This is a genomic window from Rhodospirillaceae bacterium, assembly GCA_018662005.1.
Classification (GTDB): domain Bacteria; phylum Pseudomonadota; class Alphaproteobacteria; order Rhodospirillales; family JABHCV01; genus JACNJU01.
In genome coordinates this window covers 1-170,496 of the sequence record JABJHA010000015.1, presented here as the reverse complement: position 1 = coordinate 170,496, position 170,496 = coordinate 1, and the positions used below count along the sequence as shown (strand labels likewise).

The window sequence follows — 170,496 nt, the reverse complement described above, 5'->3', positions numbered from 1 at the left end:
TTGAACCGGCCTCAGCCTGCTTCAAAATAGCGATGATCTGGCTGTCAGAATAACGTGATTGTTTCATGTTGAATCTCCTCAAAAAACATTACGAGAAAATTCTACTCATTTGTACCGCTAAAAATTGGGAGCATTACCCTAGCAAGTACAATCAGACGCGTTGGTATATGTATCATATTCTCATGATCATATACTAGTTAGTGTAGAATTCAATGTACGATAGATATATTAAAGAGAGTAATTTCTGGATTTTAGCATTGTAAATTGATGATCATTTTATGAGTTCAAGTGACAACAGGGTCACTTCCTTGGTTCCGCCTTCGGTTTGCTGGGTGCCGACGGGGGTAAAGCCAAAGCGCTGGTGGAAAGTCATCGATTGCGGGTTCGCAGGCCGGGTATTGACTTCACAGGTCAGGCGCGGCGTGTGGCTGCGGGCACTTTCGATAATGTCCTTGTAAAGAAGGCTGCCCAGCCCCTGACCACGGGCACTTTCGGAAATAATGATGCGGTCTATATAATAAAAATCGTCAAAAGCGTCAGAGAACCAGCGATAATTGTCGCTGCCATAATCAAGTCCTGGCTTAAGTCCGATCAGGAAACCGTCAAGATCGCCAATGACCTTGAAATAGGCGGCCTGCTCAAGAAAGCGCTCCATATCACCAATGTCCAGGGCGTTGACGTGGGGCAGGGCCGTCTGATTGAGGGCAAGAATGCTGGCAAGATCATCGGGGAGGGCGTTTCTTATTGTCATGATCATTAAGGCCGATGGATAAAGGGACGTCGATATCGTCCTGATTATACCTAAATAGCCGCTTTTTTCCCTCGCATTTTTAATCTTTTCCGCACTGTGAATAACATCACAGAATTTGTGGTTGCGTCGATGGTGTTAAAGAGTGCTAAATGTTGGCTATAATGCCCGAAAGTAACGGGCACGTTCTAATACCCGACTGGGAGAGTTTCGTATGGTTAAGGTCCTCCACATTGATGCTGGTGAATGTACCAGTTGTCATCAGTGCGAGATGGCATGTAGTTACCATCATGAGGGGGTTTTCAATCCATCCAAATCCCGCATCAAAATTTTCAATTTCAAGGAAACAGGCCGCAATGTGCCCTATGTCTGCACCCAATGTGCTGACGCCTGGTGCTTACAGGCCTGTCCTGTTGATGCGATTTCGGTTAACGGCGGAACCGGTGCCAAAGAAGTATCGGCAACGCTGTGCGTTGGCTGCAAGGTTTGCACCATCGCTTGCCCGTTCGGCACCATCAACTACAATTCTGAATCCACGAAAGTCGACAAGTGCGATTTGTGCGGGGGTGATCCTGACTGCGTCAAGGTCTGCCCAACCCCGGCCCTGACGTTTATCGAGGCGGATCAGGCAGGCATGGACAAGATGCGCCACTGGGCTGAAAAAACCGACGCCGGAAATCAGGCGACGAGTTAAAACAAAGAAATAATACTGGCTACAATCAAGGGAGGTTTTAGAAATGGCTTGGACAAATAATGTATTGAGAGTGAACCTGACGGACGGGACGTGCGCAAGCGAACCGTTGAATACGGAGTGGGCAAAAAAATATCTTGGTTCACGCGGCCTTGCGACAAAATATTATGTCGAAGAATGCGATCCCAAAGTTGATCCTCTGTCGGCTGACAATAAGCTGATCTTTGCTACCGGCCCGCTGACCGGCACCGCTGCGCCAACGTCTGGCCGCTGGACCGTCATCACCAAGGGACCGTTGACAGGTGCTATCGCGTGTTCCAATTCCGGCGGCTTTTTTGGCGCTGAATTGAAGAACGCCGGCTGGGATATGGTCATCTTTGAAGGCAAATCGGCTGGTCCGGTCTATCTGGATATCAACAACGACAAAGCTGAACTTAAAGACGCTTCGTCGATGTGGGGTAAGTCAGTATGGGACACCGAAGACATGCTCCGTGAAGCCTGCGGCGATAACGACATCCGCTGCGCCTCCATCGGTCAGGCCGGTGAATCTCAGGTTTTGTTTGCAGGTGTTGTTAACGACAAGGATCGTGCCGCTGGCCGTTCCGGCGTTGGCGCGGTAATGGGATCGAAGAACCTTAAAGCGGTTTCCTGTCGTGGTACGACGGGCACCCAGGTTGGTGATCCGATGGCCTTTATGCAGGCTACTGGTGCCTGTAACCAGATTCTGGCTGACAACCCTGTCACCGGTGAAGGTCTTCCGACCTACGGTACCCAGGTTCTGATGAACGTCATTAACGAAACCGGAGCGCTTCCGACCCATAACGCCAGCGATGTGCAATTCGATGGTGCATCAAAGATCGGTGGCGAAGCGATGACCGAACCGCGCGAAAGCGATGGCAAGGCAAACCTGGTTTCCAACGCGGCTTGTTTTGGCTGCCCGATCTCGTGCCAGCGTCGTTCGCAGATGGACCCGAACCATTTCTCGGTCGCGGGCCAACCGAAATACCATGGCAACGAGGGTGGTCTGGAATATGAAGCCGCCTGGGCATTGGGCGCGGCGACAGGCGTTCAGGATCTTGAAGCCCTAACCTATTGCAACTACATCTGCAACGAGTACGGCATGGACCCGATTTCTCTGGGTTCGACCGTCGCCGCGGCGATGGAACTGTATAAGCTCGGCGCGATTACAGATGCCGATACTGGCGGTTTGGCGCTTGAATTCGGTTCTGCCGAAGCGTTGTGCAAGATCTGCGATCAAACCGGCTTGGGTGAAGCCTTTGGCAAGGAAATCGGCCAGGGTTCACGCCGTATGTGCGAAAAATACGGCCATCCTGAACTTTCAATGACGGTCAAAAGCCAGGAGTTCCCGGCCTACGATCCGCGCGGTATTCAGGGTATGGGCCTGACCTACGCCACATCCAACCGTGGTGCCTGCCATCTTCGCAGCTACACGGTGGCATCTGAAGTTCTGGGTATCCCCGAAAAGACCGATCCGCTGACCTCTGACGGCAAGGCTGGTCTGGTGATGGCGTTCCAGGATGCGACGGCTGCCTTTGATGCTGCCGGCATCTGCATCTTTACGTCATTTGCTTTGACCCTGGATGACGTAGCACCGATGGTTAATGCCGATCTGGATGGCGAATGGTCTTCAGAAACGTTGGTCGAAGTTGGCGAACGGATCTGGAATCTGGAGCGCAAGTTCAACATGGACGCGGGCTTCACCGCAGCCGACGACACCTTACCCGCACGCTTGCTTAAAGACGCGGCCAAGACTGGCCCGGCGAAAGGCAAGGTCAACGAGTTGGGCAAGATGTTGCCTGAATACTACGAGCTTCGTGGGTGGACGCCTGAAGGCGTTCCGTCCAACGAGACTCTCAGCCGCCTCGACCTTTAGAGGTTGCTCACAGAACGCCCCCACACCCTTGGATAAGGGGTGTGGGGGATTCTTTTTTGAGGTAGGTACAAATGCAATACGTGATTGTTGGCGCTGGACCTTCCGGTGTCACCGCAGCCGAAACCTTGCGCAGCGCCGACCCTGACGCCACGGTGGTGCTGGTTGACGGGGAAAAAGACCCGCCGTATGGCCGCATGGCGATCCCTTACTTCCTGACTGGCAAGGTGTCCGAAGAAGGGGTTTACCTGCGCAAAGCCGAAAATCATTTTGAAAACCTTGGCATCAAATACATTCAGGCCCGGGCGAAGAGCGTCAGCCATGACGACAACACCCTGACCCTTGATTCCGGCGAAACTGTCGCCTTCGATAAAATGCTGGTGGCCACTGGATCACACCCGATCAAGCCGCCGATCAAGGGACTGGACCGTCCAAATATTCATCATTGCTGGACCCTGGAAGATGCCCGCAATATTGTGGGCATTGCCGGGCAAGGCGTGGATGTGGTGTTGATGGGGGCTGGTTTCATCGGCTGTATCATCATGGAAGCGCTGGCCCTGTCCGGGGCCAACCTGACGGTGGTCGAGGCTGAAGACCGCATGGTTCCCCGGATGATGGACCAGAACGCCGGTAACATGATAAAGGACTGGTGCATTGAGAAAGGGGTCAATGTGCTGACCTCGGCCAGGGTCGATTCTGTTGGCGAAGCGGCTGGCAAACTTGCTGTCCATGTGAACAATGGCGACGTCATTAATGCTGATCTGGTGGTGGTTGCCACCGGTGTTCGTCCCAATGCGGATTTTCTTGATGGCAGCGGTGTCGAGATCGATGCCGGTATCAAGGTCGATAACCATCTGAAATCCAGCGTCGATAATATCTATGCCGCAGGCGACGTCGCCCAGGGGCCGGATTTTTCGACAGGCGACTGGTCGGTGCACGCCGTGCAGCCCACAGGCGTCGAGCATGGACGCATCGCCGCCATGAACATGGCCGGGAAGCAAATTGACTATCGGGGCAGCCTGAATATGAATGTGCTCGACACACTTGGGTTAATTTCGTGCTCCTTCGGCCTTTGGCAAGGGGCTGAAGGCGGCGACAGCGCGACCATGCTGGACCAGGAAAATTACCGCTACACGCTGCTCAATTTTGATGGCGATCTGCTGGTAGGGGCCTTGATGATCGGCCGTACCGACGGTATCGGGGTGATCCGCGGGCTGATTCAGACGCGGGTCAATCTGGCCTCGTGGAAAGAACGCCTGATGACCGATCCCAATCGCTTTATTGAGGCCTATATTGACTGTACGCGGGGCGAAGGCTCGTGAAGATTTCTCTCAAGCTCTATGCAGCACTTGGTAAGCATCTTCCCGATCACGCGGTGCGCAACGAGGCAGAGGTGGAAGTCAATTCAGGGATCACCCTTGAAGGTATTCTGAAAGATCATGACGTACCGTTGGAACACTGCCACCTTGTCCTCGTCAACGGGCACTATATCGCCCCCAGCGAACGCGGTGAAAAAGTTCTTGAAGATGGTGACGCCCTTGCGGTGTGGCCACCAGTGGCGGGGGGGGGGTAAGAGATGAGTAGCGATGTCGTCATTGAAAAGGAAATGGGGATCTCCCACGCCGAATTTTTTCGCAACATCCCGCGTGTCATGGGGGACGAATTTGACCTGCTAGCCGACCGGGTGATCTTGGAAGGCGATGGTAAAAGTCTGGAAATTTCCATTTCAGAACAAAGCGAGCGCCGCATCGCCCTGTTCGTCCTGCCGGTTACCCACGTCACCCTGACGTTCAAGGGCTATAGCGAGACCGACGTAACAAAAACAATAGCAGCCTTCGACCGAGCCTTTCAGCGCGGCGGGGGCTAGGTCTCGACAAAATAAAGCCGCCACCTTCGGTTTCGCGTCATCTGAACCCGTGGTCCAATAAACCCGAAAAAATCGGCATTCCTGAAGACAATGCCTGCTTTGGAGCCTGAGACAGACGTAATTCTGTGTACTTGGGAACGCTTGTTTTTAGCCAAAATGTAGACATTCGTATATGTTGTGGATCATATTTGAAGTAAGTTGTTTTGGTACATTTCCCTCATATGCTTTTAAGGTGATGACACATATCTTCTAGTAAAGTGCATTCCACACCACTCCAGTTTCCCGACTTGCCGACTGAAATGAGGCAGGTTCATGAAGCATGGGTTAAGGCCAAAGGGAGGAATATAGGGCCATCCCGAAGAGATTTTGATCTTCTTTTTATCCCTTTGAGATCGATCCCCTATTCTTCAGTCACTGACTATTCCACTGACAAGGATGAGTTCATTATCCGGTTTTTTGGGACCGGGCTGGTTGGCTTGGACGGTGATGAAATGACAGGGAAAAATTTATTAGATACTCCCCATGCCGGTTTGCGGAATATTCTGAATAATCTTTTTCGCAAAGTCGTGACTGAAAAACGAGAAAATTTTTCTGAGGTTCAGTTCATTTCTTTGTCAGGAGTTCAACGTATGTCGATAACGGCCCGTTGGCCGTTATCTGAGAATGGCAATGATGTTACGGGTGTCTTGTCAGTTGTTCACCCCATGGAGAACATTAGGAAACTCAGTGAAATACTTGCTGGGAAAGCCACCGAGTGAACCAGACGTTCAAGGGATACAGCGAGGCCGACGTAACAAAAACAATAGCAGCCTTCGACCGCGCCTTTCAGCGCGGCGGCGGCTAGGTCTCGACAAAATACAACCGCCACCTTCGGTTTCGCGTCATCTGAATCTGGGGGCCAAGATACCCGAAAAGATCTGCATTCCTGAAGATACTGTCTGCTTTAGAGCCTGAAACAGACGTAATTCTGTGTGCTTGGGAACGCCATCAGTACTGGGCGTAGACTTCCGTCGAGCCGTCTGACTGGAACAGCATCACATTGTAGGTATCTGTGTAGCGGCCCTCCATACCCGGCGAACCTGCGGGCATTCCCGGGACCGCAAGACCCATGGCCTTGGGGCGCTCAGTTAGCAATCGATTGATCTCGCGCAACGGTACATGACCTTCGATGACATAACCGTCAATCAGGGCCGTGTGGCAGGATTCCATTTTCCACGGGGTGCCGTATTTCTCTTTTATGTCACCCATATTGTTGACGGCATATACCTCAACTGAAAAACCGGCGGCACGCATATAATCGGCCCATTTAGAGCAACATCCGCAGGACGGGTTCTTGTAGACGACGACTTCCTTGGCCATTGCCGGTGAGGAATTGATTAACAGGAAGCCACCGGCTATTGCAGCACCTCCAAGAGCGAGCATTACGCCTCTGCGAGAAAGCGTAGCCCTTTTTTCGGATGCTCCTTCTGAGTGGATTGCCGGATGGGCTGCTTTCCCATTCGTTTCTTTACGCTTTCTTGTCATGACACCTATACCTGCCTGAAAGATGAAGGGGATTCAGCCACTCTAGTGCGATCATTAGGAACATTTGTCCGCGTCTTCCGCATTGACTTAGGTCACAAGGGCACATTTGGATACAAAATCAATAAAGGTCTGCTCATGGTCCTTTCCGGACTAAATCGCCAGCCATAAATGACTTCCGTTAACCGTAGAAAAAGTGAACATTATCAAATAGTTGCTAGAACTTCAGCTATTTGCCAAAAGCGGAAGTTTAATATTCAGACCGGCGTATGGAGCCATCTGCACAATTTTTTTATTAACCTAAAATGACACAGGTCAATGCAACTAATCCGAAACGCGGGGAGCTTAAATCTACGCTCCACCACCATCCTTAAAAAACGCAGAGGGGTGTTTGGTTTGCCTATCGCCCGGAAAAAGCTGTGGCTGCTTATTGTTGCCGTTTTGGTTCTGCTGGTCTCACCAACCAATGCGGCGGACAAGGTAACTTTGCAGCTGCGATGGGACCACCAGTACCAGTTTGCCGGTTATTATGCGGCCAAGTGGCAGGGTTATTATGCCGACGTTGGCCTGGACGTGGAAATTAGGCCTTCATTCACCAAGGATTGGAAATATCTTAAAGCCAGCGAGGAAGTTGCAACCGGTCGGGTCGAATTCGGCGTTACTGCAAGCGATCTTCTTTCTTCCAGTAAGACGGATGCTTCCTTTGTAGTGCTGGCATCCATATTTCAGGAAAGTCCTCTCATCGTTTATGGACTGGTGAATACCAAGCTGGATTCACCTTCTGATCTAAAGGGGCTGAATTTAGGAATGTTCTCGCGGGGAAATATTGGGGAAACCGAGATCAGAGTAATGATGGCGAAGGTCGGCCTGGACCCGGAACGCGATTTTCCAAACATCACAATTATTAAAAATGGATTTAAGGATATTACCGACGGTCAAGTGGACGTGGCCGTAGGTTATACCCTGGACACTCATTGGTTTGAAAACTCGGCAAGTCAAATTATCAACACCCTCAAACCTTCAACTTACGGGATTGAATTCTATGGTGACACCCTTTTCACCCGCCGCTCTCTCATCGAACAGAAGCCGGAATTGGTCAAGGCGTTTGTCGAGGCCAGCATCAAGGGTTGGCGCTACGCCCTTACTCATGGCATTGAGATTGCCGACCGCATCTCAAGTGATCTGCCTCGAAAAGTTCCGGTATCAGACCTCAAAGCCTTCAATCGTTTCCAGATCGATCCCGTAAAACAACTTACGCATTTCCCCGTAATTCCTCTTGGTCAGAACGATCCCCAGCGATGGCGCAATATTCACGCCTCTATGAAAACTGCCGGCGTGGTCTTTGGAACTCCGCCTGGAGACGACTTCATTTTTGATCCGCAACGGGAAGCGGATAAACGTCTACAGATCTGGACCGTTGGACTATTGATTTTTGTAATCTTCGTCGCGGGTGCGGCGGTTATCGCCTGGATCATCACCTTGCGCCGGGCCGTTGCCAATCGCACCGCTGAAATCAAAGCTAATGAAGAAACGTTATTTTTCATTTCTCAACGCGGATGGGAAAAGTCTGGAGGAAATTTTTTTGACAGCCTAGTTACTTATCTTGGCAAAACCCTGGACGTTGATTTTGTCTTCGTTGATGTCCTGAGCGCTAACGAGAAGGTGGCTCGAACGGTTTCGCTCTATGCGCTCGGGAAGTTTCCCGGCAATATTGAGTATGACCTTGAGTGGACGCCTTGCGAAAATGTCATCGGAAAAAATCTCTGTTGTTACCCAGAACGGATCAAGGAGTTGTTTCCGAAAGACAAATTGCTGGTAGACATGGGCGCCGAAAGCTATGTCGGCATTCCACTTTGGGATTCCAAAAGAAAACCAATTGGTCTGATCGCTGTTATGGACCGTAAGCCTCTGCCTAACCCGCAGCGCATTAAGTCTATTTTGCAACTTGTTGCGGCACGTACGGCCCAGGAACTTGAGCGCGCGCAAATTGAAGAAAACCTGACGTCCGCCAAGGCTGAGGCCGAGCAAGCCAATCAGGCCAAGTCCGAGTTCCTGGCATCTATGAGCCATGACCTTCGTACCCCTCTAAACGCGATTTTGGGTTTTAGCGATATGATGAGGGAGAAAACCTTCGGGTCTCTAGGCGACCCACATTACGAGAGTTATGCCAACGACATCTATGACAGCGGGACACTTCTTGTCAGTCTTATCAACGATATCCTCGACCTGTCAAAAATTGAAGCGGGTAAATATGAGTTGGTAGAAAAGCCTTTGGATATCCTCAAGTTGATCCAAACCAGTTTTCGGCAGTTGAAAAAAATTGCAGAAACATCCAATCAAACTTTATCTACCTGCGTGCCTCCTGAATTTCCGGCTATTCGTGGTGATGAAAGGGCGTTAATCCAGATTTTTAACAACCTTCTGTCCAATGCCATCAAATTCACTCCTAATAGCGGGAAGATAGATGTCGAAGCCTCGTTGGATAAAGACAACAGTATTGTAATCAGCGTTTCGGACACGGGCATCGGCATGTCGGAATCCGGTAAAATCAAAGCATTGCAGCCTTTTGAGCAAGCGGATGGCTTGCATTCCAGGAGGCATGAAGGCACCGGCTTGGGCCTTCATCTTTGCGTCAATTTGATGAAACTGTTTGGCGGCACTCTTAATATTGAAAGCGAGGTTGATAAAGGCACGACAGTTATTCTTCGTTTTCCGCCTGAGAGAACGGTGGTGTCTTGAAAGGGGGATTGTGAAATGTCGAAAATCCGTTTTTCCTCAGCTTCAATCCGCGTACGGGTTCTTGCCCTTTTTTGTGTGCAGGCGGATGGGAATGCCGGGCAGGTCGAAGTCTTCGCGCAGGGCGTTAACCAAATAACGATTGTATGATTCCGGAAGCCCTGTAGGCCTACTGGCGAAAACAACGAAGGTGGGGGGGCGGGTTTTGGCCTGGGTCATGTAGCGAAGACGAATGCGCTTGCCGCTGGAAAGCGGCGGCGGGTGGTGGTCGAGAATACCATCGAGCCAACGGTTTAACGCCCCGGTCGAGATTCGCTTATTCCAAAGTTCGTAAATATTCAGGACGGCGGGCAGCAGGCGGTCAATGCCGCGCCCGGTTTTCGCCGACATGGTAATAATCGGAATGCCGCGGGCCTGTGGCAGCGATGTCTGCAAGCGGTCAGTTAATTTGGCCAGGGTCTTTTTACTGTCTTTCACCAAATCCCACTTATTGACGGCGATGACCAGGACCCGGCCTTCCTCGACAACCCGCCGGGCAATGGTCAGATCTTGTTTTTCCATCATATCGGCGCTATCGAGCACCAGCACCACGACCTGAGCGAATTTAATGCTGCGAATGGAATCACCTGTCGACAGGCTTTCAACCTTTTCGGTAACCCGCGCTTTTTTACGCAAGCCCGCGGTATCGACCAGTCTTATTTCGCGTCCCTGAAAATCCCATTTGGTGGTAATGGAATCTCGGGTGATGCCAGCCTCGGGTCCGGTCAACATCCGTTCCTCGCCGAGCAGTTTGTTGACCAGGGTCGATTTGCCGACGTTGGGACGGCCGACGATGGCAAGGCTGATAGGGCGGGTGCTATCATCACCATCATCATCGGCGTAATCATCGGATTCTTCAAAACCACTGTTATCGCGTTCGCCGGCGTAGGGCAGCAAGGCATCGTAAAGCTCGCTTAAGCCTTCACCGTGCTCGGCAGAAAACGCCAGTGGTTCGCCAAGGCCCAATCCGTAAGATTCTGCCAGTCCCGGCATTCCGGCTTTTCCTTCGCACTTGTTGGCGACCAGAATAAGCGGCACACCTTGCTGGCGTATCCATTTGCCAAAATGACTGTCAAGCGGTGTCACCCCGGCGCGGGCGTCGATCAGCATCAGGGCGACGTCGGCTTCCTCGAGGGCCAGGGTTGTCTGGTTGCGCATACGAGCCTCAAGGGAATCATCCATGGCGTCTTCGAGACCTGCCGTATCGATTACGGAGAATTTCAGGCCTGAAATCCCACCTTCTCCCTGCCGACGATCACGCGTGACACCCGGCGTGTCATCAACAATAGCCAACCGCTTTCCAACCAGACGGTTAAAAAGGGTCGATTTGCCGACATTGGGTCGGCCGACGATGGCAACGGTGAAACTCATGGTTCGTTCAGGTTATTGATAAGCAACCAGGTCGGCGTTATCAGCAAGAAAGAAGACGCGGCCCCCGGCAATGATCGGCGGTACGGATATTCCCGATGGCATGTCAATCTTGCCCATGATGCGCCCGTCATATGGTGATACAGCATAAACTTCGCCAATGGAGCTTGAGATGATCAGCCTGTCGCTGGCAAGCAGCGGACCGTTCCAGACAATCGGGAAATCCCGGGTTTCGGGATCTTCGTATTGAGGTAACGTCCGGACCCAGTGTACGGAGCCGGTTTCACGGGAAATGGCTGCTATTTCAGCATCATTGGTTAATAAGAAGATATAGTCCCCGGCGACCCAGGGGCTGGACAAGCCACCGATTTCCTTGTCCCAAATGCGTCTGCCACTGCGCAGATCGATGGAAACCATCAAGCCGCCATGGGAAATGGCGAAAACCCGGCCACGGTCGATGATGGGGCGGCCCCGAATATGGGAAAGAGCCGAAACAACATCCGTACGGCGGGTCGTGGTCAAAGACTGGCTCCACAACACGCGACCATTTTCCACCTTCAGGGCGACCAGTTCGCCCGAAGCAAACGGGGCAACGACGACACCACTATCGACGGCCGGGCTTGCTCCGCCCAGCAAACTGGCGATTTTCGATATACCGGCGAAGGTCCATAATTCTTCGCCTGTGGCGCCGTTCAGGGCGTACATGCGGCTATCGACCGTAATGGCGAAAACCCGTCCACCCCGCGCCGTAGGCGCCGTGCGCATGGGGCCAGCCAGGGATTTACGCCATAATATTTTGCCGCTACCCGCGTCCAGTGAAATGACCTGCGCAAAACCGGTGGTGACGTAAATTTTGCCATCCTCGTAGGCCAGTCCACCACTGATATGGTCGTCATCTTCTTCATCCGGGGTCAGGGACGTTCGCCACAACTGCTTTCCTGACTTGGCGTCAAAGGCACTGACGTTTGAACCCGTGTCCATAGCATAGGCACGACCACCTGCGACGATCGGGGATCCGATCAACCTGATGGCTTCGTCTGCGCCATCACCAACATCGGCGGACCAGGCAAAACCCAGATTATCGCTGATCGCAATATGGTGCATGGCGTGGTTGGCATAACCGCCAGCCTGGGGCCAATCCGTATTGGGCGAGGGGGCTGGAAGAAGAATTTCTTTTTCGGCAAATTCAGGGTCTGGATTTAGGGAGCGCCGGTGTTTCAAAACAGAAATGCGTTCACCAGGAAGTGGTATTTTTACTTCATCACCAAAAATTCCACCTGGTCCGGTCAGGGATTCACAGCCACCAAGCAGCAGCAGACCTGCGACAATCGCTGTGCTGCCTATGGTTCTGATGCTCATTATGTTGGTTTTCTTAACAGCCATGTCTCAGTTCCCTTTATTCGGCTAAAGCTGCCAGCATTTCTCCGGCTCGCTGACGGATGCCCTGGGGCGCCGTGGCGTCTTCCGATAACGCCTTAAACAGTTCACGCGCCTTGGCTTTGTCGCCAGCTTGCTGGGCGACAACCGCCATCAATTCCCGGGCACTGTGCTGCCAGGGGTTTTCACTCGCCGATAATGGCGTCAGACGGTCTGTCAACGCGGCGCTGTCTTCGCCATTGTTGAGGCGCGAAATGGCGCCAAGAAGTACGGCCAAATCACGATAGACTGATTGAAGGGAGCTGTCGCCCGCCAGTTTGTCGTAAGCGGCAATGGCGCCGCCATCATCTCCCTGATCGGCCATCAGGGCGGCGGCGTTAAATCCGGAAAGCATCTGATAGCCGGCACCGGCTTCACTGTTGAAGATATTCAAGGCATCAAGGGCTGCTTCTCCATTGCCATCCTGGGCCAGGCGAAGGGATGCTGCAAAGCGCTCACCCTGCTGGCCCCGATTGGAAATATCGTAACTTTCCCAGGCTTTGTAGCCGGCGACGGTGGTGACAACGAGAACTGCCCCTACAACAAAAATCCTGCCGTAACGTTTCCACAGCTTGGCGAACTGCTCCTGACGCAGTTCATCGTCTATTTCGCGGAATATGCCTTCTTCAATTGGCTCGGCCACGTCTTCTCTCCAAAATTCAGATTGTCAGCTTGAACTGACCAAAATATCCCCCTGCCACAAGGAAGGCAAATACGCTTATTCGTTTTCGTTAATCCATTTTATCGAGCAACCCATGGAAGGGATTTGCTCTGCCGGTCCTTGACCGGTTTCAATAACCTGTTTCATCGCTTCAAGCAGATCGCGACGGGCGTCCACTGGTCCCGGGTCTTTCTTTGATGAATCGAGGCGTCCCCGATATTGCAGGCCCATATCCTTATCAAAACCAAAGAAATCGGGTGTGCAAACAGCGTCGTAGGCGCGGGCGGTTTGCTGACTTGGATCAATGACGTAAGGGAAAGTGAAGCCATTTTCCCGGGCGACGGTTTTCATGTTTTCAAATGAATCTTCCGGATAGTCAGTCGGATCGTTGGACATGATGGCAATCACGCCAATTCCGCAGGTCTGCAATTCCTTTGCATCACGGACAAGACGATCCAGGATCGCCTTCACATAGGGGCAATGGTTGCAGATGAAAATGACCAGGACACCGTTTGGTCCCGAGACATCCTTAAGGCTATAAGTTTTACCGTCCACCCCCTCAAGGGTGAAGTCCGGGGCTTTCCAGCCAAAATCGCAAATCGGGGTCTCAAGGGACACCATGACGTATTATTACCTGACAAATTTATCCAATTGGAGCCCTTGATTAGACAATATTGTGCGATCAATCAAGGAAAGCCCGTCCGTTCATTTGTTCTGTCTGACACGCAACGGGCAATAAATTGATAACCAGTTGTTTTAAAAGAAAAAAATCAGCTGCCTCTGTTAACCCGGTTTTAACCGAAAAGGCGCACTATCTGTTAGCACATTGGTATCAGGAGTTATTCGGACGATGCGCGCACTTTTTGCCGCTTTCATTTTATTCTCGCTTGGGGCCTGCACCTCATTGTTCTCACCGATCAGTGCTGTTGAAGGTGTAAGCGCCGTTAGTACGGGCAAGACATTCAGCGACCATATCGTTTCCTATGCCAGCGGTAAGGATTGCTCGACTGTGCGGACAAACAATGGCCGTACCTACTGTCAGGAAAATGAACCCAATCCGAAGCCCAAGGTCTGGTGTTACCGGACAATCGGCAAGCCTGTCTGTTACGACAGGCCTGATCCCTATCAGGGGAATCAGCGCAAGATGGGAGATAACGACCATAATCTGGACACCGCCCCATAAGGTTGATTCCCATCGCCCCTGTCATGCTTTAAGCTACTCTTCCAATGGTTCGATTTATCTTTCTTTTTATCTTGTTGATCGCCGCAGGTGGCGCCGGCTCCTGGTTTATTAGCGGTCAGGTCAATAAGTATACCGGTGCTCAGATGCCGGTTGAAATCCGTACCTTGCTGTCCCGTGCAGGGGCCGGTGACGTTAATGCTGAATATAAACTTGGTGAAGCCTATCGATTGGGTGCGGGGTTGGAGAAAGATATTCCCCAGGCATTCAAATGGTACGGCAGGGCCGCTGAGCAGGGACATAGCGGGGCCCAGTATAAACTGGGACTGATTTATCAGACCGGTGAAGGCATCAAGCAAAATATGGGGCGTGCAGCCGAATGGTACAGGTTGGCGGCAAATCTTGGCCGGTTGCCGGAAGCACAGTTTGCCATGGGGCAGTTGTCTTTTCTGGGCCAGGGCGTCTCCCAGGACTATGTCGAAGCTTTCAGTTGGTACGAAAAAGCCGCTCGTCAGGGCCACCATGTCGCCCAACATGTGCTTGGCGCAATGTATGAGGAAGGATGGGCCGTCGAGCGGGATTATATCGAAGCCTACAAATGGTACACCCTGGCGATACCCGGTCGTGAACAGGCCATGGCCGTCAATCGTATTTATGATCCTGTGCGGGCACGCAAGTATCTGATTGAAAAAATGAACAAGTTTCAGATCGGCAGGGGCAAGCAGTATGCAAAGGAATGGCGTAAAAAACCCTAATAGTTCTCATTTACATTGAAAAAGTTATAAACTCTCCCCACAATGAATATTATAAACTCTCCCCACAATGAATAAATGCATGGAAGAGCAATAAAGATTGCTCGCCATGGCCTATAAAAATCAATGAAACCCCGAGGGAAGTTCTATGAAAAAACCAATTCAATTATTGACAGCTTTATTCGTCGCCGCTCTTGTTTCGGCCTGTGCGGCATTTGATTATGACTTGGCTATGGTAGAGAGTCAGGCAACGTCAGGGGATAATTTCAAAGACGCCTTGCACAAGGAATACCTGATGCTCGCCCGTGAAGAAGACAAAGAAGATGACTGGGAAGACGCAGCCTTCTTTGCCGACCGGGCCAGCCAAGCAGCTGGCGGGGCCGATTTTCCACCACAGATGATTTCTGACCGGCAAATCCCTGCCGCCAACGTCAAGGAAATGAGTTTTGCTCGTTCCAGCGTTATCAATGCCCTGGCGACAGAAAAGAATGGCTTCTTTGCCGCTCATGTCGCACGCGCCCAGGCCAAATTTGATTGCTGGTTGCAGGAGCAGGAAGAAAACACCCAGCCTGAAGATATTGCCAAATGCCGTTCGGATTTTGAAGAAGCGATGGGCTTAATTATGGTCAAGGCCATACCAGCCCCGACGCCTGAACCGGCCCCGGCCCCGGCCCCGAAACCCATGAAGCCGGAAACCAGAACCTATACAATCTACTTCGACCATGACAGTTCCGCCCTGGGTCATATGGCCAATATTGCAATCGCCAATGCCATTAAAGAGGCCAAGAGCACCAATCCGAAACTTGTTCAGGTTGGAGGTCATGCCGATACCACCGGTGATCAGGTTTATAACAACGCGCTTTCTGACCGTCGTGCCAAGGCCGTTGCGAAGAAACTCGTTGAAGGTGGTTTGACGAAGAAGAAACTGGTCAAAACATCGATGTTTGGTGAAGATTTCACCGCTGTTAATACCGGCAACAACGTTAACAACCGCGGCAATCGCCGGGTTGAGATCAAGTTGAAATACTAATCGTTTCGACAATTGCTTAAAAGACGGCGGTTCCTAAATCGGGGCCGTCGTTTTTTATTGCGGCAGGCGCATCTTGACGATGCCCTTGAAATCTTTGGGGTCGACCGCTTCCCCCTTGCGGGTGATTTCGATGCGTCCGTTTTTGGCCAGATGAACGGCTTGTTGCTTAACAGCGTTCAAATAGCGCCGCCACAGGTTGGGGCCGTCTTTTGGCTTCGCCCGTTCTTTGGCGATGCTGCGGGCGACATCCTGGAATGTCGGATTAGCACCACCGGCAACAGCATCAAGAATGGCGACGACGACAGGATCGTCAACCTTGACCTCTGGGGCCTCTTCATTTTCTTCGGGTGTGTCAGTCATGGGGCGGATGTTTAGCCCAACAGGCCGCTCGAAGCAATGCCGTCGAAGATAAATTGTACCGCCAGCGCCGCCAACAGCACCCCGACGACGCGGGTGATGACGTTAAGGCCGGTGACGCCGAGGATTTTCTGGATGCGTCCGGCCATTAGCAACATAATAAGGGTGACAACAAGAACGGCGATGATCGCCCCGACGACGGCGATTTCCCGGTGCCAGTCACCATGGACCTGGGCCATCAACAGAATAACCGCCCCCATGGTTCCCGGCCCGGCAATCAGCGGCGTTGCCAGGGGGAAAACGGAAATGTCGTTCTTGTGTCCGGCTTCTTCGGTTTCGTCATCGGTGGTTGAGGTGCCGCCCGATGTTCTTGCGAACACCATGTCGATGGAAATGAGCAACAGAAGGATACCGCCAGCGGTTCGCAAGGCAGGCAATCCGATGCCAAGGCTGGTCAGGACCGCATTGCCGAAAATGGCGAAGACAAGAAGAATCGTGGCGGCGATCAGGGTCCCCTTAAGCGCCATAACCCGGCGCTGTTTGGGTGATGTTCCCGGCGTTAAGGCCGCAAACAGGGCGGCTACGTCAACCGGGCTGATGGTTGCAAATAAAGTGGTAAAAGCAAGCAGCGCTGTTTCCAGGTTCAACCAATGCGTCCTTCCATTGCCGCCTCGTACATCTTCTTCATATCCGCAGGGCCGACTTTGATCGGGTTGCCACCGGCTGTTGGATCGTTGGCCGCCATTTCCGCCAATTCATCAAGGCGGTTTTCCTCAACACCAATCTCACGGGCCGTGTGGGGAATATCAAGTGACTTTCTGAATTCCAGTGTCCACTCCATAATGCCGTCGAAGGAGGAATTTTTGAGGCCCAGATATCGGGCCAGACGATTCATGCGCTTGGATATGGCGTCGCGGTTGAAATCCATGACATAGGGCATGAAGACAGCGTTGGCCAATCCATGGTGGGTGTCGTACACAGCGCCGACAGGGTGGGCCAGGGAATGGATAGCGCCCAGACCCTTCTGGAAGGCTGTTGCGCCCATGGACGCCGCGCATAACATGTTGGCCCGGGCGGTCAGGTTTGATCCGTCCTCGACCGCTACGGGCAGCCAATCCTTGACCAGTCGCATCCCTTCGACAGCAACGCCTTCGGCCATGGGGTGATAGCCGGGCGCGCACAGGGCCTCAAAGCAATGGATAAAGGCGTCCATGCCGGTTGCTGCGGTAATGTGGGGCGGTAGACCAGCCGTCAGTGCCGGGTCGGAAATAACAATGCCCGGCATCATCATGGGGTGGAAGATAACCTTCTTTGTATGGGTTTCTTCATTGGTGATAACACCAGCACGTCCAACTTCCGAACCGGTGCCCGACGTGGTTGGCACGGCAACAATGGGGGCGATGCCGGCTTCGGTGGCGCGGGTCCAGTTGTCGCCTATATCTTCAAAATCCCACATGGGGCGGCTTTGGCCAGCCATGAAGGCGACAACCTTTGCGGCGTCCAAAGCACTGCCACCACCAAAAGCGATAACGCCATCATGATCACCGTCGCGGAAAACCTTGATGCCGTCTTCAACGTTCTTGCTGACCGGGTTAGGTTGAACATTGCTGAACAGGCCTGTCGGCATTCCGGCAGCCTCGTTAGCCTTGATTGCGTCTGCGACCATGGGCAGGGCGGCCAGGCCGGGGTCGGTGACCAGCAAGGGCCGTTTCATGCCGAGCGCCTTACAGGCATCGGCCAGTTCGGCAATACGACCAACGCCGAAACGAACGGCGGTGGGAAAGTTCCAGTTGCCAGTCAAGGCAGAGGCATCATTTGTCATCGCAGGTTTCCTTAAAGAGCAGTTTTCAAATGGAAAGATTTGGGGCGGGTCAGATGGTCATATCCAAGGGCTGAAAGAGTACAGCCGCGACCGGAATTCTTGACCCCGGTCCAGGCCAGGGCCGGGTCCAGATAGTCACAGCGGTTCATAAACCAGGTGCCGGTGTTGACCTGATCGCCAATCGCCGCTGCCGCATCGACATCACTGGTGAAGACACAAGCGGTTAAACCATAAGGACTGTCGTTCATCAGGGCGATGGCTTGCTCGTCGGAAGACACCTTCATAATACCAACCACGGGGCCGAAACTTTCTTCCATCATCACTTCCATGGAATGATCGACATCGACCAGCACCTGTGGGGCAAGGTAGGGGCTTTCCTCGGCGTGGGCCGGAAACAAAGCCGGATCAATCAGGGCCTTGGCCCCGGCGGCGATGGCGTCTTTTATCTGGCCGCGTACATATTCGGCGGCGCCGGTCCGGACCATGGGGCCGATGGTGGTTTCGGGATCAAGCGGGCTCCCCAATTTGTATGTTCTGACCAAGGCGGCGGCGCCCTCGACGAAGGCGTCATAAACATCTTCGTGGACATAGATGCGTTCAATGCCACAGCACGATTGGCCGGAATTAAAGAAAGCGCCGTCAACAAGGGTTTCGATGGCGTGGTTCAGGTCGGCGTCGGGGCGAACGTAGCCCGGGTCTTTGCCGCCCAGTTCCAGGCCAACACCGATAAAGCGGCCGGCGGCGGCTTCCTCGACCATCTGGCCACCGGGAACAGAGCCTGTAAAGGCGACGAAATCAATTTCATCGGCCTTGATGACGACTTCGGTGTCGGCATGGTTCAGGTGCAGGTATTGGAATATCCCTTGCGGCAGACCGGCACTTTCAAAAGCGGCTGCGATGCGTTCTGCGCACAGCGGCGTTTGCGCCGAATGCTTCATGATCACGGCGTTGCCAGCCATGATCGCGGGCATGAAGGCGTTAACCGCTGTCAGGTAAGGAAAGTTCCACGGTGCGATGACGAAGACGACGCCCAAGGGTTGGCGGCGGATGTAACGGGTAAAGCCCGGCTTTTCCTCAATGGCGATATCGGAAAGAGCCTCAGCTGCGATGGCAATCATATGGCGGGCCCGTTCTTCAAAGCCACCGACCTCGCCTGCGGCAAAGGCAATGGGACGGCCCATCTGCCAGCAAAGTTCTTCGGCGATGCCTTCTTTTTCGGCGACGAAGGCATCGACGGCTTTCTCGCATATTTTTGCGCGCTCACTGACGGGCATTCTGGCCCACTCAATCTGGGCGGTTTTGGCAGCGCTTAAGGCTCCTGCGATCATTTTGTCGTCGGCGTAGTCGCGCTCCACATAAAGCGAGCCGTCTACGGGGGTGATGGTGCGTAATGTTGATGCCATTGTCCTGGGTTCCACTTAAACGTTAGATAATTTCAAAATAACGATCCATTTCCCAATCGGTGATGTGCTTGCGAAATTCCCGTTCTTCCCATTCACGAGTTGCGGCGAAGTGATCGACAAAGGCATCCCCGAACAACGCGCGGGCCGGTTTGGATGCCTTCAGGCGTGCTGCCGCTTCATAAAGGGTCGCCGGAAGCCGTAATTTTTGCGGGAAGGATTGTTCGTAAGCATTGCCATCGACCGGTTTGGATGGTTCGACTTTATTCTCTATCCCCCATAAGCCCGCACCAATTGACGCCGCCAGGGCCAGGTAAGGATTGGTATCGGCTGCGGCGAGGCGGTATTCGACCCGTTGCGATTTTGCGCTGCCGGGAATGACGCGCAGGGCGCAGGTGCGGTTATCGATGCCCCAGCTGGCTTCCGTCGGGGCCCAGAATCCGGGGATCAAACGTGTATAGGAATTAACGGTAGGGGCAATCATTGCCAAAAGCTCAGGCGTCAGTTGTTGCTGGCCGCCCACAAAGTGGCGCATTTTGTCGCTCATGTTGTCAGGCTTTTTGGCGTCATAAAAAACGGATTTACCCTTTTTATCCTGTAGGGACATATGGATATGGCCGCTCTGGCCGGGCCAGTCAGGTGACCACTTGGCCATGAAGGTCGCCATCAGATCGACCTTCTGACACAAAATCTTGGTCATTGTTTTAAACAGGGCGGCCTTATCGGCAGAGGCGATGCCTTCGGACACACCAATGGCGGCCTCCATACAACCGGCTCCGGTTTCTTCGTGCAGGCCTTCGATTTCAAAATCCATAATTTTGGCGGTCTCGAGAATGTCAGTGTAAAGGTCCGACTGAACGGAATTGCGGATCATCGAGTAACCGAAGAAGCCTTCAGTTAAGGGTTTCATATCGCGATAATTCTTTTCGCGCACAGAATGGGGCGTTTCTTCAAAAACAAAAAACTCGAACTCCATTCCGGAAAATATTTTAAAGCCCATCTTGTCGGCTTTTTTCAGAACCTTGCGCAAGACGCCGCGTGGGCAGATTTCTTCGGCTTTATCCGAGAACTCACCAATGAACAGCAACATGCCGTCTTCCCAAGGTATTTCGCGGCAGCTTTCGGGTACAATGCGGGCCGGGGAGTCAGGGTAACCCGTATGCCAGCCCGTATAGGTGACGTTGTCGTATAGTTGGTCTTTTGAATCCCAGCCCAGAACCACGTCGCAAAATCCGAAACCACCATCAAGGGCGGAAAAGAATTTGGCTTTCGACATGTACTTGCCGCGCATGATGCCATCGACATCAAAGACACCAACTTTAACGTAATCAAGCTTCCGCTTATTGACGATTTTACGGGCGTCGGCGGCTGTTTTGACTTTCCTCGGGTCCATGACGGAATTCCTTATAATGTACTCTAGAAGGTATTTCCCCGGAGGATATTTAACCCCCGGGGAAAGTCTATAGCCAAGTTTCTTCTTTTTAAATCATCAGTAACGATACGGACGACCGGCTGCGGCCATCGTAGCGTTGTATTCCTTGAAGATGTTGACCACCTTTTCGGCAACCGGGCCAGAGGCGGCGACCTCATCCCAGAATTTCAGCGCTTCGGCTTCTACCGTTGCCCATTCTTCATCGGGGATAGAGGTCAACTTCAATTTGGTGCCTTTGGTGCGCAGATGCGCTTCGCCGCCCCAATACCAGTGCTGGCGATAGTAATGCGAGCTATCAAAGGCCAGCTGGACCATGGTCTTCAAGTGGTCAGGCAGATCATTCCAACGGCCCTGATTGGCGAAGAACGAACCGCACCATGCCCCTGAAATGTTGTTGGTCAGGAAGTAGTCGGTAACATCAGCCCAACCGACGGTGTAATCCTCGGTGATGCCTGACCAGGCGATGCCATCAAGCTCGCCGGTTTGCACGGCGACTTCAATGTCTTCCCAGGGAAGGGTTACAGGAACCACACCAAAGCGCGACAGGAACTTGCCGGCTGTCGGGAAAGTGAACACCCGTTTGCCTTTAAGATCATCGAGACTGCGGATAGGGGTCTTGGTGTTGAAGTGGCAAGGATCCCACGAGCCGGCGCTAATATGCTTAACGCCAACCTTGCTGTATTCCTCATCCCAGATTTTTCCCAGTCCGTACTGGTGGAAAAGCACCGGAACGTCGAGCGAATAGCGGGTCGCAAACGGGAAATAGCCACCGAACTGGGTTACAGCAGTAGGGGAAGCCATGGAATCATCATCGCTTTGCACTGCGTCAATGGTACCGTTTTGCATGGCCCGGAACAGTTCGCCGGTGGGAACCAGCTGATCACCATGATAAAGCTCAATGACCATCTCGCCATTGGCGGCCTTGTTGAAGTCATCAATGGCGGGTTTGATCACATGTTCAGCAAGTGCAGGCCCGGCATAGGTCTGCAAGCGCCATTTAATTGTTGAGGCAGCGTGAACATTGGGTGCGCTGAGTGTTGTCGCAGCAACTGCGCCGACCGACGCTGCCCCCGCCTTTTTTAGAAACTCTCTTCTTTTAGTCATTTTTTTGTCTCCCTTGGTTTGTACTGTTGACGGTGATTCACATTTATTTGATGTCGATTCCGGTGTAACGCAACATTCTGGAACAAACAGCGGCGGCCCTCCTGTGAATCCTTATCTTATCTGCCACCTTCCTCACGTTCTTTGATTTGCCTGCATTCATACATTATTTCCCGTAAAACTGATTTGGCAGCCACATGGCGATTTCAGGGAAGGCCATGACGAGCACAAGTCCAAAAATCATGATGCCCACAAAAGGGATGATGGACCTGTATATATCATTGAGCGTCACCTCTGGCGGCGCCATCGCCCGCATCAGGAACAGGTTGTAGCCAAATGGCGGCGTCATATAGGCGATTTGACAGGTGATGGTGTAAAGGACCCCGTACCAGATCAGGTCAAAACCCAGGGAACCAACCAGCGGAACGTATAAAGGCGCAACGATGACAAGCATCGCTGTGTCATCAAGAAACATGCCCATGAGCAGGTAGGAAAGCTGCATCATGATCAGGATTTCCCATGGCCCCAGCCCCATTTGGCCAATAAAGAAACCCTCGATAGCCTTGACCGCGCCCAAACCGTCGAATACGGCGCCAAATGCCATTGCCGCGACGATGATCCACATGAACATGCAACTAACGCCCAGGGATTTGCGGATGGTGTTTTCCATGACCTGGCGATTGAGCCGCCCCTTGACCAAAGCCGCAAGAGTGGCGGCCGTCGCGCCGACGGCAGAACTCTCAACCAGGCTGGTGACGCCCATCAGGAAAAGGCCCGTCATTGAAAAGAAAATCGCCAGTGGAACAATACCCGCCTTAAGCAGACGAAATTTTTCAGCCCAGCTGACCTGGCGTTCTTCTATCGGCAGGGCCGGGCCAAGCTCTGGCTGGATTTTACAGCGTATGACGATATAAATGATAAACAGACTGGCCATCATCAGGCCGGGGAACACACCGGCCATCCAAAGTTGACTGATCGGTTGGCGGGCGATCATGCCGTAAAGCACCAGGACGACGCTGGGCGGCACCAGAATGCCCAGCGAACTGCCAGCCTGGATAACGCCGGTCACCATAATCTTGTCGTAACCACGCTTCAGCAATTCAGGAAGGGCGATTGTCGCACCGATAGCCATGCCGGCGACACTCAGGCCGTTCATCGCTGAAATAACCACCATCAGGATGATGGTGCCGATTGCGAGTCCCCCATTCAAGGGGCCCATCCAGACATGGAACATTTTATACAGGTCGTCGGCGATCTTCGATTCAGACAGCATGTATCCCATGTAGATAAACATCGGCAGGGTTAGCAGCGGATACCATTTCATTAACTTCATGGCGGCGCTGAAACCCAACTGCGAGCCGCCAGTACCCCACAAGGCCATAGCCGCAATGACGGCAACGAAACCGATTGCCCCGAAAACACGCTGACCGGTCAGCAGCATCAGCATCATCAGCGAAAACATCAGAATGGCGATCATTTCGTAACTCATGATGCCGGACCTTCCGCCGGGCTTGGGCCGAAAATATCCAGCCCTTTGACTTGGGCCAGGTCCCTGAAGAAGGTGGCGATGGTTTGTAGCAACATCAGGGTGATGCCGAAGCTCATGATGATCTTGATCGGGGCCATGTACGGGGCCCAGGATGAATAGCTTTTTTCGCCGTAGAGCAGCGCGTACTGGGTGCTCGACAGTCCGCCGTAGAGCAACAAACCAAGATAGAAAATCAGGCAGATCGAAGTCAGGGTGTCAGTAAAGGCTTTTTTCTTGGGCGTTCCCATGCCGTAGAGGAGGTCCATCCGAACATGGTCTCCCAACTGCATGGAGTAGCCGCCACCCAGCATGTAATAAGCAACCATCAGGAATTGGGCTGTTTCCAGGGTCCACAGGACGGGAAGAAAGAAGGTCTTCATAATTGACGAATACAACAGCACGCCCAGCATGACGAAGATCAGATACATGGCAAACCGTCCGACCCGGTAGGTCACGGCTTCCACATATCGAACATATAAAACGACGGCGTTTGGCATTTCTTACCTGTTGTTATTCCTGAATATTTCTAATGCCTTGTCGAGGGCTTCACCTAGTCGCACGGCCCATTTTGTTTGTTGTTCCGGCGTTTCGATCAGATCCTGCCTTATTTCAAATTGCGTATGCGGCAGATGCCGCCGCTCGCCATGTACGGGCAGGGTGTAATCGGTCTCGTCGCTTAAAAAATATGGCTCGTTGTCGCCAAGATGTAAATCACCGTCTGCAGCCAACAGATCAAGAATAATATGAGAAAGGCGCGGGTCGCGGTTGTAGACGACGGCAAAATCCCATGGCCTCTGGAACCCTTTGAAGACGGGCGTAAAGCTGTGAACTGAAACCAGAAAGGTCTCACGGTCTTGTCCGGTCCTGTCGTCCAGAATTTTGCTTATGGCATCGTGATAGGGGGTGAATACTTCATCAACCCTTAACTGCCGCTCTGCCTCGCCTAAATCAGTATTGCCGGGGACCGGGGTGTCCTCGCTGACAGGGGAAATGGAATTGAAAACATCCAGGCACCGGTTGCAGTCAACAACCAGACGGGAATAGTTCTGAAAGGCGGCAGTCGCATTAAATCTTTCCGAAAACTGTTCGGTAACCGCAGCCGCGCCAATATCCCAGGCGATATGACGGGTCAGCTCCATTTCTGATAGGCCAAGAGTGCCAAGTGATTGGGGAATGCGTCTGCTTGCGTGATCGCAGATAAAAACAAATGGGGATGATCCATCGGGGCGCTCAATTCTTACCGGTGCGGGTTCAGATGCCGCAAGCAACGCTCCCCCGGACTGGGAAGCCCTTTCTGCCATATTTTCCGCATTTACCGGAACCACTATCGAGTCCCTTTCTATCCCCGTTTATTCGTTAGCAGATATTGTAATTACAGTTACAAAATTTGCAAATGAATTAGTTTTGGAATATTTATTACTAATGCCGCAAGCCATCACACACGGACCCAGGCTATCGATTGCCGAGGATATCAACCGCCACATCGATCACCTGACCAGAACAGAACGCCAGTGCGCGCGGGTACTGCTTTCCAATTACCCCTTTATCGGACTGGAGAAAGTCGCCTCGTTCGCCAAGCGAGCCGAGGTCAGCGCGCCGACCATCCTCAGGCTTGTCGGAAAGTTGGGTTTTTCGGGTTATCCGGAATTTCAGCAACGCTTAAGAGAAGAACTTGAAGAGCGCCTGCAAACCCCACTGACCAAACACGAAGAGCCACAAACTGCCCTGGAAGATGATGATTTTCTCGCAGAATATTCTCATTCCGTTGAGCGCAATCTGTCACGAACCCTGAAGGCGCTGCCCCGGGCCGAGTTTGAAGCGGTTCTCAAATTGCTTTCTGATATCAAGCGCCCGGTACATCTTGCCGGCGGTAAACTAACCAGCACCATTGCCGATTATTTTTACCGCCACCTGATCATGGTCAGGCCAAATGTCAGGCGGATTGAAAACGATGCTTATGCCTGGTCTGAACATCTGGTCGATATGGATCGTCGCGATGTTGTCATTATTTTTGATGTTCGTCGTTACCAGCCCGAATTACTCGAATTGGCGCGTTTGGCGTCACAATGCGGGACCAGGGTTATTTTGTTCACCGATCAATGGCTGTCCCCGGTGTCCAGTGTCGCCAATCACGTGATCCCGGTTCGCATTGACGTTCCCTCAAGTTGGGATTCTGCTGTTGCGACCCTGATGGTTGTTGAGGCTATGATCGCCGCCTTGTCAAACCGGGACTGGTCCCGTGTTGAGGCTCGGGTCAAGGCGCGCGAAACCTTGGCCGATAAATCACGTTCCGATAATTAATCAACTGTATCGGGTTGGCGTGGTGGCTCGATTTGTACGATTTCGCCGTTCAGATCACACCTTGTCTCGGCCAGCTTGATGAAGGTTTCTGTTACGTCTTCTGGCGGTTTGACCGTTTCGGGGTCTTCACCGGGATAGGCGACGGGCCGCATGGTGGTGCGGGTCGGCCCCGGGTTGATAATGTTGGCCTTGACGTTTGTTTTCTCGTTTTCCGAGGCGTAGGTCTTGACCATGGTTTCAAGTCCTGCCTTGGATACGCTGTAAGCTCCCCAATAGGGCCAGACACCTTGCGTTACGGTCGAGGAAACAAAGATCGCCCGCCCGGCGTCAGACATCCTCAGTAACGGATCGAAACTTCTGAGCAGCCTGAAGTTTGCGGTCAGGTTGAGCGTCAAGACCTGGTCCCAATCCTTGGGCTTGACTTGCGCCATGGGGGAAAGTGGGGTCAGAAGGGCAGCATTGCCGACCAGAACGTCGAGGCGCTTGAAGCGGTCGAACACGGCGGCACCCATGTGGTCGATAGCGTCGAAATCGCCCAGGTCCATGGGCACCAGGGTGGCATTCTGGCCACTGATGTCGAGGATTTCATCATCCAGTTCTTCAAGTGCGCCCTGCGTGCGGGCGGTCAGAATCAAGTGCGCGCCTTCTTCAGCGAATGCCTTGGCGACGGCCCGTCCAATGCCGCGCGAAGCGCCGGTAACCAAGGCGATACGCCCTTGTAAACGTCCTTCATTCATCTATTTTTATTCCTGTGTGGTCAGCAGGGAAAGCTGCTTGGGTGCGTCGCCTGAGTCCTGATCGAGGAGACGGATTGGATAATCGCCGCTGAAACAGGCATCGCAAAATTGCGGGGTTTCCGTGTTGCGATTCTCGTCGCCGACGGCCCGGTACAGTCCATCGAAGGAAATAAAAGTCAGGCTATCAACGCCGATGATCTTGCGCATGGCTTCAAGTTCGTGTTGAGACGCCATCAGTTCTTCCCGGTCCGGTGTATCAATGCCATAGAAGCATGAATGGGTGATCGGCGGGCTTGAAACACACATGTGGACTTCACTGGCGCCGGCTTGGCGGACCATATCGACGATCTTCACAGATGTGGTGCCACGGACGATGGAATCATCAATCAGGATCACCCGCTTGTCCTTCAGGTACTGACCGTTGGCATTATGCTTAAGCTTGACGCCCAGGTTACGGATTTGCTGTGTCGGCTCAATAAAGGTCCGCCCGACATAATGATTACGAATTATTCCCAGCTCAAAGGGAATGCCCGATTGTTCGGCATATCCAATGGCTGCCGGGACGCCTGAATCCGGCACCGGCACCACCACATCGGCTTCGATGCCGCATTCACGGGACAACTCGGCGCCAATGTTCTTGCGAATTTGGTAAACGTTGCGACCCTCGACGTTGCTGTCAGGCCGGGCGAAGTAAATGTATTCAAAGATGCAGAATTTACTTTCAATCGGGATGAAGGGTTTGAAGCTGTGCAGGCCGGTTTTATCGATGACAATTAACTCACCGGGTTCCACATCGCGGACAAACTCGGCACCGATGATGTCCAGTGCACATGTCTCCGATGATAAAATCCACGAATCACCAATCTTGCCGATGACCAGTGGTCTGACGCCCCTGGGATCGCGAACGCCGATCAGTTTCTCGCGGGTCATGGCGACCAGTGAATAGGCCCCTTCGACTTGCCTGAGCGCATCGGTCACCCGCTCGACAACATTGGTGCCCCGGGAGACGGCGATCAGGTGAATAAAGGTTTCGGTGTCGCTGGTTGACTGAAAGATGCAGCCGCGCTCAACCAGTGCGGTTCGCAGTCCGTAGGCATTGGTCAGGTTGCCGTTGTGCGCAATTGCCAGGCCGCCGAACTTGAAATCAGCAAACAGTGGCTGAACGTTCCGAAGCACCGTGCCGCCGGTTGTCGCGTAACGGACATGGCCAATAGCCATTTCACCGGGCAGGGTGCGAATAATTTGTTCCGAATTGAAGTTATCGCCGACATGACCAAGCGCCCGGTGGGAATGAAACTGCTCGCCGTCAAAGGAAACAACCCCGGCGGCTTCCTGGCCACGGTGTTGCAGGGCGTGCAGGCCAAGGGCCGTATGGGCGGCGGCGTCGGGGTGGCGATAAATGCCAAAGACTCCGCATTCGTCGTGAAAATGGTCGTCACCGTCAAAGGCTGTTGGTGGATGGTGGCTGGCGGGGTTCGACATAGGTATCAGGTGCCTAGTTTAAGGTTCAGAACGACTGTCGATCAGGCGTTCCATTTCGCTACGGATTTTTTCACCGTAGCCTTCAAGGGTTTCAATATTTCCGCCTTTTGGTTCGGGGGCGATCAGGCCTTCGATCACTTTCTGGCTTTCCAGTAACTGGTTGGCTTGTTCGGCAATGCCGTCCGAAGATCCGGCTTCTGCCGGTATCAGCATACGAAGCCAGTCGGCGCCAAGCTCGATGATCGGTATGGTGCGGGCGTCTCTCAGCCAGGCCGGTTGATCAGCCACGGGCATCATCCATTCGATGGCGATGTAAACAAGGCAGACCAGCACGGCGCCGCGGGCCATGCCAAACAGGAAGCCGAGCGAACGATCAAGGGCGTTTAGGGTGCTGTCCTGGACGCGTTTGGAAATTGCCCGGGTCAGGATTGATAAAACCGTCAGTGAAACGATAAAGACAACCACCCCGGCGGCCAGATCGGCAGCCAGTTCGATGGGGATCAGATCGCGGGCGTAGGGCTGCACAAAAGGGAAGGCGTAAATGGTGATAAAACCGGCGCCAATCCATCCGGCAACTGACAAAACCTCATGGACGAAGCCGCGCGCATAAGCCAGGAAGGCCGATATCAGGATGACAACGATAACCGCGATATCGGTGATGTTGACGGGCAGATTATCCATTCGCCTGCTCTTTCAGAACCGTGCCTTTTGCGGGGGCATGGAACAACGCCAGCAGATCGGCCAGATGTTCAATTTCGCGGATTTTCATCCCGCTCGGTCCTTTTACGCCTTTGCCCTTGCCACGGCCCTTGGGGACGATGGCGCGGGTGAAACCCAGTTTATCGGCTTCCTTCAGTCGTGCGTCCGTATGAGACACGGCACGAACCTCGCCGGACAGGCCGATTTCGCCGAAAACAACTGTCTGGGATGGCACCGGGATGCCGCTTAAAGAAGACGCCAAAGCCGCCGCAACCGCCAGATCAGCAGCGGGTTCAGATACCCTGAGCCCGCCTGCGACGTTTAGGTATACGTCGTTGGCCCCGATGGCAAGTCCGCATCGTGATTCAAGGACTGCCAGGACCATGGCCAAGCGGCCGGAATCCCAGCCAACGACGGCCCGTCTGGGGGTGCCAAGGGGGCTTGGCGCAATCAGGCTCTGCAATTCGACCAACATCGGGCGTGTGCCTTCCATGGCGGCCAGTACCGAAGCGCCGTTAATCTCAGCATCATGATCGGACAGGAACAGGGCTGACGGATTACTGACTTCCTGCAAGCCGGTGCCGGTCATCTCGAAGACGCCGATTTCATCTGTCGGCCCGAAGCGGTTTTTGACGGCCCTTAAAATTCGGAACTGGTGGCTGCGCTCGCCTTCGAAATAGAGCACTGTATCGACCATGTGTTCCATCACCCGGGGGCCTGCGATCTGGCCGTCCTTGGTGACATGACCGACCAAAATGACGCAAAAGCCACGACGCTTGGCAAGCCGGATCAATTCCTGGGCCGAAGCCCGTACCTGACTGACCGTGCCCGGGGCTGAATCCAGGCTGTCGACGAACATGGTCTGGATGGAATCAATAATCACCACTTTCGGTAGGTCGCCACTATTTAAGGTGGTGACGATGTCGCGCACGGACGTCGCTGCGGCTAACTGAACGGTGGCTTTGCGAAAGCCCAGCCGGTCGGCCCGCATCCGCAATTGTTCAATGGATTCCTCGCCGCTGATATAGGCAATAGAGGCATCTTTGGCCAGCGAAGCCGCGGCTTGCAGAAGCACCGTCGATTTGCCGATGCCGGGGTCTCCACCGACCAACAGGGCGGAACCCGGAACCAGTCCGTCGCCGCAAACCCGGTCAAACTCGGCAATACCGGTGACCATACGAACAGGAGGCGGGCTATCGCCTTCAAGGCCGACAAATTCAACGTGACGTCCACGTTTTGAGCCCAGCCCCTTGGGCGCTTGCTCTGACCCGGCCTCCTCGACCAGTGTATTCCAGGCACCGCAATTATCGCAGCGTCCGCTCCATTTCAAGCTGACGCCACCGCAATCCTGGCAAACATACTGGGTCGAATTTTTAGCCAACAGAAGTCCTTACGGGACAGAACGGACAGGACCCCCACGAGCCCGTCTATAAGACCTATCTGATGTACGGGATTCGGCGCCTTATGACAAGGCGGGCGTGGAATTCAGGCGTCTTCCGCGCCGTTCGCGTGCGATTCCTGTGATTTGGTAAATGTTGAGGGCGACAAAAAACAGATTCCAACAGACCACTGTCATCATTGGTTCGGGGCGAAAGTAGAAATAAGCGACCAGAACGCAGGCAGCAATGGTCGTCAACAGACGAAGACGCAATATGTCTTTCATCATATATGATGCAAGATACAGCCCGTTTGCTATGTAAATCAAAATTTCCATCTTCATCCACTGTCCCGACTACAAATCCGGTTATCTCCAGAAATCGAGTGCATCCTGATCGAAGCGCAGGCGGCAAACTAGTGGGCTTGTGGTAAGGTTTGGCAAAATTCATAAAAGCCATACATTACAGTATGTTATGTATGAGTTATGGGTGTGGAAATGGTTTCGATGATAGCCGGAAACGGGTTTACTGTACCCAGGGTGCAGTAAATTCAGGTCGGCAACGTGCAAAGCTACCCCTTGCACGCATAAGGCCAGATCAGCTTTGTTTTCGCCGGAATGAACGTGCCCTTTTCGGTCATCACCGGGATCGGAATTTTCTTCTGGTTTTTGGGCAGGTCGCGCAAGCCATAGGAGTCAAACGGCGGTTTTGCCCGGTACAGGGCATTGGGGTCCATCCACAGGCCTTTGACGGGGACCAGTTTGCCGTGGGTCAGGGCGTAATCGGGGCTCTTGGTGAACCAGACGGCGAAGTGAATGGCCGGGCGGCGCTTGCCACTTTGCTTGCCGTTACGGCCGATGCCCGAATTTCCCGTCGGGCCCAGGTTCTCGCCCATTTTCACTTTATCGCCGACCTTGTATTCTGGCATGACGTTGAAATGGGCGTACTGGGTATAAATCCAGTAGCCGGGAATGCCGGTCTGTTTGGAACTGTGGCGCAGGATGATCTCCTTGCCGCGGAAACTTTTCTCGCCACGCTCGATACTGACCACCGTGCCGTCCGCCGCCGCGATCATCGGCGTGCCGTAAGGGGCGGGCATGTCGATGCCGCCGTGGTAGTTCTCGCGGTTGCGCTTTTTGGTGTAGGAAATCGCCCACTGTTCATCGATATTCCGGCAATCCAGGCCTTTCGGGAATTTTGGCCGTAAGCCGGTTTCAAACATGCCCAGCTTGACGGCGACCTTGATCGAGCAATTCTTGGGGCGAGCGATACCACAGAGGGTTTCATTATCAATGGTGTTGATATCAACCAGCCCGTCCATCTTAACGCTCGTAACGACCTTAACGTTTGAGGTCGTGGCTTCACTGGCGGTCTCGCCAAAGCGGTCGCGCAGTTCTTGCAAGGAAAGAAAACCGTCTTCGTTGGCATCAATGCCTTTGAAGATTTTTTCCTTCTTTTTCCATTCCTTGGCGCTGATCCGCCCGTCACCGTTCTTGTCATTATTATCAAGAGATATTTCGGCCCTGCCTGCGTCCGTGACCGCAGGCAGGCCCAGTGATAGGAACAGGGTGAAAGCAGTTAAAAGGTAGATGTGGGTGCTTTTCATAATCTAAAAGAAAAGCATATCCGGAACAGGTGAGTCCAGAACGGGTGCCCTGACTTTACTCCTGCCTTTCCGGTGGTCGTGGAATGATGTTACGATTTGCCCGAATCAGATTGCTCACAGAGGAAACTTCATGACATCTCGTACCGCCCAGACCTATGACAATTTGGTGCTCCACAAACCCAAGTTAGTTCTGGCAGTACTGCTCTCAATTCTGGTTTTCTTCGGCTACCACACCAAAGACTTCAAGCTGGACGCATCGGCCGATACCTTGTTGCTGGAAGACGATGCGGACCTCAAAGTGTTCCAGAAAATCAATGAGCGATACCCGGGTGAAGAGTTACTCATTGTCACCTACACGCCCGATAAGGAGCTCTTCTCGGACCAGGCATTGGAGCCTTTGAAAGAACTCCGTGAAGAACTCAAGAAAGTCACCGGTGTGAGCACGGTGCTCACGATTCTCGATGCCCCCCTGTTCAATAGCTCGGATCAGGATATTCAGGAAATGATCAGCGATATGCCGAGCCTGGAGAAACCTGGTATCGACCGGGCCAAGGCCATGGACGAACTGGTCAATAGCCCCATTTACCGCGATCTTATCCTCAGCGCAAATGGCCAAACCACGGCCCTGGTGTTGGGAATGGCCCCTAATGACGAATACAGCCGCCTCCTAAAGTCCCGAAACGAGTTACGGACGAAAAAACGGCAGAGCGGTCTTTCGGACGAGGAGGCGCAAACCCTGAAACGCGTCACCGCCGAATACGGCCAGGTTAGTGAAGCGTTAAACGAGCAACGCCACCTCGACATTATCCAAATCAGGGACATCATCAAGCCTTACCGCCAGTACGGTGTTCTCTACCTTGGCGGGTTACCGATGATTACCGACGATATGGTGACATTCGTGCGCAAGGACCTGACCGTCTTCGGGGGCGGTGTCCTGGCTTTCCTGATCATCATTCTGACCGTTATTTTCCGGAAAATGCGCTGGATCGTGCTCCCCTTGTTCAGCTGCTTTTACGCCGGTTTGATCATGATCGGCGTGCTTGGATTGTTTGGTTGGATGGTCACCGTCATCTCGTCCAATTTCCTCGCCCTGATGCTGATCATCACCATTTCCATGAACATTCATTTGATCGTGCGTTACCTGCAACTGCAAAAAGATCATCCTGAAGACGATCAGTTGACCCTGGTCAGGACCACCATTCACAAGATGGTGAAACCCTGCCTGTACACCGCGCTGACGACGATCATGGGTTTTGGCTCCCTGGTCGTCAGCGATATCAAGCCGGTTATCGACTTTGGGTTGATGATGAGCGCCGGTTTGGCGGTGACGTTTGCGACCTCCTTTTTGTTGTTCCCCTCACTGTTGTTGGTGCTGGGAAAAACAGAATCCGCTCCGCCCGTTGAAAGCATCCGGTTTCTGTTGCCTGAATATCTGGCCCGCCTGACCGAGTTCCAGGGCAACAAGATCCTGGTGTTGGCGGTCTTGTTAAGCATCATCAGCGCCGCGGGAATTTCCATGCTGCGTGTCGAGAACAGCTTCATCAACTATTTCAGTGAAGACACCGAAATCTATCAGGGCCTGAAGCTTATCGATGAGGAGCTCGGGGGCACGACGCCTGTGGAAATAGTGATAAAGCTGGAAGATGACGGGATCGAAGAATTAACGCCCGAGGACCTTGCAGAGATGACCCCCGAAGAGATACGCGACGAACTTGCGTACATGGAAGCGGTGAGAACCCAACCGGAGTTATGGTTTACACCGACCAAAATCCGGCTCATCAAAAAAGCCCACGACTACCTAGACGGATTGCCCGAAATCGGCAAGGTGCTGTCACTGGCATCGTCGGTCCGGGTTGTCGAAGAGATTGCCGAAAAGGAACTGGAGGGGATGGATTTGGCGATCCTCTATAACAAGGTTCCCCCCATGGTCAAAAACAGCCTCATCAAACCTTATGTCTCAATCGAGAACAACGAGGTGCGACTGGTGGCGCGTGTGTTGGATTCGATACCCGATCTGCGCCGCAAGGAGTTGCTGGAGAAAGTGCGCAGTGATTTAGGCAAGGAGAACGGACTGAAAGAACTCACCGACTACAAGTTTTTGATTAACGACGTGACGGTGAGCGGGTTGCTGGTGCTTTACAACAACATGCTGCAGAGCCTGTTTGCGTCGCAGATCAAGTCCATCGGCGTCGTGATGCTGGGTATTGCGGTCATGTTCATGGTGTTGTTCCGGTCGGTCACCTTGTCGATTATCGGCATTTTGCCAAACCTGTTGGGCGCCTTGGTGGTTTTGGGCGTTATGGGATGGTCGAAAATCCCCATGGACATGATGACCATAACCATCGCCGCCATTACCATCGGTATCGCCGTCGACAACGGAATTCACTACATTTATCGCTTCAGGGAAGAGTACGCCCTGACCAACAGTTATGTGGAGACTTTGCACATTTGTCATTCCAACATCGGCAAAGCGGTGTTCTACACGACCATGAGCATCATCTTCGGCTTCTCCATCCTGATGATGTCCAACTTCATCCCCACAATCTATTTTGGCGTCCTGACCGGGGCGGCAATGTTCATCGCTCTTCTGGCGGCTCTCACGGTGCTGCCAAAGCTGATATTACTTTGGAAACCATTCGGCTGATCTTTAATTATCGGCGTTCTCATAGACCCGGTGCAGGCGGTTGCCTAGCGCGGTCAGGATTTCGTAACCGATGGTCCCGGCGGCGGCGGCGATATCGTCAATCGTGTTATGGGGTCCGATCAGGTCGATCATGGCGCCGGGATGGGCCTCGCTTTGGGGCACGTCGCTGACATCAAATGTTATCAAATCCATGGATACCCGCCCTACCAGTGGCACCCGGTGTTGCCCCAAATAGCCATAACCGCAGTTGCTCAGTGATCTGAGATAGCCATCGGCGTAACCGACGCCGACGGTCGCGACCCGACCTTTGCGTTCTACCCGGTGCGTGGCCCCGTAACCAACACTCTGGGGGCTGTCAACGTCACGAACCTGAAGGATTTTTCCTTTTAATCTAATGACTGGCGCCATCGGATTGGGCTTCCCGGGCGTTGGATTAACGCCGTACAGGGAGACTCCCGGGCGGGCCAGATCAAAATGATAGCCAGGGCCTAAATAGATGCCTGAAGAATTGGCGAGGGACGCCTTGCAGCCGGGAAAAAGTTTCAGCGCCTGTTTAAAACGTTGCAGTTGTTCGTCGTTCATGGTGGTTTCGCGGTCTTCGGCGCAAGCCAGATGGCTCATAACGTAAGAAATATTCAGGCCCTTGATGGCTGCCTGATCGTTGGCCAGGACTTGCAGTTCCTCTGGCGGCAGGCCCAGGCGTGACATGCCGGTATCGATGTGGATGTCGGCGGCAAATTCGGGGGTTGCGTTTTTCCAGGTCTCGATATCGCTCAAGGAATTAAGCACCGGGGTCAGGCGGTGCCGGGTCATCGCCTGTGGAGCCATGGGGCCGCCAAGAATATGGATGTGGCCATCCAGCCCGGCCTCTGCCAGTACCTTGCGCAGTGAAATGCCTTCATCGATGAGGGCGACGAAGAATTCCCGGCAGCCGGCCCGGGACAGCTCAACAACGGCGCGCGCCGCGCCGATTCCATAAGCATCGGCCTTCAGCGCGGCCCCGCAATCGGCGCTTTCAAGCTGGCTTTTGAGCGTCCGCCAGTTGCTGACGAGGGCCGTAAGGTCGATGCTCAGGATGCCGCCACTTGTGTCCAGGCTGCTCATGAGTTTTTAATAATCGGGCTGGTGGATGGTTTCAAGGTCACTGAAACGGGTGAACTCGCCGGTGAACTGCAGGTTGACGGTGCCGACCGGACCATGACGTTGCTTGGCGACGATCAATTCGGCGATGTTGCGCACTTTCTCGAGCCGCTCTTCGTTGCGCTGCTGACGCAGGAAGAATTTATCGTCGCTTTCATTCTCGTGCTGGGATGCGCCCTTGCGCTCAAGGTAATATTCCTCCCGGAAGATGAACATGACCACGTCGGCGTCTTGCTCAATGGAGCCCGATTCACGCAAATCCGACAACATGGGCCGTTTGTCTTCGCGTTGCTCGACGGCCCGTGACAATTGCGACAAGGCGATCACCGGCACCTCAAGTTCCTTGGCCAGGGTTTTCAGACCACGGGTGATTTCCGAGACTTCCTGAACCCGGCCATCGTTTCGCGAAGTGGAACTTCCCGATATCAGTTGCAAATAATCAACCACGATCAGGCCAAGATTATGTTGCCGTTTAAGGCGGCGGGCGCGGGTTCTAAGGGCGCTAACAGTCAAGGCCGGGGTATCGTCGATGAAGATGGGCATGTTGTGCAGGGCTTGGCTTCCTGCGACAAGCCGGTCGAACTCCGGGGTCGTGATCTTGCCTTTGCGGATACTGTCCGACGATATTTGCGTCTGTTCGGAAATAATCCTTGTGGCCAGCTGTTCGGCTGACATTTCCAGCGAGAAAAAGCCAACCACTGCACCCTGCTCACCACTGGTTTGTTGATGGGTATAGGCGGCGTTAAAGGCGATGTTGGTGGCAAGCGCGGTTTTACCCATGGACGGGCGACCGGCCAGAATGAGTAAATCCGAAGGATGCAAACCACCCAGCATGGTATCGATATCGACCAGCCCAGAGGTCACCCCGGCCAGTGCGCCATCGCGTTTGTGGGCGCCTTCGGCCATGGTCAGGGCAGCGACAACGGATTCCTTGAAGGGTTGAAAACCGCCTTCGTAATTGCCGGTGGTTGCCAGATCGTAAAGGGTTTGCTCGGCCGATTCGATTTGCCGTGTCGCCTCGTCTTCGACATCGCCACCGTAAGCCCGGTTGACGACGTCCTCGCCAAGGCCGATCAATTCACGCTTCAGGTGAAGATCATAGATAATGCGACCGTATTCACCGGCATTGATGATCGAGACAACACTTTCAGCCAGTTCAACCAGATAGGCAGGACCGCCAATTTCGGCAAGGCTTTCATCCTGTTCAAAGTAACGCTTTAAGGTCACCGGATCGGCGATTTGTCCCTTTTCGATCAGTTTCGAGCAGGCATCGTAAATGACCCCATGCTGGGCAATGACGAAATGTTCCGGAAAAAGGAATTCCGAGACCTTCTCATAGGCTCTGTTATTGGAAAAAATGGCACCAATCAGGGATTTTTCCGCCTCGATGTTGTGCGGAAGCGTGCGAAAGGCTGAACTGAATTGTTCACCATTTTCGTTTACGGGGTCGGTCAGCGGTGGGGGCATTGTTGAGGTAGACATGATTTTATATAATTACAATGTAGGCTCTCCTGCGTCGCTTGTTAATCATGTGGATAGCGGGGACTGATTCGCATTATATCAAAAAAAACGGCGCCCCGGAATTTCCGGAGCGCCGTTTATCATTTTCTGGAAGGTGAAGAGCGGACTATTCGTCGGCCTTTTCTTCTTCCTCGGCTTCAGCTTCAGGCTCTTCAGCTTCAGGCTCTTCAGCTTCAGGCTCTTCAGCTTCAGGTTCTTCGGCTGCGGCTTTTTGGCTAGCGGCTTCGGCTGCTTCAGCGGCGGCTTCCTCTTCGGCAGCTTCCTCGACGGCAGCGGCTTCGATGGCCTCGGCTTCTGCAGCGTCTTCAGCTTTTTCGAATACTTCCTCGGCGTCAATCTTGGCCTGGGCGGCTTCTTCCTGGTCAATGCTGAGGACAGCCTGGCCCGTCTTCGCCTGGATTTTGGCTTCTTCTTCCGAACGGGCGATGTTGGCGACGACGCTCACCGACAATTCCGGATGCAAGCGAACCTGAACATCGTAAAGGCCAAGCGCCTTGATCGGATGAGCCAGTTCGACTTGCTGACGGGTGATGGTGAAGCCACCGTCAATCACTTCCTCGGCAATGTCACGGGCGTTGACCGAACCATAAAGCTGTCCAGATTCACCGGCCTGACGAACCAGAGTGACATTAAAGCCATCAAGTTTCTCGCCAACCTTTTCAGCTTCACCACGAAGCGTCAGGTTCTCGGCTTCAAGTTGGGCGCGCTGGGTTTCAAAATGTTTACGATTGTCTTCGGTGGCGCGCAGGGCTTTGCTTTTTGGCAGCAAAAAGTTGCGGGCATAACCAGATTTAACCGAGACCACATCGCCCATCTGGCCGAGTCTCTCGATACGTTCCAAAAGAATGACTTCCATCTTGCACTCCTAGCCCGAAAATCGGGCGCTTAAAAAAATATCAGTTGTCGTCTTCGTCGTTCCGGTCGGGACCGGGGTTCATAAAACGCCGGCGTAAACCGACCCACTGTTCCAGTAGTCCGGCAAGGATGACCGCCATGGCGATCCAGCCCGAAAGGAACATAACAAAATAAAACGCCGCCAGTAACGTTCCCGGAAACTGCACATGGCGGGCCAATTCGTGGACCACACCAAGGCCGAGAAAGAAAAACGGCACAGCCAGAATCAAAGCAAGATTCCGACCAAAAAACTCTAACTCCCCCTGGCCCAACAGCGCCATCACGGCTGCTGCAATCAAAAACCAGGACATCCAGTCCGGCAAGCTCAGATCGGCCAATTTTGACTTTGGCCGCTTAAAACGCTTGGCGCGGGTCAGTATCGCCGCTGCGATGGAAGCGTTTACCACCGCCATCACCACCCAGGATGTTCCCATATATCCCGGGAACAAGGGTGATATCGTCTGGACAAGATCACCCCGTACAACCTCGTCCATGGTCGGCATCATATAGGCGAAGACCAGACCCAAATAAGATTGCACGATATCGTGTAATCCACCGTCTTCACCCAGTGACCAAAACATCGCCACCGTTAACAAGCCGGTGCAAAACACCGACAGGATGCAAAGAATGGATCCAACCGGGTACCATTCTTCGGTTTTTCCATCCGCCGCGGGCAACTTTAACAAACCCTGGCGAACGATAATCCACGCTGGCAGTGCATGGATCACTGAAAATAACACTCCCGACATCGCGCCACCGATAAGCCCGGTGACAATAATGCCGCTAAGTCCCGCCGCTGTCGCCGCCTTGATGCCGTGGTCGAGGCCGACCAGTAACAGTGGCAACGGCGCCAAATAAACCGCCAGCAAAGCGCCGGGCATTCCCGACATAAAGGCCAGCGAAGCAAAGGCGCTTAACGTTCCGCCGCCTATAGCTATCAGCATGTCCTTGGACATCCGACCCTCCCATGGCGCAAGCTGGTGAGCGCGCCTTTAAGCCGTTTTATTTAACGACGTAGGGGATCAAAGCGAGGAAGCGCGCACGCTTGATCGCCTTGGCCATTTCACGCTGTTTCTTGGCTGAAACGGCGGAAATCCGGCTCGGTATAATTTTGCCACGCTCGGACGTGTATCGCTGCAGCAGACGGATATCCTTGTAATCAATCTTCTGCGACTTGGCGTTTGAGAACGGGCAACTTTTACGGCGTTTGAAAAACGGGCGACGCTCGCCGCCACCGCTATTGCCTTGATCTGAAGGGGTCATGCTCATGCCTCTGCTCCATCACTTGCGGGTTCTGCGGTTTCCACGGCTGCTGCTTCAGCTACGGCTGCTTCGGGGGCTGCTGCTTCAGTTACGGTTGCTTCGGGGGCTGCTGCGGGCTTGTTGTTGCTATCATTGTCATAGCGGCGCGGACGGTCATCACGCTGACGCGACTGCATCATCACCGACGGGCCTTCTTCAAAGGCGTCAAGCTTGATGGTCAAATAACGAAGGATGTCTTCGTTGATCCGCATCTGGCGTTCCATTTCGTGGATGGCTGGTGCTGGAGCATCTATGTTGAACATAACATAGTGGGCCTTGCGGTTCTTGTTGATCCGGTAGGAAAGGGTGCGCAGACCCCAATTTTCGGTATTGACGACTGAGCCGTCATTGTCGCTGATGACCTTTGAAAAGGTCTCACACAGGCCTTCGACCTGGGTCGCGGAAATATCCTGACGTGCAATAAACACGCATTCGTAATAAGCCAATTTATATCTCCCTCTGGCTTTTCTCATTCCCGGTCGGCGTCATGCCGGACAAGGACATAGCCAAGTCGTGTGACCCGGCAAGGAGTTGAAGGCGCGCAATATACACGAAAAGCTTTGGCGCGCAAGGGATATAAGGGGCCATGTCAGGCATTTATTTTGAGCAGGAAACGAAGCCTGCAAGTGGCTTTGTGGATTGCTGCTTCAAGCTTGTGCACGAAACCTCATGACAATTGCCAAGTGTGACACTATACAGGGGCCGTTGTTTTTGGTTGTTCAATAACTTTTGACAGGTTAGCCCCAGCACCATGCCCAAGAATTTCGCCTCAACTGTTATCAAACTTGCCATCGGTTCCCTCTTGGTGGGCCTGTTGTTGCGGTTCTTTGCGGTAAACCCGCGAAATCTTCTTGAAGGGTTGGGCGACACGGCGCTAGCAATTTTCGATGCCCTTGCCGGTATATTGGCCTGGGCCGTCGAGTACATCCTGATCGGGGCCATCGTTATCGTGCCGATCTGGCTTGTTCTTTATGCCTGGGGAAAATTTCGGGGCAAGTGAGCGTCCCTTAAGGCATTCCATTATTATTAATAGACACTGACGGGATTTATTTATGACGCTTGCTTTCATTTTTCCAGGTCAGGGCTCCCAGTGCGTTGGTATGGGCCAGGAGCTGGCCGCATCCTTTCCTGCCGCCGCCCAAGTATTTGAGGAAGTCGACGAGGCGCTTGGAGAAAATCTCTCCAAATTGATGTTTGAAGGTCCCGAAGACACCCTGACCCTGACCGAAAACGCACAACCTGCGTTGATGGCGGTTTCGTTGGCCGTGATGCGTGTACTTGAGAGCGAAGGAGGCATTGATCTGGCGTCGCCGAAGTCCAGGATCAAATTCGTGGCCGGTCATTCCCTTGGTGAATATTCGGCGCTTGCCGCCGCCGGGACGTTTTCGATCAGCGACGCGGCAAAACTGTTAAAGACCCGTGGCCGGGCCATGCAGGAAGCCGTCCCTGTCGGTGAAGGTGCAATGGCTGCGCTTCTAGGCCTTGAACTGGACGCTGCTTCCAAGGTTGCCGATCAGGCCAGTGAAGGTGACATCTGCACCGCCGCCAATGACAACGCCAGCGGCCAGGTGGTCATCAGCGGCGCACGCGCCGCGGTCGAGCGGGCCATGGAGATTGCCAAGGAAGAAGGCGCCAAACGTTGTGTCCTGTTGCCGGTCAGCGCCCCTTTTCATTGCGCGTTGATGGCCCCGGCGGCAGAAATCATGGCAGAGGCCCTTGCCGGTGTCCGTATGAAACAGCCGGCTGTTCCCCTGATTGCCAATGTCACAGCAAGCGATGTTAATGACGCCGCTGAAATCCGTCGCCTGCTTGTCGAACAGGTGACCGGTATGGTGCGCTGGCGCGAAAGTGTCCTGTTCATGAAGGATAAAGGCGTTGAAAGTTTGGTCGAAATTGGTGTTGGTAAAGTCTTGAGCGGCCTTGCCCGGCGTATTGATCGCGACCTGAGCGCCACGAATGTCGGAACGCCCGAAGATGTTGCGGCTTTTTTGCAAAACATTTGACCAAGATCACGAGGGAGATACCGCATGTTTGATCTAACCGGGAAGCGCGCACTGGTCACCGGCGCATCGGGCGGCATTGGCGGGGCGATTGCCAAAGCGCTACACGCGCAAGGCGCGGAAGTCGCCTTGTCGGGAACCCGAACCGAAGCCCTGGAAGCGCTGAAGGCGGAACTGGGATCAAAAGCCCACGCAACACCTGCTGATCTTGGCTCACCTGAAAGTGCTGCGACGTTGTTTGCTGACGCTGCGGAAGCCATGGGCGGTGTAGATATTCTTGTCAACAATGCCGGTTTGACGCGCGATAATCTGTCCATGCGAATGCAGGACGAAGAATTCCAGCAGGTTCTAGATGTTAATTTGAATGCGGCCTTCAGGCTATCCAAGGCGTGTCTTCGCGGGATGATGAAAAACCGCTGGGGACGAATCGTCTCGATAACATCCATTGTCGGCGTCACCGGAAACCCGGGACAAGCCAATTACGCGGCCTCGAAAGCCGGATTGATTGGGATGTCGAAATCCATGGCCCAGGAAGTCGCCAGTCGTTCCATTACCATCAATTGCCTTGCCCCAGGTTTTATTGAAACACCCATGACGGACGCGCTTGGTGATGAACAAAAGGAAAAACTTATGGCAGGCATTCCCTGTGGTCGTTTGGGCAATGTTGATGACATCGCCGCCGGTGTTGTTTACCTGAGCAGTAACGAAGCCGCTTACGTAACCGGACAGACCCTGCATATCAATGGCGGTATGGCCATGATATGATCATGGATGGCAATGATCTTGGCCTCTGGTATCGTTAAATAAAGTATGTTAGGTAACGGAAGCTTTTGCGGTTTTGCCATGTGTTTCGGCCCTTGCTGGCCTTGCTTTGAAACTGACGAATCGCAACAACGGAATTAAATTAAACCAGTATTCTCAACAGATAGTTTTCAAGGAATAAGTTGATATGAGTGATGTCGCAGATCGCGTAAAGAAGATCGTTCTCGAACACTTGGGTGTTGACGAGGCGAAAGTCGCCGAAAACGCCAGTTTCATTGACGATCTGGGCGCTGACAGCCTGGACACGGTTGAACTGGTGATGGCTTTTGAAGAAGAGTTTGGTTGTGAAATTCCCGACGATGCCGCCGAGAAAATTCTGACGATCAAAGATGCCATTACCTTCATTGAAGCGAACACCTGAGCGTTAAAGACTACCTTTAGCGATCAAATGAGGACTCGTTCATCATGAGACGTGTAGTCGTTACCGGTATGGGTATGATCTCACCGCTTGCAAACGGTGTTGAGCATTCGTGGAATCGCCTGATCAATGCCCAGTCCGGCATTGCCACTATTACCTCGTTTGATGTTTCCGACCTGCCGGCCAAGATCGCCGGACAGATCGAAGAAGGCGAGGGCGAAGGCCAGTTCAACGTTGATGATTATTTCACCCCCAAAGAACGCCGCCGGGTCGATGACTTTATTGTCTATGGCATGGCGGCGGCGATTGAAGCGGTTGAAGATTCCGGTTGGGCCCCTGAAGGGGAAGAAGACCAGTTTCGTACAGGTGTTCTGATTGGCTCCGGCATCGGTGGTCTTCCTGAAATATCAAGAGGCTCGTTGACCGTTGATTGTGAATCCGGCGGCGGTGTCCGTCGTTTAAGCCCGTTCTTTATTCCGGCCAGTCTGATCAACCTGATTTCCGGCCATGTTTCCATCAAGTACGGTTTCAAAGGCCCCAACCACGCCGTCGTGACGGCCTGTTCGACCGGTGCTCATGCGATCGGTGATGCGGCTCGATTGATCATGTGGGAAGACGCCGACGTGATGATCGCCGGTGGCGCTGAAGCCGCCTGTTGCCGTGTCGGCATGGCCGGGTTTTCGCAATCCAAGGCGCTTTCGACCTTGTTTAATGAAACCCCTGAGCAAGCCTCGCGGCCCTGGGACAAGGACCGGGATGGTTTCGTCATGGGCGAAGGTGCCGGTGTTGTCGTGCTTGAAGAACTGGAACACGCCAAAGCGCGCGGTGCAAAGATTTACGCCGAAGTCGTGGGCTACGGATTAACCGGCGATGCCCATCACATTACCGCGCCGACCCCTGACGGCAACGGCGCGTTCCGCTGCATGACCGCAGCGATGAAGCGTTCAGGGCTTAACCCGGAAGATATCGATTACGTCAATGCCCATGGCACATCGACCATGGCCGATGTTATTGAACTGGCTGCGGTCAAGCGGGCCTTCGGCAATGCGGTGAATGATATTTCCCTGTCCTCGACAAAATCAGCGATTGGTCATCTGCTTGGTGCTGCGGGGGCGGTTGAATCCATATTCTCCATATTGGCGATCAAGAACGGCGTTGTTCCACCGACCCTTAATCTGGATAACCCTGACGAGGGTTGCGATATTGATCTGGTTCCTCATCAGGCCAAGGAACGCACCGTCAGGGCGGCGTTGACAAATTCATTCGGCTTTGGCGGCACCAACGCATCGCTGGTGTTCAAGAGTCTCGATTAGGTTAAGCTGGGCGGCATGAGTCGCTTTATTTTACCCACCATCACTTTTTTTGTTCTTCTGGCCCTGGTTGCTGGCGGTTTTTTTGCGTGGGGATACCTGCAATACACCAAGCCCGGGCCGACAATTGCCGAGACGACGGTTTATATCCCGCCAGGTTCCAGCGTTGAAGCCATTGCCAACACGCTGACCCAGGCAGGGGTTATCGAAGACCCGTTGATCTTTCGTCTGGGGGTTCGCCTGACCCGCGTCGACAAGGCGCTGAAGGCCGGGGAATTTGCTTTCCCTTACGGGGCCAGCGCCAAGGTTGCAGCGGAAGTTCTGATCAGTGGCAAGACCGTGGTTCACCGCCTGACCATTGCCGAAGGATTGACCTCCATTGAGGTGTTCGAGCTACTGGTCGCTGCTGGTGGTTTGGAGAAGACATTTGATGTGCCGCTGGAAGGATCGATTTTGCCAGAAACCTATTATTATTCATACGGGGATAATCGGGCCGATCTGGTTGAACGTATGGTCAAGGCGATGGATAAAAGTCTGAATGAGTTATGGGACGAGCGGGCCGACGCATTGCCACTGAGGAGTCCGGCCGAGGCCCTGGTTCTGGCTTCCATTGTCGAGAAGGAAACCGGCGTCAAAGACGAACGCGGACGGGTTGCCGGTGTTTTCATCAATCGACTTCGCATGGGAATGCGCCTGCAATCGGACCCGACAGTTGCTTACGGCCTAAGCGAAGGCGACGGGCCGCTTGGCCGTTCCCTGACCCGCGCTGATCTTAAGGTTAATAATCCCTACAATACTTATCTGATCAAAGGATTGCCGCCGGGGCCCATTTGCAACCCGGGGCTGGCCGCCATCAAAGCGGTACTAAACCCGACAGCAACGGATGATCTTTACTTTGTCGCCGATGGCAACGGCGGTCACGTCTTCGCCAAAACCCTGAAAGAGCACAATCGCAACGCCGCCAAGTGGCGCAAGATAAGAGACGGCGGTTAGGGTTCAAGCCCCTCAGGCGCCGGGCGGGGTCTCCGCCCCCTTGGCTCGCCGCATAAGCGGCGGCCCGCAGTCGCGGGCTTGGGGAACCAAGTTTGGCGACGCCAGTAATGGCACCTGTTGCCATTTGAAACTTGACTTCCAGAGGTCCAGCCAAGCGAACGGAGTGAGCGCCCGGCGACTGAGGGGCTTGATCCTTAATGCGTTTGATCCCTTCCCACCACAATGCCACCCCGATCACCAATCGTGGTGCTGCCAAAGCGTTCGGCGAAGCAGTCGGGCAGGGGACGGTCGTCCGGTATACTCAGCCATAGCCGCAACAGATGACGGCTGCGTTCAGGCTCTGGCCAATCCTCAAACCCCATGCGGTCATGCAACATGGAATGATTGTGGACAAACTGCATGTCGCCGGGTTCAAGTTTCATGGACAGGGCCAGTTCGGAATCATTGGCAAGCTCGTCGAACAAGTCCAGGGCCTCTATATGATCCGGACTTAACGGCATGGCATCTGAAAAACGTTGGGCCGACTGAATATACTGGCGCTGATACATGACGTTCAGGTGTTGCTGGTGCCAGGTGAAAACCGGAATTTCAAAATACGGCTTCATCCCTTCTGGCACTTCACCGCGCCGGTCCGTGGCGATGGGATCGAACAGCAGGGGCAGTAAATCAGGCCGTCTTTTCAGGAATTCATTGTAAATACTCTCGCCACTGACGAGCATCGATGACCCACCTGATTTTGCCTGTGCCAGGCAGATAAGCCCGACAACGTCGCTACTGTCGGTGTGAAAAGTTTGCCGCTCGCTGGTCTGGTAGATACGCACATTGGTGTCCGCTCCTTGCATACCGACATCCCGTACATGCCCCAGAACATCACCGACCGCGTTTTGTGAACGGGCGTGACCAATATGGCTGCCAAGGCCATAAAACATGGCGGCGATCTGATCTTCGGCGTAGCGCCCGATATCAAGTCCGCGGACCAGGGCGAAACCACGACCCCGGACCAGTTCTTGACGCAATGCCATTAGCACAGGCCTCAAGGTTGGAAGTGGAAAGGTCTCAGCTGATATGGCGTCAATGTTGGTTTCCTCAGCACTGGCGCTTTCAAGTTCGGCGATGTGATCTTTTGACAGGACAATGGTCCAGGATTCTGGATCAGCGGCCAGTTCTCGGCCCGACCACGAAGCGGCCGTATCCTGTTGTGGCGGCAAGGGTGATGCAGTCACTTAATATCCCCCGGTAAAATATTGCTGATGTTATGAGCAGATATTAAACAAGGTTTCCGGGTGGCTGACAATATGGTCAGCCCTTCTTAGGCAAGCGGCTGAGCAGTTTGTTTGCCCAGCAGGGGGGCAGCAGGTTGAGGCTCCACATGAAGGCGACAAAAGGCCACGGGAAGGCAATCAGCAGGCGGTTTTTAGCCAGGCCTCCCGCAATAATGCGGGCCGCTTTAGGGGCTTTCATCAGCAGCGGCATGGGAAATTTATTCTTCGCCGTGATCCGGCTTTCCACAAAGCCCGGACAGATGACACTGACCCCGATGCCCTCTTTTGCGAGTACGCCGTGCAGGGCCTCCCCGTAAGCTTTGACCATGACTTTTGAGGTCGAGTAAGCGGGGGCGCTGGGCAAACCCCGAAACCCGGCCATGGAACTGACCAGCGCCAGCTGTCCGCGCTGTCGTTTTCGCATCGGTGTCAGGGCCGGGAAGATGGTGTTCAAAACGCCGGCAAAGTTGACAGCGAAGATGTCGCGGGTGAGGTTTTCATTCAAGTCAATGCTGTTGCTGCCGCTGTCGCCCGAGATACCGGCGTTGGCGATAACCAGATCAAGGGGCTGCACTTGATCGGTGCGCTTTATCCAGTCCGCCATGGCGTCCCGGTCACAAACATCGACAAGCTCGGCGCTGACCTCGGCCCCTTTATCCCGACAAACCTGCGCGACCTTATCAAGGCGGGCCTGATCACGCCCACTTAAGGCCAAAAAGACGCCAGGCATGGCAAAATAATGGGCCAATGCCTCGCCAATACCGCTCGAAGCGCCGGTAATCAAAATGCAGCGGGGGTTTTTCATGGCTCTGTTATAGTCAACCTTGATATAAGTTGCACCTGCGATAACCCAAACGGAGAACCCGCTTGCCTATACATTCCATGACCGGCTACGCCCGTACCGAAGGCTCTGACGATCAGTGCTCCTGGGTCTGGGAGGCGCGGGGCGTCAATGGCAAGGGGCTGGATGTGCGCTGCCGCCTGCCCGGTGGCTTTGATTTCATGGAGTCCGAGGTTCGTGAGCGGGTCAAAAAACGCCTTGGCCGTGGCAATATCTCGTTGTCCCTGAGCATCGACTGGCAGGGCCAGGGCAGTCCTTACACCATCAACAAGGACATCCTTGACGGGTATCTTGCATTGTTACCTGAACTGGCGGGGCGCGTGCCCGATACCAGGCCGGCCAGTCTCAATGGATTGCTCGCCTTAAAAGGTGTCATCGAAACGCGCGACGAGGGCGTATCCGAAGACGCCTGCGAGGACTTGCAGGCGGTGTTGCTTGTCAGCCTTGATCAAACGCTGGATGCCCTGCTTGTCATGCGCGCCGATGAAGGGGCGCGACTGGCTGGTGTTCTTGGTCAACAGATCGCCACAATCGAAGAATTTTGCGCCGCCGCCTCAAAAACCGCTGCGACCCGCCCCGAAACCATCCGCCAGCGCTTGAAACAACAGGTCGAGGCATTGTTGGAAGACGTTCCCACCTTGTCGGCGGAACGCCTTGAGCAGGAAGCGGCGCTATTGATGACGAAAGCCGATATCAACGAGGAACTGGATCGCTTAAGCGCCCACGTCGGGGCCGCACGGGATCTTTTGAATGAAAATGGTGCGATCGGCCGCAAGCTGGATTTCCTGTGTCAGGAATTCAACCGGGAAGCAAATACCCTGTGCTCAAAATCCGGTGATGTGGAACTGACCCGTATTGGCCTGGATATGAAGGCGATGATTGAACAGTTCCGCGAGCAAGTGCAGAATATCGAGTAGAAAAATGAACACTGATCCCACCCTTAACCGTCGCGGCCTGATGATCGTTTTGTCATCACCATCCGGTGCCGGTAAATCGACGATTTCCCGCGCATTGATGGAACGCGACGACAACCTGACCATGTCCGTGTCGGCGACGACTCGCGCCCCCCGACCTGGTGAAGTCGATGGTAAGGATTATTACTTTGTCGATAAAGCGACCTTCGACGCCATGGTCGGTGAGGGCAATATGCTCGAACACGCCCAGGTCTTTGATAATTTTTACGGTACTCCAAAAGATCCGGTCGAAGCGGCCCTGAAGGAAGGCCGTGACGTGATGTTTGATGTGGACTGGCAGGGAACCCAGCAGTTGGCGGAAAATGCGTCGAAGGATCTGGTTCGCGTGTTCATCCTGCCCCCGAGCATGGAAGAACTTGAACGGCGTCTCTATACCCGTGCCCAGGATTCTGAGGAGGTGGTCAAAAAACGCATGGCCGAAGCGGCCGCGGAAATGAGCCATTATCCAGAATATGATTACATCGTCGTCAATACGGATATTGACGACAGTGTCAGCAGGGTCGTGTCGATTCTTAACGCCGAACGCCAAAGAACGGCGCGGCTGATCGGCCTGCATGATTTTGTAAGCGATATTAGCGGTGAGTGAGGCAGCGAACATTCTTGGCCGGGCCCGTCTTGGCAATACCGGCGTTTCGTTGGCAGCAAATCTTGTTCCGGTAAATGAAGATGATGCCTACAGGGTACAGGCGGCCCTGCATGAATGGCAAAACGCACAAGGACAAGGGCCGGTCCGCGGCTACAAAATCGGCTGCACGACGGCGGTCATGCAGGAAATCGTCGGTGTCCCAAATCCGTGTTTTGGCGGCGTTGTGGAATCCACGGTGCATCAGGGAAGCGGCAACTTTAACGCAAAGGATTTCCAGCGTGTTGGTATTGAGTGCGAAGTCGCCGTCAGGCTTTCGTCGGACTTGCCAGCCAGTGAAACCCTATACGACATGTCACAGATTGAGGCGGCCATCGGCGCCTGCATGGCGGCTATTGAGGTCGTTGACAACCGCTACGGGGATTTTTTATCCCTGCCGGCGACAGTCCTGATTGCCGATGATTTTTTCCAATCCGCCTGTGTGCTGGGGGCAGAGGTCACGGACTGGCGTGGGCTCGATTTGGCCGCAGTGGAAGGGCGTGTCTACATTGATGGCAGCCAGCAAGGCAGCGGTCTTGGCGCCGAAGTTCTTGGTCATCCGCTGCAGGCAGTCCTGTGGCTGGCTAATCGCATGTCGGCGCTGGGCCGGGGTTTGAAGGCCGGTGAGTTTATCCTGACCGGCTCACTGACCCCTGTGCAATGGCTGGATACGGCACCTGCCAGGGCGGTTATTTCTATCGACGGGCTGGGCGACGTGCAGGCTTTATTCGATTAAACGGGCAATCGCGCAAAACTGTTCAGGGCTTAGGGTTTCGGCCCTGGCAGTCGGGTCGATGCCTATTTTTCCCAGATCAGCATTCAAGGATTTCAGGCTGGCGCGCAGCATCTTTCGGCGCTGACCGAAGGCGGCTGCGGTGACTTGTTCCAATGCCTGCCAATTGCATTCGGCCAGGGGGGCCGGACGGGGTGTCAAGGTGACCACGGTGCTTTCAACTTTGGGCGGCGGGGTAAAAGCCGTTCGGGCGATATTAAAATCGTGGGTGGTGTGGCACAGCCATTGTGTCAGCACTGACAGGCGACCATAAGTTTTGTTGCCGGGATTGGCGGTCAGTCTGTCGGCGACTTCCTTCTGAAACATCAAGGTCAGGCTTTCATAGCACGCGATCTGGTGCAGCCAGCCAATCAAAAGCGGTGTTGCCACATTATACGGCAGATTGGCGACGATCTTTTTAGGTCCCTTGGCTAGGCTGCTGATATCAAGTTCCATCGCATCGGCGTCGATAACCATAAGCCTGCCTTCAAAATACTGGCTCAGGTCTTCCATTGCTTCTACGCAACGTGGATCACGTTCGATGGCGATGACCTGCCTTGCTCCGGCTTCCAGAAGCGCCCGGGTCAGTCCGCCAGGCCCGGGGCCAACTTCTATCACTGTGCAGTTTGACAAATCACCGGCACTGCGGGCAATGCGGGCGGTCAGGTTCAGGTCGAGGAGGAAGTGCTGGCCGAATCTCTTGCGGGCATCCAGGCCAAAACGACTGATGATGTCCCGCAGCGGCGGAAGTTCGGCTGTCATTGGGTTCGCCGGGCAGCTATATCGGAAGCCATCTGCAAAGCTGCAAGCAGGCTTGTCTCACTGGCCTTGCCGGTTCCGGCGATGTCGAAGGCAGTACCGTGATCGGGTGAGGTGCGGACAAAGGGCAAACCCAGTGTGACGTTGACGGCGCCATCGAAATCGATGGTCTTGATGGGGATCAGGGCTTGATCGTGATACATGCAAATGGCGGCGTCGTAGGTTTTGCGGGCTGCCGCATGGAACAGGGTATCAGGTGGCCAGGGGCCACTGGCATCAATCCCCAGTTCCTGTAATTTTGCAATGGCCGGGGCGATTATTTGGCTTTCTTCCAGTCCCATTTCGCCACCTTCCCCGGCGTGAGGGTTAAGCCCGGCGATGGCCAATCTGGGCGCAGAAATGGCGAAATCCTTTTCCAGTGCCCTGGCGGTGATTGTGCTCAAGGTGATGATATCTTCAGCATTCAGGCTGGCAATGGCCTGAGCCATGCTGACGTGAACGCTGACCGGCACGACTCTTATTTCGGGCGAGGCCAACATCATCACTGGTGGCGTGTCGATAGCGGCCAACCCAGCCAGAAATTCTGTATGTCCGGGATATTTGAATCCAGCGTCATAAAGCGATTTCTTGTGAATGGGATTGGTAACGACGCCCGATCCCTGACCGGCATTTACTATTTCGACGGCCAATTTGATTGACTCAATGACAGCTCCGGTATTTTCAGGATCAGGATGTCCCGGAACGGGATCGGCTTTCAAAGGGCGGTGCAGGATCGGCAGGGCTTTGGAAAAGATATCAGACGTTTCGGCCGGATCACGGATTTCGACCAGGGGAACATCAAGTTCAAGTTTATCTGCCAGTCGCTTAAGACGTTCCAGATCATCAATGACGAAAAATGGAATGCTTTGATTTGCCAACCAAACCTTAAGGGTAATATCACCGCCAATGCCGGCAGGTTCTCCCATGGTCAAGGCCAGGGGGCGGGGTAGGCCGCTGCCGCTAACCGGCGACGCGGCGTTGCTCATATCCTGATATCCAGAAAAGCAGCCTGGCGCAAATCACGCAGATGTCCCCTGGCCGCATTGTCGAGGCGTTCCGTCATCAGGCGCTGCCTGATTTGTGGCCGCAGAATATCCAGCGCCGATGTGCCAGTGCGCTTACAAATCATCAGGAATATAATTCCCCCGTCTGCTGGGATCGGATCACTCGCGACGCCAACCGGCAGGCCCTTTACGACCTTTTGGATTGTGCCTGGCAATGATGATGTTTCGACAACGCCCAGACTGCCCGATAAGGGTGAGGCGCTTTCTTCTTCCAGTTTTTCCATAACGGTACAACCAGAAGCACCTGCGGCCATTGTTTTGGCTTTTCCCATCAAGTTTGTTTTATCACTTTCATTGCTTGTCGCAGCAAGCGGTAAAAACACTTGTCTAAGATCAATTTTCTCTTGTGATAAGGGTATGCCCTGCCCGATGCGATCATCTCTTTTGAAAATGATATGATATCCGGACACACTGCGCAGGGGGTCTGATATCTCGCCCTTTCTCAAGGGGATCAGGTTCTTGTCAATTTCCTGTGGCAATTGCCCCTGACGAACCCATCCCAGGTCACCGCCGACGGCGGCAGAGGCGCTTTGTGAATAATTCCTGGCCAGAACACTAAAGCTGGCACCGCTCTTAAGTTGCTCGATAAGACGCAGCGTGTTGTTAAGAACTTCATTGGCCTTAGCGGGATTGTTGACGGGAAGAAAAATTTCCGCAGTCAGATATTCCGGCTTTCCCTTGCCTTCTTTTATTTCGTTTACAACCTCATCAATTTCTTCCTCACTGATGGTGGTTTGACCGCGAAACAACATGTTAATGCTATCGGCCCAGGCAATAGTGGCTTCAATCTGGTCGATTAACACCAGTCGGTCGACACCGTTTTTGGACAGGTATTGCGTCAATCCGCCTTTGGGCAAATTGTTGCCGGCTTCCATGTCTGCGTAGGTGCGTTCCAGCGCCTCGGTTGGAACCCTGATATCCAGGCGCTTGGCTTCTTGCATTTTCAGTTTTTCATCGATCAGATTATTAAGAACTTGCCGGGTAAGTCGGCGGCGCAATTCAGGGGTGTCTTTCTGATTGGATGTGACGATAAGCATCAACATTCTGGCTTGCAGATCGTAGATCGAGATGACGTCGTCATTGACAACAGCGGCAATGCCAAGGGTCTGGGTTGCTGCGGGTAAAGGGATAAGAGTTATGGTCAATGCCATCAACGTTGACAAAACGATATGTCGCCAGATTTTCTTCGTGGCGGAATTGCCCATTTGGGCACGTTTGATGGAAATTGGAAATTTAAACACCTGGGGAAACCTCGCCCAGAGTTTTGAAAAGAATACGGAAAATTATAGAATTATCAGGCTGTAATTCACTGTTTTGGTATAATTCACGATTGAAGTTTGTGGAAAAAAGAAAACACTCGTCTTCATAGGTCAGATTTACACTCATCCTGCGTAAATCACCTTCAACCAAATCCTGTGTTGCACTGATGCTGCTACGCCATGTTTTGTTTATTTGAGATGAGAGAGAACCTTTGATTTCCTCACGGCCGGCAAACTCACTGCCTTGCTGCCGGTCGAAATAGACATAACGGGTATTCAAACGCAGTGCGGGGACGCCAGCACTGACATCAATTTCGTTTCGCCGGGATTCAAGATTGGATTGATCAAGCCGGGTCCGGTAATAGATATCCAGCATTGAATTCGGCGATACGTGAACGCGGCCGACAATATCGGACACATTATCTTCAAGGCCTGAACCATCAGCGAAACTGTCATCGGTTTTGTAACGGTAACTTTGGCCAAGAAGCAAACTTGTCGAGCCGCCATTTTTGCCGAACACGCCCCATTTGAAACCATAGTTAAGTCTGGGCCCCCCCTCGACACGATCCAGGCCCGTAAAGCGGTTGTCGCTAAACAAATTGGTGTCGTCAAATTCAAGGTTTTGAGAGTCCTCATTGGGAATATCAGGAGAGTTTCCACCGTAAGGACTAACAACGACAGAGGCTATGGGCTCAAACATTTGATAGACGTCGCCACGACCGCTGACGAAAGGATAACGCCAATCAAGGGCGACCTGCGGAAGAAGGCGGTGGGCAAAATTAGATGTATTGTTCTGACCGACGACTGTAAGACTGCTGGTATTGTAGAAATCGCCGATCAGTTTTGTCGATAAGGTATAAACATCCCCCGCCGGCGCTATGTAGGGAAGGTTCCATCCACCGCGAATGGACAGCCGGCGGGTATCGGAACCTTCTGCCCTGCTTAAAGCCAATGCATTGACGTCAAGTGTTGAATAACCACCGTAGCGATCAGGCTCGCTGACATGGTTGAAATCAATGAGCGGGAGTATCAGGGGGGTCGAGTTATCGTCCTGATTTGTCAGGGTGTTTTGAAAATGAAGACCACGGGCCTGTATGAAATTGCGGCCGCGGAAACCTTCTACAAAGCCCTGGGACGGCAAGGCATTAGTGATTTCAGGAAGTGTGTTGTCACTGGCATAACCAAACCTCGACATATAGGCTTGATCAGATTGTCTATTTATATCGAAACCCCAACGCCAGGTCTGATCATAATCGAAACGTCCTTTGGCGGCGATATGTCCCCGAATTCCGGAAATTCCGCTTTCGGTGGAGTAGGTCAGCTTTGATGACGACGTGTTATCCTTGAGGCTGCCGCGAACCTTGAAATCACCTTCGGTGAATTTGTGACGGTATTCGCCAGCCATAATAATGCCTTCATCATCAGTAAATGACGGGCTTAGTGTAGCGTCTGCATTGGTAGCAATATTGAAGAAATACGGTGTCGTAACAAACGATCCCACTGCATTAGAAGTCCCAAAGGATGGCGTCAGAAAACCACTCTTTCTTTTTACCGTTGGATCAGGGTGTGAAAGATAAGGGGTGTAAAGAACCGGGACACCAGCAAATTCAAGCCAGGCATCGCGATATTCAATTGTTTGGCGTTTTTTATCATGAATGACCTTGACGGCCTTTACCTGCCACAATGGTGCAGCTGAAGGATCTTCTTCACACAGGCGGCAGGGTGAATAGACAGCGTTGCGCATATCAAGAATATTGGCGTCAGTCCGCCTGCCGCCATTGGCGGCGAGCAGTGAACCATCTTTTAATATGGCTCGCAAATCGGCGACGACGCCATCTCTCAAATCGCCGGACAGTTCCATAAATTCGGCGAAAAGAACGTCACCCGACGGTTCCAGCAAAGTGACGTTTCCCGAAGCGGTGACAAATTCCTGCTTGCGGTTGTAAACGATAACATCGGCAGTAAGGATGCGGTCCTGATGCTGAACCTGAACATTTCCACGGGCAGTGACAATGTCGAGTCCTTGATCATGCTGCATTTCATCGGCGCTGAAGCGAACTTCGCCGCTTTGGTCCTCTTCAGTGGATGCTGGGCTGTTTTGCGAAACCTGGGTGAAGCCGTCAGGTAAGGCGGCTTGGACCCGACCGGGCGCAAGGGCCAGAATGACAAGCAGCAATAAGAATGGTCCGGTAATTTTATGCATAAAGCCCAGCGTATTCATTTCGACCCTAACCATCCTCAAGATGGAGCAACATCGCAAGTCCCAGCAATAAAGTCACACCTGATGGGGTCCAGGCGGCAAGTGTTACAGGGATCGAGTCCGAAAGGCCAAGGGCAAAAACGACATCCGAGAAAAAATAAAGTACAAAGCCGGTTAAAACGCCACCTGAAATAACAAAAACTGTCCCTCCTCGTCGTGCATGGCGCAGTGTAAAAGTAGCCGCGATGAGCACCATGGCGCACATTAGCAAGGGTGCCGCCAGCAGGGAATGCCAATGTAAACGATGACGGACCGCAGAAAATCCTGATCCTTCAAGGGTTTCAATAAAGGCGGGCAAATCCCAGAACGACATTGTTTCAGGAGGCGCGAAATTATCCTGAATGGAGCCCAGTGTCAGGTCCGTTTCCAGCCAGAATTCCTCTTCGTGTTGAGAGGGGACATCGGGTTGATGAATCCAGACATCATTCATATGCCAGAAGCCATCTTCCAAAATAGCTCCACTGGCATCAATGCGTTTTATGAATTCACCCACCCCCTTGTAAATGAACACATTGACGGCTCCTAATTCGACCTCTTTGCCTTGTTGTAAAAAACTCTTGGCATGGATAACCGATTGATCCGTGCCATCGGACTGGCGCAGCCATAACCCGGAACTTGAAAGGGCGAGGAAACTTTCCTGCCCTTTAAAGGCTGCCGCTTCAACCCGTTCAAAACGGGTCAGCATGGTCGAAGCCAGTGGATTAAAAATGGAAATTTTTACAATGCCCAAGATAAAAGCCAAAACCAGTACCGGCAGAAGAAATTGCCAAGCCGATACGCCCGCTGCGCGTGATACAACAAGTTCGTGATTGCGGGTCAGACGCCAAAATGCGGACATCCCGCCGAATAGGATGGCAAAGGGGAAAAGCTGTTGGCCCATATGGGGAAGTTTCAGAACGGCCATTTCCATGACCATGGCGAAATTTACCTGCGGTTTTGACGCGGCGCGTCTTAATAGTTCGATCACATCGACTAATAAAATCAGGGTCAGAAGGATCGTGAAGATGGCCAAAAAGCTGACAATGAATTGTCTGCCAATATACAGGGACATGGTTGTAGAAAGGCGCATGACTAACCCGCCGCCCCAAACCGCCTGGTGGCTCTCGTTTTCGGTGATTTCAACATTAGCAGATAACCTGCGAACACCGGCAACAAGCCCAGGACGTACAGGGCCGGTACCAATGAGAGATTTTTTGCCGTGGCATTTTCCAGGGCCAGCATTGCCGCTTGCAAGGTGACAACAATAACGGCCGCCAGAACGATCCTTCTTGATTGTGTGCGCCTGCTGAAACTGCTGGAAATAAGAATTGCCAGCCCGACAAGCGCATAACCCAAGGCTGAAATTGGGGAAATCAGCCTTTTGTGTCCCTCGACTGTAAATTTGCCTACGTTTCGGGGCAACATATCGGGGTCTTTATCAAGGTTGAACAGTTCATAAACCGTTCTTTCCCGCGCTTCGCGGAACCGCCCGGCGTTGCTATTGGACGTGGCGGCCATTTCAAAGATATAGCGATCAAAATACAGGATCGAAAATTGATGAGTGTCCGGATCAACTTCCTGACGGTTACCGTTGTACATGACGACCCGGGATCCTTCCTCGCCTTGCAACATGGCACCACGTTCGGCAAGCAGGGTGTAGGGTTTGTTTTTATCGCGCCCGTCATGGACCAGAATGCCGTGCAGTTGGCCATCGGTGGATCGTTTGCGAATGTAGACAATGATGTCTTCGGATGCCTCGTTAAAAGCGCCTTCCTGCAACAGAATGTGGGTGTAACTGTTGCGGATTTCCCACTGTAATTCCCTGAACATTCTGTAGGAGTGGGGCAGCAGGTAGATATTGATCAGGTAACCCAGAATGACAACGATAAAAGTCAAAATCAAACCCGGCTTTGCCAACGCATGTTGGCTCAGACCCGCGGCCCGCATGACAACCATTTCCCGATCTGTGATCAGTTTTGAATAGGTGAAGACGATGACCGTAAACAGGGCGATTGGCAGGACGATGGAGAGAAAATTCGGCAGCAGCAACATCGTAAAATACATGAAGACGCCTGTCGTCAGGCCACGATTGACGATCATTTCGACGAACTTCAGCGACTGGGTCAGCCATATGACACAGGTTAACCCCGCTGTGACGAGGATCATTCCCACAAGCAATTGCTTGAGGACGTATTTATTCAGGCCACTCATTGATGAAATATCACCCTAACTTCCAGCGTAAAATGTCTGAAAAACACAAAAAAATCAAGGTTTAACGAATTTTAAGCTGATGGGGTCACTAACTGGAAAAATCGCTTTGAGTGATCGAAACCGATCCTGAAACGATTTTTTCACAGTGACTCGCGGCCTCGACGAGAACCTGATCGGCAAAAAAGCGGGCCGAGTTGATTTTTGCCTTGTAAAAGGCCGGGTCGCCTTGCCCCATTTCGAGTTTTTTAAGCGAGATTTCGGCAGCTCTGCCCATCATCCAGCCGCCCAGCGTGAGCCCGAGCAAGGATAGATAAGAATTGGCGCCGGCAAGGACAGCATTGGGGTCTGTGGGAAATGTTTCAACCACCCACGCTGTCGCCTTTTCCAGGGCATTTGTCGCCGTTTCAAGTCGTTCGGCGATGGCGGTCAGGTCATCGTTGGCGGCTTTCGGTGCAAAACGGCGAATGTCTGCGATCAGGGTGCCGATGGTTTCACCGTTTTCGCGCACCACCTTGCGACCGACCAGATCAATGGCCTGAATGCCGTTGGTGCCTTCGTAAATAGAGGCGATGCGGGCATCCCGTAAATGCTGGGCGGCACCGGTTTCCTCGATATATCCCATGCCACCATGGACCTGGACACCGATGTTGGCGACGTCAATACCGATATCCGTGCTCCAGGCTTTGACCACGGGTATCAAAAGGTCGAGCATCGCTTGCGCGCTTGCCCTCTTTTCACTGTCGGGGTGACGATTGGCGGTGTCCAGGGTTGCCGCAGTGCTGTAAGCCAGGGCGCGGGTTGCCTCGGTTCGGGATTTCATGGACAGCAACATGCGTTTGACATCCGGATGGTGAATGATGGTCACCGCGTCATGACTCTTGCTTGATGCGTCACGACTCTGAACCCGTTCCAACGCATAATCACGGGCTTGCTGATAGGCCCGTTCGGCGATAGCGACGCCTTCCAGGCCGACCGCCAGGCGGGCGTTGTTCATCATCGTGAACATGCATTTGATGCCTTCATTTTCAGCCCCGACCAGATAACCAATGGCACCATCGTTATCGCCGTAAGACATAACGGCGGTGGGGCTGGCATTGATGCCAAGCTTATGTTCAATGGACACGCACTTCAGATCATTGCGTTCGCCAAGACTGCCATCCGGGTTGACCAGGAATTTAGGCACCAGGAACAATGAAATGCCTTTTACCCCTTCGGGTGCGTCCGGCAGGCGCGCCAATACCATATGAATGATGTTATCGGTCAGGTCATGTTCACCGAAGGTGATGAAAATTTTCTGACCACTGATGCGGTAATGCTGACCATCCCGCGCGGCCTTGGATTTGATCCGTGCAAGGTCTGTTCCGGCCTGTGACTCGGTCAGGTTCATGGTGCCGTTCCACTCGCCCGAAATCAGTTTTTCCAGAAATGTCGCCTGTAGTTCATCAGAACCATGGGTGGTCAATAACTCGATCGTGCCCTGGGTTAGCAGTGGGCACAGGCTAAAGGCCATGTTGGCGGAATTCCAGATTTCAGAAACGGCGGTCGAAACCAACCAGGGCAGACCCTGGCCGCCGAAGTCCGGGTCAAAGGGGACGCCGTTCCAGCCACCTTCGATAAATTGCCTGTAAGCGTCTTTGGAACCCTTCGGGGTGCGCACGACACCATTTTCAAAGTGACAGTTTTCGATATCACCACTGCGATTTAAGGGGGCCAGAACATCTGATGCCAGTTTGCCTGCTTCCTCAATGACGGCTTCAACCAGATCGGGCGTCGCGTCTTCAAACCCAGGCAGGGTAGCGACATCACCAAGACCGGCAATCTCGTTGAGAACGAAGTGAATATCCTGGGTCGGGGCTGTGTATGTGCTCATCAGATGATCTTTCCGGGGTTCATAATATTGGACGGGTCGAGTGCTTTCTTCATGGCCCGCATCAGATCCAGTTCGACATCTGATTTATAAAGGGCAAGATCGTCGCGTTTCAACTGTCCAATACCGTGTTCGGCGCTAAAGCTGCCATCCATGCCGACGGCCAAATCATAGATCAGCCGGTTAAGATGCTTTTTGTGATCCAGATAGTCCTGTTTGTCCATGCCTACGGGCTGGCTCAAATTGAAATGGATGTTGCCGTCGCCCGCGTGGCCGAAGACGCAGATACGAATACCCTCCATTTCCGCCTCGAACATGGTTGTCGCCCGCCCCAGGAATTCTTCAACCCGGGCAACGGGAACCGAAACATCGTGGGAAATGGAACCGCCCTCAAAATGCTGGGATTCAGGGATGGTTTCACGAATGCGCCAGAGTTCTTTGGTTTGGGAACTGTTTGCGGCGACGACCGCGTCTTCAATGACGCCATCCCTGAAGCCATCCTCCAGCAGATCGTGCAGGGCTTCGTTAATATGGGAGCCCGTGCCGGTTGCCTCCAGCAGGGCGTACTGGCCGTGCGGAGCCTCGAAAGGGTCCTTGTTGCCGGGAATATGGCGTGTCGCAATGTCGAAGGCGAAGCGGTTCATGATTTCAAAGGTGTTCAGACCATCGCCGAGACGATCCCTGGCGCGGCTGAACAGTCCCATGATCGACGCCGTATCCTTAGCCGCGCAGATGGCCGTTGCTTTGGCTTTTGGGCGAGGAAAGGTTTTCAGGACGGCGGCGGTAATAATGCCCAGCGTCCCTTCGGCGCCCATAAACAGGTGTTTAAGATCATAGCCGGTATTGTCTTTGCGCAACGAACGAAGGCCATCCCAGATGCGCCCGTCGGCCAGCACCACTTCAAGCCCAAGCACCAGATCGCGGGCATTGCCGTAGCGTAAAACCTGCACGCCGCCGGCGTTGGTCGAAAGATTGCCGCCAATCCGACATGATCCTTCAGCCCCCAGACTTAACGGAAAAAACGCCTCAACGTCATCGGCGGCTTGCTGGATATCGGCAAGAATAACCCCGGCCTCGACGGTCATGGTCTGGTTTAAGGGGTCAATGTTGCGAATGCTGTTCAGCCTTTCGGTACTCAGGACAATACCGTCGCCGTCCGGAAAATCAGGAACACCGCCACCGACCAGTCCGGTGTTGCCGCCCTGGGGAACGACGGCCAACCCGGCCTGTGAACAAATCTTCAGAACCCCGGCGACGTCTTCGGTCGAGGCCGGTTTGACAATCGCCGGCGCGACACCCTCATAGACACCGCGTTGTTCACTTAAATAAGGCTGCATGTCAGCTTGCGAATCAATCCAGCCCTTCGGCCCGACAATGTCGCGGATGCTTTCCAGCGCGGGGGAATGCTTGGTCATGACGAACTCACCGCCCGCTTCAGCCGGTCGTTGATGGCGACGCCCAGTCCGGTGTTGGGGATTGTCATGACGGCGATGCCTTTTAAGCCCGGTTGATCGAGCATGTGTAGCATGGCGAACAGGTTGGCCGCTGCTTCTTTTAAGTCGCCGCTGCGGCTTAAGTTGGCATGGCGGGCGCTGACCTTGGGCCCGAAGGCGAGCAATGCCTCGCCGGGCTCGGGTTTTTCAGCGTTCAGACGCAGCGGGATCATAGGCGCGTAATGACGCTTTAACATACCCGGAGAACGCGGCATTTCTTCGCCGCCGTCCGAAATTTCAAGGGTTCCAATGACAGCTTCGATGTCCTCGCGGGCGGTGCCACCGTGTCGCAACAGGGTCGGGGTATCGGTGCTTAAATCGATAACCGTCGATTCCAGACCAATAACACAGGGGCCACCATCGATTATGGCGTCAATGTCATCACCGAGGCTTTCCTCGACGTGGGCGGCTGTCGTTGGGCTGATGTGTCCCGAGCGGTTGGCGCTGGGTGCCGCGATGGGTGTCTTTGCCGCTTTTAGCAGGGCGTGGGCGAGGGGATGGTTGGGAACCCGCACCGCCAGGGTGTCGAGCCCGGCGCTGGCGAGCAGGGAAACCGGGCAATCGGGTTGGCGCTTCAAAACCAGGGTCAAGGCGCCGGGCCAGAAAGCACCGGCCAGTGCTTCTGCCGTTTCGTTGAATTCAACGGTGGCGGCGGCGCTTTCATGATCAGCAAAGTGGATAATCAGCGGATTAAAGCGGGGCCGCTCCTTGGCCTCGAATATACCGGCGATGGCGTCATCGTTGGTGGCGTCGCCGCCCAGGCCGTATACGGTTTCAGTAGGAAAGGCGACCAGTCCGCCGTTAGTAATGATGGTGGCGGCTTTGGCGATATTTTCGGAATTTTCCTGAAGCAAGGGTTTGCCTTTACTGATCACCAAAGAAAGAGCCGCCGGACCAGCCAACGGCTCTTTACTCTCTGTTCTGCTAATGACTGGACCATCCGCGGTAATGACCCGGTCAGCAGTCACCGTAAGGGTTACGGCGGCTTTTTCAGGGGCCGGTTTCCCGGCTACCTGTGGACTATATTGCGCCTATAGAAAATCACCGTCAAGACTTGAAAGTCGTTATTTTCTGCCTACTCGTCGAGCCCACGAACGACGAAATGCGGGTTCTCGAACCCGGCCTTGGCGTAAGTCAGTGGGCTGTCGTCGAGTTTGCGCACACTACCCCCTGCGGCCATGACGACGGCGTGTCCAGCAGCGGTGTCCCATTCCATGGTCCGGCCCAGCCGCGGATAGATATCGGCAAGGCCTGCGGCGACCAGACAAAATTTAAGAGAACTGCCGGCGCTGGTTGAATTTTTGACCTCCAGTTCGGCAATATAGTCTTCCAGTTCAGGTGAGCGATGATTGCGGCTGGCAACGACGACCAGGCCATCACCGCCGGGGGCCCGGCACGAGATGGTTTTCGGTGTTTCGTCCGCCGATTCCCAAAACGCACCGCTGCGACTACCCCAGTAGGTATCGCCTAAGGCAGGGGCGTGAACGACGCCAAGGGTCGGAAGGCCGCCATCAATCAGGGCAATGTTGACGGTGAACTCGGCGCTTTTGGAAATAAAGCTCTTGGTGCCGTCAAGGGCGTCAACCAGCCAGAACGGGCCGGAGCCAATTTCGGGCGCGGTCCCGGCGGCGAAGGCTTCCTCGCCGATAATCGGAAACTGGGCTGTGACGCCTTCACGCAGGCCACGGATGATCAGTTCTTCGGCGATGCGGTCTGCCTCGGTTACGGGGGAGTTATCAGCCTTGGTGTCGACGGTGAAGTCGCTGTTGTAGATTTTCATGATTTCCTTGCCGGCACTTTTGGCAAGGTCACCAATCTGTTCCATCAGGTCGATTGTGATGTTTAGTGTCACGCGGCTATTCCCCCAACTCTGCGGCAGATTTTACGATAATGGCGAAACGATCGGCAAGGGCCGCCAGTTCCACCCGTTTCAGGTCTTCGGCCCCGACCACCCCGTCACCGCCGGGTCCCGGCAAATCACGGGTCGCGGTGGCGTCTGCGACAATACTGACCCGGTAGCCCAGGTCCGTCGCCACCCGGGCCGTGGCGCTGATGCACATGTGGGTCATGAAACCGACAAGGATCAGTTCCTTCTTGCCGGTTGCTTTAAGAATGTCATCCAGATTGGTTCCGGCGAAAGCATTGGGCAGCGCCTTGGTAACCTGCGCTTCGCCTTCGACAGCCGCCACTTGCGGTGCAATTTCCGAGGATGGTCCATCCGGGTCGAAGACACCGCCGCCCGGGCGACCGTGGTGGACCACATGGACAACAGGTGTACCCGCGTCGCGGGCCCGGGCCAACACTTTTGCCGCTTCGGCCAAAGCCGGGGCGACGGCGGGCAGGGCGAGTACACCCGAGACATATTCATTCTGACAGTCAATCAGTACCAGCGCGGAATCGGAGAGTTTCGACGGGTCCATCGGCGCACCGGCCATTGACAACAGGGTTTTGGGTTCAGACACTTTCTATTATTCCTTTTTGCTTAAGCGGATATTTCGGCGGCGATAAAACGCCATGCTTTAAATGTTGGTGACCAGTGGCCCCTGGCCATTCCGGCCTTGGCCTTCAAATGACCGAGAAACTGTTCAGGCTGGGGCAGCTGTCGCCAAACCGAAGGCAGGAACAGGGCGCGCATCCCTTTATCTTCAATGATCAGCCCGTCAATTTGTGGCCTCAGTTGTTTTAGCAAATCCTTCTCGCTTGTAATGCTCATTGGTGAAGACGGGCTTAACACGGATATGGAAAGCTCCAGCCCGACCAATTCATCTACCATCAACGGCGAGAAACGATGATCGCGGAAGGCCGAGGCAAATGCGTTGTCGGTAACGTCAGTCACCAGCGGCCTATGGGCCTGTGCCGATCCAATGCATCCGCGCAACTGGCCGTTCTTTTTCAGGGTCACAAAAGAGGCGCCGGGGGCGGTGATGGCGGCTGGAAAATCGACCAGATTGATCGGGGCAGGCGTTCCATCGGCAAGGCCGTGGTTGATGCTGTCACTAGCCAGGGCAAGCAGGGTCACGCCGTGTTCATCGAGAAGGGTGCGAGTCCTGGCTTCAAAATCTTCACTTTTGTCGCCCTCATAAAACGCCCAGGCGCCATAGCCAACGACACGGTCTTTGGTTCCTGCGGTGTCGCCTGAATTACACAGGCCCAGCGTTTCGACTTTCAGGCCGCGTCGTTTGGCCAGCGCCAGCAAACCTTTAACGGGGTTGCGCCCGCAAGCCTGATCATCGCCGATGGCGGCGGGGTCCAGGTTTTCAATGGCCCGGCTGGTGCTGGCGTCGAGACTTCGGGCCCGCTCATAATCAAGGAAGTGGCTCAGGTCCGAGGAAATCACGATCAGCGTTTCGGGACCTCCCCACAGGGCATCGAGAATTTCGGCGACCATGTCTGGATTTGCGTCGCCAACCACCAGCGGCAGCACTTTAAAATCCTCAAGCACCGCTTGCAGGAACGGCAATTGCACTTCCAGTGAATGTTCCTGGGCGTGGGTCTCGTCAAACACCTGAACCTGGGGCAGGTTGGCAATGGCGCGGGCCGCCTCGCTATCGATGGCGACGTTGCCAAGCGGTGTCGAAAAGGCCTCGGCACTGCTCAAGGCCAGTCCGCTCAAAGGCACCCGGTGACACGGTCCCAGCAAAACCACCCGCCTGATCGTCGCGGCGGCGGCTTTCAGCAGCACAAAAGCGCTGGCCGCGGTGGAACCGGAATATATAAAGCCCGCATGGGGAACGATGATCGCCTTGGGGACGGCTGTCCCGGTTTCGGCAGCGGCCAGAAAACCGGCAACGTCGGCGCCAAGCTGTTCTGAACTGCCCGAATAGAAGGTTCCGGCAACGGCAGGTGGTCTGATTGAGCCCATTCCAAAAAAGTAGTCCCGCCGGGACGTGAAGTAAAGGGGCTGCGGCGGCTTGAATTTCAAAGCGTGGCCTTCGAAAAATCTTCCTGCATTGGAGCAAGTTGGCTAGCATTATCCTGGATTTGGAATTTATGTGGGAAATGCCTAGTGAAACTGTCGGATCAACAGATTAAACAACTAAATCATCAGGGATATTTGGTCCTCCCTGAACGGTTTTCAGTTGATGAGGTCGAGGTGATCAAGTCACGGTTGCCGTCTCTTTTCACCGAAGAGCACCCAGCCAATATTGTTGAGCAATCATCGAAGGTGGTCAGAACATCCATGGGTTTGCATCTTCGTGATGAGGTGTTTTCCAAGCTGGTGCGACATCCGCGATTGATCGACATGGCGCAGCAGATATACGCAGAACCACTTTATGTTCAGCAGGTGAAGGTCAATGTTAAAGCTGCCTTTTCAGGAGAAATCTGGCAATGGCATTATGATTTCGCCACCCATCGCGGAGAAGATGGTGTTGAAAAACCGCTGGCCTTGAACCTGCATATTTTTCTCGATGATGTATCTGAATTCAACGGGCCTCTGTTTTTCATCCCCCAATCACACAAATACGGCGAACATGAAACGGCGCTGGATATTCAAACCACCAGTTATCCGCTTTGGACGGTCGGTGAAGATGTGGTCAGCGAACTGACTAAGCAGCATGGAATGGTTTCGGCTACGGGGAAAAAGGGAACCGCGCTGATCTTCTTCGATAATCTGGTTCATGGTTCCCCAAATAATATGTCACCGTGGGACCGGTCGATTTTTTCACTGATTGTCAATCCGGTCTCAAACGCCCTGCGTCGCCCGACACGTCCTGATTTCAAACATCACCAGGATTTAACACCCATTGAAACTTTGGCGGACAATTGTCTGCTGCAGGTTGAATGATGAATAACAGTGCGCCAGCCGAGAATTTCCCCGACGCCTTTCCCGGTCGTTACTGGCACGGCCTTGATGACGGGCGGGTACAGTGCGATTTGTGCCCGCGTTTCTGCAAGCTGCATGACGGTCAGCGTGGCCTGTGTTTCGTTCGCGCCTGCTCAGGCGGCGAAATCGTCCTGACCACTTACGGGCGCTCATCCGGCTTCTGTATCGATCCAATTGAGAAGAAACCGCTCGGCCACTTCCTGCCCGGCACCCCGGTTCTGTCCTTTGGCACGGCGGGATGCAATCTGACCTGTAAGTTTTGCCAGAACTGGGACATCAGCAAGTCGCGGGAATTTGACAAGCTGCAGGATCTGGCCTCGCCTGAGATGATTGCCGAGGCGGCGCTGAAATCCGGATGCAAGTCGGTCGCCTATACCTACAATGATCCGACCATTTTTCATGAATACGCCGTTGATGTGGCCAAAGCCTGCCGTGAGCGCGGCGTCAGCAATGTGGCGGTGACGGCGGGTTATGTCTGCCCGGAACCGCGGGTTGAATTCTATCAGCACATGGACGCCGCCAATATTGACCTTAAGGCTTTTACCGAGGATTTCTATAAACGCCTGTGCTCAACCGAACTGGCGCCGGTGCTCGAAACCCTGAGCTATCTGAAACATGAAACCGATGTGTGGTTTGAAATCACCACCTTGCTGATCCCCGGCGAGAATGATTCCGAGGGTGAAATCGAGGAGATGACTCAGTGGGTGGTTGAAAACCTGGGGCCGAACGTGCCCATGCATTTTTCGGCCTTTCATCCGGACTGGAAGATGATGGATATTCCGGCGACGCCATTTGAAACCTTGAAGATGGCTCGCCGAATCGCCCTTAAAAATGGCGTCCGCTACGCCTATACGGGCAATGTCCACGACTTCGAGGGCGAGAGCACCTATTGCCACAACTGCGGCGAAATGCTGATCGGCCGTGACTGGTATCAACTTTCTACCTGGGCCTTAAGCGCCGATGGGCATTGCCAAAACTGCGGCACGGCGTGCGCCGGTGTCTTCGATGGTCCGCCGGGCACCTGGGGGCCAAAACGTCAGCGGGTCGTTCTCCGGTAATGACAGCGGCAGTCGATGCTGTTAAACCATGGCCTGCTTCGGATTCCTGACGAATAAGTAAATATCCAATGAGTAAAAAACATATTGCCCTGGCGCTGAAATTCCTGGTGTCCGGTGGCCTGATCTGGATGTTGGTTGACGGCATCAATCTGGGGGCCGCACGGGACAGAATTCTTGCTGCTGACATGAAAATGCTGGGTTTGGCTTGTCTCGTTTCGATAGTCCAGGTCGGCATCTGCGTGATCCGTTGGCGGGTAGTTCTGAGCGCTATCAAAGCGGTTCTTTCATTTGCTGACGGTCTGCGCATCTACATGATGGGTTTCTTCTTCAATCAGGCGTTGCCTTCTTCGGTCGGTGGTGATGCGGTTCGCGTCTACAAAGCCTACAAGGGGGGCTTAAGTCTGCATTGCGCCATCAACGGCGTGATGCTGGAGAGGGTGGCGACCGTTCTGGGCCTGGTTTTACTGGTTGTCATTGCGACGCCATTTTTTATTGACCGGGTCGGCCCTGATGAGGCGACCTGGATTGTGCCTTTCGCCAGCCTGTTAGGGTTTGGCGGGGTCGCCGGGTTGCTGCTGCTGATGTTTCTTGACCGGTTGCCTTCAAAAATTTCCCATTGGCGCTTTGTTCACGGGTTGGCGATGTTGGCCACTGATACCCGCAGGGTCTTTCTGTCACCGGCACACGCTACCCGGGCGCTCGGTTGGTCACTTGCCGGTCATGTCAACGTCACCTTGATGGTTTACTTATTGGCCCTGTCGCTGGACCTTCAAATCACCTGGCTTGATTGCATGGTTCTGATCCCTCCGGTGCTGCTGGTGATGACCTTGCCCATTTCCATTGCCGGTTGGGGGGTTCGCGAACAAGCCATGGTCACCGCCTTCGCCCTGATCGGGGTTCCCGGTGAAGGAGCCTTGGCGCTGTCGATCCTGTTCGGATTGATTGCTTTGCTGTTCGGGCTTCCCGGTGGTGTCGTCTGGCTGATGAGCGCCGACAGAAAGATCGAAGCGATTGACGATATTGGGGCCAAATGACAACTAATTATTTTATAATGCCGCCAGCATCGTTACATTTATCTGGCCGGTACAATAAAGGGGAAGACAAGTGAGTAATTTGCAGCTGACGGTTCACGAGTTCCTGGCCATTATGGGAACCCTTGATGAGCATATGGAAAAGACAGGATTTAAGGGCGAGTCCGCCATCTATGACGCCTGGTATCAACAATGGCGCGAAGTTGAAGCCAAGGTTGAAAAACTGTCGATGATGGATCGGGCCGACATGCTGTTCGATGGCAAGGTGACGATCAATGATATCCCTGCCGAACATCTGGCCGAGGTCACGGTCTGCATTAAAGAGCAGGTCGCCATACATACGAAAATGATCGAAGAAAACGACATCGACGCCGACCCTGATGACCTGGAAATCTGGCAGAACCGTCTTGCTGCCGTCAAAGAATTAAAAAAGGACTCCTGATCCATGAAAATTACCTTTACCAATCCCGGATTGCCAAAAACCGGCGTCGTCGTTGTCGGTGTTCTGGACGGACGCAAGCTCACCGATAGCGCCAAGGCGCTGGATAAAATGATGTCCGGCGGTCTGGTTCGGGCTATCAAGGCGAGCCGCTTTAAGGGTGGCAGAACCAGTAGCTTGCCGCTTTTGGCGCCGGGCGGAACCGGCTTTACGCGTATTTTGCTTGTCGGTATGGGTAAGGCCAAGGCCATTGATGCCAAGGCCATGCAAGGTCTTGGCGGCGAAATATACGCAGCCCTTTCGACCAAGGGTCACGCCACCGTACAGGTAATGGTCGACGCCATTGAAAAGTGCGCCATGAAACCTGATCAGATGGCTGCCGAAATGGCCCTGGGGGCGCGCTTGCGCTCGTACCGGTTTGATAAGTACCGGACCAAGGAAAAACCTGAAAGCAAGCCCAGCCTCAAGGCATTGAAAATTGCCTGCGCGGGCGCAACCCGGGCGCGCAAGGCGTTTGCACCTATGGACAAGGTTGCAAGTGGTGTCTTTATGACACGCGATCTGGTTTCCGAACCTGCCAATGTTCTGTACCCCGAAACACTGGCCAAACAGGCTCAGTCTTTAAGCAAACTTGGCGTCAAGGTCGAAGTCTTGGGCGAGGTACAGATGCGCAAGCTTGGCATGGGCGCTTTGCTGGGCGTCGGTCAGGGCAGCATCAGGGAATCCAAGATGGTGGTCATGCGCTGGAACGGCAAAAAGGGCAAAGCCAAGTCCGATGCTCCCGTCGCCTTCGTGGGCAAGGGTGTGACCTTTGATACCGGCGGCATCTCGATCAAGCCATCGGGTGGTATGGAAGACATGAAATGGGATATGGGCGGCTCAGGCGTCGTCATCGGCCTGATGAAAGCGCTGGCCGGACGCAAGGCCAACGCCAATGTGGTTGGTGTCGTCGGGCTGGTTGAAAACATGCCGTCTGGAGCGGCCCAACGACCCGGCGATATTGTCACCTCCATGTCAGGGCAAACCATCGAAGTGCTCAATACGGATGCCGAAGGGCGTCTCGTGCTGGCTGACGCACTGTGGTATACGAAGGAACGCTTCAAACCAAAATTCATGGTCGATCTGGCAACATTGACCGGCGCCATTATTATCTGTCTGGGCAACGAAAAAGCCGGCATGTTCTCAAACGATGACAAATTATCTGGTCAGTTGAGCGACGCTGGCGAGGCCGTCGGCGAAAGTGTCTGGCGGCTGCCCATGGGCGACAACTATGACAAGATGCTCAATTGCGACGCCGCCGACATGAAAAATATATCCGGCGGACGCGGCGCCGGTTCGATTACTGCGGCGCAATTCCTGAAACGCTTCGTCGACAAGACGCCGTGGGCGCATCTGGATATCGCCGGGGTAACCTGGTCCTCCAAGGCATCTTCGACAACGCCCAAGGGTGGCACGGCGTTTGGCGTTCGCCTGCTAGATCGTCTGGTTGCCGATCATTACGAAAAATAAGGTTTTCTACAGATATGACCGAGGTGTCTTTCTACCACTTGCAGAAATCCCGTCTTGAGGATGTTTTGCCCATGTTGTTGGAAAAGACACTTGGCGCGGGCAAGCGCGCCCTTGTCATGACCGCTTCGGGCGCCCGTGCCGAACACCTTGGTCAAACCCTGTGGAGTTATAAAAAAGACTCGTGGCTACCCCATGGCGGTAAAAAGGATGGACGCAGTGAGGACCAGCCGATTTGGTTAACTGAGCTTGAAGAAAATCCAAATGACGCCACCTTTGTTTTTTTGACCGACGGGGCGGAGCGTGCTGACCTGGACGGTTTTGAGCGCTGTTTTGAACTTTTCGACGGCAATGACGGAGCCCAGGTGGCGGCTGCACGCGAACGCTGGAAGTCCTACAAGAGCGCGGGCTATCAGTTGAAGTATTTACAACAATCAGAACACGGCGGCTGGCAGGAAAAAGCCAGTGGTTAGGGGTCGCTTTGAGTGATCGTGATCGATTCAGTCATCAGTTGTTCGAGGCCTTGCCCATAGGCCTGGCGATCTGCCACATGGACGGACGCCTGTCCTATGTCAACGAGGCCTTTGCCTTGATGATCGGATATAGCGTCGAAGAGGCGTTGAAGCTGACCTACTGGCAGGTGACGCCAATTGATTACGAAAAACAGGAACAGGCGCAACTGGCGTCATTGAGTGAGAGCGGTCACTACGGACCCTACGAGAAGGAGTATATCCACAAGGACGGCCACCGGATTCCTGTTCGCCTGTCGGGTGTGCTGATCCGTGAAAACGATGAAGATTTGATCTGGTCAAGTGTCGAAGACATCGCCATCAGCAAGACAGCCCAGGAACTAAAAGCAAAAACCGAATTTCTTGAAACGACTTTTGAAAATATGGCCGATGGCATCAGTATGGTTGATGCGGATTTTAATATTGTCGCTTTCAACAGCCGGTTTCTTGAATTGTTGAATTTACCTAAAGATCGGTTTCATCCCGGTGATCCTTTTGAATCTTTCATCAGATTTCTGGTCGAACGGGGAGAATATGGTTCAGGTGATGTTGATGAAAAGGTGCTTGAACGCGTCAATAAAGCCAAACAATTCGAGTCCTTTCATTTTGAAAGAACTACCACCGATGGCCGGATTCTGGAAATTCGCCGCCAGCCAACCCTGGGTGGAGGCTTCGTAACCCTTTATTCCGATATTTCTGATCGCAAAACGGTCGAAAGAGCCCTGCGGGAAAGTGAGGCGAAATTCCGGGAATTCGCTAAAATTTCATCGGATTGGTTCTGGGAGATGGATGCGGATTTGCGCTTCACTTATTTCTCGGCGCGTAACAAGGAAATTACCGGCTTTGATCCCGATATTTATATCGGCAAAACCCGTCGTGAAATTCGTTACGGGACAGATGATGATGAAAATTGGAAGCAGCATCTGCAAGTCGTGGATGAACACCGTGAATTTCGTAATTTTGAATACGACCTGATGATAGCAGGTGGGAAAACTCTGACCATTTCAATTAGCGGCAATCCGGTATTCAAGGCGGATGGTTCTTTCGATGGCTACTATGGAACCGGCAGGGATATTACGGTTCGTAAGCAGGCAGAAAAAAAATTGAGTGAAAGCGAGCATCAGTTTCGTTCTCTTTTCCATCAATTTCCCACAGGCGTCACACTTGAGGATTATTCCCAGGTTAAAATTTCGATTGAACGTTTAGCCAGCGAAGGCGTGAATGATTTAGCCAAATACTTAGAGGAAAATGAGGATGTGCTGAAATCGATCGTTTTGGAAGTTGAAGTTGTCGACGCCAACGATACCCAGATCAGAATGTTTGGCGTAAACACACTTGAGGAATACAAGAAATATGAAGCCGATAACGATCTTTGGGCTGATACCAGCTGGCGTCGATTTTATATCGGTGAGTTGGTTTCCATGGCTTCGGGGGCGTCGACGTTTACGGCAGAGCTTCACGATGTTACGGCCGATGGTACTGCTATTGAAATCAGATGCACGAGCCGGGTTATCAAAAATCCGGCTAATGACTGGTCCGTGGTTATTTCCAGTCACGAAGATATAACGGCTCGTAAACTTGCTGAAGAACAGTTGCTTGAACAGGCAACAATTGATTTTGTCACCGGGCTTCCAAACCGGGCGCTACTTTTCGACAGGCTTGCCCTGGCTATGGAACATGCCCGGCGTGAGCAGCGTAATGTTTGCTTAATTTTTGTCGATCTTGATCATTTTAAACAGATCAATGATTCCCGTGGTCACGTTGCCGGCGATCAACTACTGGAAAAGGTTGGTCAAAGGCTTAGTAACCTCATTCGTCAAGAGGACACTGTGGCGCGTTTGGGCGGGGATGAATTTATTATTCTGCTCAATGACGTTGAATTGCCCAGTGGTCCTGAAATTGTTGCCAAGAAGATTATCGATGCTTTTATCAATCCGTTCGACCTTGATGGCGACGAGACATTTGCCACTGTCAGCCTTGGTATTTCGATTTTCCCTGATGATGGCGAGGAGGCAGAAATTCTTTTGCAAAATGCTGACGCCGCCATGTACAAGTCGAAACGAAGTGGTCGCAACACCTTCCGTTTCTTCACCCCCGGTCTCAATGATCAAGCCGAACACCATGGCCGAATTGCCGAGCGTCTTCGCCATGCGCTGGACCGGGGCGATCTGGAACTCTACTTCCAGCCTGTCGTTGATATAGCCGGGGATAGGCTGGCTTCGATCGAGGCCCTGATACGCTGGAATGACAGCGTCCTGAAAGCCGTTGATCCCGAACAACTTATCAAGGTGGCGGAAGAAACTGGGTTTATCCTGCCGATAGACAAGTGGGTGCTGGCTGAAGCCTGCGTTCAGGTTGCTGCATGGCGGACCGGGGTTGCGCCGCAGTTGCAGCTTAGCGTCAATGTTTCAAATGCCCATTTCAGAAGTTCCGATTTGGTTGAGTCCGTTAGAGGCGTGCTTGCCGACAGTGGCTTGCCGGCGGCAGCTTTGACGATCGAGATTACGGAAAACCTGCTGATGGATGATTCAGTCCAAATCCTTGATCGCTTGCGCGAGCTGACAGCCATGGGGGTCAAACTGGCTCTTGATGATTTTGGAACCGGCTATTCGTCGCTGGCATACCTGAAGAAATTCCAGGTCGATACCCTGAAGATTGATCAAACGTTTATTCGCGATATCGCCACCAACGATGGTGATCTGGCCCTGGTCGATGCGATTATCGCCATGAGCAAAAGCCTGGGGCTTACAGTTGTCGTTGAAGGGGTGGAAACACCGGAACAGCTGGAGCTATTGAAGGCGCGTGGCTGCCATCTTATTCAGGGCTTTCATTTCAGTCACCCTTTGTCGGTGGATGAGATGACAGAGTATCTGGCGGACGAAAAAACGGGCCTGAATTAATCAGTTTTCGCGGCTTCGATTGCGGCTTCGGCAGCCAACCAGGCGTCTTCGGCTTCACCCAGTGCTGATTTGATGTTACCCAATTTGACCTGCAACGCCATCAATTCTGCGGTCGATCCCTCGTAGACGTCGCTGGAGGCGAGACGGGTTTCCATTTCTGTTTTCTGCTTTTCCAGTTTCTCGAAAGTTTTCAGGGCTTCCTTCGCAGATGTTCTGAGGCCGTTTGTTTCGGCCCTGGCCTTGGCGCGCTCCTGGCGCACCTGTTTGCGATTTTTCGATCCCTGGCCCTTGCCGGCGTTGCCGGTTTTGTTGCCGCCGCGTTGCTCATCAAGAAGTTTCTTCCGGTATTCGGATAAGTCTCCGTCCCAGACCTGACAGCCGCCGCCATCGACCAACCACAGACGGTCACAAACCAGTTCGATTAAATGCGGGTCGTGGCTGACAAGGATCACCGCCCCTTCATAATCATTGAGCGCATGGACGAGGGATTCGCGGGCATCAACATCCAGATGGTTTGTTGGTTCATCCAGCAACAAAACATGGGGCTTGTCGATGCTCATTATCGCAAACAGCAGCCGGGCTTTCTCGCCACCGGAAAGATCGGCGATAAGTGTTTCAACTTTTTCACTGCCGAAACCGAAGTGTCCCAGCAGGGCGCGAACCTTTGATTCAGTGGCATCGGGAACCTTCGCCGCCATCACCTGATAGGCGGTAGATTCCACATTCAATTCATCAGTTTGATGCTGGGCGAAATATCCGATCCGCAATTTAGATGATTTGCGAAGGTTGCCGGCCATCGGTTTCAGGCGGTCAGACAGCAGTTTGACCAGGGTTGATTTGCCATTGCCGTTGGCGCCAATCAGGCCGATACGGTCATCCATATCAATGCGCAGGTCGAGTCCGCGCAGGACCGGTTTGTCGGCTTCGTATCCGACTTCTGTCTCATCGAGGGTGATCAGCGGGGGCGCTAGTTGCTCGGGGTTGGGAAAGTCGAAGGAAACGGTACGGTCTTCCATCATCGAGGTAATCGGTTGCATACGGGCGAGCATTTTAATGCGGCTTTGGGCTTGCTTGGCCTTGTTGGCCTGGGCCCGGAAGCGATCGACGAAAGACTGGATATGGCGCTGGGCGGCCAATTGCTTGGTCCGCATTTTTGACTCGTTGGCAAGACGTTCGGCACGGGTTTTCTCAAAACGGTCATAACCGCCTGCGTAACGTGTCAGTTTGCCGCCCTGCAAGTGGATGATTTCACTCACAGATGCATTGAGCAAGGTGCGGTCATGACTGATCACCAGCATGGTGCCGCGCCAATTGGCGAGATAACTTTCCAGCCACAGTGTCGCTTCAAGGTCCAGGTGGTTTGTCGGTTCATCGAGCAGCAATACGTCAGGGTTCGAGAACAACACGGCGGCAAGGGCGACGCGCATACGCCAGCCGCCGGAAAAATCCGAGCACGCCCGTTGCTGGGCTTCTTCATTGAAACCCAGGCCGGACAGGATCGTTGCCGCCCGCGACGGTGCCGAATGAGCATCGATATCGGCGAGACGGTTGTGGATTTCGGCGATCCGTTCGGGGTCGCTGGCACTGTCTGCCTCAATCAATAATGCGGATCGTTCAGTGTCGGCGGCCAGAACAGCATCGACAAGGCTTGTCTCGCCGCCCGGGGCTTCCTGGGCGACAGTGCCGATACGAGCGCGCTTGCGAACACTGGTCGAACCGCCATCGGCGTGAAGTTCACCCAGAATCAATTTGAACAGGGTCGTCTTGCCAGTGCCATTTCGGCCGACAAGTCCGGCCTTGTGGCCAACGGACAAGGCGACGGAGGCTCCATCGAACAAAACGCGGCCGCCAATGCGGTAGGTAAGGTCATTGATATGTAACATGGGCGGTCTGATAGCACGGAGACGCTAGGATGGAAAAGGGCTTAATAATGAATTTTGCAAGCCCTTGCCAATACCCTTCGATGGGGCTATAAACCGCGGCCTTAATGCCGGGCCATGGGACTTGCACTGATTTAGGCATCAGATACCGGCAGGAATTCACTAATTAAGTTGGAGACTATCGGGTAATGGCTATCGAGCGGACTTTGTCTATCATTAAACCGGACGCCACCGAACGCAACATCACCGGCAAGATCAATGCCCTGTTTGAAGATGCTGGATTGCGCATCGTCGCGCAGCGCCGTATCCGGTTGTCGCGGGAACAGGCTGAAACCTTTTACGAAGTTCACAATGAACGCTCGTTCTTCGGTGAACTCGTTGATTACATGATTTCAGCACCGGTCGTCGCACAGGTTTTGGAAGGCGAAAACGCCGTCGCCCACCACCGCGAAATCATGGGTGCCACCAACCCGGCCCAGGCCGATGAAGGCACCGTGCGCAAGGAATTTGCGCTTAACGTTCAGGAAAACTCGGTGCATGGCTCTGACAGTGTCGAGAACGCCGCCAAGGAAATCAGCTTCTTCTTCTCGGACGCCGAAATCGTCGGCTGAACAAACTCAGGCGCATGAATTTAAAAAGCCCTCCGGCGCAGGTCGGGGGGCTTTTTCTTGTTCTGCGTCACAGGATTGTGACTCAAGAAATGCCAAAATTACGATACGTTACGTCAGGCATTTCGGGTTGAATTTTAAATGAAAAATCGCACGCTTATAAAAACCGGCGTTATTGGCTCGGTCATATCAATGCTATGTTGTTTCACACCTTTGCTGGTGGTGCTGTTGGGCGGGGTCGGCTTGTCAGCGTGGCTTGGCTGGCTTGATTACCTGCTGCTTCCGGCGTTGGTTGCATTTTTGGCCCTGACAGGATTTGGATTGTGGCGACTGAAATCCAGTTAAATTCAACGATTATTTGCCCTGAATGTGGGCACACGGAAACCGAGGTTATGCCGACGGACGCCTGTCAGTTCTTCTACGATTGCAAGGGTTGCGGGGTCGTTTTGAAGGCACTACCGGGGGACTGTTGCGTCTTCTGTTCCTATGCCGATGTCCCATGTCCGCCCATTCAGGAAGGCAACTGTTGCTCCTGAATTTACGGGCCTAGGTGCCAGCATTGATAACGACGCATTCATTTTCGATACGGACCCGGCCTTCGGCGATCAGGCGGACGGCTTCGGGGTAGATGATGTGTTCCTGCTCCAGCACTCTTGCGGCAAGGGTATCGGCGTTATCGTCCGCTTCAACGGCGACTTTTGCCTGTTTGATGATCGGCCCTGAATCCATGTCGGGGCGAACGTAGTGGACCGTGCAGCCCGAAAAATCCTCACCGGCTTCGATGACCCGTTCATGCACATGCAGGCCCTTGTAATCTGGTAGCAAAGAAGGGTGGATGTTGATCAGCCGGTCAAACCAGTGATTGACGAACCCGTCGCTTAAAATACGCATAAACCCTGCCAGACACAGCAAGTCCACATCAAAGCGGCTGATGGTTTGCGTTAATGAGGCATCGAATGTTTCACGGCTTTTGAAATCTTTATGGCTCAGCACCGTGGTCGGAATGCCGGCCTTTTTGGCGCGCTCAAGTCCTTGCACACCATCGATGTTGGAGACGACAAGGGCGATTTCCGCCGGGAAGGCATTGTCTGCACACGCGTCGATCAGGGATTGCAGGTTTGATCCCCGTCCCGATATCAGGACACAGAGTTTCAGATTGGCCATTTGTCTTCGATATTTGTAATTTCAACGCCGCCACCCTCGCGGGCGACGACCCGGCCAATCGTGGCGACCGTTTCGCCATTGTCGATAAACACCTGGGCAAGGTCTTCAGCACGATCTGCGGCAACGATAACCGCCATGCCGATGCCGCAGTTAAAGGTGCGGGCCATTTCGTTTTGGGCTATGCCACCGGCTCTGGCCAGCCAGTCGAAGACAGGCGGCAAATCCCAGGCGGCGGCATCAAGATCAGCGCCCAGACCTTCGGGCAGGACGCGCGGGATATTTTCAAGCAAGCCGCCGCCAGTGATGTGAGCGAGGCCATGGACACCGCCTGCAGCAATCGCCGTGAGGCAACTTTTGACGTAGATACGTGTCGGTTCCAGCAATGCATCGGCAAGACTGACGCCGGGCTGGAAGGGGGCGTCGGCGCTATAATCCAGGCCTGCGAGTTCTACAACCCGGCGCACCAGCGAGAATCCGTTTGAGTGCAAACCGCTAGAGGCAAGGCCGAGAATAACATCACCATCGCCGACCTTATCGCCGCTTAAAATAGCGTCGCGTTCGACCGCGCCGACGCAAAAACCGGCCAGATCATAATCACCGCTGGCGTACATGCCGGGCATTTCGGCTGTCTCGCCGCCAATCAGGGCGCAGCCGGAGCGGCGGCAACCTTCGGCAATGCCTGAAACGATGTCGGTTCCGGCCGCCACATCAAGTTTAGCAGTGGCGAAGTAATCAAGGAAAAACAAGGGCTCTGCGCCTTGAACGATCAGATCATTAACGCACATGGCAACCAGATCGATACCAACCGTGTCATGTTTGCCCGCTTCGATGGCGACTTTCAGCTTGGTGCCGACGCCGTCCGTGCCAGCAACCAATACGGGATCCTGGAAACCGGCGGCTTTAAGGTCGAACATGGCCCCGAAACCACCGAGTCCCGATGCAACGCCGTCACGGGCCGTCGATTTGGCCAAAGGCTTGATCGCATCGACCAGCGCTTCACCCGCATCGATGTCAACACCAGCATCCTTGTAATTTAGGCCGTTAATGGCTTCCTCCCTGCTTCAACTATGCTAAGTTCCGCTCTCACCGAGAAAGCAGAAGATACTTGATCTGGAACTGATTGCTCAATTTTTAACGTATTGAAAACAAACATCAAATAAACACATTTTGTTCGCGTGTGAAATATGTGTGAACCATTGTTGAGTATTTAGAATAACTTAGCCAAAATTTGTATAAGCAAAATGGTTTTGTATCTTCACCTTCTAGACTCGCATTTTCCGCATACTACAATCATAGCTTCGCGGTTAAAAGGGAAAGGCTACGGACTTAGCCTAGACCGAACATTTCTCTAATTTAATATGCCTTTAAATGAATTTTACCAATTGTAAATTCATTAAATCTGTACAACCATAACGCAACGGCGGCAAAAATTCTTATTTTGGAGAGTGGCCGATGAGCGTACAAAATGACGAATGGGACAAGGAGGAATACCTCGCCCATTTGGGTGAAAAGCAGAAAAATGTAATAAAAGAATGGAAGAAAAAATACCGGCCCAAAACTAAATGGGGAAAAATAAAAATGGTCGGCATGATTGTCCTCATGGCGTACCTGTCTACTTACCTGATCAGCAGGTATATTCCAGATATCTTGCATTCGGCAGATGTATCTTTGCCTGAAAACGTGAGCAGTCATGAACAAACTCAAGAGCAACTACAGTCCTATATTAATGCGCTTGTAGCGTCTGCTGGTGAAGAGCCAGGAAAAATCTACAAATGGAAATCTGAGTTGAAAATTCACGTCCTCACGGAGCTTCCTTATTATGACCAAATGGCATTTGATGGAATTCTGAAACGGATTTCCGATAACACTCCAATTAGCATCACTGCCGCCACCAAAAATGCGGCCAACGTATTGCTCATTTCTTCTGACGATCTAAAGTTAGTAACGGAAAAACATCTTAAGGTCCTTAGATCACTGCCTGGTTTTGCGAGCGGTCCTAATTTCTCTCAGAGCTTTTATGCAGAGAATAATATTTCAAAGTGTGGACACCGAATTCAACTTGATGATGAACAAAAATACATTGTTAGTGCGGTGATATATTGGGACAGTACTTTGAAAGATGATCAAACTCACAAGTGCATAGCAGGAAATTTTGCTGGAATTTTAGGACTGCGTGGTATGGTCAAAAGCGGTAATACCGTGCGAACACCAACACTTGATCCTGTCTATTTGACAAACATCGATATCGACATATTGAACCGAATTTACCGTTCTGATGTTCAATCGGGATTATCTGTAAATGCCTCAATGGATCAGCTAATTAGGTAATGTAGGCGATGTCCGGTTATTGTCCGAGAAAAGGCAGTACACCGTGTAAATCAAGGAGCAATTTTTGTGTGAATAATGTGTAAAGTGTAAAGTACATTCACTTATGTTTCAGGGGCTTGTGTGAGTAATGTGTGAACGGTTTTCCGTGGTTATAAATTTGTAAACCATTGTAAATAAAGAAAAAACTTATGAAGATAAATGTTCTGGAACTGTTTGCAATGATCGATCCGTGGTTAGCCAAGTCAATTCGCACATTTGTGCTTTTTGTTGGTTTGTTATGTGCATTGGTGGGCACCGGACAGGCCGCCCAGAACGATGTTTTCGTGACCAGTGGCCTGAAGGTTGATGTGACTGCCGCCTCGACCGCAGAAGCCCGTGACAAGGCGCTGGCGATGGGCGAGCGGGCGGCTTTTCGCCAGTTGCTTGAACGCCTGACCATGCGTCGCGATCATTTTCGACTGCCCGCTTTCAGCGCCGCAGAAATCGCCGCCTTCGTGCTCGATTTCGAGGTTGCCCAGGAGAAGGCATCCGCCGTGCGTTATCTGGCGACCCTGAACTACAGTTTCAAGGCTGACGCGGTACGCCGCATGTTGATTGACCGGGAAATCGCGTTTGCCGAAACCACCTCCAAACCGGTGCTGGTGTTGCCTGTCTATCAGGCCGCCGGGGCTTTGCTGCTATGGGATGATCCCAACCCCTGGCGTCATGCCTGGGCCGAACGACCTGAAATATTCTCGCTGGTGCCAGCGATCTTGCCGGGTGGCGATTTGTCCGATATCGCGACAATCGGGCCTGAGCAGGCCGTTTCCGGCGATGAGCAACGCCTGTCGGCGATTGCCGGTCGCTATGACGCCGGTGACACGATTGTTGCTCACGCGACCATGAATATGGATCGCGGGCGGCCTGATCTGGAAGTCTATGTGACCCGCTACGGCACCGCCCAGCAGGAGCAGACGGTGGTCAAAAGCTTTACCTCCGGCGAACAGGAAACCCTCGACATGATGCTCACCAGGGCGGCCGTCGAATTGACCCGTCAGATCGAGGATAACTGGAAGCGCGACAATCTTTTGCAGTTTGGCCAGCAGGCTGTGGTCGCCGTTAAAATCCGGATTGGCGGACTTGCTGACTGGCTCGACATTCGTAACCGGTTGGGCGGTGTAGCTGTTATTCGCAAAAGTGACCTGGTGCTCTTGTCTCTGGATGAAGTCAGGGTGAATTTGCATTACATCGGCGAACCCGGACAACTCGCCCTGGCCCTTGAACAAGCCGACCTTGTGATTAATCGTGAAGGCGATGGTTGGGTATTGGAGCTGGGAAAATAATACAACGATTTCACGGCAAGGATATGGACCTGAACATCCCCAACATGATCACGTTGGGGCGACTGATCGCCGTGCCTGTCACGGTGTGGTTGATTCTCAATGATTTTATCCTGGCTGCCTTCTGGCTTTTCGTCGCTGCCGGTATCAGTGACGCCGTTGACGGATACCTTGCCAAACGCTGGGACGAGGTCACCGAAATTGGTTCTTACCTGGACCCTATTGCTGACAAGGCCCTGCTGGTCAGTATCTACATTACGCTCGGCGCACAGGGCTATCTTGAAAACTGGCTGGTGATTACGGTTGTTTTTCGCGATGTCATGATCGTCGGTGCGGTGATTTTGTTCCAGACCATGGTGCGGACACTGGAAATGTCGCCATTATTTATCAGCAAGGTCAACACCGTGGCACAGATCACCCTGGCCGCCATGGTGCTGGGGGCGAGCGGTTATAACATTGATACGGGCCTGTTCATGGAGTTGATGATTGGTATAGTTGCCGTGACAACGCTTATTTCCGGCGTATCGTATCTGGTCATGATTTTGAATCTCGAGGATTTGAAGTCATGAAAACGAAGAAGGGGGAACAGCGATGAGCGAGGGTTCCAGTGAGCAAATGAATGGTGATCGCAAGGCTTTTTTCTGGATTGCCGGGTTCGTTGCCTTTGCTGTCCTGCTTTACGCCTTAAGCAGCATTCTGGCGCCTTTTGTCGCTGGCCTTGCGGTAGCCTACTTTTTTGATCCAGTGGCCGACCGTATGGAAAAGGCGGGTGTTTCCAGGGGACTTGCCGCCGGGCTTGTCATTTTGGCATTTCTGGGGCTCGCCACCGCCATTTTGGTGCTGTTACTGCCATTATTACAGGCGCAGATTCTGGGCCTGGTGGCCACGGTTCCTGATCTCGTCGAGCTTTTGCGAGAGCGCATCCGGCCGATTATGGAATTGGTGTACGAGAATTTGTCGAGCGGCGAGATCGACAACCTGAAGGGTGCTGTCGAAGCCTTCGCCGGTGATATCCTGGCCTGGTTTGGCGGTTTGCTGAAGGGCGTGTGGAGCGGCGGCATGGCGTTTTTCAATGTCGTCTCGCTGGTCGTGATTACCCCGCTTGTCGCCTTTTATCTGCTGCGCGACTGGGATCAAATTGTTGACCGGTTTGACCACCTGTTGCCACGCCGCTCCATTGATACCTTCCATCAGCAGTTTGCGGCTATTGATAACACCATTGCCGCATTTGTACGTGGTCAGGCCAGTGTCTGTCTGGTGTTGGCCGTCTACTACGCTATCGGGTTGACGTTGGCCGGGCTCGACTTTGGTCTGCTGGTCGGCCTTGGCACCGGCCTGTTGGCTTTTATCCCCTATGTGGGGGCATCGATTGGCTTGATCAGCGGTGTCGGTATTGCTCTGGCCCAGTTTTCTGACTGGCAACCGGTGCTGATTGTCGCCGCTATTTTCATTGCCGGGCAAACTGCTGAAAGCTACATCCTGACGCCCAGACTGGTTGGCGGGCGGGTCGGTCTTCACCCGATCTGGATTATTTTTGCGCTTCTTGCCGGGGGGGCTTTGTTCGGCCTGACGGGTGTCCTGCTGGCGGTGCCCGTAACCGCTGTCATTGGGGTGCTGATCCGTTTCGGTGTCAGTCAGTATCTGGAAAGTCCGTTTTATGACGGCGGTCAGGCCGAGTGAACACAACGCAGCTTCTTCTGGATTTTGAACACCGCCCGGCCCTTGGGGCTGAGGATTTTCTCGTCGCACCCTGCAACAGTGACGCGGTCGCCTGGATTGACCGTTGGCCGGACTGGCCATCACCCGCGCTTTTCCTGCATGGTCCGGCAGGCTGTGGAAAAAGCCATCTGGCGCAAGTGTTTCAAGCCAAAACGAATGCTGTCGCGATCACCACAATGGAGCTTACCCGAAATGATCCACCGGCCTTGCTTGCCGGGGCCGGGGCGTGTCTGCTCGATGATCTGGACGGAGCCTTCGATAAACATGACAAGGACGGGCTTGAGGTAGCGCTCTTGCACCTCTACAACACGGTTCGGGAAGCAGGCGCTACGATGATGATGACAGGCAGGGTGCCGCCTTCACGCTGGCCATTGCAACTGGCGGATTTGTCATCCCGACTGAAGACGGCGACTGTCGCAGAAATAGGACCGCCCGATGATGCCTTGCTGGCCGCTGTCCTGGTCAAGCAGTTCGCTGATCGGCAACTTAAAATTGACAGCGATGTGGTTGCTTTTGTGCAACTCAGGATCGAACGATCTTTTGCCGCTCTGGAAAAACTGGTCGATGCCGTGGACAAAATGGCGATGCTTGAAAAAAGACGGATTACGGTACCCCTGGTTCGCCAGGTGTTGCATGATCTGAACAAAGCTGACGAATAGAGGATTACATCATGGATTTGGGAATTGCCGGAAAAAAGGCATTGGTGAGCGCCGCCTCAAAGGGCCTGGGCCGGGCTTGCGCGATGTCGCTGGCGGCTGAAGGTGTTGAACTGACCATAACCGCCAGGACCGCAGGACCGCTTGAGGAAACGGCGGAGGACATTCGCAAAGCCACCGGTGCGACTGTTCACACGCTGGCTGCCGATATCGCCACCGAGGAAGGTCGCGAGGCAACTCTGGGCGTCTGCCCAAACCCGGATATTCTGGTTAATAACGCAGGTGGTCCACCGCCCGGCGATTTCCGTGATTGGGATCGCGATATCTGGCTTGCCGCCCTCGACGCCAACATGTTGAGCCCGATTTTTATGATCAAGGCGACGGTCGACGGCATGATCGAACGCAAGTTCGGGCGCATCGTCAATATTACTTCTGGTGCGGTCAAGGCGCCGATTGAAGTTCTTGGCCTGTCCAACGGGGCGCGTTCGGGGCTGACCGGTTTTTGCGCCGGGCTGGCCCGCAAAACCGTCCGCCACAACGTTACCCTGAACGCCATATTACCGGGACCATTCGATACAGACCGCTTGAGCGCCACCCTTGAAGGGGCGGCCAAAGCGGCCGGCAAATCTGTTGCTGAAATAACTGAAGAGCGCAGGGCTTCAAACCCGGCGGGACGTTTCGGTGATCCGGCTGAATTCGGGGAACTGTGCGCTTTCATTTGCAGCGCCCAGGCCGGTTACATCACCGGCCAGAACTTGCTGATTGACGGTGGCGGTTATCCGGGCACATTTTAGGAATTTATAGAGCGATCAGAAAAGTTACGTATTTTCAGGCCCGAACAGATTCTTGCCGCCTGATCGGAATTGCCTTCAACTTATTGGGCTTCCACGGACCGGCATGACAAATGGTTTTTTTATCTGTAGAATCAGTGACATGAGTGAAGACCAAATAAAATCCGGCAAACCTCCCCGGGCACCTGGTAAAGGTGCAGCGGTGGCCAAGCTCGTTGATTCAACCGCCACTGCCGACTGGAAAAGCGTTGAGCCCGGCTCAAGACGCCGTTTTATCAATCGGGAACTTTCCTGGCTGGCCTTTAACTCGCGTGTGTTGGGTGATGCCAACAACCCAAAACATCCGCTGCTGGAGCGCTTACGTTTTTTATCCATTTCGGCAATTAACCTTGATGAATTCTACATGGTTCGTGTCGCCGGCCTTAAAGGCCAGGTGCGCGCTGGTGTTGTCACCCAAAGTCAGGATGGCCTGACCCCGGCCCAGCAACTGGTTGCCATTCACCAGTCGGCGATGGCCTTGTTCACAGATCAACAAACCTGTCTGCATACGTTACTGGGTGAGTTGCGTGATGCCGGGCTGACTTTGCTGGCCCCTGACGAGTTATCAGATGATGACAGGCAATGGCTTGAAGAGCGTTTTATGGAACAGGTGTTTCCGGTGCTGACGCCATTGGCCATCGATCCTGCTCATCCTTTTCCGTTCATTCCCAATCTGGGATTTTCACTAATCCTGAAAATGCGTCGCAACGATGATGATGAAGAGCTTCGCGCCTTGCTTCCGATCCCCAGAATGCTTAACCGCTTCTTCCGGCTGCCCGGCGAGGACATTCGTTTTATCCCTATTGAAGACCTGATCGGGCTGTTTCTGAACAAGTTGTTTCCTGATTTTACGCTACTCAAGTCAGGCTCTTTCCGCATTATTCGCGATAGCGTTGTTGAAGTAGACGAGGAAGCTGAAGATCTGGTGCGGACGTTCGAGACGGCGCTTAAACGGCGTCGCCGGGGCAGCACCATCCTGCTTTCCTTCAGTCTTGATACACCCAAAGAATTGCGCCAGTTGGTAACCGAAAATCTGGGGCTCGCCCCGGAGGATATTATTTACCGCGAAGGGCTTTTGGGGGTCGGGGAAACGCGGCAATTGATTGTCGACGAACGCCCGGACCTGTTGTTCGATCCTTTCAATGCCCGCTTCCCTGAACGGATAAGGGATTTTTCCGGTAATTGCTTTGCTGCTATTCGTAAAAAAGACATCGTCGTACACCACCCTTATGAAAGTTTTGACGTGGTGGTGCAGTTCTTGCGGCAGGCTGCGCAGGATCCGAAAGTGGTGGCGATCAAGCAAACCCTGTACCGGACCAGCGATAATTCACCAATCGTCAAGGCGCTGGTTGAAGCGGCCGAAGCCGGAAAATCTGTTACGGCGATGGTCGAATTAAAGGCCCGTTTTGATGAGGAAGCCAATATTCGCTGGGCTCGCGATTTGGAACGGGCCGGGGCACAGGTGGTTTATGGCCTGCCCGACAAAAAAGTCCACGCCAAGGTTAGCTTGGTCGTTCGTCATTCCAGTAGCGGCAAGGGGATGCGCGCCTATGTGCATTTTGGTACCGGCAACTACCATCCTGATACGGCGAAGGTCTATACGGACCTGTCGTTCTTTACCAGCGATGAAGGACTGTGCCGGGACGCGGCGAAGATGTTCAACTTCATGACCGGCACAGCGCGCCCCGAAACTTTGGAACATCTGTCGGCATCGCCAATTGATATGCGGGACACGCTGGCTAAACATTTTGAAGAGGAAATTGAGCACGCCAAGGCTGGTAGACCGGCCACCATCTGGGCCAAATTGAATTCACTTGTCGATGCCGAAATCATCGACACCCTGTACAGGGCTTCTAACGCCGGTGTTAAAGTTGATCTTGTGGTTCGCGGTATCTGTTGTCTAAGACCTGGTATTCCGGGATTGTCGGAAAATATTCGGGTCAAGAGCATCGTCGGGCGATTCCTTGAGCACAGCCGTATCGTCGCCTTCGGCAGTGGTCACAAGCTACCTTCCAGAAAAGCCAAAGTGTACATATCGTCAGCCGATTGGATGCAGCGAAATATGGACTGGCGGGTCGAAGTTCTGGTTCCTGTAGAAGATGAAACAGTACATGCCCAGATCCTTGATGAAATCATGGTCGCTAACTTGAACGATAGCGAACAGAGTTGGGCTTTAGGACCCAATGGGGACTATACACGGATTATTGATCCCGCTGTTGACGAAGGGGATTCGGATCAACCGTCCGTTTCGGTATTTAACGCCCATAAATATTTTATCACCAACCCAAGCCTGTCGGGTCGCGGTAGTTCGCGTGATAAAAATCCAGACACATCCCCGCAGTTGGTGTTGAAAAAAACCTGATGAACGGGGTTTCTCCTTTATCTGATGCCGATACGGACGGCCCCGGCAAAGTCGCCATCATCGACATTGGCTCGAACACACTTCGCCTTGTTGTCTACGACGCGCCCTTGCGCCTTCCTATTCCCATGTTTAACGAAAAAGCCCAGTGCGAACTGGGACGGGGACTGGCCGCCAGTGGACGTCTAAATCCGGAAGGTGTTTTGCTGGCCATGGACAGTTTGTCCCGGTTTATCAATCTGAGCCATTCAATGGGTGCGGATCATCTGGAACTGGTGGCGACGTCAGCGGTGCGCGAAGCTGTTGACGGCCCGGATTTCGTCGCCGAGATCAAGCGTCGTTTTGGATTGGATGTTAAGGTTCTAAGCGGCCCCGAAGAGGCTAAACTGGCAGCCATGGGGTTGCTGAGCGGCGTCCCCCACGCAGATGGTCTGGTCGGCGACCTGGGTGGCGGCAGTCTTGATCTGGTGACCCTTGAAAAGGGCAGTTTTGGAGAGCAGGGAACTCTTCCCTTAGGCCACCTGCGGATGGCCGAAGCAATGGAACAGGGGTCAGAGCGCGCGGCAAACCTGATCGTCGAAAGCCTTGCCGAACTTCCGTGGATTAAACAAGCAAAGGGCAGGACCTTCTATGCCATTGGCGGGTCATGGCGTGCGCTGGCGCGCATTTTTATCAGCCAGATCGGCCATCCCCTGCATGTGGTGGATAACTTCACCCTGCGCCGGGCTGACGCTCTGCATTTAAGTAAAATCGTCGCAGCTCAAAGCAACGACAGTCTGCAACGCATTCCGGGCATTGCCCGTCGCCGCATGGAGACCCTGCCCGCTGCGGCGATGGTTATGGAGGCCCTGATTCGCGTTATTGAGCCGCAGGCTTTGACTTTTTCGGGCTTCGGTATGCGCGAGGGGCAATTGCTGAAAATCCTTCCCGACAAATTGCGCGAGCAGGATACCCTGATCGATGCCTGCAAAAGTTATTCAGAACGGGTTGGCCGTTTCGCCATCCGTGGTGGTGAAATTCTGGAATGGATGAATCCGCTGTTTGATGATGAATCCAATGCGGAACGTCGGTTGCGGCTGGCTGCATGTTTGCTCAGTGATATCGGCTGGAGCGAGCATCCCGATTATCGCGCCGAACACGCCTTCCACCGGGTGCTAAGAGTTCCCTTCGCCGGACTGACACATCCTAACCGGGTGTTGCTCGCCGAGGCCGTTTACGTTCGATACAACGGCGACCCGGACTCGAAACTGGTGTCGCCAGTCCGCTCCCTGCTTGATCCGGGCCAGCAGGCCTGGGTTCAGGTTGTCGGGTTGGCATTGCGTCTTGCACATACTTTGTCGGGCAGTGCGCCGGGACGGCTGGAACAAACCCGCCTGAAAGTCAGTGACAGTAAATTGACACTTGTTGTTCCCAAAGACAGTGAGTTATTCATCAGTGAAACTGTCGAACGCCGCTTGAAAACCCTGGCGCGTTCATTGGGGTTGAAGGGCGCTACCGGCTAAAGGTTTTCCGGTTTCATTAAGGCCAGGTGTTTGTTTTTAATAACAAAACCGATATCGCCGCGGCGGAGCTTCAGAGCGTCCTCGCCGAATAATTCCCGGCGCCAGCCATGCATGGCGCGCACATCGGCGTCCTCGCCAAAGGCTGCGATCAGTTCAATATCGTTTGCCGAGGCCAGCAATTTCTGGGCGACGTCTCCTTCATCGCACTTCATTTTCAAAAGCACCCTGAGTAGATCGATGACCGGTCCCAGTCCTCGAGGCATATCGGGTTTGTGTTCGGGTTTCGGGCAATCGGCATCATCAACGGCGATGCCTTTTGTGACGGCCTCAAGCAAGCGTGCGCCGGCTGGCCCTTCGGCCATTTTCCGGCCAAGGCCACGGGTGCGTTCCAGGTCACCCACTGTCTTTGGTGTGTGATGGGCAATTTCCAGCAGCGCTTCGTCCCTTAATATTCGGTTGCGTGGCTGGTCACGGTTTCGCGCCTCAAGCTCCCGCCAGGCAGCCAACTCGCGCAGGATGGCCAGAAAACGCGGGCTGGAACCTCGCGATTTAATGCGGCGGAACGTTTGATGGGGGTCCGGGTCATAGGTTTCGGGAGCCTCCAAAATAGCCATTTCTTCGCCGAGCCAGCTTTCGCGTCCGTTCGCTTCAAGTTTTTGCGCCAATTTGCGGTAGGCATCACGCAGGTGGGTTACGTCGGACAGCGCATAGGAAATCTGCCGATCGCTAAGCGGGCGCAATGACCAGTCAGTAAAGCGCGATGATTTATCGATTCGGGCTTTCGTCAGTTTGGCGATCAGGGTTTGATAGCCGACCGAATCGCCAAACCCGCAGACCATGGCCGCAACCTGCGTGTCGAAAAGCGGGCTCGGCAGGTGTCCCATCAAATGGTAAAAAATTTCCAGGTCCTGTCTGGCCGCATGGAAGACCTTGAGAATGGACGTATCATCGAAAAGGTCAAACAAGGGTGCAAGGTCAAGGCCGGGGGCCAAGGCATCAATGGCCCGGGCGTCATCAGGTCCGGCAACCTGGATCAGGCACAAAACCGGCCAGTAGGTCGTCTCGCGCATGAATTCCGTATCGACAGTGATAAACGGCGTTCCGGAAAGGGTCTTGCAGAAGGCGGCAAGAGCGCCTGAGTCGGTGATCATAGGCATGTTGAAACGTATATAGGGAAAGTTGGCGAAGGAAAACCCCATGTGACTTAATGGTGCGTGAATTACTCTGAATTTGATGGAAAAAGTCCCAATAGTACTTAAAACAGCGGAAAATACGTCTGTTGAGGTGTGACAAAAGTGCAAATGAAATAAATAGTGATGCTGGAAAATGCCTATTTAAGCTGGGCATGAGACGCAATCATGGCCATAATGCGGGCCGTGGGCAGAGAAACGAGAAGAATGCTAAAAAGTTCGATAAATATGAAAAACAGGGTAAAGGGTTTGGGGAATGGTCTCTCGATCATCGTTTGTACGGTGATCCTGTCGGGTTGTGCCTTGCCGGTTCCTGTGCAAATTGCTTCCTGGGCCCTTGACGGCATCTCTTTTTTGGCAACCAAGAAATCTCTTTCCGACCATGGACTGTCGATGGTCGCGCAAAAGGATTGCGCTATTTGGCGTAGTTTGAAGGGTGACGAAATTTGCAGTGAAAATGATGATGCCGGAACGTTCGCTGTTGCCTCGGCTGATTCTTCTGTATCGGATGCGCAGCCTTCAGCGCAAGCCGCGCAAAGCGAGCTTGATGTTGCTTCCCTCGCCAACTTTGAAACCGCTGCCGGAACTCCTCAGGTTGAACCCGCCGTTGTTTCCAGGCCCCAACAAAATTCCAAGGTCGGTGAGCGCCTGATGATTTCTGGCAAGCGTGTCTGGTCCGATCGCCTGGACGCCGACCTGTATTTCGTTATTGGTAGTTTTTCCAAACGTGAAAATGCCCGTCGGATGATTGGCAGGCACAAAGAGCTGGGCCCTGCAGTGATGGCCTCACGGCTTGACGGGCTCGAGGTTTACCGGGTTGCCGTCGGGCCCTTTGCGGCTGATCAAAAAAGAGAAATGCGTCTTCATTTGAAGCTGGCAGGCATCGGCAATGCATGGGCCATGCGTGTCGATCATCGCGACTGGACACTGGCCAGCCCGAAGGCTTTGTCAGCGCCTGATCAATCGATCGCCGAGGTTCCACAAGAGGTGAAGCCTGAACCGGTTGTAAAGTCTGTTAAACCTGATGAAATTGCCGAAACCCCTGACGAGACAGAGGCTGTGCAGTCCTCTGAGTATATCGACAGTAAAAAGCATCACCTGGTGATCGGCAGTTTCTCGAGCGCCGAAAACGCCAGTAACTTTGCCAAAAGCAAAGCAAGTTTCTCACCCCGTATTATTTCGGCCGAAACGGCCGAGGGATGGCGGCATCGGGTCGTTATCGGCCCTTATGCTGAAGCTGAAGGCCTTAAAGTTCGCCGCGTGCTGGCCAGAACCGGTATTGACAATATTTGGGCCCTTAGTCTGAATCCTGATGCGATCATCAGTGATGTTCTGCTGGCCGATACACCCGTTGAAGCCGAGTTGGTCGATGAAGAAATTGCGGAAAATCCAGTCGTTGAGCATCAGCGCGAAGTAGCTAAAAAGAGCACGGCTCCTGCTTCCTCAAACGAGGACATGGGTTGGGGCGTCAATCTGGTTGAGTATATTTTTGATATGTTCCGTTCGTCTGATACGACGGACGTTGTCGGGGTTATATCGTCGCTGGAAGGCTAATCTGTCTTCCCATTCTTCAATAAAATCTTTTGGATGATCGGGCCGGGCGGGTTTACCTGTCAGGGCGCCAATTGATTTATTATAGTCTGGATGCAGCTCTGCCTGGAACGCCAGCATCTCGTGCTCTTCCCATTCAATGATACCGGCAACATACAAATCCATGCTCAACCCGGCCATTTTTCGGGGGCTCATTTGGCGAACATCCATGGCAGGAATGGCAGGCTTTTGACTGCGTGTGTGTTCCAGGTCATGTGAGCGGTCAACAAGCGAACCACTTGCAACCACAGGGTTCTGTTTAACCGGAACCAGTGAACGCCCCAGTGCCAGGGGTTCTATGGGCATAATATTGGAATTAACGGCCATCTTCATGGCCGTCTCCACACATGTATATCTGAAATAGGGTGCCCCGCCCGTGGTCCAAACGGGCGGGGCGGGGTTGCCACGGTGAGGGAGAGCCCCGGAGGTTGAGAGGGGGCGGGGGAGGGCGTCTCCTGTCTTACCGTGCCCACATTCATAAGTTCACTCGAAACCGCTCACGCCCGGTGCGCATCCGCTTGGTCTTGTACATGGCATCATCGGCCCGTGCTAAAAGGTCGCCGCCTTGTTCTTTGTCACCGTATTCCTGCAAACCAAAACTGGCGCTAATGGCAATCATCCGTCCCTGCCAATGGACGATGGATTTATTTAATTGATTTTCGATCCGTTCCGCCCGCCTTAACCCGTTTTCCCAATTGGAATGGGTTAACAGGATTGCAAATTCATCGCCGCCCAACCTGCCGACAAAATCCGTATCGCGGATGCCGTCGCTCAGCAGATTTGCGACATGGCGCAGTACCTCGTCACCGGCGGCATGTCCGTAACTGTCATTGATCGGTTTGAAGGCATCCAGGTCGATGTAAATCAACACGCCCTGTTCGTCATAACGCTCAACGCCTGAGAGAACCCGTTGCAGTTGTTTGTCAAAACCACGACGATTCAACAGCCCGGTTAGCTCGTCGGTTTCTGTCTGTCGCTCCAACTCGGCGATACGTCCTTGCAAGTGGTCGATGAGCATTGCCGAGGCCGTCGCGGAGTTCTGGGTGTGACTGTCGGAGCCATAAATCAAATGACCAAGGCTGTGCGCGAAACAGCGGATCTTGCCAAACAGCCTTTCCCGGTAATTCAACTCCGGTACTGCACGTGATGGTGCACGGGATATAGAGTTCACGGACACGTCCCTTCATTGTTGGTGCGGCCAATGGTTAACAAATCCTTCACCGCTTGCCTTCTTTACCAGCAAGGCTCGTGCCAAGAAGACAATCGTTTTAAATCAATGGATTAAGGAGTTACCCACAGGGCAAAATTTGCCGGGTAAGGCGAAAATTGCGGTTTGAGCAGGGAAAAGATTCCGCCTTGCGACCTTAAGACTACAACCAGGCGGCGCCGCGAACACCGCTTGAATCTCCCCACTGGTTGGCAACCAGTCGGGTATCGACCTGGTCAGAGAACACCCATTGTAGCAAATGGGCAGGTACGTTTTCATACAGGCGTGTGGTATTTGACAAGCCGCCGCCCAGGACGATGACATCCGGATCAAGAATGTTGATAACACCGGCCAGGGCCTTGGCCAGGCGCCTCTCATAGCGCCCCAGCGCGTCCTCCGCTTCTTTGCTTGTCAGTGAGGTGATGTCTTGGGTTTCACAGTCCAGGCCGCTTGAATGTTTGAAATCGGCAGCCAGGGCGGGGCCCGACAGGAAGGTTTCGATACAACCGTGCAGTCCGCAATAACATTCGGGGCCGGGGCGTTCGTCATCATCTGGCCAGGGCAAGGGATTGTGTCCCCATTCACCGGCAATACCGTTTGGACCACCCATCACCTTGCCATCAATGGCGATGCCGCCGCCGACCCCGGTTCCAAGAATGACCCCGAAAACAACGGACGCCCCGGCCCCGGCCCCGTCGGTTGCTTCGGAGGCGGCAAAACAGTTGGCGTCATTGGCAAGACGAACCGGTCGCTTTAAGGCCCGGGTTAGATCGACGTCCAGGGGATTTCCAATAAGACAGGTGGAATTGGCATTCTTGATGAGTGAGGTTGCCGGCGACAGGGTGCCGGGAATGCCAACACCAACAGGGGTACAGCGCCCGACGATGCCGGCCTGGGCTTCCAGATCATCAACAACACGGGTTATGGCATTCACTGTGCCTGTGTAGTCACCAGCCGGGGTAGGGGTGCGCACACGCGCGACCTCGTGCCCCTGTGCGTCAAGGACAATGCCTTCGATCTTTGTGCCGCCTAGGTCAATGCCAATGCGCATGGGTGATACAGGTTAATCGAGCAGGGTTTCCAGTAGTCGGTCATCGGTGAATGTGGCCTGATGAAATTTACCGTTGATGAAACGGGCGCAGGGGAAATTTTTCTGCTGATGGGTGTGCATGTTCGCACTGTTTATGGCACCCCCGGAAAAATCGTCATCGCCGATACCCCGAACATGAAGAATGGTGTTCGCCTTATGCTGTTCTGCCGCGATGGCCAGGGCGTCTTCACAATCCACGGCCATAATGGTGTCGGTGTGGACTTCTTCAGGTGTTTGCGGGTTAACATAAAAGACCGTAAAAGGCCGGGCTTCCTCACCCATGTTGTTTGTTGGTTGTTTGACCTTGTCTTTGGAAGGCATGGTTCCGTATTTCCCCTTTAGCCTGCCGGGGTCTTTGTTGTTTTGGGTCTCGGGAATCAATAAAACGCGCCCCCTACGCATTTGATTGACAAGTAAATCCCGAAACGAGTTCTTTGCTATTTCCCCCTATGCGACTCGTTGGAATCGCTAGACTCTTTTTCAAAACTAAACTTCATCCCGGATATTATATATGAGGTGTAGTGTCAACACCTCTAGCACATCATCTTGTATATTTGCTTGTCAGAACTTGTTTGGAGAGGGCTTGTATAGAATCACATTTTTGACTTTGCAGGACTTAAATATTGACCTGGGGAAATCTAAAAATCCGAAAAAAGAGATTCTTTTCAATGCCTTGAATCAGGCGGCGGCAAGGCGGTTGGTTTTTCCTTGCGACTCGTTGGATTCACTCATGTTGTTGGTTTGAGTTGAAAAAACATGGTTAATTTTTTTTAATGAATCATGGGGTAATTGGCCAAATAAACACCTAAAGGCGCTCCCCAATGAGCAAATTTAGGGCAGATTCGGCCCGGATTCGCACCTATTTCCTGCTTCAATTGATGAAAAAAATAACAATATCTAGTGGCCATTAACTATTTAGACACCATAAACCACCTATTTTCAGCGAGTCGCGGGTTAAAAATAATATCCCGTGGTTCAAGATTTAGGGTGGATAATGGCGGTAAACGGGCAGCAAGAGACAGTGGAAACACTTTCTGAAAGAGATGTGTCCTCATCTATAGATGAATACTTGCCGGTTTTTCGTGGCCTTGATGACATTTCAATCTCCGGCAAAAAGATCGCGGCTATCGCCGGGGTTACACCGTCAACTTTCTCACGGTGGCGGGCAGGATGGGCAAGGGTGCCTGAATGTAAACTGGTTCTGTTGACGTTATTGCTGGCCCACTGGATTGATGAACTTGAGGCCCTGTCAGACAATCGTGATTTGCGGCCCAGGTCCAGAGTCGAGACCAGACTCAACACGACCCGGCGCTGCCTTTTTCAGCAGGAAGTCATCAATCAAACACTGCCACCTGAAACGGTTCGCGAAGGATCGCATCTGTTTCGTGCGTGGTGGTTTCAAGAAGGGGCTTTGCGAACGAAAGCACCAGAAAATGCGTCCTGGAATGAGAGTTTACACGAATGAACCAATTAGACGGACTTAGCCATGATGGCCTTAAAACGGCGTTGGGTATCAAGGGGAAATATCAGGATCACGAGCCGATCTGCCTTCCGGGCGAGAAAACCCGCATTCTGACGCCGGAAAATCTGATGAACCATCATGTTGATCTGATGACACTGGAAGATCCGTTGGCCTTGTCGATGATCGCAACACGCGACCCCGAAGCACCAATGGCCCTGGCGGCGGCAGCCCGACTGAGCCCTCTGGGCGTTAAATCAAAATTGCTTAGCGGTGTCTTTCAGGTTGTTGGCGAGACAACCAAGCACCCCTTGATCGCCAAGTGTGTTTCATTGATTACCGAAAATGCCTTCGATCCCGAAGCCATCGTCATGGTCCGCAAACACGCCAGCCAGTTTATTGTCAATTCGCGCCAGGAATATACCCTGGCCCTGCGCCGCAATATGCAGGCCCTGCTGGAAGGAACGATTGCGCCGCGTTACTTCGTCAGCGAGTTTTTCGAGTTGACCGAAGCCGGAAATATGCGCAGTGACATCAGGAAGAAGCTGGTGTTGAGCTTGTTGGTTTCAGACAGTATTCGCCCGTCAATCAAGTTTCTGTTTCTTGAAAATTTTGACCGTCTGCCCAACCCGGTGAAAAAGGCTATCCTTAGCGAAGTGTTGAAAGCCGAGCCCAGCCATCATATGGAGATCATCAAAGAGGAATTGCGCTGGATGGCCTCAAAGGAAGAACGGTCCGCCAGGAAAGTCAAACCGGAACCGGTAACACCGCTTGCGCCTTCAACTGAGAATAAAGTGGATGTGTCCCCAGAGTCGAACGCGGCAGAGCCGAAAACGCGTCCATGGCGGCCCGGCGAAAGCCCGACACCATCAGGATCGATGGAAATTCCCTGGAATTAAATTCTTAGAACGTTCAGCGATTAGACGGCCATGGAGGCCTTGTTCTCGTCGTCGTAGGTCAGCACCGCTTCGGTTCCGCAGTACAGGCCGTACAGGGTCTCGATAACCGCGCTGGCTTCCTCCCCCGATAATGAATAGTGAATGGTCTGTGCTTCACGACGGGTCGAGACAAGGTTGTCACGACGTAGACGGGCAAGATGTTGGGACAGGGCGGACTGGCTGAGTCCGACGATTTTTTCCAGCTCGCCAACGCATTTCTCGCCGGGCACCAATTGGCATAGAATCATTAACCGATGTTGATTGCTCATGGATTTAAGCAGGGTGCTGGCGCGCCTTGCATTATCTTGTATCCGCTCCAGATCAATCACTTGGTGTTCTGTCTCGCTCATTGTGGTGCTCCTCAGCAAACAATAAAATTATTTATTCCCCCAAAAAATCAATCTCGAGAGCTTGTGAATAAAACTTACCGATCATTATTAAGTTAGTAAAAGAATTCACTAAATTAAGCCTACATAATATACGCGAGCCCGACCAGAATAAAATCGCGAAATTATGCTGCGATGCAGCATAAAGCCAGAAGCATAAGTTCGGTCCAATCAGAAATTTTAAAAAGATTACAGAAGCGTAAATGAGTACATATCTATCAATGAGATGAGATTTTTTGATAAGCTTTTATTGTGTTTTTCAAGATCAACTCACATGGATTTAATGTGCGCAAAGCGTCATCTTTGAAATGAAAAATGGGACTTGCAGCCCAAAATAAATGCTGCAGTGCACACAAGCAATTAAACGATTCTCTGCTTAATTAAGCCCCTAGGGGATGATTGTGGAAGCAGCTTGCTGTATGTGTAATACGGGAATTTTAACCAAGAACACTTGATAACAGGGATGAGAATGGCTGACACGACTGTTTTGGATGTAAAGGGTCTGGGATGCCCGGTTCCTATTCTCAGGGCCAATAGGGCTGTCAAGGAAATGATCCCCGGCGACACGCTTGAGATTCTGGCGACGGATTCAGATGCGCCTCAGGATTTCGAGATTTTTTGCGACAATACGGGTCATCAATTCCTCGGCTGCGAAAAGCAGGAAGACGTCTTCATCATTCGTCTTGAGGTCGTCTCTTAAATTTATTCAGCACTGACCGGTTCGCCTTGAGCCTTGTGGCTGTTTTCGGCAAAATTTGAAACCAGTGACATCATTGGCGGGATGATGGCCAATGTTAGCAGGGCTGATAACGCCAGACCGCCAACAACAACCGACCCCAGGCCGCTATACAGTTCCGAACCGGCACCGGGGAAGACGACCAGAGGCAACATGCCGAAGACACTTGTCAGCGTCGACATAAAAATTGGCCTGATCCGGTTGCGGGTCGCGGCAATCAGTGAGGCCTCGAAATTCATACCCTCGTTTCGATGGTGATAGAGGGTTTGGTGAACCAGCAGGATGGCGTTGTTGACGACGATACCGACCAGAATGACAAAGCCCAGTAAGGTCAACATATCCAGCTGATGGGGTGAAAACAGGTTGAGAATAACCAAGCCGCCAACACCACCCGCCGTCGCCAGCGGAACTGACAACATGATGATCAGCGGGTAAATGAAGCTTTCAAAAAGAACCGCCATCACCAGGTAAACGATCAGCACGGCGATAATCAGGTTCAAGACCATGTTATCCCATGCCTCTGTCAGTTTGTCAGCGGTTCCTGAAAGGTCGATCTTGACGCCTGGCGGAAGCCCTGCCTCACGCAGGGGGGTAATGACCTTTTCGGTGAGAATTTCCATGGCCAGTTCAAGAGGAATATCCGGAGCCGGACGAACTTCCAGGGTAACCGTGCGTTCGCGTTCCTTATGGCGGATTTCCGTCGGGCCGGATGTCACCCGAACTTCGGCAAGCGAACTGACGGGAATGATATCGCCGGAGCGTGTAACGACGGGCAAATTACCAATGCCCTGCGTTGCTGTGATCCTGTTCTGCGGCCCTCTCAGGGCCAGGTCAACGCGTTTGCCGCCAATGGTAATCTCGGCAACCCGTAAATCGTCATTAAAAGCATCAAGGGTCTGGCTGAATTCCCGTGCTGAAACGCCATTGTCGGCGAGACGAACCGGATCGGGGTACACGCGTACCTCAGGCGCACCCAGTTCCAATCCCGGTTTCGGGCGTAACTGGTTGCCTTCTTCTCGTGGCAGCAGTTTGGAAATGATGCCGGTTCCTTTTAAGGCAATCTCCAGAACCTGCTCAAGGTCCGGGCCGGATATATCAACATCAATAGACCTGCCACTGCCGATGGCGCGGCCGAATAATGAAGGCTGGGTAATAAACCCGAAGGTACCCGGTTCCTTGAAGACGGGCTCCCTTAAGACCGGGATCAACTCGGCAACCCGTGTTGGGTCGACGGCGCTGGCGCCAACGAAGGTTGTTGATGAACGGGCCACGAAGAAGAAATTCTTGATCTTGGGCGGTTGCCCGGGTTCGGATACCGGTCCGGTTTCCGATTCCCATAACGGGCGCACAGCGGCCTCGACATCCTCGGCGATGCTTGCGGCCGTTGTCAGGTTGTAACCGGGTGGTGGCAGAAGCACGCCAATAACCAGATTGCGATTGCCTTCGGGAAGGTATTCAAGTTTGGGCAAAAACAGTACAGAAAAAGCGATGGCCGAACCCGAAAGGACGATGATGGTTCCCAGGGCGAGGATCTTGTTGTGGACGACGGCGTGGGTAAAGGCAACGGCCCTTTCGGTAAACCAGCGCGCCACATCGTCAATAATGGGCAGCCGCCGGGTGATATTTTTCGACGGATCTTTCCGAAGCAGACGATTTGAAAGTGCAGGAATAAGAGTGACAGCGACAATCAGTGACAAGGTCACAGCAACGGAAATGGCGACAGCGATATCCCGGAACAACTGGCCAATTTCCAGTTTCATGATCAGGATCGGCATAAACACAAGCACCGTGGTCAGCGCCGACACCAGGACCGCCCCCCAAACCTGTTGGGCGCCCAGATACGCCGCGACGGAGGCGGATTTACCCTCTTGTCTTAATCGATAGATGTTTTCCAGCACGACAATAGCCGCATCAACGACCATGCCGACGGCGAAGGCGATACCGGCCAGCGAGATAACATTAATGGAGCGCCCCATGGCCGCCATGGCGACGAACGAACCGACCACCGAAACCGGAATGGCCAGTGAAACAATCAGCGTCGCTGAACCTGAACGCAGGAACAGGAACAGGACCAGTGCGGCCAGGGTGCCACCGATGTAAATATTCTGCTGGACCAGATCGATAGCCGAATTGATATAGACGGTTTCATCATACACCTGGTCAAGGGCTAGTTGCTCAGCCGGTAGCGAGAATTCGTTGAGTTCATCAACGGCTGCGCGAATGCCGGCCATGGTATCAATAACGTTGGCGCCTGTTTCGCGCACTGTGTTCATGGCGATAGCTTGTTCACCCTGACGGCGGATCGTCGCCGTCGCTTTCTTGTAGCCGAAGCCGACCGTGGCGATATCACCGATGGTGACACGGGCGACGCCACCCGAAAGCGGGTCGCCGATGCTTCTGACAACCACGTCCTCGATATGTTTGATAGATGTCAGGTCGCCTTCTGTGCGGACCACGTAACGGCGTTTGCCTTCTTCGATATCACCTGCGGAAACCGATGAATTTGCGGCTGCCAGTGAATTGACAACCTGCGGAACGGTCAGCCCGTAACGGGCCATTTTAGCCGGATCGACGATGACTTCCATTTGCCGTTTGGTGCCACCGTAAACATTAACGCGGGCGACCCCGGCCACCCGTTCAAGGCGGTCCTGGATAACATCTTCGATATAATCGCCATAAGTATGGATGTCCCGATCATTGTCACCGGTGCGTGACAGGGTGAACCAGGCGATCGGTCGGTCTTCGCTGCCAGCGGTATCGAGCGTCGGCTGATTGGCTTCGTCGGGATAGTCACCGACCCGGTCAAGACGGTTGGCAACCAACAGCAGGGCTTTGTCCATGTCCTGGGTATTGGAAAATTCCAGCGAGATCGAACCGCGGCCATCGCGTGCCCGGCTCGACATTTCGTCAAGGCCTTCAAGGCCACGCAAAACTTCTTCCTGGCGGTTGACGATTTCACGCTCGATTTCGGCAGGCGCCGCACCGGCCCAGTTGGTGCGCACCGTGATTACCGGCTTGCGGACATCGGGCGTTAACTGAATGGGAATGGTCTTCAACGACACCAGCCCGAACATGATGATCATCAGAACAGCGGCCATAACCGCAATCGGGCGTTCGATGGCAATTTTAATCAGGTTCATTGGTGATGCACTTTCTGTCCCGGGCGCAGGCGTTCATTGCCGCGAATGACAACGATGTCGGCATTTTTCAAACCTGCCAGAACAACAAAGCGGGGACCAATGGCTTCGCCCAATTTAAGGGGACGGATATTGGCCTCCCCGTCTTCGACAACAAAGACGATGTCCTTGCCCTTGCGGCTGATCACGGCATCTTTATGCACGGTGACGACAGAACTCTCCTGTCCGGCGGGTAGGGCTAACAAGACACTTTGGTTTGTCGCCAAATTGCGTTTGGACATACTGAAGTTGGTGCTGAAGCGAACCATGCGGGTGCGGGTCAACGGGTTTTCATCGGGGATGACGGCCCTGACAGTTGCTGGCAGTCTCGTCTTGTCGTCCGACGGCTCCCCTTCCAGGATAAACGAAACAACGGTTCCGGGGGTCAGGCCCTGAATTCTGATGGCCGGGACACTGGCTTCGATTTCCAGGTGGCGATCATCGATCAGATCGACGACCGGGCTTCCCACATCGACGTAAGCCCCGACGTCGGTGTGGCGTTTGGATATGACACCGGCAAAGGGGGCCCTGACCTTGGTATTGTAGAGATTGATTTCGGCCAGTTTCTGATTGGCGTGGCTGCGCACCAGCGCGGCTTCTGATTCAGCCATGGCGCTTTTTGCACTGGTTACTTCAAGTTTTTTATCGGCCAGGCGGGCTTCTGAAAAGGCCGCTGATTCTTTAAGCCTGTTCAGGCGTTTTTGTTCCTGGACCCTTAGATCATATGCCGCCTTGGCCGTTTGCAGGGCGGCTTCGGCTTCTTTCGCCTCGGCTTTGCTTAACTGGTATCTCCAATGCAGGGCATCATCGACCAGGACGGCAATCACGTCACCCTTCTCAACCCTGTCGCCAACCTTGAAAATCATCTCGCCGACAGGGCCTGAAATGCGCGCGGCAATGACCCCGCCGTGGTCGGCAATCAGACGGCCAATCACCGGTACGGTCTGATTCAGTGGTTCGGTCCTGACTGCATCGACACCGACCAGGGTGGCGTCCTCGGCCAGGACAGGTGTGCTGACCAGCAGGAGGCCCGACAAAAGGCCGGAAATAAGCTTTGGTATTTTTAAATGGATCAAGATCGTTCCTTAAAGCTTTAGACATATAAAACCGGCGACAGTTTTAGCCTAATGTGCGCCGGTTTCAACCATTTCTCGTTCAATGCCGCGTGAACGTTACACAAGATCGTTGGCAAGGCCCCGTTGTTTCGCTCACAATAGGGCATGAGCACATCCCTTTATAGCCATCCTGTGTGTGTTGAACACGATCCGGGTGCGCACCACCCGGAACAACCCGGCCGGTTGCGCGCGGTCCTTAAAGCCCTTGAGGCTGAAGCCTTTGACAATCTCGTCAGGGTCTCTGCGCCAAAGGCTTCGCTGGCACAGATTGAGCGGATTCATGCCGCCTATTATGTCGAGAAGGTTTTTGAGAACGTCCCCGAAAGTGGCCTCTTTCACCTCGACCCGGATACCGCCATGTCGCCAAAAAGTGGCGAGGCTGCATTACGCGCCGCGGGCGGGGTCTGTGCTGCGGTTGACGCGGTCATCGGTGGTCAGGCAACCAACGCCTTTTGCGCTTTACGCCCACCAGGGCACCACGCCGAACCGTCCCAGGCCATGGGATTTTGCTTGTTTAACAACATTGCCATTGGCGCTCTTCAGGCCAGAGACGTTCATGGGATCGAACGGGTTGCCGTCGTTGATTTCGACGTTCATCACGGCAATGGCACCCAGGCGTCGTTTGAGCGATACAGGGATTTTCTCTACGTATCTTCTCACCAATCGCCAGCTTATCCGGGAACCGGTGCGGAGATGGAACACGGTCTCAATAAAAACATCATTAATGTTGAACTGGATCCGGGTAGCGGCTCGGATATTTTCCGCAAAGCCTACACGGATCGAATTCTGCCAGCACTCAGGGACTGGAAACCCCAGTTATTGATGATTTCGGCCGGTTTTGACGCTCATTTGCGTGATCCACTGGCGCAACTTCAGTTACAGGATGATGATTTCGCCTGGGTCAGCAGGCAATTGCTCGAAGTGGCAGCCGAGGTTTGTGAAAACAGGGTTGTCTCAGTGCTTGAGGGAGGCTATGACCTCGATGCTCTGGCCGCTTGCGTGGCTTTGCACGTTGGTGAATTAATGGCCGTTGATATAAGGTAAGCGGGTTATGGCAAAAAACAGCATTCCTTCCGACATCGCCAAGTTGAGTTTCGAGGACGCCCTTGAACAACTTGAAGATATTGTCCGCCAGCTCGAAGAAGGCTCTGGTGAACTTGACGCGTCGATCAAGGCTTACGAGCGGGGCGCCCACCTGAAAAACCATTGCGAAGCCAAGTTGAAGCAAGCGCAGCAACGCGTTGAGAAGGTTGTCCTGGGAGTTGACGGGGAACCGGAACTGGAACCGGCTGACCTGGATTAAGACTGTGAGCGATTTTCAAACAACCCTTAGCACGTCGGCCGACGCGGTAAACCTTACCCTGGAGCGGCTGCTGAAAATGCATGACGATCCGGAAGCGGAACTTGTCGAGGCCATGCGCTACGCTGTTCTTGACGGTGGCAAACGGATACGCCCTTTCCTGAGCCTGGCCGCCGCCGGGCTGTTTAATGTTGAATCACAGCGAGCACTGCGCGTCGCCGCCGCCATTGAGATGGTGCATTGTTATTCGCTGGTTCACGACGACCTGCCGGCCATGGATGATGATGAGCTCAGGCGCGGTCAGCCGACTTGTCATATCAAATTTGGTGAAGCCACGGCGATCCTTGCCGGGGACGCGTTGCTGACCAAGGCCTTTGAAGTGTTGGCCGGTGATGAGACGCACCCCGATCCCCATGTCCGCTCTGATCTGGTGATAGCATTGGCGCGGGCCGCCGGTTCCGAAGGGATGGTCGGTGGTCAAATGCTTGATCTGATCGCCGAAACCGAAACCCTCAACATGCCCGAAATCACACGCTTGCAAAGAATGAAGACCGGTATGCTGATCGCCGTTGCCTGTGAAGCCGGGGCCATTCTTGGCAAGGCTACCGATGGCGCCAGACACGCCCTCCATGCCTACGCCCATGACCTGGGATTAGCCTTTCAGATAGCCGATGATTTACTGGATGTTGAAGGGGACGAGAAGACTGTCGGCAAAAAGACCGGCAAGGATGAAGAAGCTGGAAAAGCGACGTTCGTTTCCCTGCTTGGAGTGGAGCGCGCCCGCGAACAGGCAGAATTGCTGGTCGCCCAGGCGTGCGAACATCTTGATCTTTTCGGTGAAAAGGCAGACCCTTTAAGGGAATTAGCGGCGTTTGTCATAAAGCGCCGGGCTTGATAGGTAAAACGTGAGTAATAAAAATAACACACCGTTGTTGGATACTGTCTCAAAACCCGCCGATATCAGGGATTTTTCCAACGAAAAACTGAGCCAACTGGCCGATGAACTGCGCCAGGACACGATCCGCGTTGTCTCCATTACGGGTGGCCATCTGGGCGCCAGCCTTGGCGTCGTCGAGCTGACGGTCGCCCTGCATCATGTTTTTGACACCCCTGATGACCGGTTGATATGGGATGTCGGGCACCAGTGTTATCCGCACAAGATCCTTACCGGTCGGCGCGAACAGATGCTGTCCTTGCGCCAGGGTGGGGGTCTGTCGGGCTTTACCAATCGCAGTGAAAGCATCTACGACCCGTTCGGCGCGGGTCACAGCTCAACCTCTATTTCTGCCGCCCTAGGGATGGCTGTTGCCCGTGATTTCAAGGGCGAAGACAACAATGTCATTGCCGTCATTGGTGATGGCGCGATGAGCGCCGGAATGGCCTATGAGGCTATGAACAATGCCGGTTCCATGGACTCACGTCTGATTGTTATTCTTAACGATAACGATATGTCCATCGCCCCGCCGGTAGGCGCCATGAGCGCCTATCTGTCGCGTTTGATTTCATCGAAGTCTTACCGGTCGATCCGCCATTTCGCCAAGGAAATGTCGAAAAAGTTCCCACGCCCCATTGAAGAAGCAGCCCGGCGGGCAGAGGAATATGCCCGTGGCATGGTAACCGGTGGCACCCTGTTCGAGGAAATGGGTTTCTTTTATGTCGGCCCTATTGATGGCCATAACCTTGATCACCTGTTGCCGGTTTTGAAAAACTTGCGGGACGACAAGGAAAAGGGACCAGTGTTGTTGCATGTGGTTACCCAAAAAGGCCATGGCTACGGACCGGCAGAGGAATCTGCTGACAAATATCACGGCGTTTCCAAGTTTGATCTGGTTACCGGCGAGCTTGAAAAAAGCACCGCCAATACACCGTCCTATACCAAGGTTTTCGCCAAGGCCCTGATTGCCGAGGCCGCCGTTGATGAGAAAATCACCGCGATCACCGCCGCCATGCCATCGGGCACCGGTCTAGACATGTTTGGTGAGGCATACCCCGAGCGTTGTTTTGATGTTGGTATCGCTGAACAGCACGCTGTGACCTTTGCCGCCGGTATGGCCAGTCAGGGCTATAAACCGTTTGCGGCCATTTATTCGACCTTCCTGCAACGCGGCTATGATCAGCTTGTTCATGATGTTGTATTGCAAAAGCTGCCTGTTCGCTTCGCCATCGACAGGGCCGGGCTCGTCGGTGCTGACGGGGCCACCCACGCAGGTGTTTTCGATCTGGCATATCTGTGTTGCTTGCCCGATATCGTCGTCATGGCCCCGTCCGATGAGGCAGAATTGATGCATATGACGGCGACGGCAGCGAAAATAGATGATGGGCCCTCGGCTGTACGCTATCCGCGCGGTAATGGCACTGGCGTCGAAATGCCTGAAAAAGGTGAAGTGCTGGAAATCGGTAAAGGTCGTATCCTCCGCGAGGGCGGCGTGGTCGCCATTCTGAGCCTTGGCGGGCGTTTGCAGGAAGCCCTCAAGGCCGCTGATGAACTGGCCGCAAGGGGCTACTCAACAACCGTAGCTGACGCCCGTTTCGCCAAACCGCTGGATCAGACATTGATCAGGGATTTGGCTAGCCGTCATGAGGTGTTGATCACAATCGAAGAAGGATCCCCCGGCGGTTTTGGCGCTCATGTTATTTCGTATATGGCCGAACAAGGGCTGCTCGATCGCGGCGTTAAAATTCGACCGATGACATTGCCCGATCAACTGATCCATCACGATAGCCCGGACAAACAATATGAAGACGCGGGCCTGACCGCTCCGGCTATTGTCGAGACAGTCTTGAAGGCGCTTGGCCGGACGGACGAAAAAACCGGGTTGGCCGAAGCCTGAATCTAAGTATCAACGGGAGAACGTTATGAGTATTCGGGTTTGTGTCGCCGGTGCGACCGGCTGGACGGGCTCTGCTGTAACCCAGGGCATCCTGCGGGACGATACCTTCGAGCTTGTCGGTGCCGTCGCGCGTAGCGCTGCGGGCAAGGATATGGGCGGCGTCACGATTTGTGCAACCCTCGCCGAGGCACTTCAAACACCAACTGATGTTTTAATCGATTACACGGGTGCCGGGCCGGTCAAGGATCATGTGCTGTACGCCATCGAGCGCGGGATTGCTGTTGTCGTCGGTTCATCGGGAATGACGGCGGCGGATTATGATGACATCGCCGCCAAAGCCGAAGAAAAAGGCGTCGGTGTTGTTGGTGGCGGCAATTTCAGTGTGACGGCGACGATGATGCAGCATCTGGCACTCATCGCGGCCCAGCATATTCCGCAGTTTGAAGTTCTCGATTTCGCCTGGGCTGAAAAAGAAGATGTGCCCAGCGGCACCGCTCGCGAGTTAGCCGAAAAACTGGGAGATGTGCAAAAACCGAAACAGGCCCTTGCCATTGAAAGTCTGCATGGCCCGGCGGAAACCCGCGGCGCCAATATCAATGGAGTGCAAGTCCACTCTGTTCGCCTTCCCGGTTACAAATTGCGCTGCGAGGCTGTCTTCGGCATGGAAGGTGAACGCTTGAGCGTCGTTCATGAAGCCGGGCAAAGCGCCGAACCTTATGTTTCAGGAACCTTGCTGGCGGCGAAAATGTCGGTTGACGTAAAAGGTCTGGTGCGCGGTCTTGACGCCTTGTTGTTTGCCAACGATGGCTAAAGCAGACAAACCCAGGCTTGATCAGGTCCTCGTTGATCGTGGGTTGGTGGAAAGCCGCGCCAAGGCGCAAGGGTTGATCATGGCAGGCAAGGTATATTCTGAAACCCGCCGCCTTGATAAGGCCGGCCAAAAAGTGAGCGCAGATTTGCCCCTTGAAGTGAAAGGCCAGGACCATCCCTGGGTTTCGCGCGGCGGGTTGAAATTGTCAAAAGGGCTGGAGCATTTTGACATCAGTCCGGATGGTCTGATCTGTTTGGATGTCGGTGCTTCGACGGGCGGTTTTACGGATGTTTTATTGGTTGGCGGAGCGAAAAAGGTTTACGCCGTTGATGTCGGCCACGGCCAGTTGGCCTGGAAAATTCGCCAGAACCCGGCAGTCGAGGTATTGGAGCGCACCAATGCTCGTTACATAACCGCTGAACAAATTTCCGATCCCATAGATTTGATCGTCTGTGATGCCAGTTTTATCGGCTTGCAGACGGTGTTGCCTGCGGCCCTGTCGCTGGCCGCACCGGGCGCCCACCTGATCGCCCTGATCAAGCCTCAGTTCGAGGTTGGCAAGGGCAGGGTCGGTAAGGGCGGGGTGGTGCGTGAACCGGAATTGCACAGGGAAGTTTGCGAAAAAATTCAAAACTGGCTGGAAAGCCTTGCCGGCTGGACCGTTATGGGCGTCACCGAAAGCCCAATCAAGGGTCCGGAAGGTAACCGGGAATTCCTGATCTGCGGTGCTTGTAGTGCAACCTGCCCTTAAGTTAGGGCAGATAAGTTGCCCTAGCATTTTGAATCGATCAAATTATCAACCACCAAATGACTACCTTTGATGGCTGTTTGATCTGATGACGTTAATTAAAGGGCGATTGAAATACTGTTCAATGAGCCCTTGAATTTGCGGGGTGTGATGGTGCGGGCGATTTCATCACCTGAGAGGCGTTTTGCCTGCTCCAGATCATAAGCCATTTGCAGGTGTAGCCAGAATTCCTCGGTGGTTGAGAAATAACGCGCCAGCCTGAAGGCGGTATCGGCGTCAATGGCGCGACCACCCTCGACGATTGCCATGACATGGCTGTGTGGCAGACCGATATCCTGTGACAGCTCATCTGTGGTTAGTTCAAGCGGCTTGATGAACTCGTCCAGCAATACCGAACCCGGTGGAACTTCCGATGGCTTGATGCAGTCGCTGACCAGCACCGGCTTTTGTTCCGGCGGGGCAGGGGGCAGATCGAAAATTTCCGTTTCAAGCCCGGCTTCGCGCCAGGCCTTCATGCCGCCGGTCATATTAATAGGCGGAACATGCCCGGCCTTGATCAATTGTTTGGCGGCGGCGGCGGACCGTTTGCCGATGGCGCAATGGAGAACCAGCTTCTTGATGGTGATACGCGGGAAGGTGTCGGCATCAAGCATGGAAAGCGGCACCAGCATGGCCCCGGGGATGTGCTCTTGCTCAAATTCCGATGTTTCACGCACATCAACCAGCAAGGCTTCGCCAGTCGCAAGCCAGTGGGCGACGGTTTCAACGTCAGCTTCTTCCAGTTCGATCTGTTCAGGCTCTGTATTCATGGCGCGGTTAACTCTTATTCACACTAATTGATTGTTAGAACATATTATAAATACACAAAAAATAATGTCAAATAAAAATTTAACACATAAATTAAATGTAATTACTGCTAAGTTATTAATTTTAAAGAAAATAATTAATTTGTGAAAAAATTTAATCCGGCGATAAATCTGCCAACTGAAGGGCAGGGGTGGTTGCCTTATCTTTAAGCCCCTGGGCAACGCCTTCCTGATCGGCTTCGGGCCGGTTCTGGCTGACTTTCCACTTGCCGTGCAGGCGGTTGATTGGAATTTCCAGGCTAATGATGGCCTTTAGCATTAATTCTATGTAATTCGTCGGGGCATCGCTGACAGCCCATGGCTGTTCCTGCCCTGCTTCCTGTTGGGATGTCAGGGATGTGACCTGATCAAGCAACCAGTTCGCATCCTCGATAAATCGTATGGATCCATGGGCATGTACGATGGCGTAGTTCCAGGTTGGAACGACTTTCCCGTGTTCCTTCTTCGATGGATACCACGCTGGTGTGATGTAATGGTGGGGCCCCTGAAAGGCGGCTAAGACGTCCCCGGACAGATCAATGTTTTTGGTCAGCGGGTTTGCCTTAGCGATGTGACCGCGCAAGACGCCGCACTCGCTACCGTCATCGTGAACAAGCAGCGGGATGTGGTCTGCCGACAAGCCGTCGCTTCCGTTGCTGATGAGTGTGGCAAAAGGGTGCGCACGCATAAGGTCGTGCATCACCGGGATGCGTTGTTCCTGAAAATGTGATGGCTGATACATTTTTCTGTTCTCTAAATCACGTTTTTAACGCCCGCAAAGTCATGGGCATGGCCTGAATGATGTTGTTCTGGGTTTTTGCCAAGTGGGCGACGTCGTTCTCGGTGAGGTTACCGGCGATGACTTCCTTCTGAACCCACTCGCTAACACCACCTCGATCTTTTCAAGATGAAAATCGACATCCAGATAAAGCCCAAGCGGCGTGTTGGCCAATCCCATTTCCTTCCACTGGCGGTTCAGAGTCTTGGAAAAAAGATTGAGAATTTCGGGAAGAACCGGGCGGACATGGGTTGGGTCGCAAAGATAATGATCATGCCGCGGATGGGGAACGGTGATGATGATATGCGCGTCGGGTGCACAAATACGGTACAACTCCTTCATGATTCCCAGGAACACCTGTGGATCAGCGCCCAGGTGTTCAAGAACATATGACATCACGATCGCAGCCCAGATTGAGCTTCATTTTAAACTAACCCCCCTTGTTAGTACGTTTCCTGCCCCGATCGCTGCTACCATATCAATTATGTTCTGTGATCTCCATCACTGTGCAGCTTTCGAAATTGTACTTTTATACTGTGAGCGGGCAAAAACGAGTGAAAGCGGAAAATCTGAATGGTGGCGATTGCAAAAAAAAGCGACTGGCCGTCAACCAGCGATGGCACGACGGATTGGCAGGCCCTGTTTGAAGATCAGGAAACCGGGTTGCTGGCTGTTGTTTCGGCGTGCAAAACACCGGCCCAATTGAAACAACAAACGGACGCTATTATCCGTACGATTTTCACCCGCGAACGGGACATGCCGGTTTTGGGCAAACTGACGGCTTTTCTTGAAAAACTGATCCCCGAAGACGCCAGCGATGAACGCTTGCCAGTTATGAAAGCCACCATCAGGCAGTTGCTTGGCAAAGTAAAAGAAAACCGTATAGAAAGAGCCGCCGCGTTTGTTAAGAAAAAGAGCAAAAAATCCAGGCGTAAGAAATCAGGCAGGAAAAATAACCGCCGCCCCAACCGTCTTGTTGGTTTTTTCAGAAGAAGGGCCGATGCCATGGTTTTTCTTTACGGTTTGCTTTCAAGTAGTGACGAGACCGAGCCTGCCGATCAACAGGATCGCGAGGATAATCTCCAGGATGAAGATGGAGAGGAAAGCTTTTTCCAACAGGAAGCCTACGTTCATCATGGCGACGGCGATGGTGATACCGAGTGGCAGGACAGTGATATGCACGACATGAAGGAAGGCGAAGCCGCCAAGCCCGGCACCTTTGATGACCTGGAAGAGACGAAAAAGGACGACAAATACGAAAGCTGGGAAGATTACTAGATCAGTTCACGTTTCGTTTGAACACGTTGTGTTCAAACGAAACGTGAAAAACTGATCGATTTTTTAAAAAGCGAGCCGATTCACACACTTAAACTGAATCAAGTAATGATACCGTTTAAGTGTGATCGGCTCTAGCGACTCATGGCGTGATAATCCGGGTTGGGCATCATGTCCAGGCCATGGGCGAGCCGGTTGGTGTAGTTAAAAAAGCCAACCACATCGGTGATATCGAAAATATCCTGATCGGAAAATTCAACATCGCGGAGACCCTGCCGGTCGGATTCTGAAATGTCATGTGGGGTCTTTGTCAATTTCCAGGCAAAATCCAGCATGGTGCGTTGGCGGTCGCTCAGTTCGGCGACCCGGTAATTCATGGCCATCATCTCGCCCAGTTGCGGGTCACCGGATAACTCCCGCACAGCCTGACCATGCGCGACCAGACAGTAATAACAGCGGTTGGCGCTTGAGACGATGACGGCGATCATTTCGCGTTCGAGTTTTGAAAGCCCGCAATCTTCCTCATTGAGCATCAGTTCGTTGTACACGGCAATGAAGTTGGACAACTTGGTCTGGTTGCCCATGAGGGATTTCAGAACGTAGGGCACCAATCCCAGTTTATCGATGCAAATGGCGAAGTATTTCTTCAAGCCATCATTTAATGAGCTTTCGTCCGGCAGGTCGATCCTGACGATGTGGTCGGGTTGGGGCATTGTTTTGTAATCCTATAGTCCGCACTGGGCCCTGAAACGTAAAAGATGATCGACGAGTACCAGGGCCAGCATGGCCTCGCCAACGGGAACGGCACGGATACCGACGCAAGGGTCATGGCGACCCTTGGTGACGATATCCACGTCTTCACCATTTTCATTCACAGATTGTCTGGCAATGGAAATACTGCTTGTCGGTTTGACAGCGAAACGGGCAATGATGTCTTGCCCTGATGAAATGCCGCCAAGCACTCCACCGGCGTTGTTGGATAGGAACATCGGTTGCCCGTCTTCGTCTGCGCGCATTTCATCGGCGTTGTCCGGACCGGTAAGAGAAGCGGCTGCGAAACCGGCGCCAATCTCGACTCCTTTGACTGCAGGGATGCTCATAAGCGCCCCTGCGATATCGGCGTCCAATCTGTCGAATACCGGCTCGCCAAGGCCTGCAGGAATACCGTTTGCTGAAATCTCGATAACAGCGCCCGTAGAAGAGCCTTGCTTGCGGATGTTATCCAGGTAGATTTCCCATTCCGCCGCCGCTTTCGCGTCAGGGCAGAAAAACGGATTATTATCAACTTCATCCCAATCCCATTGCTCGCCATCAATCAGGTTGGGGCCCATCTGAACCATGGCGCCACGGATATCCACTGGAGCTCCCAGAATTTCGTTTAAGACTTTACGGGCAATGGCGCCGGCGGCGACACGCATGGCTGTTTCACGGGCGCTGGAGCGGCCACCACCACGGTAATCGCGAATACCGAATTTTTTGAAATAGGTAAAGTCGGCATGGCCGGGGCGGAACTTGTCTTTGATGTCACTGTAATCTTTGGAGCGTTGATCTTCGTTTCTGATCATCAGGGCAATGGGCGAGCCTGTGGTCTGCCCCTCGAACACACCAGAGAGAATTTCCACCGTGTCACTTTCCTGACGCTGGGTGGTGAATTTGGACTGACCGGGGCGACGTTTATCGACGTGAGGCTGGATATCGGTTTCGCTTAAGGCGATGCGTGGCGGAACGCCGTCAATGATGCAGCCGATAGCAGGGCCATGACTTTCGCCAAAGCTGGTAACGCTGAAAAGTTGACCAAAGGTGTTGCCGGACATATCAGATTATATCCACTAGACGGTTGAAATGTCGGGGGCGTCGACGGCCTTCATACCGACAGTGCTGTAACCGCAATCCACATGATGAATTTCGCCGGTGACGCCGCTGGAAAGTGAGCTTAACAAATAAAGCCCGGCACCGCCGACATCATCAAGGGTGACATTGCGTCTTAGCGGTGAATTGTATTCATTCCATTTCAGGATATAGCGAAAATCACCAATGCCCGATGCCGCCAGGGTTTTCATGGGACCGGCCGAAAGGCCATTGACGCGAATACCACCGGCGCCCAGATCTTCGGCCAGATAACGCACGCTGGCTTCCAGTGCCGCCTTGGCGACGCCCATGACATTGTAGTGGGGGATCACTTTTTCAGCGCCGTAATAGGTCAAGGTAATAATTGAACCACCATTTTTCATAAGTGGCGCGGCGCGCTGGCAAATGGCGGTGAACGAATAGCACGAGATATCCATGGTCATGTTGAAATTATCACGGCTGGTATCGATGTACTTGCCCTTCAGCTCTTCCTTGTCAGAATAAGCGATGGCGTGAACGACGAAATCAAGCTCGCCCCATTTATCCTTTAGGGTATCGAACGTTTTATCGACGCTGGCCATATCACTGACATCGCATTCAAGAATGATGTCAGAACCAATACCTTCGGCCAGTGGGGTGATTCGTTTTAGCAATGCTTCACCCTGGTAGGTAAAGGCGAGTTCGGCACCCTGGGCGCTTAGCGCGCTGGCAATTCCCCAGGCGATTGAGCGATCATTGGCGACACCCATGACCAGGCCTTTTTTGCCTTGCATCAGTGGTTGGGGAGACGACATCGGTAAAACCTCGTTTTAAATGAATTGGGTTTTATTATTGTTGCTGATCCGGGAATCTAAGACAATCCATATCCTGTATAAAATGCGGAAGTGAAACATAAAGTGAAGCGACGCACGAAATTACTGGGCTCTTACCTATCCCATATTGCCCGTCATTACCATGACGTGCGCTGCCGTACGGTTGCCGCCTCGCTCAGTTATACATCGCTTTTGGCGTTGGTGCCGTTTATGGCGATAGTTTTTGCCGTTCTTGCAGCGGTGCCAGCCCTTGAAGGGTTCAGGATTGAACTTCAGGAATTCGTGTTTGCCAATTTGATGCCCGAATCCGGTGACACGTTCGCCGCATACTTCGATGGGTTTCTCGCCAATGCCGGAAAAATGACCAATTTTGGCATCATCGGCCTGGCGGTTACGGCGATCATGCTGATTAACACCATTTTTGCCGCGATGAATTTGATTTTTCATGTCGAAAAGCCACGCCCAATTGTCCTTAGAATGGTTGTTTATACGGGCGTGTTGATTGTCGGCCCGCTTGTTCTTGCCGCCAGTTTTTCCCTGGCTACGTATATTTTGACGTTGACCAAGGCGATGGGGGTTGAGGCCTTTACAGGGTTTCTTGGGCGGTTGACCCGTTTCGTTCCGGCGCTGATCCTGATTTTCGGGTTTGCATTATTCTACAAAGTCGTCCCCAACCGCAAAGTGGCCTGGCGCGACGCCCTTGGCGGCGGGATGGTGGCGGGATTGACGTTCGCAGGATTGCGCTGGTTGTTCGGTATTTACCTGATTTATTTTCCGACCTACCAGACCATCTACGGGGCATTATCGGCGGTGCCGGTTTTTCTGCTTTGGTTGTTTATGTCCTGGTCGGTGGTGCTGGCTGGGGCGGTGGTCGCGGCTTCCGGGCCCAGTTGGCGCGAGCGGGCGCACTGAAGCTCGAGATCATCAAGGATGCCCGGGATATCCTCCAGTTTGGTGTTATGGAAGAAAGCCCCGCCCGGGGCCAGACGCATGGTCGGTCCATCGGCGCAATGACCCAGGCAAACGATACGTTCGACCTCAATATCGATGCCGCGATCTGAAATGCCTTTTTCAAGTGCTGTTGCGTTTTTTTCGCTGCCACGCGCTGCGCACGAAGGCCTGCCCGGATCAAGGCGCCGGTTGACGCAGACAATCAGGGTTTTTGGTTTATTATTTTTGCTCACAATAAAAAGCCTAGTCCGCTTTGGCGTTTTTCGCCTTAAGGCCGACGCCGCGCACGTCGTATTCATTTTTATCGGCCCATTTTTTGACAAAGCTGGTCAGCTCTTTATCCTGCTTTTTCGGTAAGACCACTTGCAGGGTGACGAACTGGTTGCCCTTTGATTTCTTCTTTTTGTTTTCTATCCCCTTGCCCTTAAGACGCATCACCGTGCCGGTGTTGGATCCGGCGGGAATGTTCAGTTTGACGACCCCGTGAATGGTTGGCACTTCTATGGCGCCGCCAATGACGGCTTCGGGCAGGGAAATGGGCAGGTCCATATGGATGTCATTACCTTCCTGGATATACAGGTCATCTGGCTTGACGATAATTTCAACATGGGCGTCACCGCTCTTGCCACCACCTATACCGTCCATGCCCTGACCTTTCAGGCGCAAAACCTGGGCGTTTTTTGTGCCCGGCGGTATTGAAACAGCAAGGCGTTTGCCGTTGGTCATGCTGACGGTTTTGTTGGACCCCAATGCGGCATCAAGGAAATCCACCTTCAGGGAATAGGAAACATCGGAGCCATCGACCTTCAGGCCACTGCTGCGGTGGGTGTTGCGGCGTTTGAAAAAATCATCGAAAGGGCTGCGAGAGCGGCCTTGGCCAGCGCCTCTGCCTGATCGGTGCATGCGTGCGCCCGCGACCGGATTGCCCATGGCGTCAATTTCACCCCTGTCATAACTGCTACGCTTTTTGGCGTCCGAAAGAATGTCATAGGCCGTCGACAAGTCCTTGAAGCGGTCTTCTGATTTGGGGTTGTTGGGTGCGCTGTCGGGATGGTGCTGGCGCGCCAGTTTGCGGTAGGCCTTCTTGATGACGTCGGCAGTGGCGTTGCGGGGCACGCCCAAAGTGTCATAAGGGTCTCTCATTCAACAATTTTCCATGTACCGTCAGCCTGACGACAGGCCCGACCCGAGGCTTTTTGTTCTTTACCATCAATGATGACGCTGGATTCAAAATCACGACAATCCTCACCGTTGGCGGTGGTGCGGGCGCTGGTCGGTGTATAGGTGCCGGAATTTCCGGTGTCAGGGTTGGTCCAGGTGGTTGTTTGGCCGACGTCCGCCGTTTCCATGGTTTCCTGGGCTTTGTCATTGGCTTGTTGTTGATCCATGTCGTCGAGATTCTGGCCGATGATTTTGCCCAGCCAGGCTCCGAAAATGGCGCCCAGACCGGCGCTCAGGACTTTGCCACTGCCGCTGCCGGTCTTCGCACCGACAACCGTGCCGAGCACAGCGCCGGTGGCGGTGCCGATTTTTTCGGCGTCATTGCTGCCGTCCCCGGCGCACGCCGACAGGATGGCAAAAGATAACAGCAGGGATGTAAAAGTTTTTCTTTTCATGTCTTGAGCCTTGAGCGATATCTTATGTTAGAATCTAAAATTAATAATAGTGCAAGGACGCCATGACTGTCACCAAGCAGCCGGACCCGATTGAACTATTCCAGCAATGGATGGCTGAGGCCGAAAAAACCGAACCCAATGACGCCAATGCCATGAGCCTGGCGACAGCCGACGCTGCTGGCGTGCCGTCGTCGCGTATGGTGCTGCTCAAAGACGCAGGCGCGGATGGTTTTACCTTTTATACCAACCTGGGCAGTCGCAAGGCCTTGCAACTTCAGGATAACCCCAATGCGGCCCTTTGTTTCCATTGGAAATCGCTGAAACGTCAGGTTCGTATCGAGGGGGCGGTTCAGTTGGTTGATGATGAGGAGGCCGATGCCTATTTCGCGTCCCGTCCAAGGGCCAGCCGTATTGGCGCCTGGGCATCCAAACAATCACAAGCCTTGCCCGGGCGCTTCGAGCTTGAAAAACGGGTCGCCGAATATACTGCCAGATTCCATATTGGTGATGTGCCACGGCCGGAATTCTGGTCTGGATACCGGGTTGTTCCCAGGCGCATTGAATTCTGGACCGACAAACCGTTCCGGCTCCATGAACGGATACTCTATATTCGTGACGAGGATGGCTGGACGACTGAAACTTTGTTCCCTTAAAGCAAGCCTATGACGACTGAAACATCCACTATTGAACCCGGCGTGGCGCGGCTCATGAAAATTGCCACATACGCTGCCGTCTCGGTGGCGATGTTTCTGGTTGTTTTCAAATTCGGCGCCTGGATCGCAACCGAATCACTTTCCTTGTTGTCGACCCTGATTGATTCGCTTCTCGATGTTGGCGCCTCGTTGATTAACCTGTACGCCGTCCATCACGCTTTGCAACCGGCTGACGAGGAACATCGCTTTGGCCATGGCAAGGCCGAACCACTGGCCGGGTTGGCGCAGGCGGCATTTATCAGCGGGTCTGCGTTATTTATCCTGTTCGAGGCCGGTGATCGACTTTTACACCCGCGTGAAATCGTTCAGACAGACATAGGCCTGATGGTGATGGTGCTATCGATCGCGCTGACCGTAACTCTGGTTGGTTTCCAACGTTATGTGGTCAAAAAAACCGGATCGGTGGCGATCCAGGCCGATTCGATGCATTACAAGATGGACGTGCTGGTCAATTTTGGTGTTATCGGATCGTTATTATTGGTCTCACAATTCGGCTGGTTGATCGCCGACCCGCTGATCGCCGTGGCCATTGCGTTGTATATTTTTCATGGCGCTTGGGACGTCGGTTCACAATCTCTGAAATTGTTGATGGACACCGAATTACCCGACGAAGACCGTGAGCACATCGTCGAGATCGCCCTTGGCCAGCCCGGTGTCCTGGGGTTGCATGATTTACGGACACGCTCGTCGGGTATGGATTTGTTTATCCAGTTTCACCTCGACATGGATGGTGACATCACCTTGAGCGAGGCTCACAGTATTTCTGAGGCGGTAATGTACAGGGTCGAAAATGCCTTTCCCAATGCCGACGTCCTGATTCATGAAGACCCGCTTGGCGTCGAGGAAAGGCGCCTGGATCTGGATTGATGAGCCGGAAAGGCTCCCCATATAAAAGTATCGGGACATGTAAAAACGAAAACAGACAGTGAGGAAAAACCATGACGGATCATGTTTATAAAAAGATCGAACTTGTCGGCAGTTCAAAAACCAGCATTGAAGAAGCCATCAACAACGCCATCAACACGGCGTCAGAAAGCCTGCATAATCTGGATTGGTTCGAAGTTGTCGAAACCCGTGGAAACATCAGCGACGGCAAGGCTGAATATTATCAGGTGACACTCAAAGTCGGCTTCCGGCTGGGCGCTTAATGAACAGAAGACTTTCTTGACTTGGCACATGGTTGGAATTGAAAAAACACAGTAATATGATTGTGTTATGAAGACTTACGACCAGCTGCAGGTTATCGAATTTCTTAGCCGGGCGGACAGTTACGGCGCCGGGGTTGATGATGTTAAAAAAATCGAGACCCATATTTCCGTGGTTTTTCTGGCCGGTACGCAAGCTTATAAACTGAAGCGTGCGATTAAATATCCTTATCTTGATTTTTCAACTTTGGAGCTGCGCCACAGCACCTGCATGGCTGAAGTTTCCGTCAACCAACGCACCGCCCCGGGGCTCTATAAGGGGGTTGTCGCGATCACGCTGGATGAAAGCGGTGCCTTAAGTATCGGTGGCGAGGGGGATATTGTCGAGTGGCTGGTCGAAATGGCCCGCTTCAATGAAGACACCCTGTTTGATCGTATGGAACTAAACGCCGAGCTGATGGGTACGCTGGCCGAAACCATTGCTCATTTTCACGCAGCAGCCGATCCGCATCCGGAAATTGACAGCTTTGAGGGTTTGCAGGAAACCATCACCGGAAATGCCGCCAGTTTGTCGCTGATCGGGACCGGTATTTTCGATGCCGCCGCTTTTGAAGCCGTTTGTGAAATGCAACGGAGGGCCTTGCAGGGAGCTTTCGGGGAAAAGTTGAAAACGCGCGGCAAAGAGGGATTTGTGCGACATTGTCACGGCGATCTTCACTTACGAAACATTTGCCTGATCGACGATCAACCGACCCTTTTTGACGCCATCGAATTTAACGATACCTTCGCCTATATTGATGTTTTCTACGATCTGGCCTTCCTGTTGATGGATCTCGACCACAGGGGGCAGCGCCCACTCGCCAATATCGTCCTGAACCGCTATCTGGACATCACCGGCGATACGGATGGCCTGCAATGCCTGCCTTTATTGCTGTCATTGCGAGCCTCCATTCGGTCTCACGTCAGTGCGACGGCAGCGGGAACACAATCAAGTTCCGTTGAAGCTATGCACTTGGCCGGGGAAGCCCGCCAGTATCTTGAAATGGCGCAGCACTATCTGCAACCCGGCAAACCCATGTTGATTGCGGTTGGCGGACTGTCGGGCAGTGGCAAGTCACGGCTTGCACGCGTATTAGCCGGATTTGTCGGTGCCGCGCCCGGTGCGCGGATTATCCGCAGCGACGTTGTTCGTAAAACCCTTGCCGGGGTCGATCCCTTATCCCGATTGGATGCGCAGGGTTACTCACCACAAATGAGCCATCGCACCTATCAAGCAGTCTTTGAGCAATCGCGTAGCACCTTGAAAGGTGGTCATTCGGTCATTGCCGACGCGGTGTTCGCCAATCCTGAAGAACGAAAAACCATAGCCGCAATTGCCGACGATCTGGGTTTGGCATTCCATGGCCTGTGGTTGGAAGCCCCTGCCGAGGTGATGGAAGAGCGAGTCACACAGCGTACATTTAATGCATCGGACGCCGATGCCGCGGTCGTATGCCAACAACTGTCATATGATCTTGGCGTCATGGAATGGGATCGCATCGATAGTGCGGGTGCAAAATCTGCGACCCTTGATAAAGCCTTGAAAGCGCTTGGGCTTTACACTGTATCGAAAGGCTAAAAAGGCGCATACTGTATATGGGATTTGACGATCTCACTGACCAGAAAAAAGGGAGATAACCATGTCTATCAAGACTATTCTGGTTCCCATTGACGGAACGGAAGTATCGCGCACGGCACTCGACGCCGCTTTGTTGCTGGGGCGAGATTTGGCCGCTCATGTCGATGTTTTGCATGTTGCCACTGATCCCAAGGATGCGGTGCCCCTTCTGGGCGAGGGAATGTCGGCGGCGATCATTGAAGAAATGATACAGTTGGCCGAACGCGAGGCCACCGAACGTACGGCCCGCGCCGAGGCCATGTTCGAAGACGCCCGCGCCCGCTTCGAACTTGCCACCCAGGCAAGCCCGCCTGCGGGCGAGAACGGCTCAGCGTTACTGGTTAAAACGACGGGGCGCGAGGATGTGTTGTGCGCCGAAAAAGGGCGACTTGTCGATATGGTCGTCACCGCACGACCAACCGAGCAGTCCGATGCGTCGTTGGCTATGACCATCAATGCGGCAATATTTGAAACAGGACGTCCCGTCCTGATCGCACCGCCGCATTTACCTGAAACGATCGGCAAGAAAATCGCCATTTCATGGAATGGCAGCGCCGAAGCCTCGTGCGCCGTTGCTGCCGCCATACCGCTTATTACCCGCGCCGAAAGTGTCACCGTCCTGACCGCGGAAAATGACAAGACATCCTCGGCAGTGGCGGCGGAACTGGTGGCTTATCTGGCATGGCACGGGGTTAGCGCAGATTCCCGCAATCTTCCTGGCGGCTCGCAGGTTGGCGAAGTGTTGTTGGAAGACTGTAAATCCATCGGGGCGGATCTGCTGGTGATGGGTGCTTACACCCACTCCAGAATGCGTCAGTTGATCCTTGGCGGTGTCACCAAACACGTTCTGGCCAATGCCGGTCTTCCGGTACTGATGGCGCATTAGATCAGTTGACGTTTAGTTTGAACACGTTGTGCTCGAACGAAACGTCAAAAACTGATCGATTCTTTAAGAAGCGAGCCGATTCACACGCTTAAACGGAATCAAGTAATGATTCTGTTTAAGCGTGATCGGCTCTAGGGGGAGATAATAGGACCAGGAACCTTTGGGGGGATGGGTGAGGGGGCTTGTAAAGGCTCCTGGTCCGTGTCCTTATCAAGCGGGACTTGATTAAGCTATCCCACGCGCATTGCGATCATATTGCGGGGATGTGACTAAAATATTGCTACTGCACGCGACGGTAGAAAGCCCTAATCGAACAAGTCCGGCTGCGAGGTTACTGGCTCAGGGACTTCAATCGCAATCAGGGCATTGCTTTCATCGGGTTTCAACAAGTGTCTGACGTCGTCAAATGGGCGCATATTATCGCACCACTGGCTTTCCGCTATTTCAGGTAAGATCACCGGCATACGGTTGTGAATGTGGGCGACCGACGGGGTTGGTTGGCAGGTGATGATGGTGAAGTGTTCGTCTGTACGCAACCCGGCGAAGGCCATCAAAACTTTATCACCAAGGCTAATTGTATTCTTGTGACGTTTCTTGCCGTCCCGGCGCCATTCAAAATAGGCGCTGGCCGGAACCAGACAGCGGTTTGTTAACAAGGGGTGGAAACTTTGCTTTTGCTCCAGGGTTTCGCATCGGGCGTTTATCAAGGGTTTGCCATCCCAGGAAGCCGGTATGCCCCAGCTCATGGCACGCGCTGAACCGCCCGACGTGATAATCAGGGCCATATCGGTTGGTCGAATTTCACCATTGGTGAATCCGTCAGGGGCATCATCAAGGCCGAAACGCTGGGACAGGTCTGACCAAGGGGCATCCATTTCAAAGCGTGAACACATGATCACGAGTATGTCCCATATTGCAACGGGTTCCAATCGGCCTGAACATGCTCTAACTTTGGCTCATGAGTGATATTGCTTCAGAAGATCGAAAGACTGTGGTTATTACCGGGGCCAGCCGTGGCATCGGACATGCGACAGCGACCCTGTTTTTAGAGCGCGGATGGAACATCATTACCTGTTCGCGCGGAGACAGCCCGCCTGAATGCCAGCGTGACCCCAACTGGACCAAGCATATTCCGACCGATCTTGGTGATTCTGACAGTCTCGCTGATTTTATCGTTCAGGCTAATGAGGCCCTGGGCGGCAAGCCCCTGCACGCCCTCGTCAATAACGCCGGTGTGTCGCCAAAAGCGCCTTTCAAGGAGCGCCTGGGGTGTTTGAACGGGGATATTGATGCCTGGCGCGAGGTTTTCGAGTTGAATTTCTTCGCCGGACTAAAACTGGCCCGCGGTTTTGCCTCGCCCTTACACAAGGGAAAGGGGTCGATCGTCAATATTACCTCCATCGCCGGCCATAAAATCCATCCCTTCGCCGGTTCCGCCTATTCGATTTCAAAGGCCGCGTTGTCGGCCCTGACGCGCGAGTTGTCCAATGAATTCGCCGCCCTTGATGTTCGTGTAAACGCTGTTGCCCCGGGGGAAATCGAGACCGAGATGATTCAACCCGAATACGAAGCCCTGATCCCGCGCATTCCGCTTGATCGCATGGGTACGACTCGCGATGTCGCGACGACCATTTATTACCTGTGTTCGGATGATTCCAACTACGTCACCGGCAGTGAAATCTGGGTCACTGGTGGTCAACACCTGTTTTAGCTACGAAACGACACTTATCCCCATATTTTGTGGTCTTCATTCGTTTACCGGCTATATCTGGTTAGTGTATGATGTCCCTTGCTAGGTTTTAAGAGGCAGGGGACTTGTTATGGTCAAAAAGGTCACAAAGCGGGGGAGCGCCGCTACGAAAGAGCAGAGCGCCCAGGCAACGAACCCTGATGACGATCTTGAAAAGGGGTTAGCGGCGACGCGTGGGCAAAAAAAGGTCTCCGACAGCAGCAATGCCAATGAGCCGGAAGTCCTTGGTGACGCCTTAACGACGCCGTTTTATATCCGTTTCCGTCTCGCCAGTGCTGCCGGTGTAGCGCTGAGTGCCGCCTGGTTGTGGTTCAGCCTGAATTTCATCAATGATCAGATACCGCTTAGCGATCTTGGTGCCTTGTTACCCCATGAAGTCGGCGGCATGGCAGCTGGTACGTTGACCCCCCTTGCGCTGCTGTGGATGGTCATCGCCTTTTATGAAAAAAATCGCCAGTTTGGTTATCAGGCGAAACATTTAAGCAGGCAAATGCATCAACTTGCCTATCCGTCGGACGGGTCGCAAAAACGGATGCATGAAATCACGGATTCCCTGCGCCGTCAGGCTCGTGAATTGAGCAAGGCATCAGACGAGGCGGCGACTCGAGCCGATAAGGCAAGCAAGACCATCCATCGTCGCACCCTTGAGCTTTCAAAAGTTTCCGAAGATGCCGACCTGCGCGCCCAGGCCATTGCCGATTCCTTACGTCGCCAATCCGAAGATTTGCGAACGGTAACCTCAAAAGCGGCGCTTCGAGCGGAAAAGGCAGGGGAAACACTTTATAAAAATTCCCACGACATGGTGGCGACGTCAGAGCGGGCATCGACACGGGCCGAAGACACCAGCGAGTTACTGCGTCGACGCAACGAGGAATTGATGCAGACTTCCATCGAGGTCGCCGACATGGCCAGTGCTGCGGCAAATACTTTCCAGGAACGGGTTGAAGATTTGCGCAATATCTCTGAAAACACAGTCAGCATGGCTGGTGATGTCGGGGAAAGCCTTGAACATCATTTAAGTGAACTGTTGCACACCTCAAGTGAAACCGCGAGCAAGGTGCAGAACAGTGCCGATGCCCTGCACAGCCATGCCCAGGATTTAAGTCAGCGATCCGACCGAATCGCTGCGCAAACAAACCTTATCGGTGATCAATTAAAACACCAGACAGATGACCTTGCCGATACCGGGCGATTGGTCGCCGCACAATCGTCTGATATCGAAGCAAAAATCAACCAACAAACCCGACTACTCAACGAAACCTCGGACAAGGTCTCCGTTGAAGTGCGAACCATTAGCGAAGCCTTGGCCGATCAAGCCCGTGAACTGGTCAATACATCGGAACTTGTCGCTGTTAACGTCAAGAGCAGCGGGGAGAGTTTTCGCAAGCAGGCTGGCGAAATGACTGACATTGCCGATCGCACAACGACCAAAACTTCGACCATTGGTGAAATTCTGCGCCAGACATCACATGATCTCTCCAAGGTCTCTGACAAGGTTCTGGAACAGGTTGAACGGGTTGGTGACGGGTTGCGCATCAGGTCTCTTGAACTGTCCGATGCCTCAGAGGATGCAGTCACCCATGTGAACGAAGTAGGCGAGGCCATTCACGAAAGGGTTAATGACTTATCGAAGATGTCAAACCACACCGTCTTACGCATCAACAACGCAGGGGAAAGCGTTCGCCAGAATACGGTTTCTTTGGCAGCGGCATCGGAAAAATCAAGCGAACAACTGGGCGGGCTCAACCAGATATTGAAGCAGAGTGCCAACAATGTGGAGACGGCCACCGAAAACGGAACCGCCGCTATCGCCACATCCACCCGGGCCCTGCTGGATGGTTTGGGCGAAGTCAATTCAGTGACCGAAAAAACCGGACAGGTTGCAGCGTCGCTTACCCGCCGGGTTGAGGAGATCAAGGGATCATCAGAAGACGCCAGCAAGCGATTAAGCGAGCTTGGAAATATTGTCGCTGATCAGACCCGTAAAATTCTTGAGCAATCATCCGGCGCAACCAAGTCAATGACTGAAACTGCCGTGGCGGTTAAAGGTGGAATCGAGGAAGCATCCGGCGTCGCAGCCATCCATCTTACGGAAACATCGGATTTGGCTAAATTCCGGATGTCCGAAACGGCTGATATGGCTCATCACCATATGACCGAGACATCGACAATAGCGACAGATAAAATCACCACCGTTTCTGACACGGCAGAGCAACGGATCGATGTGGCGTCAAACCGGCTCAACTTAGAGAGCGAAAAATTGAATCAGGTTTCCGGCCGGGTGACCAGTCATATTGATCAGGTTGCGACAACCATGCTTGAACGTTCCGAAGACTTGGACAAACAGTCAGACCGGACGACGGTTAAACTCAGGGGTGTTGGCGAAGAAATTCGTCGTGGGTTGCTGAACATGACTGTCGCTTCGGATCAGGCTGCGACACGTATGCTGGCTGCCGGGGAGTCCTTGCAAAAGCAATCTGACGGGTTGGATAGTGTATCGGGTGCGGCGGTCGAGGATATCGTTCATGTCGGCTCGGCATTGCAAGATCGATCCCGCGAGATCGCCCTGGCGTCTGAGAAAGCTGCCAAGTTGATCACTCTGGTTTCCGGGGCCATGAACAGGCAGGTTGATGATCTGACAAAAGCCAGTGATCAGGCATCTGAGCGTATTCGTATATCCGGTGGTGAATTTGCCGAACGGACTGAGGAATTGGGCAATATAGGTGAGCAAACTGCCCAACGCCTGGCCGATGCTGGTGCTTCTTTGGGGCATCAAATCGGTGAACTTGATGGCACCAAGGCAAAAGCCATTGAGATGCTGGAGCAGGTCAGTAAAACCTTAAAGTCAAGCGAAGCCGAAGTCGGGATGGCGTCAGAGGACGCATCCGAAAATCTTAAAAAAGCAGGGGAAATTTTGCGTGAACAGGTGATGGGCGCCACCGAAGCGACGGAACGCGCATCGAGCAGGCTTGAGGGTGTTGCCCAATCCTTGAGGCTACATGGCGGCGATCTCGATACATCCCTGACCAATGCCGGAGAACGCCTGGGCGAAGTTGGCCAGTTGTTGCAGACACGTCGTCAGGATTTGAACAAGGCTTATGACGAAGCCAGTGGACATCTTAAATCCTTTGGCGATCAACTCCATCAGCAGGCTTCAGGCCTGTCGGGTGCCTCGGGCAATGCGCTTGCTAACATGAGCAAGGTCGGCGATGTTTTGCACGAACGCTCACACGAGGTGACGATCAGTGTTGATCGCGCTGCGACGCTCATGAATTTGGTGACAAATGCCTTAAACCGTCATTCCGACAATCTGGCCGCAAGCTCCGAAAAAGTGAAAACCGATTTTGACAGTGTTGGTGAAATTTTTGACGAAAAAGTCAGCAAGCTGGATGAAACCGGCATAAGGGTTAACGATCAAATTCAGGGAGTTGGAGAAACCCTTGAGCAAACCACACAGAATATGACGGACAACGCCAGGCGCGCTGTCGAGACTATTGACGCCGCAGTGAAAACTTTTGGCGAGCATTCGGGTGAACTGGCGACGACATCTGATGATGTCACCACAAGGTTGGCGCGTATTGGTATGTCCATGGCCCAGCGCACTGATGAAATGACCCGTGCCACCAATGCCGGTACCGCCAAGCTTGAGAAGATTGGCGAATTGATGCGCCGTCATTCCAAGGAAGCCTCAATCCGTACAAAGCAAATGTCTTCGACAATGGACGGTGCCTATGATTCTTTGCGCAACCAGCTGCAAAATCTTTCCGGTGCCTATGAAAAGGCTGAAACGGGAATGTCGTCGCTGGCCGGTTCCATGGGCTCCCGGGCGAAAGAAATAGACAAGGTTACCGCCAAGGCGCTGGGGCAAATCAATCACTGGGATAAGCTGGTTCGCGAAAGCGCGGGCATTCTTGGCCAGACCGCAGGACAGGTGAGCAAGCAGGCAGAGACCGTTACGGCGGCCCTTAAGGAACAAACCGAAGAGATGAAACTGACTGTTGGGGACGCTTCTGAACTTGTGGTTGCCTTGAAGGCTCACGCCAAGGAAGCCGGGCTTGATGACTTCCTGCGTCGCGCAACATTTATCTCTGAACGTCTGCAATCTCTTGCCGTTGATATGAGCCGTCTTATGGAAACATCGATTAGTGAGGATGACTGGAAACGCTTTAATAAGGGCGAGAAGGGCCTGTTCGTTCGCAAGATGCTGGGCTTCCGCGAGAAAGCCCGTCTGGCCTCAATCAAGCAACGCTACCAGAGCGATCAGGAATTCCGCAATTATGTTTCACGTTATCTGGATGAATTCAAAAACTTCCTTGCTGAGGCACGTAAACGCGACCAGCAGGGCGTCCTTTCGACAATCTTCCTGTCCTCGGACATGGGCAAGCTCTACATGGTGCTGACCCAGGCACTGGGCCGGGAAATTCTGGCTGATTAATTAATCCAGAGGTCCTGTGAACTTGTAGCCATGCCCTGGCACAGTAACGATGTAGTTTTGCTCACCTGAATTCTTGCCGATTTTTTTGCGCAGACGACTGACGAAAACATCGATCATACGGTCAGATGGCGGCTCGTCATTTCGGGCGATGGCGTCGAGCAAATAGTCGCGCGACTGAACCCGGCCGGGTGACTTGATCAGGGCGGCAAGAAGATTAAATTCACCACTTGTAAGAGGTACGTCGGTTTCGTCAGGCCCGGTCAGGGTGCGCGATGTCATATCCATTTTCCATCCATCGAAACCAACAACCTGATTTTCCTCGCGGGTTGCGTCGCCGGTACGTTTAAGGACATTGCGCACCCTTAAGACCAACTCGCGTGGGTCGAATGGCTTGGTCAGGAAATCATCAGCACCAATATCAAGGCCAGCCAGCCGGTCTTCCATACCTTTGCGGGCGGTCATGATAATGATCGGTACGCTTGAACGGGCGCGGACCTGGCGTGCCAGGGTCAGCCCATCCTCATCGGGCAGGGTGAGGTCGAGCAGAATCAAATCAGCCGAACGTTTGCTTAGAACTGAAAACATGTCCTTGCCGGTCAGGACCGCGGTTATGTCGTAGCCTTCCTGCTCCAGATAGACCGCAAGCAACGACTGCATCATTTCATCGTCTTCAACTATCAGCAGATGCGGCTTTTTATGAATGTTCACCGTTGAAACCAATGCCCCGATCCTCACATGTGTATTGGCATGGCAGATCTGTTTAGCAACATTCTAGCAATATCCCGGCCATATGGACATAACAAGTATGAAAGAATGGGAATAAGTTTGCCATTGGCCAAGGAAAAGGTTCTTTGGCCGGGTTTCTAACCCGCCAGATCAAGAATAATGTCGCCAATCGTCGGTTCAAAACCAAGCGCCCGGCAACACCAGATTGAGCGGTTGTGGGCGCTTAAAGGGCCGATGAAGGGGGTGTTGCGGGAAAGCGCGTCAAAGGCCGGGTCAGTGGCATCGAGACCAAGCATTTCAGGTACATCCTCAGCCCCGTGCAAACCGCCGCCGATCAGATACGGCAGGACAATCAGGTTGTTCGCTGTTGTCATCGTGGGCCAGTTTGAAATAAAGGGTTCTTCCTCGATAAAGACAGCGTCGGTTGGGGCGCCATTTGTCATGGCTTGGATACGCCCGGCCAGGGATCTTGCCTGCACGGCATTTTCGGGATTGCCGGTATTGCCGTGGGCGGCAACAAGAATCGACACGTCAGCAGGATCGAGGCTTTGCGATGTGATAATCGAGTTGGCCCGCTCTGCCATAATATCGGCAATGCCGGAATGACTGCCAAGCGGTTGGCAAAGCCTGACATTGTGGGTGCCTTCAAGCACCGCAAGGGCTTCAGGGATCAGGGTGTCTGTAATGTAACCGTGGCCACTTAACATGGGCACGACGGTGAGCTTGTCGGTGTGAATCTGGTTTAACACATCAGAAAGAAACGGCGCTTGCTTTAAAAAACCGCAACTTACATCACCGAACAACCCTAACGACTTAAGATGCCGGGCCTGCATGGCAACCGGATTATCACCACCGGGTCTTGATGAGCCGTGTGCGACCAGTAGCAGGGTCTCATCCGTGCGCTTCAACATCGCAGTCCATAGCCGGAATATGCCAGCTTAATTCTTCGGCCAGTTGAACGACGCGACCGATAATCAGAAGGCTCGGGGCTTTCAACTCGGCCTTTTCAATGCACGCGGGCAGTTCTTCCAGTGTTGTCAGGATTGTTCTCTGTTCGGCTGTAGTACCCCGCTCGATGGCGCCCGCCGGGGTGTCTGCAGGGAGCCCTGCCTTTATAAGCTCGTCTCTGATTTTGGCGACGTTGATCAACCCCATGTAAATGACCAGTGTGGTTTCCGGGTCGGCGAGACTTTGCCAGTTCAGGTCCAGATGCTTGCCTTCACGACAATGGCCGGTGACGAAACGCACTCCCGTCGCCAGTCCTCGGTGAGTCAGGGGGATACCGGCGTAGGACCCGCATCCGGCAGAGGCTGTGATTCCGGGAACGATTTCAAAGGGTATATTGTTTTTGGCAAGATACAGTGATTCCTCGCTGCCACGACCGAAGATAAACGGATCGCCACCTTTCAGGCGCACAACTTTGCGGCCGCTTTTTGCCAGTGAAACCAGTAACTCGTTGATTTCCTCTTGTGGCATATGGTGGTCACGGGCCGCTTTGCCGGCGAAAATACGGGTTGTGCCCGCTGGCACCAGTTCCAGAATCTCTTCGGACACCAGGCGGTCAAAAACCACGACTTCGGCTTCTTTTAGAAGTCTGGCCGCCTTGATGGTTAACAGGTCGGGATCACCCGGCCCGGCGCCGATGATGTAAACGGATGATGGTGCATTCATTAAGACTGTTCCTGGTTCTTGATGTTTTTGGCCGAAGATTTTTTACATGACCTGACAAAATTGATAAAGCGCGCCGCCCAGCGGTTGGCCCCGACATCGCGAAGGTGGGCGTAACTGGCAAGCAGGTTGCGATAAACCAGACCATCGTGCTTGCCGTCAAAACCATGACCGCGCAGCACTTCGTAAGCGAAGTTGGGGTCGCCTTCAAGGTTTTCAATGGATGAATAGTGAAATTCATGGGCCGGAATTTCGCCCGGCCTGCCGCCAGCATCGACTAATGGCCACGGACCATTCCCTGTTTCGCGTAAACGTACGTACCCACGACCTTGGGCTGTTTTGTGCATGATAACATCACCGGCAATCACCCCTGCCATGGCATGGGTCTCGCCGTTCCATGTTAAAGAGCGCGCCAAATACATCAAACCGCCACATTCTGCGTAGGCCGGAAGGCCGTCATCAATGGCCCGGGCAACGGCGTCACGCATGGCCGTGTTGGCTTCAAGTTCGGCCATGCGGGTTTCAGGAAAACCGCCACCGATGAACAGGCCGTCAATTTCTGGCAACGCCGTATCTTTGGTCATGTCGATGGTGATCAGTTTTGCGCCGGCGTCTTCCAGTGCTTCCAGATCGCCCGGATAGTAAAAACCGAAGGCGGAGTCTTTGGCCACCCCGATGGTGAGATCGGCGTTGCTGGCGCTGGGTCTGGGAAGGGCGGAGGCAGCAAGGTCGATCGCTGTTGCGGCAATGCGTTTGATGGCATCCAGATCAACTTGCGCTGCGATCAGGGACGCAATGGCGGAAATTTTTGCGTCCGCCTCCGGTGCCTCGTTGCTGGGTGTTAATCCAAGATGCCGCTCGGCGATTTCAAGTCGTTCGTCACGGTGGACGGCGCCCAGCACCGGTACGTTTGTGTAGTGTTCGATAATGGCGCGTAGTTTGCGCTCGTGGCGCGGGCCACCGACTTTGTTAAGGATAACACCAGCGATGTTAAGGGCCGGGTCGAAGGCTTGATAACCAAGGATCAGCGGAGCGATGCCGCGGGTCATGCCGCGGGCGTCAATAACCAGGATCACCGGCGCGCCGAGCAAGGTCGCCAGGGCGGCGTTGGAATTGCCACCTTCAAGGTCAAGGCCGTCAAAAAGGCCCTTGTTGCCTTCAATCAATGAAAAATCAGCGCCGTGGGAATGGCCGGAAAATGTCGCAAGAATTTCTTGGGCGCTCATGGTGTAGTAGTCGAGATTACGGCAAGGAGTGGCTGTCGCCCGAGCCAGCCACATGGGGTCGATGTAGTCGGGCCCTTTCTTGAATGTTTGCACATTCAGCCCCTGACCGGTCAACGCCGCAGCCAGACCGATTGAGACCGTGGTCTTGCCCGATGACTTGTGAGCTGCTGAAATCAGAATGTGCGCCATACTTGGTTAATCCCCTAACCGGGATGTGTTGCGCTCGGTCCACATTTTTTCAGCCAAAGTGGTGGCGTCGGCGGGGCTGTCTGCGCGACCCAGTAAACGCAAGACAATGGCCGCCGTTCCGGTAACAGCGGCAGTGGCGTAGGTGTCCTGTTCCTCGCCGCTCCAGATGGTTTTCAGGCGTTCAAGATTCATATCCTCGTCAATTTTGATGCTGTCTTCGGGTAGCAGGGCTGGCCATTCTTCTTCACTTAAGACGCCATTATGCAGGCTTTGTACTTCAACCGGTTTTTGCGGTCGCCGTTCGACCTCACCACCTTCACCCTTGAACACAGCCATGTGCTTCTGACCCAAAAGATTGGCGGTGTCGCGGTGTACGTCGCGATAATTGGGGTGGAAGACGGTTTGAATTTCGTGGGCGGCATTGAACGGATTAACCATGCGCCCGAAGGTATTGACCGGCGAGCGCAGACCAAGCACCGGTTTCAGGTCAATAATTTCCTGAAGTTTTGGTGACAATTGGGCCAATGGCAAAAAGCCGAAGTTAGTTTTTCTGATGTGCTCGGCGGCTTCGCTCAGTGAACCGGCAATGGGAATACCAAGGGATTGCAAAGCCTCGCGTGAATATACCCGATCCGGCGTGTGGCCTTCCGTTCCTTGCATGAAAATGCGAACACCGCTCTGCGCCAGTAACTGGGCGGCCAGTAGAAACCAGGGCAACTGGCGTTTCTTGCCGGAATAGGACGACCAGTCCAGATCAACTTCGGGAATGTCTTGCGGAAGCTCCAACGTATCGCGGACGGCGCGCACGAAACCGGCACCTTCCTCGGGCACTTCCGTGCGCATACGCAGGATACACAGAAAAGCGCCAAGCTGAAGCGGTTCAATCTCGCCTCTCATGATCATGGTCGCCGCCTGATACATTTCATCACCGCTCAAAGGACGGGACAGGTTCGGTCCTTTACCAATGATGCGGACGTATTGGGCGAATGGGTGTTCTTCAGTCATAGACAGGTATTCCTAGTTGCCGCTGCGGGGGCGCATGGTCATTTCCTTGATCAGCGGCGCGCCTTCCTTGCCGTTGCCGATGATGGCGTGTCCCTGGGGAACGGCCTGCCAGTCATGTTTGCCTTCATCAAGTGGCTCAGAGACGATCAGCAGACTGTCATCTTCCTTACAGTGATAAAGGGAAGGTGCGAATTCATCGCTGCTGTAGCGAAAGGCGTATATGTCATTACCATCGGCGAAGGCGGCGGTGAAGCGCAGCGGTTCGCTGATTTCCGCCTCCTCCATCAAATCGAGGATATCATCAATGGTCGCACAAACCGCGCCGAAGGGGTCATCATTCAGGCCGCGGCCATAAGCGGCCAGGAACAGGGCCTCGCTATCGGTGGTGCCAATGCGCTGGCTGTAAAGCTCATCAGGAATAAGTCCCTCAAGCTGACGACGCAGGATGGCGTAGGAACCGACCTGTCCGTTATGCATAAACATCCAGCGCCCTTGTACGAAGGGATGGCAGTTGGACCGGTTGGTGGCAGTGCCGGTGGAGGCACGAACATGCGAGAAAAACATCGGTGAGCGAATTTGCCTCGACAGGCTGCGCAGGTTTTCATCATTCCATGCAGGCAGGACTTCCCGGTAATGGCCGGGCTCATCACGGTGCGCATACCAGCCGAAACCAAAGCCGTCGCCATTGGTTTCGACCTTCGCCTCACGGGCGTGCAGGCTTTGGGTCAGCAGCGAGTTTTCCGGTTTGGCTATAAGCTCTTCCAGAAAAATCGGCTCTCCACTATAGGCGATCCATCGGCACATCAGGCGTCTCCGGGGGTGTTATAGCGCAATAAGCGTATAATTGGCAGAGAAGTCAGGCGACTTCACCAGCCTCATCGCCTTCGCTTGCATCTTCTTCGATAACTTCCGGTTCTGGCGGGGCGACATAATGCGGATCCACATCGGCGTCAGCCAAGCTGGCTGGCAGGAAGGGCAGGGCGCGCAAAGCGACAGCGACGATCAGCAAGGTGGTGGCGATGCCGCTCAAGCCCAACACAATTTCAGGCAAGCTGGGACTATATGAAGCAACGACCCCGTCGAAGAAACTGCTGGAAACTTCGTAGCCCGGGAAAATCGACAGCGGAAAGGCTTGTCCACCAATGATAATCACATAAATCTGGGCCAGGCCGCCGACGATGACCATCCCTGCGGCCAACGCGATCATGGAGCGATCCTTGCCGGTGCTGGGGTGGTAAAGCAGGGCAAGCGGGGCCAGTCCGCCAATGGCGATTTGACCGATCCAGAAAACCGCCGTGTAAATGCCGCCATCACGCAGGATGAAGGCCTCAACGGCGTGATGTTCGGCGGCGTACAGGTTGGTCAGGTGCTGCACGGTGACGAAATACAGCACGGCGGCGACAAATACGCCGAGCAGATTTTTCAGTTTGGCAAGGGTCGCATCGCCAAGGGGGCGACTCGTGCCATTGCAACTGACCATCAGGACCAGCAGGAAGAAGGCCAGTCCAAACGAGAACGACATGATGATAAACATCGGCGCCATGATGGCGGCGTCATAAGCCTGACGGGCGACAAGGAAGCCGAAAATAGAACCGGTACCGGTGGTCAGCGCCAACCGCCAGATGAAGGCGGCGATGCCTGCCATTTTGGTATAGCGGTTCATGCGCCGCTCCATCATCATCCACATGTAAATGCCGACGACGACGAAAAAGCCGGTGTAAAGGAAGATGTTCCAGGCGAAAATCGATTTGAAATTGTATTTGGTCATGGCCACGATCAGCCGATCAGGCCGACCCAGATCAAGCAACAACACCATCAGCCCACCAGCTAGCAAAGCCAGGGCCAGCAAGGTCGAAAGTCTGGCCAGCGGTTTGTACATGGTGCGGCCAAAAACCGATGATATGGAGGCCACGTTCAAGGCCCCGGAAGCGGCGACGATCAAGAACACGGCAAACACATGCGGCGTTCCCCAGACAACCTGATTGTTCATACCAGTGACCCAGTGGCCGTTGTGTTCCATGTACCACATGGCGCCAAAACCCGCGGCGGCAAAGGCGGAGAGCCAGCCGAGCAAGCTCCAGTAAGCGCCAGAATTTCCTTCGATTTGGGTAAAGAGGACTGGTTTCATTTTTTTTATCCTCTCCTACAGGCCACGATAATGGACGCCGGGCTCAAGGCCCAGATCGGCGCGCAAACGAGTGGTGGCGCGTTTGCCCAGTTCTTTGGAAATGGCGCTATCCGGATCATTCAGATCGCCAAACATCATTGCTTCCTTGCCTGCCTTTTGGCCGCAAGCCTCAACACAGGCCGGGGTGCCGCCGACATCAATACGGTGGGCGCACAATGTGCATGATTCCACTGTGCCTTTGCCTCTTGGCATGTGGGGTTTTTGACCGCTGGTATCTTCGTGAACAAACGAGCGGGCCTTGTAGGGGCAGGCCATCATGCAGTAGCGGCAGCCAATGCAGGTATGGCGGTCAACCAGAACGATGCCATCGGCGCGGCGCATGGAAGCACCGGTTGGGCAAACATCGACACAAGGCGGGTTTTCACAGTGCTGGCACATGACCGGCAGGGAAAGGGTTGCGCCTGTCTTGTTGTCTTTCAAATTGACCTTGCGGATCCATTGCGGGTCGGTGGTTGGGCGTTCGTGGCCTTGCCAGCCGTTTTCGGTTCTGCAGGCGACGACACAGTCATCACATCCGGCATCACATTTATTGGCGTCAATGAGCAAACCCCAACGGACTTTGTCAGATGCTGCCTCACCAGCCTGGCGGGCATCAGCAGGGGCAATCAGGGTAACGCCCGGCGCGATGGCCATGCCGGCGACGGCAGCAGCGCCACTTAGCAAGCGGCGCCTGGCGACATCAAAGGTTTTCGACGTGCTCATTGGCTGTCCCTCTTCTTGCTGTCCATGTGGGCGGCGATCATTTTGTCGAGAGGGGCATTTCCTGACGTTTGCAGCGGAGTCGTCGGATTGTGACAGGCGAAGCAGTCAATATTGACAGCCGCGTAAGCATGGCATTCGCCGCAGAACGGTTGCAGGGTGCGCACGGAACCGTCCATGATTTTCGGATCGGCGGTGGCGTGGCAGTCAATACATTGTTGCAAACTGTATTTGTTGCCGCGAATACCCTGACGCATGGTTTCGTCACGCTGGTGGTCCAGGAACGTCATGTGCTGGCGGCGCATGACATCGGCAGGCTCGACACATTGCGTGCCCTTGAAAGCCTTTGCCAGGCTTGGCAGGGGAACCGTGCTGTCAGCCATAGCGGCAGGGGCGGCAATGGCCAAAACCAACACAGCGGCAAATAAAACACCCAACAGGCTTTTCACATGGATCATCGCAGCGTGCTCCGTTCCCTAAACCTTATTCCCCTAGGCCCATCTGGATGTAGCCGGTTGGGCAAACGTCCATACAAATGTGGCAGCCAATGCATTTATTGTAATCCGTATCGACGTAGCGACCGATGGCAACCTGATCTTTCTTGACCCGGAAGACGGCGTCCTGTGGGCAATAGATGATACAATTGTCGCACTCGAAACACATGCCGCAGCTCATGCACCGCTGGCCTTCGGCCTGTGCTTGTTCTTCGGTCACGCTATTGAGGCGTTCGTCAAAGTTTCCAAGAACGGCATCGGAGCCGATTTTAATTTCTTCACGGTGGTTGCGTTCTTCATATCCGAAATGACCCAGGAAAAGCTGGTCATGGGGGATGATTTGTTTATCGGCACGGTTTTCATAGTTGTGAACCGCGTAGTCTTCCGTATCGGTGCCGCGCGTCGGTTGATGTGGGAATTCCTTCGGGTCCAGATGACGTTGATGTAATTCCGACAACAGGTTGAAGTGGTGGACGTCAACCTGGGGACGACGTTCGGCCTGTTCTTGACCGATGAGAAATTTATGGATTCCCTCGACGGCGATGGAGGCATGACCGATAGCAGTGGTCAGCAGGTGGGGGCGAATAATATCGCCACCGGCAAAGTGGTTGTCTTTGTCTGTAACCTTGTAGTTTTTGTCGGTGTCGATGAATCCCTTGCCGTTATCCAGCGCGTCCAGGCCTACCATGTTACCGCTTTGGCCGATGGCCGAAACGATCAGGTCGCATTCCAGTTCGAATTCGGTGCCTTCCTGCGGTATCGGGGTCATGCCGTCCATGTCGCATTTGCACATTTTCAAGGCCCGCGCCCGTCCGTTATCGTCAAGCAGAACTTCCAGCGGCATGACACCGTCCTTGATGTCGACACCTTCGGAAACGGCGTCTTCGCGCTCGCGGGCGGAAGCCATCATATCCTCAAACTTGAACAGCGAGGTCAGGGTCACATCGGCGCCTTCACGCACGGCCGTAGTGGCAACATCGTGGGCGGTTTGGCCGATGACGATGGTTTCAGGGCGGTCCTGATCGTGGCTCGTTGAAATGTGACCTAACCTGCGGGCGACGGAGGCAACGTCGATGGATGTATCGCCGCCGCCAATGACGACGACACGACCGGTGACATGCTGCAAACGGCCCTGGTTGAAGGCTTCAAGAAAGGCGACGCCGGTAATGCAGTTACTGGCATCGGCACCGGTAACAGGCAGGGCCCGGCCGGATTGTGCGCCAATGCCCCAGAACACGGCATCAAAGTCGCTATCGACCTGTTCCATGGAAATGTCTTCACCAATACGGGTCGAGGTTTTGACTTCAACGCCCATGTCGATGATGCGGTTGATTTCAGAATCGAGCATGTCGCGTGGTGTCCGGTAGCCCGGAATCCCGTAGCGCATCATGCCGCCAAGTTCTTCGTGTTCGTCAAATAAGGTGACGCCGTGACCCAGCTTGCGCAAATGATAGGCGGCGGAAAGACCAGCCGGGCCACCACCGATGATGGCGACTTTCTTGCCCGTGTCAGATCCAGCGGCAGGGTAGGCAACTTTGTTTTCGATGGCCCAGTCGCCAACGTAATGTTCGACAGCGTTAATGCCGACGAAATCATCGACCTCGTTTCGGTTGCAACCGCTTTCACATGGCGCCGGGCATACGCGTCCCATGACACTGGGGAAGGGGTTGGCTTCGGTCATGCGTTCAAATGCATATTGCTGCCAGGGCGTTTCCTCGTCGGTGGGTTTGTCCTGACCGCGAGCAATAGCCAACCAGCCGCGAATGTCATGGCCGGACGGGCACGATCCCTGGCACGGGGGGCTGCGGTGAACATAGGTCGGGCATTTGTGGCTATGACCAGCCATAAAAATCTTATCGGTAAAATCGTCATAGGCCGTATCGCCTTCTTCGTAGCGGCGATAAGTCAGTTTTTTCTCGGGCGTCGCGGTCATATTCGTTTTCCTTGTTTATTCTTTGGTTCCCAGCTGGATCGCATCGCTGACGAGCTGGTGAACACTGACAACCATGTCCATGGGGAAACCGTAGTACGGCATCACCTTGGCAAACTGGCTTTTGCAAATGGCGCAAATTGCCGCCATGTGGGTGACGCCGTGGCTATCAACGACGTCCTTTAATGCTTCCATTCTGGGTAGTGCGCCCTTGATGCGCAGTTCCATTAAATCATCGGTCAGCAGACCTCCGCCGCCGCCACAACAGAATGTTTTCTCGTTAATGGTGTCCGGGTTCATGTCGACAAAATTGTTGACGCTGGCCTTGATCACTTCACGCGGGATCATGAACTGGCCACCTTCAACATCGCCCATGCGGGTGGCCCGTGCGACGTTGCATGAATCGTGGAAGGTCAGCACCTTGTCGTCATTGGCAGAGGCATCGAGATTAATCGCCCCGCGCTGAATAAGATCGTAGGTGACCTCAAGAATATGTTGCGGTTTGGGGTATTTCGGGTCGAGGAAATCCCACGGACCGGCCAGAGAATTGAGGAAACTGTAGGCAACGCGCCAGGCATGGCCGCATTCGCCAAAAATGACGCGCTTGACGCCCAGATCCAGCGCCGCCTGCCTGATCCGCTGGGCGACTTTGTGCATTTGTTCATAGGAGCCAATGAACATGGCGAAGTTTGCGGCTTCGGAGGCGTGTGAGCTGACCGTCCAGTTAATGCCTGCCTGATGGAAGACCTTGGCGTAACCAATCAGGCCGTCAACGTGGGGTTCGGCGAAGAAATCAGCCGACGGGGTGACCAGCAATACGTCGGCTCCCTTTTTATCGACGGGGAAGCGCACTGTGATGCCGGTTTCCTCTTCAACATCCTCTTCAAGCCCTTCCATGGTATTAATCAGGGCATTTTCGGGCAGCCCAAGATTGTTGCCGATCTTGTGGACCTTGCCGAGGATTTCGTTGGAATATTTCGTGCCCAGGCCGATGTGATCCATAATGTCGCGGGCGGCCATGGAAATTTCGGCTGTGTCGATGCCGTAGGGGCAGAACACAGCACAGCGGCGGCACTGTGAACACTGATGGAAATACTTGTACCAATCGTCCAGCACATCCTTGGTCATATCCTTGGCGCCAACCAGTCCCGGCGCAATTTTGCCAGCGAATGTGAAGTAGCGCCGGTATACCGAGCGCAGCAGGTCCTGGCGCGCAACGGGCATGTTTTTGGGATCGCCGGTGCCGATGAAGTAGTGGCACTTGTCGGTACAGGCACCGCATTTAACGCAACTGTCCAGGTAGACGCGAAGAGCGCGGTTTTTTTGCAGAAGGTCGCCCAGTTTATCGACCGCCTTCTGTTCCCAGCCATCGACCAGTTCCCCGGGGAAACCCAATTCTGTCTGATGTTCAGGGGCAGCGATGAAGGGCTGGGAATGGGCCATCGCACCCTCAACGAGGGCAGGATTTTCCAGCTCTGTCCTAAACGGCGGGGCTGTGTATTCTGGTTTTTTAGCCACTTATAATTCCTCGCTCGCTTAAATCTTACTCTGCGTATCCAGCTTCGCCGCCCACGGTGCCAGATGGCGCTTGTCACGGGCGTCATCGACCTGGTTACGACTGGGGCTGAAAAATACGCCGGGGACGTGCAGCAATTTGGAAAACGGAAAAACAATCATCAATGCCGCAACCAGTCCCAGATGCAAAAGCAACACCGGGTCGGCGGGTAACGGTTGCAGGTCAAAACGCATCAGGCCAAGGCAGAAAGCCTTGAGGGCAATAATGTCGGTGCGGGCGACATATTTCATCATCAGGCCGCTGACACCGATGAGCGTCAGTAAGGCCAGCATCAGGTGGTCAGACAAGTTTGATATGTATCGAATGCGGTCAACCACAAAGCGCCGCGCCCAAAGACCAAGAAGCCCAGCGACCATGGCAAAGCCTGCGTAAATGCCAAACGGCTGGACAAGAACCACCCAGAACCAGACAGGTTCGGTGAAGTAACGCAGGTGGCGCAAGACAACAAGCACCAAGCCGGCGTGGAACAGCACGGCGAAAACCCAAATCCATTTATTGGATTTGAACAGGCTTTCAAAATAAATAACTTCGCGGGCCAGCCGGAAGGCCACACCTTTTTGGGTCATGGGCGCCGGCATCAGCGGAATCTTCAGCGGTGTTGGCGTGCTCCAGAATTGCCTGATCTTGAAGGCAACTCCGGTGACTAAAACCACCACGGCAAAATAAAAAACCAATGCGTAAGCGAGTGTAAAACCTGACATTGCTGCGACGCCCTCCGGTAATACTTGAAGAACTCATCATTCCGGGAGAAGCAACAAAACTCCCCCGGAATGAAGAAAAACAAAGATTGCTTAGACGCAGCCTGTCGGTTTGGGCAGGCCGGCGATTTTGCAGGCTTGTTTGGCTGGGCCGTACGGGAACAACTCGTACAGGTATTTGTTGGAACCCTTATCAGCGCCGAGTTTTTTCTTGACCGCTTTAACAAGAACACGAACCGCCGGGGCGATCTGGTATTCGTTGTAGTATTCGCGCAGGAAGTTGACCACTTCCCAGTGCTCGCTGGTCATGTCGATTTCTTCGTCCTTGGCGATCAGACCGGCAAGCTCTTCATTCCATGAGCCGATATCGATCAGGTAGCCTTCTTCGTCGGATTCAAAGCTTTTGCCGTTTACTTCATATGCCATAGTTCAAGTCTCCTTTTAAAAAATTCTGTGGTTCAAGATGTTCTGGCTGTTATAGCCAGGATTGTACGGTTCCATGTTCGACAACCAGATCGACAAAGCCGCCATAATCGACAACCGTGATGCCATCGGCCACGCTGTCATCGGCTATTCCCCGCGCCTGCAGGTCCGGGCCCATGACGAACATCGGATGATCGTTAGTTGCAGCCGCTACCTTGTCAGAGACAGATGTCCCCTTGGTTGCGGCCAAGACGCCGTCCTCGATCAGCAGGATCGGCGAACCTTTGACGCTCAACCTTAGACAACTGTCCAGGCTGTTGCGCTCGAAGGGAGATTTATTGATGGTATGAAGCATTGTCTGGTTCTCCCTTTCTGTTATCCGGAAATAACGATTTCTTGCTCGGCCATAATGCCGGCAAGTTCGGTGCTGGCGATGACTTCAACATCGATGACAAAGTCATCAGCAGTCAGCCCGCGCGCTTCCATGGATTCTTCTTCGACGATAATGCGCCATTCCATATCCATGTCCTCGTCCTCGTCGGCATCTTCTTTTTCCATTGCAATGATGCCGTAGGTTTTCGAGAAGTTCTTCATGTTGACAGCGTCGGTGTCCTGCCCTTTTTTGATTTGATAGACGCCATCATCGATAAAGACGATGCAGGCGTGCTGTTCAAAAGCGGCAGAGATCAAGACAGCTTCCAGCACTTCAAGCGCATAGATGGTTCCATAGGGCGCCTTGCGGTTGACGTACATGAACTTCTTGGTAATGCCAGCGGTGTCAAATTCGATTTCGGTTTCAGCCATTTTCTTAATCCCCGAACACGACAAGACGATCAGCGGCGATGCCGACCTCTGTCAATTGGCCAAGGCCTGAAATGCGGAACCCATCGGCAAGGTTATCTTCAACGATGCCGCGGCGAAGTGCGGCGGCGATGCAGACAACCAGGTCGACGTTGTGTTCAGCGCCCAACTCACCCCACAGTTTGACCAGATTGCGGTCATCGGACTGTGGCGCACTAAGTTTATTGGCGTTGTTGACGCCGTCGTAATAGAAGAACACACGCATCACCTGATGGCCTTTTTCGATCGCCGCCTTGACGAAATGATAGGCGGAATCTGAAGCCTGATGGGTGAACGGGCCTTCGTTGACAAGGATACCGAATTTCATCGTTTCATTAACCCCTAGAAATGAACGTGCGAGGACTGGTTCAGGGCGTTCCGTCCGCCACGCCAGTCTTCAATGTGATGTTTGGTGAACGGCAGGCTGGTCAGTTCAAAGAAACGCGGCCAACCGATACGATCAATCCATTCGGACATGCGTTCCCACGGGCGTCCGTCATCCTTGTAAGCCTTCAAAATCCTGTTGACGACTTCGGCGACTTCCGGCCAGCGCGGGGCGTTGTTGGGAAGGCCGGAAATGACCAGCTTGTGGAAAGTCGGTTTGGTCCGGGTGGAGGAATGCTTGCCACCAACCCAGATTGCGAGAACCGAATTTTCCGGATCGTTGATCTGCATCGGCGGGCACGGCGGATAGCAGGCACCGCAGCAGATGCACTTTTTCTCGTCAACTTCCAGCGAGGGCTTGCCGTCGATCAGGGCCGGGCGAATGGCCGCAACCGGGCAACGCGCGACAACGGCCGGGCGTTCGCACACATTGGACACCAGGTCGTGGTTGATAACCGGCGGTTTGGTGTGCTGGATGTTGATGGCGATATCACCCTGTCCGCCACAGTTGATCTGACAGCAGGATGTGGTGATCTTGACCCGGTTGGGCATCTCTTCATGTTTGAAGTCGTGATAAAGTTCATCCATCAGGGATTTAACGACGCCGGAGGCATCAGTGCCGGGGATATCGCAATGCAGCCAGCCCTGGGTGTGCGAAATCATCGAGATCGAGTTACCGGTGCCGCCGACAGGATAGCCATCTGCTTCCAGTTTCTCGATCAACGGATCAACGCGGGTTTCGTCACTGACCATAAACTCGACGTTAGAGCGGGTCGTGAAACGAACATGCCCGTCAGCCATTTCGTCGGCGATATCACACAGGTTGCGGATGGTGCCCAGGTCCATTTGACGCTGGGTGCCAGCCTTGACGGTCCAGATTGCATCACCACTTTTTGCAACGTGGTGCAGGACGCCCGGACGGGGACGGTCATGCCAGCTCCACTTACCGTAGTTTTCGCGCATTAACGGGTGCATCAGCGGCATCGGGTCAGGGACGCCACACTCAATAGGCATCCGCGGTTTTTCAGTAGCCTCACTCATTACTTAATTCTCCAATCTCTCGTTTTATGTTCAGGGCGCTTATTCGGCGGCCGCTGAGCCTGATTTGCGCTGGTCCCACTTTTCAGCCTGCTCGTCCCAGTCATCCATGCGGACATACGAGCTGGTGCGCGGATGGGCGACCATGTTGGGGTCGACATCCAGGCCAAGTGCGTCCAGATAATTGATCAGGCCGATACGGTCGATCATTTCACCTGTGCGCTCATGCTCCAGTGCGTTTTCGGCAAAGAACTCAACCATTTCTTCGGTCAGTTCTGTGAGTTTCTCGAAGTCTTCATCGGTTTCAAGCTTCATGAACGGAACAACCATGGAACCCATGAGATCACCAATCTTCAGCGTGCGCTTGCCACCGACAAGGATGGAAATGCCCTTGTCATCGCCCGGAGAGAGGGCTTTGGTCATGACGTTGATGCAGTGCATACAACGGACACAGCTTCGATTGTCAATATCAAGCGTATCATCGTCATTCAACGACAAGGCGCGTGTCGGACACATGTTGATAACCTGATCGTTGACCATCTTGCGGCCATTTTCGTTGACGAATTCCTTGACCTTGTCCTGGTCAACCTTGATGTCGTCACGCCAGGTGCCCAGAACCGCAACATCGGAACGGTGGGAAGCATTAACACAGTCGTTAGCGCAGCCGCTGAACTTGAACTTCATTTTATAAGGCAAGCTGGGACGGTGCATGTCGTCGAGCAGGTTGTTGATGACCGTGCGCATGGCGCGCGCTTCGTCATAGTTGGATTGTTCGCAACGGGCGGCGCCGACGCAACTCATCGAGGTGCGGATGGCGGCACCAGCACCACCAAGATCAAAACCAATCTCGTTCATTTCATCGAAGCAGACCTGGATGTTGGCGCTTGAAATGCCCTGGAACATGATGTCACCGGACTGGCCGTGAAAGGCGATCAGGCCTGAGCCATATTTTTCCCAGATATCGCACAAGTCGCGCAATGTCTTGGTGTCATAGTGCATACCGGCAGGGGGCATAACGCGCATGGTGTGGAATTCAGACGATTCCGGATACTCACCAGCGACTTCCGAAAAGCGCGGGATGATGCCGCCGCCGTAACCACGAACACCAACGGTGCCGCCCTTCCAGTAGCCCTTGCGGGTGTCATAGGAATGCTCTAGCTGACCGAGCAGGGATTTCATCATCGGTGCGTATTGCTGACTTTCGTCATTGGCCAGTCTTTTAAGGCCGGTCACGAAGCTGGGCCAGGGGCCGTCTTCCAGCTGATCCAGAAGTGGCGTTGCGGGCATTTGCTTTGCCATGTGAATTTCCTCTACAGGATTACGTTAAACTTCCCAGTGGGCAGTCTTGACATCAAGAATGCCATCGAAAGCGGTTATTTTTTTGGGTGGGCCAGATACAGAACCGCCATTATCCCCACCTTTTCCAAAAAACAGGACATCCGGTCCCGTTTGTTCAGGCCAGCCTGGAAACCCCTGGTGGCGACCTGATGGTTGGAAAAAGTTAAACGGCGCGATATCCCCTTATACTTCAGGGGCGATCAAATCTATGGCAGGCAACCCTCCTTGACTGAAAGCACTCCAGGTTATTTTTTGCCAACCTTATTGTTTTGGCGGGCCGCTGGTTGGTGGCGGTTCCGTTTGTTATCTTGTATATTACTATAATCTAATATGGTTTAATGAATCTATAGCTTTTTTCATAAAAATACTCTTCACGTTAACTTCTGTATAAAGCTATGTTTTCTGCCGTTATTTTATTGTTTTGAAGCGATAATTGGGGTCAAATAGAATTGATTCCGCAACTGCGAACAATCGCCATTTGGATAAAAAAGAGAGTTTTTTTACAGTGAACCAATCCGTCATCCAGCCCGATTCCTTCGATCTTGATAACGATGCGGCATATGCCAGATGGCGTGATGACAAGTTGAATGACTATCCCGAATGTGCCGAAGCGTTGATTGTCGAAGTCGGCGATTTTGAAAACCCGACCGCAACCGAGTGTGCCGCCCTGCGACACAAGATCGCTAAAACCAATATGGCGCTCTATGTCAGCAAGACTGGTTTCGATGGAGATGTAGAACGGGCCAAGAAGGCGCTTGATTCCCTGGCGGCATCTTTCGCTCTTAGCCATCGGGACGCCAATCTTTGTGCTGATGAAGATGCGATCACGCCCCTTAGTGTCGCCGAGGGCGGACGCCGGGGCCGTTATATTCCCTACACAAACCGGCCGATCAGCTGGCACACGGACGGATATTACAACAAGCCCGATCAGCAAATCAGGGCGATGATCCTGCATTGTGTAAACCCGGCAGAGGGTGGCGGGGCTAACGCTTTGATGGATCCTGAAATCGCCTACATTCTGATGCGCGAGGAGAACCCTGATTTCATCCGCGTCCTGATGCACCCTGATGCAATGCTGATACCGGCAAACGATGAAGGCGCCGGTGTTATCCGTGCGGCCCAGAGTGGCCCGGTGTTTTCCTGTCCGGATGAGGGGGCGTTTCTGCATATGCGCTATACCGCCCGGACTCGCTCGATCGTTTGGCGTGATGACCCCTTGACCGCGCAAGCCGTTGGCTTTCTGTCTGAATTGATGGCCAGCGACAATCAATACATTTACAGGCATCGTCTGGCAGCCGGGGAAGGGGTATTGTGTCATAACGTGCTTCACAACCGGACTGCTTTTGAAGATGATGAAAGTCAACAACGGCTGATTTTAAGAGCGCGATATTTTGACCGCATTGCCTATTAGGGAGAAGACGACTTTGAGTGCTCAGGACTCCATTACCGATTTGGAAACCATCAATGCCCCATGGAACAAGACCGTGACGGTGCAGGAAGTCACCTATGAAGGCGGTATGAAGATGCTGCGTCTCAGGATCAAGGAGGGTATGCGTTTCACCGATCTTGAACTGGATGCCGCGACCCTAAAACGTCTCAACGGTTCGCTTTCGGACTGGTTGGCGCTCAACGCGGAAGGCTCCTGACGATGAATGCGATTTCCGATACTGAACTTCATCGCCGTCACGTGATCATTGCCATGTGGTTGTTTGGCGTTATCGCCATGGTTTTCGCCATGGTCGTGCTGGGTGGGGTTACCCGGTTGACCCATTCGGGCTTGTCGATGGTTGAATGGCGACCGGTTACCGGCTGGTTGCCGCCCATGGGTGAGGCCGAGTGGATGGCCGTCTTCGATAAATACAAGCTGTCACCGGAATTCCAGAAAGTGAACAAGCACATGGACCTGGCCGGGTTCAAGGCGATCTTCTGGTTTGAATTCCTGCACCGCCTGTGGGGACGATTAATCGGTGTCGTGTTTTTTGTGCCCTTCGTCTTTTTCCTGCTGCGTGGTTGGCTCAACCGGGACCTCACTCGCAAAATGCTGTTGATGTTCGTGCTTGGCGGTTTGCAGGGCGTGATGGGGTGGTACATGGTCAAAAGTGGCTTGGTAGATCGACCCGATGTCAGTCAGTACCGTTTGACGGCCCATTTTTCGCTGGCCCTGGTTATCATTGGGGTTATCGAATGGGTCGCTTTGGGATTGCTGTTTAAATACGGGTCGAAAGACGGGGTGGCGCGTCCGTTAAAGGCTTTCGCCATGTTGGTTTTTGTATGGGCTTTTGTGACCGCACTGTCAGGCGGTTTCGTTGCCGGATTGGACGCCGGTTTTGCCTACAACACATTTCCATTGATGGACGGGGCGTTTTTCCCGGCTGATCTTTATCAGCTCTCACCCGTTTATTTGAACCTGTTCGAGGACATTTTGAGTGTCCAGTTTAATCACCGGATTTTGGCCGAAGCCTTATTGGTGTTGGTCGCCGTCTTATGGTTCAGGGCCCGTCAAAGTGATTTAACACCGCGCGCCAGCTTGGCAGTCAATTGTCTCGCTGGCGTCGTGCTGATACAGGTAATACTGGGCATCACGACCTTGCTGCTGGTTATTCCGGTGCCGCTGGCAGCCGCCCATCAAGCCGTAGCCGTCGTCGTTTTCATATCGGCGTTATGGACGGCCCGGGAACTTGCCTGATCATCGGTCTCTGTTAAGCGTCTTTCAATCCACTAAGGAATGAATTGACTTCACTGCTTAGTTTTTCGGACTGCATTGACATCGTGCCTGCAGCGGCAAGAACATCATTTGCCGCTTTACCGGTTTCATCCGCGGCCGTATTGACCGAAGCGATATTGGTCGTCACGTCCGAGGTTCCGGCAGATGCCTGTTCGACATTACGGGCGATTTCAGATGTCGCCGCACCCTGCTCCTCAACCGCTGCTGCGATTGCCGCAGAGACCTCGCTGATTTCACCGATGGTCTTGGTGATGCCCTGAATGGCCTCGACCGATTGCTGGGTCGCGCCCTGAATATCACCAATCTGGCTGCCAATTTCCTCAGTCGCCTTGGCGGTTTGGTTGGCCAGATTCTTCACTTCCGAAGCAACAACCGCGAAGCCCTTGCCGGCATCGCCAGCGCGGGCAGCTTCGATGGTCGCGTTGAGGGCCAGCAGGTTGGTCTGATCGGCGATGTCGGTAATCATTTCGACGACCTCGCCGATTTTCTGGGCAGACATGGCCAGACCCTGGACCATTTCATCAGCCTTTTGGGCGGCATCCACCGCCGTGCCGGAAATTTCCGTCGACTGCTGAACCTGACGGCTGATCTCGCTGATAGAGGAGGACAACTCTTCTGCTGCTGAAGCCACTGTCTGGACATTGGTTGAGGCTTCTTCCGCCGCCGCTGCCACTGCTGTTGACTGGCGTGATGTTTCCTCAGCCGTTGCCGACATCCCTTCGGCTGTCATTTTCATGGTGTTGGAGGCATCTCCAACCTCGCCCAAAACCGAACTGACGCTGTTTTCAAAAGAGGCCGCCAGTTCTTCCATGGCAAGACGGCGCTTTTCCTTGGCTTCATTCTCGCTGGCTTGTTCGGCGGCCAGTTGGTCGGCTTTGATCATGTTTTCCTTGAAAACTTCAACAGCCTGGGCCATGTCGCCAATTTCATCGCCGCGGTGGGCACCTTCTATCTCGATGGACTTGTCGCCGCCCGCCAGAACGGACATGCTTTCGGTCATGCCGGCGATGGGCTGGGTAATGCCGCGAACAATTACAGTGACCAAAACAGCCGTAATCGCCAACAATACCAAGGTGAAGACCAGCAGGATCATAAATGTCGTGTTGGCGCTGGAGCGGATGTCGTGGGTTAAGTCAACAAGATCGCCTGCCACCTTATCTTCGACGACTTTCAGCAGGTTGATCTTTTTGGTGATCGTACCGAACCATTTGGGCCCCGTGATTCCTTCGACGGAATTTGTAATCGGGCTTTCAATGGCGATTTTGCGCATACGCTTGACCGAGTCCACATCTTCACCGACGACGGTGTTCGTCAGGAAATCCCGTTCTTCCTGGCTCGCATAAATGTCAAAGGTGCTCAGGAATGTGTTCTGCATCGCGATCAGTTGTAGGAATTTCCGGTAGATTCCGGGGGCAAATTTTCCAGCACCGAAACCGGCCCCGCCCATGGCGCGCTCGATCCCTGCGCGTTCCTTACCCTGAAGGAATGAGGTGTATGCCGTAATCGATTTCGTGACTTCCGCATTGGTGCTCAGGACAGCCATTTCCACGACAATTTTCAAAAGTTTGGCGATTGTCGGGGTGTAGTAACCGGCCATCTTGGGAACCGTAATCGTGCGTCCTTCCACCCCTTTGCGGGTAGCATCCAAACCGTCCAGGGCTTCGGTTGCTGTGGCGACCTTGTTGACCAGATTGGTGCCGAAGGATTTTGCATTAAAGGATGTCAGCGCCGTATTCAGATCTGCGTGGACTTGTGAAGACAAGGCCCATTGTTCAGGTAGTTCTTTGACAAACTTGGTGCCTTTAGAGCCGATAAATACTGCCGATGTTCCGCGTTCTTTTTGTAGTTCGTGGACCAGGGCGCTTATTGAGGGGGCAAGTTCCGCCAGTTCCTGAAGGCTGTCCATTTCCGAAACGACACTGCGTTTGTCAAGGATGGTCATGCCCGAAAAGATCAACATACCCACGATCGGTAAAACAAGCGCCAGCGCAATACGTGCGCCAATTTTGGCATTTTCAAGAAATGAAAACATTAAGAAACCCCTCTAAAAAACAAATTCGATTTGATCAGCCCGTTTGCCACGAACAAAACATCGTGCTGAATTCTGAAATATTGGTTTTTGCCCCAAACCTACATGACTTACATCAATAGTATTGTATTCACACAATATTGCTATGGCCATAGTCTTAACAATTTTGTTTCCAAAATCGGAAAAAAAGCCTCTCAGCGAATTGATATTGTTGACAGCCCTGCGATACACCATAATGTGTACACTTATATGGACCGGAATCATGGTTCCTTTAGCATGGATAAGGCATACTGTGCAGGAATCATTGGCTGAATATAGAGGGGATGTTCATGAGCGAAGGCAAATACAGGCTTGTAACGCGAAGTGATTTTGACGGTCTGGTCTGTGCCGTTCTGTTTAAGGAAATGGACATGATTGATGAAATCAAATTCGTCCATCCCAAGGATATGCAGGATGGTACGATTTTGGTTTCGGAAAATGACATCACCACCAACTTGCCGTATGTCAAAGGTGTCCACTTGGCCTTTGACCATCATTCCAGTGAAACTGTTCGCCTGGACGAGCAGTCTGACGATTACATCATCGATCCGGACGCCCCATCGGCGGCGCGGGTTGTCTACAATTACTACGGTAAGGACAAGCTGCCTGATATATCAGACGAGATGATGGACGCGGTCGATAAAAGTGACTCGGCCCAGTTCAGTGTCGACGAAATTCTCGAACCCACAGGGTGGGTGCTGCTCAACTACATTATGGACGCCCGCACCGGGCTTGGCCGTTATCGTGATTTCAGCGTTTCCAATTATCAGTTGATGATGCAACTGATTGATTATTGCCGGGGTCACACGGTTGAAGAAATTCTCAACCTGGCTGATGTTAAAGAGCGCGTCGACATGTACAGGGAACATCTGGAACCCGCCAAAGAGCAAATCAAACGATGCACCAAAGTTCAGGGCAATCTGGCAACGCTTGATCTTCGCTACGAGGATACGATCTTCGCGACCAACCGTTTCATCCTGTATGCGCTGTTTCCAGACACCAACATCTCCATTCACGCCATCTGGGGGCTTAATCGCCTGAATACGGTTTATGCGGTTGGTAAATCGATTGTTAACCGTACATCGAATACCAATATTGGTGAATTGATGCTCACATACGGCGGTGGCGGTCATGAAAATGCCGGAACCTGTCAGATTGAAAATGAAGATGCCGACACGGTTCTTGAAGAGTTGGTTAAGAAAATTACCGCTGACGGCTGACGTATTGAAAGTTTTAGACGTTTTATGAATAAGTTGAAACGCCCGGTCAGGCTATTGGTTCTGGTCATTGGGCTTGCCGTTGGCGCCTCGCTGGCCCCTTCATTAAGCAGTTGCAGTGTTGTCTCCGATAAGATCGGCTTGACCGGTACTGCCAGTGTCACCACCGATACCCGAAGTCAACTGGAACGCTTTGAAGCGGCTTATAACAAGTACGTTATTTCCGATGCTGGCGGGGACGCTGAAGTCCGTACAAACGGTCTTGATCACTTCCGCGATGCCTTCATGCGGGTGCGCTACGATTATGTTCGCGACGTGCCGGAATCCGTCCTTGTCGATACGGCCATCCAGGGCATCGAGGAAAGCGAGCCCAAACCCATGCCCGGCAAGGTCGAACCCGCCGTGCTGATCGAGGCGGCGCTGGACAAGATGATGACCTCCCTTGATCCCCATTCCAGTTATCTGAACCCCGATGAACTGAAGGAAATGAAAGTTTCCAACCGTGGCGAATTTGGCGGTCTAGGTATTGAAGTCACCATGGACGGCGATTTCGTCAAGGTCGTCTCGCCAATTGAAGATACCCCGGCTTCCCGTGCTGGCCTGATATCGGGTGACCTGATTTCCCACCTTGATGGTGAGCCGATCAAGGGAAAATCATTGATGCAGGCGGTCCGTTTGATGCGTGGCAAGCCCAATACGATCATTCGCCTGACCGTCAACCGCGCCAAGCTTGCTCCTTTCGATGTGGAAATCCGACGCGCCATTATTAACGTGCGTTCGGTGCGCTGGCGTCTGGAAGGTGACATCGGTTATATCCGGGTCGTCAGTTTCTCTGAAAAAGTGGCCCCGGGCATCGATGCGGCGATGGAAGAAATCAGCGACAAACTGGGTTCCGAACTGGCCGGTGTGGTTCTTGATTTAAGGAACAATCCCGGCGGCCTTTTGCACCAGTCGTTGACCCTGTCCGATGCTTTTCTTGAGCATGGCACCATCGTTTCGGTGCGTGGGCGCAGGCCCGGAAACGAGCGGGTGTTTGAAGCGGAGCGTGGCGACCTGGCTGATGGTTTGCCACTGGTCGTGCTGATCAATCCGGGCTCTGCTTCGGCTTCCGAAATTGTCGCTGCGGCTTTGCAAGACCACGGTCGGGCGGTGATCATGGGCCAGCAGTCTTTCGGCAAAGGCTCGGTCCAGACCATAACGCCATTACCCCAGGAAGGCGCTCTTCGCCTGACCACCCAGCTTTATTATTCACCCACCGGCCACGCCATTCAGGCCCGCGGGGTTACCCCGGACATCGAAATTATCCCGATGCCTGTGTCTGAGCCAAAAGACCAACCGGTTGCCAAGGCCGAACCCAAGGACGAGGACGAGGACGAGGCCGCAGACGCGGCCAAGGTCGTGCGTCGCCGTGAGGCTGATTTGCCCGGCGCCCTTGCCGCCGTCGGTGACGAAGAATCCCATCCCCATCCAAAACTTCCGGCCGAAAACTGCGTGCCTGTCGGCGAAAAAGAGGACCGGACCCTGGGCTGCGCCCTTGCTTTGATCCACGCCGGTTCGCAGGCGAAGTTTCTGGTTTCGGTCAAACAAACCCTCGCCAACTAGGAACCTTTCGCGTGCACGATCCCCTGCTCAATGTCGCTGGCGACATTATTGAAACCGCGGCCCTTAAGGAAATCGCGCCCGGCGTTCACTGGCTGCGGATGCCGCTGCCTTTCCAGCTTGATCACATTAACCTGTGGGTGCTGGAAGACGGCGAGGGCTGGACCCTCGTCGATACAGGTATCAACCGCGAGGAAGTCCGCGCCGCCTGGGAGGTGTTGTTTGCTGGGCCGCTTAAATCCCGCCCGGTGAAACGTGTCATCGTTACCCATTTTCATCCCGACCACATGGGGCTGGCCGGCTGGTTGACGGAAAAATTCGGCGTTGAAATGTGGACGACGCAAACCGAATGGGCGACAGCAAGCAACCTGTACGTTGACGGTGATCCCGAACACACCACTCGCGCCCGCGACTTTTATCACGCAGCGGGTTTCGGCGTCGATCTGATGGCCGAAGTCGATAAGCGCCAGAACCCGTATCCGAAACGCATCTCGCCGGTGCCTGAAACTTTCCACAAAATCGAGGACGGCGATATCATCGAGATCGACGGTCTGGACTGGCGGATCATCGTCGGCACCGGCCATTCACCCGAACACGCTTGCCTGTATCGCAGCGAGGATCATATTTTGATTTCCGGCGATCAGATATTGCCGAAAATCACCCCCAACGTCAGCGTCTGGCCGCAGTTTCCTGAAAAGAACCCGCTCGACCTGTTTCTGACCAGCCTGGATAAATTTCGCGGCCTTGACCCTGAAACTCTTGTCCTGCCCAGTCACAACTGGCCGTTTCGTGGTCTCCATGAGCGCCTCGATCAATTGGCTCATCACCATGATGAGCGCTTGGATGATGTGGTCCGTGCCTGCGCAGAACCGCTGAACGCAACCCAGGTTCTGGGGCACCTGTTCAAGCGTGAGCTGGATTCCCACCAGTTGTTTTTCGCCATCGGCGAAAGTCTGGCCCACCTGCATTACCTGATCGGGCAGGGCCGCATGGTCAAGGAAACGGGGCCGGACGGTGTCGACCTGTTCCAGGCTTCAAACTGATGGCCCGCGCCCTTATCCTCACCTTGTTGCTTGTTCTTCAGGCAAGCCCGGCCCAGAGCGATGAGATCACCGGCAAGGGCCGTGCCATTGATGGTGATAGTCTGACGATCGACGGGGCGGAAATCCGTCTGTACGGCATTGACGCGCCGGAACTGGCCCAGACCTGCACCACCAAAAAAGGCAAGCTGCAACAGTGCGGCGATCTTGCCCGCCAGATGCTGGATACCTTAACCAAAAATGTGAACGTCAAATGCCAGACACAAACCACGGATACGGACGGGAAAATGGCGGCGATTTGCTTCGCCGGGCCGTTTGATATCAACGAGCAGATGGTGGCGGCCGGTTGGGCGTTTCCGCTAATGAATGAAGTGGCGGCTTACGAGCGGGCCGAAAAATTCGCCCGGGCCCGGGCCGAGGGTATCTGGCGTGGTACTTTTATTCCGCCGGCCCAGTGGCGCGAACAAAATCCCGGACAGTAAGATCCTAAAAGCCGTGTTTGATTATTTGCGGGCCGCCGCCTTGCGTTCGGCGCTCAGGGTTTCCTTGGTCTGTTGAACCCCGGCGCGCAGTTTGGCTGCTTCCTGCGCCTTCTGGCGAGCCTGCAGGCTGGGGCTGACCCACATTTCCTTTTGCTCGCCTGATCCGTTTTTGGAAATGCGGACCACCTTGACGGCTTCCACATCGGCTTCCTTGTCCAGGTCTTCGGCGCTGATCAGGGCGCTGCCGAAGGCGCCACCGTCAAATTTACTGTGCGGCGACCACTTGCCGCCCTTCATGGCCATGATTCCTAAGAAATACTTGTCGTTGTCGCTTTGCTGTTCGTTCATTTCAACTTCGCTGTTTTAAGATCGTGAGCCCCAAAAATAATAAATAATTCAGCAAAAAGGGAGTCCTTTTTTATACGCCATCGGGCACCTGTATCAAAAAGGGGTGATGTTAATTCTTGCCGTAACTTCCTTCGGGCATTTTGATGGGCTTGTCGCCAAATTTTGGGATGCGCCCGACCAGGGCTTCCAGCATGATCAGTTCGGTGTCCTTGTGATTGACCATTTTTGCCTTCTCGATGAATTTTGTCCCGCGCGCTTTCGGGTCGGCGTGAAAGTTGCGCGGCCCTTCGTGGTGGGTGGTGTTCAGGGCTTCACGGACCCGCGGTTCCAGTTTTGATTTCAAAACCGCCCGCCCGTAACACAGGCACACGTAATTGCGCTCAGGGTAAACCTCCAGATAAATGCCGGTGCCGCGAATGCCGATGGTCGCAAGCGGCATGTCGATGCGCAGCGGCCCCGGCCCGAACACCGACATAATGCGCCCCGAAACCACCCGCAGCACCGCCTCGACGCCGTCTTCGTCATCAGGAAAAATGATCTCGCTGTCATCGCGGACAAGATAGGCATTGAAATCAATAACCAGCACCGCTTGCCCGCCCGCGCCCGTGGTCACTTTGTCCCCGGGTTTGACAGCAGCACCTGCCACCACCGGGGTCCCGTTAACCCGAACATCGCCTTTAACAGTATGCATCCCCGGCCTGACCATAGCCGCCATGGCCCGGGGCAAAAACCCGGCAAAGCCAAGGGCGCCTACATGCAGGGCAAAACGAAGCAGGGTACGACGGTTGAACATATAGGGAGGATAGCGGTATTGGGGCGGGGGTGGGAGGGTAAAAGGAGAGAAGCCCTACTTCTTCATTCCCACTCCGACCGTTTGCAGGGTTTAAGCCGCAAGCGTCGTTGTATAAAACTCAGACGCGCCCGATTTAAGCAGCCGCCGGAATGCACTGGGCTTGCATGTGCGCGCCCGGTGTGACGGTCAGGTTGTCATAGTGCAACTCACCTTTGACGCGGGCGGTTGCCAGCAGTTCAATGTTATGGGCACTGATCGAGCCGTTGACGGTGCCACTGATGACAACCGTGTCGGCGCCGACGGTGCCATGGATGGAACCGCTTTCCAGTACGGTAATGGTGCGCCCGGCAATGTCGCCATCGACGGCACCTGCAATTTCCATATCACGAAGAGCATCACCGTCACTGTCTGTACTTGTAGACAGACCGGTCGGGAAACTCGGGATGTCATCTTTAAAAGCGGCAACCACCATGACGGAATTCCTTATTTCAATAAAAAACTGCGAATCGTAGCTACAAGACTAGGAATGTTCGGGTAAAGACTTCGTAAACAGCGCTTCAGCAAGACGCATAAACCGGCCTTATAGGGTATCGGTATTTTAATGATAGCCCGCAGCCCCTGACATTTGTTACAACCCCCCCCTGTTCCATTTATTGATGAAGGAAAAACAATAATGTCGAAGCTGGTGTCGCCTCACGGTGGCGGAGAACTTAAATCTCTTTTAGTTGCTGAAGTCGAACGCGCCGCTGAACTTGAGCGTGCCCGTGGTTTGAAACAAGTTCCGATGACGTCGAAGGAAACTTCCGACGTTCTGATGTTCGCCATGGCCGCCTACACGCCGCTGGATGGCTTCATGAACGAAGCCGACTGGAAAGGCGTTTGCGCCGACATGAAAATGGCTGATGGACTGTTCTGGCCGATCCCGATCACCTTGTCAGCAGCTCAAGGTTTAGCCGACAGCATTGGTATTGGTGAAGAAGTCGCCCTGATTGACGGCGAAAGCGGCGACATCATGGCGGTTATGCAGGTCTCCGAAAAATACGCCATCGACAAGGAATTTGAGTGCCAGCACGTGTACACCACCACCGACACGGCCCACCCCGGCGTCGCCAAGGTGATGGAGCAGGAAGCGGTCAATCTGGGTGGTTCTGTCCGGGTGCTCAACGAGGGTGAATACAAGGAAAAATACAGTGATTTGTATTTCAGTTGCGCCGAATCGCGGGCCTTGTTTACGCAGAAAGGCTGGTCGCAGGTCGCCGCTTTCCAGACCCGCAATCCCATGCACCGTAGCCACGAGTATCTGGCCAAGATCGCCGTTGAAATTACCGATGGCGTGTTCATTCATCAGGTCTTGGGCAAACTGAAAGCGGGCGATATTCCGGCCGAAACCCGGACCAAGGCCATTCAGGCGATGATCGATAACTATTTCGTCGATGGCACCGTTATTCAGGGTGGTTATCCCATTGAGATGCGTTACGCGGGGCCGCGCGAAGCACTGATCCACGCCCTTATCCGCCAAAACTTTGGTTGCTCACACCTGATCGTCGGGCGCGATCATGCCGGAGTCGGCGATTATTACGGCCCCTTCGACGCCCATCATATCTTTGACAGCTTGTGGGACGGGGCGCTTGAAACCCTGCCTCTTAAAATCGACATCACCTTTTATTGCACCAAGTGCTACGGCATGGCGACGGCCAAAACCTGCCCACACGACAAGGCCGACCAGGTTCATATCTCGGGCACCCAGCAACGCGAAATGCTGACCGCCGGGGAAGATATCCCGCCTGAATTCAGCCGCCCTGAAGTGATTAAGGTATTGCAGGATTTTTATGCATCGCAAAAGTAACCGAAACGCTGCCGGCTTAAAGGCCAGCCATGCGCAGGCCTTGGGTAAAGCGCCTGGCGTCTTCTTTATGCTGGAAGACCATCCCATCCATGACCGTCGCCAAATTTAGCGGATTGGACACCGTGCGTTGCGCTTTTTCCTTTTTGATAATGGCGGCGGCCTCGACCCGCCTGCCAAGATGACCGTACGCAGCGACCAACGGCATGGCGTTCATGTCGGGGCTTTGTTTGATGCATCTTTCAAAATAGTTGGCGGCCAGATTAAAATCGCTATCGGTGAAGGCCGCCATACCCCTTGCCCAAAGGGTTGAGGGCGAGTCTGGATGGCCTAGTTTTTGGGCATGATCCAAAAAGCCTACGGCTTCATTGGGCAGGCCGGCAATAATCAAGGAATTGGCCATCCATAGATGACCCGCGGGATTTTCAGAATCCATGGCAATGGCGCGGGTCGCTTCGACCATTGCTTCGCCGAATTCGAGACGATAAATCAAGGCCTGCGCTTCCGCCGCATGCCCAATTGCCGAAGGATGTTTGGCTGCGCTGACTAAATTCCGATAGGCCAGAAGATAGGTTTTATGAAGTTGTTGTCCCCACTTGCGGTTCCATCCGCGCACTGCCGCCAGATGATATAGCGAGGCCAGGGCGCCGTATGCTTTGCCAAAATTCTGATCAATGGCGACGGCGCGATTGAAATGTCCCGCCGCACGGGTGAATGATTCAGGCGTATCGCGCAAGTACTCCTGCCAGCCGTTGGCGAAGTTTGCTTCCGCCAAATAACTCTTTTCGGCCTTGGGCGGGGTGGATGAATAAAGGGTCAGGCTTGCGCCGATCATCATGCCAAGGCTGAGACTGGCGCCCGCTACGGCTGAACGATACCAGCGACCGGGTTTCAGCCACTGTATTGGCAGACGCTTTACCGACTGGTTGTCATGGTGGACAAGCCATCCTTCATCACGCAGCAGGGGGACACGGGCCCGACTGACCGGAACGCTTATGCCGTTCAACAAATCCAGATACTGTCGCTGGCCGGTGCGACGCGCTTTTTTGACTGCCGTGCGGGCCACCCAATAAGAACGGTGAACCTGCAGTCCCTTGTTTTGTGAAAGAGATTTTATGGCGTCACTGAAACAAAAAAGAACAAGCGTTTCACCAGCGCTTGTGTAAATACGCAGATAATGATCTTCGGCTTTCAGGCAGAATACGTCACCTTGAAGTTCATAAGGGATCAGGCTCGCACACAATAAATCACTTGTCTGAAGCATATTTGGTATCTCCCAACAGGTTCTATACTACCCCTTCGCCATACGAAATTCCAGTGCGTGAGCAGTCCGTCACCACGCATTTCACGAATTTGCCCTGTCATTGGCGAAGAAAGCCTTGGGCGGGGATAAAGGTTTTGTAACCCTTGCAGGCATGATCAAAACAACGGCAACTGGAGCACATCATGGACTTAAGAAAAATCATTCAACCAGCCAGCGTGGCCCTTGCCCTTATGGCATCCTCATTCACACCTGGTGTCGTGCGTGCCGATATTGAAGGGGTGGTGGTTCACTTCAACGCCGGCATGACGCCGCCAAGCCCATTGCGACTTCGCAATGCTGAAAAGCAGGGCAGGGAACCCAGGCAATTCCCCGCCGAAAAACTGAAAGGCTACCTTTACAAATCAAAATCAAATGAGGCAGGTATCGTTCTGGCGCCAGGATGCCTGGGGGTAAAACAATTTCATCATGCCTGGGCCCGCCGTCTCGCAGATTGGGGATATACGGCCCTTATCGTTGACAGCGCCGGTTCCCGGGGCATGAACCAAAACTGCGCCGGGGAACACCTGCTGGGTTTCCGCGAGGCGGCGCTGGACCGGCGGGTCTATGATGTTTTCGGGGCTCATGAATTTTTGACGACAGGAAAAGGTGTAAACCCTAAACGCATAGCCTTAATGGGATGGGGATACGCCGACACCCTTGCGGCAGTGTTGGAGACCGGTGTGCAACGCTTCTTCAATGCCAGTTTTGCTGCGGCGGTGGCCTATTATCCGTCATGCCGTACAGCCCCGACGGGCAGGTTTGTTGCGCCTTTATTACTGCTGATTGGCGCTAAGGATGATTGGAGCACGGCCCGGGGCTGTGAAAAGATGAAAAATACCGGCTTGGGCGGGCCTTCTGTCATTGAGATGATCGTCTATGCAGATGCTCACCATGGTTTCGATGATCCGGAGATAAAGAAGATTACCATTCATCCAAATGTCTGGAATGCCAACAAGGTGCCCAACAAGGGGGCGACGCTTCTGTACAACAAGCAGGCGTCGTCAGACAGTCGCCAGCGGGTTAAGGCTTTTTTGAATAATAAACTCTAGAGTTCGGTGTCGTTTGTTGCGTTACCGTGGAATTTGTTGACCGGGTCTCTGTTTTTGGCTGAAAAAAGGGAACTTACGCCGAACAAAATTAACCCCATTTGGCTTGAGCGGCATTATACTGAGCCGATTTCCACGTTTAAGTTGAACGGATTTTATTGATGCCCAAAATACCGGAAAAAATCAAAAAAGAAGACGGAACAATCGAGTGGCGTCTTGATGGAAACTTGCACCGTGAAGACGGCCCGGCCGTAGAAAAGTCCGATGGAACCCGGGTCTGGTTTCTGCATGGAAAACAGCACCGCGAAGACGGTCCTGCCGTGGAACATGGGGACGGCCGCAAAGAGTGGTGGCAAAACGGCAAATTGATGCCCAAAACACCAGAGAAAACGGAAAAAGAAGACGGAATGATCGAGTGGAAGCTTGATGGAAGCTTGCACCGTGAAGACGGCCCCGCCGTCGAAATGCCTGATGGAACCCGGGTCTGGTTTCTGCATGGAAAACGGCACCGCGAAGACGGCCCTGCCGTGGAACATTGGGACGGAACCAAAGAGTGGTGGCAAAACGGTCAACCGCACCGCGAGGACGGGCCCGCCATCATCGAATCGAACGGCACCCAGGAATGGCATCAAAACGGCATCGCCCACCGCGAAGACGGCCCGGCAGTTATTCGCCCCGACGGCGTGCAGCAGTGGTGGGTGAACGGCGAGCGTCACCGGGAAGACGGTCCCGCCGTAATCGAAGAGCACGAAATGCAGCAATGGTGGGTGCAAGGACGGCTGCACCGGGAAGACGGCCCCGCCATTGAATATGAAGATGGTTCGCGGGAATGGTACCTCGGGGGAATGCCGGCCGAGGAAAGCGTGGTCATGGACGGCGAAAAACGCGCCGAATTCCTGAAAAAATTGGCGGGTCCCTTCTAAACAGCAGTGGAACCGGGGCGACTATGAAACAAGGGTCTTGGGTCTTGCCGACAGGCAAAAAGAAAGGGAGACGCCTAGCGCGAGCCATTAACTATATGTGGAGAGTGCGGTAACAGTGTGCTGATACGTTTATTTATGAAGTCTGCTTAGTTCCTTATAGCGGACAAATGGAAGAAGCTACGTTCAAGTCTGCTCCTGACCCAAAGCGGACATCATGGACATGTAGAAGTTGGGCCTTATTCATCATCCCTGAGCACGACATAGATTGCCGGGATCACCAGCAGGGTCAGGGCCGTAGATGAGGCAAGGCCGAAGACAAGCGAAATCGCGAGGCCCTGGAAGATCGGATCGGCGAGGATAAAGATGCCGCCGATCATCGCCGCCACTGCGGTCAAAAAAATCGGCTTGAAGCGGACCGCACCCGCATCAAGCAAAACCTTACGAAGTGGGTCACCCTTGCCCTGTCCTTGCCGGATAAAGTCAACTAACAGGATCGAATTACGCACGATGATACCGGCCAAGGCGATGAATCCGATCATCGATGTGGCGCTGAAGGGAGCCCCGAAAATCCAGTGCCCAATCATGATGCCAATCAGGGTTAGCGGCACCGGTGTCAGTATCACCAGCGGAAGTTTGAAGCTGCCAAACTGGCCGACAACCAGAAGATAAATTCCCAACAGGGCAAAGATAAAGGCCAGCCCCATGTCACGGAAGGTGACATAGGTGACTTCCCACTCACCATCCCAGAGTAGCGTCAGGCCGCCCTCGTCTTTGGGTTGGCCATGGTAGGTGATGGCGGGCATACCGCCGTCGCCCCAATCCATTTCGGCCAGCTTATCTTCAATGGCCAACATACCGTAGATGGGGGCTTCGAAGCGCCCGGCCATTTCCCCCGTTACCACGACAGTGAAGTGGCCGTTGCGACGGAAAAGCGGGTGCGAGGCGCGCTCGTATTTGAGTTTCACCACATCGCCCAGTTCGACGACGGCACCGCTGTCGGCGGCTTCGCCGGGGGCCGGAACAGGGGTCGAAAGAAGCCTTTCACCCATGCTCAGGGTGCTTTTGGGCAGGCGAACGGCGATTTCGATCGGGTTTAAGCCGGAACCACGTTGCGAATAGCCGACGCTAACGCCGCCGATCAGGGCCTCCAGGGTATCATACAGGGCTTGCTCCTGAACGCCGTGGAATTCCAAATTTTGCTGGTCGATCTCGATGCGCAGGCGCTGCGGCGGCTGGCCAAGTGAATCATCAACATCGACGATAAAATCAATAGCCTCGAAGGCTTGGCGAACCTTGCGCGCGCCTGCACGGCGACTTTCCTGATCCGGGCCATAAATTTCCGCCATCAGGGTCGCCATCACCGGTGGTCCCGGTGGAACCTCGACGACCTTGATCGATGTTCCTTCGGGAGCGGCCATCCCCTGCAGAAGTTTTCGCACTTCCAGGGCAATCTCGTGACTTTGCCGGTCGCGATCATGTTTGGGTTTCAAATTTAATTGCAAATCGCCCATCCACGGGTCGGCGCGCATGTAATAATGACGAACCAAGCCGTTGAAGTTGAACGGCATGGCCGTGCCCGCATAAAGTTGCATGTTGGTCAGTTCGGGAAGGTCGCGAATACGGTGCGCCACGTCGCTTAAAACACGTTCGGTTTCTTCAAGCGACGAGCCTTCCGGCAAATCGACGACGATCTGCATTTCTGATTTGTTATCGAACGGCAGCAACTTGACGGTAACGTGCTTGGTCGCAAACAAAACCATCACCGCGGCTGTCGCTATACCGACAATCGTCAAAAACATGATCGAACGGGTGCGCCCGACCAGTAATGGCGCCGCCAGTTTCAGGTATAGCCTACCCAGAAAGCCCGGATCGTCGCCGTCGCCAGCGTGGTGGCTGAGAGCTTTCGCGGTTTCCTTGTCTGCGCTGTTCTTGCCCTTGAAGGCGATCTTGAATAACAGCCATGGCGTAATAATCATCGCGACGAAAAAGGAGAACACCATCGCCGCCGAAGCGTTGGCCGGGATCGGACTCATGTACGGCCCCATCAGGCCGGAAACAAACATCATCGGCAAGAGAGCGGCGACGATGGTCAAGGTGGCGACAATGGTCGGGTTGCCCACTTCGGCAACCGCTTCAAGGGTCGACTCAAGTGGTCTTTTGGCGCCGTCCTTCGACCAATGGCGAACAATATTTTCGATCACCACGATAGCGTCATCGACCATGATGCCGATGGAAAAAATCAACGCGAACAAACTGACCCGGTTGATGGTGTAACCCATCAGCCACGATGCAAACAAGGTCAGCAAAATGGTCGTCGGCACCACCACCAGGACCACAGCGCCCTCGCGCCAGCCCAACGCAAAGGTGACAAGCAAGACGATTGAGACCGTCGCCAGGCCCAGGTGGAATAAGAGCTCGTCGGATTTCTCAAGCGCCGTTGCGCCGTAGTTGCGGGTGACGGCAACTTCGACACCGCCGGGAATTAACCGTCCCCGCACCGTATCCAGTCGTTCCAGAATATCGTCTGCGACGACAACCGCATTGGCGCCCATGCGCTTGGCAAGGGCGATGGTGACAGCCGGAACCCGTCGCATGACGCCGTCACTATCTTTTTCCAGATGCCAGACACGGTGTTCGTTGGGTTTGGCCCCGACGACAACATCGGCAACATCGCGCACATAAACCGGGCGGCCGTCCCGGGCCGTGATCAACAACATGCCGATATCCTGAACCCCTTCGAGAGTCTGCCCGGCGACGACAGGAAATGATCGTCCCTCGTTTCGGGTATTACCCAACAGGAACGATCGGTTGGCGTTTTTCACTTTTTCAACGAGTTGATTTAGGGTAACGCCATAAAGCGACAGTTGTTCCGGATCAGGCTCGATCCTGATTTGGCCGGGCCTGCCGCCGACAATAAATGTCAGCCCGACATCACTTACCTTGACCAGTTCGTAGAGCAATTCTTCTGCAATGTCGTACAGGGCGTTGTCGTTCCAGCGTTCGGCGACGGTTGCAGCGGGTTTCAGTGTCAGCGTCACCACAGGCACGTCATTGATGCCCCTGCCGACAATCAGCGGTTCCGGGATGCCAATGGGTAAGTGGCGCATATTCGCACGGATTTCATCATGCACCCGGACGATAGCGACATCCTCGGAGGTCCCGACATCGAAACGCGCCGTAACCACCACCCGGTCATCTTCACTTAAGGAATAGACGTGCTCGACCTCGTCGATGCCCTTGATGATGTCTTCCAGGGGTTCGGTGATCAGCTCTACGGCATCGGTTGCCTTGTAACCGTTAGCCTGGATCATGATATCGACCATCGGCACACTGATTTGCGGCTCTTCCTCGCGCGGCAGCACCATCAGGGCAACAGCACCCATGGCCAGCGAGGCCAAAAGAATAAGCGGGGTCAGCGGCGATTGGATAAAGGCCTTTGTCAGGCCACCTGAAAGTCCAAGCTTCATGGTTTATTCCGCATCCGGACGCACCAGCACATCACCAAGCCTGAGCCCGGAAAGGATTTCCGTATCCTGGCCCTGTCTCTGGCCCGCTTGAACAACGATTTCCGCGCCGTCCTTCAGTCTTACAAATGTCAAACCGAAACGCTGAAACAGGTAATCACCGGGAACCAGAATAGCCTCCCTGATACCGGCGCCGACACGAACACGGATGCGTTCGCCAACAAAGAAATCTCCCAGGCCCTTAACGCTGACATCGGCAATCACCCGACCCTGACTGATTTCCGGATAGACCTGACTAACCTTACCGGTCCTGGCCTGGTTATCATCTTCCCCGACAAGGACGCGGTCACCAACTTTAATAAAGCGGGCATGACGCTCGGGTAGCTTAAGGCGCAGGATGTATCCTTGCGCGGCAATGGTCGCGATCGGTTCGCCAGGTAGGATGACGGCTCCATCAGTGACATGAACTTTTATAACGCGACCGGCGGTCGGGGCCTTAACGAGGCCTTCGGCGCGTTGTTGCGAGACAACCGCGTGTTCCGCCTTCAATGCAAGAAGATCGCGTTCGATAACATCCAGCGCCGTTTCCGCTTCATCAAGCTGTTTTTGTGGGATGGTGCCACTGGCTTTAAGTTTGCGGCTGCGATCAAGTGCCGTTTGCGCCAGTTTGCGTTGCGCCGTCATTGACTGGACACGCGCGCCAAGGGCTTTCATGCGAAGGCTTAATTTTGGGTCGGTAATAATCGCAATTTTTTGCCCTTCCCTGACTTCCCCACCTTCATCGACGACAAGCTCGCTGAGCGTTCCGCCGATGCGAGCCCGGGCGCCGACGACATCGACGGTTTCAACCGTCGCAAACACCGCTTTCCAATCCTGTACAGGGGTCTTCGATACCGTCAGATCGGATTGGGCGTTTGCCGGAAATGCGGAAAGGCTCAACAGAATAACGCCAACCCATTGATTTTTAAGCTTTAACATCGGCGCGCCCTCATGCTGAATAAAATCACTATCATTAATATATTAGAACTTGCTAATTTATCAAGAGATAACTATTTTACACTCACAATTGACCGTCATCACCAAGCATCTAAAGGAATTCAATTATGTCTATCGATCGTCTTGTTCTGGCCTTTGCCGGCGTTTTCATTCTGGCCAGCGTCGCCCTGACCCACTTCCATCATGCAAACTGGATGTGGTTGACCATATTCGTCGGCGCCAATCTTTTGCAGGCCGCCTTCACCAAGTTCTGTCCATTGGCGATTATGCTGAAAAAAGCAGGTGCCGCTCCCGGCGAGGCTTTTGGATAAGAAAGCAGGAAGCCAATCTAGAGGAATTTGACCATTTCGCCGAAAGGTAACCAAATGTCTGTTTCTGGCCAAAAGCGGACATTTTAGCCTGCTCGTGCCAACGTCTGCTTTCGAGTGCAAAGAAGTCTCAAACTGCGGGTTTCAGAGATTTTGATGATAAATTTGCATTATATGAAGGAACTAAAGCAAAGGGAGCCAACACATAAAGCGTTGGCTCCCCACATACGGTTAATGGCTCGGCGTTCAGCGCCACCCCTTTTGCATTCCTTATTGGGATTCGCGTGCCCGTCCGAAAAGTTTACGGCTTTTTCGGGGTTTCGTAGGGCACTTCTTTGTGCCACTCAACCCATTCAGTGTGATAACCAACGAAACCTTTGTCGTTCTCCGGTTGCTGCTTCGTGGTGTAGTACTTGGTCTTGCCATCCGGAACCGGATCTTTAGCGTTAACGTTACCCATAACTCAACTCACCTGTTACTTAGTTACAAACCGGGACAGGTCCTTGCAAAACTACAAAGCACCTCATCCAAGCGTAAGGTTTTTCATATTACAAAAAAGGAATATATACGATGGTGCTGCCGGAGGGAAGCAACTTTTTTTAACACCATATCGCCATAGCCGGGCAAGCAAGAACATGATCTCTGGAAATTCGACCCGCGCGGCAGGGAGACGCATTCTGTAAATAGGGGTGGGGATGGGGTTGCATGTCTGGGCGTGATCGGGAGCAGAAACTGCAGGGAAGGACGATGAAAATAACTTAATAAATTGTGCGCTGCAGCATTCGAGATTCCAAGATTGGGATTGTTTCAAAGTGAGTTCGGATAGGCAGTTTGATGTGCCATAAGTTCGTTAATCTACAAATTTAAGTTATTCAATATGTCTTGATAACTTATTGAAAAAGTATAATATTTTACGAAAATCAGTACCAATTTAGGACGTTTGATAATTCTATTTATCAAAAAGTGGTCATTCTGATTGTCAAATCAACTTTCCCTTATATAATGCACTTCTAATAGAAAAGATTTGACTATAGAAGTTTCAATAATTTACGACTGCGACACGGGGAGAAATTGATGTTCGCCAGTAATCCAATCGCCGATCTTGCAACGATCATCTCGCTCGACGTTATCCAGGGCTATGTCATTTTGATGTTTATCCTGGTCGTCGGCGGCACTATTTTCGACATGATCCACAAGAAAAGCGCCCAGTACTTTTTCGCCAAAGCCAAAGCAGCTGAAGCCTCGCGTACACGTGAGCTAGGTGCTGGCGACAAAATCGGCATCGCCGTCAGTACGGTAGCTGTTGATGTCGTGACCTCTGGCGAATTCTGCAATCCGAGACGCCGGATTTCGCACCTGTTCACCATGTACGGCTTCATCTTGTTCCTCTTGAATACCATCGCATTGGTTTTCGCGTATCCGACCCACGAAGCCCCGGCCATCGTCTCTCAGTTGTGGCACTTGGGTGCCGCCATGGTGATGTTTGGCGGTTACTGGTTCTGGTTCTTCATCCGCGTTGATATCACGGCCGAAGGCGTCCCCTGGAACCGCATCGTCAGGGCGGACCTGTTCATTCTGTCATTGCTAGGCACCACCACCTTCGGCCTGGTCTGGTCCATTTTGCATTCCATGGGCGTCACGCCCTTGGACACCGTGTCCCTGGCCTTGTTCATCATCTCCGCCACGGTTCTGTTCGGCGGTGTGTATTGGTCGAAGTTCGCACACATGTTCTTCAAGCCGGCTGCTGCGTTCAACAAGCGGGTCATCAAGGCCGACGGTTCTCTTGAGAACATGCCCGAACCGGTCGATCTGACGGATCCCGAGTTGCAGAAAAAGTTTCCTGATATCCCGGAATACATGGGCAGCAACCCGCCTAACATGGGGCCCGGCATCAAGCGCGAGCAGCCTCAGCACTATTAATCAAATTTGAAAAAATCTTTCTAACGGGGAAGGGACCTAAATATGCCTACTTTCGTCTATATGACACGATGCGACGGCTGCGGACACTGCGTTGATATCTGCCCGTCCGACATCATGCACATCGACACGACCTACCGTCGTGCTTACAACATGGAGCCGAGCATGTGCTGGGAATGCTATTCCTGCGTGAAGGCATGCCCGCAGCACGCGATTGATGTACGCGGCTACGCGGACTTTGCACCGCTCGGCCACAGCGTCCGCGTGGACCGCGACGAGGAAAAGGGGGTCATTGCCTGGCGAATCAAGTCTCGCAACGGCGAAATGGACCTAAACCTGCTGGCTCCGATCACCACCAAGCCCTGGGGTGAGAGCATCCCGCAATTGAAAGATGTTCCGGCACCAACCCAAGAACAGCGCGACAGTCAACATCTGTACAACGAGCCGAAATTCATCCGCATGGATGACGGGGACATCCATACCTTGGAGTCTAACAAACTTAAGATGAAACAGGGGGTGTACTACTAATGGCTATCAAAACTATCGTCGAAGACAATATCGACATCCTCGTCGCCGGAGCAGGCCTTGGCGGTACCGGTGCTGCTTTTGAAGCCCGCTACTGGGGTCAGGACAAGAAGATCGTGGTCGCTGAAAAGGCCAACATCGACCGTTCAGGTGCTGTGGCTCAGGGTCTGTACGCGATCAACTGCTACATGGGTACCCGCTTTGGTGAGAACAACCCGGAAGACCACGTGCATTATGCGCGCATCGACTTGATGGGCATGCTGCGTGAAGATCTGTTGTTCGACATGGCCCGCCACGTCGACTCTGCGGTCCACCTGTTTGAAGAGTGGGGCATGCCGATCATGCGCGACACCGAAAAGGGTTCTTACCTGCGTGAAGGCCGCTGGCAGATCATGATCCACGGTGAATCCTACAAGCCGCTTGTGGCCGAAGCCGCGAAGAAGTCGGCAGACAAGGTTTATAACCGGGTCTGCATCACCCACTTGTTGATGGACGAAGCCAAGGAAAACCGCGTCGCGGGTGCTGTCGGCTTCAACGTCCGCACCGGCAACTTCCACGTCTTCAAGTCCAAAACCGTGGTTTGCGGCGCGGGTGGCGCGTCCAACATCTTCAAGCCGCGTTCCGTCGGCGAAGGTGCCGGTCGTGTTTGGTACGCACCGTGGTCATCTGGTTCCGCTTACGCGTTGATGATCAACGCCGGTGCGAAGATGACCCAAATGGAAAACCGTATCGTTCTGGCTCGCTTCAAAGATGGTTACGGCCCGGTGGGCGCGTACTTCCTGCACTTGAAGACCTACACGCAGAACGCCTATGGCGAGGAATATGAATCCAAGTGGTTCCCCGAACTGCAGAAGATGGTCGGTAAAGAATACCTGGATCCGGAGCTTTCTCACGCCACCCACCGCCCGATCCCGACCTGCCTGCGTAACCACGCTATCATTAACGAAGTGAACGCCGGTCGCGGTCCGATCCACATGGTCACGATGCACTCGTTCCAGGACCCACACCTTGAAGAAATCGGTTGGCACAACTTCCTGGGTATGACCGTTGGTCAGGCTGTTCTGTGGGCTGCTACGGATGTTAATCCGAAAAACGAAAACCCGGAACTGACCACGTCCGAACCGTACGTCATGGGTTCCCACGCCACCGGTTGTGGTGCCTGGTGCTCCGGTCCGGAAGATGTATCCCCGCCTGAATATCAATGGGGCTATAACCGCATGATGACCATCGAAGGCCTGTTCGGCGCCGGTGACGCAGTCGGCGGTACGCCGCACGCGTTCTCTTCGGGTTCCTTCACTGAAGGCCGCATTGCTGCGAAATCCGCTTGTCAGTACATCGACGACGGCAAGGGCGAAGGTATCAGCGTTTCCAATGCGACCATCGAAAAGCTGAAAGAAGAAGTCTTCAGGCCGATGGAACACTACAAGGTCCACCGCAACGAAATCGTTGCCGGTACGGTTAACCCGAACTACCACAACCCACGTCAGGAACTTGACCGCCTGCAAAAGCTGATGGACGAGTACGGTGGTGGTGTGACGGTTAACTACATGACCAATGATAAACTGTTGAGCATTGGTCTCAAGAAGCTCAAGATCATGGAAGAAGATCTTGAAAAAATTGCGGCCAAGGACCTTCACGAATTGCTGCGTGCCTGGGAAGTCAAGCACCGCCATCGTACGTCCGAATGTGTTCTGCAGCACACCTTGTTCCGCAAGGAAACCCGTTGGCCGGGGTACTACTACCGTGGTGACGCCATGAAGCTGGATGACGAAAACTGGCACGTTCTTACTGTGTCCCGTCGTGATCCGAATACCGGCGAGTACACCATGGAGAAGGCACCCTTGTATCACTTGCTCGACGAAAGCGAAATGGCTGCAGCCGAGTAATCTTCAAGTCACCTGGCAGGCGTTCACGTCGAACTTCTGCCGGGTATTTGAAAAAGGATCAGCATTTCCATGTTGATCTTTTTTTATGCTCCTGCGAAATTCGCTTTTTAGTGTGATTTAGGACACTTATGAATATTATCGAACTCACAGATGATGAAATTTTGACCGTTGCCGAACCGATGTGGATAGAGCTCGTCAGGGCTTCCAACGATGGTAAATACGGAAAATTTATCCGCAATTTTCACCCCAGTCTGATCCAGGGCTTGAACGAAGTCGAAGTCGGAAAGCAATTCGCGAAGAGCGAACTGACCCGGAGCCTTTCCGAAGTCTACGACTATCTCGGCATCATTCGCCGCGGCGAGCATGTGACGGTTCTTTATCGTGTTCGCAGCACGAAAAAAGAGGGTGAATGGCTCGGTCGTTTGGTCCTCGGTTGCGATGAGCATGATGAGATCAAGATTTTTGGCGCCTCCGTCTTCTAGAGCAACCTGCGTTTGCTCAAACGCAGGTAAGTTGCTCTAACTTATTAATAACGATCAATTAATTGTATTTAAGCGCTTTCGTTAAAATACAAATTGATCTTACACCCAGGTTGCAAGGTGCTATGAGCGAAACCATTCAAGACAGCAAGTTCGTCGAGCTCAACTACAAGGTTATCGACCAAAAATCCGGCGATACCCTGGTTTCGGTCGAGTATCCCATCGGCTATGTACACGGCATGGATTGTGCCCTGGACCAAAGCGTCACGACGGAATTGGAAGGCAAAAAAGTCGGCGATATCGTCGAGGTGCCCATCGATTGTAATATACTCTATGGCCCCCGGGATGAATCTCTGGTCTTTACTGATCGCATTGAAAATGTCCCCGAAGATTACCGGGAAATCGGAACCACCATCACAATGGAGAGTGAAAAGAGTGGCCCCCGCAACTTCATCGTGACTCGTATGGACGACAAGACCCTCACGGTCGATGGCAACAACCCGCTTTGCGGCCGGTTTGCGATCTTCAAACTGGAAGTCCTGAACGTCCGGGACGCCACCGAGGAAGAAATAGAAGCCGGAGGAGCGGTCGTCGCGGAGCCGGATGTTGGCGGGGCTATCAAGGTGCCAATCTAAAGATGACATATATACTTAAGGCCGAATCTGATCCGTTACAGCCTTTATGTCACAGGCCACAGATGGAAATGTTGTTCCAAATCCGATGCTGATAGCACAAATTTCCGATACCCACATTTCCCTACCTGATCCAGACGAACCTCACACGCTTGAGCGCATAACCGCGCTGAAGAACTTTGTCGCGCATGTTGGTAAAATGGACGAAACACCCGAATTGATCCTGCACACCGGTGACGTTTCTCAAAACGGCAAGCCGGAAGAATACGAAATCGTTAAGTCCATGATGGGCGCTTTGAACATCCCGGTGTTTTTCGCCTTGGGTAATCGCGATCTGGGCGCATACCTGTTGGAAGGGCTCAGGGATATTTGTGACGCGAAAATGGTCAACGGTTTTCTCATCTACAGCATAGAGAGGTTCCCCGTGCGGCTCATCGCCATGGACACCCAGAAAAGAAAAAGCAGGATCGGAACGACTTGCTCGGTAAGGCTGGGCATTTTGGAGGAATTGCTCGAGGAACAGCCTGATACACCTACCGCGATCTTCATGCACCATCCTCCGTTCGAGGTTCCGACCTCAAAGTACCCTATCCAGTTCGACGATCCCTCGTTGGCCGACGCGTTCCTGCGTCTGGTTGCCCGGCACGAGCAGGTCGTGCATCTTTTCTGCGGCCATATGCACCGCCAGTTTAGCGTGGAGTTGGAAACCTGTAACGCATCGGTCACTCCCTCCTTGGCGCTCGACAACCGTCTAGGCGAATATGAAGCAGATTGGAAAGAACGGCCATTGTTCCAGTTGCACCGCTGGAACCCAGATACGCTGCGGTTTGAAACTCGCCTGGCTCCTGTATAAGGCAGAATCGTAACCTAAAACTGGACGGCAGGACTTCAACAACCTTGGCCATTATCCGGATTTTAAAGCGCTTTCTTTCGACAAAATCTTCACTATATATAGCAAACTGATTATGGGAGGAAATGGTGCCAAATATTGAAGTTAAAGATGCTGATGGAAAGCTAATCCATACCTATCAGATTCTCGCAGATGGATACGGCACCCTAATCACAAACGAACACTTGTTCGAAATGGCAAAATGTAATGCCATTGAGGATGAACTTGTGAGTAAGGACGAGGCTGATGAGCTGACCTTTGCCGTGGGTAAGTAGGATCAGGTTCAACGTCTGAATTGTTATATGGTGTAAGCGGTCATCAGCAATACCGCAGAAGGCATTGTTACGATTGATGAAGATGGAACCATCAAGGCCGTCATTGTCGATTTCACGAGTTAATTCTTTTTTTTCAATGGTGTGACAGCGGTCACAGCTTTCTTCTGCAAATTTAGATAAAATTTTATTGAAATTCGCGGACTCTGCGGATCTTCCGTTGTCTATGTTCTTTTCCAAATGACTGAAAAATAACATCAGACAAACAAAACCGGGAAGATTTTGCGAGTTGCCCCTTAGGAGAAGACCATGGCTTCCGATAATGAAACGACCGGAAATGACAATATTTCCCTGACCGACGTCACACCTTTTGAAACCGGTGACGCGACAGAGATTGCGCAAGCGGCATCGGGTGCTGATGCACAGCCGATCGGTACTGTCGATACCACCAGTGGTTCGGTCATAGCGACCAGGGTCGATGGTACCAAGGTCGAGTTGGAACCGGGATCCCAGGTTTATCAAGGCGATGTTATCGAAACCGCAGGCGGCGGTTCCATTGGTGTCACCCTTGCTGATGAAACGACTTTCTCCATGGCCGAAAACGGCAACATGGTCCTCGACGAGATGGTCTATGATCCGGCAACCCAGGAAGGGTCCATTTCCATTTCCGCAGTTGAAGGTGTGTTTACCTTTGTCAGTGGCCAGATCGCCAAAACCGATCCCGACGCCATGACCCTGGACACGCCGGTCGCTACCATCGGTATTCGCGGCACTCAGGTTGGCCTGGATGTTGGCGAAGGTCAGGACACATCTGTTGTCCTGATGGAAGAAGCCGACGGGTTCGTCGGTGAAGTTGTTGTTTCAAACGCCGCTGGCGTGCAAATCCTTAATACCGCCTTCCAGGGCACTCAGATCACTGACGCGTCAACAGCGCCGAGCCAGTCATACACAGTCAACATGTCCGATATGTTGCAGCAGTTTGGCGGCGCGCTGAACAGCTTGCCTGCCGGTAACAATGCCAACCAGTATGGCACGGACAGTGCTGAAGTCAGCCAGTTGATCGAAGACGCTATCGCGGCTGAAGAAGCTGCGACCGCAGAGGATGAAGACCTCGCCGAAGAAGAAGGCGAAGGCGAAGAAGAGCTGGCCGCCGAGGAAGAAGGCGCCACCGAAGAAGAACTGGCCGCCGAGGAAGAAGGCGCCACCGAAGAAGAACTGGCCGCCGAAGAAGAAGGCGCCACCGAAGAAGAACTCGCCGCCGAGGAAGAAGGCGCTACCGAAGAAGAACTGGCCGCCGAAGAAGAAGGCGCGACCGATGAAGAGTTGGCTGAATTCGAGACGGCTGCCGGTGACGAGGAAGAGCTGGCCTCTGAAGAAGGTACGGTTTCTGATGAAGAACTTGCCGCTGAAGAAGGTGCGACAGAAGAAGATTTGGCTGTTGAAGATCTGGCCGTTGCCGAACTCGGCGATGAAGAACTGGCCGACTTCGAGACCGCTGCTGGTGAAGTATCCGAGGAAGAATTGGCTCAGGCCGAAGTCGTATCGGAAGTTGCGACAGAAGAACTTGGGGCCGAGGAACTGGGTTCCGAAGAGCTTTCCGAAGAAGGCGTCTTCGAGGAAGAACTCGCTACGGCTGATGACCCAACAGATGCTCAGGGTGTGGGCGAAGCTCAGGGTCAGGAATCAGCAGAGGATTTGGCTAATTTTGATACCGCAGCTGGCGGCGAGTTCCAGGAAGAAGAGCTTTCTATCGCTGTCGCCTCCTCTGATGACGAAGATCTGTCGGCCGCTGATCAGGCGGCCCTTGACGGTTCCGACCTGAATGATTTTGAAACCGCTGCCGGTGATGAAGATACCACAGAACAAACCGGTTTCATTGATACAACCGCCACTGATGCCGCCGCAGATACCGCTGCCGCCGCCGCTGCCGCCGCCGCTGCCGCCGCTCAAGCTGCCGCCGATGCTGCCGCCCAGGCTGCCGCCGATGCCGCCGCCGTCGCTGCCGAAGCCGCCGCCCAGGCCGCCGCCGATGCCGCCGCCCAGGCTGCCGCTGACGCCGCTGCCGCTGCTTCCGCACAGGCCGCCGCAGATGCCGCTGCCGCACAGGCCGCCGCAGATACCGCTGCCGCTGAAGCCGAGGCCACCAGAATCATTAATCAAACGGCTGATACCCCTACTGTGGACACGACTGACAGCCGTGGCGACGAAGACACAGCTATCGCTCTTGATGTGACAGCTGCTATTGCCGACCCAGGTGGCAATGATGTGGTTAGCGTCAACATTACCGGCGTCCCAACTGATGCGAAACTTTCAGCCGGAGAAGCAAATTCCGACGGTAGTTGGACCTTGAGTCCCGATCAACTGACAAATTTGACGGTTACACCTGGAACTGACTCCAATGAAGACTTCTCGGTCAGTGTTACCGCAACCTCGACAAATCCCAGTGGCGATACGGCGACGTCCGAACCACAGTCCATTGCCGTTACCGTCAATGCTGTAAACGATGCGCCGGTCATTGGTTCTGCTGGTGGCGATACTTTCAGCGTCGATGAAAATGGCTCAATCACCATCCAGGCTTCTGACCTTATTGAAGGCGCCACGGATGTTGACAACCTGACCGGTGACCTCAGCGTTTCCAACCTGACCATCGATGGGGTTTCTGTAGCTGCCAACGAGGATGGCAATTTTGAATACGCTCCCGCCGCAGGGACCAGTGGCCCGGTCACGATTTCTTATGATGTTAGTGACGGTACGTTAACGACGACCCAATCTGCGACTTCTACGATCAATATTGTGGATGTCAATACTGACCCCACGGCTACCGATTTAAAGGGTGGTGCGGAAGAAGATGGTCTGGCTCAGACCTTCTCGTTCGAGGGTGCCGATGCTGATGGCGATACCTTGACCTATACGGCTGACCAGCCTTCCGAAGGCTCGGTGACGGTTAATGCGGATGGCACCTTCAGTTTTGATCCAGGCGCCGATTTCCAGGATCTGGGCGTCGGTGATACCCGTGAAGTGAGTTTCGACTATACGGTTGATGATGGCCAGGGCGGTACGGATACAGCGACAGCGACAATCACCGTGACCGGCACCAACGACGCGCCAGTGATCACCGGTTCGGCTGCCACTGATGACTTCGCGGTCACCGAGGACACCGACCTGACGGCCAGCGGCCAGCTCAACATCACGGACGCCGATGCGGGTGAGGGCGTGTTTACGGCCCAGACTGACGCGCCGGGAACTTACGGTTCGTTCAGCGTTGATGCTG

At 53.6% G+C, this 170,496-nt stretch carries 163 protein-coding genes and 1 pseudogene; 77 read left to right on the top strand and 87 right to left on the bottom strand.

Translation table 11 applies throughout. The annotated features are described in order from the left end of the window. Positions 1-271: 271 nt before the first annotated feature. On the bottom strand, positions 272-751 hold the full coding sequence (locus HOL66_08465) for a GNAT family N-acetyltransferase (GenBank protein MBT5244266.1): 480 nt from the start codon (positions 749-751) through the stop codon (positions 272-274). A gap of 211 nt (positions 752-962) precedes the next feature. Between HOL66_08465 and HOL66_08460 the strand changes: the two genes are divergently transcribed. The 6 genes from HOL66_08460 to HOL66_08435 all read left to right on the top strand — a co-directional run bounded on the left by HOL66_08460 (position 963) and on the right by HOL66_08435 (position 5,955). Further along, positions 963-1,442: a 4Fe-4S dicluster domain-containing protein gene (locus HOL66_08460; protein MBT5244265.1), complete on the top strand. Its 480-nt coding sequence runs from the start codon at positions 963-965 to the stop codon at positions 1,440-1,442. A 43-nt stretch (positions 1,443-1,485) separates the two neighbouring features. Next, entirely contained in the window at positions 1,486-3,333 is a 1,848-nt protein-coding gene (locus HOL66_08455; GenBank protein MBT5244264.1) for an aldehyde ferredoxin oxidoreductase family protein, read from the top strand. 71 nt (positions 3,334-3,404) lie between these two features. Next, positions 3,405-4,652, top strand: coding sequence for an NAD(P)/FAD-dependent oxidoreductase (locus HOL66_08450; protein MBT5244263.1), 1,248 nt, complete (start codon positions 3,405-3,407; stop codon positions 4,650-4,652). After that, positions 4,649-4,903, top strand: coding sequence for a MoaD/ThiS family protein (locus HOL66_08445; protein MBT5244262.1), 255 nt, complete (start codon positions 4,649-4,651; stop codon positions 4,901-4,903). The genes HOL66_08450 and HOL66_08445 overlap by 4 nt, the downstream gene beginning before the upstream one ends. A gap of 3 nt (positions 4,904-4,906) precedes the next feature. Further along, positions 4,907-5,197: a hypothetical protein gene (locus tag HOL66_08440; protein MBT5244261.1), complete on the top strand. Its 291-nt coding sequence runs from the start codon at positions 4,907-4,909 to the stop codon at positions 5,195-5,197. A gap of 476 nt (positions 5,198-5,673) precedes the next feature. Continuing rightward, positions 5,674-5,955, top strand: coding sequence for a hypothetical protein (locus tag HOL66_08435; protein MBT5244260.1), 282 nt, complete (start codon positions 5,674-5,676; stop codon positions 5,953-5,955). Between the two features lie 229 nt (positions 5,956-6,184). Here the strand turns inward: HOL66_08435 and HOL66_08430 are convergent, their stop codons facing one another. Next, the gene (locus HOL66_08430; GenBank protein ID MBT5244259.1) at positions 6,185-6,619 is read right to left on the bottom strand and encodes a DUF411 domain-containing protein; all 435 of its coding nucleotides are present in this window, start codon (positions 6,617-6,619) and stop codon (positions 6,185-6,187) included. A 417-nt stretch (positions 6,620-7,036) separates the two neighbouring features. Between HOL66_08430 and HOL66_08425 the strand changes: the two genes are divergently transcribed. Further along, the gene (locus tag HOL66_08425; protein ID MBT5244258.1) at positions 7,037-9,457 is read left to right on the top strand and encodes an ABC transporter substrate-binding protein; all 2,421 of its coding nucleotides are present in this window, start codon (positions 7,037-7,039) and stop codon (positions 9,455-9,457) included. A gap of 42 nt (positions 9,458-9,499) precedes the next feature. On the opposite strand, the gene der is transcribed toward HOL66_08425, so the two are convergent. The 4 genes from der to HOL66_08405 all read right to left on the bottom strand — a co-directional run bounded on the left by der (position 9,500) and on the right by HOL66_08405 (position 13,559). Continuing rightward, positions 9,500-10,864 (bottom strand): ribosome biogenesis GTPase Der, encoded by a 1,365-nt coding sequence (gene der, locus HOL66_08420; GenBank protein ID MBT5244257.1) that lies wholly within the window; start codon positions 10,862-10,864, stop codon positions 9,500-9,502. A 12-nt stretch (positions 10,865-10,876) separates the two neighbouring features. After that, the gene (locus HOL66_08415; protein ID MBT5244256.1) at positions 10,877-12,220 is read right to left on the bottom strand and encodes a PQQ-binding-like beta-propeller repeat protein; all 1,344 of its coding nucleotides are present in this window, start codon (positions 12,218-12,220) and stop codon (positions 10,877-10,879) included. Positions 12,221-12,257: 37 nt separating this feature from the next. Continuing rightward, entirely contained in the window at positions 12,258-12,920 is a 663-nt protein-coding gene (locus tag HOL66_08410) for a tetratricopeptide repeat protein (GenBank protein ID MBT5244255.1), read from the bottom strand. Between the two features lie 75 nt (positions 12,921-12,995). After that, positions 12,996-13,559, bottom strand: coding sequence for a thioredoxin family protein (locus HOL66_08405; protein MBT5244254.1), 564 nt, complete (start codon positions 13,557-13,559; stop codon positions 12,996-12,998). 229 nt (positions 13,560-13,788) lie between these two features. Here HOL66_08405 and HOL66_08400 point away from each other — a divergent pair, with 229 nt between their 5' ends. The 3 genes from HOL66_08400 (at position 13,789) to HOL66_08390 (ending at position 15,900) form a co-directional block, all read left to right on the top strand. Continuing rightward, positions 13,789-14,121, top strand: a complete 333-nt coding sequence (locus tag HOL66_08400) for a hypothetical protein (GenBank protein ID MBT5244253.1) — start codon at positions 13,789-13,791, stop codon at positions 14,119-14,121. 44 nt (positions 14,122-14,165) lie between these two features. Next, on the top strand, positions 14,166-14,873 hold the full coding sequence (locus tag HOL66_08395) for a sel1 repeat family protein (protein ID MBT5244252.1): 708 nt from the start codon (positions 14,166-14,168) through the stop codon (positions 14,871-14,873). A gap of 145 nt (positions 14,874-15,018) precedes the next feature. After that, positions 15,019-15,900 carry an OmpA family protein gene (locus HOL66_08390; GenBank protein MBT5244251.1) on the top strand — a complete coding sequence of 294 codons (882 nt, stop codon included), beginning with the start codon at positions 15,019-15,021 and terminating at the stop codon, positions 15,898-15,900. Positions 15,901-15,954: 54 nt separating this feature from the next. On the opposite strand, the gene HOL66_08385 is transcribed toward HOL66_08390, so the two are convergent. The 9 genes from HOL66_08385 to HOL66_08345 all read right to left on the bottom strand — a co-directional run bounded on the left by HOL66_08385 (position 15,955) and on the right by HOL66_08345 (position 24,841). Further along, positions 15,955-16,260, bottom strand: a complete 306-nt coding sequence (locus HOL66_08385; protein ID MBT5244250.1) for a DUF3253 domain-containing protein — start codon at positions 16,258-16,260, stop codon at positions 15,955-15,957. Between the two features lie 11 nt (positions 16,261-16,271). Then, a complete protein-coding gene (locus tag HOL66_08380; GenBank protein ID MBT5244249.1) occupies positions 16,272-16,898 on the bottom strand; it encodes a MarC family protein in 627 nt (208 codons plus the stop codon). Positions 16,899-16,900: 2 nt separating this feature from the next. Continuing rightward, positions 16,901-18,079, bottom strand: coding sequence for an iron-containing alcohol dehydrogenase (locus HOL66_08375; GenBank protein MBT5244248.1), 1,179 nt, complete (start codon positions 18,077-18,079; stop codon positions 16,901-16,903). Positions 18,080-18,090: 11 nt separating this feature from the next. Further along, positions 18,091-19,482, bottom strand: coding sequence for an aldehyde dehydrogenase family protein (locus HOL66_08370; GenBank protein MBT5244247.1), 1,392 nt, complete (start codon positions 19,480-19,482; stop codon positions 18,091-18,093). A 22-nt stretch (positions 19,483-19,504) separates the two neighbouring features. Continuing rightward, on the bottom strand, positions 19,505-20,872 hold the full coding sequence (locus HOL66_08365) for a glutamine synthetase (GenBank protein MBT5244246.1): 1,368 nt from the start codon (positions 20,870-20,872) through the stop codon (positions 19,505-19,507). 96 nt (positions 20,873-20,968) lie between these two features. Further along, a complete protein-coding gene (dctP, locus tag HOL66_08360; protein MBT5244245.1) occupies positions 20,969-22,015 on the bottom strand; it encodes a TRAP transporter substrate-binding protein DctP in 1,047 nt (348 codons plus the stop codon). A gap of 163 nt (positions 22,016-22,178) precedes the next feature. Then, positions 22,179-23,501, bottom strand: coding sequence for a TRAP transporter large permease subunit (locus HOL66_08355; protein MBT5244244.1), 1,323 nt, complete (start codon positions 23,499-23,501; stop codon positions 22,179-22,181). Then, complete coding sequence (locus HOL66_08350) at positions 23,498-24,037, bottom strand: TRAP transporter small permease subunit (GenBank protein MBT5244243.1); 540 nt, start codon at positions 24,035-24,037, stop codon at positions 23,498-23,500. The genes HOL66_08355 and HOL66_08350 overlap by 4 nt, the downstream gene beginning before the upstream one ends. 3 nt (positions 24,038-24,040) lie before the next feature. After that, a complete protein-coding gene (locus tag HOL66_08345; GenBank protein ID MBT5244242.1) occupies positions 24,041-24,841 on the bottom strand; it encodes an N-formylglutamate amidohydrolase in 801 nt (266 codons plus the stop codon). Positions 24,842-24,962: 121 nt separating this feature from the next. Between HOL66_08345 and HOL66_08340 the strand changes: the two genes are divergently transcribed. Continuing rightward, positions 24,963-25,841: a MurR/RpiR family transcriptional regulator gene (locus HOL66_08340; GenBank protein ID MBT5244241.1), complete on the top strand. Its 879-nt coding sequence runs from the start codon at positions 24,963-24,965 to the stop codon at positions 25,839-25,841. Here the strand turns inward: HOL66_08340 and HOL66_08335 are convergent. The 6 genes from HOL66_08335 to HOL66_08310 form a co-directional block, all read right to left on the bottom strand. Then, positions 25,838-26,578: an SDR family NAD(P)-dependent oxidoreductase gene (locus HOL66_08335; GenBank protein ID MBT5244240.1), complete on the bottom strand. Its 741-nt coding sequence runs from the start codon at positions 26,576-26,578 to the stop codon at positions 25,838-25,840. The two genes, HOL66_08340 and HOL66_08335, sit on opposite strands and share 4 nt — an antisense overlap. 6 nt (positions 26,579-26,584) lie before the next feature. Then, positions 26,585-28,060, bottom strand: coding sequence for an amidophosphoribosyltransferase (locus HOL66_08330; GenBank protein MBT5244239.1), 1,476 nt, complete (start codon positions 28,058-28,060; stop codon positions 26,585-26,587). Between the two features lie 18 nt (positions 28,061-28,078). Next, positions 28,079-28,741 carry a CvpA family protein gene (locus HOL66_08325; protein MBT5244238.1) on the bottom strand — a complete coding sequence of 221 codons (663 nt, stop codon included), beginning with the start codon at positions 28,739-28,741 and terminating at the stop codon, positions 28,079-28,081. Further along, the gene (gene radA / locus HOL66_08320) at positions 28,734-30,140 is read right to left on the bottom strand and encodes a DNA repair protein RadA (protein MBT5244237.1); all 1,407 of its coding nucleotides are present in this window, start codon (positions 30,138-30,140) and stop codon (positions 28,734-28,736) included. Before radA ends, HOL66_08325 begins: the two co-directional genes overlap by 8 nt. An 81-nt stretch (positions 30,141-30,221) precedes the next feature. Next, positions 30,222-30,473, bottom strand: coding sequence for a hypothetical protein (locus HOL66_08315; protein ID MBT5244236.1), 252 nt, complete (start codon positions 30,471-30,473; stop codon positions 30,222-30,224). A gap of 233 nt (positions 30,474-30,706) precedes the next feature. After that, positions 30,707-31,741 carry a peptidoglycan DD-metalloendopeptidase family protein gene (locus HOL66_08310; protein ID MBT5244235.1) on the bottom strand — a complete coding sequence of 345 codons (1,035 nt, stop codon included), beginning with the start codon at positions 31,739-31,741 and terminating at the stop codon, positions 30,707-30,709. A 130-nt stretch (positions 31,742-31,871) separates the two neighbouring features. On the opposite strand from HOL66_08310, the gene HOL66_08305 reads away from it, so the two are divergent. Further along, positions 31,872-34,385, top strand: coding sequence for an MMPL family transporter (locus tag HOL66_08305; GenBank protein MBT5244234.1), 2,514 nt, complete (start codon positions 31,872-31,874; stop codon positions 34,383-34,385). Positions 34,386-34,388: 3 nt separating this feature from the next. Here HOL66_08305 and alr read toward each other — a convergent pair whose 3' ends face one another. The 6 genes from alr to rpsF form a co-directional block, all read right to left on the bottom strand. Continuing rightward, entirely contained in the window at positions 34,389-35,489 is a 1,101-nt protein-coding gene (gene alr, locus HOL66_08300) for an alanine racemase (protein ID MBT5244233.1), read from the bottom strand. 6 nt (positions 35,490-35,495) lie between these two features. Further along, a complete protein-coding gene (locus tag HOL66_08295; protein MBT5244232.1) occupies positions 35,496-36,992 on the bottom strand; it encodes a replicative DNA helicase in 1,497 nt (498 codons plus the stop codon). 160 nt (positions 36,993-37,152) lie between these two features. Next, positions 37,153-37,902, bottom strand: a complete 750-nt coding sequence (rplI, locus tag HOL66_08290; protein ID MBT5244231.1) for a 50S ribosomal protein L9 — start codon at positions 37,900-37,902, stop codon at positions 37,153-37,155. Positions 37,903-37,942: 40 nt separating this feature from the next. Continuing rightward, on the bottom strand, positions 37,943-38,896 hold the full coding sequence (locus HOL66_08285) for a DUF2232 domain-containing protein (GenBank protein MBT5244230.1): 954 nt from the start codon (positions 38,894-38,896) through the stop codon (positions 37,943-37,945). A gap of 46 nt (positions 38,897-38,942) precedes the next feature. Continuing rightward, positions 38,943-39,209: a 30S ribosomal protein S18 gene (locus HOL66_08280; protein MBT5244229.1), complete on the bottom strand. Its 267-nt coding sequence runs from the start codon at positions 39,207-39,209 to the stop codon at positions 38,943-38,945. Then, positions 39,206-39,688, bottom strand: coding sequence for a 30S ribosomal protein S6 (gene rpsF / locus HOL66_08275; protein MBT5244228.1), 483 nt, complete (start codon positions 39,686-39,688; stop codon positions 39,206-39,208). Before rpsF ends, HOL66_08280 begins: the two co-directional genes overlap by 4 nt. 305 nt (positions 39,689-39,993) lie before the next feature. On the opposite strand from rpsF, the gene HOL66_08270 reads away from it, so the two are divergent. The 6 genes from HOL66_08270 (at position 39,994) to mltG (ending at position 44,725) form a co-directional block, all read left to right on the top strand. After that, entirely contained in the window at positions 39,994-40,242 is a 249-nt protein-coding gene (locus HOL66_08270; GenBank protein MBT5244227.1) for a hypothetical protein, read from the top strand. Positions 40,243-40,294: 52 nt separating this feature from the next. Continuing rightward, positions 40,295-41,245, top strand: coding sequence for an ACP S-malonyltransferase (fabD, locus tag HOL66_08265; protein ID MBT5244226.1), 951 nt, complete (start codon positions 40,295-40,297; stop codon positions 41,243-41,245). A gap of 24 nt (positions 41,246-41,269) precedes the next feature. Further along, positions 41,270-42,007: a 3-oxoacyl-[acyl-carrier-protein] reductase gene (gene fabG / locus HOL66_08260; protein MBT5244225.1), complete on the top strand. Its 738-nt coding sequence runs from the start codon at positions 41,270-41,272 to the stop codon at positions 42,005-42,007. A gap of 184 nt (positions 42,008-42,191) precedes the next feature. Then, positions 42,192-42,425, top strand: coding sequence for an acyl carrier protein (locus tag HOL66_08255; GenBank protein MBT5244224.1), 234 nt, complete (start codon positions 42,192-42,194; stop codon positions 42,423-42,425). Between the two features lie 44 nt (positions 42,426-42,469). Next, complete coding sequence (gene fabF, locus HOL66_08250) at positions 42,470-43,735, top strand: beta-ketoacyl-ACP synthase II (protein MBT5244223.1); 1,266 nt, start codon at positions 42,470-42,472, stop codon at positions 43,733-43,735. A 15-nt stretch (positions 43,736-43,750) separates the two neighbouring features. Further along, the gene (mltG, locus tag HOL66_08245) at positions 43,751-44,725 is read left to right on the top strand and encodes an endolytic transglycosylase MltG (GenBank protein MBT5244222.1); all 975 of its coding nucleotides are present in this window, start codon (positions 43,751-43,753) and stop codon (positions 44,723-44,725) included. Between the two features lie 194 nt (positions 44,726-44,919). On the opposite strand, the gene HOL66_08240 is transcribed toward mltG, so the two are convergent. Both HOL66_08240 and HOL66_08235 read right to left on the bottom strand, forming a co-directional pair. Beyond that, a complete protein-coding gene (locus HOL66_08240; protein ID MBT5244221.1) occupies positions 44,920-45,888 on the bottom strand; it encodes a TauD/TfdA family dioxygenase in 969 nt (322 codons plus the stop codon). A gap of 136 nt (positions 45,889-46,024) precedes the next feature. After that, a complete protein-coding gene (locus tag HOL66_08235; protein ID MBT5244220.1) occupies positions 46,025-46,792 on the bottom strand; it encodes an SDR family NAD(P)-dependent oxidoreductase in 768 nt (255 codons plus the stop codon). Positions 46,793-46,854: 62 nt separating this feature from the next. Between HOL66_08235 and HOL66_08230 the strand changes: the two genes are divergently transcribed. Genes HOL66_08230 through HOL66_08220 form a run of 3 tightly spaced genes read left to right on the top strand, consistent with a single transcriptional unit; the run spans position 46,855 to position 49,160 of the window. Further along, positions 46,855-47,745: a YicC family protein gene (locus HOL66_08230; protein ID MBT5244219.1), complete on the top strand. Its 891-nt coding sequence runs from the start codon at positions 46,855-46,857 to the stop codon at positions 47,743-47,745. Between the two features lie 4 nt (positions 47,746-47,749). Then, on the top strand, positions 47,750-48,388 hold the full coding sequence (gmk, locus tag HOL66_08225) for a guanylate kinase (GenBank protein MBT5244218.1): 639 nt from the start codon (positions 47,750-47,752) through the stop codon (positions 48,386-48,388). Further along, positions 48,381-49,160, top strand: a complete 780-nt coding sequence (locus tag HOL66_08220) for a hypothetical protein (protein ID MBT5244217.1) — start codon at positions 48,381-48,383, stop codon at positions 49,158-49,160. The genes gmk and HOL66_08220 overlap by 8 nt, the downstream gene beginning before the upstream one ends. Here HOL66_08220 and rsmA read toward each other — a convergent pair. From rsmA to amrB, 12 genes are all read right to left on the bottom strand, one after another. Further along, positions 49,149-49,958, bottom strand: a complete 810-nt coding sequence (gene rsmA / locus HOL66_08215) for a 16S rRNA (adenine(1518)-N(6)/adenine(1519)-N(6))-dimethyltransferase RsmA (protein ID MBT5244216.1) — start codon at positions 49,956-49,958, stop codon at positions 49,149-49,151. The genes HOL66_08220 and rsmA overlap by 12 nt on opposite strands. Then, a complete protein-coding gene (gene pdxA, locus HOL66_08210) occupies positions 49,955-50,980 on the bottom strand; it encodes a 4-hydroxythreonine-4-phosphate dehydrogenase PdxA (GenBank protein ID MBT5244215.1) in 1,026 nt (341 codons plus the stop codon). The genes rsmA and pdxA overlap by 4 nt, the downstream gene beginning before the upstream one ends. Then, positions 50,977-52,299, bottom strand: a complete 1,323-nt coding sequence (locus HOL66_08205) for a peptidyl-prolyl cis-trans isomerase (GenBank protein MBT5244214.1) — start codon at positions 52,297-52,299, stop codon at positions 50,977-50,979. Before HOL66_08205 ends, pdxA begins: the two co-directional genes overlap by 4 nt. Then, complete coding sequence (locus tag HOL66_08200) at positions 52,292-54,538, bottom strand: LPS-assembly protein LptD (GenBank protein ID MBT5244213.1); 2,247 nt, start codon at positions 54,536-54,538, stop codon at positions 52,292-52,294. The genes HOL66_08205 and HOL66_08200 overlap by 8 nt, the downstream gene beginning before the upstream one ends. 7 nt (positions 54,539-54,545) lie before the next feature. After that, positions 54,546-55,646 carry an LPS export ABC transporter permease LptG gene (lptG, locus tag HOL66_08195; GenBank protein ID MBT5244212.1) on the bottom strand — a complete coding sequence of 367 codons (1,101 nt, stop codon included), beginning with the start codon at positions 55,644-55,646 and terminating at the stop codon, positions 54,546-54,548. A 2-nt stretch (positions 55,647-55,648) separates the two neighbouring features. Beyond that, positions 55,649-56,767, bottom strand: a complete 1,119-nt coding sequence (gene lptF / locus HOL66_08190; GenBank protein MBT5244211.1) for an LPS export ABC transporter permease LptF — start codon at positions 56,765-56,767, stop codon at positions 55,649-55,651. A gap of 88 nt (positions 56,768-56,855) precedes the next feature. Continuing rightward, a complete protein-coding gene (locus HOL66_08185; GenBank protein ID MBT5244210.1) occupies positions 56,856-58,637 on the bottom strand; it encodes an acyl-CoA dehydrogenase in 1,782 nt (593 codons plus the stop codon). Next, positions 58,637-60,049: an FAD-binding oxidoreductase gene (locus tag HOL66_08180; protein ID MBT5244209.1), complete on the bottom strand. Its 1,413-nt coding sequence runs from the start codon at positions 60,047-60,049 to the stop codon at positions 58,637-58,639. The genes HOL66_08185 and HOL66_08180 overlap by 1 nt, the downstream gene beginning before the upstream one ends. After that, positions 60,046-60,999: a threonylcarbamoyl-AMP synthase gene (locus HOL66_08175; protein ID MBT5244208.1), complete on the bottom strand. Its 954-nt coding sequence runs from the start codon at positions 60,997-60,999 to the stop codon at positions 60,046-60,048. Before HOL66_08175 ends, HOL66_08180 begins: the two co-directional genes overlap by 4 nt. A 203-nt stretch (positions 61,000-61,202) precedes the next feature. Next, entirely contained in the window at positions 61,203-61,952 is a 750-nt protein-coding gene (cysQ, locus tag HOL66_08170) for a 3'(2'),5'-bisphosphate nucleotidase CysQ (protein MBT5244207.1), read from the bottom strand. A gap of 31 nt (positions 61,953-61,983) precedes the next feature. After that, positions 61,984-62,562, bottom strand: coding sequence for a cysteine hydrolase (locus tag HOL66_08165; protein ID MBT5244206.1), 579 nt, complete (start codon positions 62,560-62,562; stop codon positions 61,984-61,986). 47 nt (positions 62,563-62,609) lie between these two features. Next, positions 62,610-63,989 carry an AmmeMemoRadiSam system protein B gene (gene amrB / locus HOL66_08160; protein ID MBT5244205.1) on the bottom strand — a complete coding sequence of 460 codons (1,380 nt, stop codon included), beginning with the start codon at positions 63,987-63,989 and terminating at the stop codon, positions 62,610-62,612. A 63-nt stretch (positions 63,990-64,052) separates the two neighbouring features. Between amrB and HOL66_08155 the strand changes: the two genes are divergently transcribed. The 7 genes from HOL66_08155 to HOL66_08125 all read left to right on the top strand — a co-directional run bounded on the left by HOL66_08155 (position 64,053) and on the right by HOL66_08125 (position 72,395). Beyond that, positions 64,053-64,913 (top strand): proline hydroxylase, encoded by an 861-nt coding sequence (locus HOL66_08155; protein MBT5244204.1) that lies wholly within the window; start codon positions 64,053-64,055, stop codon positions 64,911-64,913. Further along, on the top strand, positions 64,913-66,010 hold the full coding sequence (gene amrS, locus HOL66_08150; protein MBT5244203.1) for an AmmeMemoRadiSam system radical SAM enzyme: 1,098 nt from the start codon (positions 64,913-64,915) through the stop codon (positions 66,008-66,010). The genes HOL66_08155 and amrS overlap by 1 nt, the downstream gene beginning before the upstream one ends. A gap of 68 nt (positions 66,011-66,078) precedes the next feature. Then, positions 66,079-67,044, top strand: a complete 966-nt coding sequence (locus HOL66_08145) for a flippase-like domain-containing protein (protein ID MBT5244202.1) — start codon at positions 66,079-66,081, stop codon at positions 67,042-67,044. 70 nt (positions 67,045-67,114) lie between these two features. Beyond that, on the top strand, positions 67,115-67,483 hold the full coding sequence (locus HOL66_08140; GenBank protein ID MBT5244201.1) for a hypothetical protein: 369 nt from the start codon (positions 67,115-67,117) through the stop codon (positions 67,481-67,483). 3 nt (positions 67,484-67,486) lie between these two features. Next, positions 67,487-68,989, top strand: coding sequence for a leucyl aminopeptidase (locus tag HOL66_08135; protein ID MBT5244200.1), 1,503 nt, complete (start codon positions 67,487-67,489; stop codon positions 68,987-68,989). Between the two features lie 14 nt (positions 68,990-69,003). Then, positions 69,004-69,459: a DNA polymerase III subunit chi gene (locus tag HOL66_08130; GenBank protein MBT5244199.1), complete on the top strand. Its 456-nt coding sequence runs from the start codon at positions 69,004-69,006 to the stop codon at positions 69,457-69,459. A gap of 8 nt (positions 69,460-69,467) precedes the next feature. Beyond that, on the top strand, positions 69,468-72,395 hold the full coding sequence (locus HOL66_08125) for an EAL domain-containing protein (protein ID MBT5244198.1): 2,928 nt from the start codon (positions 69,468-69,470) through the stop codon (positions 72,393-72,395). Here the strand turns inward: HOL66_08125 and HOL66_08120 are convergent. After that, the gene (locus HOL66_08120; GenBank protein MBT5244197.1) at positions 72,392-74,278 is read right to left on the bottom strand and encodes an ABC-F family ATP-binding cassette domain-containing protein; all 1,887 of its coding nucleotides are present in this window, start codon (positions 74,276-74,278) and stop codon (positions 72,392-72,394) included. The two genes, HOL66_08125 and HOL66_08120, sit on opposite strands and share 4 nt — an antisense overlap. 185 nt (positions 74,279-74,463) lie before the next feature. On the opposite strand from HOL66_08120, the gene ndk reads away from it, so the two are divergent. From ndk to HOL66_08105, 3 genes are all read left to right on the top strand, one after another. Next, complete coding sequence (ndk, locus tag HOL66_08115) at positions 74,464-74,886, top strand: nucleoside-diphosphate kinase (protein ID MBT5244196.1); 423 nt, start codon at positions 74,464-74,466, stop codon at positions 74,884-74,886. Positions 74,887-75,024: 138 nt separating this feature from the next. Beyond that, positions 75,025-75,228 carry a mercury resistance system transport protein MerF gene (gene merF, locus HOL66_08110; GenBank protein MBT5244195.1) on the top strand — a complete coding sequence of 68 codons (204 nt, stop codon included), beginning with the start codon at positions 75,025-75,027 and terminating at the stop codon, positions 75,226-75,228. After that, positions 75,207-75,419 carry a hypothetical protein gene (locus tag HOL66_08105; protein MBT5244194.1) on the top strand — a complete coding sequence of 71 codons (213 nt, stop codon included), beginning with the start codon at positions 75,207-75,209 and terminating at the stop codon, positions 75,417-75,419. The genes merF and HOL66_08105 overlap by 22 nt, the downstream gene beginning before the upstream one ends. A gap of 10 nt (positions 75,420-75,429) precedes the next feature. Here HOL66_08105 and HOL66_08100 read toward each other — a convergent pair whose 3' ends face one another. Further along, a complete protein-coding gene (locus tag HOL66_08100; protein ID MBT5244193.1) occupies positions 75,430-76,047 on the bottom strand; it encodes a phosphoribosylglycinamide formyltransferase in 618 nt (205 codons plus the stop codon). Continuing rightward, a complete protein-coding gene (locus tag HOL66_08095) occupies positions 76,035-77,093 on the bottom strand; it encodes a phosphoribosylformylglycinamidine cyclo-ligase (protein ID MBT5244192.1) in 1,059 nt (352 codons plus the stop codon). Before HOL66_08095 ends, HOL66_08100 begins: the two co-directional genes overlap by 13 nt. A 406-nt stretch (positions 77,094-77,499) precedes the next feature. Between HOL66_08095 and HOL66_08090 the strand changes: the two genes are divergently transcribed. The 8 genes from HOL66_08090 (at position 77,500) to HOL66_08055 (ending at position 86,760) form a co-directional block, all read left to right on the top strand. After that, complete coding sequence (locus HOL66_08090) at positions 77,500-78,375, top strand: hypothetical protein (GenBank protein MBT5244191.1); 876 nt, start codon at positions 77,500-77,502, stop codon at positions 78,373-78,375. Between the two features lie 188 nt (positions 78,376-78,563). Further along, positions 78,564-79,697 carry a DUF2066 domain-containing protein gene (locus tag HOL66_08085; GenBank protein MBT5244190.1) on the top strand — a complete coding sequence of 378 codons (1,134 nt, stop codon included), beginning with the start codon at positions 78,564-78,566 and terminating at the stop codon, positions 79,695-79,697. Positions 79,698-79,726: 29 nt separating this feature from the next. Beyond that, positions 79,727-80,263, top strand: a complete 537-nt coding sequence (locus tag HOL66_08080) for a CDP-alcohol phosphatidyltransferase family protein (protein ID MBT5244189.1) — start codon at positions 79,727-79,729, stop codon at positions 80,261-80,263. A 46-nt stretch (positions 80,264-80,309) separates the two neighbouring features. Next, complete coding sequence (locus HOL66_08075) at positions 80,310-81,374, top strand: AI-2E family transporter (GenBank protein MBT5244188.1); 1,065 nt, start codon at positions 80,310-80,312, stop codon at positions 81,372-81,374. Next, on the top strand, positions 81,371-82,072 hold the full coding sequence (locus tag HOL66_08070; protein MBT5244187.1) for a DNA replication protein: 702 nt from the start codon (positions 81,371-81,373) through the stop codon (positions 82,070-82,072). The genes HOL66_08075 and HOL66_08070 overlap by 4 nt, the downstream gene beginning before the upstream one ends. Positions 82,073-82,083: 11 nt before the next feature. Beyond that, positions 82,084-82,863 carry an SDR family oxidoreductase gene (locus tag HOL66_08065; GenBank protein ID MBT5244186.1) on the top strand — a complete coding sequence of 260 codons (780 nt, stop codon included), beginning with the start codon at positions 82,084-82,086 and terminating at the stop codon, positions 82,861-82,863. A gap of 103 nt (positions 82,864-82,966) precedes the next feature. Next, positions 82,967-85,261, top strand: coding sequence for an RNA degradosome polyphosphate kinase (locus HOL66_08060; GenBank protein MBT5244185.1), 2,295 nt, complete (start codon positions 82,967-82,969; stop codon positions 85,259-85,261). Beyond that, a complete protein-coding gene (locus HOL66_08055) occupies positions 85,261-86,760 on the top strand; it encodes a Ppx/GppA family phosphatase (protein ID MBT5244184.1) in 1,500 nt (499 codons plus the stop codon). The genes HOL66_08060 and HOL66_08055 overlap by 1 nt, the downstream gene beginning before the upstream one ends. Here HOL66_08055 and rnd read toward each other — a convergent pair. Beyond that, complete coding sequence (rnd, locus tag HOL66_08050; protein MBT5244183.1) at positions 86,757-87,917, bottom strand: ribonuclease D; 1,161 nt, start codon at positions 87,915-87,917, stop codon at positions 86,757-86,759. The genes HOL66_08055 and rnd overlap by 4 nt on opposite strands. A 261-nt stretch (positions 87,918-88,178) precedes the next feature. On the opposite strand from rnd, the gene HOL66_08045 reads away from it, so the two are divergent. Then, on the top strand, positions 88,179-89,504 hold the full coding sequence (locus tag HOL66_08045; GenBank protein MBT5244182.1) for an SPOR domain-containing protein: 1,326 nt from the start codon (positions 88,179-88,181) through the stop codon (positions 89,502-89,504). Here the strand turns inward: HOL66_08045 and HOL66_08040 are convergent. From HOL66_08040 to HOL66_08025, 4 genes are all read right to left on the bottom strand, one after another. Further along, positions 89,394-89,873 carry a hypothetical protein gene (locus tag HOL66_08040; GenBank protein MBT5244181.1) on the bottom strand — a complete coding sequence of 160 codons (480 nt, stop codon included), beginning with the start codon at positions 89,871-89,873 and terminating at the stop codon, positions 89,394-89,396. The genes HOL66_08045 and HOL66_08040 overlap by 111 nt on opposite strands. A gap of 142 nt (positions 89,874-90,015) precedes the next feature. After that, positions 90,016-90,711 carry a GGDEF domain-containing protein gene (locus HOL66_08035; GenBank protein ID MBT5244180.1) on the bottom strand — a complete coding sequence of 232 codons (696 nt, stop codon included), beginning with the start codon at positions 90,709-90,711 and terminating at the stop codon, positions 90,016-90,018. A gap of 199 nt (positions 90,712-90,910) precedes the next feature. Continuing rightward, the gene (locus HOL66_08030; GenBank protein ID MBT5244179.1) at positions 90,911-91,798 is read right to left on the bottom strand and encodes an ROK family protein; all 888 of its coding nucleotides are present in this window, start codon (positions 91,796-91,798) and stop codon (positions 90,911-90,913) included. Positions 91,799-91,810: 12 nt separating this feature from the next. Then, positions 91,811-92,158, bottom strand: a complete 348-nt coding sequence (locus HOL66_08025; GenBank protein MBT5244178.1) for a hypothetical protein — start codon at positions 92,156-92,158, stop codon at positions 91,811-91,813. A 673-nt stretch (positions 92,159-92,831) separates the two neighbouring features. Here HOL66_08025 and HOL66_08020 point away from each other — a divergent pair. Together HOL66_08020 and HOL66_08015 are read left to right on the top strand one after the other, a co-directional pair. Beyond that, the gene (locus HOL66_08020; GenBank protein MBT5244177.1) at positions 92,832-93,302 is read left to right on the top strand and encodes a hypothetical protein; all 471 of its coding nucleotides are present in this window, start codon (positions 92,832-92,834) and stop codon (positions 93,300-93,302) included. Further along, positions 93,299-94,195, top strand: coding sequence for a hypothetical protein (locus tag HOL66_08015; GenBank protein ID MBT5244176.1), 897 nt, complete (start codon positions 93,299-93,301; stop codon positions 94,193-94,195). Before HOL66_08020 ends, HOL66_08015 begins: the two co-directional genes overlap by 4 nt. A gap of 20 nt (positions 94,196-94,215) precedes the next feature. On the opposite strand, the gene HOL66_08010 is transcribed toward HOL66_08015, so the two are convergent. Beyond that, positions 94,216-94,560 carry a helix-turn-helix transcriptional regulator gene (locus tag HOL66_08010; GenBank protein MBT5244175.1) on the bottom strand — a complete coding sequence of 115 codons (345 nt, stop codon included), beginning with the start codon at positions 94,558-94,560 and terminating at the stop codon, positions 94,216-94,218. 529 nt (positions 94,561-95,089) lie between these two features. Here HOL66_08010 and HOL66_08005 point away from each other — a divergent pair. Further along, the gene (locus HOL66_08005; protein MBT5244174.1) at positions 95,090-95,320 is read left to right on the top strand and encodes a sulfurtransferase TusA family protein; all 231 of its coding nucleotides are present in this window, start codon (positions 95,090-95,092) and stop codon (positions 95,318-95,320) included. Between the two features lie 2 nt (positions 95,321-95,322). Here HOL66_08005 and HOL66_08000 read toward each other — a convergent pair whose 3' ends face one another. Beyond that, positions 95,323-98,496, bottom strand: a complete 3,174-nt coding sequence (locus HOL66_08000; GenBank protein MBT5244173.1) for an efflux RND transporter permease subunit — start codon at positions 98,494-98,496, stop codon at positions 95,323-95,325. Then, positions 98,493-99,608 carry an efflux RND transporter periplasmic adaptor subunit gene (locus HOL66_07995; protein MBT5244172.1) on the bottom strand — a complete coding sequence of 372 codons (1,116 nt, stop codon included), beginning with the start codon at positions 99,606-99,608 and terminating at the stop codon, positions 98,493-98,495. Before HOL66_07995 ends, HOL66_08000 begins: the two co-directional genes overlap by 4 nt. Positions 99,609-99,752: 144 nt before the next feature. On the opposite strand from HOL66_07995, the gene HOL66_07990 reads away from it, so the two are divergent. From HOL66_07990 to HOL66_07965, 6 genes are all read left to right on the top strand, one after another. Next, positions 99,753-100,691 carry a histone deacetylase family protein gene (locus tag HOL66_07990; GenBank protein MBT5244171.1) on the top strand — a complete coding sequence of 313 codons (939 nt, stop codon included), beginning with the start codon at positions 99,753-99,755 and terminating at the stop codon, positions 100,689-100,691. Between the two features lie 7 nt (positions 100,692-100,698). Continuing rightward, positions 100,699-100,950 carry an exodeoxyribonuclease VII small subunit gene (locus HOL66_07985; protein ID MBT5244170.1) on the top strand — a complete coding sequence of 84 codons (252 nt, stop codon included), beginning with the start codon at positions 100,699-100,701 and terminating at the stop codon, positions 100,948-100,950. A 76-nt stretch (positions 100,951-101,026) separates the two neighbouring features. Further along, a complete protein-coding gene (locus tag HOL66_07980) occupies positions 101,027-101,842 on the top strand; it encodes a polyprenyl synthetase family protein (protein ID MBT5244169.1) in 816 nt (271 codons plus the stop codon). A 10-nt stretch (positions 101,843-101,852) separates the two neighbouring features. Beyond that, the gene (locus tag HOL66_07975) at positions 101,853-103,778 is read left to right on the top strand and encodes a 1-deoxy-D-xylulose-5-phosphate synthase (protein ID MBT5244168.1); all 1,926 of its coding nucleotides are present in this window, start codon (positions 101,853-101,855) and stop codon (positions 103,776-103,778) included. A gap of 25 nt (positions 103,779-103,803) precedes the next feature. Further along, positions 103,804-104,589, top strand: a complete 786-nt coding sequence (dapB, locus tag HOL66_07970; protein ID MBT5244167.1) for a 4-hydroxy-tetrahydrodipicolinate reductase — start codon at positions 103,804-103,806, stop codon at positions 104,587-104,589. Beyond that, positions 104,582-105,340, top strand: coding sequence for a TlyA family RNA methyltransferase (locus HOL66_07965; protein ID MBT5244166.1), 759 nt, complete (start codon positions 104,582-104,584; stop codon positions 105,338-105,340). The genes dapB and HOL66_07965 overlap by 8 nt, the downstream gene beginning before the upstream one ends. A gap of 95 nt (positions 105,341-105,435) precedes the next feature. Here the strand turns inward: HOL66_07965 and HOL66_07960 are convergent, their stop codons facing one another. The 3 genes from HOL66_07960 to HOL66_07950 form a co-directional block, all read right to left on the bottom strand. Further along, the gene (locus HOL66_07960; GenBank protein ID MBT5244165.1) at positions 105,436-105,852 is read right to left on the bottom strand and encodes a HigA family addiction module antidote protein; all 417 of its coding nucleotides are present in this window, start codon (positions 105,850-105,852) and stop codon (positions 105,436-105,438) included. Between the two features lie 445 nt (positions 105,853-106,297). Beyond that, entirely contained in the window at positions 106,298-106,924 is a 627-nt protein-coding gene (locus HOL66_07955; GenBank protein MBT5244164.1) for an FMN-binding negative transcriptional regulator, read from the bottom strand. 39 nt (positions 106,925-106,963) lie between these two features. Then, on the bottom strand, positions 106,964-107,359 hold the full coding sequence (locus HOL66_07950; protein MBT5244163.1) for a hypothetical protein: 396 nt from the start codon (positions 107,357-107,359) through the stop codon (positions 106,964-106,966). A gap of 174 nt (positions 107,360-107,533) precedes the next feature. Here HOL66_07950 and HOL66_07945 point away from each other — a divergent pair, with 174 nt between their 5' ends. After that, complete coding sequence (locus HOL66_07945) at positions 107,534-108,238, top strand: hypothetical protein (protein ID MBT5244162.1); 705 nt, start codon at positions 107,534-107,536, stop codon at positions 108,236-108,238. A 131-nt stretch (positions 108,239-108,369) separates the two neighbouring features. On the opposite strand, the gene HOL66_07940 is transcribed toward HOL66_07945, so the two are convergent. The 3 genes from HOL66_07940 to fabI are packed head-to-tail and all read right to left on the bottom strand — an operon-like array spanning position 108,370 to position 110,877. Beyond that, a complete protein-coding gene (locus HOL66_07940; protein ID MBT5244161.1) occupies positions 108,370-108,948 on the bottom strand; it encodes a peroxidase-related enzyme in 579 nt (192 codons plus the stop codon). Positions 108,949-108,960: 12 nt separating this feature from the next. After that, positions 108,961-110,049, bottom strand: coding sequence for a chorismate synthase (aroC, locus tag HOL66_07935; GenBank protein ID MBT5244160.1), 1,089 nt, complete (start codon positions 110,047-110,049; stop codon positions 108,961-108,963). Positions 110,050-110,064: 15 nt separating this feature from the next. Beyond that, the gene (gene fabI, locus HOL66_07930) at positions 110,065-110,877 is read right to left on the bottom strand and encodes an enoyl-ACP reductase FabI (GenBank protein ID MBT5244159.1); all 813 of its coding nucleotides are present in this window, start codon (positions 110,875-110,877) and stop codon (positions 110,065-110,067) included. A gap of 102 nt (positions 110,878-110,979) precedes the next feature. Between fabI and HOL66_07925 the strand changes: the two genes are divergently transcribed. Beyond that, entirely contained in the window at positions 110,980-111,807 is an 828-nt protein-coding gene (locus tag HOL66_07925) for a YihY family inner membrane protein (GenBank protein MBT5244158.1), read from the top strand. 282 nt (positions 111,808-112,089) lie between these two features. Here the strand turns inward: HOL66_07925 and HOL66_07920 are convergent, their stop codons facing one another. Beyond that, complete coding sequence (locus HOL66_07920) at positions 112,090-112,989, bottom strand: DnaJ domain-containing protein (protein MBT5244157.1); 900 nt, start codon at positions 112,987-112,989, stop codon at positions 112,090-112,092. Continuing rightward, the gene (locus tag HOL66_07915) at positions 112,986-113,462 is read right to left on the bottom strand and encodes a hypothetical protein (GenBank protein MBT5244156.1); all 477 of its coding nucleotides are present in this window, start codon (positions 113,460-113,462) and stop codon (positions 112,986-112,988) included. Before HOL66_07915 ends, HOL66_07920 begins: the two co-directional genes overlap by 4 nt. A 62-nt stretch (positions 113,463-113,524) precedes the next feature. Here HOL66_07915 and pdxH point away from each other — a divergent pair, with 62 nt between their 5' ends. The 5 genes from pdxH to HOL66_07890 all read left to right on the top strand — a co-directional run bounded on the left by pdxH (position 113,525) and on the right by HOL66_07890 (position 117,863). After that, positions 113,525-114,115: a pyridoxamine 5'-phosphate oxidase gene (pdxH, locus tag HOL66_07910; protein MBT5244155.1), complete on the top strand. Its 591-nt coding sequence runs from the start codon at positions 113,525-113,527 to the stop codon at positions 114,113-114,115. A gap of 9 nt (positions 114,116-114,124) precedes the next feature. Continuing rightward, a complete protein-coding gene (locus HOL66_07905) occupies positions 114,125-115,042 on the top strand; it encodes a cation diffusion facilitator family transporter (GenBank protein ID MBT5244154.1) in 918 nt (305 codons plus the stop codon). 71 nt (positions 115,043-115,113) lie between these two features. Then, positions 115,114-115,323 (top strand): dodecin domain-containing protein, encoded by a 210-nt coding sequence (locus tag HOL66_07900; protein MBT5244153.1) that lies wholly within the window; start codon positions 115,114-115,116, stop codon positions 115,321-115,323. A 67-nt stretch (positions 115,324-115,390) separates the two neighbouring features. Then, positions 115,391-116,938 carry an AAA family ATPase gene (locus tag HOL66_07895; protein ID MBT5244152.1) on the top strand — a complete coding sequence of 516 codons (1,548 nt, stop codon included), beginning with the start codon at positions 115,391-115,393 and terminating at the stop codon, positions 116,936-116,938. Between the two features lie 61 nt (positions 116,939-116,999). Further along, on the top strand, positions 117,000-117,863 hold the full coding sequence (locus HOL66_07890) for a universal stress protein (protein ID MBT5244151.1): 864 nt from the start codon (positions 117,000-117,002) through the stop codon (positions 117,861-117,863). 305 nt (positions 117,864-118,168) lie between these two features. Here the strand turns inward: HOL66_07890 and HOL66_07885 are convergent, their stop codons facing one another. Beyond that, positions 118,169-118,762: an SOS response-associated peptidase gene (locus tag HOL66_07885; protein ID MBT5244150.1), complete on the bottom strand. Its 594-nt coding sequence runs from the start codon at positions 118,760-118,762 to the stop codon at positions 118,169-118,171. Between the two features lie 59 nt (positions 118,763-118,821). Here HOL66_07885 and HOL66_07880 point away from each other — a divergent pair, with 59 nt between their 5' ends. Then, entirely contained in the window at positions 118,822-119,574 is a 753-nt protein-coding gene (locus tag HOL66_07880) for an SDR family oxidoreductase (GenBank protein MBT5244149.1), read from the top strand. A gap of 109 nt (positions 119,575-119,683) precedes the next feature. Next, on the top strand, positions 119,684-124,048 hold the full coding sequence (locus HOL66_07875) for a hypothetical protein (GenBank protein ID MBT5244148.1): 4,365 nt from the start codon (positions 119,684-119,686) through the stop codon (positions 124,046-124,048). On the opposite strand, the gene HOL66_07870 is transcribed toward HOL66_07875, so the two are convergent. From HOL66_07870 to dsrA, 18 genes and pseudogenes are all read right to left on the bottom strand, one after another. Further along, on the bottom strand, positions 124,049-124,756 hold the full coding sequence (locus HOL66_07870; GenBank protein MBT5244147.1) for a response regulator transcription factor: 708 nt from the start codon (positions 124,754-124,756) through the stop codon (positions 124,049-124,051). Between the two features lie 155 nt (positions 124,757-124,911). After that, on the bottom strand, positions 124,912-125,685 hold the full coding sequence (locus HOL66_07865; protein ID MBT5244146.1) for a hypothetical protein: 774 nt from the start codon (positions 125,683-125,685) through the stop codon (positions 124,912-124,914). Beyond that, positions 125,666-126,445, bottom strand: a complete 780-nt coding sequence (gene cobA, locus HOL66_07860) for a uroporphyrinogen-III C-methyltransferase (protein MBT5244145.1) — start codon at positions 126,443-126,445, stop codon at positions 125,666-125,668. Before cobA ends, HOL66_07865 begins: the two co-directional genes overlap by 20 nt. Then, complete coding sequence (locus HOL66_07855; protein MBT5244144.1) at positions 126,445-127,857, bottom strand: cobyrinate a,c-diamide synthase; 1,413 nt, start codon at positions 127,855-127,857, stop codon at positions 126,445-126,447. The genes cobA and HOL66_07855 overlap by 1 nt, the downstream gene beginning before the upstream one ends. A 6-nt stretch (positions 127,858-127,863) precedes the next feature. After that, entirely contained in the window at positions 127,864-128,862 is a 999-nt protein-coding gene (locus HOL66_07850; protein MBT5244143.1) for a glycosyl transferase family protein, read from the bottom strand. 12 nt (positions 128,863-128,874) lie between these two features. Further along, positions 128,875-129,666, bottom strand: a complete 792-nt coding sequence (locus tag HOL66_07845) for a class II glutamine amidotransferase (GenBank protein ID MBT5244142.1) — start codon at positions 129,664-129,666, stop codon at positions 128,875-128,877. A 52-nt stretch (positions 129,667-129,718) separates the two neighbouring features. After that, positions 129,719-130,990: a polysulfide reductase NrfD gene (gene nrfD, locus HOL66_07840; GenBank protein ID MBT5244141.1), complete on the bottom strand. Its 1,272-nt coding sequence runs from the start codon at positions 130,988-130,990 to the stop codon at positions 129,719-129,721. A 15-nt stretch (positions 130,991-131,005) separates the two neighbouring features. Continuing rightward, complete coding sequence (locus HOL66_07835; GenBank protein ID MBT5244140.1) at positions 131,006-131,752, bottom strand: 4Fe-4S dicluster domain-containing protein; 747 nt, start codon at positions 131,750-131,752, stop codon at positions 131,006-131,008. Positions 131,753-131,826: 74 nt separating this feature from the next. Next, positions 131,827-132,207: pseudogene (locus HOL66_07830) on the bottom strand (hypothetical protein). Between the two features lie 25 nt (positions 132,208-132,232). Then, entirely contained in the window at positions 132,233-134,176 is a 1,944-nt protein-coding gene (locus HOL66_07825; GenBank protein MBT5244139.1) for an NAD(P)-binding protein, read from the bottom strand. Between the two features lie 15 nt (positions 134,177-134,191). Then, positions 134,192-135,616: a (Fe-S)-binding protein gene (locus tag HOL66_07820; protein MBT5244138.1), complete on the bottom strand. Its 1,425-nt coding sequence runs from the start codon at positions 135,614-135,616 to the stop codon at positions 134,192-134,194. A 93-nt stretch (positions 135,617-135,709) separates the two neighbouring features. After that, on the bottom strand, positions 135,710-136,450 hold the full coding sequence (locus HOL66_07815; GenBank protein ID MBT5244137.1) for a nitrate reductase: 741 nt from the start codon (positions 136,448-136,450) through the stop codon (positions 135,710-135,712). Between the two features lie 90 nt (positions 136,451-136,540). Further along, entirely contained in the window at positions 136,541-136,873 is a 333-nt protein-coding gene (locus tag HOL66_07810) for a TusE/DsrC/DsvC family sulfur relay protein (GenBank protein ID MBT5244136.1), read from the bottom strand. Positions 136,874-136,922: 49 nt separating this feature from the next. Next, positions 136,923-137,225: a sulfurtransferase complex subunit TusB gene (gene dsrH, locus HOL66_07805; protein MBT5244135.1), complete on the bottom strand. Its 303-nt coding sequence runs from the start codon at positions 137,223-137,225 to the stop codon at positions 136,923-136,925. Between the two features lie 20 nt (positions 137,226-137,245). After that, a complete protein-coding gene (locus tag HOL66_07800; GenBank protein ID MBT5244134.1) occupies positions 137,246-137,674 on the bottom strand; it encodes a sulfurtransferase TusC in 429 nt (142 codons plus the stop codon). 4 nt (positions 137,675-137,678) lie between these two features. Beyond that, positions 137,679-138,038: a sulfurtransferase complex subunit TusD gene (tusD, locus tag HOL66_07795; protein MBT5244133.1), complete on the bottom strand. Its 360-nt coding sequence runs from the start codon at positions 138,036-138,038 to the stop codon at positions 137,679-137,681. A gap of 14 nt (positions 138,039-138,052) precedes the next feature. Continuing rightward, entirely contained in the window at positions 138,053-139,135 is a 1,083-nt protein-coding gene (gene dsrB, locus HOL66_07790) for a dissimilatory-type sulfite reductase subunit beta (protein MBT5244132.1), read from the bottom strand. A 39-nt stretch (positions 139,136-139,174) separates the two neighbouring features. Further along, positions 139,175-140,431, bottom strand: a complete 1,257-nt coding sequence (gene dsrA, locus HOL66_07785; protein ID MBT5244131.1) for a dissimilatory-type sulfite reductase subunit alpha — start codon at positions 140,429-140,431, stop codon at positions 139,175-139,177. 544 nt (positions 140,432-140,975) lie between these two features. Between dsrA and HOL66_07780 the strand changes: the two genes are divergently transcribed. Genes HOL66_07780 through HOL66_07770 form a run of 3 tightly spaced genes read left to right on the top strand, consistent with a single transcriptional unit; the run spans position 140,976 to position 143,156 of the window. Then, positions 140,976-141,881 (top strand): taurine catabolism dioxygenase TauD, encoded by a 906-nt coding sequence (locus HOL66_07780; GenBank protein ID MBT5244130.1) that lies wholly within the window; start codon positions 140,976-140,978, stop codon positions 141,879-141,881. A gap of 13 nt (positions 141,882-141,894) precedes the next feature. Further along, on the top strand, positions 141,895-142,116 hold the full coding sequence (locus tag HOL66_07775; protein ID MBT5244129.1) for a hypothetical protein: 222 nt from the start codon (positions 141,895-141,897) through the stop codon (positions 142,114-142,116). Positions 142,117-142,118: 2 nt separating this feature from the next. Further along, positions 142,119-143,156, top strand: coding sequence for a heme A synthase (locus HOL66_07770; GenBank protein MBT5244128.1), 1,038 nt, complete (start codon positions 142,119-142,121; stop codon positions 143,154-143,156). Positions 143,157-143,169: 13 nt separating this feature from the next. On the opposite strand, the gene HOL66_07765 is transcribed toward HOL66_07770, so the two are convergent. Next, complete coding sequence (locus HOL66_07765) at positions 143,170-145,227, bottom strand: HAMP domain-containing protein (protein ID MBT5244127.1); 2,058 nt, start codon at positions 145,225-145,227, stop codon at positions 143,170-143,172. Positions 145,228-145,547: 320 nt separating this feature from the next. Here HOL66_07765 and HOL66_07760 point away from each other — a divergent pair, with 320 nt between their 5' ends. The 4 genes from HOL66_07760 to HOL66_07745 all read left to right on the top strand — a co-directional run bounded on the left by HOL66_07760 (position 145,548) and on the right by HOL66_07745 (position 149,601). After that, positions 145,548-146,483, top strand: a complete 936-nt coding sequence (locus HOL66_07760; protein MBT5244126.1) for an exopolyphosphatase — start codon at positions 145,548-145,550, stop codon at positions 146,481-146,483. Between the two features lie 282 nt (positions 146,484-146,765). Then, positions 146,766-148,082, top strand: a complete 1,317-nt coding sequence (locus HOL66_07755) for a S41 family peptidase (protein ID MBT5244125.1) — start codon at positions 146,766-146,768, stop codon at positions 148,080-148,082. Positions 148,083-148,180: 98 nt separating this feature from the next. Beyond that, complete coding sequence (locus HOL66_07750; GenBank protein MBT5244124.1) at positions 148,181-149,122, top strand: MBL fold metallo-hydrolase; 942 nt, start codon at positions 148,181-148,183, stop codon at positions 149,120-149,122. Beyond that, positions 149,122-149,601: a thermonuclease family protein gene (locus HOL66_07745; GenBank protein MBT5244123.1), complete on the top strand. Its 480-nt coding sequence runs from the start codon at positions 149,122-149,124 to the stop codon at positions 149,599-149,601. Before HOL66_07750 ends, HOL66_07745 begins: the two co-directional genes overlap by 1 nt. Positions 149,602-149,622: 21 nt before the next feature. Here the strand turns inward: HOL66_07745 and HOL66_07740 are convergent, their stop codons facing one another. The 3 genes from HOL66_07740 to HOL66_07730 all read right to left on the bottom strand — a co-directional run bounded on the left by HOL66_07740 (position 149,623) and on the right by HOL66_07730 (position 151,214). After that, on the bottom strand, positions 149,623-149,949 hold the full coding sequence (locus HOL66_07740) for a hypothetical protein (GenBank protein ID MBT5244122.1): 327 nt from the start codon (positions 149,947-149,949) through the stop codon (positions 149,623-149,625). 109 nt (positions 149,950-150,058) lie between these two features. Next, a complete protein-coding gene (locus HOL66_07735) occupies positions 150,059-150,742 on the bottom strand; it encodes a hypothetical protein (GenBank protein ID MBT5244121.1) in 684 nt (227 codons plus the stop codon). 133 nt (positions 150,743-150,875) lie between these two features. After that, positions 150,876-151,214, bottom strand: coding sequence for a polymer-forming cytoskeletal protein (locus tag HOL66_07730; GenBank protein ID MBT5244120.1), 339 nt, complete (start codon positions 151,212-151,214; stop codon positions 150,876-150,878). 201 nt (positions 151,215-151,415) lie between these two features. Between HOL66_07730 and sat the strand changes: the two genes are divergently transcribed. Further along, the gene (gene sat, locus HOL66_07725; protein MBT5244119.1) at positions 151,416-152,588 is read left to right on the top strand and encodes a sulfate adenylyltransferase; all 1,173 of its coding nucleotides are present in this window, start codon (positions 151,416-151,418) and stop codon (positions 152,586-152,588) included. Positions 152,589-152,604: 16 nt separating this feature from the next. Here sat and HOL66_07720 read toward each other — a convergent pair whose 3' ends face one another. Next, on the bottom strand, positions 152,605-153,849 hold the full coding sequence (locus tag HOL66_07720; protein ID MBT5244118.1) for a hypothetical protein: 1,245 nt from the start codon (positions 153,847-153,849) through the stop codon (positions 152,605-152,607). A 182-nt stretch (positions 153,850-154,031) separates the two neighbouring features. On the opposite strand from HOL66_07720, the gene HOL66_07715 reads away from it, so the two are divergent. Then, positions 154,032-154,937: a hypothetical protein gene (locus tag HOL66_07715; protein ID MBT5244117.1), complete on the top strand. Its 906-nt coding sequence runs from the start codon at positions 154,032-154,034 to the stop codon at positions 154,935-154,937. A gap of 158 nt (positions 154,938-155,095) precedes the next feature. Further along, a complete protein-coding gene (locus tag HOL66_07710) occupies positions 155,096-155,857 on the top strand; it encodes a hypothetical protein (GenBank protein ID MBT5244116.1) in 762 nt (253 codons plus the stop codon). Positions 155,858-156,093: 236 nt separating this feature from the next. Here the strand turns inward: HOL66_07710 and HOL66_07705 are convergent, their stop codons facing one another. Both HOL66_07705 and HOL66_07700 read right to left on the bottom strand, forming a co-directional pair. Further along, positions 156,094-159,324, bottom strand: coding sequence for an efflux RND transporter permease subunit (locus HOL66_07705; protein ID MBT5244115.1), 3,231 nt, complete (start codon positions 159,322-159,324; stop codon positions 156,094-156,096). A gap of 3 nt (positions 159,325-159,327) precedes the next feature. Continuing rightward, on the bottom strand, positions 159,328-160,221 hold the full coding sequence (locus HOL66_07700; protein ID MBT5244114.1) for an efflux RND transporter periplasmic adaptor subunit: 894 nt from the start codon (positions 160,219-160,221) through the stop codon (positions 159,328-159,330). A gap of 203 nt (positions 160,222-160,424) precedes the next feature. Here HOL66_07700 and HOL66_07695 point away from each other — a divergent pair, with 203 nt between their 5' ends. Beyond that, positions 160,425-160,628, top strand: coding sequence for a DUF2892 domain-containing protein (locus HOL66_07695; protein ID MBT5244113.1), 204 nt, complete (start codon positions 160,425-160,427; stop codon positions 160,626-160,628). A 298-nt stretch (positions 160,629-160,926) separates the two neighbouring features. On the opposite strand, the gene HOL66_07690 is transcribed toward HOL66_07695, so the two are convergent. Beyond that, positions 160,927-161,085 carry a hypothetical protein gene (locus HOL66_07690; GenBank protein ID MBT5244112.1) on the bottom strand — a complete coding sequence of 53 codons (159 nt, stop codon included), beginning with the start codon at positions 161,083-161,085 and terminating at the stop codon, positions 160,927-160,929. 668 nt (positions 161,086-161,753) lie between these two features. Between HOL66_07690 and HOL66_07685 the strand changes: the two genes are divergently transcribed. The 8 genes from HOL66_07685 to HOL66_07650 all read left to right on the top strand — a co-directional run. Next, positions 161,754-162,545, top strand: coding sequence for an adenylyl-sulfate reductase (locus HOL66_07685; protein ID MBT5244111.1), 792 nt, complete (start codon positions 161,754-161,756; stop codon positions 162,543-162,545). Positions 162,546-162,587: 42 nt separating this feature from the next. After that, positions 162,588-163,070 carry an adenylyl-sulfate reductase subunit beta gene (gene aprB, locus HOL66_07680; protein MBT5244110.1) on the top strand — a complete coding sequence of 161 codons (483 nt, stop codon included), beginning with the start codon at positions 162,588-162,590 and terminating at the stop codon, positions 163,068-163,070. Beyond that, positions 163,070-164,953, top strand: coding sequence for an adenylyl-sulfate reductase subunit alpha (locus tag HOL66_07675; GenBank protein MBT5244109.1), 1,884 nt, complete (start codon positions 163,070-163,072; stop codon positions 164,951-164,953). The genes aprB and HOL66_07675 overlap by 1 nt, the downstream gene beginning before the upstream one ends. A 128-nt stretch (positions 164,954-165,081) precedes the next feature. Next, positions 165,082-165,435 carry a hypothetical protein gene (locus tag HOL66_07670; GenBank protein ID MBT5244108.1) on the top strand — a complete coding sequence of 118 codons (354 nt, stop codon included), beginning with the start codon at positions 165,082-165,084 and terminating at the stop codon, positions 165,433-165,435. Between the two features lie 122 nt (positions 165,436-165,557). After that, on the top strand, positions 165,558-166,067 hold the full coding sequence (locus tag HOL66_07665; protein ID MBT5244107.1) for a peptidylprolyl isomerase: 510 nt from the start codon (positions 165,558-165,560) through the stop codon (positions 166,065-166,067). Positions 166,068-166,113: 46 nt separating this feature from the next. Continuing rightward, a complete protein-coding gene (locus HOL66_07660; protein ID MBT5244106.1) occupies positions 166,114-166,917 on the top strand; it encodes a hypothetical protein in 804 nt (267 codons plus the stop codon). Between the two features lie 122 nt (positions 166,918-167,039). Beyond that, complete coding sequence (locus HOL66_07655) at positions 167,040-167,228, top strand: hypothetical protein (protein ID MBT5244105.1); 189 nt, start codon at positions 167,040-167,042, stop codon at positions 167,226-167,228. A 306-nt stretch (positions 167,229-167,534) separates the two neighbouring features. Then, on the top strand, positions 167,535-170,496 hold a 2,962-nt coding region (locus HOL66_07650; protein MBT5244104.1), incomplete at its 3' end, for a cadherin-like domain-containing protein.

Excerpts from the sequence above, each read along its gene's own strand:
- dsrH (MBT5244135.1), bottom strand. The coding sequence starts at position 137,225 with ATGCTTCATACCATCAATAAATCTCCCTTCGAGCGCAACAGCCTGGAC.
- HOL66_08325 (MBT5244238.1), bottom strand. The coding sequence starts at position 28,741 with ATGGATAATCTGCCCGTCAACATCACCGATATCGCGGTTATCGTTGTC.
- HOL66_08055 (MBT5244184.1), top strand. The coding sequence starts at position 85,261 with ATGAACGGGGTTTCTCCTTTATCTGATGCCGATACGGACGGCCCCGGC.
- HOL66_08345 (MBT5244242.1), bottom strand. The coding sequence starts at position 24,841 with ATGGCAGAAAGGGCTTCCCAGTCCGGGGGAGCGTTGCTTGCGGCATCT.
- HOL66_08365 (MBT5244246.1), bottom strand. The coding sequence starts at position 20,872 with ATGGACCCGAGGAAAGTCAAAACAGCCGCCGACGCCCGTAAAATCGTC.
- HOL66_07710 (MBT5244116.1), top strand. The coding sequence starts at position 155,096 with ATGCCCAAAATACCGGAAAAAATCAAAAAAGAAGACGGAACAATCGAG.
- fabF (MBT5244223.1), top strand. The coding sequence starts at position 42,470 with ATGAGACGTGTAGTCGTTACCGGTATGGGTATGATCTCACCGCTTGCA.
- dsrB (MBT5244132.1), bottom strand. The coding sequence starts at position 139,135 with ATGAGTGAGGCTACTGAAAAACCGCGGATGCCTATTGAGTGTGGCGTC.
- HOL66_08350 (MBT5244243.1), bottom strand. The coding sequence starts at position 24,037 with ATGCCAAACGCCGTCGTTTTATATGTTCGATATGTGGAAGCCGTGACC.
- HOL66_08060 (MBT5244185.1), top strand. The coding sequence starts at position 82,967 with ATGACAAATGGTTTTTTTATCTGTAGAATCAGTGACATGAGTGAAGAC.
- HOL66_07665 (MBT5244107.1), top strand. The coding sequence starts at position 165,558 with ATGAGCGAAACCATTCAAGACAGCAAGTTCGTCGAGCTCAACTACAAG.
- HOL66_08315 (MBT5244236.1), bottom strand. The coding sequence starts at position 30,473 with ATGGAAATTTTGATTTACATAGCAAACGGGCTGTATCTTGCATCATAT.
- HOL66_08295 (MBT5244232.1), bottom strand. The coding sequence starts at position 36,992 with ATGCCCCCACCGCTGACCGACCCCGTAAACGAAAATGGTGAACAATTC.
- HOL66_08165 (MBT5244206.1), bottom strand. The coding sequence starts at position 62,562 with ATGGCCGGTGCGCCGATGGACCCGTCGAAACTCTCCGATTCCGCGCTG.
- HOL66_07670 (MBT5244108.1), top strand. The coding sequence starts at position 165,082 with ATGAATATTATCGAACTCACAGATGATGAAATTTTGACCGTTGCCGAA.
- HOL66_08120 (MBT5244197.1), bottom strand. The coding sequence starts at position 74,278 with ATGTTACATATCAATGACCTTACCTACCGCATTGGCGGCCGCGTTTTG.
- HOL66_07920 (MBT5244157.1), bottom strand. The coding sequence starts at position 112,989 with ATGAGAGACCCTTATGACACTTTGGGCGTGCCCCGCAACGCCACTGCC.
- HOL66_07770 (MBT5244128.1), top strand. The coding sequence starts at position 142,119 with ATGAATGCGATTTCCGATACTGAACTTCATCGCCGTCACGTGATCATT.
- dctP (MBT5244245.1), bottom strand. The coding sequence starts at position 22,015 with ATGACTAAAAGAAGAGAGTTTCTAAAAAAGGCGGGGGCAGCGTCGGTC.
- HOL66_08335 (MBT5244240.1), bottom strand. The coding sequence starts at position 26,578 with ATGAATGAAGGACGTTTACAAGGGCGTATCGCCTTGGTTACCGGCGCT.
- cysQ (MBT5244207.1), bottom strand. The coding sequence starts at position 61,952 with ATGGAACAGATTGGTGACCTTGCCAAAAGTGCCGGCAAGGAAATCATG.
- HOL66_08065 (MBT5244186.1), top strand. The coding sequence starts at position 82,084 with ATGGATTTGGGAATTGCCGGAAAAAAGGCATTGGTGAGCGCCGCCTCA.
- HOL66_08045 (MBT5244182.1), top strand. The coding sequence starts at position 88,179 with ATGAAAAACAGGGTAAAGGGTTTGGGGAATGGTCTCTCGATCATCGTT.
- rnd (MBT5244183.1), bottom strand. The coding sequence starts at position 87,917 with ATGCCTATGATCACCGACTCAGGCGCTCTTGCCGCCTTCTGCAAGACC.
- HOL66_08270 (MBT5244227.1), top strand. The coding sequence starts at position 39,994 with ATGCCCAAGAATTTCGCCTCAACTGTTATCAAACTTGCCATCGGTTCC.
- HOL66_07735 (MBT5244121.1), bottom strand. The coding sequence starts at position 150,742 with ATGTTCAACCGTCGTACCCTGCTTCGTTTTGCCCTGCATGTAGGCGCC.
- lptF (MBT5244211.1), bottom strand. The coding sequence starts at position 56,767 with ATGAGTGGCCTGAATAAATACGTCCTCAAGCAATTGCTTGTGGGAATG.
- HOL66_07690 (MBT5244112.1), bottom strand. The coding sequence starts at position 161,085 with ATGGGTAACGTTAACGCTAAAGATCCGGTTCCGGATGGCAAGACCAAG.
- HOL66_07845 (MBT5244142.1), bottom strand. The coding sequence starts at position 129,666 with ATGTGCCGATGGATCGCCTATAGTGGAGAGCCGATTTTTCTGGAAGAG.
- HOL66_08200 (MBT5244213.1), bottom strand. The coding sequence starts at position 54,538 with ATGAATACGCTGGGCTTTATGCATAAAATTACCGGACCATTCTTATTG.
- fabG (MBT5244225.1), top strand. The coding sequence starts at position 41,270 with ATGTTTGATCTAACCGGGAAGCGCGCACTGGTCACCGGCGCATCGGGC.
- HOL66_08135 (MBT5244200.1), top strand. The coding sequence starts at position 67,487 with ATGAAAATTACCTTTACCAATCCCGGATTGCCAAAAACCGGCGTCGTC.
- HOL66_08305 (MBT5244234.1), top strand. The coding sequence starts at position 31,872 with ATGACATCTCGTACCGCCCAGACCTATGACAATTTGGTGCTCCACAAA.
- HOL66_07730 (MBT5244120.1), bottom strand. The coding sequence starts at position 151,214 with ATGGTGGTTGCCGCTTTTAAAGATGACATCCCGAGTTTCCCGACCGGT.
- HOL66_07705 (MBT5244115.1), bottom strand. The coding sequence starts at position 159,324 with ATGAAGCTTGGACTTTCAGGTGGCCTGACAAAGGCCTTTATCCAATCG.
- pdxA (MBT5244215.1), bottom strand. The coding sequence starts at position 50,980 with ATGAGCAACGCCGCGTCGCCGGTTAGCGGCAGCGGCCTACCCCGCCCC.
- HOL66_08020 (MBT5244177.1), top strand. The coding sequence starts at position 92,832 with ATGGCGGTAAACGGGCAGCAAGAGACAGTGGAAACACTTTCTGAAAGA.
- HOL66_07740 (MBT5244122.1), bottom strand. The coding sequence starts at position 149,949 with ATGAACGAACAGCAAAGCGACAACGACAAGTATTTCTTAGGAATCATG.
- amrS (MBT5244203.1), top strand. The coding sequence starts at position 64,913 with ATGAATAACAGTGCGCCAGCCGAGAATTTCCCCGACGCCTTTCCCGGT.
- HOL66_07660 (MBT5244106.1), top strand. The coding sequence starts at position 166,114 with ATGTCACAGGCCACAGATGGAAATGTTGTTCCAAATCCGATGCTGATA.
- HOL66_07850 (MBT5244143.1), bottom strand. The coding sequence starts at position 128,862 with ATGACTGAAGAACACCCATTCGCCCAATACGTCCGCATCATTGGTAAA.
- HOL66_07745 (MBT5244123.1), top strand. The coding sequence starts at position 149,122 with ATGGCCCGCGCCCTTATCCTCACCTTGTTGCTTGTTCTTCAGGCAAGC.
- HOL66_08235 (MBT5244220.1), bottom strand. The coding sequence starts at position 46,792 with ATGAAAAACCCCCGCTGCATTTTGATTACCGGCGCTTCGAGCGGTATT.
- aroC (MBT5244160.1), bottom strand. The coding sequence starts at position 110,049 with ATGTCCGGCAACACCTTTGGTCAACTTTTCAGCGTTACCAGCTTTGGC.
- HOL66_07815 (MBT5244137.1), bottom strand. The coding sequence starts at position 136,450 with ATGTCAGGTTTTACACTCGCTTACGCATTGGTTTTTTATTTTGCCGTG.
- HOL66_07865 (MBT5244146.1), bottom strand. The coding sequence starts at position 125,685 with ATGTTGAAGCGCACGGATGAGACCCTGCTACTGGTCGCACACGGCTCA.
- HOL66_07695 (MBT5244113.1), top strand. The coding sequence starts at position 160,425 with ATGTCTATCGATCGTCTTGTTCTGGCCTTTGCCGGCGTTTTCATTCTG.
- HOL66_08425 (MBT5244258.1), top strand. The coding sequence starts at position 7,037 with ATGCAACTAATCCGAAACGCGGGGAGCTTAAATCTACGCTCCACCACC.
- HOL66_08285 (MBT5244230.1), bottom strand. The coding sequence starts at position 38,896 with ATGTCCAAGGACATGCTGATAGCTATAGGCGGCGGAACGTTAAGCGCC.
- HOL66_07890 (MBT5244151.1), top strand. The coding sequence starts at position 117,000 with ATGTCTATCAAGACTATTCTGGTTCCCATTGACGGAACGGAAGTATCG.
- HOL66_07875 (MBT5244148.1), top strand. The coding sequence starts at position 119,684 with ATGGTCAAAAAGGTCACAAAGCGGGGGAGCGCCGCTACGAAAGAGCAG.
- HOL66_07965 (MBT5244166.1), top strand. The coding sequence starts at position 104,582 with ATGGCTAAAGCAGACAAACCCAGGCTTGATCAGGTCCTCGTTGATCGT.
- HOL66_07720 (MBT5244118.1), bottom strand. The coding sequence starts at position 153,849 with ATGCTTCAGACAAGTGATTTATTGTGTGCGAGCCTGATCCCTTATGAA.
- HOL66_08025 (MBT5244178.1), bottom strand. The coding sequence starts at position 92,158 with ATGCCTTCCAAAGACAAGGTCAAACAACCAACAAACAACATGGGTGAG.
- HOL66_08355 (MBT5244244.1), bottom strand. The coding sequence starts at position 23,501 with ATGAGTTACGAAATGATCGCCATTCTGATGTTTTCGCTGATGATGCTG.
- HOL66_08370 (MBT5244247.1), bottom strand. The coding sequence starts at position 19,482 with ATGGCATCAACATTACGCACCATCACCCCCGTAGACGGCTCGCTTTAT.
- HOL66_08385 (MBT5244250.1), bottom strand. The coding sequence starts at position 16,260 with ATGACTGACACACCCGAAGAAAATGAAGAGGCCCCAGAGGTCAAGGTT.
- HOL66_07880 (MBT5244149.1), top strand. The coding sequence starts at position 118,822 with ATGAGTGATATTGCTTCAGAAGATCGAAAGACTGTGGTTATTACCGGG.
- HOL66_08440 (MBT5244261.1), top strand. The coding sequence starts at position 4,907 with ATGAGTAGCGATGTCGTCATTGAAAAGGAAATGGGGATCTCCCACGCC.
- HOL66_08415 (MBT5244256.1), bottom strand. The coding sequence starts at position 12,220 with ATGAGCATCAGAACCATAGGCAGCACAGCGATTGTCGCAGGTCTGCTG.
- lptG (MBT5244212.1), bottom strand. The coding sequence starts at position 55,646 with ATGCGCCTTTCTACAACCATGTCCCTGTATATTGGCAGACAATTCATT.
- HOL66_07675 (MBT5244109.1), top strand. The coding sequence starts at position 163,070 with ATGGCTATCAAAACTATCGTCGAAGACAATATCGACATCCTCGTCGCC.
- cobA (MBT5244145.1), bottom strand. The coding sequence starts at position 126,445 with ATGAATGCACCATCATCCGTTTACATCATCGGCGCCGGGCCGGGTGAT.
- dapB (MBT5244167.1), top strand. The coding sequence starts at position 103,804 with ATGAGTATTCGGGTTTGTGTCGCCGGTGCGACCGGCTGGACGGGCTCT.
- HOL66_07895 (MBT5244152.1), top strand. The coding sequence starts at position 115,391 with ATGAAGACTTACGACCAGCTGCAGGTTATCGAATTTCTTAGCCGGGCG.
- HOL66_08000 (MBT5244173.1), bottom strand. The coding sequence starts at position 98,496 with ATGAACCTGATTAAAATTGCCATCGAACGCCCGATTGCGGTTATGGCC.
- HOL66_08455 (MBT5244264.1), top strand. The coding sequence starts at position 1,486 with ATGGCTTGGACAAATAATGTATTGAGAGTGAACCTGACGGACGGGACG.
- HOL66_07855 (MBT5244144.1), bottom strand. The coding sequence starts at position 127,857 with ATGGCGCACATTCTGATTTCAGCAGCTCACAAGTCATCGGGCAAGACC.
- HOL66_07940 (MBT5244161.1), bottom strand. The coding sequence starts at position 108,948 with ATGCCCCAACCCGACCACATCGTCAGGATCGACCTGCCGGACGAAAGC.
- HOL66_08280 (MBT5244229.1), bottom strand. The coding sequence starts at position 39,209 with ATGAGCATGACCCCTTCAGATCAAGGCAATAGCGGTGGCGGCGAGCGT.
- HOL66_07915 (MBT5244156.1), bottom strand. The coding sequence starts at position 113,462 with ATGAAAAGAAAAACTTTTACATCCCTGCTGTTATCTTTTGCCATCCTG.
- HOL66_08450 (MBT5244263.1), top strand. The coding sequence starts at position 3,405 with ATGCAATACGTGATTGTTGGCGCTGGACCTTCCGGTGTCACCGCAGCC.
- HOL66_07760 (MBT5244126.1), top strand. The coding sequence starts at position 145,548 with ATGTTCATGAGCGAAGGCAAATACAGGCTTGTAACGCGAAGTGATTTT.
- fabI (MBT5244159.1), bottom strand. The coding sequence starts at position 110,877 with ATGTCGTCTCCCCAACCACTGATGCAAGGCAAAAAAGGCCTGGTCATG.
- HOL66_07820 (MBT5244138.1), bottom strand. The coding sequence starts at position 135,616 with ATGGCCCATTCCCAGCCCTTCATCGCTGCCCCTGAACATCAGACAGAA.
- HOL66_08185 (MBT5244210.1), bottom strand. The coding sequence starts at position 58,637 with ATGAGCACATACACAGCCCCGACCCAGGATATTCACTTCGTTCTCAAC.
- HOL66_08330 (MBT5244239.1), bottom strand. The coding sequence starts at position 28,060 with ATGTCGAACCCCGCCAGCCACCATCCACCAACAGCCTTTGACGGTGAC.
- HOL66_07835 (MBT5244140.1), bottom strand. The coding sequence starts at position 131,752 with ATGAGCACGTCGAAAACCTTTGATGTCGCCAGGCGCCGCTTGCTAAGT.
- mltG (MBT5244222.1), top strand. The coding sequence starts at position 43,751 with ATGAGTCGCTTTATTTTACCCACCATCACTTTTTTTGTTCTTCTGGCC.
- der (MBT5244257.1), bottom strand. The coding sequence starts at position 10,864 with ATGAGTTTCACCGTTGCCATCGTCGGCCGACCCAATGTCGGCAAATCG.
- HOL66_08075 (MBT5244188.1), top strand. The coding sequence starts at position 80,310 with ATGAATGGTGATCGCAAGGCTTTTTTCTGGATTGCCGGGTTCGTTGCC.
- HOL66_08015 (MBT5244176.1), top strand. The coding sequence starts at position 93,299 with ATGAACCAATTAGACGGACTTAGCCATGATGGCCTTAAAACGGCGTTG.
- rplI (MBT5244231.1), bottom strand. The coding sequence starts at position 37,902 with ATGGAAGTCATTCTTTTGGAACGTATCGAGAGACTCGGCCAGATGGGC.
- ndk (MBT5244196.1), top strand. The coding sequence starts at position 74,464 with ATGGCTATCGAGCGGACTTTGTCTATCATTAAACCGGACGCCACCGAA.
- pdxH (MBT5244155.1), top strand. The coding sequence starts at position 113,525 with ATGACTGTCACCAAGCAGCCGGACCCGATTGAACTATTCCAGCAATGG.
- HOL66_08405 (MBT5244254.1), bottom strand. The coding sequence starts at position 13,559 with ATGGTGTCCCTTGAGACCCCGATTTGCGATTTTGGCTGGAAAGCCCCG.
- HOL66_08310 (MBT5244235.1), bottom strand. The coding sequence starts at position 31,741 with ATGAAAAGCACCCACATCTACCTTTTAACTGCTTTCACCCTGTTCCTA.
- HOL66_07905 (MBT5244154.1), top strand. The coding sequence starts at position 114,125 with ATGACGACTGAAACATCCACTATTGAACCCGGCGTGGCGCGGCTCATG.
- HOL66_08005 (MBT5244174.1), top strand. The coding sequence starts at position 95,090 with ATGGCTGACACGACTGTTTTGGATGTAAAGGGTCTGGGATGCCCGGTT.
- HOL66_07900 (MBT5244153.1), top strand. The coding sequence starts at position 115,114 with ATGACGGATCATGTTTATAAAAAGATCGAACTTGTCGGCAGTTCAAAA.
- HOL66_08395 (MBT5244252.1), top strand. The coding sequence starts at position 14,166 with ATGGTTCGATTTATCTTTCTTTTTATCTTGTTGATCGCCGCAGGTGGC.
- HOL66_07825 (MBT5244139.1), bottom strand. The coding sequence starts at position 134,176 with ATGACCGCGACGCCCGAGAAAAAACTGACTTATCGCCGCTACGAAGAA.
- amrB (MBT5244205.1), bottom strand. The coding sequence starts at position 63,989 with ATGGGCTCAATCAGACCACCTGCCGTTGCCGGAACCTTCTATTCGGGC.
- HOL66_08145 (MBT5244202.1), top strand. The coding sequence starts at position 66,079 with ATGAGTAAAAAACATATTGCCCTGGCGCTGAAATTCCTGGTGTCCGGT.
- alr (MBT5244233.1), bottom strand. The coding sequence starts at position 35,489 with ATGAGCAGCCTGGACACAAGTGGCGGCATCCTGAGCATCGACCTTACG.
- HOL66_08090 (MBT5244191.1), top strand. The coding sequence starts at position 77,500 with ATGAGCGTACAAAATGACGAATGGGACAAGGAGGAATACCTCGCCCAT.
- HOL66_08400 (MBT5244253.1), top strand. The coding sequence starts at position 13,789 with ATGCGCGCACTTTTTGCCGCTTTCATTTTATTCTCGCTTGGGGCCTGC.
- dsrA (MBT5244131.1), bottom strand. The coding sequence starts at position 140,431 with ATGGCAAAGCAAATGCCCGCAACGCCACTTCTGGATCAGCTGGAAGAC.
- gmk (MBT5244218.1), top strand. The coding sequence starts at position 47,750 with ATGAACACTGATCCCACCCTTAACCGTCGCGGCCTGATGATCGTTTTG.
- HOL66_08255 (MBT5244224.1), top strand. The coding sequence starts at position 42,192 with ATGAGTGATGTCGCAGATCGCGTAAAGAAGATCGTTCTCGAACACTTG.
- HOL66_07985 (MBT5244170.1), top strand. The coding sequence starts at position 100,699 with ATGGCAAAAAACAGCATTCCTTCCGACATCGCCAAGTTGAGTTTCGAG.
- HOL66_07655 (MBT5244105.1), top strand. The coding sequence starts at position 167,040 with ATGGTGCCAAATATTGAAGTTAAAGATGCTGATGGAAAGCTAATCCAT.
- HOL66_07960 (MBT5244165.1), bottom strand. The coding sequence starts at position 105,852 with ATGAAGGCCTGGCGCGAAGCCGGGCTTGAAACGGAAATTTTCGATCTG.
- HOL66_08085 (MBT5244190.1), top strand. The coding sequence starts at position 78,564 with ATGAAGATAAATGTTCTGGAACTGTTTGCAATGATCGATCCGTGGTTA.
- HOL66_08030 (MBT5244179.1), bottom strand. The coding sequence starts at position 91,798 with ATGCGCATTGGCATTGACCTAGGCGGCACAAAGATCGAAGGCATTGTC.
- HOL66_08465 (MBT5244266.1), bottom strand. The coding sequence starts at position 751 with ATGACAATAAGAAACGCCCTCCCCGATGATCTTGCCAGCATTCTTGCC.
- HOL66_07980 (MBT5244169.1), top strand. The coding sequence starts at position 101,027 with ATGCATGACGATCCGGAAGCGGAACTTGTCGAGGCCATGCGCTACGCT.
- aprB (MBT5244110.1), top strand. The coding sequence starts at position 162,588 with ATGCCTACTTTCGTCTATATGACACGATGCGACGGCTGCGGACACTGC.
- HOL66_08375 (MBT5244248.1), bottom strand. The coding sequence starts at position 18,079 with ATGACAAATGATGCCTCTGCCTTGACTGGCAACTGGAACTTTCCCACC.
- rsmA (MBT5244216.1), bottom strand. The coding sequence starts at position 49,958 with ATGACAGCCGAACTTCCGCCGCTGCGGGACATCATCAGTCGTTTTGGC.
- HOL66_07955 (MBT5244164.1), bottom strand. The coding sequence starts at position 106,924 with ATGTATCAGCCATCACATTTTCAGGAACAACGCATCCCGGTGATGCAC.
- HOL66_08180 (MBT5244209.1), bottom strand. The coding sequence starts at position 60,049 with ATGACCAAGCATTCCCCCGCGCTGGAAAGCATCCGCGACATTGTCGGG.
- HOL66_07765 (MBT5244127.1), bottom strand. The coding sequence starts at position 145,227 with ATGTTTTCATTTCTTGAAAATGCCAAAATTGGCGCACGTATTGCGCTG.
- HOL66_08130 (MBT5244199.1), top strand. The coding sequence starts at position 69,004 with ATGACCGAGGTGTCTTTCTACCACTTGCAGAAATCCCGTCTTGAGGAT.
- HOL66_08390 (MBT5244251.1), top strand. The coding sequence starts at position 15,019 with ATGAAAAAACCAATTCAATTATTGACAGCTTTATTCGTCGCCGCTCTT.
- HOL66_08040 (MBT5244181.1), bottom strand. The coding sequence starts at position 89,873 with ATGAAGATGGCCGTTAATTCCAATATTATGCCCATAGAACCCCTGGCA.
- nrfD (MBT5244141.1), bottom strand. The coding sequence starts at position 130,990 with ATGAAACCAGTCCTCTTTACCCAAATCGAAGGAAATTCTGGCGCTTAC.
- HOL66_07755 (MBT5244125.1), top strand. The coding sequence starts at position 146,766 with ATGCGGGTGCGCTACGATTATGTTCGCGACGTGCCGGAATCCGTCCTT.
- merF (MBT5244195.1), top strand. The coding sequence starts at position 75,025 with ATGAAAAATCGCACGCTTATAAAAACCGGCGTTATTGGCTCGGTCATA.
- HOL66_08460 (MBT5244265.1), top strand. The coding sequence starts at position 963 with ATGGTTAAGGTCCTCCACATTGATGCTGGTGAATGTACCAGTTGTCAT.
- fabD (MBT5244226.1), top strand. The coding sequence starts at position 40,295 with ATGACGCTTGCTTTCATTTTTCCAGGTCAGGGCTCCCAGTGCGTTGGT.
- HOL66_08430 (MBT5244259.1), bottom strand. The coding sequence starts at position 6,619 with ATGCTCGCTCTTGGAGGTGCTGCAATAGCCGGTGGCTTCCTGTTAATC.
- HOL66_08340 (MBT5244241.1), top strand. The coding sequence starts at position 24,963 with ATGCCGCAAGCCATCACACACGGACCCAGGCTATCGATTGCCGAGGAT.
- sat (MBT5244119.1), top strand. The coding sequence starts at position 151,416 with ATGTCGAAGCTGGTGTCGCCTCACGGTGGCGGAGAACTTAAATCTCTT.
- HOL66_07990 (MBT5244171.1), top strand. The coding sequence starts at position 99,753 with ATGAGCACATCCCTTTATAGCCATCCTGTGTGTGTTGAACACGATCCG.
- HOL66_07715 (MBT5244117.1), top strand. The coding sequence starts at position 154,032 with ATGGACTTAAGAAAAATCATTCAACCAGCCAGCGTGGCCCTTGCCCTT.
- HOL66_07750 (MBT5244124.1), top strand. The coding sequence starts at position 148,181 with ATGCCGCTGCCTTTCCAGCTTGATCACATTAACCTGTGGGTGCTGGAA.
- HOL66_07810 (MBT5244136.1), bottom strand. The coding sequence starts at position 136,873 with ATGGCATATGAAGTAAACGGCAAAAGCTTTGAATCCGACGAAGAAGGC.
- HOL66_08100 (MBT5244193.1), bottom strand. The coding sequence starts at position 76,047 with ATGGCCAATCTGAAACTCTGTGTCCTGATATCGGGACGGGGATCAAAC.
- tusD (MBT5244133.1), bottom strand. The coding sequence starts at position 138,038 with ATGAAATTCGGTATCCTTGTCAACGAAGGCCCGTTCACCCATCAGGCT.
- HOL66_07800 (MBT5244134.1), bottom strand. The coding sequence starts at position 137,674 with ATGGCTGAAACCGAAATCGAATTTGACACCGCTGGCATTACCAAGAAG.
- HOL66_07945 (MBT5244162.1), top strand. The coding sequence starts at position 107,534 with ATGGTGGCGATTGCAAAAAAAAGCGACTGGCCGTCAACCAGCGATGGC.